We start from the raw sequence: 184,548 nt of genomic DNA, 5'->3' as shown, positions 1-184,548 counted from the left end.
TTATCCATAAAATAAAACTCCTTCTCAAATAAATTTCAAACGGTAATTAATACCAACGATTGATTACTCTACCAGATTCTAAATTTTTTCGTAAGGATTTTTTGAAAATATCGTTGAACTTTTTTGGAAACGATGTTATATTTAAATAGTCGTCAGGCGACAAGTTAAATATTGGGCTATAGCCAAGCGGTAAGGCAACGGTTTTTGGTACCGTCATGCGCTGGTTCGAATCCAGCTAGCCCAATAAAAAATTAAGGCATTGCGTTTGCAGTGCCTTTTTTTTATAAAAATGGCGTTAATTTAATAAGGAGGGATTTAAGTCGGTTGGTCATCGACCGAATCACTATATGAATGAACAACAGATTCCACAGAAGAATTATAAGAAAGCCCCTTTCAAAACGATCCATCGGCGGATCTTAATCGCGTTAATTCTCGGACAAATATCCTGTGGGTATGCGTTAGGTATTAGCGGAACTGGGTTTTCACTTGCACAAAATTATCTACATCTGACTGACTTTTGGGTTGGATTACTCGGTGCGGGGAGCTTGATTGGGCTGGCCGGTAGCGCTGTAATGGGCAAGTTAGCAGATTCAATTGGTCGCCGCGGCCTTTTGATGATTAATATGTATATTTTTTTTGCTGTGCTATCGTTGGCGCAATTAGTGACTACGAATCCCTGGCTGCTTTTTATTATTCGGATTGCGATTGGTTTGATGATTGCCATTGATTACACAGTCGGTAATTCATTATTAGTAGAGTGGCTACCAGAGCAAGAAGCAGGTAAGCGACAAAGCCGTTTGATTTTCTATTGGGCAATTGGCTTTGTCTGTTCGTATTTTGCGGGAATTTTAATTCGGGGCTTCGGTAGTGCTACCTGGCAAATTATCCTTGCCTCCTCAGTGGTACCAAGCTTAATTACTGCGCTGTATTGTTCAGTCTGCCGGGTTCCGGCATCACCAAGTTGGTTGGCAAGCCAAGGTCAAAAGGAGCAGGCCCAGCGGTTAATCCATAAACACATTGGCCGCCGCTTCGGCTTACCGAAGCAACTACTACGCCGCAAGCGCGATCCAGAGAAGATTACTTGGCGAGTAGTGTTTAATAAGCAATATCGGCGACGCACTATTGTCGGCGGCCTATTTTACGCGTGTCAGGCGTTCGCCTTTTTTGGCATTAGTATTTTCTTACCAATTCTTCTAAAGGGCTTGAAGTTAGGAAATGATCAATTATCTGGGGTAATGTATAACGCCTGCGTCATGGCAGGAGTGCTCGTTGGGATGGCCTTATTTAATCATCTTAGCCGGCGGGCATTTTTGGTTGGTCACTTATTATTAGCGGCCCTGGCCTTAATGATTATCATTGTTAATCCCGGTCACCAAGCATTTTTCCAGTTAGGCTGTTTTGCCATCTTCTCTGTTGTCCTGTCTGCGGGATTGGTGCTTGATTATCCGTACCCGACGGAGCTATTTGATATTAAAGTGCGGGCCACTGGTGTCGGTACAGTGATCACGATTAGCCGAATTGGTGCGGCTAGCGGGACGTTCCTCTTACCGGTATTAACGAATCTCGGTGGTAGTAATTTAGCCATGCTGGTATGTGCAATTATTCTGCTAATTGGTGGTATCGGATGTCTCTTCTTTGCTCCCGAAACATCACCAAAGTAATTTAAAAAGGGAGCGTGACAGAAGTCATTTATGACTTCGTTTTCACGCCCCCGCAAACACAAATAGGCCTCCAGAGTTCGGCTTTGCCGAGCACTGGAGGCCATTTGTGTACTGCGCTGTTCGCTTTTTATTAAAGTAATCGGGTTTGTGTCACAACCCCTTTTTTCTTACTTTTTAATCTTGATTTCCTTGTGTTGCCGACTAGCAAATAACAGGATTGCCATCCAAACGAGGGTCACAATTAATGAGATTAATGTGCTTTCTCGCATCGTCATGGTAACAGCAACCACTGCAAAGAAGATTAATACTAAGTAGTCAGAAACCGGTGACAATGGCATCTTAAACGGACTTTCCTTTGGGTACTTCTTTCTGAATTTTAAGTGGGTAATCACAATGGCTCCCCAGATGAAGAGAAAACTCGTGGTGGCCACACTGGAAATCAGAGTGAAGACGCTACCCGGAACTAAGTAGTTTAAAGCGGCCGAAAGGGTAATCAAGAGTGCAGAAATGATAATCGCAAATGTTGGAACTTGGAACCGTGAAATGTGGCTGATGATCCGAACTTTTGGATTAGGTGACTTATAGGTCAATTCGGCTAACATTCGTCCGGTCGTATAGAGCGCACTGTTACATGAAGAAGCAGCCGCCGTAATCACAACGAAATTGATAATGTCCGCAGCCCCGCTAATCCCGATATCCTTGAATACCATTACGAAAGGACTAGAGTTAGCGTTGAGCAGGTTCCATGGGAAGATCGACATGATCACCGCTAATGAACCAATATAGAAGATTAAAATCCGTACGGGAATGTTATTGATGGCCCGTGGAATAACTTCTTCAGGATCTTGAGTTTCAGCAGCGGTCATTCCGACCATTTCAACCCCGGCAAAAGCAAAGACAACCATTGGTAAGGACTTCAGTACCCCTGACCAGCCAGTCGGGAAGAAGCCACCATGACTAACCAGGTTGGCTGGCGTTGCGATGCCGGCACTAGTGTGGTAGCGGAAAATCATCAAGCCGATCCCAATCAAAATCAAGGCAATGATTGCCACAATCTTGATCAATGCAAACCAGAATTCAACTTCCCCGAATGCCTTAACGGTAATCAGATTAATACAAAGCAGAATTGCAATGGTAATTAACCCAGGGACCCATTGCGGCAGGCCCGGCAACCAAAGTTTGATATAAACCCCAATCGCGGTTAGTTCGGCCATCGCAATCGCAATCCAACTGGCCCAATAAGCCCAACCGATGACAAATCCGGCCCGGTGGCCCCAGTATTTATGAATTAAATCGACAAAGGAGTGATAGTGAACATTAGTCATCATCATTTCTCCCATTGCCCGCATCATCCAAAAACAGATTAACCCGGTAATCAAGTAACCAAGGATGATGGATGGACCGGCGAAGTGAATGGATTCACCAGATCCTAAGAAAAGTCCCGTTCCAATTGCGCCACCTAGGGCAATCATTTGAACGTGACGGTTAGTAAGTCCACGTTGTAATTCATTTGAATCTTGCGTGGCCTGATGGCTTTTATCAGCCATTTAAATTCCTCCTTTAAGTTCATGCAGCTTCATGAACTATACTATAAATACTAATCAATTTCTCAGAATTGTGCAAATGAAGTGAAATTGATACACGCAAAAAATTGGTTGATGTTCCTATTATACCGCGTTTTACCACGAATGTATTATTAAAATGGTGACGTGGCTTTATCTTAGCCAATTCACAGTTTTCTGCTGATTACCCGTTAATAGCAGTCAAAATAAGGGAATGCTATAATTAGGAACTATTAGGACACTTTTGAATGAAATTGGGGATGACAATGATGAAAATTGGTTTTATCGGTACCGGGGTCATGGGAACCGGAATTATTAATAACCTGCTTAGCCATCATGAAACGGTAATCGTCTATAACCGGACGAAGAGTCATGCGCAGGCAGTGCTTGATAATGGTGCGCAGTGGGCCGGTTCACCAGCTGAATTAACGGCTCAGGTTGATGTCGTAATGACGATGGTCGGCTTCCCACAGGATGTCCGCGATGTTTACTATGGGGATCAAGGAATCCTTAAAAACGCTCATGCTGGACAAGTTTTAATTGACCTGACAACTAGTACGCCATCACTGGATCAGGAAATCACTCGTGATTGTCAAAAACGGGGAATTCAATGTTTGGATGCGCCAGTTTCTGGTGGAGATATTGGTGCAAAAAAAGGAACTTTGACAGTGATGGTCGGCGGTGAAAAGCAGACCATGACCTCGTTACAAGGACTCTTTGATGAATTCGCCGCATCAGTAACCTATTTTGGCCCAGCCGGAAGTGGGCAAAATGCTAAAATGGCCAACCAAATTATGATTGCCGGTACCATGACTGGAATGACCGAAGCATTCGTTTATGCGAAAGCAGCTGGTCTAGATCTTCAGCAAGTCATGAATACGCTCCAAAGCGGGGCGGCCGAAAACTTTAGTTTAGGCAGCTACGGGCCACGAATTTTAAAGCATGATTATACGCCCGGCTTTTTTGCTAAACATTTCCTGAAGGATTTACGGATCGCGTTAACAACTGCTGACCAGCTGAACATTGATTTGCCAGCTACGAAAGAAGCTAAGCGGTTGTATGAAGTTCTCGTTGACCAGCAGGGGCTGGGAAATGATGGTACACAGGCTTTAATAAAACTTTGGTGGCAGGATTAATAAATTGGGAGGTTAGTCCAAAATGACGTTAATGCTTTCCACAGTTTTCTTAGTGGCTGTCGCGATTGTCGGCATAGTAGTTCATCGACAATTTTTTAGTCATATCGCTAGCAACTATATCAACCTCGGATTAGGGGTGATTGTGGCCCTGGTACCCATGCTAGATCACTTGGTGGCAACATTTTCTTCGGAAATTTTTATGGGGATGATTGTAGCACCACTGTTATTTTACGATGGGATGGAAACCAGGTTTTACAAAGTTGCTCGGAAGTTTAGAGTGATCGTTTCGTTGACCGTTTTTATGGCGCTTTTTTGTGCAATTGCAGCGGGTTTTAGTATGGCCGTTACGAAAATCGTTAGTTTGCCATTGGCATTTGTACTTGCGGCAATCAGTACGCCAACCGATGCGACTGCAAGTGAGGCGGTTTCGCACGGTTTAATTATTCCAGATACTGAACGAACCTTTTTAAAACTAGAATCACTTTTCAATGATGCTTCTGGAATTATTCTGTTGAACATGGCCATTTTGTGGTATGTCAATGGATATATCAACTATGGTCAAACAGTTGCCAACTTTATGTATTCTGCAGTAGGTGGTGCCGTATTTGGCTTTGTCGGCGGTGGAATTATCAGCTTGGTTCGCCAGGCCCTGGTTCGTTCCCATATTAACTTAGTTAATACGGCCAATAATACGGGGACACCATCAAAGATTATTTTTCTGGCGACGCCTTTTGTGATTTACTTTGTGGCAGAACACTTACACGTGTCTGGAATTATTGCCGTAGTTTGTACCGGAGTATTGCACAATGCTGAAATGGAACGGAGCAACCTCTTAAATCCGCGTGTCGTCTATGATTCTGAGGCATTGACCGGCATGATGAAAGAGTTACTGAACGGGATCGTGTTCGTGATTCTGGGAATTATGATGGTGCGCATTACCAATAATAACAATGTGGTTTTGCACCCGCATAATTGGTTAATTTTAGGGATTATTATGTACGTGGCTAACGTTGTCGTGCGATTTGTATATACGTTGGCGGTTCGCCATCTCAATGCTAAATCTGCTACTATTTTTGCTTTTGGCGGGGTCCACGGAACCGTGACATTTGCCTTGGCATTTATGGTTGCGGAAACTTCGGTAAAACGGACCGATTTCAATTTAGTTTTGATGGCTGAAGCAGTGTTGATCGTTCTGAGCCTCTTAGTTCCAACATTCATGTTTCGGTTTATTTTACAACGACAACCTTCCGACAAGGTAATTACTAAAAAGACGATCCAGATTCGCGACCAAATGATTCAACATGCAATCGAAAAAATCCGCCAAATCTATCTCCCGGAGGACCTTCGGCAGACAGTATTGTATGACTTGCAAACTCAGCGGATGCACACCTCAATTAAACATTTTATCCGTGAATTCAAACGGTCGCTTCAGCGGCCAGCCTTAACTCCTGAGGAAGCCAACACGTTAGATATGGCTTATCGATTAGCTTTTCGTGAAGAACGGGAGTATTTGAACGAAGTTTCTCAACAAGAGGCTGGCTACATGGACATTGTGACTAGTCTTTACTCAGAAATCTTGATGGCGGAAATGGTGGTTCTGAACCACTAATCGGGTATAATAAAAGCAAAAAACGGGAGAATATAAATGACAATTAAATTAGTAGCAATTGATATCGACGGGACATTAATTAACGATCAGCGGTCGGTAACACCCAAAACTGTGTCCGCAATTAAAGAGGCTAGCTCAGCAGGCGTCAAAATAGTGCTGTGTACGGGGCGGCCAATGACGGGAGTGCGGCCGTTTCTGAAACAATTGGAATTAGATCATTCTGATCACGAGTACGTGGTGGCCTTTAATGGCGGTTTGGCTCAAGATACGAATGGTCAAGTCATCGTGAACTACACGGTTGATTTTAATGATTACGTTGATATTTTGGCATACGCCACCAAGCATAATGTTAAGTCGGTGATTGAAACTCAAGATTATATTTACACTACCAATCAGGACATTAGTCCATACGCGGTTCATGAGTCCGGACTAGTCTTTATGCCGATGCGCTATCGTTCACTGGACCAGATTAATGCGCTCCGCGATCAGCTCGTAATTGGTAAGTTTATGATGACCGACGATAAAGATAAGCTGGATGCTGCTCATCAACAACTTCCTGCGGACTTGGCCGAACGCTTTAAGATTGTCCGGAGTGAGGATTATTATCTTGAATTTGTGAATCAAAAAGCCGGCAAAGGAGCTACTTTAGCGGCCCTTTGCGAACATCTCGGAATTCAATCAGGTGAAGTGATGGCAATTGGTAATGCCCAAAATGACGAGTCCATGATTGAATTTGCCGGTACCGGAGTCGCAATGGGAAACTCAATTCCAAGTACGTTGGCGAAGGCAGACGTCACGGTGGCCGACAATAATCATGACGGAGTGGCAGAAGCAATTGAAAAGTATGCTTTGTAAAGGGTTAAATAACTTATAAAGGGAATTAGGTTGCTGAACCTAATTCCCTTTATTAATTATGGTTGACTGCTGACGAAGCATTGATAATCTTGGTGAACCTGATTAGCATACTGAATTGCCCAATCGGCTAGTCCAGCATCAAGTGACTTTTGGTGTTTCAAATATCCCCGGATGATAGGTGCAGTTGGACTCTGGTAATGGGCCATCGCCAGGAGGAGCGCACAGGTTTCACAATAAAGTTGAAAACTTTCTAAATCGAGTTTGCTGACTTTAATGGATTCTTTCATATCCCGGTATTGACGAATATAGTAACTCCGTCCGCCAAAGTGAGTTGCCCCTAGGAAGGGGTCAGAAGAGGACTGGAGGGTTCGTTGAGCGGTAACGATCCGGCGACCTGCGCGTTGACCATTTGCAACCACTTGATCACTGCCGAGAATTTGTAAGTTGTACCGCAGTGGCAAAGCCTCTTTAATTTGGAGGACCAATGGGGTGCCATCGTTCCCCGTCAATAACATCAAATAACAGCGGGTGCCAAAACTGCCAACGCCGACGCTATAACGGATAATATCTGAAATATGGAAGTTGGCGAGTAAGATTTGAATATCCGGACGGACATTCTTTCGATACTCCCGAAAGCCAGCCAGAATTGCTTGATAGCGGGTTTGGCTCACGTGTTTAGCGCGTGGGGCATTTTCAACGAAATGGTATTCGCCGTCGGCACCTAACTGGGCCATTTTCTTCACAATCTGTGCGGAATTGGATTGTTGACTCTTTTTCAAAATCCGCTTCATGACCTTATGAATTGTATGGGGGTGTTGATGATGGTCAAGAGCCTGGATTGTTTGAGTCATGTCCGAATACTTAAATGAAAAGTAGTAGCGATCAAAAAGCGGCTCTTGATTGGCGCGTTTGATAGCATGGCGGTAGGTTTTGGTAATTTTCTTTAATAGCTGATGGAGGTCATCTTGGTCAAAGCCGTTTTCTTCACCAGCTAGTTGTGCACTTACCAACAGGCGCCTTAAATCGCTTTCCCAGTTGCCAATTCGTGCTTCATCAAAGTCATTTAATCCAAAGAGGAGTTGGCGTTCTGGCGAAGCGTAAAAACCAAAATTTTGGATGTGGGCATCACCACAAATAATAATCGGAATGTTAGTTTGAGACTGCCGTTTGAGATCCCGCTCCATTAGTTCTGCAGTCCCGCGAAAGAAGGCGAAGGGACTGGCAATCATTCGCTGATGGCGCAATGGTAAGAGTTCCTTAATCATGTTGGCTTCGGTCTTAGCGATGGCCTTACGGGGATCGCTATTAACCGGCGAATATTGCGCTAGTTTTGCACTTGGCAAGGCGGCTTGACGCTGCTGCCCGAATTTGATTAATTCTTGTTTTGATTTTTTAATTTGGACTGCTTTGAGGTCAAAAATATCGAGCTGGTTTTCCATAATATCAGGCTCCTCATGAATGATTCATCACCATTTTAAGATGTTTTGACAAAATGTAAATAATCAAGACCAATTATGGTAAGATTTGATTTAGAAATGGGGGAGTTGTGATGAGCGTTGAACGATCAATTCACTTAATGGGCACCATCATTAAGTTGCAGCTGCAAACGCCAGTACCAAATGCGGAGCAAATTGCGGATGAGTCAGTTCGCCGTCTCCAAAAGTACGAACAGATCTTTTCCGCGAATGATGATTCATCCGCTTTGATGAAAGTCAATCAGCAGGCGGGAAAGTCTGCCGTAAAGGTTCCAGCAGAATTATTTAACCTAATTAAAATTGGCAAGCAATATAGCCTGTATCCGGGTGGGTTCTTGAATATTGCCATCGGACCATTAGTAAAACTGTGGCATATTGGTTTTGCGGATGCGCACGTTCCTGACACCATGGCAATTCAGGAGCGGCTGGCTTTAACTGATCCGCGGTTAATCAAATTGGATGAACAACAGCAGACCGTCATGTTGGCAAGGCCTGGTATGGAAATCGATCTTGGTGCATTAGCCAAGGGTTACAGTGCTGACCTAATTAAGGAATTCTTGGTTCACGCTGGGGTTACTTCTGCGGTAATTAACCTCGGCGGCAATGTTGTCGTAATTGGTGGCAATCAACAACGGAGTGATGGAATGTGGCACGTTGGTTTGCAGGATCCCCAGCAAGCACTAGGAAATTATGTGGACGTGTTGAAACTCAATAATCAATCGATAGTTACATCGGGAATTTATGAACGGAATTTAACCAGTCACGGTCATTTTTACCACCACATTTTTAATCCGAAAACTGGTTACCCAATTCAAACTGACATGGCCAGTTTGTCGATTATTTCGCCCAAATCATTTGATGGTGAAATTTGGACGTCAATGCTGTTTGGCCAGGATTGGTCGTACATTCAACAGGTTATCAAAACGCTCGAGAATGTCCAAGCCATTGTCATTAATCGTGATGGTCAAATGCTGACTTGTGAATAATTGTACATGTGATATACTGATAAAAAATCGGAGGGATCAACATGAATCATTTTATTGCGATTGCTGGTTCAAACCGGCATGGTTCGACTAACAAAAAACTGATTAAGTTTATGAAAGAACGTTATGCAAAAGTGGCTGAAATTGAGATTCTTGACATTGGGAATCTTCCGGTCTACTACAAGACTCCTGACCATACGATTTCTGAAGCTGCGCAAGAGATGGGTAAGAAGATTGCGGCCGCTGATGGGGTGATTATTTCCACACCGGAATATGATCACGCAGTACCGGCCGTATTGATGAACGCCCTCGCATGGCTGTCGTATACTATTCACCCGTTTCGGGATAAACCTGTCATGGTTACGGGGGCTTCTTATGGGACGCTCGGAACTTCCCGGGCGCAACAGATTTTACGGAAGATGTTGGCGTCACCAGAGTTAGCGGCCCGGACGATGTCGAGTTCTGAGTATATGCTTGACCATTCACTCCAGGCCTTTGATGAACATGGTGAACTTAAAAAGGCAGAATTTGTGGATTTGTTGGATCAAATCTTTGTTTCCTTTGAAACGTTTGTTAAGCAGACGCGTGAGTTCCAACTGGAAAAGGATCACGCACTGGAAGAAATTCGTCAATTAGAATTAGGCAAATAAGCATTGAGGTGAAATCAAATGAAATTAGTTGGAATTGTCGGCTCCATCGCTGAAGACTCATATAATCGCAAGTTAATGATGTACATGGCCAACCACTTCCGCAATTATGCGGACATTGAAGTGGTTGATATTAAGGATGTACCAATGTTTAACGAGGACCAGGACGCTACGAATAGCGCACCCATCCAATATCTGAAGCACCGGATTGAAAATGCTGACGGGGTAATCATGGCGACTCCAGAACATAACCACACCACTACGGCGGCCCTTAAGAGCGTCATTGAATGGTTATCATACAAAATCCACCCATTGGAGAATAAGCCAGTCATGATTGTTGGGGCATCCTACTTCTCACAAGGTTCTTCGCGGGCACAACTTGATCTTCGAGAGATCCTCGAAGCACCAGGAGTCCGTGGGTTGGTAATGCCTGGTACAGAATTCTTACTGGGCGATGCGAAGGAAGCTTTTGATGAACATGGCAACCTCACTGACGGACAAACAATCAAGGTCTTGACGAAGATGATTGAAAAATTCATCAAGTGGGTTGATGTTATGCAAGCACTCCAGGGCCCAGAGCCAGCCGATGCCTGGAAGAACGAAGATTTAACGGCTAGTGGCAAAGCCGATACGACCATTGAAGGGGTCAAGATGAATGATCCAGAATGGGTTGAAAAGGCAGCGGCGCTTACTAAAGCGGCTTCCGGTCATGACTATGTTCAACTGGATCGCGGAATCTTGACAGTTGATCAAATTAACTGGTTCCTCAAGTCAATCCCAGCTGAATTAACGTTTGTCGATGATAATAATCAGTTCTTGTACTACAACCATAACAAGCCTGCTGAACGGATGAATGCTTCTCGTCGTCCGGAACAAGCTGGTTTGCCATTGAGTGAAGTTCACCCTGATATTCGGAACGTTCATGATCACGTTAAGCAAGTTCTTCATATTTTACGGACGGGTAAGCAGGACATGTTCCAACTATCCGAACCGCAAGACCGCAAGAACGTTAAGTGGGTGGTTAATAACTACCAAGCAATGCATGATGAAAGCGGTAATTATCGTGGGACGAACGAAATCGTACTAGACTTCTGGCCAATTGTGAAGAAGTACCTCGAAATGACTGGTCAAAAGTTAGTTGATGATCCTGCAAACGCGGTAGATACTGATGCCAGTGCTTCTGTAGCTGATGATGAGGGTTCAGCAAATGACCAGCCTGAAAATGATGAACCGGACACGGGTGCAAGTGCCTCTGTTAAATAATCCCAACTTATAGTATAATTGCTGACATTAAGTAAGCTAAAAGAGGGATACAATGGAAGAGCGAGTTTATCTCGATAATGCCGGTACGACACCAATGCTACCGGAAACGATGCAAGCAATGACTGATGCCATGCATGACTACTGGGGGAATGCCTCAGCGACGAATTATTTTGGCCGACAGGCCCGTGGCGTGTTAGAAAAGGCCCGTCACGTGATGGCAAAGTCGATTAATGCTAAACTCGATAGTGAGATTAACATCACGAGCGGGGGCACCGAAAGTGACAACACTGTGATTTATCAAACGGCGCGGGCACGGCAAAGTGAAGGCAAGCACATCATTACGACCAAGTTTGAACATGAAGCAGTGTTGCGCCCCCTTGAAGATCTTGAAAAACATCAGGGATTTAAGGTGACCTACTTAGATGTTGATCAAAATGGTCAGATTGACTTGCAGCAATTAAAGGACGCTTTGGACGATGAGACCATCCTAGTTTCCATTATGACGGTTAATAACGAAGTTGGTAGCCACCTGCCAATTCATGAAATTGGGGAAATTGTTAAGGACTCGAATGCGTGGTTCCATACCGATGCGGTTCAAGGGTACGGTGCCGTCCCAATTGATGTTCAGGCAGATCATATTGATTTGCTGTCGGTTTCCGCCCATAAGATTCACGGTCCCAAAATGGTTGGCTTCTTGTATCGGCGGGATGGGATTAACTTCCCACCGTTAATGCGGGGTGGTGACCAAGAAATGAAGCACCGGCCGGGAACAGAAAATGTTCCGGCAGCCCTATCATTTGCCAAAGCCATTGAAATGCACTTTGCGAATGGTCAACGGGAAAAGAACGCTGCTCATTATGTTGCATTGAAAAAGCAATTGATTCAAGGATTAGATGAAAGTAACATTGATTATGAGATCAACGGAAATTTAACTGATAATATGGCCCCGCAAACGATTAATATTTGGTTTAAGGGAATCCGCAATGATGCGTTATTGGTGAACCTCGACTTAAATGGCATCGTGGGCGCCGCTGGATCAGCATGTACAGCAGGCTCACTGGAGCCATCACATGTCTTAGTGGCAATGTACGGGAAAACGAGTCCGCGGATTTATGAATCACTGCGGTTTAGTCTTGGCATGACAAATACGAGTGAAGATATTCAACGACTTCTCAAAGCACTACGCACAATCATTCCGCAAATGAAAGTTGAAGCAACCAAAAAGGTGGATTAAAAAAATCGGTAATTCAGAAATGAGTTACCGATTTTTTGCGTATTTATATTAATGAGGAGGGAGTCATATGGAAGAATTAATCTGGCAGACGGATTCGCAAACAATGGTGAGTTATTTAATGGAAACTGGTTACGACGAAGGTGATGTTACACGGGTGGTGCAGATTCTAGAAGAAACAAAAAAGGTGTTGCATGACGCAACACCAGGTAACCATTAGTTGTTAGTGGATTTAAAATGCTTTAATCACGTTGAGTAAAATGAAGAAGATAACTGGTACTAGTAACGCTGGTAACATATCAACCGTTTTAAATTGGCGAATCTTTAGTAGTGAGAGCCCTGCCGCAACGATCAGGAAACCACCAACAATTGACATTTCAACAATGAATGCCGGTGAGAAAAAGCTGGCGGATAAGAACTTTGCAATCAGGAAGATTAAAGACAGCCAAATAAAAATGATCGGCGTTTCAAGCAACATTCCCCAGCCAAAGCCAGCACCGAAAATAATGGCACAGACTAGGGTAAACATTGCATTGGTATACAGCATGGTTTGGTTGCCACTGGTGGCGGCGTAGACCGGCCCTAGAATGGCTAAGGCACCGATACAATCGAGAAAGCTAGCGGTCGCAATCCCTTCACCAACTTTGGTGGAAAAACGTGAATTTAACCAGCGATTAGAGCGGTCATCTAATTGCAGGTAAGTACCGAGTGGAAAGCCGATTGCCATACTAACAATGAATAAAATGGGGTAGTGGCTTTTTGGGAGGTTGGCGACCACCGTCTGCATGCCCACCCCCAATGCTGCAAATCCAAGGACCATCCAGAGGGCATCTTTATAGCGTTCGGTCAGGAAGTGTCGAACTATGACGCCAATGGCAGTGCCAAGGACAACCGCGAATGTATTTGCTAAAATTCCAATCATTTTTAAACTCCATTCGTGAAAAGCAATGAGTTTATTTTACTAGAAGTCGGTTATAAAAGCAAAAAATGAATTAGATGATCAAAGCATCATGAAATGTTATCGAAACCATATTTAATTAACAAAATTACTAATTAGTGTCATAATAGGGCCGAATAATCAATTTGGGAGGTTAAATTAGATGGTTTCACAAAATAATCATAGAATGAAGCAACAGCGGTTACTTGCTACTAATCAAGTATTTAGTCTGCGTAAATTATCAATCGGTTTTGTATCAGTTGTTTTAGGCTTGTTTTTTGCTTGTGGAACGGATGCTGTTGGTCACGCGGCTACCACTCAACCAACGACCAATAATGGCGCAGCATCAATTTCAATGCCAACCAAGAATACTTTAGTTACTCCAACAAATGGTCAACCGCAGGGGACGCAATCGTTAGCTAGCACGAAGTCGAATGGTCAGCCAGTCGCTCAAGCGGCAGTTGCCAATCAAAAAACAGCCGCAGAAGGGTCAACTAGTCAAACTGCTCCCGTGCAGAATGTCCAAATTCAAATGGCAACCACGGATAAAAATGATCCGCACCTTCTACAATACAGTCAATTGTATGGTAATGAGCCATTAGTTGTGACCGTTAGTGGTGAAATCAGTCCAACGGCAAAAGCAGGGGATACTTTTAGCGTCAATTTCTCTGATAATATTAGACGGTCAGATACTGATGAAGCGTCCGCAAACAATGGCAAACAATCAGCCAATCCAATTAAGGATAGTAATGGTAACCAGATTGCGTATGGTTATGTCGATGCCAATGAAGATAAGATTACTTATGTTTTATTACCAATCGTTGAAAATGAAAGCAATATTAAGTTTTCAACCTCAAACTATTTCTATCCCCAGATTATGAAAATTCCTAATAGTGGGACTGTTGATGCAGTAATTACCGTTGGGGATCAAACTAAACATTTCCCGTTAAATATTCAGTATGATAATCTGCAACAAAATGATGCCCAATACGGGTTTAGTGCACGGATTTATGATATTGATTTTTCAAATGGGAAATATAAAGTTAACGCATACTTTAATGCGCAAAATAAGCCACTGGATAACCAACAGATCGAAATATGGGCGCGTGGCGATAATAATACTGATTTGAATCCTAAAAGCTGTACGTTTCGAGTCTATCGGGTTAAGGATGGCAAAACCCTTAATGCATCTTTGATCCCAGACTATAGTGAGTATGACGATATTACGAATCAACTGAAAATTTCGACCAATGAAGCCGATGCTGAGACACCAGGGGTCCTGTATTATGATGCAGCAACTAACACGGTCAAAATTAATTTTGGTGGGAAACAAGATTCAAATGCCTACATTTTGCATTTTGAGGGTCAGTCACCAGTTAAGAATGGTAAAGTTCACCCTGGAATGAACATGCATATTCTCGCTAGTCGGATGACTTTAAACTTCTCATTTGGGAGTTTACCATCCAAGGCGTCTGCTTCTGGTCAAACTGCAGATCAACTCGCTATTGTGCGTTTTAAGGGCGATGCCTCAGTAGCGAAGAATATCCAGCTACCAAAGTCAAAGATCAATGAAGGGGTTGCTAATCAGGCCATTACCTTTGATCAATTACCAAGTATCATTAGTGAGCTGAAACAGCAACACTTGAATGTCGTCTCAGTGACTAATAATTCAAATGGTCAAACCCTTGCACAAGGTGAAAATGTTGACTGGCAAAAGGTATTTGGTAATTATGATACCGATAAATATAGTACGCAGACATTTACCATTACGGTCGGTGCTCAAAAGCAGAAGGCCTCGGTAACCTTTGTTGATGATAAGACAAAACAAAATCTTTCAATAAAGCATTTGACTGGTAATGGTGGTACGACTGATCCTTATCGGACGACTCAGGACCTCCAAAATTACGAAAATCAAGGCTATGAATTTGTTTCGGATGATTATCCAAAGACTGGGGTTCAATACGATCAAGATTACAATACCGATCAAAATTATACGGTTCACCTCAAGCATGGTGAGACAACCGTTAGCGAGACTACTCCAGGAACCGTTGGGCAACTAATTAATCCAAAGGATCCAACGGGCCCAAAGTACACGACGGAAATGAGTAAGGATGCGTTGAAACATGATGTTACCCAAACCATTGAGTATGTCTATGCAGACGGTAAGCCAACGAATCAGCCAACTAGCATGAAGCGCCTTCAATTCACGGCTACCAAGACGATTGATAAGGTTACCGGTAAAGTGCTTCAGACTGAATGGTCGCCAGTTCAAAACTTTACAACGGTTAAATCACCAGTAATCGAAGGTTATACCCCAGACATTAAACAGGTCACTGATTCTAATATTGACCATAAGCATGCAGATCTAAAGCATGTGGTTAAGTATTCGCCAAATGATCAAACGATCATGGTGAAATATATTGATGATGACGCAAAGACTGACCAACCATTAACGACGAAAACACTGACTGGTAAATCTGACACTACGAGTTCATATACGACTGCTCAGTCAATTATCGATTACGAAAATAAGGGCTATGAGTTAGTTACTGATGGAACGCAGGGAAAGTCGTTAACATTCGACCATGATGATCAAAAGAAGCAAATTTATGAAGTCCATTTGAAGCATGGAATTCAGACCGTCACGGCAACAGATAATCAACAACCGGGGAAAGCGATTAATCCTCAAGATCCAAATGGTGCCAAATATCCGAACGGGGTCGATAAGAACTCCCTTACGAGGACGGTTAACCGCTCGATTAAATATGTTTATTCAGGTGGAACCACGGCTGAACCGACTTATCAAGATCACCAGACGTATACAGCTACGGTTAAGGTTGATAAAGTAACTGGCAAAGTCATCAGGACGGATTGGTCGGATCCCCAAAGTTATCCGCTAGTCAAGACACCGAAGAAGGCGGGATACACTCCGGACTTGACAGTAATTACGGATTCGAACGTTCCGTATAACCATTTAGCTATTAGTCATACCGTCATCTATCGTGGTGATCCGCAAACGATGACAATTAAGTACGTTGATGATACAACAGGTGATCCACTGATGACCGTTACCAAACATGGGACTTCAGACGAGAAGACGGGTTATCGAACGACGGCAGTGTTGGATAAATTATTAGCTCAGCACTATGTTCTGGTAAATGATCCAACCAATGGTCAAGAACTGGTCTTTGATCATCAGGATCAGGTGGATCAAAATTATGTGGTTCATGTCAAGCACGGTACTAAGCAGGTCAGTCGGACCAGCCAGCATCGTCGGACAATTAACTTTGTTGATCGCCAGACTGGTCGGCAACTACAACCGTCGATTGTCCAGACAATTACGATGACGCAAGTTGGGACAGAAGATCTGGTTACTAAGCAGATTACTTGGGACCCGGTCGTACCACAGGCATTTAGTAGTTTAACGGTGCCGGAGATTCCTGGTTATCGGGTCCTTGGTTCATCAATTGTTGGACCAGCAACGGTGCAATTTACTGATCAGGATATGACAGTGAATGTCGAATACGATGCTTTTCCAGTTGCCAAAAATAACCCGAATGCTGTAACAGGAATAACTAACCCAGCTGAATCTCAACGCAGTCACTCACAAGCTAACTCAACGAATTCACAGCAATTACCACAAACCGGTAATCGAGATCAAACTGCTGTGATTGGACTTGGCTTAGCATCCCTGATTGGATTATTCGGCATTGGTCGGAAGAAGAAGGAAAATTAGTTTAAGGGAGCGTGACAGAAGCCATTTATGGCTTCGTTTTCACGCCCCCGCGAGCGCAAATAGGGCTCCAGGGTTCGGTTTTACCGAGCACTGGAGCCCATTTGCGTACCGCGCAGTTCATATTCAATTTGCTAGAATTACTTATGTCACCTTTCCTTTTTGATTAGTTTTATCAGCGAATATGACAAAGAAATGATTATAAGTGTTATAATTTAATAGTTATACAGCAAAGTAAAGATATTTGTTAATTATTTGGGAGGCTTATTAATGCTGTCAAGAAATAATATCAAGCAAAGAGAAGCGCTGAATGCCAAGCGAGTGCCTCATTACAGCTTACGAAAATTAAGCATTGGGGTCGCTTCTGTCCTTTTAGGGACAAGTTTTTATTTTGGTGGGAACGTGATTGCCCATGCTGCAACACAAGTCCAACCAGCAACAGCTGAACAAACGTCGGTTGATAAAAATAATGCGAAAAATCAAACGACCGGTGAACAAACAGTTACGGTAACACCTCAACCAAATGATCAGGTGACACCCAAAGCACTGAATAGTGAAAAGGTGGTGCAGACTGCCGCTGCTCAACCAGTTACTCAGTCATTTAATAATGGTGATGTTTCACTAAAAGTTAATCAGTCAAGTGTTGAACTAAAAGATCAAAATTCCGCCGAAGTGGACATGTCCTTTAAAGTTACCAATTTAAAGCCGGGTGATCAATATACGCTTCGGATTGATCCAACCCCAGCTAAGCTAACCGGGGAAGCTCTTGACCCTAGTCAGGGTGACACGAATTTTACGTATGATGAAAATAATCCCACCAATGATGTTGTTAAAAATACCATTACTGGAACTGGAACGGTCACTCAAAACCTCAAATTAACTTATGAAGGTGGACTGTATGCAACGCAAACGCGTAAAGTTCATCTATATTCAGCTGGTTCGAAGGATATTTATATTAAAGTGCTTAAAAATGGTCAGGAGATTGGTGAAGTTAAGTATACCCAAATCATAAGTCCCTCACTAGAAAAGGTCGTTTTGAATCGAACAACGCCAGATTCGCAATCAGTCAATCAATTAATGCCGAATACTGACTATACCTGGACACTAAAAATTAATCAGCATGATGGGGTTACACCAGGTCGAGCAGTGACAATGATTGATCCTGATGGTTCGATGGTATCAACAAATGCGGCTTATGATTTACCATCACCACTGATTAATCATGGAACTACTGTTACCATTCCAGTTCCGGCGTCCTTTGTTCTGAATGCGGCAAAAACTAATGCGCTGAACCAATACGGGATTACGGCAACGCAAGCGGGACAAGGAGCGGATGTGATCGTCACGATTCCGGCTTCACAAAATCTCGTTAGTGATTTGAATCAGATAACATTTGATCAGCAAGGCATTCAAATGGTTGGTCACTTTAATATTGACCAAACAACAGCGGACCAAACGGTAACTGCGTCGGCACCAATTTCAGTAGTTTAGAAGATTGATGATCAAGGCAAAACTTTAACTAAAACTGGTCCAACCTTTCAAGATATCATCATGAAGAAAGATGCGGTTCCCACTGGAGATGTATTAAAACAAGATGTGAAGGGAGCCTATTCACCATACAGTAGTGGTACGTATAAAGGTCCTCAAATTCCGCGTGGTTCAGCTAAGGATCCAGAAACGATTAAGATGTGGAGTTTTGGTTTTGACAACAATTCAGCTTATGAATTTCATAATACGACCCTGAAAATGACAGTTCCCGAGGGTTGTGTCACCACTTCAATTAAGGTGCCAACAATTGATGGTGTTAGTCAATATCATTATGTCCTTCATTTAGCAGGCCAACCGGATCAAACTGGTGACGTCACAAATGGTGGGACAATTGACACCACTAAGTTTGGTAAATTGGTTCGCGGACTTGACCTAGTCTTAGGGACGGTGGCCCCAGGAGAGTATACCAGTACTGTACCTGATCAGGATATGGCAGCATCCTATGGAGTTAACTTTTACGGCTATGTTGATCATTCAGTTAAGATTGATACAGAATTAAAGGGCACGGTCACTGTAACAGCTGATGAGTTAAAGTCAGGTTCAGTTAAAGAAAAGACGCAACAAGTAGTCGCACCAGTCATGTCGAAAGTTAAGATAAGCAATACTCCTACCCAGACTTATATGGTGCCTGGTGTGAATGATGCAGGTAATATATATATTCATTTAAACAATGTTGATAGAAACTATACAGCATCAGTTTATTACGTGGTTTTGCCCATCAACGCGAAGTTAAATTCGACAGATGCTAATCCAGTTGGTGCCTTTAATTTATCGGATGGGTCTGTTGCCAAGCCGGAGATAACGGTATTTAAGGCCAAGGATGGACATAGTGTAGTTAAAGTCGATTATACGAATTGCGGTCAGCTATCTGATAGTGTAATGTCATTTCAGTTAGCTAACCTTCTCGACGTTGGGACCAGCGAAGCGCCATATCAAGTCTACGCTTATTCACCCAACAATGAACTGGTAGACCTTAGTAATAAAGAGTTAACGAAAGTTGCTGACGACGCAACTACGCTTTCCTATGTCGATGGTAATCGGGATGCGGTTTACGTTGTTTCTGGAACATGGCAAACGATGGTCGCAAAGGGACTAGGACTTTACGAGCAAAGTCAAGGAAATACTGATAATGGTTTGACTGTCTCGGGCCGGTCTCACGATTTTGGCGACAAAGCCATGACTTATGTCACGTCTGTCCGTAACTTCCAAAGTCATGCTTTGAAAGACGTTACGACCGTAATTAATTTACCAAGTATAAACGACGGCAAGTCGGGATTTAATTTCCAATTAACGGGACCAATTGAAATTGTGGATCCAATTACCTTGAAATCAATTTCTGGTGAGGTAACATACTCAACAGATCAGCCAACGTTGTTAAATCAACCAGTGACAACTGACACCTATGTTGCAACACCAACTGACTGGACAAAAGTGCGGTCAGTCAAAGTTGTCATTCCATCATTAGCAATCGGAGCTGGTGTGCGGTTCATTATGAACGGGATTGACCCAACCTTAACTAATGATAGCGGTAAGACCGGTTATTTGAGTTCAGTTTCCTGGTCTCAAGACTGGCAATCAGAAAATGGCCTTAAACCATACCCGATTCAGGTTGATTCAGCCAATGCGGCTAAGATCACGGTGGATGGGCAAAAGGCAATTATTAAATTTGTTGATCAAAATGGTAAGGAGATTGCCAACTATCCAGCATTAACCCTCCAAGGTGTTGATGGTGAGGAAATTCCAACCGATCAAATTACTCAAACCATTAATACAATCAGCCAAAAAAAGACGTCAGCAGGCCGGCAACAATATGTATTTCATCAAGTGACCAATTCTGCTGGATATACATCTAGTGATCAAGAAGGTCTTTCTTCATTTATTGGTAGTTATGATAATGATAGTACTACTGATCAGGTTTATACCGTTCAATTTAATGAGCAGTTTGATACCCAAAGTGCAACATTAACATTTGTTGATGATGATCAAAATCAAAAACTGGTCGGTGATCAACAAACGACCAAGGGCGATGCTTCAACGGCGATCAATTTTGCTAATGGTGCTCAAGAGTTGCAAAACTTAATTAATCAGGGGTACGAGTTTGTTTCCGCTGTGAATACAACTAATGCGAAGACTCCGGCGGTTCTTAATAACCAACCAAATGCAAAGTTTAGTGATATTCAGTTTGGCAATTATGACGCTAATCCGCAAGGTAGTAAATCCTTTGTAATTCATCTTAAGCATGGCATTAAGACGGTGACAGCTGATGATGACATTCAATCGGGAACACCAATTAATACGGGGGGATCCGCAAGGCGCAAAATACCCAGCGGGCGTTGACAAGAACTCACTAACCAAGACGGTTAACCGAACAATCAAGTATGTTTATGCGAATGGCACTCAGGCGCAACATGATCATAAGGACAGCCTGACGTACACGGCAACGATTGACGTGGATAAGGTTACCGGTAAAGTGGTGCCAAATTCTGAAAAGTGGTCACCAAATCAAGACTTTAAGGCGGTCAATACACCACAAATCCAGGGTTATACGGCAGATCGGGCAAGTGTAACTAACACAAATGTTGCTTATAACAGTGATCCGATTACGGAAACCGTAACGTACAATCCGGATGCCCAAACGGCAATTGTCAACTTTATTGATGATGACACAGGAAAGGTCATTAAACCGGTAACGCTCAATGGTCATACCGCTGACACTGATTCATACCGGACGGCTAGTGATATTAAGTCCTTAGAAAATGAGGGATATGAATTAGTTAGGGACGATTATCCAACTGATGGGGTTGTATACGACAACGACGATAACAAGGATCAAACCTATACAGTTCATTTGAAGCATGGGGTTGAAACGGTCACGGCTGATCAGGATCGTCAAGTAGGAACACCGATCAACGTTAATGATCCAAAGGGTGCGAAATACCCAGCGGGCGTTGATAAGAAGTCATTAACTAGGACGATTTCACGGACGATTAACTTCGTCTATCCAGATGGAACAAAGCATACTTATCAAGACAGTCAAACTTACACGGCAACGGTTAAAGTCGATAAAGTCACTGGTAAGATTGTTCCAGGTTCTGAATCCTGGCCACAACCAAAGAACTTTAAACCGATCGCTTCACCAACCGTTAAGGGCTATACACCAACCAAGACTAGCGTGGTCGACAATGGGGTTGCCTATGACAGTGACCCAATTACGGAAACCATCACCTATACGCCAGATGCTCAAAAAGTAATGGTTAACTTCGTTGACGACAAAACTGGCAAAATTGTAAAACCGATTACTCTTAACGGCCATACGGATGAGACGGCTTCGTATCGAACGACTAGCGACATTCAATCACTGGAAGCTCAGGGCTATGTCCTAGTGAAGGATGGTTATCCAGCAGATGGTGCCACCTATGATAATGACGATGACGTGGATCAGGTCTACACGATCCACCTCACTCACGGAACCAAGCAGGTCCAACGGACTAAGCAGATTTCGCGGACAATTAACTTTGTTGATCGGTCTGGTCATCAGTTACGGCCATCAATTGTGCAAACGAAGACGTTTACCCAAACTGGGACGCAAGACTTGGTTACGAATGAGATCGTTTGGGATCCAATTGACGCGCAGACCTTTACTAGTCTAACCGTTCCAGTAATTAATGGCTATCAAGCAAGCCCAGCGACAGTCCCTGCTGCACAAGTCACATTTACTGATCAAGATTCAACGGTTAATGTCGAATATGATCATTTACCGAGTCGTGGAAATACCACTGCTCAAACTGGTGATCAAAGTGCGACTGCTAGTGGACAGGGCCGGCAGGCTAAGAACCATCAACAAGCGTTACCACAAACGGGAAATGATTCTAGTGCAGCCATTGGCGCACTCGGACTAGCTTCACTGGTTGGTTTACTAGGCCTTAGTCGCAAGAAAAAGCAAGATTAGTTTTCAATAGACTTTGTGGGTTAAACCTCACAAAGCCTTTTTGATTGAAATTATGTTAGTAATTCGCTAAACTTTGATATGTAAATGTTTACATGGAGGTAAGCCAAATGATGCAACAAGTTTACCAATTGACCAATCACGGGCAGGTCGTGATTGACCAAGCGGATGGCCAGCAACTCACTTTTAGCAATGGTGGAGTTGACGGTGAATTTCAAGTTTTTGTGACCGATATTGACCCGGTACCAGAACTTTTTAACCAAGTTGGGGAATTGCCAAATGGCGATTACGTTGTCAAAGGGATCGCCATTGGCAAGGATGTTCCGGAAATTAAATTTTCCGGTCACTACCTGGTTTATGGTAATCCAGAAGACGGCAACGTGATGATTGTTAAACAACGCTAATCTTGCGCTTTGGCGCGCAGAATGCTAAAACTAATAGAGGTTGGGAATTGGCTATTCCCACTACTAATATTATTCGAAATAGAATGGAGAGCTTGACTATGGCAAAACACAATGCAAGTACCGCACAAGACTACAATCAAAAAGGGATTAAACTGGCGGCAACTGGTAACCCAAAGGAAGCCTTACAACAGTTTGATAAGGCGATCAGTTTGAACTATAGCCCACTGTACTTTGGAAACCGGGCAATGGTGCAATTCGCAGGAATGCCAACGGCTGGTGAAGATAGCAACCACACGATGGACGTTAAGTCATCGTGGACGGCGGATGATTTCATGATCGCGGCGCTCTTATTATTTGAACGCTACTCAGAAGTAAACGCAAAAGATCCCGTAACCAAGGGACAAGCAGCTACTTGGGGTGCTGGTATCATGACCTACCTTTACGGGGCTGGTTGTATGATGTTCATCGAAAACAATCCATTGGTAAAGCCAACTAGCGAAGATTACTATGCAGTTGATTACTTCAAGAATTACATGATTTCTTTTGCTAGTGAAAAGAATGCGTCGCAGACCTTTAATTCATGGATTGACAAGGACAAGGCATTTGTTACTTTCTTGGCGAAGATGGCGGAAGAAAATAAGGATAAGCAACCGGTTTTTGATCAAATGACAAACGTGCCATTACTGTTTGCTAAGCGTCTGCAGGATCCAGAATACTTGAAGAATGCTCGTGAAGATGTGCAACACGTTCTTGGTCATGCTGATCGAGTGGCTGAATTGCGGGTCATGGATCGGACGCTTTTTGGCGAAACGCACAAGGATGACGAATTATACTTTAATGCGGATTAAAATTAAAAAATAATTAGAAAATGGTTGACATTCTCTAATTAACCGGCGTATGATACTTGCAACAACTTAATCAGATCAATTAACCATTGTGATGGAGTCACTGTAGAGTGAGGTCACAGAGAGTACCGTTAAGTGGAAAGGTATCCTGACTCTCCAGTTAAAGATGACAATGAAAAAGTTGCTTTTCGAGGCAACTTGGTGGCACCCAATATCGTGCAGCGGATCGCAAGTCTTTGCCGTCCGTTTGAGGTTGGCGATGTGAATCGGCAACGAAAAAAGGTGGTACCACGTGGAAGCGTCCTTTGTTCAAATACTGAACAAAGGACGCTTTTTTAATTGATCGAATAAAGCTGAAAGGATGATTACAAATGAAGTATGGAATTATTGGTGCTGGGGCGATGGGTTACCGGTACGGAGTGATGTTGCAAGAAAACGCCGGAGTGCAGGTTGACTTTATTGATACTTGGCAACCGAATGTTGAAAAGGTGCGTGAACAAGGCGGGGTTTCGGTAGCCCGTGATCATGAAAACCGGCATATCGTGCCAATCAATATTTACTATCCGGAAGAATATATGGGTCATCCGGATGTCTGGATTGTCTTTAAAAAGCAAATGCAATTGACGGATGAATTGCAGCGGGATGCTAAAGCAGGGATTTTCCATGATGACCAGTACGTTTTCTCCGCAATGAACGGGATGGGTCACTTTGAAAAGATTGCTAAATACTTCTCACCGGACAAGATGATTTGTGGGACCGCAATGATTGCGACCCGGATGGATGCGCCGGCCAACGTTGACTTTATGGGGGTCGCGGGGACAGAAGTAATGCATATGGCACCATATAATCGTGAAACTCCTGATGAGACCATGCAAGCAATTTTTGAAGACTTTAAAAAAGCTGTGCTGGGTCCAGTCTGGGCTAAGGATTGGCAAGGAATGTGTATGTCGAAGGTGGTTTTCAATGCCGTCTGCAACACACTTTGTACAATGTTCCAGATTCAGATGGGTCAATTCATTGCTTATGATGGTGTTCGTGACATGGCCCGGCAGCTTTTTGACGAAGCCTTTGATGCTTGTGAGCGGGCTGGGATTTACCTAATCGAAAGCCGGAAAGAGGAAGTTGAATCAGTGATTGAAGTTTCCAAGGCTTATAAATATCACTATCCTTCCATGTACCAAGACTTTAGTAAGGGACGCCCAACCGAGGTTGATTATATTAATGGCTATATTGCAAAGCTTGGGCGGGAACATGACTACGTCTGTCGGACGCATGAATTTGTGGTGCACGAAGTCCATTTGGCGGAAACAATGCGGCAATTCAAGAAGTAAAAGTGGATTTTGAAGGAGGGCTTTTTGATGGAATACAATTACTCAAAAGCAGTTCCCCAAGGTGGGGTTGATACAGTTGGTGAAATTCTCAAGGTGGCGGCATCGCCAAACGTTATTTCCTTTGCTGGTGGTTTGCCAGCTCCGGAGCTCTTTCCAACTAGTGAACTGCAACAGGCCACTGATCAGGTTTACCGAACTTCTGCCGAATCAGCACTGCAATACAGTAATTCAAATGGTTTTCGTCGGTTGCGTGAAATTCTAGCACAGCGGATGGCACGGCGTGGGGTGAGCTGTGATGCAGACAATATTGCCATTACCACTGGATCGCAACAGTCGATTGATCTAATTTCTAAAATGTTTATCAACCGTGGAGATACGATTCTGGTTGAAAAGCCAACCTACATGAGTGCGCTGGATGTTTTTAATACTTATGGTGCCAATATTGTGGGCGTGGAAATGGATGATGATGGCTTACGGATGGATGCTTTGGAACAGGCTCTAAAAGACCATCCAGAAGCCAAGTTTCTGTATACCGTGCCAACTTTCCAGAATCCAACTGGCCGGACACTGCCGGTTGACCGTCGGCAGCGGATGGTGGAACTGGCCCGGCAATATGACATTGTGATTATTGAAGACGACCCATATGGGCAGCTTCGCTTTGCGGGGAATCCAGTTCCAGCAGGGACACCAGCACCGTTAATTGCACTGGTTGGTACCAACGGAAACTGGGGCGTTTTTGTTTTATCAATTGTTTTAATCGCAATCGATGTGATGATTTACGTTCCATTTGTCCGGATTGCTGAAGAAATTATGGTAAAGGCGGGTGTGGACCATGAAAAATAATAAAAAAGTTTGGATTGTTAGTATTTGTACAATTATCTTAACAGTTATTTTAATTGTGCTTTCCTTGTTATGGTCCCAGCGTAACGTTAACAATTTGACCAAATGGCATAATGCTAAAATGTCACCGGTCATTATGATTCCAGGGAGTTCAGCATCCGTTAACCGCTTTGACCGCTTAGTTAACCAGCTAAATCGTCATCGGAAGAATCCACACAGCTTGCTAAAAGTGAAGGTAATGAAGGATGATAAGATTCAGTATTCTGGTCGCATTCGTCCGGATGACAATGAACCGATCATTGTGGTTGGGTTCGAGAATAACCACGATGGTTACAGTAATATCCAGCAGCAGGCACGCTGGTTTAATTTAGTATTCCGTGAGTTAACCAAACAGTATAACTTCAACAATTTCAAAGCAATTGGTCATTCCAATGGTGGGTTAATCTATACTTACTTTTTGTAACATTACTATGCACGTTATCAACGAACGGAACGAATTAAGAAATTAATGATGATCGGTTCACCTTATAATTTTAATGAAAGGTCGATGAATCATCAGACAAAAATGCTGGCAGACTTTATCAAGTACCGTAAGCGGTTGCCAAAAAACATGAATGTTTATTTAGTGGCAGGAACTCAAACCTTCACATCGGATGGTTTGGTGCCGTTGAATAGTGTACTAACTGGACGCTATATCTATCAAAACCAAGTTAAACATTTTACAACAATTATGGTATCTGGTGATAATGCTCAGCACTCTGATCTACCACAAAACACGCAAATCGTTGACCTAATTAATCGGTATATCCTGGATCATGCACAAAAGGTGCAGCATAAGCAAAATACGCCATATATTAATGATCAAACTAAATAATTACTGAATCACCAGTAGAATGCTGGTGATTTTTTAATGGGTTATCTATAACTAAAAACTATTGTTTACGAAAATATATAAGTATTTCACATTGGAGATTGTGTTCAATATAATAAAGACAATTAATAAATGGAGGTGAGTAATAATTGTTAAACAAAATCAAAGTTGATCAGCGACTATTGGAACAGAATCAGCGCTTGTTACAGCATCTCAATACATCCTGTTTGAATAAACGGCAGGTTCAGCAGTTACTCAGTGAGATTTTCGGTTATCAATTAGACGACAGTAATCAATTTTTATTACCGTTTTATAGTGACTATGGTCGGAATATCAAACTTGGTAAAAATGTCTCAGTTAGCTGTAATGTCATGATGGCAGATAAGGCTGGAATAAAGATTGGTGATGATGTTGAAATCGGATCTGGTACCTCATTATTGACCGTTGATGGTGATCAACAGGGACCGATAATCATTGACTCCGGTGTGCGGATGGGTGGAAACGTAATTGTTTTACCAAATGTTCATATTGGTGATCACGCGGTAATCAGCGCTGGATCAATTGTTGCTCACGATATTCAAGCAAAAGAAAGAATTTTACAAGGAGGAAATTAAGATGATCAAAGATAAAGTAGTTGTCATTACGGGTGCTTCTAGTGGAATTGGTGAAGCAACCACGCGCCGGTTAGCTAAACAACATGCTAAGTTAGTGATTGGGGCGCGTCGAGTAGATCGACTAGAATCATTGAAAGCTGAATTTCCTAATGAAGAAATCTTAGTAAAAAAAGTTGATGTTACTAAAAAAGAAGAAGTTCAAGCACTAATAGATGCGGCGATTGAAAAGTTTGGCCGAGTTGACGTTCTTTACAATAATGCGGGAGTGATGCCAGTTAATGCATTAATCAATCGTGCATATGATGAATGGCAACAGATTCTTGATGTAAATGTGATGGGTGTTTTGAATGGGATTGCGGCCGTCCTTCCGGTAATGGTAAAGCAAAAGAGTGGTCAGATTATTGCTACTGGCTCAGTTGTGGGTCATGTGGTTGTTCCAAACTTGGCTGTTTATAATGGTTCAAAGTTTGCAGTTCGGGCAATCTTTGAGGGATTGCGTCAAGAGCAACATGGCAATGGAATTCGAACTACAATTGTTTCACCTGGATCGGTGGCGACAGAATTATACAATTCCATTAATAATCCAGAAAATAAGCAGGCAGAAATTAATTTTGAAAAAGAAGTCGGGTTAAAGGCTGATGATGTCGCTCGGTCAGTCGAGTTCGCAATTGATATGCCAGATAATGCTGACATTAATGAAGTAATTATTCGCCCAATTAAACAAGATATTTAAAAGGAGACTAGAAAAATGAAGCATAGTGTAAAACCATTAGCAGAAGATACTCGAGTATTCAATGTTGATTCAAAGATTGAAGTAAAAGATGTCCGTTTCCAAAACCGTTATAGTTTTATGGTCGCTGGGAACCTTTATCTTCCAGAAAATTTTGATGAAAATAAGAAGTATGCAGCAATCGTAATTTCTGGTCCGTTTGGTGCAGTTAAGGAACAAGCAAGTGGCTTATATGCACAAACACTTGCTGAACGTGGCTTTGTAACCTTGGCGTTTGACCAATCAACTACTGGTGAAAGTTCCGGTGATATTCGTAACGTTGCTTCACCTGATATTTTTGTTGAAGATTTCTCGGCAGCCGTTGATTTCCTTGGTACCCAAAAGTATGTTGATCGTGAAAAAATTGGGGCAATTGGTATTTGTGGTTTAGGTTCCCATGTTTTAACCGCTGCTTCAATTGATGTCCGGATTAAGGCTGTTGCTACTTCCGTTATGTATGACATGGCAGAATCAATGTGGTCTGGTTTGAATAACTCAAAGACCGAAGAAGAACGCGACCGTGAAAAGAAGTATTTGGCTGATATTCGTTGGGAAGATGTTGATAACAATACTCATGTTGGTGGCTTCCATGAATTGCCATTTGATGAAAATGGTCGACCAGTCCGGGCAAATAAATTATTCCCAGACGAATTGCCGGCTGGTGCTGACCCAGTTACGACTGAATTCTTTAATTACTATGTAAAGCGTGCCTACCATCCACGGGCAATTAACTCTGCTGCCATTTGGGATGCTACTAGTCCATGGGGTTACTACAACTTCCCACTCCAACAACGGATTGAAAAGATTACAGCTCCTAAGCTGATTGTAACGGGTGCCAATGCGCACTCACGGTACATGGCAGAAGATGCTTACAAGCGTTTAAGTGATCCTAAAGAACTTGTATTAGTACCAAATGCTACTCATACCGACCTTTATGATCAAATGGATAAGATTCCATTCGACAAGTTTGAAAGTTTCTTTAAGGAAAACTTGGACTAGCTGACGTAAAAATGAGGGATTTAACTTCTTCTTTTATTACCTTTTGAAGATCAAGATGACACTAGGAGATGAATACGATGGAGCGAGCAAGGGTAATCGTTCATATGCGAGTTTCGATTGACGGGAAAATAGATGGCCCGTTTGAGCAGCAAGAAGCTGCTAAACCATCAAGTAGGTATTATTCCAATGAGTTATTTAAATTGAGTCCCGCTAATGCTAATGGAATCACAACAGTAAAAGCTTATGCTGCTAAGGGCCATCCTGATTTGAGCCAATTTGACGGCTCACAATTAGAGTATGAAGATTGGGTCCCCCAAGGTTTTCATGCTGAAACCTATGATATAAGCTTTGATCGTCATGGCCGTGCAGGCTGGGAACGTAATTATTTTGAGTATGGGGGAAAGAAAAGTCGAGCAATCGAAGTGCTAACTAAACAAGCGTCTAAAGCGTATTTAGCATTTTTGCGGTCAATGGAAATTCCGTACTTGATTTGTGGCGAGCGAGATCTTGATTTACATGAAGCATTAGTGAAGTTAAAGCGGTACTTCGGCTTAGACGCAATTGCATTGTGTGGTGGTGCAACAATTGATGGTGCCTTCCTGCAGGCAGGTTTAGTTGATGAAATTTCATTGGTTGTTGCCCCATTTGTGAGTGGTGACAATGCAACCCAATCATCCTTTAATACACTGGGCAAATTTACTGATGAGCAATTTGAATTTAAATCGGCAACTAAATTGGCAGACGGTGGGGTTCACTTGATCTTTACTAAGCATGATTAGAGCTGGTTGGAGGTAATCTTGATGAAGAATGTTTTAGTTGTTGGTGCACATGGCCAAACCGGACGTCAAGTAGTAGCACAATTGAAAGAAAATGCTGCTTTTAAACCGATTGCTGGTGTGCGGAGTCAATCACTGGTTAAAGAATTTACTGACCAGGGGGTTGAAGCGCGGCTAGTTGATGTTCGTCAGCCAGTTGCTGAAATCAAAAAGAGTCTTGAGGATGTTGACGCAATTGTTATTTCAATCGGTGGTGGCTGGATGATTGATCTTGATGGCAAGGTTAAGGTCTACCAAGCCGCCGAACAAGCGGGAATTAAGCGGGTAGTCCTGGTAAGTGCGGGGGCAATCCAACACTTTCATGATGAAAAGAAGCTAGAATGGATGAGTCAGTGGGAAGAATACAGTGCAGCAATGTACTACGCTGACCTGCTATTGCGGCAATCTAGCCTGGACTACACGATAGTTCGTCCCGAAAACTTGACGAATGAACCAAAGACCGGGAAAATTACGGTGGGTGATTACCTGCCACACAACTATACTAGCCGTGCCAATGTTGCGGCCGTAATTGTCGCTTCGCTTGAAAGCGATAATGCAGTTCGAAAAGCCTTTGATGTTGAGGATGGCACAACACCGGTTGGTCAGGCAATTGATGAAATATAAAATCCTAGTAAAATATTAACAAGGAGGAATTGCCATGCAAGAATTACATTTAACCCAAGAATGGGACAAGGTCTTCCCGAAGAGTGATAAAGTTGATCATAAGAAAGTAACCTTTACCAACCATTTCGGTATTACCCTGGCAGCTGACCAGTACACGCCGAAAGACTACGAAGGCAAGTTGCCGGCCTTAGCCGTGGCAGGGCCATTTGGGGCAGCCAAGGAGCAGTCCAGTGGCCTCTATGCCCAGACAATGGCAGAAAAGGGCTACTTGACGATTGCCTTTGATCCCTCATTTACCGTGGAAAGCGGTGGCGATGTCCGCGACGTCTTCTCACTAGACATCAATACCGAAGACTATCAAGCCGCCGTGGACTACCTGAGCAACCTGGATAACGTGGACCCTGACCGGATCGGAATTATCGGAATCTGCGGCTGGGGCGGTATTTCATTAAATGCTGCTGCGATGGATCCGCGGATTAAGGCTACTGCTGCTGTGACCATGTACGATATGCCGCGGGTCGGTGCCTGGGGGTACTTTGATAAAGGGACTGCCGATGACCGTTACGCAAGCAAGAAGCAAATTGCTGAACAACGGACCAAGGAATATGGCAGTAAGAATCTAGCTAATGCCGGCGGATGTTATGACTACCCAGCTCCTGATGACCAACCGGATTTTGTTAAGCAATACAGTGCTTACTATAAGACCAAGCGTGGTTATCATCAGCGTTCAGTGAACTCAAATGCTGGTTGGGTTTTGCAAAGTCAAACAGGATGGATGAATACTAAAATTTTGGTTCACCCTGAAGACTTAAAGAATGCTGTTTTAATCGTACACGGTGAAAAGGCCCACTCTCCTCGCTACATGGGTGAGGATACCTTCAAGAAGCTGACGGGTGATAATAAGGAATTATTGATTGTACCAAATGCCACGCATACTGATCTATACGATGGTGGTGACCATGACTATATTCCGTTTGCTAAAATTGATCAATTCTTTAAGAAAAACATCGGCTAGTCATTCGGATATTATTTTTAATTCAAAGTAAATGCGGACGTTGTTCAAATAAGAACAACGTCCGTTAGTGTTTTTTAGGAACTGATATAGTATAATAAACTTGCTGTTTATATTCACCGAAGTTTTAATAAGGGGGAATTGCCATGCAATACGCAGAAAAATCGCCGGCTTTATGGGAAGCTATTCATCACGAAGAACAACGTCAGCAAGAAACAATTGAATTGATTGCTTCAGAAAATATTGTTTCGGATGCAGTTCGCGCTGCCCAAGGTTCGGTCCTCACTAATAAGTATGCGGAAGGCTATCCAAATAAGCGTTACTATGGTGGTTGCCAATATATCGACCAAGTCGAACAATTGGCTATCGACTACGCTAAACAGTTATTTGGCGCTGAATTTGCTAATGTTCAGCCTCATTCTGGATCCCAAGCCAATATGGCAGTTTACCAAGCCCTATTACAACCAGGTGATACGATTTTAGGAATGGGGATGGATGCTGGTGGGCATTTAACCCATGGTTCCAAGGTTAACTTTTCCGGTAAGATTTATCAATCGTATGGCTATGGGCTAAATCCAGAAACGGAAGAGCTGGATTATGATGCAATTCGGGAGCTGGCGGTAAATATTCAACCGCAGTTAATCGTGGCAGGGGCATCTGCCTACAGTAAAATTATTGATTGGCAGAAGTTCCGGCAAATTGCGGATGAAGTCGGTGCTTATTTAATGGTTGATATGGCGCACATTGCCGGATTGGTAGCAACGGGGATGCACCCGAATCCAGTTCCAGTAGCGGATGTAGTCACTACTACAACCCACAAGACTTTACGGGGCCCGCGTGGTGGAATGATTTTGAGTAAATCACCAGAAATCGGCCAAAAGATTAATTCAGCGCTTTTCCCAGGAATTCAAGGTGGACCGCTGGAACACGTGATTGCTGGTAAGGCGCAGGCCTTTTATGAAGATTTACAACCAGAATTTCATGATTACATTGCCCAAGTGGTTAAAAATGCGGCGGCAATGGCGGATGAATTTAATAAGTCCGCCAATGTTCGGGTAGTTTCTGGTGGTACTGAGAACCATTTGCTGGTCCTTGACATTACCGACACTGGTTTAACGGGTAAGGATGCCCAAGCATTACTGGATAGTGTTAATATCACTACTAACAAAGAAGCAATTCCAAATGATCAACGAAGTCCATTTGTAACGAGTGGATTGCGAATTGGTACGCCTGCAGTTACTAGTCGGGGCTTTAAGGAAGCCGATGTCCGAAAAGTAGCCGATTTAATTGTCCAAATGTTGAATGAACCGGATGAAAAAACCAAGCAGGTAGTTCGGGATGGAGTTCAAGAGCTGACGGCAAAGTATCCAATTAACTAAAATCTAAGAGAGAGTTAGTCATGACGAGAAAAGAAGAAGCGTACGAGTATATCCGGGGTGAGATTGTTCATAACCAATTCCGGCCCAATGAAGTAATTTCCGAAAATCAAATTACAGATAAGTTGAATATGAGTCGGACACCAGTTCGGGAGGCACTAAAGCAACTCGAAGCGGATGGCTTAATAGAAATGCGCGGTCGTGAAAATGTGGTTGCTCCACTAACTGTAGATGCAGTGCAAGAGGTATATGAATTACGGAGCTTATTAGAAACTTTTGCGTTAAAAAAGACCATTAATCTGATTCCAATTGTTAAGTTAAATGAGTTGGAAGAGGCCTTTGAGCGGGCTGCTGCTAAAGAAGACTGGGATGAATACTTACAAGTTGATACTGATTTTCACGAGTTAATTACCCATATTGCTGGGCATCCTCGGTTAGCGCAGTTTCTCAGTATTTTAAAGGCACAAACGGCACGGACGCGCCACGTTAGTTCCTATAATCCTAATCGGATGAGTCGTTCATTAGAGGAACACAAGGAAATTATCAAATGGCTTCGTCAGCGTAATCTGGATGAAGCTGAAAAAGCGCTGGCCTATCATTTGCAACGGGTATATGATTCAGTCCGTTCTTATTTGAATTATTTAAATGACTAGAAAAGAGATTTAGTATGTTTGCAATTCCATCGTTTGGAACCATTTTTTATTTAATCGCTGGTGGGGTCGTTGCCGGAATTTTAGCCTCAGCAGCTTCATTTGCTTCTCTGGCATCGTATCCGTTGTTGCTTAGTGTAGGGGTGCCACCAGTATTAGCCAACGTTACAAATGACGGGGCCTTGATCTGGGGAAGCCTGGGATCCATTTTAGGTTCGTTGCGCGAGTTACATGGTTATTGGCGACAAGTTTTATACTATGCATTTTTTACGGTGATTGGTTCTGCCATCGGTTGTTGGTTACTACTGGCGTTTCCGAGTTCAATCTTTGAAAAAGTTGTACCATTCTTTATTCTGATTGCCGGAAGTTTGGTATTAGTATCAGGTAAACATCATCCTAATCCGCAACGTCAACATACTGTCTGGGAGCAGGTTTTCTATACTATTTGTCTGGTGTTAGTTGGGATTTACGCTGGATACTTTGGTGCAGCCAGCGGAATTGTTGTTTTAGTACTGTTAACATATTTGACTGAAGAAAAGTTTATCGTGGTGAATGCACTGAAAAATGCGGTGGGGGCATTTACCAACCTCGCGGCATTGCTCATTTATGCGTTTACCTCGCACATTTTATGGTGGGATGCTATCCCCATGGCGATAGGGATGTTCATTGGTGGCTACCTAGGACCAATTGTTGTTCGCCATGTCTCTGCAAAGCTGATGCGGTGGATTATTGCAATTCTGGCGGTTACCCAAGCATTGATTTACTTTAAACAAGCTTATTTTTAATTATAATAACGAACGACGTTTTGCTGGTAAATATCGGCGAAGGGTCGTTTTTAATTTAGTGAAATTTTAAGGAATTATCGCATTAAATCAATTGATGACGCTAAACTTTGTGAAAGTTACCACAAAAATTGTGAAAAAGGGTTGAATTATAAAAGAAGTTTGTTAGTATATTGCTTGTATACAAGTTGTCGACAAACTGTATTTATTGTGAGAAAGGTTATTGTTACACCATATTTGCATTCATAGTTAATTTAAAATCATTATCTAATCTCAGGGGGACAGATTATGAATATCGGCAGTGCAATTGTTAAGACGTTCACTAGCCAAGCGATCGTTAGCGCAATTACTTCAACCATTTTTATTATTTTACTTGGGTTCTTTTTACGGAAGCGGGGCGTCTTTGGTCCAAACTTCGGTAAGGTGTTAACCAAGGTTGTATTATCAGTTGCCATTGCGGCACTATCCTTTAATTCCTTTATGCAACCAATTAATGAAAAGTCTATGCATCAAGGAATTGGAGTTTTGATTTGGGGATTTGTAATTTACATTCTCTTAATTTTCATTTCACCACTGCTTTACTCTGGTCAAAAGCGTGATCGGAAAGAAGTAATGGGAATCTTAACGACGTTCGGTTCCACCACTTTCTTTGGGATTCCGATTGTTGGGGCCATTTATGGTGCAGAAGGGGTTCTTTACAGTTCCATTTTTAACATCGGTTACCGGATCTTCCTTTACTCCTACGCTTACATTAAGATGTCCGGATTAAAGATGGAAAAAGACAACATCAAGAAGATGTTTTTAAACCCAATCGTGATTGCTACCTTACTTGGGTTCATTCTTTGGTTGATTCAACCACTGATGCCAACAATTACGGTTCCATTGATGAAGAATGGGGTTGCCGCTGGTGGAATGACTCAAGTGGCTTTCTACCGGATTGATCAAACTGCGGTTTGGCTTTGGCGTCCACTAAACTACTTATCATCACTTGCTTCACCATTGGCATGGTTAGCTATTGGTTGTACTTTAGGTTCAATTTCTATTAAAGAAGCAGTTACTAACAAGCTTTCTTGGTACTACTCATTCAACAAGGTTATCATTGTTCCATTACTAAACTTGGTAATCTTGTTGATCTTAAACGCAGTTCACATCTTGCCATTAAACTATGTTGCCATTGCAACAGTTGTTATTATGATGGCAACGCCAACGGCAACGGTGGCAGCAGCATATGCGATTAGCTACGATCGTGAAGCGGTCTTGACTTCTAATGCATCGTTGCTATCAACCGTCTCGGCAGTTGTTATGATGCCAATCTGGATTGCCTTGTTAGGAATTCTCCAATCAGCAGGTATTTTCCACTAAGATTTAAGTATTTAAGAAGGGAAGCATCATCATGAAAATTGTTTGTTATGGGGTTCGACCAATTGAAGAACCATACTTTGAAAAATTAAACAAGTATGACTTTGACTTAAAGTTAGTGACTGAGTTTCTAACTGATGACAACGTCGATGAAGCCAAAGGCATGGATGCAATTTTAATCCGGGGGAACTGTGCTGCCTCAGCTAAGAACCTGAAAATCTTTGCTGAAGATTACGGAATTAAGTACGTCTTTACGCGTTCCGTGGGTTATAACCACATCGATTTAAAGGCCGCTAAGGAATTAGGGATTCAAATTGCTCGGGTACCTAATTACTCACCATATGCGGTTGCTGAATTAGCAATGACCTTGGGAATGCAATTGTTCCGCCATACTAGTATTGCAACTACTGACAGTGCTGCTGGAAACTTCAAAGTAACGCCAAATCTGTTCAGCAAAGAAATCCATTCATCAACGGTGGGAATTATCGGTGCTGGTAAGATTGGGACAGCCGAAGCACGGTTGTATTCTGGAATGGGGACAAAGGTTCTGGCTTCGGACTCCCATCCTTCTAAGCAAGCAGCAGAATACGTGGAATTTGAACCATTGGATGATGTTCTGGCAAAAAGTGATATTGTTTCCGTTCATATTCCATATTTCCCTGGTGAAAACGAAAACTTCATTGATGTAGATTTTTTAAAGAAGATGAAGAAGTCAGCCATCTTAGTAAATACTGCGCGGGGTGAAATCGCTGATACTAAAGCTATTGTAGAAGCGGTTAAGAATGGTGAAATTGCTGGCTATGCTGGTGATGTTACTGTAGATGAAAAGGACATTATGGGCCATCAATTTGATTCTGTAGATGACATTCCAAATGCAGACGTTCGTGATCTAGTCAAACTTTACCCAAAGGTGCTCTTAACACCACACATGGGTTCATTTACTGAACCGGCTCTGGAAGATATGATCTCAATTAGTTTTGAAAACTTCCACGAAACCTTCACAACCGGAACCAACAAGAATGTTTTAGAATATGAAGGCTAATCCAAAAAAAGCAACTCATCAAAAAATGGGTTGCTTTTTTATTTTTATCTTTACGAACACGTGTTTAATATAATATAATTCTATTTGAACAAACGTTCGCGAGGTGAGGAAATGATTACACAAGAAGAACCGGCGGGAGTATTTGCTTTTATTGACAATAAGTCCTTTTACGCCACCGTAGAATGTACCGAACGCGGGCTCGACCCACTAACTACGCCCTTAGTCGTGATGTCTGAAGCGGCTAATACCGGCAGTGGATTAGTTCTTGCTTCATCCCCAATGGCTAAGCAGCGCTACCACATTACCAATGTAAATCGCCGCCGTGATTTGCCAGATGATCCAGATTTAATCGTGGTGCCACCACGCATGAATTTATATATTGAGAAAAATGCTGCAGTAAATCGAATTTTTAATGAGTATGTTGCCGATGAGGATTTAATGCCATATTCAATTGATGAATCATTACTAGACCTAACTCACTCCTGGCGGCTTTTTGGCAATAATATTTTAGCGGTTATTCGCCAAATTCAACAGGAAGTGTTAGCACGAGAACAATTAGTTTTGACGGTTGGTCTAGGCAATAATCCACTCCAAGCCAAAATCGCTTTAGATTGCTATGCCAAGCATAATCGGGAGTTCATCGGGGTAATTACTAACCAGACGGTTCCTAGTAAAATTTGGCGCATCCCCAATTTAACGGATATTTGGGGGATTAATCATCGTACTGCAGCCCGGTTAAATCGTTTAAATATTTATACAGTTGATGATTTAGCCCACGCTGATCCGTTTTATTTAAAGGCGCAGCTCGGTATCATGGGAACACAGTTGTATGCTACGGCGTGGGGAATCGACCGAACTCAAATGATGCAGCAGGTAAAAACTCGTCATCAGAGTATCGGTAATTCTCAAGTATTACCCCGTGATTATCACCAACGAGCAGAAATTGAAGTTGTTTTAAAAGAAATTGGGGCGCAAGTGGCGGCAAGATTACGAGCACAAAATAAACAGTGTCAGGGTATTCACTTATTTGTGAGCTATTCAATGAATGTGGTTGATGAAAATGGCCAGACTGGTTTTGCCCATTCATTAAAATTACCAGTATCGACAGCCGAAACTAATCAGATTAATGAGCAGGTAATCTGGTTATTCGAGAAATATTGGGATGGTCATACTGCCGTTCGTCATTTAGGGGTTGCTTGTACCAGACTATCTAGCCGCATGGGTGAACAATTAGATCTTTTTCATTCTCACGTGACGGAGCGCCTTCAGTTAGAAGATACGATGGATGAATTACGTCATCGGTTTGGAAAAACATCAATTATGCGGGCGTCAAGCCTGGAGAAGGGGGCAACTTTTATTGCAAGAAGTAAATTGGTAGGTGGTCACAGTGGTGGACAAAGTTTGGACTAAAAAAGCCGGCCAAAAAATTATTGGTCAGCTCGATCGACATTTTAAAAACAATATTGTGCAGGTTCGTTACTGGATCATCGTTAATTACTATGCACCCAAAACCGGCTATACTTTCTTTTTTAATATTCGTCGCCCACACCATTTTACGAGGTCAATTCCCCTTGGCCAGGTAAGTGACTGTTCCTTCGACGAGTTAATCATTATTTTGAATGAAATTCGGACTAAATACCACTTTACATTTGTTTATTATCATTTTAGTCGTAAAGAGCAACGGAGATTAAGTCAGGAGGTTAATCAATAATGCGCTATTACAATGATCAAAAAGCATTCCAAGTAGCGGAAAATTTTTTTAAATATTACTACCACGATCGAGGCAAGATGAAGTGGGGCGGATTTATCCTCTCCGAACATCGGAAAGCAATTCGTGATTTTCATGACGAACAATTTGACTATGGGAGACGCGAACAACAAAAGTCAATTAGTCAGTAACCTTTGCCACCAATTTTCCAGTAACTTGGTGATCCTTAATTAATTGCAGCCCATGTTTGATTTTATTAAATGGAAGGACGCACTCAATCAGAGGATTAATTTTACCATCACTAAGAAGTGCTAATACTTCAGAGTTCATATGGCTCAGATCAGCTTGTTGAAGAGGGTTATCTGAACCATGCGCACCACCTAGGTTAACCGTTGCTAAAGTTAAGGCATGATCAAACATTAGATCTGCATCAATTTCTGGAACGTCTACAATCGTTACTAATGTGCCGTTGTATGCTAGCCGGTGTAGATCACGTTCGGCCTCTATTTTGCCAACTGTATCAATAATTAAATCAACTCCCCGGCCGTCGGTAAAATCAGTAATTTTTTGATCAACATTTTCGGATTGGTAATCAATAATTGCGTCAGGGTTAAGCTGACGGACAAACGGAATTTTCTTTGTCGAAACCGTAGTTAAAACCTGTAAGCCGTGTAATTGGGCGAACTGAATCGCTAAACTCCCAACGCTCCCGGCACCACCATGCACTAAAACGGTTTTTACGTTAGTAAGATTAGGTTTTCGGTTAATGGCTGTATAAGCGGTTAAGGCCCCACAGAGGAGGGCTGCCGCTTGCTCATAACTAACGTTTTCTGGCAACTTCGCCAGTTAATATTCTGGAACACTCACGTATTCTGCAAAACAACCTGCTTTAAAAAGGTTACCGTGTCCTGAAACTCGATTGCCAACCTGCCAGTCATTAACTTGACTACCAACTGCGACAATTTCTCCTGCAACATCCAAGCCGAGCGGGTGAGGGTATGTCCAACTATCAATTCCGCTGTCCACAATTTTATAGTCTACGGGATTCAAACCGACAGCATGGACTTTAACTAAGACTTGATTGTCCGTAACGGTTGGCATAGGTACATCCATAATTTGTAAATCTTTAATACTATGACAATTACTATCTGGAACAACTAATGCTTTCATTTTTTCTCCTTACAATAAAATAAAAAGGACCTTGATAGCGGATAGAACAGTCCACCAAGCCCCTTTTATGAAAGTAGTATGTCATCTGTTAATTATATTAACATGGTAACGCTTTCAATACAACGCTTTAATTACATTTAATTTTTGATTTTTGTAGAGTATCACCAATCATGTATCCTAAACCAGTTGAGATTCCAATGATGAGTGTTCCCTTAAGAATTTGAATTGCTTCATTTTTCATGATGAATCCCTCCAAACTAGGAATAAATTCAAATTACAAAATAATTTTACCAAATGTTTCCATCATTATTACAAAGTGATTACAAACTTAAAGAAAGCTTTATGAATTAAGATAATGTGAAGATTAGCGTAGTTGCAAAGATAACTGATTATGCTAATCTAAAAATAGTTTTAGCAGAAGAGGGATTAATTATGTTTAAAACAGAATATACATTAGTACTAATCAAACCAGATGGAATTCAAAGTCACCATCTTGGCGAAATTATTACCCGAATTGAACGGAAAAACTACCAGATTGCTGCGCTGGAAATGATTAAAGCATCTGAGGATCAGTTACGACGTCATTATTCTGATAAAGTTGACCAAAGTTTCTTTCCAGAATTAATTCATTATATGCAGGAAGGACCAATTGCCGGAATCGTGGTTGCTGGCACTAATGTTGTGAAAGAAATTCGTAAAATGGCAGGCGCAACTAATCCTGGAGATGCAACCGTTGGGACAATCCGTGCTGACTTTGGCCGTGAGTGGCCGGACGGCGTGATGCGCAACGTAGTTCATACTTCTGACAGCGTAGCTAATGCTCAACGAGAAATTCAAATTTGGTTTCCAGAACTAAATTTGCCAAAATAAAAAAGGTTGGTCCAATATGGCCCAACCTTTTATAAATTGATTACTAGTTTCACGTGGCTAATTGTAAAAATAGTATCAATTATTAAAACTGAATATTGATATTCAGCGGCTAATATTATTCTACTAACAAGGATCGGGGAAGAGCCTTGCCAGGTGGCTTTATATCTTTACCACGATAGATATAATACAACCATACACATTTAAAATAAAGTCAAAAACTAAAAAAACTCCAATTTTTTTGTGAGAATTTAATGAGAAGAAACTAAATTAAGTCTAGCTGTCAATTATCTTGCGTTAAAATAGTCATTAATGAAGGAATTTAAGCTTAAGAAACGAAGGGGATTTTGATTATGGAAGTAGCAGTTCAACGCGATGGCTTAACCTTACGGGGAGTTCTAGAGGGAACCGACTATCTAAAAAATCAGCAAGTGGCAATTCTTTTCCATGGGTTTCAAGGAAACCGCGGCTATCAGCAAGGACAATTACTATACGATTTGTCAGCAACGCTAAACGCTGCCGGAATACCAACCCTCCGCTTTGACTTTGCTGGTTGTGGGGAAAGTCAGGGACAATTTGTTGAAATGACAGTTTTGAGCGAAATCTTAGATGGAATGCAAATTATTGATTTTGCACGTTCTCAAATGGGGGCTAAACAAATTTATCTGATTGGTCATTCACAAGGCGGAGTTGTCGCATCAATGTTAGCAGGTTACTATCGTGATATCGTTAACAAATTAGTACTTTTGGCACCAGCAGCTACTCTGAAGGATGATGCCTTAAAGGGCGAATGTCAGGGAACTCATTATGATCCCAACCATATTCCATTGGAAATTAACGTTCACGGTCAAGCGGTTGGTGGGCAATACTTTAGAACCGCTCAATTATTACCAATTTATGAGACAGCCCAACATTTCACAAAACCAGCATTATTGATTCATGGCCTGGCTGATCAAGTTGTCTCCCCCGAAGCCGCACGTAAATATAACGTAATTTTACCGCAGAGTCAGTTACACTTATTGCCTGATGAAGATCATATGCTGGAAGGGCAACGTTTACCAGAGATTAAACGGTTAGTGACTAATTTTATAAAGGAATGATTGACTTTTATAATTTACACACGTAAACTTTGCAATGAGGTGAACATATGAGTAAAAGTTTAGAAATTAGTCCAGCTGAATGGCAAGTTATGCGAATCGCGTGGACATTGGGCAGGGTTACCAGTACTCAAGTAATCGACATTTTACAGCGAAAGGTTGATTGGAAACCCGCAACCATTAAGACACTCTTACGACGATTAGTGCAGAAAAATGTTTTGAAAACTACGCAACAGGGTCGCCATTTTATCTATGAACCGTTGGTGGCAGAACAGGAAACGATGAACACCGCTGCTGATGAATTGTTTTCCAGTCTTTGTGAGATGCATGTCGGATCAACGTTAGTGCATGTGATTAAAGAACATCAACTTAGCCAATCTGATATCCAAAAATTGCAAACCTTATTGAAGCAAAAGGCACAAACAGCGCCCGAAATGGTTGATTGTAATTGTGTTCCCGGCGAACGTTGTGACTAAATTCCATTAAATATACAATACCCCCATGGTTAATGACAATAAAACCATGGGGGTATTTCATTAATATTAATGCCGATTTTTCCATCGCTTATGGAGTGCTGAAATGACTAATATAACTGCTACAACCACTGCTAATAGCCATCCACCGACGCCTAATTTATAAATGAAACGATCACGACTGCCAACTACGAGGATCGACGATGATAAAACGAGCGAAGCTAACATAATAACAATTAACAATCGATTCATTAACTGATCCAAGCGGTCGAATACTTTCTTTTGACCGAGGTAATGCAAATTCACTCGTGCTTCACCACTAGCGATTTGGTCAAGGGTGCGGGTCATTTTTTGTGGCAATTGCGAAGCCGCTTCAAATCCGTGGTACATTGTGCCGGCGTGGTCAATCAACGCTTCCTTAACATTAAAGTGTTCCTTGAAATAGTTCCAAGCAAATGGTTGTGCAACTTGCATCATTGAGAGATCAGGATCAAGTTTGGCAATGGTCCCTTCTAAGGTTCCAAACGCCTTGAAAAGAAGGGTAACTTCTGGTCGTAGTTGCAAGTGGTTATCACGACAAAGTTGGGTAATTGAATAAAGAAACTTAGGAATATCAATCGTTGCTAGTTGGGCATTCAAGTATGGGTGAATAAACACGCCAAATTCACGAATGAATTTTGATTCGTCCACTTCACCGGTACGATTGCAGACGTTAAGAACCGCTTTACTAATCCGGTAGTTATCCTTTGTGGTGAGGGCGACAATAATTTCTGCAATGCCATCTGCCATTGTATTAGATAGGGTTCCCATCATTCCAAAGTCTAGGTAAACCAATCGGTAGGGCGGTAATACTTGATTAGTACTAAATTGAATTGTTGTATTACCAAACGATTTTTCATATTCATGGCTGGGATTACTTTGCTGTTTGGTAACAGTGTGGAAAAGGATATTACCGGGGTGAGGATCGGCATGAAAAAAGTGATCCTCAAAAACTTGTTTAATAAAGTTTTTAACCAGCACCTGCGCAACATTTTTCCGCGTTGCAGTTAATTGTTCAGCAGCTACGGGATCATCAGGAAGTGGTTTGCTCATTAAAGTCTTAATGCTTTTCCCAGGCATGGCTTCATTTACTAAAATTTTTGGATGACACTCTTTCAGATAAACCCGGGGAACTTCAATAATGCCTTCACCATTATTAAGCCGATAAAACTTTTCACCATTTTCTGCTTCATGCAGGGTGTTAACCTCACTTAACAGCGATGCAGCCAGTTGGTCCATTACGGCATCAAAATCAACTACACTGAGGTCACCGGGAACATATTTGAGAAGGCGGATAGCCTTTTTAAAGAGTGCAAGGTCCACCTTAATTAACTGACTAACCGCGGGATGCTGAATCTTAACAACTACTTTGGTGCCGTCTTCTAAACTTGCATAGTGACATTGCCCGACAGAAGCGGATGCGAAGGGATGATGTTCAAAAGTTTTAAATGCTTGATCGATCGTTTGGCCCGTTTCATTAAGAAAAATCTGGGCAACCGTCTCATAATCATCAGCTGGAACCTTATCTTGGTGAGTGCGCAAAGCCCTGATGTAGTCCGGAGAAACGAGGTCAGGCCTGGTTGAGAGCATCTGACCTAGTTTAATGAAGGTTGGACCTAATTCTTGAAAGGTTGCTAAAACTTCATCTGGATTAGTCTGATGATAAAAATTACTGATAAAAGAATGACGACGAAGGATTCCCATGATTTCCCGTAATCGTTCAGCCTGTGATATTTGTGTTGCCATTTAGTCTTCTCCTTATGAAAAAATCGCACCACCAATTATGGCAGTACGATTAAGGTTCACCAGTGGTTTTATTCAAGGTTTAATTCGTAAGCGACCCGTAAGTCATCATCAGATGGCCCAGTGTAAACCTTTCCGCGTTGAACGAATCCAAAGTCTAACACAAGGTTGTGAACCCGGGCATTCTTTTCATGAGTTGAAATCCGCAGATCACGAACACCATGACCGTAGGCGATTGAAATTAAAGTTGACATGATATAGCGAGCAAAGTGCTTACCACGGTAGCCACTTGAAATGGCAATTCGGTTGATTGTACCAAATGGGTGACCAGCATGGTTCCACTTACCATCAACGATGTAGGCATAATGAGTATCACCTTGGAGCATCAAAGTTCCAGTACCGACAATTGTATGTCCATACATCAATAGGTAACAGGAGTCAGCTTCAATGTCCTGTTGCATACTCAGCTTGGAAGGGTAACCCTTTTGCCATTGGTCACTTCCATCTTCCTTTAGTAATTGCCGAGCATTTTCAATAATTTCATAAACTGCGTCCAAGTCATCGAGAGTGGCTTTACGCATGTAAATTGGTTCTCCCATGTCTCATTCCTCCTGTTAAATAAATTAACTTAGTTAAATTATAGCGACCTTTTTGTTTAAATTACACCATCAATCAAGTAGATTATTTATTTTTGTAAAAACAAATTTCAATTAAGTTTTGATCGGGATCGCGGAGATAAAGGGAAGTCATGTCGCCCTCCGCCCCCTGATTAGGCTGTGGTTCCGCAATCACATCAACATAATAAGACTTGAGGTGATGTAAAACATCTTCAGGATCATCTCCAGAAACCAAGCAAAGATCAACTGACCCTGGAGTCGGGTGGGCGGCCTGTAACTGTTCCTTTGGGCGGTCAGTTGGTTGTAAACGGATCAACTGGTGACCACAACGTAAGGTAACCACATGTTCATGCTCATTATTTTCAGTCTGGTCTTCAATAACAGGCATATCGAAAACCTCATGATAGAAACGGCGAGAAGCCTCAAGGTTACTTACTGTTAACACAATATGATCAATTCTGCGCATTTTCATATTTTTAACACCTCGTTTATAAACTCATTCACAATTGTAAAATAAAAATAATTGATTGTGAAGATTTGAAAAGGTAAATTTCTAATTAAAAAGCAAATAATACTTTGTTTTATTAAATAAGTAATCGCTTTCAGCATTAAAATGTCAAAAAATAAGACAATATCAAGGCATTGATACGTTTTTTTCCGAATAACTGACGACACTTATCTAAATCAGTCGTATAATGTTATTGAAGCATTTATAGACATTTTATTTTTATATAGAGGAGCGAAAAATAATGTCAAACAAAAAACAAATTGGCCTGGCCAGTTTGGTCCTGATGGTCTTTACGACCGTGTTCGGGTTTGCCAACTCACCAGTTGCCTTTTACCAAATGGGTTATGCTTCCATTTTCTGGTACGTTGTTGCAGCGATCTTCTTCTTCCTGCCAGCAGCTTTAATGATTGCCGAATATGGTTCAGCAATGCCGAATGCCGAAGGGGGAATTTTCTCCTGGCTGGAATTCTCAGTTAGTGAACGGTTTGCCTTCGTTGGAACCTTTATTTGGTTAGCCAACTGGCTAATCTGGATGGTTTCCACATCATCAAAGATTTGGATTCCGATGTCATCACTAATCTTTGGTTCCGATAAGACGACAACTTGGGCATTCTTTGGCTTAACCGCCACCCAATTCGTCGGTATCTTAGCAATTCTGTGGATGGTAGTATGTACTTTTACTGCATCCCACGGGGTTGATAAGATTCAAAAGATTGGTTCTCTTGGTGGGACCATGGTTTCAATCATGTCTGCACTATTTGTTGTAATTGCCATTGTAATTTGGATTGCACAAAAGGGCATGGTTCTGGAACCAATTCATGGTGTGAAGAGTTTCTTCATTTCACCAAACCCTAACTTCCAATCCCCAATTGCACTACTTTCATTCGTTGTTTATGCCATCTTTGCTTATGGTGGGATTGAATCAATGGGGACTTTGACTGACTCTATGAAGGACCCAGCGAAGACGTTCCCTAAAGGGATGGTTATTTCCATGATTGTAATCACGGTATTGTACTCATTTATGATCTTCTTCTGGGGTGTCTGCACCAACTGGCAACAAGTGCTGAGTGGTAAAGACGTTACCTTAGGGAACATTACTTACGTTATGATGAACAATGCCGGGGTTGTAATGGGAGATGCCTTAGGCCTTTCTCATGGGACCGCATTGATTATTGGTAATGTTTTGACCCGGTTTGCCGGTTTAGGAATGTTCTGCGCATACGTTGGTTCATTCTTCGTTATGGTTTATTCACCACTGAAGGCCTTAGTTCTTGGTTCTGACAAGCGCTTATGGCCAGAACGGATGACTAAGCTTAACAAGCATGGAATGCCATCATTTGCAATGTGGATTCAATTCTGGGTGATTGCCATCTTGATTTTCGCAATTTCATTTGGTGGTTCTGGTGCCCAAAAGTTCTATCAAATTTTGACGAACATGGCCAACGTTGCATCATCTGCACCATACTTGTTCATCGTAGGGGCCTTCCCATTCTTTAAGAAGCGTCAAGGAATTGATCGTCCATTCGTCTTCTTTAAGTCACAAGCTTTAGCTAATGCGATTTCAATCTTTGTGTTCTGTGTTGTTGCCTTCGGGATTATCTTCACTTGTCTGAACCCAATCTTGACTGGCGATTACCAAACAGCATTCTGGACAATCTTTGGTCCGGTCTTCTTTGGTCTGGTTGCTTTATTCTTCTACAACCATCAAGCAAAGAAGCACCATGTTGCTAACACAAACGAAATTAACAAAGGCTAAAATAAAATTGCTTCACAAAAAGCCTGGCCGTAGTGGTCAGGCTTTTTCGTTTTTAGGATTGTGGTAAATTACGTACTGCTCTGATGTTTGCCAGGGGGATTTGATACTGTTGCTGGGGATTTTGATGATCAATAAACGTTGCTGTCCCAGCCAACCAGTTAATTTGCATCAAATGGGTTTTAATAGTTTCATAAAACCCCGATTCAGCATTGAAATAATTGACTTCAACTGGAGATTGCTTACTGAGTTTGTTGAGCGACTGGCGGATTTCAAGTGCTTGTTGTCTGGTTTGATACTGTTTATTTTTGTAATGTTGTGCAGTTTGATCAATCAAATGATGATAGCCAGTTAATGCGGAGAAGGGGGCAAATTGGCCTGCTCGATCATGCTGGCTCATCGGTAAGTGAGCTTTTGACTGATGACGTGGGAGATCCATAATGTCTTGATAACGTGATGTATCCGAAAATAAGTGGTGTTCGATAATATCTTTTTCGTGATCCATTAGATATGATGCCCTCCAATTTGATTATTCCGTTCGCGCGCCGTAGATTCCGGCAAAAGATCGGAACCATGCATGATGATATTTTTATTCCCGGTATCTTGTTGTAATTTAACAATAAGTTTTTGTAATTTATGGTCTTGATGGCGTTTAACCTTGGCAACTCGATCCTCCTTCACCGCCTGGTCGACATTTGAGAAAAGGTCGGTTTGTTCATACCGTGCTTCTTGCTCTGCAACAGCTACTGAAGTAAGGTTATGGGCAATCAACGTGAGTTTGCGAATCAATAAGTGTGGATTGACCGTCCGCTTAAATAATTCTCCGTATATTTCGCGGAGTTCTTGTGCGGAGTCCGTTAACGATCGTAATTGATATTTAGCATGATCCGGTTTGGGGGTCTTACGTCCATAGAAATCCTCACTAATCGCGCCACTATAATTATTAGCATATGTTAAACTTTGCACGTCGTACTGGATGACGATTTCAACCGAATCGGTCATCATGCCGCGTTTAACCAATGTTAATGCTAAATCATCCGCCATTCCACTAACGATAATCCGAGTTTCCTTAGGCTTATAAGGACGCATCAAGACTTGCCCAGAATAAATACCATGTTCGTCTGAAGTGTACGACTTAATATCAGCAATGGTTGCTGATTCAAAGCCCCAGGCGTGATCAATTAATAGTTCCGCATTTTTGCCAAATTCACGGTAAAGAACTTCTTCATTCATTGGATCAGAGAGCTTTCCTAAAGAGCAACGAGCAATATCTCCCATCGTATGTAAGCCAAGTTTTTCTAAGCGCTTAGCATATCCCTTGCCTAAACGCCAAAAATCCGTAAGTGGGGTGTGGGCCCAGAGATAACGTCGGTATTGCTTTTCATTCATTTGGGCGATTCGCACGCCATCTTGATCACCGGGGATTCGTTTGGCCACAATATCCATCTCAATTTTCGCTAAGTATAGATTGGTACCAATACCTGCAGTCGCCGTAATTTTTGTTTCTGCTTGAATTTGCTGGATGATCGTTTTTGCTAAATCATGGGCAGAAACTTGATGCTCATGGATGTAGTCGGTCACATCCATAAAAACTTCGTCAATCGAATAAACGTGAATGTTTTGCGGTTTGATATATCGTAAATAAATTTCATAAATTTTGGCCGAAACCTGCATATAGTATTCCATCCGTGGCTTGGCAATTTTGAAGGCCACCCGAAGGTTTGGCGACTTTAATAACTTACCACGGTAGATGGATGAGTGATCGGACAGATGGTGATAAGTTGCATGCTTAGCACGTTCCCGATTAATTTCGTGAATTCGTTGGCGAACTTCAAACAAACGCGGCCGTCCTGGAACGCCAAATTTTTTTAAAGCAGGCGAAACAGCCAGACAGATGGTCTTATCGGAACGAGAAGCATCCGCAACCACTAGGTTAGTATTGAGCGGATTTAAATTTAAAGCGGCACACTCAGCGGAAGCATAGAATGATTTTAGATCGATTGCTAAAAAGGTTCGCGCATCCATGATATTAATCCTTTCGTTATATTAGGTACTAGTATTATACCGAATCACGTACAAAAGAACAAATGTTTGAGGTGGGAATGAGTTGAAATTTAATTTAAAAAGGTTCAAAATTAACTAACGAATAGTAAGAAAAGGAGCGTTCATTATGAAAACGACAATTTTATTATTTCACCCTCACATGGATCAATCGCGGGTCAACAAAGCACTAGCAGAAGCTGCCAAAAAGGCCGGCTTTGAAGTTCGTGATATGTATGCTTTATATCCAGACCTTAAAATTGATGTTCCTAAGGAACGCCAAATTCTGGAAAACACTGATCGAATTGTGTTCCAGTTTCCTGTTTATTGGTACTCCAGTCCAGCATTGGTTAAGCAATATGAAGATGATGTATTCACTGGTAACTGGGCATACAATGGTGGCAAAGCGCTTCTCGACCACGAATGGTTGCTTGCGGTTACTCCAGGGGCTGATAAGGATGCGTATGCCAAGGATGGCCGGGTTCATTACACAATGCCAAGCTTGCTACGACCATACCAAGCAACCAGTATTTTAATTAAAACTAAGTTCATGACGCCGTTTATCAGTTATAATGCTTCCAACATGTCTGATGCTGAATTAGCACAGCGGGCACAAGCGTATGTTGAATATCTTCAACAACCGAAATTGCAACTTGCCGAACGATACGGAGATAGTGAAAAATAGTGATTTATGAAAAAAGGACCCGAGAGTTCGGCTTTACCGAGCAATCGAGTCCTAATTTTTAGTGATATTTTCTTGCCGCTCTCGACGGTATTCGATCAATTTGTAGATTGCAAGCCCAACAACGATAATCAGTAATGCCGCAATAATTCGTTTCAAATCACCCTTGATGATGGCGTCGCCTCCAAATGCATACAGATAAGAAGTGGGAAGCATTCCGATAATCACCATTGCTAAGAAACGTTGTCGAGAAACTTTCATTTGGACCACTGCATAGTTAACGAGCGCACTGGGGATTACCGGGATCATGTAACCCATGGTTAATGCGATGAGCGGATGTTTGGTGTCTGTTAAGTGTTTAAGCGAACGACTGTGCTTAAACTTATCAGAAAAGTGAATGTGGGTAATTAGACCCGCCACTAAGCAGTTACCAGTAACATTGCCAATCCAATTAATTAATAGTCCAACAATGGGGCCATAGCAGACCCCGGTAAAAATACAGACCACTGAATTTGATAAACCGGGAATTGCATTCATCATGGCAATGATAACGACAAGCATTCCCATGTCGCGGTATGAGTGAGCGCGAATTAAATGCAACAGTTTGGTTTGATTATGGTGGTTGTAGTGTAAAATGAGGTTCAATTCTGGCTTGAAATCATGATAGATGCCGACTAATGCTAATACGATAAAGATGATCGCAATACTAATCAGCAGTGTTTTGCTTACGTAGCGGGGACGGTGATGTTCCTGATTTGCTTTCATTTCAATTCGTTCCTTTGGTTTTGTCTTATCATTTGATGATACAACTGAACGAGGGTTTGCCGCAAGCGGAGATCATGCGCATAGAGGTAAGTTCCTTTAACCCCTCGTTTCATGATCACGTTCAAAGCATTTAACAACATCCGTTCTTCAAGAGCGTGAATCTCTTGAGGATCAGATAAATCTGACCGCTTTTTAAATGCTTCCACATCCGTAAACTTATCAAGGTGGATCGCAAGTTGATTACTGGATGGTTTTTGACTAAAAATTGGTCCAATGATGATTCCAGCATAGTTTAGATCAAAGCCTTGACAGGTATAGATTGAGCCAACTTCATTAATGGTTTCTGGAATTTCTGCCCATGGGGTGGCAGTAAAGTTATATTGATCCCAGGGCATCTTAAAGCGTCCTTCACAAATATAATGTTTCCCGCCATCGAGTGTGGAAGGATATCCGGATGTCGAAAGAATTCGAGAAAGGCCGACCTCGTTGTTTCGTCGTACAATGGCCTGTCGCATTTCCTCAGCATCATCGTAAATCCGGAAATCGTAATGCTCGCGACTATTAAGAGGTAATGGTTTGATCTGACCATCAGTGAAATTATTCATCCATTGAACTAATTAATCACTAGCAGTCATTCGAAATTGATGCTTGAGGCGATACTCATCGTGAGGATACTGGTTAACCAGTTTTTGCAATCGTTCAGGTGTCCAGAGACTTTTCATGCGTAATACCTGGTAACGGTCGAACACAATAATAACGATTCGTGATCGTTTAATGATTTCTGCTAATTGATTATTATAATAAAAGTTATTGTAATGATCAGGTTTCGATAGTAAGAGATGGGCTTCGTCAATCACGGCGACATCAATAGCTTGATGCAGTTTATCTAGCTGGTTAATAAAGGATGTCGGACGCATGAAGTCTTTTTTGAGCAGATGGGGCTGTCCACCAGCAATTTCACGATAAACTTTTAGAATTTCGGGATGATTAACTAAAAACTTATTGCGTGTTTGGTAAAGTGGACTAGTTGAATCTGTTCGCGCAGCAATTTGAAGTTCATTAAAAAGGTGCGAAAGAACCACACTTTTGCCAGTACCGGCATCACCGTAGATTGTAAAAATCGCTGGGGTATTTGAGCTTCGAGGTGCTCAGTTGTAAAGTTCATAATTTGCTGAATTAGCGCACTTTGCTTACTTGTTAATGGCTTGAGTGGAGAAAGCTTCTCCGTTGCTTCATTCTTCACAGTATTTACTCTTTTCTAAGATTAATTAGGTTAATGCTAACGAGAAAATCTGTCCTCGTCAATTAATGATGGCAGTTAGATGGTAATCTTTCCTCACCATTTGGTTTCACATCGGCAAAACATGTTGTAGAATAAATTAAGAATACTTTAGAGATGGATTAAGTTAAGGAGTGGGGTACATGAATCTTCATCCAGATTATCTTTTAAATGAAGTCGAAGAGCCTGCAGACATCAAAGGGATGTCACTGGATCAATTGCACGAGTTAGCAGACGAAATGCGTCAGTTAATTCTCGAACGTGATGAAAAAATTGGGGGTCACGTGGGACCAAACTTAGGAATTGTGGAGACTACTCTTGCCTATCACTATGTTTTTGATTCACCACACGATAAGGTGATTTGGGATGTGTCACACCAGTCCTATCCACACAAGATGTTTACGGGACGGGCACAAGGCTTCTTAGATCCTGATCATTATGAGGACGTATCCGGGTTTACTTCACCTGAAGAAAGTGACCATGACTTTTTCCAAGTTGGTCACACCTCAACATCAATTGCTTTGGCAGTTGGGATGGCGGAATCACGAGATTTAAAGCATAAACATGAAAATGTCGTTGCAATTATTGGGGATGGTTCTTTAAGTGGTGGTTTAGCTTTTGAGGGTCTCAATAATGCTTCTAAGCTCCACTCCAACCTGATTATCGTGGTCAATGATAATAATATGTCGATTGACGACCATAACCAGGGTGGTTTATACCAAGGACTTAAAGAATTGCGAGAAACTGCTGGTCAATCCGCTAACAATATCTTTAAGTTTATGGGGCTTGATTATCGTTATGTTCCCGATGGTAACGATCTAAGCGCCATGATCAAAGTCTTTGAAGATGTGAAGGATATCGACCACCCAATTGTTCTACATGTTCATACGTTAAAGGGAGCTGGTTATCAACCCGCTATTGATAATGAAATGGCTTACCACTGGCGTGGCCCATTCAATGGTCAAACTGGTGAAAGCACCACTCCACAACCAAAGGAATCATACAGTGAAGCTGTGATTGACGAACTCCTGAGTGAAATTAAAGACGGAACCAATATTGCAGCTATTAATGCTGGAATCCCAGGTATGTTTGACTTGAAGCGTTTTGAAAAGGCTTACCCAGAACGGTATTTTGATGTCGGAATTGCTGAACAGATGTCGGTTACGTCTGCGGTTGCAATGGCCCAAAATGGTGTCCGTCCGGTGGTCTTTGAAAGTAGTACCTTCTTACAACGGGCTTATGACCAATTAATCCACGATGTTGCTTTGAATGATGCTCCGGTGGTAATGATTGTCCGGGGTGGGACCATTTCCAGTGAATCAGCGACCCACCAAGGGACGTTCGATATTTCATACATTAGTTCATTGCCAAACATCGAATATTTGGCACCAACGAGCGTAGAAGAAATGATCTCGATGCTCAAATGGGCCATTAGTCAAACAGACACCCCAGTCGTTATCCGTCAACCTGAACGGAAGTTGCTTCATCGACCAGCAACGCAAACTGACTATAGTATCATTGATTATGAAATTGCTCATCAAGGGAGTGAAGTAGCCATTTTTGCTGTTGGTGATTTCTGGCAATTAGGTGAAGATGTTCGGCAAGAATTACAGAAGAAACTTAACATTGATGCAACATTGATCAACCCAAAAACGGTAACGAATATTGACCAACAAGACCTTCATCATTTGCAAGAAGATCATGATATTGTTGTAACGTTGGAAGACGGCAACCTGTCAGGCGGTTTTGGTGAAACGATTGATCGTTATTATAGTGCTAGTGAAATGAAGGTGCTCAACTTTGGTGCACCCCGTGAATTTTCTGACAATGTTCCTTACGACGTCTTAGCGGAATGGTACCATTTGACTCCAGAACTGATTGTTGATGATATTGAAAAGGTTGTTCATCAAATTTAGTAACATCAAAAGGAGGTTAATCGTTTGTGAGATTAACCTCTTTTCATTTGGATTATAATTTGTTGAACGAAGGCTGCCGAACCGAAAGCCAAAACAATGGTTGCTCCCCATAAACTAAATAAAACTAAGTATGGGTGAATAGTTGCGAATTTTACTAAGTGAAGCCCTCGCCAAAGCAGTTGTTCCCAGAAGACATTACTGAGGTAGGCCAGATAGGCGAGATCAGCGGAGTAGTGGAAGAAGTGCTGGATTGCTAAGTGGTGATGAAATTGGTTACTCAGGGAGAGTGTGGCGACTAATTCAATTACCATTAAGCTGTAAATGGCGGTTGATGGCTTATAGTAAGAAGCATTGACTAAATTAACCGGCCAGCCATACTGCCGTAATTCATGATTATACTTAACAAAGGTGATGGCGAGAATTACCAGAAGGATGGGCCAAAAACGGAAAATCCAGTGATTAAATTGCCGCCGATAGTTCCATGCTAGAACACCATAGATAGCATAGAGAATGAAACTAATAAATAAACGGTCAGTGAGATACCAGTAGGCTTCACCGGGTTGGTGGAATACGTAACTGTTGTAAATGCCAAGCCAGACGAGGTACAAAACGGCGGTACCAATAAAAACGGCCCAGCCTTTCCAAACGTTCTGTCCCAACCACAGGTGGAGTTGCCAGAAAAGTGGTACCAGCAAAGCAAACTGGAGCATCATTGTGTTGTACCAAAGGTGAGGAGCCGCATTGCCATTAATGAATTGCCAGAAAAAGGTCAAGATATTATGCCAGCGGAAGCGTTGCTGGAGGTTCGGCATAATTAACAGGTAGATTAACGACCAAATAATCGTCGGCAGAAAAAGAGAAAGCCCAATATTGCGATAATAAGCACGAACATCAAAGTAGCCTAGTTCACTGTGTTGGCGAATGTCAGTATATAAAATCCCAAATATAAAAGCCGGTGCCGTGTACTTAATTAAATTATAGATGCTCCCTAAATTGGTTTGCAGGTGGGGCGACTGATCATGGATTAATAGATCAATAACTGGTTGTCCGATGACGGCGACACAGGCGAACACCTTTAAATAATCACCAATATCACCACGAAGATGAGAACGAGCAGACTTATTCACATGAATCATTCTTTCTAAAATGAAGTAACTAACCTTAGTGTAAATCTTTTTTAGTAAAAAAGATAAAAGTTAGTCATTTTTGCGTCTTTAAATAATGAGACCCAAAAATAGGAGGAATGTTTTATGAAATATTCAAAATGGCAAGGTTACTCATTATGGATTAGTGTAATTAGTGGGGCAGTTATTATTTGTTCTGGGAATCCGATTCAAGCTGCCGAAAATACTGACCACCCAACGACGACAGCAGCAACGGTTCCCTTACCGCAAACTAAGCGCATAATTGAAATTACTTCTACTGATGGTACAGTTCATCAACAGCAAACGGATCTAGTTTCTTGGCGGGGTCTGGCAAATATGGTGAATACCTGCGCACTAGTTCAGCTAAATTACCCCAAATTGCAGGTTATCAAAATAATGCGAATGGATTAGTCATTGATAAATTAGAAAAAATCAATATTACAGTCACGGTTTACCATATAGAATATTTTCCGAAGGACGGTCAACAACGTCAGCCGCCAGCAAATTGTACGGTAGATCTCAAAGATGCACAGGGTAAAGTTTATATTCGCCATCTCTATACCGTCCCATATAACAAAACTCGGCAGGTAACTTTGCAAGCACCAACTGGCATGGACTTCACCAATCCAGCAAGCAAGGATCAATTACTGGTGGGTAAATATGGTGAACATAAGGAAGTATTGGTACAGCCTAAGGTCATATCATCTAAACCAGTAACGGAGACTAAACCTAAGACTGCGGTTCCAGAGAAAGAGATATCAACTCCTTCAAAGAAGAAAACACAAGCAGAAGAACCGTTGACGTTACCCGTGTCCAACCCTCCAGTATTAGTAAAAGAGCCGTTAACTCTATCAGAGCAAACGCTACAAGTGAAATCAACGCAACTGGTAATCCGCCATCAAGTTCCTAAACTTCCTAATCACTCAATTACTTCGGAAATGAAGCCGGTGATTTAGCAATGTTGAAGGAATATAACCGTCCGCTAAAAAGTCACCTAAACCATAAGAAACTCCAATCTACAAATGAGGCTTTACCACAAACCGGTAATCGTGGTGGGCAACTGTTAGTGGCCATTGGAGTGGCACTATTGTCAATATCGGGACTGTTCCATACTCAACACAAACGTTAGAAAATTGTTACTTGCATTCTCATTTTTCTAATGATATCCTAATTAGGTAATCTTTTTGGGAGGTTGAAGACATGTTATATTCAAATGTAAATCAATCAACCGCCACCTCAACTAATCAGCTGATTTAAGTTGGGGGATTTAAGAATGATCAAAATAAAGGGATCTTCCAGCCAGTAATCAACGGCAGTGGAGGATCCTTTTTTAAGAATGAGGGATTTTTAATGCAAGAAGAAAAACAACCCCAATTAAAACGATCCATGACTCCTGGACAAATGGAAATGATCGCCATCGGTGGTACGATCGGTTCTGGGTTATTTATGGGGGCAACGTCAACAATTAAGTGGGCGGGCCCATCCGTCTTGTTAGCCTACGCTTTTGTTGGAGTGATTTTGTATGGAGTAATGCGGGCACTGGGCGAAATGATTTATATCAGTCCCGGAACGGGTTCTTTTGCTGATTATGGAACGACCTACATCCATCCGTTAACCGGATATTTAGTTAAATGGAGTAATGTTTTCCAGTTTATTATCGTGGGGATTTCCGATATCATCGCAATGACCCAGTATCTGAATTATTGGTGGCCCAATCTACCAGATTGGTTATCCGGAATTATCATGATTATTATTCTCACGTTAGCCAATCTGGTCTCAGCTAAAGCATATGGTCGACTAGAGTTCTGGTTTGCGATGATTAAAGTAGTCACGATTATTGCCATGATTATCATTGGGTTATTAGTGATCGTCATTGGTCTGGGTAATCATTGGCAGCCAGTTGGAATTGATAATTTGTGGCGCCATGGTGGGTTCTTTCCGAATGGATTAAAAGGTTTTGTCTTTTCAATGGCTGTGATAGCCGGTTCTTATCAAGGAATTGAGTTATTAGGAATTACAGCTGGTGAATCAGCTTCTCCGCGGCATGCAATTGTCAAATCGGTTAAGTCCGTAATTTGGCGGATCTTAATCTTCTATATTGGTGCGATTTTTGTAATTGTTTCCATCTATCCTTGGGATCAACTAAAGGCAGTTGGTTCACCATTCGTAGAAACTTTTACCAAAGTTGGGATTACCGGTGCCGCCGGAATTATTAACTTCGTGGTCCTAACGGCAGCGCTATCTGGAGCTAATTCAGGGATCTATTCTGCAAGTCGGATGTTATTTAAACTGGCTATCGATAAAGAAGTTCCCGCTTTCTTCGGTCGACTGTCCAAACGGGTGGTCCCTAACGTTGCAATTGTTACCATCTCGTTTTGGATCTTTCTGGGCTTTGTCGTCAACTTTGTTCTAACCTCCATTAGTTCCGCATCCAAAGATCTGTTCGTGATTGTTTATAGTTCAAGTGTGCTCCCTGGAATGGTTCCGTGGTTTGTAATCTTGTTATCCGAATTGAATTTCCGAAAGGCTCACCCAGAACGACTGAACGATCATCCGTTCAAAATGCCGCTCTATCCAGCTTACAATTACTTCTCACTCATCATGCTAGCCTTGATTGTTCTGTTCATGTTTATTAACCCTGATACGCGAGTTTCTGTATCAGCAGGGATTGTCTTCCTGGTCATCATGACAGTAATTTATTTTTACCGAGCTAAGCGTGGTAAGGAGGACGTTGAGATTAATAAACGAATATAAGTCTAGAAAAACGTGGTTATCTAGCCACGTTTTTTAATAATCACGGACGAACTGGTGTTCATTTTAAGCTGCTTAGTGTAAAATAGTAATAATAACATCAGCAGGAAGGATTCATGAAAAGTGAAAAGAAAATTTAAAAAGTTATGGCGTTGGCTAGCAGTTTTTTCAGTGCTCTTTGCTATAGCAACTGGCTTTCAAAAAAATAGTGGTCAGTCTAGTGAAGCATCTACAAATAGTATTGCTAAAATCTTTAATCAATTTAGTCAGTTTTCATCGCAAAATACTTCACATGGTCAGCAACTACCAGCGCCTACTGAGGACGAAGCCAAGGTTGTCTTAACGAGTGCGGTGCGGAAGCAGTTACCAGCTAATTTGAGATGGAATGGTCATGGTGCCTATATCGTCAATAATAACCATCCCCAATTGAACGCCCAAATTTCTAGTGTGCCATATGCGGTTAATCATGTGGATGCTAAAGGGCGCGCGTGGCGCGGTGATGCGTGGCTAAACCATAGTACGCGGCAATATCAAAATCGTGAGCAAACGGGAAATGGCGCAACAAATTGGCGTCCAGCTGGCTTCCTTCAAGCAACTAATTTAACTAATGGTCCGCGGCATGCATATGATCGAGGGCATTTATTAGGATACGCACTTTTGGGTGGCATTAAGGGATTTGACGCTTCGGAATCAAATCCGCAAAATATCGCGACCCAAACTGCGTGGGCTAATGAAGCCCGATCCAGTAATTCGACTGGGCAAAATTACTACGAAGGGCTAGTCCGAAAAGCCTTGGACCAAAACAAACAAGTTCGCTATCGGGTTACTAATATTTACGATGGTAACTGTGTAGTACCAGCCGGTGCTCATATCGAAGCCCTATCTAAGGATGGCTCATTGAGTTTTAACGTCTTTATCCCAAATGTGCAGAATAATATTAGTATTGATTATGCAACCGGTGCAGTAGCCAAAAGATAATAATAGTTACATAACTCTAAAAGCTTCTTTTATAATTGTTGTTTATTAAGTTAATGTACAATTAACTTAATAAAACGACTTGTAAACTTGGAGGCTATGATCCAGAGAAGTGGGAGACTATGACGTAAAACCCTAATAAAGAATGGAGATCCATGAATTCTTCGAGGTTCATAGATCTCCATTCTTCTTTACAATAGTTAATCGATAAAAAGATAGAACTATTATTAATTTTATATTACCTATTTTATAACATAGTGTGGTCATTCTTAAAGTAACGTTTCAATAAGTGGTATATGGAATGATGTGTTTATTATTCAAAGCTTTATAATCATTTAACTATATATTTTTAGGAATTTATAGATTGATGTTTCGAGTAAATGCATGTAATCCAAGCAGTAAATGGCACACTGATTAAAACACCGATAAAAGAAATTAAAACTTCGTCTAACTCATTTACCATAATTTGATTATTAATAATCATACTTGGCGAATAGTGGAGCCCTGCAAACCAAGTAAAAAGTGATAGCAAGCCACCAAAAAAACCAAAAAATAGTGTATTTAAAGCAGTACCAATTATTTGATGACCAATGTGCATTCCCGTGATAAATAGTGGTGAGGGTCGTAAATCAGGGTGCTTTTGTAGAACCTCTTGCATTCCACTACTTATGGCAATAGATGCTTCAGCAATTGCTCCTAAAGTTGCCATCGTTGTAATGGCAATTGAAACTTGAATGTAATTAATGCCAAAAGCAACTGACATTCCTTGCAAATCATCGCTATCTTCCATTCCGAATCCATAAGCCATTGCTAAATGTGTTGTAATAATAACTAAAATCATGGTAACGCTAACTGTTAATAATGAAGCATAAAATGCTGGTACAGTTGCTTTAATATTATCGGATCCCATAAAAATCGTAATTGACAAAACCAGGATGCTAAAAATTATTGTTAGTACTAGTGGTGGTAAATGCCAGGTTATTAAAGTTAACAATAATATCAATGCGCCAAAGTTTAACCACATGCTTATAAAGGAAGTCCAGCCTTGTTGATGACCTACGCTAATCATAATTACTAGTAATACTAAACTTAATGCAAAAATACTACTCATCAACTTGCTTCCTTCCTAATAAAAGAGCGCCAAACATACTAACTATTGGTACCACACTTGCAATACCAATTGCGCTAATCAAACTTTGCACCATCCCTAAACTCATATTCATATTAAATGTATATCCCCAACTATTATTGTTTTTTAAGTATAAAATACTGGAGGCAAAAGTTCCTGTCATAAAAACTAAAAATAAAACATTTATCAATGGCCCGACAATTTCATTTCCAACCTTTTTTCCAGCTTGAAATAGTTGCTGTCGACTAATCATTGGATTTAAAGAGTGCAGTTCAAATAAGGTGGCGATAATATCACTACATTCATCCATGACTGCACCCAATGAACCTAACATTAACTCTGCCAAAAAAAGTGTTTGAGGGATTTGTGTTACATATTGCATGGATTCATAGAAGACACCACGATTTTTCGTTATTTTTAAAATCAAAATACCTAGTAAAACCGAAAACAACGTCCCGATGATCGTTGAAAAGAATGTTGCTAGCATTTTTTTGTTTGGCCCCAAAATAATTAGTAAACTAATTGCTGAGAAACAAATTGTTAAAATGCTAAATACAATTATAACTGCATTGCCATAAACGTGTTGGTCAATCCAAATTGCAAAAATAAATACAAAAGTATTTATAATAACACTAAAGATTGTTTTTAATCCATCTTTATTCATTAATAAAATTAACAGTGTAACAACTAGCCATCCCAGAAAAACAATGACGTAATCACGTTTAACGTTTTTTATATTTCCTTCCAAACCATTTTTAGACTTCACAATTTGAGATACAAAAACTTGACGATTTTTATGGAACTCTTGATCTGTAGCATGAGTTTTAGTAAAGCTATTTTTTAGATGGATTTTTTTACCACAATAATGACCATTTAATACTATGCCTTGTATTTTTTGGTAAGTAATTTGATCTTTGTTTTGAAATTCGTCAACTTGTGTAAGTGGCTTACTGTTAGTTACTTTTGTAATTTTAGCGATCGGCTGGTGGTATAGAAACTGATCATGACATGCAAAAGTCATTAATAGGCACCCCATAAGTAACAGAATAACTATTTTCCAATATCTCGCTGTACGTTTTTTCAGTCTAAACATTTTAAATTATCCTTTAATTTTTTGTTGGTTAACCAGTGTGCCAAGTTTATTGATAAACAAAGCTATAAAATATAATCCTACTTCAAAGGTAGCAACAAAAAAACTAACTGGCCAATTAGTAATATAGGCTAGTGCTAATCCTAAATATGTACCGACTAAGCAGAATACTATCGATAAAAGAATAATAAAACTTATACGATGAGTAAAATATTGGGCACTGGCAGCTGGTAAAGTTAGTAAAATAAAAATTAAAAGTGAACCAACAATTTGAGCTGCAATACTAACACTAATGGCAAGTAATAACAAAAAAATAATTGAAAATAGATGGACGTTAATGTCTGCGGCAGTTGCCCCAATATGATCAAATGAGTCAAACTTAAGTGGTTTAAAGATAAGACCAACCATCACAACTACAAAGATTGATAAGATAACGAGTTGCTTAACTTCATAATTACTAATGCCTACAATGCTCCCAAATAAAATATTAGTTGCAGAACTCGACATTTTATTGCTTAATGACAAAAATAATATTCCTAGTCCAAAACATAATCCAGAAACAGCTGTCGTTGCAGACTCCCTTCGTTCATTATTTGGGCTTAATTGGCCAACTAGTATCGAACTCAATAGTGTAAACGTTAACATTCCATTTAACAATGGCCAACCTACAAAAACAGCAAAGGCCCCACCAGCAAAGCCAATTTCCGAAAGTGTATGCGTTAAAAAGGACATCTTACGGGCGACAATGAAAACACCCATTACTCCACTAGTAATGGCAATAAAGGTACTAGCAATATAAGCGTATCGCATAAAATCTAAATCAAACATGGAATTTCTCCTTTCATTTCGGCAATTTATTTATAGAATCAATCATGTAATTACTAGAAGACATATATAGGAAACGATTACCATATTGTTTAGCTAAGGGGAGATCATGGGTTACAAAAATGACCGTAACACCGTCTTTTTGAAAATTAGCAACAAGATTTAATAATTCATATTTCATAAAGTTGTCTAAACTAGATGTTGCCTCGTCCAGAATGAGTAATGGAGGATGGTTAATCATAGCTTGAGCTAAATATGCTCTCTGTTTTTCACCACCAGAGGCTAAACCAAGTGGTTGGTTTTGTAATTTAACAAGATCGGTTTTTTCAATGATTTTATTTTGGGCAATTTTTTCTTTTGACGTTACCCACGGAATTATTGCCGTCTGGTAATTCAATCCAACAAACTCTCGAATGGAAAGGGGATATTCTTGGTCTAAATTTCTAAACTGTGGAACATAGCCAATTTCTCGTTTGGGTGGTAAAATAATTTTCCCTTTTTGTGGATGCAAGGATCCAAGTAGCGTTTTAATTAGGGTTGTTTTGCCAACCCCATTATCACCACAAATAATAAAAAAGTCTCCCTGCATAATTTTGCAACTAAGAGACTTGATTATTTTATGGTTTCCAAACGCCACTGTTAGATTATTAATCGTTACAAGTGGTTTCATGGATAATTCTCCTATTTTTCTTTGTCTTGAATTTTAGATAATTGTTGATATTGACTCATCATCCATTGTTTATATGTTTTTCCATTTGGCTTTGATTCCGTTACTCTAAGTACCGGAGTATTATGCTTTCTAGCATACTTTACTAGATTATTAACCACCTTATCACTAGTTTGTGAATTTTCAACAAAAAACGCTAAACGGTGATTCTTAATATCATTTTTAATGGATCTAATATCTTTTGGTGAAGGATCTGTTTCATCTTCAATTGCCTTTTCAAAATGGCGATCTGATACTTGATAGCCTGTTGCATTTAATGCGTAGTCAAAAACTGGTTCACTCACTGCAACGTTATTCCGTTGAGGGTTAACATTACTTTTGATTTTATTAACTTTTTCATCAATTGATTGTAAAGATTGAGCATATTTTTTAGCATTAGCTTGATAATAAGAAGTGTGTTTAGGATCAATTTTACTGTATTTATCAGCTAATTTATAAGCTAAGTCTTTCATTGTTGATGGACGATACCAAACATGTTCATTGTCACCAACCTTTTTACCAGCAACAGATTTACCAACATTAATTACTTGCAAATTATGTTGATGATTATTTTTAACTAGTTTATTTAGCCACGGATCATAATTTAAGCCATTTTCAATTACCACGTTAGCTTTAGAAACCTGTTTAGCTTGTTTAGTTCCTGGATGATAGTCGTGTGGATCAATTGAGGTACTATTAATGATTGAAGTAACATGCCCATATTTTCCCGCAACTTGATTTGCTGCTTCTCCATAGAAGTCCAATCCGGTGACCACTTGAATTGGTTTATCACTGTTGCTAGAAGCCAATACACGACTAAAACCAGCAATGGTCAAGAATGCGATCATAGCAATAAATAATTTTAAAAATAGACGCAAATGTTTCATAATTTCAAATCTCCTTTATTAGTTAATCGTAATGATTACTATTTGCAAAAATAATTGTATCCATCTCATGCTATTTTTGTCAAGATAAAGTTTAAATAGCCATAATATTAAAAGTCCTATGAATACCATCAATCAAATAATAAGTAACTTGAAAAAACCGGCTAAATAGCGGAAAATAGACATGTATTCCATGAATAATTATTGGAGATTAAAGAATGTCAAATGAAATCAAAACGACTGGTAATGATGTTAATACCAATCGAATTAATATTATTTATAACAATCAGTCTAAACAAATGACCCTGGATCAAATCTTTGATGCAGAAAAATATCCGCAATTAATGGGGGTCACGGGCCAGATTAGTCCAGAATTTCTAAATAAACATCTTGCGCATTTTGTTCAGGTAGAAATTGCCATTGGCAGCTTGCCGAATTACCATCACTATACTTCGATGGAAAATGTTACTAAAGATGCTTTAGCAAACGCGCTTTTGAATACCGCTAATAAGGAATCAATTAAGTTGTTCCAAAGCCTCAGTTCGCAACTCCAACTGGCGGCATTAGCTGGTGTATTAAAACTTGAAATTGCACCAACCCAAGTCATCCATTCACGCTTTTACCTCTTAGGTAATCCAGCAACGAAGGAAACGCGGGTCATTTTAGGTTCTGTTGACTTAACTGAACCATCATTTGACGTTAATGCCAATCGGTTCGAAGAAGTAATGGTATTTGATAATTCACCGCTATATGAAAATTTGCTAAGCCATTTTAAAAGGGACCTTCGTCCAGTTTTACAACCATACTTTACGAATGAATTATTGAAAGTTGCTGAAAAACAGCTTAAAGCATTAAAAGCAGCAAAGGGTGATAATGATAACATCATTATTTTGTCCAATGATGAGACAGATGACATTTCACACCGAGAAATGACCAATTTAATTGTCGACGACGTTCAACACCAAATCGATAAACAGCATCTGAGTGCTGGTGTCACCCTGGCAATGCGGAACGTTACCGATAATCGGACTCAAGATCAAGACAAGGAAGAACGGGCAATCAAGCAACGGGATACCGTCCTCATGCTTGAGAAAGAAGCCGTGTCACCACGAGCTGCCAGACCCAAAATTAAAAAGCGGGAAGTTATTGCGGAAAATGTTGAAAATGCAATGTCCGCAGCAGTGTCACCGCAGGATCTGGCTGTAGAAAAGAAGTACACGACGTTCCTTTATGATCGTCCACTCGAAAGAAACATTGCTCATAATAAAACAGGGCTATATACGCCCAATGATGCGGGGACTTTTCCGATTGCTTTTGGAAAATTAGCGACGATTAATCAAATTCGAGATGGTATCCATCAAATCGAAAACGTAATCAAAGGGTATCAACAATTTGTCGTTGATTTTACTCCTGAGTATGGAAAACGATTTTACGAAGCGATCATGTACGCATTCACAGCCCCGTTTTTATGGGAAATCCGTCAACGGGCGAGTTTAAACCCAGAAGATGGAAACGATATTCCTAATTTTCTAATCTTAGGAGCAAGTGCCGGTTCGGGAAAGACCACGTTATTACGTATCATTAACCAACTAACATGGAATACTGACAACTCATTAATTGACTTTGGGACCATTTATCCAACAGATACCAATCAGCGGAAAGCAAAGACAATGCAGGCGTTAGAGTCGTATATGAAGCAAGGTAGTTCATACCCGGTACTTGTCGATGAAATCGAACCTTACTTTTTCCAACAGCCACAATACAGTCGTCGCTTAATCGTTGATACAATGAACCAGCTTGTTAATAGTCCCAAGCCATATGCTCCATTGATCGGAACCACGAACTATAATTCTGGTTTTACGATGCGGCGTGAAACTGCTCGACGGACATACTACCTTCAGCTGGATAAGGTCATTGATAGTGAAAAGAAGGGCGTTGCTTCAAAGTATATTTATGCTGTTCGCAAGGATCTTAACAATACTCTATTTAAAGATTTCGTAGTGCGGCTAGCTAACTACTTGGAAGACGATAGTACGCCATGGCGCCTCTTTGACCATACGACTGGTGAATTAGACTTTTTAGCAACCACGCGAAAAATTTTCCGTGATTACTATAAATTAATCGACGAGCCAGTCCCGGATTACTTCTCTGATGGCCTACGGGATGATTTCGGCGAAAATGCCCGTAGTAAATGGGCCAAGCTATATCTTACTCAGAAAGATGATTTTATTTATCATGAAGAAAAGAACAGTTTATTGTTCGACATTACCCGTTTGACGACCTTTAATGGTTTTGAAAAAGATTCCATTGAAGAATACCGGAATGCATTACCTGTTGAAATATGTGTTGATGGGATCAACGGTAAAAACGGTAAGTTTGTTGAGTTAAAGGCGCCAGCCTTTTATGATTGGATTGGGGTCGCTAACCCACAGCTGCATCCAGAAAAGGCGGCAGAAGAAGCGCAAACATCTGCAGCACAAGAACCAGAAGAGGAAAAGCCAAAGAAGAAGAGTTTTTGGGCACGGTTATTCGGTTAAATCAGACACATTAGATAGAAGGTGGCAAGATGATTGCCAAAGTTGGTCGAGTCATTCTCAGAATTATTCTGATCATGATTTTGATTGGTGGGGCAGTTCAGTTGTATCTTTTACGAGGTAGTAAAGAGCAGTCCATTCAAATCAATAATCCACAAGTTCGGTATCAGTCCACGCCAACTTTACTTATTCCTGGCTGGGGTGGTAACACGTGGACTTACCAAAAACTGATCAATACTGCTCAAAAAAGGAATGTTGCCCAAAAAAGGATGACGATTTGGGTGGCCCCCAATGGTCACGTACGCATCAAGGGTAATTTAAATCAGAAAAATTCAATTATCCAGTTACTATATGATTGGAACTACACTCCTGGTTATCAGGCTCAAACCAAGCAGTTAACTCGAGTAATGCGAATATTACATAATCAGTACCATGTTCGCACTTTAAATGTAGTGGCCCATTCCTATGGTGGAACCGAATGGCTCCATGCTTATATTAGTTCGCCCGATATTCAAAAAAATATACGTTTCCCCAAAGTGATTTTGCTTGGGACTCCCGTTGATGAAACTTTCGGAGAACGAACTAAATTTACGAAATGGTTATTTAAGAAATCTAAGGATAGTAACTTTAAATTAATGGAGCGTCAAATTCGTCACACATCCCTAGTCCGCATTGGTAAAATTTATAATTGGATGGGCGCTAAGGGCGGACGCACTGATGGTGAAGTGCCACATATTCAGTCGGAGATGCTCCGCACCCTGCTACAAAATAAACGGGTTAACTATGCTGAACATGTTTATCCGCATACTAATCATGTCCAACTGCACCAAAAAAAGCAGATCTTAAATGATATTTTAAAAACACTCTGGTACAAATAAAAAGGAGAACGTATGCAAAACGCTAATTTTAAATATCCAGATACGAAAGCCTTTAATTTTGTTGTTAAGCGACTTCAGGAGCGTGGGGTAACGATTGATGATCTTGTAAACTTGACCTTTAAGATGCAGGAAGAGTTCATCCCGAAACTAACTCATGAAGAATGCCAGGAAGCCGTCATTGATGTCATGCACAAGCGTGAATTTTTAAATAATGCGATGGTCGGCCTAGAATTAGACCGCTTGACTGAAGACAACCAAGTTGCGGAGCCTCTAGCTGCAATTATTAAAAATGATGCTGGTGTGTTTGGTGTTGATGAGGCACTGGCACTGCAAATTGCGGAACTATATGGCACAATTGGGGTTACTAACTTTGGTTATCTTGATCGAGTGAAGTCAGGGATTATTAAGCAATTTGATACCGACAGTGGACACGTGAATACATTCATTGATGATTTATTAGGAGCGATTGTTGCCGCTGCCTGTGGTAAATTAGCCCACCAAGAAGCATAATTATCAAAATCCGTGAAATAATATTTTCACGGATTTTTTTGCTTTTTAAAAATACTATTTTATCAGCATAGGAAGCGCTTACTGCTCCGTTGGATTTGAAAATAATTAAATTTTGTCGTTGACAAATGAGAAAATTCTAATTAATATCTTAGACAACAATTAATTGAACAAAGATTTGCGACGAGAGGAACAGTAAATGTTTTCTTGACGATCAGAGAGTCCCCGTAGTGGTGAAAGGGGAAGGTTAAGCAAGCATTGAAGATCATCCTTGAGCAATGTGACTTGAACTAAGTAGGGTCGCCAGGAATGCATCCTTTATCATGCCAGCGTATGAACACGTACGTTCAGAGGTTTAGTCAGTAATGACTAAATAAAATTAGGTGGTAACACGGTAAATGGATCGTCCTAAGTAGCTAGTTTATTAGCTACTTAGGACTTTTTTGTTCAATCAAATAACTTTTCGAGTGAGGTGAGGATCATGGAATCAGACATTACGGACATTAGTCAGATTAAAAAGCAATTAGAATTTCGGTTAATCCAACGCCTTACAGGAGGAAAAAATTATGAAGATGAACAAAAAAGTGGTGACTTTAGCTGGTGTTGCTTTAACAGCAATGTCGTTAGCAGCTTGTGGCAATAGTGGGAAAAACAAAGCAAGCGGAGATTTAAACGTGACTTTAAAAGCAAATCCGGTCACCCTTGATCCTGCAAAAACCATCGAAACACCAAGTACTTCCATGCAAGTTCAGTCGTTTGAAGGACTGCTTAAATATGATAAAAATAATAAAGTTGTACTTGGTGAAGCTGCTTCACAGCCAACCGTTACCAATGACGGTAAGACCTGGACATTTAACTTAAAGAAAGGACTCAAATGGAGTAATGGTGATGAGGTGACTGCCCAAGATTACGTTGCCTCAATGCGCCACTGGGCTGATCCAAAAACCAAGTCACAAGCAGCGGATAAGGTTTCCAACCTTGAAAACTACGATCAAGTTGCGAAGGGATCAGCACCGACTTCCTCGTTAGGAGTTAAAGCACTGGGAAAATATAAAGTGCAATTCAACTTTGCTAAGAAACAGCCAACCGTGAACGTGCGGAATAATTTTGCAGCGAATTTAAAGCCAGTAAACCATAAAGTATTAGCTAAGGAAGGCAGTAAATATGGTTCATCATCATCAAAGGCCGTTTATAACGGACCATTTAAAGTCACCAACTGGAATGGGGGCAGTGATGATGAATGGAGCTACGTTAAGAACGAGCATTACTACGGTAAAAAGAATGTTCATATGAAGAAGGTAAATGTCCAAGTTACTAAGGATAATAACACTGCGCAAAACCTCTTTAAGTCTGGTAAAGTTCAAGAAACTGCTGTGACTGCAGATTACGTGAAGGGAAACAAGGGGAATAAAGAACTTCATACTAGCCTGATGGCAACGCAATATTACTTGTACTTCAATGGGCAAAATGAATTGACCAAGAATGAGAACTTCCGCCAGGCCGTAAACTACGCGTTTAATAATAATCAACTTGCCAAGAAAGTTTTACAAGACGGTTCTGTAGGTGCTACTGGATGGGTTCCAGAGGGTGATATGAAGAATCCGAAGACTGGTGAAGATTTTGCTAAAGAGGCTGGCCATCTGCAAAAACAAAACAAGCAAAAAGCCCAAAGTTATTGGAAGGCTGCGCAAAAGGATCTCGGTAAGAAACAAATGACATTAAATCTGTTAGCTGATAATACCGATGATCAAAAACAAGTTGCTGAATACCTTCAATCAACCCTCCAAAAACAATTTAAGGGACTCAAAGTTGAAGTAACTACTCTACCACACGCCCAACACGTTAGCCGGGATTTTGCTGGTAAGTTTGAATTGAACTTAACTGACTGGAATTCTAGTGTTCCTGACGCTTCTGACTTTCTCTCCCTCCTGAAAACCGGCAATAAAGTTAACTTCACAAATAACACAGATGAAAAGCTCGATAACTTGCTTAATGAAGCCAATGACGGTACCAAGTCAGCTAGCGAACGTTACAAGCTTCTCCAACAGGCAAACAAACAAGTTCATACCAACGCTGATGGGGTGCCGATGTACACTGCAGCACAAGCCCACTTAGTTTCAAAACACGTCACTGGTCTAAATTACGGACCATTCAATACAGTTGCTCAATACCAATATGCTCAATGGAAAAAGTAATTAACGTGATCAATAAAGAAGGTCGACTTGCTCCTCTGTCTGACCTTCTTTATTTGTAGAAACGGAGGTTCTTATGAAAAGATACATTTGCAAACGATTATTAATGATGGTCTTAACCCTCTTTATCGTGGCAACACTAACCTTCTTCTTAATGAAGATGATTCCGGGATCACCACTTGGCAATACAATGAAATTAACGAAGACGCAACAACTAGCGGTTGAAAAACAGTATGGATTGAATCGACCAGTGTGGCAGCAATACCTTTCCTATATGGGTGGTTTATTTCATGGTGATTTTGGGATGTCCTACCAATACACCAGTACATCCGTCGCTGAATTAATCGGGCGCCGAGTTGGTCCGTCAATTCTCATTAGTCTTCAAGCACTCGTTTTAGGCGTTGTGGTTGGCATTATCTTCGGTAGTCTCGGAGCGCTGAAGAAAGGAACCTGGGTTGATACAACGAGCAGTACATTAGCAGTAATCGGAATCTCATTCCCCAGTTTTATTTTGGCAATTCTGTTGCAATACTATCTCGGATTTAAGCTCGGCCTGTTCCCGGTTGCCAGTTGGGATGGCTTCCCTTCGACGGTTTTACCAACGATTGCGTTATCAGCAGTCCCAATGGCCCAGGTTTCACGCTTTGTACGGACAGAAATGGTAGAAGTTTTGAATTCAGATTACATTTTGCTCGCCAAAGCAAAGGGCCTTTCAACCCGCGAAGTTGTTTTTCATCATGCTTTGAAGAATAGCATTATTCCAGCTTTAACCCTAATTGGTCCATTGGCCGTGACCCTCATTACCGGTTCCATGGTGGTGGAAAATATTTTCTCTGTTCCGGGAATTGGGGAGCTATTTATTAACTCCGTCTTGTCAAACGACTATCCGGTCATTATGGGACTAACAATGTTCTATTGCCTACTGTTATGTAGCATCATTTTATTAACGGATATTGTTTATGGCCTGGTTGATCCGCGCATTCTTTCCGAAGAAAAGGGGGAACACTAATATGAAACAGCCTGAAACTGCACAGTCATTTGAGTTTGTGAACGCTGATGTTCTCCACAATCATTCGGGGGAATTAGCAGAACACTCGCTTTCCTTTCGAACGAAGGCATGGCGAGAACTTAAGAAAAATACTGCAGCAATGGTCTCACTTGGCTTTTTAACATTTGTTGTTGTCGTATCGATAATTTCGTTGGTTTGGATGCCTCATGATCCGAATGCGCAAAATGTCAGTTTATCGAACTTACATCCATTTCAAAACGCAAGTTACTTATTAGGAACTGATAATCTTGGTCGGGATATGCTATCGCGGTTATTATATGGCACCAGGATTTCACTAATGATTGCGGTCTTTGCAACAGTTGTTGATATCGTCATTGGTGTACCTTACGGCCTCGTTTCCGGTTGGTGCGGGGGTCGCGTTGACAACATCATGCAACGGATTATCGAAATCATTAGTTCGATTCCGGAACTGGTATTAATCATGCTTCTGTTGATTATTTTTAAACCAGGATTAACTTCGATTGTATTTGCGATTGCATTAGGATCTTGGGTTCTCATGGCACGATTGGTACGTGCTTCTGCAATGCAAATCAAAAGTGCTGACTTTGTCCTTGCAGCCCAAGCGATGGGGGAAAGTCCCGTCAAAATTGCCTTAAAACACATTCTACCTAATACGATGGGTGTAGTGATTACCAGGACAATGTTCACTATTCCCGCAGCAATTTTTCTAGAAGCTTTACTATCCTTTATTGGCATTGGGGTTAAAGCACCAAATGCATCATTAGGGACTCTATTAAACGCTGGTGAAAAAGGATTTCAATTTTACCAATACCAACTCTGGGAGCCAGTGATTGTCCTCTCACTGATGATGATTGCGTTCAATCTTCTTGGTGATGGCCTCCGGGATGCTTTTGATCCAAATACAAAGGGGTGAGATAAAATGGCGACAGACGTATTAAAAATCAAACATCTTTCCATTGACTTCCACACAATGGAGGGTGAAGTCCACGCAATTCGCGATGTCACACTAAAACTTCATCCAGGCGAAATCCTGGCATTAGTCGGTGAATCTGGTTCTGGCAAGTCAGTGACTACCAAGGCAGTAATGCAACTTCTCCCTAACAACGCCAAAGTTGTGGGTGGATCCGTTGAGTATGAAGGGAAAGACCTTCTAAAGATGCCGGAAAAGGAACTTCAAGAACTGCGGGGCAATGAATTAGCTGAGATCTTTCAAGATCCAATGACAGCTCTTGATCCAACTATGCGGGTGGGCAAGCAGATTATGGAACCGTTATTAAAACATCAAAAACTTGATCGGGCCACTGCCAGACAACGGGCACTCACCATTATGGAAAAAGTGGGCATTGTGAATGCTAAGCAGCGTTTCAATAATTTTCCATACCAATTTTCTGGCGGAATGCGACAACGAATCGTAATTGCAATGGCGCTTATCTGTCACCCGAAAGTGTTGATTGCCGATGAACCAACCACGGCCCTTGACGTAACCATTCAATCGCAAATTTTGGCGTTGATTAAACAGCTTCGTGATGAACTCAAAACAGCGGTCATTTTCATTACCCATGACTTAGGGGTCGTTGCTGGAATTGCAGATCGGGTGGCCGTTATGTACGCTGGGCGAATTCTTGAATTTGGCACGGTCGAAGATATCTTTTATCATCCGCAGCATCCGTACACAGTTGGACTGCTTAAATCAACACCGACAATGGATATGAATGAGGGTGACCTAGAATCAATTCCGGGTAATCCGCCGAATCTAATCAATCCACCAGCGGGCGATCCGTTTGCAAACCGCAATCAACATGCTCTAACGATTGATTATCAAAAAATGCCTCCGTTCTTTAAGGTTAGTGACACTCACTATGCCGCTACTTGGCTCCTTGATGAACGGGCTCCACAAGTACACCTGACAGAAAAACTTGAACAACGCCGGCAACATTATGCTGACCGTTTAACCAAGGAGGGGTCCGCCAATGAATAGTAATCTAGTTGAAGTTAAGCATTTGAAAAAATATTTTCACCAAGGCCATCCTGATGAAGTTCACGCGGTCGATGACGTGACTTTTAGCATTCGTCGTGGAGAAGTATTTGGCTTAGTTGGTGAATCGGGATCGGGTAAGACCACCACGGGGCGCTGTGTCCTTAACCTTTATCAACCAACCACTGGTCAAATTCTCTATCACGGTCAAGATATTACGGCATTAAAAAGAGGGCAAGCTTTAAAAAAATTCCATCACGAAACTGCAATGATTTTTCAAGATCCGTATTCATCATTGGACCCACGGATGGCGGTACGCGATATCATCGCGGAAGGTTTAAAAGTTCATCAGCAGACCAGTAGTCGGCAAGAACTTGACCAGCGAGTAGCAGAAACAATGGAACTAGTTGGCCTCACGCCTGATGTAATGAACCGTTATCCCTATGAATTTTCTGGTGGGCAACGGCAACGGATCGGAATTGCCCGCGCTTTAGCTACGGATCCAGAATTTGTGGTCGCGGATGAGCCGCTATCTGCGCTGGATGTTTCCATTCAGGCTCAAATTGTTAAATTAATGGAACACCTTAAAGACACAAAACAATTAACATATTTATTTATCGCTCATGATATTTCGATGGTTAAGTATATTTCTGACCGAATTGGCGTGATGTATCACGGTAAACTAGTTGAATTAGGAACGGCAGATGAAATCGTCAACCATCCATTTCATCCATATACTAAGAGTTTGCTATCGGCAGTCCCGGTCCCAGATCCAACTTATGAGCGGGTGCGACAACCATTTACTTATGATGGTGATTCCGCTAAATTACCGTTACGCGAAGTGTCTGCTGGTCATTACGCTGCTTTAGTGGAATAGGGCAAGGTGTTTTTATACAAAAATAATTAGTTAACGAAAGCTGGTGAAAATTATGGATGGTGTAACGGTCAATGATTTAGTAAACCTGGTCAACGTCGGTGAGTTAAAAACAAATGGGCAACACACTGTTTTTGTAACTGCCCAACCGGATGCAAACCAGTTAGACCATTATCAATGGAATGTTTATGATCAGCATGGTAAACAGTCACAACGACTACTTTCGGTTAGTCAACACCCTGGTTTGGCCTTGAGTAATCATGATCCCAAGCAACTTTATTACTCCACTGCGGATCATAGAACGAAAAGAACACGCCTTCATCAATTTAATCTGACAAATTTAAGCGAAGAGCAGCAGTTTACAGTAGACGGTTATGAATTGAAGGTTGAGCAGGAACTAAACGCTCATGAATTACTTTTATCTGGTGCTTACCAATTAAATGAACCAACTACAGAACCATGGCATGAGGTTACGGAGGTGCCATACTGGTCGAATGATGAAGGCCAAGTTAATGGAGTTCGTCATCACCTCTGGATATTTAATTTAGCTACCCAGTTGCTGACGGATCTCGTTCCACCAACCTTTAATGTTGCGAACTTTTGGTACCAGGGTGGGCGACTACTTATCGCGGGCGTATCCTACCAAAATAGTCGCGCATTTAAGGATGGGCTTTACGAATATGATTTTTCTCATCACGATTTAGTCGACCTAATTAGCCCCGGTCAATATCGCTTTGATGATGTTGCAATTTTGAATCAGCGGTTATTTGCGGTTGCAAGTAATGGTCAAAAGTTTGGGATGGGAGAAAATCCCGATTTTTATCTTTATCATGATCATCAACTAGAGCTAGTAGCAGCTTGGGATGGTAATTTAGGGAACATTGTAGTAAATGATATGACTGTTGTTAGTGGCAATGCATCCTTAATTCAGGATGACAAACTGTACTTTTATACGACAGTTGTGGATCATAATGAGTTTTACCAATTCGATGGTCACCAAACAACACGACTTTTTTCGTGGTCCGGCGCTGTAAATTCATTCGTTATTAAAAACGATCAAGTTCTCTTTACTGCCACCACGGCCGAACAACCGCAACAACTGTATCAATATCACAATGGAACAGTTACCCAACTAAGTAGCTTTAACCAATTCCTAGAACAGCGCCAGGTTGCTAAACTTCACGAAGTTCGTTACCAGGACTCTACTGGGAAAGCAGCAACTGGTTGGCTAATGTTTCCGGCCAATTTTGTGAAAGGACGCCAGTATCCCGCAATACTAGAAGTTCATGGGGGTCCACGGGCTGCTTATGGAAAAAGCTTTTTTCATGAAATGCAGACCTTAACTACTAATGGCTACTTTGTCTTTTTTACCAATCTACATGGTTCGGCTGGTCAAGGGGATAAATATGCTGACCTCCGTGGCAAGTATGGTCAAGTCGACTACGCTGACTTAATGTCCTTTACTGATGCGGTATTACAGCAAACAGCTGCAATTGACCGAACAAGACTAGGGATTACTGGTGGAAGTTACGGAGGCTTTATGACTAATTGGGTTATCGGTCATACCCGCCGTTTTAAAGCCGCGGTCAGCGAACGGAGTATTGCCACATGGTCATCGATGATGGTTTCGGATATTGGCCCTGAATTTGTTCCAGATCAGTTGTCAGTAAACCTCAGTGATCAAAATGGAATGGAAAAGTTCTGGGTGCATTCACCGCTAAGGTACGCCAGTCAAGTGCAAACGCCAACATTATTTTTGCATTCAGATCATGATTATCGGTGCCCAATTATTGAAGGTTATCAAATGTATCAAGCATTGAAATTGCGTCAACAACCAACTAAATTAGTATTTTTTCATGGTGCAAATCACGATTTATCACGTACGGGACGGCCAGGTCAACGAATTCAGCGTTTAAAGGAAGTTTTAAAATGGTTTAATCAGTATCTTAAAAATCAAGAAGAAGGCGATTAAAATGACAACTACTGTTTATCTCAATTGTAATTTATTTCAAGGAACAAGCGATCAAGTGCAATCCGATGCCTGGATGGTGGTCAATAACGAAACTGGTAAACTAACCCATGTGGGTCAAGGCAACTACTCTGGTTCTGCAGATAACACAGTGGACTTAGAAGGACGCTACGCTATGCCAGGATTGGTGGACGCCCATACGCACATGTTCATGAATCCACTAACGAATAAACTGTATTATCTAACGGAAACTGAGGGGACCTTGCAAGCATTGGAAAACTTACGAGCGGGGTTAAAAGCCGGTCTCACTTATGTCCGTGATTGTGGAGCAGCGTTTGATGTCGATGTCAAATTGAAAAAGTACCGGGACGTGCATCCGTTTGTTGGCCCCCAAATTATGCCATCGGGACGGCCAATGTCAATGACGGGTGGTCATGGTGACTTTACTGAAGGGGAACATGGTGAAACTACATGGGGATACTTGGTCGACTCACCAGACCAGATGCGGCATGCTGTCCGCTGTGCGTTTAAAGAAGGGGCGAAAAACATTAAAGTGATGGCGACCGGTGGGGTAATGTCTTCCACTGACCAAGTTGATGATACTGAACTAAGCCTAGAAGAACTCCAAATGGCGGTCAAAGAGGCCCATTCCAAGCATATGACGGTTGCTGCCCATGCTGAAGGTGCGACGGGCATTCACAATGCGGTCGTGGCCGGTGTAGATTCTGTTGAACACGGATGCTATGTGCGGCATGAAGATGTCGAGTTGATGAAACAGCAAGGCACCTTCCTAACTCCCACGTTGATTGCGGGATATACAATTCCTAAGTATGGTCAGGGCAAGCTACCGCAATACATGTTGGACAAGGCAGAAGCATTTTTAGATGACTTCTTTTTACATGTCGGTGATGCAATCAAGTCGGGGGTAAAATTAGCCTTTGGGACTGATTCAGGAACACCATTTAACGAATTCAAAGATGCGCCAGTGGAGCTTAGTTTAATGGTTAAGGCCGGTGCAACTAACTACCAAGCATTACGTGCAGCCGGCCTTGGGTCAGCCACCTTACTGGGTGTTAATGACGAATATGGAAGTCTAGAACCAGGCAAATTTGCTGACTTCTTAGTGCTAGACCAAAACCCGCTTGCAGATGTCACAGCCGTTCAACAAGAAGATAAGCAAGTATACCAACATGGCCAACGGAAATTTTAGGAGGTGATTGAAATGACTGAAGAACGACAAGCAGTTGAGCAATACGCCCTTGAACATTGGGCGGACTTTAAAGAATATTTAGAGCACCCGAGCATTTCCGCGCAAAATACAGGAATTCAAGAAACTAGTGATTACTTAGTGCGAACCTTTCGGGAGCTCGGTGCTAAGAATGTTGAAAAATGGGATGATCAAGGTGGGAATCCGGTGGTTTTTGCCGAATTTAAGGGCCAGTCAGATCGTACGGTGCTGTTTTATAATCACTATGATGTTCAACCTCCCGAACCGTTAACGGAGTGGCAATCCGATCCATTTAAGCCAACTGTAAAAGGTAATCATCTTGTTGCACGCGGCGTTTGTGATGATAAAGGCGAATTAATGGTCCGCCTGGGCGTGGTAAAATTCTTTAATGAACATGGTGGCTTGCCAGTGAATTTGAAATTTTTTGTCGAAGGTGAAGAAGAAACTGGTAGTCAGCATGTCGAAAAATATGTGGATGCCCATCAAGACCAGCTGAAAGCCGACGCCTGCATTTGGGAAGGCGGCGGTAAAAATTCGGCGGATCACTTTGAGGTCGTTGCTGGTGTGCGGGGAATCGTCAGTTTTGATGTTCATGTCAAAACAGCGGAGGCGGATGTTCATTCTTCACTGGCCAGCTATGTTCCCAATGCGGCGTGGCGGTTAGTCGAAGGACTGGCGTCATTAAGGAACCCGAAAACTGGGCGAATTACGGTTCATGGTTTCTATGACGATATCACACCATTGTCATCGGCTAAAGAAGAAGCGGTGCAGAAGATGGACTTTGCAGAAGCTGAGGTTAAAAAAACGTATGGATTAAAACAGCCATTAGTTACCAGTCACCCACGCGAAGAGGTTGTGAACGGCACCACTTTAACGATTAATGGTCTATCCGCCGGGTATGAAGGAACCGGTGTCAAAACCATCGTGCCAAAGGAAGCCACTGCAAAGTTGGATTGTCGCTTGGCACCAAATCAAGATCCTGAAGATATTATGACTAAACTACGGCGGCAATTAAGTGAAAATGGTTATGACGACTTTGAGGTTCAACTAAACGTTGCCGAAGATGCTTGGCGGACGCCAATGGATAACGAATTTGTTCAAACTGCTTTGCAGACAGCACGAGTGGTTTATGGACCGACCACTAAATACGTACCAAACACTGCTGGAGGGGGACCAGTCCGACCGTTTGGTGAATTGCTTAAACTACCAGTTATAATGGTGGGTGTTCATTACGCGAAAAGTGGACCGCATGCTCCCAATGAGCATCTGCGATTAAGCGATTATGCAGAGGGGAGTTATTTCTTAGTAAAATTGTTAACTGATTTGGCAGTTGATGATTAGTTAAACATTAAAAACGTTTGATAGAAATCATTCATGACTTCTGTCAAACGTTTTTTTAACCAATTTTAAGTACTAAAGCTTCATATGGTTGCAGTTTAATCCGCTCCGTTAAGACCTGATCCTGCTCGTCATAATTACTTAGGATAACGTGAGCTCGTTGATTTTGATATTGTTCTGAGAGTTGCGTTTCACAGGGTTTTCCATAGAAATTAGTGAATACTAATAACTTAGCTGACTGGCCAGCTAAAAAACGTTCGTATGCTAAGATTTGCGAATCTTCTTTTAAAAACATCCGGATATGTCCGGCATAAATTAGTGGTTCCGTTTTTCGCAAGTGAATTAGACTTTGATAATAATTAAAGATATCACCAGAAGATAATTCTTTCTGGACATTAATTTTATCTTGATCCGTCGGCATTAACCAGGGCTTAACGGTACTAAAACCAGCAAATTGACTGTCGTCCCAATGCATTGGCACCCGAGAATTATCCCGCGCCTTGGTTTTAACAATTGCAAAAGCTTGATCAGCATTTAGACCATTTTTTAATAACGCTGAATAAGCATTTTTAGCTTCAATATCGACATAGTCATCAATCGAAGAATAGTGGGGATCGATCATCCCTAATTCTTCTCCCATGTATATATAAGGGGTCCCTCGCATACAATGAATTGCGGTTGCTAACATTTGAGCCGACTTAATTCGGTAGTGCTCGGGGTCTCCAAAACGGTTAAGTGCCCATGGCTGATCATGATTATTCCAGAATAGGGCATTCCAGCCATTTCCCTGATCCATTTTCTCTTGCCAGTCAGTAAAGAGCCGCTTTAACTTCATGAAATTGAAGGGAACCTTGGACCATTTTTGTCCATCACGATAATCCACTTTTAAGTGATGGAAAGTAAATACCATTGATAATTCATGTTCACTTGGCTTGGAATATTCAACTGAATTGGGAATGGTTGCTGACGACATTTCACCAACGGTGATTGATTCACGATCTTGACCAAAAGTTTTTTGATTAAGTTCTTTAAGATATTGATGAACTACTGGTGTATCAGTATACAGACTTTTTTCTTGATTAATGTCGCCAGTGGAATCAATTAGTTGCTCTGCTTTTCCAGTGACGTTAATCACATCAAAACGAAATCCGTGGCCTCCTTTTGCACGCCAAAAATTAACAACTTTAAATAATTCATTTCGTACTGCTGGATTATGCCAATCTAAATCTGCTTGCGTGGGATCATAAAGATGTAAGTAGTAGTAATCAGTATCGCCAAATTTAGCCCAGGCTGACCCACCAAATTTACTCTGCCAATTATTGGGTACCGAGCCATCAGCTTTTGCTTTACGTAGGTAAAAGAATTGACGATACTTTTCATCTCCGGCTAATGCCTTTTGAAACCAAGGGTGGTCAGTTGAACAATGGTTCAAAACCATGTCTAGCATTACCCCAATGTCGTTGTCGTGCAGAAGCTTCGTCATTTTTTCAAAATCCGTCATTGTTCCGAAGCGGGGATCAATTCGATAATAATCCGCAATATCGTATCCATTATCATTTTGGGGTGAAACGAAAAACGGGTTAAACCAAATCATATCGATATGCAGTTTTTTTAAGTAGTTAATTTTATCAATAATTCCGGGCAGATCACCAATTCCGTCATTGTTAGAATCATAAAATGACTTGGGATAAATTTGATAAATCACTTTTTTACCTAATTCTGTCATAAGATCTTCACTCCTAGATTTTAATTTTTTGTCGCCGCGCAAAATCAATAAACTTAAACCGACGGGGATTATGGAAAGATAACGTCAGTTGGAATAGGGTAGTATCCGCTAAATAGTTCTGGCTAGCTACTAATACCGCCTGCTGATTAGGTAACTGTAATTTTTTTTGGAAATCATCAGTAATTTTTTCAACGGTTATCGTTTTAGTAGCGTAAGAAACTTCTAAGCCCAATTGATTTTCAATGTAACTGTAAATAGAATGCTTGGCTTCTACTGCCGGTAATTGTTCAACTGGTGGGTTTAATAAGAAATCACAATCCAATACCACTGGTTCATCGTTAATTAACCGCAACCGTTCAACATATATTCCCGTATTCGATAATTGCTCAGGGAAATATTTTTTAAATAAAGGTGGCAGGCTATTAACCATTTTGTCCTGCAGTAATCGTGTTTCGGCATGCATTTTTAAAGATTTATTCAACTCATCAAAACTGGAAATTCCTGAAATCGGGAACGCAAATTTTTGCAAATCTAACACAACCGATCCCTTGCCCTTAATTTTTTGAATTAGTCCAAAGGTCATTAACTGTTGAAGTGCTTTCCTAATTGTCTCACGAGAAGCCCCATAGAGATCAGTTAGTTGATTTTCACTGGGTAAATACTCACCGCATTTAAATTGTCCATGCTTAATCTTAGATGCTAAATCTTGTGCAATTAAATCGGATTTTGCTTTGACCATTTATCAGAGGTTTCCTTTCTTGAAATTAGCCCCATTATATGGCTGGTGTACATACATGTCAAACGTAATTAATTATGTTGATATATAGATATTGTAATCGGTTTTAAAATTCACGTTGACAACTTGTACATACAAGTTTATCATGAATCACGAAATTAATGAAAGCGCTTCACAAAATTCAAGAAAGGGATTTTAATTATGGCAAAGAACGAAGTTGCATTATATTCTCCAGCTAGTGGTGAAGTCATTGCTTTAAGCAAAACTAGCGACCCAATTTTTAATCAAGGGACCATGGGTGAGGGGTTCGGAGTTGTACCGAACGATAAAATTGTTGTTGCCCCAGTTAGTGGGACTGTTTCAATGATTGCTGAGACTAAACATGCCATTGGTATCATTACAGAAACGGGATTAGAAGTTTTGATCCATATGGGAGTAGATACAGTCGGTCTAAAAGGCAAACCATTTACTGTGACCGTAGAAAACGGACAGGTTGTAAATGCTGGCGACCAAATTGCGACAATGGATATTGATTTTGTTAAAGCTGAAGGATTGGACACAACAATCATGACTTTAGTAACCAATTCCAACAGCACTTTAGCCGGTCTCGACGTGACGGAAGGCCCATGTGAGGCTGGAGCATTAGTTGCTCAAGCATATTTGAAAACTGTCGCTGGACCAGATTCGGATAAAAAACTATCGTATGACGACTTAGCAACGTTTATTATTAAGAACGTTGGTGGTCAAGAAAATATTCAGAGTTTGATTCACTGTATTACCCGTTTACGCTTTTACCTCAAAGATGAATCCAAGGCGCATGATGATATTTTAAAAAATCATCGAGGAATATTAGATGTGAAACACGCTGCTGGTCAATATCAGGTGGTGATTGGCAATGAAGTTACCAATGTTTACGATGCGGTGGTGAAACAATTACCAAAACTAGAAAATGCTCCTAAACCGGAAAGCCAACAGCAAACGAATGGAGGCAATCCAGTTACAAGAGCCTTTGGCAATCTAATTGGGTTTATCACCGGTTCCATGAGTCCAGTAATTGGAGTGATTGCCGCATCAGGGATTATCAAGGGTTTATTAGCCTTATTGACCCTACCGCAACTTGGTTCTTTATTGAGCATTAAGAGTCCAACTTACGTTACCATTAGTGCCATGGCGGATGCGTCATTCTTCTTCTTGCCAATTCTGGTTGGTTTTGCAGCTGCGAAACGCTTAGGATCTGATCCGATGATTGCTGCAGTTATTGGTGGCTTTTTAACTTATCCGCAAATTGTAACGTGGGGGAAAGCTGGTAAGCTGATGTTTAGCTTGGGTGGCTGGCATTTCCAGTTTCTAAATTATTCCTACTCAATTTTTCCCATGATTCTAGCGGCGTGGTTAGCTCAAAAGTGCGAACAATGGTTGAAAAAGGTTCTGCCGAGTTACTTACAAATGATTTTCACACCACTATTTACGATTTTGATTGTCTCAGGGATTACGCTATTAATTACAGGTCCGGTAATTCAGGGAGTGGCGAACGGAATTGCTGTCTTCATTAATTGGTTAGTTTCTGCTTCTGGATGGATTGGCGGGTTAGTGATTGGGGCCTTCTACCAACTACTTGTTATTTTTGGCTTGCATTGGGGTGTGGTCCCATTAGTAGCCCAGCAAATCGCTTCAACCGGACAAAGTTCGCTAAACGCAATTATCTGTGCCTCGATGGTATCTCAAGGAGCAGCGGTTCTAGCAGTTGCCATTAAGTCCCGCAAAGCAGATATGAAAGAGTTGGGGTTTGCCGCTACGATTTCCGCATTCTGCGGTGTCACAGAGCCTGCAATTTATGGGATTAATCTGCGTTATCGCAAGGTGTTTGCTTCAGGATGTATCGGATCTGCCTTTGGCGGGTTGGTAACCGGACTGATGCATGGTACTATGTATGGATTTACGGGTGGCTTAATCGGTTTTTCAAGTTTCTTTAATCCGGCACATCCAACACAACTCAATAGTTTCTATACTTTCTTAATTGCTAGTGCAGTATCAATTGTGGTATCCTTCATTGCCGTTTGGGTTTGGGGATATAATGATAATATGACAATGGGCAAAAAAGTTGCCAAGAAGCAACGTCCAGGAACAACTAAATAATCAAAAAGGATTTCAGAGTTTGGCCGTGCCAAGTACTGAAATCCTTTTATGTATTGTTTATTTAACTATTTACGAGTAATTAACGTTGCCGCACCCATACCACCACCGATACAAAGACTCGCAACTCCTGAATGAACTGCTTGCCGTTGCATTTCGTGGAGAAGGGTCACTACGATTCGTGTTCCTGAGGCCCCAAGTGGATGACCAAGTGCAATCGCACCACCATTTACGTTTACATTTTGCGGATCAATTCCTAATTGATGAATAACGGTTAATGCTTGGTTAGCAAACGCTTCATTAATTTCAAATAAGTCGATGGCACCCTGATCGAGGTTAGTTTGTTGTAATAGTTTTTGGATGGCATAGTAGGGCCCAATTCCCATGATTGCTGGATCAACGCCGACCAGACTAGCTCCAGACCAGTGCCCTAAGATGGATAAATCATGATCTTGTGCATACTTTTCAGAGGTCATGACCACGGCCGCAGCACCATCGTTAATCCCAGATGAATTACCGGCAGTAACCTGACCATCCTTTTTAAATACCGGTTTGAGTTTTGCTAACTTTGCTAATGATGTATCACGAATGGCCTCGTCTTGATCGATCATATACATCTTCCCGTGGTGATCACTGACCGTCACTGGCACTATTTCAGCATTAAAGCGACCCTTATCGCGTGCCATTGCCGCTTTATTCTGACTATGTAATGCAAATTGATCGATTGCTTGGCGACTTTCGGGATATTTTTGCAGAAGGTTCTCCGCAGTCACCCCCATGGGGTATTGATAAAAGGCATCACTTAACCCATCCTGGTACAAACTATCTACTAATTCTGCATTCCCATAACGATAACCAAACCGGCCTTTGGGGATGAGGTAGGGAGCATTAGACATGCTTTCCATTCCGCCTGCAATGACCACATGCGCTGTACCAAGCATGATTTGTTGAGCGCCTAACCGCAGGGCTTGCATTCCTGAACCACAGACATCATTAATGGTCGTTGCCGGGACTGTATTTGGTAATCCAGCACGAAGGGTGACCTGACGAGCCGGATTCTGACCTTGCCCAGCAGAGAGAACATTCCCCATGAAAACTTCGTCCACTACACTTTTTGAAATGTGGGCGTCGGCTAGGACACTTTTGACAACGATCGTTCCTAAATCGACTGCAGATTGGCTTGCCAGGGCACCACCTAATTTACCAATTGGGGTCCGTTTAGCACTAACAAATACTACTTTCTCCACAAAATTCTCCTCACTTTGTTAAGTATGCCGTTAATTCCGGTAATAAGTGCTCGGCTTGCTGCTGTCCTTGATGATAGAGTTCAGCTAGCTTATTCGTGTTCTTTTCCAGACGTCCGACCTTGACCATATTTTCCGGTGAAAAACAGAACCAGTCTCCATTAGCCGCTTTTTGATTAACCACTTCAACCTGTTGATTATAGACTTCTGGTCGTTTAATACCAGTTTCTGCAAATGCAAGGTGCTCTTTAAAAACTCGTCGGTACATTTGCTGCAGCAACTTGGAAGTTGGCTTCTTTTGATAGGCCCGGGGACGCGTCCGCACGATAACAATCTTATCAAATCCTTGCTGTTCAGCAATGTCATAAGGAATTGAATCAGCAACACCGCCGTCCAAGCATTGACCCTTCGATGTAATTTGCGGTTCCATTAAAAAGGGCATCGAGCAAGAAGCCTTCAAGTCATTGACCAGTTCCGAACCGGTGGGGTTAATAAACGATACCATTCGCCCGGATGATAACTGGGTCGCCACAATTGTAAAATTAGTTGAGGAGCGTTCATATGCCCGTTCGTCAAAGTTATTCCAATCCCAACCATGATCTTCAAACAAAAAATCTAAATTTAAAATATCCTGATGCTTCAGCATGTGCAAAAGCGAAATGTATTCCTTGTCTTTGCGATAATGCGTATGAACGTGAACCATCCGTCCATACTGTTTAGAAACGTATTGAGCACCGCAAAGGGCGCCAGCAGACACCCCAATGACACTTTTAAATTCAATATGGTGGGCCAGAAAAGCGTCGGTAATTCCAGTCGAATACTGACCGCGCATTGCCCCACCTTCTAAGACTAAGGCTGCATTATACAACATCAGAAAGCCCTCCGTTTTCATAAATAGATGTTCCCATTTTACCATTATTCAGGGATAAGTAACAAAGGTTGTTTTTGTTATTAGTTTACCGATATTATTTTTATGTAAAGTAAATATTCACTTATCATATCATCGGATTACTAATTATTGGTAAGGCAAAGAAAAAATTTTTAACCGGTAAATGAGCCCAAACTTGCGCGATTGCTTGTTGATAAATGATCATTTTGCAAATTCAAATTTCAAACCATTCATGCTATACTCTTCAATCAGTGACATTTATTGTCAGAGATGCCGAAAGGCGGATAAGGCATGATGGATATCATCATGAACCTAAAAAATAAAGGAGTTTGGTTATCAATGGGAAATTCTCATGAGAACTATTTTGTATGGTTGTTTAGACAGTTGAAGGGGTGGCCAGTGCAAAACTACTGTCTCTGGTTCTTCGCGTTTGGCTTTCAATTAGCATTACTAATTGAAGCAAAGGTTACTACGGTAACGTTAATTACTTTTATCGGTACTTTGCTAGGGACCCTTTGTGTTTTAGCAATCAATGCAACCAAGGCAATTAACGGTTGGTTAGGACTAATTAGTGCTGCCTGCTTTATTTATGCAGGGTTAGCCGCTAAAAATTACCTATCTATTTTTGAACAAATTGCCTACATTGCAACATTAGATTTACCAGTTATTTTAGCGATTAATTCTTGGAATGACGATACCAAGAACCACCTGCGCAAGTTTGGTGGTAAAGAATGGACGATTGCAATTATTGGAACATTACTGGTTTACCTAATTTCCGGTTACCTGATTGGTCAGTTTACCGATGATCCACGTCCTTGGATCGATGCCATTAGTTTCTCAATCAGTTTAACTGCCGGGATCATGTGCTTTATGCGTTATAATAACCAATACTTCTGGTGGTTGGCTTCCGGGATTTTTCAATTAATCCTCTGGGGGATTACTTTCGCCCAAGGTGATGCCACTTTAGCCATGGCGGTGAATAGTTCAATCTACGTTATCAATGATATTTTGGCCTTTACCGTTAGCCCATGGTTCAATCATGGGCGGAAAAAGCAAGGGTTAAACGCAATTAAATAACTCAGTGACTAACTCCGTGAACGTGAATAGTTCGCGGAGTTTTTCTTTATCCTCAACTTACTAAATCACGAACATTCAATTCAAGGATCGTTTTGTTGTTATTGACTTTCCGAATTTTCTCACTAATAATATGAATGAATAGTTAACTATTGGTTTCACAGTCAGAGTTTTGTTCGTGTTTAGGAGGAAGTTATGCATTGGTTAGCTGATTTAATGGCCGCAATCGGTGTGGTTTTGAACGGAATTCCCCAAGGGATTATGGCCATGGGGCTTGGGTTTGCGGTTTTTCCTACAACCTTTTCATTTATCTTAGTTACCGGAATTAATTTTATGTTCAATTCAGTTGCCCCGGTTTCTTTTCAGGCAGAATCCCTAGCGGTGACTGGTGATATCGGCGAAAACCCCCGGGAGTTTACATCAATTATCTTTGGTGGGTCTCTAATCATGTTAATTATCGGGGTTACCGGAACGCTTACCAGAATTGTTCGGCTTTTTGGTAATCAGATTATTTACGGAATGATGGCAGGCGTCGGTATTATGCTGGCAAAAATTGCTTTGCAAATGGCCAAAGGTTCCAATCAAGAGCAAGCATTCCAGCTGACTGGATGGTTATCAATTCTTGTGGCCGTTATTACTTACCTAATCACTAATAATTTAGTTTGGACAATCTGTTTGTCAGTAATTCTATCTAGTTTGTATGCGGTCTTTATTGAGCATTATCGCGCCACATTACCGACAAATGTTAAACTACGCCGGTTTGTTTTTACCAAGCCGATGGTTAATCAGCGCATCATTCGTGGGGCACTCAGTTTAGCGTGTTTGAATATTGGTGCGAACTTGTCGTACGGACTGATCACAGGTCAGATGACTGGAATCAAACCAAATCCCGTTAATTTGAATTTACTAACGACTTCGCAAGCATTGGCGGACCTGGGAACTTCTTTGCTAGGAGGCGCACCAGTTGAAACAATTATTTCTGCAACCGCTAGTGCGCCCGAACCAGTAATTGCCGGTTGTTTGATGATGTTAATTATGGCGCTAATTTTGGTTCTTGGCTGGCTCCCTAAATTAGGTAAGTACGTGCCGAGTTCATCCATCGCCGGATTTTTATTTGTCCTCGGGGTCTTTGTGACATTTCCGGAAAATGCGACAACTGCGCTTCACGGTAGTCAACCAATCGTAGCTACATTAACAATGGTCATTACCGGATTAGTTGATCCATTTACTGGTCTGTTATCTGGCGGCATTTTAAAAGTCTTATTAGCTTTCATTTAAGGAGAAATAATTATGGAATATCAATTACAGGTCGCTGATTTAACACGACAGTTGCCCATTATCCCAATCGATTCTAAAACAGCAATTGCCTCATTTGTATTACTTGGTGATGATGAATTATCGTATGCGGCTGCTAAATTACTCCAACCCAAATTACCGACAGAATTTGATTATCTTGTCACGATGGAAAGCAAGGGGATTCCCTTGGCCCATGATCTAGGTCTGTTAACACAACATCCGCGTTCAATCGTCCTAAGAAAGTCAGTTAAAGGATACATGGCTCATCCAATCAAGACGGTTGTTAATTCCATTACAACTCAACGCCCCCAAGAACTAGTCCTCAATGGAAATGATGAAAAATTATTGCAGAATAAACGAGTAATTATCGTTGATGATGTCATTAGCACTGGTAGTTCTATGCAGGCTGCGGAATCACTATTGAACCAAGTTGGTGCCAAGGTAATGGCCAAGGTTGCTATCTTAGCAGAAGGGGCTGCCGCCAATCGATCCGATATTACTTATTTAGCACGGTTACCATTATTCAATCATGATGGTTCTTTAAAAGGGTAGCTCGGAGTCCAAACGGTTACTTGATCAATAATATTTAATAATAAGACGTTTTTGACAGGTTAGTTTGAGAAATTAAATGGTTTGCATTAAAATAGGGTTAGATGTTGAATAGGTATTTTAAACAAAAAAGGGGATCATAGATATGCCTTGTACAACAATTCTAGCTGGTAAAAACGCGACCGCAGATGGTTCAACACTGATTTCACGGAATGAGGACTGTGGCTATACGTTTAACCAAAAGCATTTTGTCGTTGTAACACCGGATAAGCAACCAAAGAATTATAAGTCGGTTACTTCAAAGATTAAGATTGATTTACCAAGTAACCCCATGCGCTATACTTCCATTCCTGGAATTACGGCTCAACAACGGAAAATGGGTATCTGGGGTGAAGCAGGGATCAACGACGCCAATACAGCAATGTCCGCTACTGAAACTAGTACCACTAATTCCCGTATTTTAGGAATTGATCCACTAGTAGAAAAGGGGATTGGTGAAGAAGATATTGTTACCATTGTCCTGCCATACATTCATTCTGCACGTGAAGGAGTTAAATTACTGGGTGACTATCTCGAAAAATACGGGACTTACGGAATCCAACGGAATTGCGTTTGCAGATCACGACGAAGTTTGGTACATGGAAACCATCGGTGGTCACCACTGGGCTGCCCAACGAATTCCTGACGACAGTTATGTAGTTGCACCAAACTGGTTTAGCATTACAGACTTTGACTTTGCTTCTGCTGATACAATGGCATCTGCCGACTTACAAAAGATGATTGATGATTACCACTTAAATGTCGATCCCGATGGTAAATACAACCTCCGGCACATTTTCGGTAGCCATAAAGACTCTGATTATCGCTACAATATTCCACGGCAATGGTATGTTCAAAAGCTCTTTAATCCAAGCATTGCTGAAACGCCGGATAACCCAGATCTGCCATTTATTCGTAAGCCAGAACGGCTGATTACGGTTGAAGATGTTAAGTATGCTCTTAGCTCACGCTATCAACACACACCATATGATCCATATGATAGTGAAGGAACCTCTGCAACGCGGACGGCCTTTCGGCCAATTGGTTTCCAGCGGAATGCTGAAAGTCATATTATTCAACTACGGAATGATGTACCAAAGGAAGAAGCAGGGATTTGCTGGTTATCGTTTGGTCCGAATGCCTTTAACTCAGTTGTTCCATTCTATACTAACGTGTTAGATACTCCTGCAACATACAAGAACACCAAAGAACACTTTGATATTCATAATATGTACTGGATGACTCAATTAATTGCAACAATTGCGGATGATCATCCAAAGCGTTATCAAATGAGCCTTGAAAACTTACGGCAAAATACGATGGCCGCTGGTCGCAACGTTATGATTAAGACAGACCAAAAAGTTGCTAAGTTGTCTGGTAAGGAGCTTCAAAAGCAATTACAGGAAGCTAATAACGAAACGGCAAAGCGCGCTTATGATTTGGCAATGAAGTGCCTTGGCGGCATGGTTGAAAATGGTGCTTTAAAGCTTCATTTGAACTATGGAAATGAATAATTTGCTACGTAATTAAATGGTCTTCAATCGCGCGTGGTGGTTGAAGACCATTTATTATTAATGAAAGGAAATGGAATTTTGCAAATTAAAACGGGCTATTTACCTTTTGGCGACTACCGGACTTATTACCGCATCGTTGGGGAGCCTTCTAAGAAGCCACCATTAGTTCTTCTACATGGTGGCCCTGGCTCGACCCATAACTATTTTGAAGTCTTAGATGAATTCGCCAACCAAGACCATCGCCAGCTAATTATGTACGATCAGCTTGGCTGCGGACAGTCTTCAATTCCAGATAATACTCCAGAGATTTACCGTCCTGAAACATGGGTGCAGCAACTAGTCAGTCTTCGACAACAACTGGGTTTACAGCAAATCCATTTATTAGGTCAATCGTGGGGTGGCATGTTAGCCATTATTTACCTATGCGACTATCAACCAAATGGAATTCACAGTATGATACTAGCAAGCACGTTATCATCATCTAAGTTATGGGGTGCAGAACAGCACCGGTTAATTAAGTTTTTGCCGCCAGAAGAACAGGCAGCGATTGCCAAGGCAGAACGTACTGGTAATTACCAAGCTGCTGATTATTTACAAGCCAATCGTCATTATATGCAATTACATTCTGCGGATGAAGCTAATCTAAACAGTCCAGAATGCTTACGACGGCCTAAGCAGGTTGGTACGGTGTCTTATGAAGTCGCTTGGGGACCAAACGAATATACTCCAAACGGTAATCTTAAAAACTACGATTATACTCAAAAATTGCAAAGGGTTACCACGCCAACGTTAATCACTAGTGGAACTAATGATCTTTGTACACCGCTAGTGGCGAAAACAATGGCTGATAATTTACCTCACGCTAGTTGGCACTTATTTAATGGAACCCGGCACATGTCATTTGTTGAACGAACAAGTGCTTACGAACACTTATTACAATCATGGTTAAATCAGCATGATTAATCAATTATCAAAACCCAGTCACCAAAATTGCATCGGGACTGGGTTTTCGTTATGATATTAAATATTCAAGTAAAAAGAGGGGAGTTGACAAAGGAATGATTAAACACTGGCAGGGGTTCATAATTAAGGTTACTTTAATTTTATCAGTAGTAATCATCCTTACACCCACCACCAGTTTAGCCAAGTCAATTTCTAAACAGCAAGCCGGTGCGATTCAGCAGCGGCTCCAACAGGCGAATGCTAATGCCCTTGTTCTGGTTGGAAAGGGAAAGCAACCCACAATTATTAGTAATCAAGCAATCGTAAATGGTCATCAAGCATCAGCAATCAATCCCCAGCGACTGTTTCCAATTGCCTCGTTTCAAAAAACGATTACTGGAATTGCCATTCAGCAACTAATTAATCGCCATCAATTAAGCCTTGACACAAAATTAAACCGGTATTTACCAGAAGTCGCCAATAGTGAACAAATCACGATTCGGCAATTAATGATGCACACGAGTGGTTTAGCAGATGTCAACCGAATTGCTTCGGAACCTTTAACAAGCGAAAAAGCAAATTGGCAATTCACCATGCACAATTATCAGGTTCGTAGTCAACCGGGACCATGGCATTACGCTAACGTTAATTACGGACTCCTAGCGATGGTGGTTGCCAAAGCTAGTCATCAATCATATCAACGATATGTTCAAAAACATATTTTTAATTACTACAACTTGCCTAACTTAAAGTTCTTCACGCAGGTCTCCGCATCTGGGGTGGTTCCATCGCTGACCGCTGCTCAACACCACCGTTTGGACCCAAGCGAAAAGAACAACTGGCGTTATTTACAACGCGAGATGTCCGCAGAATATGGTGCTGGTCAAGTCCTTGCGACTCCCCAAGGTTATTGGCAATTGATGCAAAAAACACTCCTTAATCATCACGGAATTGGCCATCAATATCAGCACATTCACTTCCAACTAACTGATAATCCATATTATGGAGGAATCTATATCCATCAAAATGCTATCCACGCAAATGGCTCCTATGCTGGATATGCATGTACATTATTTGCGGATTATAAAACAAAAAAGATCCTGATCTTATTCAGCAATAACATTACTTTGAAGCAATGTCGCCAATTAGGTCACGATCTTGATCAAATCTACTTTGGTAGCAATCACCAAGCATTTCCGTATTAAAGTTTTTTGAGCAATAGGTAATCCGTTTGCTGATCCTCGCCAACCGTGAAGGTGTGTTGACCAACTCGTTCAAAACCATAATGATGATAAAAACCTTGGGCATTATCATTATGTTCCCAAACACCCAGCCAAACTTCATCTTTTCCTAAGTCCTTAGCAACACTAAGGGCTTTTTTCATTAAACGACCACCAATATGGAGCTTCTGGAAACGTTTTAAAACATAAATCCGCTGAATTTCCATCGCTGCTGGGTAATTATTTTCAGTTTGTGCATCAGCCCAATTAACTTTCAGATAACCAGCAGTTTGGCCATTAACATTATAGAAATAAGTCTGGCTAGTTGCTGATTCAAGTTCATGAGTAAGTTGCTGAATTGAGTAAGCTTCTGCTAAGAATTGTTCCAGATCTGCTGGATCATTATCATCCCCAAAAGTTTCAGTAAAGGTAGTGCGACAAATTGCTTGCAACCGATCCAAGTCTTGGGGATCCGTTGTCACGAGTTGTAGATGGGGATCATTAACGTCATTAATTGCCATTCTAAAATGCCTCCAAATTAAATTAATCATTAACTATAAATATAAGTGCTGGTGGTAGTCCCTGTCAAAATTATGTTTTTACTTTACATAATATATATTAAACAAAGTAATGACAAGAAAGAAAAAACTAAGGGAGTACTACCCCCTAGTTTAAGCTCATTAAAAGTTTAAGCGTCTTTTGACAGCGGGAACCACTAACATTGTAATAATAACCCCAATGATTCCTTGCAATAAATTAGTACCAATTCCTAAAACACCAGCTGTCCACGTATAGAGTAATGAGTCCGCAAAGAAATAACAAACCACCATTACTAATGCTGCGGTGATTAATGCGCACCATTGGCCGGCTTTTCGTGAACCTGCTTTCTTTGCTAACCAGCCCGCAATTAATCCTTCAAGACCATGAGCGATTAATGAAAATGGAGCATACTGGGTAAAACCAGAAATTAAGTCCAAAAACAAGCCACCCAAACCACCAACAGCGGTTCCATATACGGGGCCTAAAATCATTGCAGCAATCATAATTCCAGCATCACAAAGATTAACATTACCGTGAGTCCAAGGAATTGGGATAATAAAAAGTCGGCCAAATACGATTGTGATGGCTAACAATAATCCAGCTAAAATTAATCTCTTCAGTTGACGACTTGAATTGTTCATCCTAATTATACCTACTCCTTATTTATCATCAGTTGTGACTAATTGTTTCACCAATTGTCCCAACCGCAGTCCATATTTTCGATTAGTAAATGGCTCTTCTTGAGCAGTCTCATTGACTGCAACAGCTAGCAGCTGCGTAGCAGTTCTGACGGCCGTCGTTAATGAGCAATCCGTTAATAACAAACCTAGCAATAGCGCTGCAAAAGTATCACCAGTCCCATAAAAATGTCCATGCAAGCGACGATTACCAATAAATTCTAATCCTTCTTCGCGTGACCGAAATAGGCAGCCAATTTCAGATCCCTTTGTTATTCCGGTAATCACAACTTGAGCATCGATTTTATTAGATTGCAAAATACTAAGCAGACGCTGGACATTTTTTTCAGTTGGTTTAAGACTAACTGGTTGGTTTGCTAATAAACAAAGCTCAGTCCAATTTGGGGTCAGCACAGTAGCGTGTTGACAAAGTTGCTGCATTGCTTTCAGATAATTATTATTTAATCCAGGGTACAACTTCCCCTCATCCCCCATCACCGGATCAACAATCACTGGTCGATTACCGAGCTTGGCCAGCAAAATCTCTTGAATTAGCGGAATTAAACTTTGGTGACCGATATAACCAATCAATGCTCCTTTAAAATCAAGATCTGGAATTAACTGCCAATGGTCAACTGAGTTTTTAATCCATTGGTTAGTGGACAGGCGTTGGGGATCACCAAAACACTCTGTTTGGGTGGATAATACCGTCGTGGGGAGAGAAGCGGTTGTGTAATCCATTGACTGCAGGACGGTTAACGCAGCAACCATTGAAATCTGACCAAGCGCCGAAAAATCTTCGATTACTAATGCTGCTTCTTTAATGATAACCACCCTCATTCGTCTATTAACACAATTCTTAGTATACAGCATCTTCCCCTTCTCCACCAAATAAAAAAGCCGGGAAAGCATCCCAGCTAGTGCGAAAATCAATTCTTAAATTCCATACATCCCAATTACCATGGCAATAATTAAAATGATCATTACGATAGTGGTAATCCATACGTACAGGTGATCCTTCATCACTGCAAAGGCATAGATCGATACTAAAACCCGGAGTGCAGGGGTTAATATTAACATAAATAGCCCCAACATAATAATTGCATACGGCTTTAAAGCAATAATCCCCTGCCCGATCGTACTAAACGAATGGGGGAATGTCGTTCCAGCATAGCCAGATTGTCCTGTAATAAAGAACATCAATAAGCCAATCACAATTACTAATGCGGAAACTAAAACACCAATCTGCATGATAATACCAATTACATTTTCAACCTTGGCCATTTCGGAACGCGTTGCTGAACTTTCTTTACTTGCCATTAGTTAATCACCCCACAGCCCTTGAGGATCATTTGGATACCCATAATTAAAAGAATCGGCACAAAAATCATACGCAACAAACGTGGTTGAATTCGCTGCATTAAACGAGTCCCAATTGCCGCCCCAATCAAGATTCCGATTGCGAGCGGTGCGGCAATATGCGGATGAATAGAACCGTTAAAGAAGTAAACGGTTGCGCTCGCTGCCGCCGTTACCCCCATCATCAGATTACTGGTCGCGCTCGATGGCTTAAGGGGCATTTTCATGATAGTATCCATCGCAATCACTTTAAAAACGCCACTACCAATCCCGAGTAAACCACTGGCTAATCCGGCAGCGTACATCATTGCAAAACCACCCGGAACCCGTGTTACTTGGTAGTATTTCTCTTGCATAGATAACTGATCATAATAGGAACCTTGTAGCTTTAATTTTCGTGCCCACTTGTCGTCACTGACGTTTGTTGCATCTACTCTAACTTTCCCGCGCAGCTTTTGAATCAAATTATAGGTAGAATAGACCAAGAAAATACCGAAAATTACTTCGAGCCATTTACCGTCAATTACTCCTGTCAAAATGGCACCGGTAATTGCCCCAATAGTGGTAGCAATTTCTAAAAACATTGCCACCCGTAAATTCAACAAATCATCTTTCAAGTACGCAATTGTGGCCCCAGAACTCGTTGCAATTACTGCAATCACACTGGCACCAATTGCATAGCGCATTGGCAAGCCCATTAGAATGCTTAAAATCGGGATAATAATCATTCCACCACCAATTCCAAGCAAAGCACCTAAAGAACCCGCAAAAACGCCAATTAATAATAAAATGGCTGCTTGTGTAACCAAGACTCAAGCCCTCCCTTATTAAAACGTTATTACGGGTTCTTATTCTACTACACTTATTAAACTTGCAACAAGTTAATCTTTAAAGAGCTGTGCATACTCGCCATAACCGTTTGCTGCCAGCTCAGTTACCGGAATAAATTTGAGCGCGGCAGAATTGATACAATAGCGCAAACCGCCACGATCCACTGGACCATCGGAAAAGACGTGCCCTAAATGAGAATTAGCTTGTGGACTTCTAACTTCAGTCCGTTCCATGCCAAAAGATTGGTCACGTTTCATTTTTAACTTATTTAGTGGTTTGCTAAAGGCCGGCCAACCACATCCTGAATCATACTTATACAGAGAAGAAAAGAGGGGTTCCCCACTTACAATATCAACATAAATACCAGGCTGGTCAAAATGATCATACTTCCCACTGAATGGTCGTTCAGTGGCCGCATGCTGGGTGACTTCATATTGTAAAGGCGTTAATCGCTGCTTTAAATCATCATTATTCATTGAATTCACTCCCAACTAGCAATCATGGGCCTTCGTCATTTGGATCTGTTGAGGTTGTTTATCACTAACGTCCAAGATTTCTAAATCATCAGTTAAAATTCCCTGAGGAGACTTTAACGGCATCGTAAAAACGTGGGCGTTAAAGCTAACCGTCATTTGATCAGCCAATTGCGGTTTAGTGTAACCCTTATAGTAAATCTTTCCGAGGTTCGAATCGAAGCTTGCATCAAAGTCCTTAAATGACTGATTCTGATTAACAAAAATTAATTTAAAGTTATCATCAAGAGAACAATTGCCAAGTGCTGAAAATGGGCCGACACCATCATCGTAATCTAAAAGCATCTTTTTAGAAGTTCCCAAGTAGCGACTAAGCCGTTGTTTTGCGTCATCAGTAAACGTTAAATACATCGTAATTCCCTCCTCGTTATTGTTGATTTAATTATATCTCATTTTGTTTTAACTTACAATAAGTAAGCGCCACTCTATAAAAAAACCTCAGACTAAAACTGAGGTTTTAAGGTTTAACATGTAATTAGCCTTCAAAAGCGTCCGTCAATGGAGGAACCACTTGCTTCTTCCGCGAAACAACGCCAGGAAGATTCATTCGGTGAGCATCATTCAGCTTCTTACCAAAGGCCTTTTCTACCTTATCAGTGTTGCCACCAACAACCAATAAGTCAGAATCACTATTTAAAATGTTGGTAGCAATCAAAATGAAGGTATCATAACCATTTTGGTCCATCAATGATTGCATTTCTTTTTCTAAGTCGGCTTGACGAGCAAAGACATCATCCAAGTCTACTGTGTTAACTTGACCAATCCGCACTGTCGAACCATTTAATTCAAATGACTTAGCATCGCCATCAACAATATCGTTATCTGACTTAGCATCCAGATTAGTGCCGGCCTTCAACATCTTAATGCCATAGTCTTCGTAGTCCACATCAGCAATCTTAGCTAAGGCCTTAACTGCTTCCCGATCATGATCAGTCGTGGTTGGGGACTTCAAAAGCAAAGTATCTGAAATAATTGCTGAAAGCATCATTCCGGCTAGGTCAGCAGGAATATCAATGTGCTTGCTTTCAAAAAGTTCATAAATAACGGTACTTACACAGCCGTATGGACGAACTGTTGCCCATAATGGTTGTGCAGTGTTGAAGTTAGCAATCCGGTGGTGGTCAACCAAGTGGGTTACTTGAACTTTATCAATATCTGAAACACTTTGTTGTGGTTCGTTATGGTCAACTAACATAACTTGGTCAACTTCGTTAGCAACGGTCTTAACCACCCGTGGTGCTTCCATATCAAAATGCTTAAGGGCGTACTTAGTTTCATCGTTTGGTTCACCAAGTGCAACGGCTTCTGTTTCGTAACCTAATTGATTTTGTAAGTATGAAAATGCCATTGCCGCTGTAATGGCATCTGTATCCGGATTTTGGTGTCCAAAGACTAATTCTTTACTCATAATATTGGATTCCTCCTCAAAATAGTGATGTTAATCCATCTCACATCTTTAATCATATCACGACTTTGGCAATTCTCCATAACTTTTTTTGACAGAATTTCAAAAACGATCAATTACTTAATATCCAGGCTTTCTTGCTGTGCCCCATGGCTTTGGGGATCAGTTTGAGTATTCTTATTGTCAGAGCCTTCCTTAGCTGGATTTGCCATTACTGTAATCTTACGGCGGAGAGTCACTGGTGTTCCCTGTGTATCAGTATCAATCACAAAGGTCCCATTAGACTTAGCCGTTCCCAAATGATGATCATCAACTAAGATATCTTGGAATTCAGGACGATCGGTAATGACTTCAAATGCACCATGATAATCAGCAGGATATGCTAAGAAATCAACAATTTCGTGCGGATGTTTCTTCAATTTATGCAATACCAGCACACCACGCCGAGCTCGACTACCAACTTCTAGTTCGTTGGCACGCATTTCTTTAAAGGCTCCCCGCTGGGTCATAATTGCAAGGCGGTCGTCATCAGCCGTCTGGACTAAATTAACCAGTTCATCATCATCTTTCAAATTAATTGCCCGCACTCCAGCAGTCCGCGTGCCTTGAGTTGGCACTTCAGCAACATCAAACCGTAATCCATAGCCATGTTTACTGATTGCCGTCAGACTAACATTTTGGGCCTGTGGTTCATAGTATTCAGCATTAATCATTCGTGCACTAGCATCCTTAAGCTTCATAACAACACTGGCCCGGCTCTTATATCTGGACCCAGGTTTCAGATCCTGAATGGTAGTCTGCTTGACTTGGCCATCACTAGTGGAGAAGATCATTGTTCCTGGTAATTCCAGATTTTCAAAAATCAGTGCTTTGATAATTTCCTCATCGTCCGCTAACCCAATCGACTGTGATATATGCTCACCAGTTTCTTTCCACTTAGCATCCGTCAGTTCATGCACTGGCCGATAAATAACGTGCCCCTGGTTTGTAAACATAAACAAATGGTTAAGCGTCGAAGCCCGTTGAATCAACAGTGGGTAGTCGTCTTCACGGAGCCCATTCTCTTCTAACACTGAAGCCTTAAAGCTCCGTAAACTGGTGCGTTTGATATAGCCGGCGTGAGAAACTAAGACAACAACTTCTTCATCCGGTACCGTCACTTTAGTATCGACCGTCAGTTTTTGGATGTGTTTTTCAATTTGAGTTTTTCGATCAGAGCCAAATTGCTTATCAATGGCCTTAAATTCCTTAACTAGCACGCGATTTAACTCGTTTTGGTCATTTAAGATCTTGTTATATTCTGCAATTGAATCATTCAACCGTTGCTGTTCGTCACGAAGATCAGTCACATCTGTATTCGTTAAACGGTATAGTTGCAAAGCCACAATTGCTTCTGCTTGTGGTTGGGTGAATTGATATTCATTAACTAAGTTTTGGGTTGCATCTTTTCGATTCTTACTTGCCCGAATCGTCTTAATAACTTGATCCAGAATGGAGAGCGCTTTAATCAACCCTTCTACAATGTGCAGTCGAGTTTGAGCCTTATGGAGGTTAAATTGCGTCCGGCGCGTGATGATTTCTTGCTGGAAGGCAAGATAAGATTTCAGATAGTGTTTTAAACCAACCCGCATTGGCCGTTGGTTATCAATCGCCACCATGTTGAAGTTATAGTTGATTTGCAGGTCTGTATTTTTCAGTAAGTAGTTCAAGATTCCATTGGCATCCGCATTCCGTTTCAGTTCGATGGCAATCCGCAACCCACTCCGGTCAGTTTCATCACGGGCCTCTGAAATTCCTTCAACTTTTTTATTTAAACGTAAATCATTGATCCGCTTAACAAGCTGAGCTTTATTCACTCCATAAGGAATTTCTGTCACGATGATTTGTTGGCGTCCGCCACGTAATTCCTCAATGGTAGTGTTAGCACGTAAAATAACCCGCCCTCGACCGGTTTCGTATGCTTTACGAATACCATCAACGCCTTGAATAATTCCTCCGGTTGGGAAATCTGGTCCTGGTACGTAAGTCATTAAATCATCTAAAAATGCTTCCGGATGTTTGAGTAGGTAAATCAACGCTTGAATCAATTCCCGCAGATTATGTGGTGGAATTTCGGTTGCGTAACCAGCAGAAATCCCGGTCGCCCCATTCACAAAAAGGTTGGGAATTCTAGCGGGGAGGACGGTCGGCTCTTTTTCGGTATCATCGAAGTTTAACGTCATTTCAACGGTATCCTTGTCAATATCCCGAAGCATTAAACCGGCAATCTTACTTAACCGTGCTTCGGTATACCGCATTGCTGCGGCTGGATCTCCATCCATTGAACCGTTATTACCGTGCATTTCAATTAATGGTTCACGCAATTTCCAGTCCTGACTCAGCCGAACTAACGCTTCATAAATGGAACTATCCCCATGTGGGTGAAAGTTCCCCATAACATTACCGACCGACTTAGCGGACTTTCGGAAGCCCTTATCATAAGTGTTACCATCCTTATTCATCGCGAACAAGATCCGGCGCTGAACTGGTTTTAATCCATCACGAATGTCAGGAAGCGCCCGCTCTTGAATAATGGACTTTGAATAACGGCCAAACCGTTCACCCATTAACTGTTCCAGCGTTAACTCTTCAATTTTGTTATCACTCACTTGGCACAGTCCTTTCTCATTTTACTATTGGTTATTCCATGTTTTAATGTGCGGATCGGGAATTGCAGTCGCTTGACCCTTATGCTCAACTAATTCATCGGATTCTTTATCATCAGTCATTGTAAACTGGACGTTTTTTTCAATCCATTCACGACGTGGTTCGACCTTATTTCCCATTAACGTTGTAACCCGCTTTTCTGCTAACTGGGCATCATTGATTTGTACCCGAATTAACGTCCGCGTTTCCGGATTCATCGTTGTTTCCCAAAGTTGATCGGCATTCATTTCACCAAGCCCCTTAAACCGTTGTAAAGAAGCCGTTTTACCCATCTTCTTGGTTAATTTAGTTAATTCTTCATTAGTCCATGCATAGGTGATTTTATTCTTGGCCCCCCGTCCTTGTTGCAATCGGTACAATGGCGGCAATGCAATGTAGACTTTACCAGCCTCAATCATCGGTCGCATATACTTGTAGAAGAATGTCAACAACAAAATTTGAATGTGGGCGCCATCATCATCAGCATCCGTCATAATAATAATTTTATCGTAATTAGAGTCTGCCACGTTAAATTCAGACCCAACGCCGGCTCCAACAGTGTAAATAATCGTATTTAATTCTTCATTCTTTAAAACGTCATCTAACTTCGCCTTTTCAGTATTTAATACTTTTCCTCGTAATGGCAGGATGGCTTGGAATTTTCGGTCCCGACCCTGCTTAGCTGAGCCACCGGCAGAATCTCCTTCGACCAGGAATAATTCGTTCTTTTGGGCATTCTTAGATTGCGCAGGAGTTAATTTACCAGATAGATTTCGTTCTTTGCGACTCCGCTTTTTGCCGTTCCGCGATAAGTCCCGGGCCTTTCTCGCAGCTTCACGCGCTTGACGTGCTTTAACTGCCTTGCGGATAAGCATTTGAGCAAAGTCACCATTCTCGAGAAGTGCATAATTCAATTGTTCACTAACAATGTTATCAACAATTTTTCGTGCTTCTGGTGTCCCCAGTTTATCTTTAGTTTGTCCTTCAAATTGCAAAATTCGTTCTGGGATTCGAACCGAAACGACAGCCGTCAATCCTTCACGAACGTCGCTCCCCTCTAAATTCTTATCACGGTCTTTGAGAAGATTTGTCTTTCGTGCATAATCATTAAAGCTCTTGGTCCAAGCGCTGCGAAAACCAGCCTCATGGGTCCCACCATCTGGTGTTCGCACATTATTTACAAAGGAGAGGACATTTTCGGAGTAGCCATCATTGTACTGAGCAGCAACATCTACTTCCACACCATCTTGCTTACCAGTAAAGGTCAATATTTTGCCTAACGTATCCTTGTCTTCATTCAAATATTCGACAAAGTCCTTAATCCCATTTTCATACTGGAACGTCTGACTTTGTTCTTGTCCTGGTCGTTGATCAGTTAAGGTGATCCTCAACCCCTTTAGCAAAAAGGCTGACTCCCGTAAACGTCGTGCTAAAGTATTGTAATCATAGACCGTCGTGGAAAAAATGGCGGGATCAGGTTTAAAAGAAACGGTGGTCCCGCTGGAATCCTTAGTTTTACCTAGTTTCTTCAGAGTACCAACTGGCTGACCGCCATCTTTAAATTTTTCTTGATAGCGCACATGATCACGAACAATCGTTAGCGTTAAGTTAGTTGATAAGGCGTTGACTACCGATGCCCCAACACCGTGCAATCCACCGGAAGTTTTGTAGCCATCGGCTTGACCAAACTTCCCACCAGCATGTAAGACCGTCATAATTACTTCCGGCGTCGGTTTCCCACTAGCGTGCATCCCAACGGGCATTCCCCGACCGTGATCTTGAACAGTGATGGAATTATCAGCACCAATGGTTACGTTAATCTCATCACCATAGCCGGATAGTGCTTCATCAACGGAATTATCAACAATTTCATATACGAGGTGGTGAAGTCCATAGGTATCCGTTGACCCGATATACATCCCAGGCCGTTTTCTAACGGCTTCTAACCCCTTTAAAATTTTGATCGAGGATGAATCATATTGATATTCTTTTTTTGCCACTGTTGGGGCCTCCTCACTTTTGAAAAATGTAACATTACTAGTCTACTCGAATTAATTCATCGGTGCAAACGATAATTTATGGTAGCCACTGATTAGTAAACCATGCTATGATAACAAAGTTAATGCATAAAGGAGTTTTGAAATGACTACCATTATAATGATCATAATTGCCTATTTATTAGGCTCCATTCCATCGGGATTATGGATTGGCCGCTATTTTTATCACCAGGACATCCGCAAAGAAGGCAGCGGCAATATTGGAACCACCAATACATTTCGCGTACTCGGTCCAAAAGCCGGAGTGGTTGTGTTATTAATGGATATTTTAAAAGGGACGTTGGCGGCCAGCCAACCATATTTGTTCCATTCTCCAGTTAACCCGCTACTGATTGGATTGGTAGCTTCGGTTGGCCACACATGTTCGATTTTTGATCATTTTCATGGTGGTAAAGCTGTAGCAACCAGTGCCGGGATTCTCTTAGCATATAACCCCATCCTCTTTATAATTGCCTGTGTCCTTTTCATAAGCATTATTCTGTTAACTAGCATGGTCAGCTGTGCAAGTATTATCACAGTAACGACTATTTTTATCATTGCTTTGGTAATTCATGACCATATTCTAGCAATAATTGCTGGAATCATTACTGTTTTAATTATTTGGCGGCATCGTAGTAACATCCAACGAATTCTCCATGGCAACGAGTCAATGGTTCACTTTGGACTTGGAAATTATCTGCGTCACCGTCATCAGTAGCTAAAAAGGCCGCCTCAAAAGGCGGTCTTTTTTTATGTGATTAGAATGGTTGAATTGCAAAATGATATTGTCGTTGCTGACCAGGTTGTAAACGATCCATCAGCTGTTTATGGGTTAGTTGTCCATCACTGTTAATTCCATCCGCAATTCCCCATCACGGTTCAATGCAAAGCAAATTAGCTTTTGCCGGGAACGGCGACCAAATTCCAATCAATTTATTATTATCCGTAATAACGTGTACACCATGCTGACCATCAGCATCACTGATTGTTACCGTCACTGGTTGTTCTTTTGCATCCAAAATTAAGGCATCCTGGTTAAACAAGTCATGACGTAATTGAAGTGGTGAACGAAAATCGATTGTTTGTGGATGTTCTAAGTCATTCAATGGACCTGGTGCTATTAGTTTAATTTGAGAATAGACTTTAGCTGGATTAACTGTTACTCTCATCTCCTCAAACCGCTCTTGATCAGTTAATGGAACGTTAAATCCCGGATGAGCACCAATGGCATAAATTAGCTGCTGATCATCGCTCGGGTTTGTAACTTGATAGGTTACTGATAGTTTGCCATTTGTAACTTGGTAAGTTACTACTAATTCGAACGTAAATGGGTATGCTGCTCGAGTACGATTATTATCCTTCAAAATTAACGTGACTTGGTTTGCACGCTGGTTTACAACTTCAAACATTTCATCTCGTGCAAAACCATGTTGAGTTTGATGATAAGTCATACCGCGATACTCATACTGGTCATCCTTTAAGCGACCCACAAACGGGAACAGAATTGGAGCTTGCCGTTTCCATGAACTGGGATCCCCTTGCCATAAGTATTCTTGGCCAGCATGAACTAAGCTGTGCAGCTGAGCGCCTAGTGGATCGATTTTAACTATTAAATTGGTATCTTGAATTGTAATCATGATTGATCTTCCTTTGTCATTTTGGCACGTGGAAACAGTTTCATATAGGTTTTCTGTAGATTTTCCCTTGTAACGTGTGTATAGATCTGAGTGGTTGACAGACTAGAGTGCCCTAGCAATTCTTGTACTGAACGAATATCAGCGCCATTATTCAACATCGCCGTAGCAAAACTATGCCGTAGCATATGCGGATGGATGTGGATATTGAGTGAGCTTTTTTTTACCACCTGGTTCAGGACATATTCGATCCCCTCACTGGTGATGGGTTTACCATAATGATTGATAAAAACCCGCCGATGTTCTTCATGATACTTGTCCATCAACGGCTCCCGACATTCATGAAGATATCTTTCTAAGGCCACTTTAGCGTAGTGACCAAAGGGAACGTAACGCTCTTTATCTCCCTTCCCATGAACCAGAATCATCTGGACATCCCAATTAATCTGTTCTAATGAGAGACTAGCACATTCGCTAACCCGCATTCCCGTAGCATAAAGAAGTTCGATAATGGCCCGATTTCGAAAGTCGAGTGGCCGACCGTCGCCATCCGCTGCTTTAAACAGTGCGTTCATTTCTGGTTCATAAAAATAACGCGGTAGAGAACGGGAATGATGTTTCATTCTGACTTCATCGAATGGATTAGCAACCACTAAACCATTCGTTAATAGAAAGTTATAAAAGGTTCTGAGACTCGCTAATTCGCGGTTGATTGTCGTCCATTGACGACGGAGATCATTTAAGTGGGTTAAATACGCCTGAATATCTTGACGCTTAATCTTTAGCCATCCCAGCCAATGCTTTTTTGCGGTCAAAAACTTTCGAAACATCCGGAGGTCATTTTCATACCCCTGAACCGTAGTTGCAGCTAATTGGCGTTCACCAGTTAAATAGATTGCAAAAACGTTTGCTAAATCAAATGGGTTTTTAACCACCATTTGACTGTCCTGGAGTAGCATCCCTAATTGATCTAATGAAAAAACCTGTTGCTCCAATTGTGAATTAGGAGTGCGTTGTTGATTAAGCACGCTTAAATAAGTCGCATAATCATTAGCCGTCACTTTTGACCACCCCGGGAAACCGCCCGCAGTCGTCAAAAAGTCTTCAAATTTTTGACCGCTATGAATAAGTTTTGCTAATGGTGTGGGTAAATCGTTAAGTTGGTACTGTTGATCTAATTTAATTTTTAAACTTTGATCCATCAACTCACCATCCCTTAACTATTTTTGTACTTCTTCTTCGTAATCACCATTCGGACAAATAACCTGCTTGCCACCTTTAACTTTCTTTTCAACTAGGAAGTGACCATCCTTTGGACAATTTCGTCCAACTGGCTTGTCCCATGAAACAAAGTCACAATCAGGGTACCGAGAACATCCATAGAACGTGCGGTTTCGTTTGGACTTTCGTTCGACCACGTTCCCTTGGCCACATTTAGGACATGTAATACCAGTATCCTTCACAATTGCCTTCGTGTTTCGACACTCTGGAAAACGTGAACAAGCAATAAACTTTCCATAGTGACCCATCCGAATGACCATTGGTGCCCCACAGATATCACAATTAATATCCGCAAGCTCATCCTTCATCGGAATCTTTTCAACTTTTTCTTCTGCAGTCGCAACTTCTTTTGCAAATGGCCGATAGAAGTCATCCACGACCTTAACCCATTCTTTTTTGCCTTCTTCGATCTTATCTAAATCGCCTTCCACATCCGCTGTAAACTTAACGTTGACAATTTCTGGGAAGTTCTTTTCGATCAGATCATTGACAATTTCGCCGAGTTCTGTTGGTTCAAAGTGACGTGAAACTAACCGGACATAGTAACGACGTTGGATAGTATCAAGGGTTGGTGCATAAGTTGATGGTCGACCAACACCATTTTCTTCCAGCGTTTTAACTAAGGCCGCTTCTGTAAATCTTGCCGGTGGTTGCGTAAAGTGCTGAGCTGGATCATCATTTACCATTCTAACTTGATCGCCAACTTCAAGGTTTGGTAGTAAGTTATCCTTTTCGGTGCCCCGCTTGTAGACCTTGGTAAAGCCCTTAAACTTAACTTTCGATCCATTAGCACGGAAGTTAACGTTATTTTGGGAGATCGTAACTGTCATCGTATCAATAACTTCTGCAGTCATTTGACTAGCCACAAACCGACACCAAATTAAGTTATAAAGTTTGTACTGATCAGGGGTCAGATACTTTTTCATCTTGGCAGGTGTTCGGAAAACAGAAGTTGGACGAATCGCTTCGTGAGCATCCTGAGCGCCTTCAGGGAGCTTTCCTTTGATTGGCTTAGTCGCTGCATATTCGGCACCATATTCTTCATTGATAAACTGTGAAGCTTCGTGCTTAGCGATTCCCGCAATCCGCGTTGAATCTGTCCGCATATAGGTAATTAAACCAACGGCTGCCCCTTCACCAATGTTAATTCCTTCATACAACTGCTGAGCCGCCATCATTGTTTTACGGGTTCGAAACTTCAAGCACCGGTTAGCATCTTGTTGCATCGTCGAAGTCGTAAATGGTGGTTGCGGTTGGCGTCGTCGTTCCTTACGTTCCACATTATCAATGTTAAACATCTTTTGGCGATCTAGCTTGCGCAAGACAGCTTGAACAGCATCATTATTGCTTAAAGCCATCTTCTTACCATTTTCGCCATAAAATGACGCTTTAAACTGTTCACTACCCTTGGCAAATTCAGCATCAATTGTCCAGTATTCTTCAGGCTTGAAGTTACGAATTTCCTTTTCTCGTTGAATAATCAAATTCAATGCGACTGACTGGACCCGTCCAGCACTCAAGCCTTTTTTCACCTTTTTCCACAAAATCGGGCTGATAGAATACCCAACTAACCGGTCTAGAACCCGCCGTGCTTGTTGGGCATCGACCAGATCCATATTAATTGCCCGAGGTTCTTTAAAGGCTTCTTTAACAGCGTCCTTCGTGATTTCATTGAATGTGACCCGATTTTTGGCAGTATCATCCATTTTCAACAAATTGGAGACGTGCCAAGCAATGGCTTCCCCTTCACGATCAGGGTCAGAAGCCAAGTAAACCGCCTTCGCATTCCGCGCATCACGCCGAAGTTCCTTAATTACGTCACCCTTACCACGAATCGAAATGTAGTCAGGTTGGTAATTATTATCAATTTCGACTCCCATCCGACTCTTAGGTAAATCACGAACGTGGCCAAGACTAGCAACGACCTTGTAAGTCCGCCCAAGGTACTTACCAATTGTTTTTGCTTTTGATGGTGATTCAACGATCACTAATTTCTTTTTATTACGATTTGCAACGCGTTTGCGGCGTTTAGTAGTAGTTTTTTTAGATTGTGTTGTTTTAGTTGCCAAAATAGTGGCTCCTATCTTTGATAATTTTAATTCAACATTCATTATTAAGGCATAACCGCCTGGCTGTCAAATTAAAAATTATTAAATGAAGAAAAAATTCAATCATTTTGTAATTTGTAGAACCGGTTACCGAGTTCTTCTAAAATATCATTTGCATTTAAAATTGGTCGTGCTCCACTCGCAATTAATTCATTGCAGCCAAGTGATTGTTCACTATTAATCGGTCCAGGAATTGCTAAAACATTCCGGTTTTCTTTTAAAGCTAAGTTAGCCGTAATCAAACTGCCGCTCCGTTTTCGTGCTTCCACTATTAAACAAGCATCCGCTAATCCTGCAATAATGCGGTTCCGCTCGACAAAGTGGTGGGGTAGTGATGGTGTATCTAATGGATATTCAGAGATCAATAATCCATGCCGCTTAATCTGCCGTTGCAGTCGGTCGTGTTCCGGTGGATAGATCCGATTTAAACCATTCCCCACCACCGCAATGGTTCGGCCGCCATGCTGAAGGGTAATTTCATGGCTTAAACCATCGACACCACGTGCTAAACCACTCACAACCGTAATATGACGTTGAATAACGGGCGGCAGTAACTGCTGCAGACTTTGTCGAGCATAACTGGTCATTTGACGTGCTCCTACCACCGCTAAACATGAAGATTTTAACAAATGACGATTCCCCATAAAGTACAAAACTAGTGGTGGGCAATAAATCCGCTTCAGTAATTCTGGATAAAGCGCATCAACTATTGTAATTAACGGCATTTGGCAATTACGTTGATAAGCTGTTTCGGTCTCCTGCGATGACCAGGCACTTAAAAAGCGTTCTCGTACCTTACCGTTAATATTCGCAATCCTTGTGATGGTCACCATATCATCAAATTCGTAGCGTTCAGCAGCAATTTCCCAGAGGCGATATTTAGAGATAATTCCTAAACCTCGACAAACGTTAAGTTTAATTAAAAATTCTTTCGGTTGCATGTAAAAAACTCCTTTCACTACTTAAAGACGAAAAGGAGTTTAATTTGTATTTTTTTAATTTAACTTTTTGATAAAAACTGGGGAACAGGAGCAAAAGTTCGCCGGTGAATTGGGGTTACACCATGCTTTTCCAAACCAGCTAGATGCTGCTTTGTTCCATAACCCATATTGTTTTCAAAGTCATAACCCGGATACAAACGAGCATAGTCTGCCATCAAATGGTCCCGATATTCCTTAGCAACAATACTAGCGGCAGCAACACTGATACTTTTCTGATCACCCTTAATTAAGGTTGTCTGGGGAATTGATAAAGATAGTGGAACAGCATCAACAATCAAATGGCTTGGTTGATGCCGTAGTTCGTGAACCGCTCTAATCATCGCATCCTGCGTAGCACGATAGATATTTAATTGGTCAATTACTGCTGGTGAATTTACCGCAATACTTACTTCTACTGCCTCATCAACAATCCGCAAATATAGGCGTTCCCGTTCGCGTCGTGATAACATTTTGGAATCTGTAACTTCAACTAAGTCAAAGCGATCATCTAAAATTACTGCACAGGTCACCACGGGACCAGCTAAAGGGCCACGGCCGACTTCATCCATCCCGGCTACATATTGATTACCAGCCTGCCACAATGCCCGCTCATACTTAAAACGTTCTTCAAAGGCTGATAGAGCTGCTTGTTGCTTTGCAAGTCGCTTTTTTAATTGCTGAAGCGCCGCCTGGACTCCCTTCCGTGGATCTTCTCGTAAATTTTGAACAAATGGGTCGCTAAAACTAGTAACCATTTTTAACTGTTCTTTGACCTGCTGAACACTTAATCGATCAGTCATTTTCGTGCTTCGTTTCTAGATCCGCTGGCGTTTCTAAGGAAATCTTACCTAATTTTCCTTTTCGTAATTCAAAGATTAGCCGTTCACTAGCCCGATCATAGTCATCCCGAAAACCCATTTTTTGCGTAATCGTTAATAACAGATCTGGATCACTTACCGTTTCATCAACATCTGCTTTAGATAATCGGTAGCGTGACATAAGCTCTGCTAAACGATGCTTTCGTAAATAATGTAACGCAAATAGTGCGACATCATCCTTAGCAAAGAGGCTGTCCTTGATTGCTCCCGTTAAGGCCAATAAAGTACCTTGCCGTTCCGTTGCAAATTTCGGCCACAATACCCCGGGGGTATCCAATAACTCAAGCTGAGCGGATGAACGTAGCCATTGCTGTCCCGTTGTCACGCCAGGACGATTACCAGTTGCAGCAACATTTTTCTTCACCAGGTGGTTTAGGAGGGTTGATTTTCCAACATTTGGTACTCCGACGCACATTGCTCGAATTGCGCGCTTTTTCATTCCCTTTGCCTGCTCCGCTGCTAGTTTATCTACCAAAATGGACTGCGCCTTTTGGGTTACCACTTTAGCAACGTTTCGCCCACGCGAATCTAAAGCCAGCACTGGTTGATCATGATGTGCAAAGAAATTCAGCCATTCTTGAGTAACTTGTGGATCCGCTAAATCAGTCTTCGTTAAAATTAATAATCGGGGTTTATCTCCAGCCGCCCGTGCAACTTCGGGATTTTGACTTGAATATGGGATGCGTGCATCAACTAATTCAAAGACAATATCTACCAACGACATTTGTTCACGAATTTGGCGAAGTGCTTTGGCCATATGACCTGGAAACCATTGAATTGTTGCCATAATTATCTCCTACTCCATTTTATTCAAATACAATTGCCAAGCGTCATCAAAGATGGTCATCGATGGCAAATAATTAGCATTTTCTTCTAAATATTTTGAAATCTCATCAAAATCTTGGGATTGCTTTGGAAAGGTTGAATCCAAAAAAGCGTTGTTAGCAAATTGTTCCACAGCTGTTGGCGAATCCGGTTGACGAAGAGTCATCAGGAAATGGTAAAAACTAGTACGATACATTTTAAAAACCTCCGTTCTTCGGAATTGAGATTAAGAACCTGAATTGACCATTTTTAATATCAATTTGTTCAGCTGAATAGTGAAGAGCGTGGTTCTTGCTATATTTATTCAGATCTAGCAAAATAGTTTGCTTCTTTTGGTCCACGTAAACCCAATTTGGGAGCTTATATTGCTTCTTAATGTATCCCATTACGTACTTAATCGGCAGATTTAGCCGACCGACTGATAAGCCCTTTGCCCGCAGCAAAACATTCCCGTTGGTTTGCCGTTCTGGAATAAAATTAATTGCAAACTGAACCTTGGATCCCAAAAATTTAGTAGTTCCAATTACTGTTGCGTATTCTTTACCAACAATAAAGCGATACTTAATGTTATTGCCCTTGAGTAACCGATCAAGGTAGTTACTAGAAAGTGCATTTACTTGCTTACGATTTAAGGTTACTTCAAAGGAATTGGCCGTCTTAGCTGGCGCACTAACTTCAGTGGGTACAGTAACTGGTGCAGTCACGCGACTATAGATAAAGCCACCGGTAAGCACTAATACAATTACAAGCCCCCAGAAGGCCCACTTCCAATAATTACGTTTTTGACCTAATTTCTTCATAGCTATCCTTCCTATCGTTCTTGATACTCAAAACCGTCATGTTTAACCATTGCTTTAAACAATCGTTGGGTCATTTGACGATACCCTAAATGGTTCGGATGAAAGTTATCATCCGTTGAAATGTATTGATTGAGGTTCTTATCACGCTCGTTCATAATTGACACCAACTGTTTTTGGGATGTTTGTCCGCTATTAGCCTGCTCAGAAGATTTGATCAACTGTTGTCGTTGACGCTTTGTTTTATACTGTCCATATGACATTAAATGATTAATATCGACAAAGTAGGCTGGTCCATATCCTTGAAGGGTCGATTTAGTAATGCGGTTCCATTTACTGATAGAATTATTAATACTATCCACCTGCGGAAAATACGTGTAAACCGGATTATAAATACTCATCACAAAAATTGGCGCAGTCTTATTCTGCTTTCGCACTGTACTAAATAAACGCTGCAACTTTTTTTGGTAGGTATTGCCAGCTTTGTTAATATCACGATTAAGTAACTTTGTTGAATTGGTGGTGAGATTTTTTTGCAACGACTGCATTAGATCATTACCACCTACCGTCATCACAATTACATCCGCTTGATGCAATTGTTTTCGAATAGTCGCTTGTTGGTTGATCCGGTCTAGGATTTGGTCGGAACGATCCCCACTTACCCCGTAGTTGACAGTTGTAACTTGATTATGAAATTTTTTCTGTAACCGTGGCTTAATAATTCCCACATAACCACCATTTTTATCTCCCTGACCATACGTCATCGAATCACCAATTGCAACCAGATGAACTTTCTTTTTAACTACTCGTGTCGCTCGAGGTCCAGAACTGGATTGATGTTGATGATAATATGATCGCCAAACAAACCAACCCCCAACCAGTAAGCAAATAATGACTAAACTGGTAATAATGACATTTCGTTTTGCCTTTCCCAAGTTATAACCTCCCATCTTTAGTCATCAAATAGGTATAAAGAAAGGCCCAAAGTTCGGTACGACCGAGCTACAGGCCTCGTTGATACACATTCAATTGAGATTTAGTTAGCTTTAAGCCAGGAGCCCTCCCCCAATCTATTCAGTGTAATAATGTAGACTATTAGCCCCAATTCCCGTATGCGTGGCGATAATTGGAACAGTTTCACGCACTACAATGTTAATATCAGGAAAATGTTCTTTCAAGCGTTCTAATAACCAATTAACTTCCTTGGTTGCTTGCACATCAGAAATTCCAATTGCTTTAACTTTGGGTCCTTCCACCATCTGTTGTAAGATGCGTTCCCACGTCTTGTGTAAGTATTTGGTTCCACGCCCCTTACTATCAATCGTGATTTCACCATCTTTAATTTCTAACATCACTTTAATATTTAATAACTTAGAAAGCGTTCCAGAAAACCGGTTAACCCGTCCACCAGCAACTAAATTATCTAATTTATCAATCGCTAAAAAGAGCTTGGACTTAGAAAAAACATCCCGCATTTTAGCTACAGCTTCGTCCATCGTGCCATCACGTTCGATTACTTTAGCAGCTTCTATAATTTGAAAAGCCATGCACCGGTCCGTCGTATGACAATCAACTACAGTAACGGCAGTTTTCGTCATTTTGGCAGCCTGCTCTGCAGCATGAACCGTCCCACTGATGGATTCCATCATGCAAACACACAGGACTTCGCTCCCATCCGCTCCCAATTGATCAAAAGCCTCAACAAATTTGCCGATTGGTGGTTGAGAGGTCTTTGGCAAACTTTGGGCATTCTTCATCAGTTCTGGAAACTGATCATTAGTAATGGTTTCGCCTTCAGTATAAACAGTTCCATCAATCATTACTGTTAATGGCACAATCGTAATATCATACTTTTTAATTTCTTCTTCAGTTAGCCCCGCTGAAGAATCACAAACAATTTTGATTTTTGACATGGTTTTGCCACACTTTCTAAATAATTTGCTATAATATATCTAGTTATCAAAACTAGATGATGTCATATTAATACTATTTGGTTACTTGTTCAAGTAATAATCGCACGGATCACACCTGTTGCGTACCTAATTAGTATACCAAAAGTTCCATGACAATGCATAACTTCGTAATTTTTGTTTAAAGGAGTCCGATGATTAATGAAGAAAGAACGTACAATCCACAGTGATTTAACGATTGAGGTCATGAATGCCATTTCGCATGGTATCGGCACCCTCCTATCAATTGCCGGATTGGTCCTCTTGATTATTATGGCGGTTCACCGTGGTGGTGCTTTACGAATCGTTACCTTTACTATTATGGGAAGTGTAATGGTATTGTTTTATTTAAGCTCAACCCTATTCCACAGCCTGATCTACACAAAAGCTAAGGCTGTTTTTCAACGACTTGATCACTGTTTTATCTATGTGCTCATTGCTGCTAGCTATACCCCATTTTGCCTTGTAGCAATTAAAGGCTGGCTTGGCTGGACACTTTTTGGTATTGAGTGGGGAATGGCCGTTTTAGGAATCATCTATAAAAGCATTTGGCTTAAACACAAAAGTAATTGGTCCAAGTTAATTTATGTCATCATGGGGTGGTTGTGTGTCGTTGCTTTCTGGCCACTTTGGCACCACTTAGGAACGGTTGGCTTCTCACTTCTTGTGGCTGGTGGTCTTACTTACACCATCGGGGCCATTATTTATAGTTTTCCCCGGAAAACAGCTCATTTAATATGGCATTTCTTTGTGTTAGCTGGTTCTGCGTTTATTTACTTTGCCGTTCTATTTTTTGTCTAACACCCATTCTTCAAAATAACAATTAAGCGCGCCAGTCTTGGAATTATAGACTGGTGTCTTTTTAGTTAGTTGCCATTGATGATAATCAATTGGAATCATTTTGACATCACCATGGTGGTTACCCATAACGATTGTTCGATGAAGGCAGTTCACATGAGCAACCATTTGGGCAAATAATCCTGCTCCACCAATAATACAAACTTCTTCCTGATCAGCATACCGTTTAAAAATCAAGTTCATTAAGTCTTCAATATTTGTAACTGTAATCACTTGATCCACGGCGACCGGATGATGAGAAACAACAATATTGGGGCGATTTGGTAATGGCCGCCCGATCGATGCAAAAGTCCGTGCTCCCATCACAATCGGGTGATGATCTGTAACCGTTTTAAAGTGTTTAAGATCGACGGGCAAGTGCCATGGTAACTGACCATTTTTGCCAATCCAGCCAGCTTCATCTTCAGCCCAGACAAATGAAATTTTCATATTTAACCTCTCTAAACTGCTACTGGTGCTTTAATTGCCGGTTCATGTTGATAACCATCTAATTTAATATCATCAACCGTGTACTCATCCAAACTCTTGGTCCCGTTGGGAAAGATCAGCTTTGGTGCAGAATGAACCTGACGCATTAGTTGTTCTTTAATCTGTTTAATATGATTGTTATAAATGTGCGCATCCCCTAATGTATGAACAAAGTCGCCCACTTCCAACTGACACTCGCGAGCAATCAAATGAGTTAGTAAAGCATAACTGGCAATATTAAATGGTACTCCTAAGAAAATATCTGCTGATCGTTGGTAAAGCTGACAGCTTAATTTCCCATCGTTAACGTAAAATTGAAACATTGTATGGCAAGGTGGTAACGCCATTGACGGCACATCCTCCGGGTTCCAAGCGGACACAATTAATCGTCTAGAATTAGGATTCTTTTTAATTTCATTGATTACATTTTGGATTTGATCAATCGTGTCACCACGTGAAGTTCGCCAACTTCGCCATTGACTCCCGTAAACTAATCCTAAATCACCATATTTCTTAGCAAACTCATCATCATTCAATACCCGTTGACAAAACTGCTTTTTTTCGGCTAAGTACTGTTCTTTAAAGTCTGGATCAGATAACCAGCGATGTCCAAAATCCGTCATATCCGGTCCCTGATATTCAGCACTAGTAACCCACTTTTTAAAGGCCCATTCATCCCAGATATGGTTATTGTGTTGTAATAGGAAACGAATATTAGTATCCCCGCGTAAAAACCACAATAATTCACTCTTGATTAAACCAAACGCTACTTTTTTGGTCGTCAAAATTGGGAAGCCCTTTTGCAAATCAAAGCGCATTTGATAGCCAAAGATTGAACGTGTCCCGGTACCTGTACGATCACCCTTTAAATGACCATTTTCTAGAACGTACCGCGCTAAATCTAAGTATTGTTGTTCATTCTCGTTAATTACCATGCTGTCTCTCCTTACTCAACGTAGTTACTCAAGTATTCCCAACGAGCCGTTTTATCATTAATCTGTTTCTGAACAGCGTTAAGTTCTTTTTGCAACTTGGCTAATTTTTCATAATTATCGCCACTATCGTTCATTTGTTTTTCAATGGATTGTTGTTGTTGGTCCAAATCATCTAATTCGCCATCAATCCGATCCCACTCCAGTTTTTCTGCATAGGTTAGCTTTGTTTTCTTTTTAGGTTCACTCGTTACTGATTTTGTAGAAGACACTTTATGAGATGTTTTTTTCGGTGTCGGCTTTTGAGTTGCCGTTTCTTGTTGTGTTAGGTAGTCGGTAAAACGTCCCGTATAGTCTTGAATAACACCATTTCCTTTAAAAATTAATAATTGGTCAGCAACCCGATCAAGGAAATACCGGTCATGTGAAACCGTAATCACCGTGCCAGCAAATTCATCTAAATAATTTTCTAAGACCGTCAAAGTTGAAATATCAAGATCATTCGTAGGTTCATCCAGAAGCAAAACATTTGGCTGCTGCATTAAAATCTTTAAAAGATATAGGCGGCGTTGTTCACCACCAGACAATTTCCGAATCAAAGTACCGTGCATAAATCGTGGAAAAAGAAATTCTTCTAATAGGTTCGTGACACTAATTCGTTCACCATTGGCGTTTTGCACAGACTCAGCGACTTCAGATAAATAATTAATTACTCGTTTATCCTTATCGATTGGCTCTGTTTGTTGAGTATAATACCCTAACTTAACGGTCTCACCAATTTTAATTACACCACTGTCTAATGCTTGCTGACCAGCAATAACGTTTAACAACGTTGACTTACCAGCCCCGTTCGCTCCAGAGATTCCGATTCGGGCTCCAGGTTGGACAAGCCAGTTGAAGTCTTTAAGAATCGTTCGCTTATCAAATTGGAGGTTTGCATGCTCAACTTTAATGACATCCTTACCCAATCTCTGGGACCCGAGGCTAATCTGCACATTCTGGTCTTCTTGTAGGTTACCGATCGAATCTTTTAACTGATTGAAACGGTTAATCCGGCCCTTTTGTTTAGTACTTCGTGCCTTCGCTCCATGACGCATCCAAGCTAACTCTTTTTTGTATAGGGACTGTCGTTTACGCTCCCCCTCGGCAGCTAATTCTACCCGTTCTGCCTTCTGTTGTACAAAAGCTTGATAATTACCATCATAATGATAGAGTTTACCAAATGATAATTCCCAAATGTGGTTGGTAACTTGATCTAAAAAGTAACGATCGTGAGTAACAACTAAAACTGCTCCCTTATAAGTGGCTAGAAAATCTTGTAACCAAACAATTGACGGAATGTCTAACTGGTTCGTAGGCTCATCCAGCATTAGAAGGTCTGGATGTTGGATTAATATTTGTGCCAACCCAACCCGTTTTTGTTGACCCCCAGATAGTTCCTTAATGGGTTGACTCAATTCAGTAATTTTTAACTGAGTCAAAATTGTTTTAACTTGACTTTCGGCTTCCCAAAGATCCTCTTGATCCATCTTTCCCTGCATTTTGGTGAACCGATCAATCGATTGTGGATCATCCGGATGTTGACTGTAGTTATTCAGTGCTTCTTCATATTGACGAATGGTATCAAAAATGCGCTGATTACCAGCAAAAATGGCGTCCATCACCGTTTTATCGGGATCTAATACCGGCTTTTGGCGTAAATAACCAATAGTATAGTCATGGGGTTTAGTAATCTCACCAGCATCGGCGCTCGTTAATCCGGCGAGCACATTTAGCAAACTGGTCTTACCGCTACCGTTAGTCCCAATCAGACCAATCCGGTCACCTTCATTAATCATTAGTGAAACGTGGTCAAATAACGTTTTTTCACCATAAGTGCTTGTTAAATCATCTGCCCGTAATGTCTGCATTCGTTAATTACCCTTTCTCAATTAAATCTTGTGCTTCCTGGAGAAGTGCTGGTTCTTCGTTGGCGACTTTTCCTTCAACAACTAAAGCTAATAATTGATTCATTACCTTGCCCAATAGCGGTCCCGGCTGAATCGAAGCATGGCGAATCAATGCACCACCATCAATTGCTAAATCATGTCGATCATGAATTGGTAGTTGATCATTCATTGCTAGTAAGTCAGGATGCTGTAATTCTTCAAATTCAGCAACCTGGCTCGCCGTTAAGATAGCTTTACGACCAGCATTAAAAAGCATCATCGGCTTAATTTGATCTTTTTGAATTGCCAGCAAAACTGTCATCGCATGCTGAACAAGACTGATCAGCGCGTTTGATAATTTCCAATCCTTCATAAAACTACTGATTGCCGACTGACCAGTAATCTGTAGTGAATATAGTAATGCTAACCATGCTTCAGCTTCATTTGTAATTGACGACCAATCTTGGTGCTGACTCAATTTAACCAACGCCTGATAATGGTGTTGTAAACGAGGACAATAAAGATATAAATCGGTCGTCAGAAAATAGTCTAACCCTCGTTTGGGATTGATTCCCAGCAACAATTTGGAAAATTCTACTTCAATTCTTTCTACCGCAATCTTGGTTAGCAGTTCACCATGATCTTCAATTCCCCGTTGCGTTGCCGGATCAATCGCAAAATCCAGTTTAGCCGCAAAACGGACCGCCCGCATCATTCGCAAAGCATCTTCATGGAAACGCTCTTCAGGATCGCCAACGGCCCGAATTAAATGCCTCTGAAGGTCGCCAAGGCCATCAAAAAGGTCGATAATTGTGCCATCCTCCTTCATTGCTAAGGCGTTAATTGTAAAATCTCGACGTTTCAGGTCATCTTTTAAGGACCGCACAAACGTTACCTGGTCAGGACGGCGGTAGTCCTGATAGCCACTTTCGGTTCGAAATGTGGTGGTCTCATAACCAGTTCCGTGATCCAGAATCATCACTGTTCCATGCTGAATCCCTGTATCAACTGTCTTTTTAAAAATTGCTTTAATCTCACTGGGATAGGCAGAGGTGGCAATGTCAATATCATGAATTGCATCACCAAGGATGGTATCACGCACACTACCGCCCACAAAGTATGCTTCAAAGCCAGCCTGTTCAATTTTTTGCAAAACTGGTCGAGCGGGTTCGAATAATGATGGTAACTTTTTAATCTGCATTTTATCACTCTTCATTTTAGAATTACTGCACTAATTTTAACAAATTTTCTAGCTTACTGGTTACTTTTTATAATTAGCAACAAAAAATGAGATTCAGAACATCAAAGTCTGTTCTGAATCTCACTTATATTATAGATATGACACCTAATCAGCATTTTAGAAATCACGGTATGAATCTAGTAAATCAACCATTTCTGTATCTGTTGGTACTAATTCAACATACCGTTCTAATTCATCAATTAATTGATCGCGTTGGCCACTCTGTTGATAGTAATCAATTAACTGCCGCAAAAAGGTCGGGTTATCTTGATAGGCCGGCAGTGCGGTTTCAAACGCCTGTCCTGCTTGATCAAACTTTTCCAATGCCAAATATGATTGCGCTAAATTCCACTCCACTTGTGGGTCAACTTCATGTTCTTCTTCAATTGGCTTTAATAAGTCAATGTTGTCCTGATAACGATGTTGCTGCAGCAAATAATTACTGTATTGCAAAGCAATCGTTAAATTATCAGGTGCCAATTGATGTGCCGTCGATAGATACTTCCCCATCAATGAATAGTCACCGAGATGACTAGCAATTTCCGCGGCCAATGTATAAAGTTGTTCATTATACTGATCAACTCCAAGCCCTTCTTGAGCTGCCTTTAGGGCCTTTTGATACTGATTCTCTTTTAAATAGGCACTCGCAAGCGCTGGGTAGGCGGATGCATACTGATTATCGTAATCAATTAATTCCTGCAGAGTACTGATCGCTTCTTTGACCTTTCCCAAATGCAACTGAGTCATACCAGTTTGAAAACGAATATCTGAAGTTTGATAACGGGGATCAACCTGGTCTAGATAGCCTAAAGCCTGATCAAACCTACCACTCTGTGCATATGACATACCCAAACGCCCAGCAATGTCAACCTTAGCAAATTCTAGGTACCCTTGTTTAATTAGTGAAATATATAAAGGAATTGCCTGATCAAACTTACCAACCAGATAATAATATTCGCTCAAAGCAAACAAAACTGCGGGTTCTTGAGGAGCTAAGCGAAAGGCTTCACGGAGCTTCTCTTCGGTAACTTCAAATTGTTCCTCAGTTTGATATAGATCCGCTGCTACGAGCAACGATTGAACATAGGCCGGTGACGATGGAGCAATCTGTGATAAGTATGCTAGCGCTTCATCATTGTGACCACCATCAATTGCAATTTCAGCTAAGGAAGCTTTGATTTCATCTTCATCTGGATATTTATCAAGGAGCTTGAGATAGATCCGTTGGGACTGGTGTAAAAAGCCTAAACCATATAATTGCTCTGCCAAATTAAACAAAGTATCATCATCGTCTTTTCGTAGTGCCCACGCAAAAGACTTTTTTGCTTCCTCCAGCTGACCACTATTTAATTGATCTAGCATTCTTTCTGAATAGCTCATTCGTTGCCTCCCGATGATTGTTGCGTTACATGAAAAACAAAGTAATAAAAAAAGGCTGAGTAATACTCAAGCCTCTTCTTGCGTTATTAAAGTAATTATTAATTACTTAACAGCGTCCTTTAAAGCCTTACCTGGTTTGAATGCAGGTACTTTGCTTGCAGGAATTTGGATTTCTTGACCAGTTTGTGGGTTACGACCCTTACGGGCAGCACGTTGACGTACTTCGAAGTTACCAAAACCAATCAATTGAACCTTTTCACCCTTAGCTAAAGATGCTTGGATTGAACTAAATACTGCATCAACAGCAGCAGTAGCGTCTTTCTTGGTTAAGCCAGTTGCGCTAGCAACATTGCTTACTAATTCAGCTTTGTTTGCCATGTATTTTCACCTCCCACATTAGTGAGACAATCACGTCACACCAAGCGTTGTTAATTTTGAGTGGTCCAAAATTAACGAAATAATAACGCAACAACGTATCATTTCAAAATTAAGATTAGCATAGAGAAACCGCATTGGCAAGGCGTTTTGACGATAAAATCAGATTATGTTGCGATTATTTAATAAATTCGGTGATTTTCTTTTGGATTTTACTTCCGTGCTCGCTTTATCAAGTGAATTGGCGTTCCAGAAAAATCAAATGCCTCCCGAATCCGGTTTTCTAAATAACGTTCATATGAAAAATGCATCAAATCTGGATCATTAACAAAAATAACGAACGTTGGTGGTTCCACCGCTACTTGAGTCCCATAATAAACCCGCAGGCGTTTTCCATTTGTACTTGGGGTTGGATTGGCAGCAATTGCATCCATCAAGACATCATTTAAGGTTGATGATTTAATCCGGCGCCGGGCATGATCGTAAACTTCTTCAATGAGTTGAGGAATCTTAATCAACCGTTGCTTTGTAACAGCTGAAACAAAAATAATTGGGGCGTAACTCAGATACTGAAATTCATTTCGAATCAAGGTTGTGAAATCTGTCATTGTCCGATGATCACGATTCTTAATTAAATCCCACTTATTAACGACAATAATTACACCCTTACCAGCTTCATGAGCATATCCCGCAATATGTTTATCCAAATCACGAATACCCTCATCGGCATTTAATACCACTAATACAACATCACTGTCATCAATTGCTTTCATTGAGCGCATTAATGCGTAGCGCTCCGTATTTTCGTATAGTTTCCCCTTCTTTTTGATTCCGGCAGTGTCCACCATCGTGAACTTTCGATGATCCGCCACAAACTGGGTATTAATGGCGTCACGAGTAGTCCCAGCAATATCGGAAACAATTACTCGCTGCTGTCCTAAAATTGCATTTACTAGAGAGGATTTCCCAACATTTGGCCGGCCAATCAAGCTAAACCGAATACTATCATCTTTTTGATTATCAGCGGTATCAGGGAAATTTTTGATAACTGCATCCAGCAAATCACCAAGCCCAATTCCATGAACACTAGAGACTGGATATGGTTCGCCAAGCCCCAACGAGTAAAAGTCGTAAATGTCACTCCGCCGTTCAGGGTTATCCACTTTATTAACCGCTAGCACGACTGGTTTATTTGACCGGTACAACAATTGAGCGACTTTTTCGTCTGCATCAGTAATCCCATTTTGCACATCAACCACCAAGACAATTACGTCCGCCTCATCAATTGCAACCTCTGCCTGCTCACGAATCTGCGTCGTAAGAGGCTGGTCAGACATATCAATTCCTCCGGTGTCAATCAAATTAAAGTTTTTGCCAAGCCATTCTGCATGGGTATAAATCCGGTCACGAGTAACCCCCGGAGTATCCTCAACAATTGAGATTCGTTCACCTGCAATTCGGTTAAACAGCGTCGATTTACCCACGTTTGGTCGACCTACAATTGCAACAATCGGGTTTGCCATCATAATCCCTCCTTTATTGATTTAAAAAAAATAAGGCTGCGAAGAACTTACCTCTTCTCAGCCTTATTAATCTAAATGAAAAGCTTATTTACCAGCGTTCTTCAGTTCATCACCGATTAAATCACCAAGAGTAAAGCCGTTTTCTTCTTCTGGTGCATCAGCAGCGAAGTTATTCCGCCGAGGGCGACGGTTGTTACGGTTATTACGCTTGTGGTTATCATCACTATCAGCAGGCTTTTCTTCCAATGCCTTGATTGAAAGACCTAACCGTTGACGTTCTGGGTCAACATTGATGACCTTAACCTTAACCTCTTGGCCAGGCTTCAAAACATCAGCTGGTGTAGCAATGTGCTTATGAGAAATTTGTGAAATGTGAACTAAACCTTCAACACCTGGGAAGACTTCAACAAAAGCACCAAAGCTAGTCAAACGCTTAACTGTACCAGTTAAGACGGTGTCAACAGCAGCCTTTTCTTCAATATCATCCCATGGTCCTGGCAAGGTTTGCTTAATGGATAATGAAATCCGTTCACGTTCAGGATCTACGTTAAGAACCTTAACTTTCACGTCTTGACCAACTTCCAAAACATCAGAAGGCTTGTCAACGTGATCGTATGAAATTTCAGAAACGTGAACAAGACCATCAACACCACCAAGGTCGATGAAGGCACCGAAGTTTGTCATCCGTGCAACCTTACCTTCAACAACATCACCAGCAGCCAATTCAGAGAAGATCTTCTTGGCAGCTTCTTCGTGTTCCTTCTTCACAATTTCCTTGTGAGAAAGAATCAAACGGTTTTCGCTTGGTTCAATTTCGATAATCTTAAATTCTAATTCTTGACCCTTAAATTGGTTCAAGTCTTCAACATAATGATCAGTAATCATTGATGCTGGAACGAATCCACGAACACCAGCGTCTACTACCAAACCACCCTTAACAGATTGGGTAACCTTAGCAGTAATTGTTTCACCGGCATCGAACTTCTTTTGAATATCGTCCCATACCTTCATGGCTTCTAAACGCCGATGTGAAAGTAAGTAACTGCCGTTTTCCTTGTCAGATCCGATCTTTGAAATAACTACTAAATCAAGAACATCTCCAACCTTAACAACATCATTGATGTCTTCAACTGGCTTAGTAGTAAGTTGGTTTGCAGGAACCACCCCTTCTACACCAGCGTCTTCGATTCCAACGATTGCTTGACGATCGTCGTCGATTTGCAGTACTTTACCCTTAACAACATCCCCAACGTTAACTGTCTTGATGCTGTCGAGCGCTTCTAACATAGCGTTATTGTTTTCATTTTCAGCCATCTAAAAAAATCCTCCTTGCAACAATCAACTCTGGCTACTATTCTACTAGATTTCAACCGAATTTACCAGCATTAACTTTAATTGTTGCACTTTTTTTCAATTATTTTCGAAATTTCCGAAACCACTTGATCGATAGTCAGGTGAGTACTGTCAATTTCAATGGCATCCTTAGCTTTGGTAAGCGGTGATACCTTTCTAGTCGAGTCCTTTTGGTCGCGCAGTTCAATTGCTTTTTGTAACTCTTCTAAAGTACTAGTTGCAATTCCCTTGGCCTGGTTTTCTTCAAAACGACGACGTGCTCTTTCATGCGCACTGGCCACTAGAAAAATTTTTACCGGTGCATTTGGCAAAACGGTGGTTCCAATATCACGACCATCCATCACAATTCCACCTTGCGTGGCAATTTTTCGTTGTTCTTTCACCATTTCACTCCGTACTTCAGGAATCGCTGCAACTGCGGAAACATTTTCCGCGACTTCATTCGAACGGATTACCTTGGTAACTTCATGGCCATCGACAAACACCCGTTGTTCTTCAGCACCAGGTTCAAAACTAATCGTGATTTCTTGAGCCAATTTAATAATTGCCGCAATGTTATCTAGTGTAATATTCCTATCTAATGCTGCCCACGTCACTGACCGATACATTGCCCCAGTATCACAATAGATATAGCCAAACCGTTTTGCAACGAGTTTAGCTACGGTACTTTTACCAGCGGAAGCTGGTCCATCCATTGCCACTTGAAGTGCCTTTGTCATTCTTTTTTCGCTCCTTTTAATTACTTAACTCGCAGCCGTTGTCCTGGCTGTAAGGCCGTATTAGGTGAAATATTATTTAACCGCGCCAATTCACTAACCGTTAATCCATTGTTAGCTGCTACCCGATATATTCCCTGGCCAGCTTGAACTGTTGCGTACTTATTATCACTGCTGCTCATACTAGAAGCAGATGAAGGAGCACTACTAGTTACCGAACTGGCTGTCGTTGATTCGCGATCTACAGTTTTATTACTGATAGAACTTGATTGCCGACGAACTGTTTTGGCGTGATGGTCTTTTGAATGTGTTTTACTCTTACTCGCCACTTTTTTAGTATGTGTTTGGGCGACCCGTTGCTCACGGACTGGATGATCAAAAGACTGTTCATGCCGCACCCAAAAGAAAATTGGTGCAGCCGCTAAAATAATAATTAACACGACGAGAATTGTCGTAATTCGCGAATTTTGTGAATCCTTCTTCCGGCGTTTAACACGGGAAAGGTTACCTTTTGAATCAGTTTCTTCATCATCTTCAAAGGTTTTATCCCACAATTTTTCATTTTCTGGCCGTTGGTCTTCACGTCTTTCACTCATGTACTAACCCTCCTTAAATTACATACATAAAATTGTAGCGCATTTCTATATTAACTGTCTACATATTAGTCCAGTTAATGAAATAACTGTTTAATTACCTGTTGCCAATCCTGCTGATGAGCTTCCTCTTTTAATAATTCAACAGCGGGTAGTCCTAAATCCTGAACTTGCCAATCTGGCTTGTCAATAGAACAACACATCCGAGGTTGCTTAACCATTTGCTCACCAAAATATTCAGTAATTATTTGCCGCAAACATCTGTCTGCATTAATGTAATTCATCATTATCTGTAATCGTTGTTTACTTAATCGGTTTTGTTCTCGCATAATCGTTTGAACATCATGAACGGAATAGTGATGATTAAAATAAAATTCGAATAACTCTTTTTGATCACCTAATGAAGCCGAGGATAATTCTCCATCATGAATTCGTTGTAAAACACTGCTACCCGGTAGTTCAATTTGTCCCAACACTTGCTGCAGATATTCATCTCCCGGGCAATACAATAATAGCGCTAACGCTGGTTGCCCGTCACGGCCAGCCCGAACGAATTCCTGAACATAACTTTCTAAACTCCCTGGTAAGTGATAATGAATAACATAGCGCAAATCATTCTTGTTGATTCCCATACCAAAAGCACTAGTGGCACAGATAAGGTCTAACTGGTTATTCATAAATTGCTGTTGGATTTGAAAGCGTTCCAAATTATTCAGACCTGCATGATAAACACCCACCCGTAATCCACACTTTTTACTAATTAATTGACTAACTTGATTAGCAACTTTCTTGCTAGAAAAATAGACCACCCCGCTTGACCCAAGTCGATGAATGGTTTCGATCAAATACCGCTGCTTAGCTTGGTCATCCATTAGTTGTTTGACAGCTAAAAAAATATTGGGCCGGTCGACAGACTGACGAATCGTTTTAACCCCGTTTCGATCAAGACCGAGTTTTTGAATAATATCATTCGCAACGGTGGCAGGCGCCGTGGCAGTCAAAAGTAGCAATCGCGGCGGTTGAACATCCGCAACCACGTTCTTTAAAAGAAGATATTCCGGTCGAAAGTTGGGACCCCACTGAGAAATACAGTGCGCTTCATCAACTACCATCATGCTCAACGTTACCTGACGCAAACGAGATAACACAGCCGGCTTCACTAATGTTTCTGGTGAAGTAAAAAGAAACCGGTAATCATTTAACGATTGTAAAATTGCCCGTTGTTCCTGATAATCTAAACGAGAATTTAACATTGCAACTTTAAAATCACCCTGTTGGCGAATCCGATCAACTTGATCCTGCATTAATGAAATTAACGGCGAAATTACGACAATCAGCCCCTGGGTAACGTAGGCTGGTAACTGGTAAAGCAAACTCTTCCCTGCACCAGTCGGAAGAATTGCCAATGTGGGGATGCCCTTTAGAGTACTGACTAAAGCTTCTTTTTGTCCAGGACGGAACGCTTTGAAATGGTACTTTGATAGTAAAATGTTATGTAAAGTTATTTCAGATTGCTCCATGAATTTGCTGTAGCTCCTTAATTTGATACAGACGAAAAGAAAAAAATTCTGCTGCCGAATCCGTAGTAACGGACTTAAAATGCCATTCTGCTACCGGGCCTGAATAACGATCACGTAACTGCTGCTCAATGGCCCATGGTAACAAACGGTCCCAGTCAATTGCCTGGGGAACAATTATCGCCGCCTCCAATAAATGCTCCCGAACAGTACTAACTTTCAGATGGCGACGTCGCGCGATTGCTTGAATTGTTACTTCTTCTTGAAAATCCTGTAAAGTTTGCCAGGCACTATTACTAATTGGGACTTGTGAGATTAAGCTTTCCATCAATCGGTAAAGATTACATTGGGAATGCATCTTAAGATAGCCGGCAACCCCCAGCCAAACATCCCAATTTAGAATTTGAATTTCCTCTGCAGAAAGTTTTAACGTCAACTGCGCCTGCTGATTAGTCCATCCTGTTGTCCGGTAGCCAATCAGACGGTGAGCAAAAAATTCTGCTAAACGATTATCCTGCCGTGCAAGATTTTGGCCGATCATTTGGAGTTCTATTTCAAGCTGATTTGTTATCTGTGGATTGGCTAGCCATTTCCGCACCGTGACCATTTCAGTGGGCGAAATATTTAATGGCACATAATGACGATGTCGATGAGCTAACTCAGAGGCTGCTTGAACCCCCAGTAAAAAACGGTCAGCAAATTTCTGCTGATTAATTAGCCATGACCATTGACTATTATGTGGTTGATACATTGACTGCAAGCAGGACTGTTTCAGCTGCATTCCAACATTGGTCAACCACGCGTAATTACCTTTAATCATGAGTGAGCCAGCTCGTTGTTGGCTACCCAACCACTGGTCAAATTCCTGACGCGAAAGCTGATTATTACTTCCTGACCAGTTCAATAGTTGATAGTTTAACCCCCAAAACAAATTAGCCTGGGTTCTCTTATTTCGCACAATATTTTCAATTACTCGAAACCGTCGCGGCTGGTCTGTAAACATTGTCAACAAATATCGATCCATTCTTTCACCGTCCTCAATAAAAAAGAGGCCGCTAAAAATTGGGCCTCTTCTTTTGGAAATATTTCATCACTGGGTTTGTGATTGAAGCCAAGTCCGTAAATGAATTAAGACAAGGCTAAAGATAATCCCAACCGCAACCCCTTTAATTAAGTTAAATGGTAAGACCCCAATTAACATCATCTTATCAATCGGCAACGTTGGATGCCAGTTAAACATCTTCATATAAGCTGGGGTCAAAACATAATAATTAAAAATCGTCATTACAATGGTCATCACAATGGTTGCTAATCCAGTCCCAACCAACAACCGTCTTCTCAAAGACCACTTAGATCGGTGCCAGATAATATTAAATGGAATAATTAATGCAATCGACGTGCATAAATTAGCAAACAACCCCAGCATTTCAACAGGTGAAAAGCCACGGGTTAAACCGTGTAGCAAACATTTTAATAATGCAATCAGAACCCCCGTCCATGGTCCATAAATAAAGGCTCCTAACAATACCGGAACATCTGAAAAATCCAATTTAAGATACGAAACTACTGGAATAATCGGAAACTCAATAAACATGAGTAAAAAAGCAACTGCTGCCAAACAAGCAGTCATTGTGAAGCGCTTGGTACGTGAATATGTTTTGTACATAAAAATCAACCTCCATTATTCGAGGTCATCTTCGAGTAATTGTGATAAAAAAATGGGAACAAAGATTATTTGTCCCCATTTACCCCATCAAAATGACGAGGCGAATCTTCTATCTACCAGACTTTACTGTCGGCACCCAGAATTACACTGGATTCCACCGTTTTCACGGGTTGCGGGCTATACCGCCGGTCGGGAATTGCACCCTGCCTTGAAGACAAACCACTATTAAATTTTGTACCAACCATATTATAACCAATCTTTTTTCTAACGTATAGAGTTAGTTAAGATTTTTTAACTGCTTTACTTCATTTGGTTTTAATTCACGCCATTGACCGCCACTAGCCAAACCATATAAATTCAATGGGCCATAACTTTCCCGATGCAATTTAATGACAGGGTGACCAACTGCTTTCAGCATTCGCTTAACTTGATGATAATGACCTTCATGAATGGTTAAACGAACTCGCGAAGATTGTCGGTTATCAGCAACTTCCAATAGCTTGCTTTTTGCTTCCCGTGTCTTACGTCCATCTACGATCACACCCTGGCGCAGCTTCTGTAAATCATGGTTGCTAAGGACCCCTTTAACTTTTGCAATATAGGTCTTCTCCACTTCAAATTTAGGGTGCATTAGTTTATTTGCCAACGCTCCATCATTCGTCAGCAACAAAATCCCCGTAGTGTCATAATCAAGTCTGCCAACAGGATAGACTCGTTCTTCAACATCGTCATCTTTTAAAATATCAACTACCGTGCGCCGTCCTTTATCATCATGGGCGGTGGAAACCACACCCCGCGGTTTATTTAACAAATAGTATTTAAGAGGTTCCCGCTTAATTGGCACACCATCAACCGTGACTTGGTCGCTCTTGGTTACTTTTGTCCCTAGTTCCGTAACTACTTGACCATTCACCGCCACGTGACCTGCAGCAATTAATTTTTCTGAAGCACGACGGGATGCCACCCCCGCCTCTGCCATAACTTTTTGCAGACGTTCCATAAATTTACTTTCCTTTCTTTTCTGCTTTTTTCTGTCGTGATTGAAGGGCACGCAGAAAAATATCGCTATCCATATCTTCTAAAGACATTTGCTCGGTTAACGGTGGTAAATCTTTGATAGTTTGCAAACCAAAATAATCTAAAAAGGCATCCGTCGTAACATATTTAAAGGGCCGTCCTGGCACATCTAACCGACCATGAGTCTCAATTAAACCACGGGCAACTAGTTTTTGGATCGAGCCTGAGCTTTGCACACCACGCAAATCATCGATTTCAATCCGCGTAATTGGTTGACGATAAGCAATAATTGCTAGTACTTCTAACAGCGCCTGAGTTAGTGGCGAAGTCAATGGTTTTTCAAAGTACGCTTTCATGACCGGTGCTAATGCCGCTTTAGTGGCTAATCGATAGGTTTCCCCACTTTGGAGAAGCGTGAGCGCACAAGAATCATCCTCTGCGTAATGTTTTTGTAGTTTCTCAAGCATCCCCAAAACTGCCGGTTTCATAAAACCAGTAATACTACTCAGGTCACCTAGACTAATTCCCTCATCACCACTAATAAAAAGAAGTCCTTCAATTTTAGCTAGATTGTTCATTTCGATATTCCTCATTTCTCGGTCCCGGGATGACAATCAACGGGCCAAACATCGTTGTTTGGCTAATTTTTACTATCTCGTGACGGGTTAATTCCAGAACAGCCATAAAAGTAGTAATCAAATTATCCCGACTCACATCATCTTGGAAAAGGTCAACAAAGCGGACCGGCTTAGTTACCTGATGAACAACAGCTTGAATTCGTTCAGCAACCGTAATCCGCTCCGGTCGCACATTTTTGATTTCTGGTTCTTTAAAATTGTACCGAGCTAATATTTTGGCAAATGCAGCTTGGAGCTGATCAATCGTTACTCCAGGAGCAACTTGTTCTTGCACAAAACCGTCTGGAACCCCAGCTGCTTCACGTGTATATTCCATCTGGCGCTGTTCCTCTTTGTCCTTCAAATTTTCCGCTGCTTTTTTATATCGTTGGTATTCCAGGAGCTGCTCAACTAATTCTGCTCGGGGATCTTCTTCTGGTTCAGAATTTTCTTCTTCATCAGCTGGGGGTGATGGAAGTAACATTTGACTCTTAATTGCCATCAATGTGGCTGCCATCACAAAATAATCACCAGCAATTTCCAGCCGGTACCGTTGGTTTTCAGCAAGGTACTTCATATACTGATCAGTAATTTCGGCAATCTTGATATCATAAATATCCATTTTAGATTGTCGAATTAAGTGAAGGAGTAGATCTAATGGTCCCTCAAATTCATTTAATTTTAGGGTTGGTTGATATGGTAAATTTACTAATTCTGCTTCCGCCATTCGATCAGTTCAATCCTCCTCACGCTCTGCTATATTGATTACTCCGCTGCCAGTTAGTAACTAATGATTGGGTCTTAAGGGTTCCCACCACTTGTTTTTCCGGTGCTTGATTGGCAATTGCCGTTAAAAATAAGTACATATTTCGTCCTGAACGTTCACTGGGCGTAAACGACATTCGTCGCAACAAAATGTAATCATCACCATGTTCGACAATGGCGACGCCACTAAATTGATCAATATTCGTATTTTTCCATAAAAAAATCTGCCGCGGCCGTTCATTTCCCCAACTAATCTCATCATCTAAGCGATTATACTCACGCAAATCAGGAATAAACGAAAGAAGGCCCATCACAATCTTTTCATAATCCTTCCGATAATTTACTAGCATTGTTATCTTCCCTTCTATGCCCGCGGATGGGTATTTTTGTAAACCGTTAAAAGTCGTTTCTGAGAAACATGCGTATAGATTTGGGTTGTCGTAATATCACTATGACCAAGAAGTTCCTGAACTACCCGTAAGTCAGCGCCATTTTCTAATAAATGAGTAGCAAAACTATGGCGCATAGTATGGGGTGTCACATCTTTATCAATCTTGGCTGCTTGGGCAGTTTTTTTAATCAATTGCCAAATCGCTTGGCGCGTTAATTGTTTCGCCCGGGCATTTAAAAATACGAAGTCACTAGCTGGCTTATTCGCTAACTGGGGTGCTCTAACTGAATGTAAATAGCGGTTAAGCCAGCTTTCAGCTACTTCGCCGATCGGAATAATCCGTTCCTTATCGCCCTTTCCACGAGGCTGAACCAGATGAACATCCAAGTGGAGGTCATTCAAACGTAGATTGGTTAATTCGCTAACCCGCATTCCAGTGGCATACATTACTTCTAAAATGGCCCGATCCCGAATTCCCATTTTTTTACCGGTATCAGGAACTGCCAACATTCGCCGCACTTCATCCTGGGTTAAAACCGTTGGTAAATGCCGCTGCCCTTTGGGAATTGTTACAAGCGCCATCGGATCATTCATTACTCGATGCTGACGTAATAAATATTGATAGAATTGGCGCAAACTAGAAACTTGACGGCCAATTGTTGTCCGACTTTGTCCTAAATTAGTTAAGTGCGCCAATAAATTTAACACCGCATATCGATCAATATCACCCCATGATGATAAATTTTGGCTAGTAAAATACTCCGCTGCCTTTTTCAAATCATTTTGATAGCTTTGAATTGTATTATTGCTCAAGCCCCGTTCCACTAAAAGAAATTGGCTAAAATCTTGAACATCTTGCTGCATTTGTCGATTAATCATCAAGGGCAACTTCCTTCAGCAGAATAAGCTGACCATTTACCTGGCTAACTAAGCGCTCCTTCAATAAATGACCAATTGCCCGTTTAAATTGTCCCTTACTCATGCCAAAAACTTCCTTAATAATGGCCGGTGAACTTTTATCCGTATACGGTAATTGCTTATTTGGTGCGTGTTTTAATAATTCATAAATTTGGGTGGCATCATCGTCAATGGCTTCAAAAGCTCGCGGCTTCAAAGATAAATTCAAACTACCATGACTAGATAAGCCAATCACCCGTGCATGAACCCGTTCTCCTAGACGTGGTTCACGATCCCGTTCTGAAGGATGAATGAACCCGAGTTGAAAATTGTCCGTTAACACTAACGTACCAGATAATTTCAGGCGGTAAACAGTAGCGTTGACATTCCAATTTAACATTTTTTTGGATGGTTTGACCGCCATCGTTTGGAAAATTTGCTCATCGGCAAGCTGCCCCCAAATTCGATCATGGTCATCAACCCGAAGCGAAATTAATAAACGATCCCCTTTTTGGGGCCAAAGATTCTTGAGCGTTGGTAAATCATCTAAAGAAACTGCGATGTCTTTATTGGGCAGACCGATGTCAACAAAGACCCCTAAATCACGCCGAACACTCACAACCTCGCCAAAGTCATAGTGGTCCACCTGGACGGTTGGAATGTGCTGACACGTCATCTGTAATTGGTGGTCTTCATTTTCATATACAAAACCCTGCACTGAACCACCAATATGCAATACTTGTGGTGATTCATCCTTTGGTAAACGATAGGTTTGACCATTCCGTGCCGGCTGGACAAAATAATATTGATCATTTTCATCAATCATTACTGCACTAACAACTTTTCCCAGGTCTTGGTTCATCTTTTGTTCCTCACTTTTTGCTCAGCATCATAACCATTCTATTTTACATGGATTTTATGTAAAGTAAAAGAGGTTGGAACTAATTCCAACCTCTTTTAAGATTAGCTAAGAACATTACTTAACAGTTTGGATCCGCATCATGTTAGTGGTTCCCTTCTTACCAACAGGCAAACCAGCAATCACAATAATTTGATCTCCTTCGTTAGCAAAGCCTAACTTCTTAACTTCATCATTAGCTAATTTAAACATTTCATCAGTATTAGCTGGTTTTTCAACAACGTATGGTTGAACACCCCAGTTAATCATCAGACCCTTTTGAGTCCGTTCATCAAACGTCAAAGCCACAATGTCAGCATTTGGACGGTACTTTGAAATCATCCGGGCAGTGTAACCAGAAGCAGTAGCCGCAACAATCGTCTTGATGCCAAGATCACGTGCCGCGTTAGAAACTGCTGAACCGATAGTTTCAGTAACATCTGACTTGTCAAAATTGAACGTTTCAGTACCAAATTGATCAAGGTTATTTTCAGCCTTAACATCAATCCGAGCCATTGTAGCAACAGATTCAACTGGGTAGTCACCATTAGCACTTTCACCAGAAAGCATCGTTGCGTCCGTTCCGTCAAAGACGGCATTAGCAACGTCAGAAACTTCGGCACGTGTTGGCCGTGGGTTTTCTTGCATAGAATCCAGCATCTGGGTAGCAGTAATAACTGGCTTTCCTAAAACGTTGCAACGACGAATCATCCGCTTTTGAACCAACGGAACATTTTCAGCTGGAATTTCAACCCCCATGTCACCACGCGGAACCATCAAACCGTCAGCAACCGCAATGATTTCTTCGAAGTTGTCAATTCCTTCTTGTGATTCAATCTTTGGGAAGATTTGGACATCTTCCATGTCCTTTTCCTTCAAAAGTTCCCGAATATCAAGAACGTCTTGAGCCTTCCGAACAAAGGAAGCGGAAATGTAGTTAATTCCATTTTCCAAACCGAAACGAATATCACTGGAGTCCTTTTCAGTAATTCCTGGTAAATTAATGGAAACCCCAGGAGCATTTACACCCTTCCGGGAGCCAAGAACACCGTGGTTAAGAACCTTACATACTAATTCCTTATTAGCTTCGTCCTTCTTTTCAACGACCATGTCAATCAAACCATCGTCAAACAGAACGTGTCCACCTTCGTGAACGTCATCATAAAGGCCTTCGTAAGTAACCGCGATCTTATCGTGAGTACCTTCGATACTGTCATCCATTGAGATCCGTACTTCGTCACCGATGTTGTATTCGATCTTACCATCCTTTTGAACGGTCGTCCGAATTTCAGCACCCTTGGTATCAAGCATAATCCCAACTTTTTTACCAGTGATTTCTTCGGCCTTGTGGACGTTGTTCAAACGACCCAGGTGTTCTGGATGATCACCATGTGAAAAGTTAAAACGGAAAATATTTGCACCCGCGTTAATTAACTTAACAATCGTATCTACGTCCGTACTTGCCGGACCCAAGGTACTAACAATCTTGGTTTTCTTCATAACAGAATTCTCTCCTTTTGCAATACTACCTCAATCAATCTTGATTTAGCAGCTTTGATAGTACAGTGCTATAATAACACGTTTTAATTTAAGTGTCTGTAAAATTACGTTAATTTTCTCGTGAAAATCATCATTTTTCGAACGTCTTTGTGATAGCGCTTACTTGTCAAACGCTTGTAGAACAACGTTGTTGCTGCCGAATACTTTGTTCAATGCATCACGAACTTTATCTTGCTGACCAACCCACTGTTGACGAGGTAATGTCGTTGCTTGCTGGGCGGCCACGTTATAAATTACCACCGGCGTATTGCCATGCATACTCTTAGTTAAAGCGAGCATCTTAGGCAACAACTCATCAACTGACGAATTATCACTGACCCGAATAACCCACCGTTGATGGCTGACCTGACGTTGATTATTCAATAATCTTTCGACAGGGATAATTTGGTTTGCGATAACCTGTAACCGCTCATTGCGCTGCTCAACTGATCCCTCAATCATTACAATTGTGGTCGGCTTTAAAGCATCCACAAAACGCTGGTACTGACGAGGAAAAATAGTAATATCCATACTACCGGTTTCATCAGAAGCAGTCGCAAACGCCATCGGTTGATGCGTCTTTTTGGTATTAATTTGACGAATTTGGTTGAGTAATACTAAGAGTTTAACTGAAGATCCTGGTTTGAGATCCATAATCCGCTGGGTATGCTGTTGTTGACGAACTCGTTGATACTGCGTAACTGGGTGGCCGGATAAATACATTCCCAAATACTCCTGCTCCTTTTGAAGGCGATAAGTTAAGGGGTACTCTTGGCGACGTTTCATAATTGGCTGTAAATCTGCACTCTGAAAACTAAATTCGTTCCCCGCAAAGACTCCTGACAATCCTTCAATCATTTCCGCCCGATTATAGCCAAGCTGATCAAAAGCGCCAGCATAAATCAGGGGTTCAATCAACGCCGCTTTTTGCCATTTCTCACCCAGTCGCTGTACAAAATCTGGTAGGTTTTTGAACTGTCCCGCTTTGCGTTCTTCAATAATTGCTTGGATGAAATCACGGCGCATTCCCTTAATCATCGAAAAGCCCATCACAATTTGCCCATTTTGCAGTGAGTATTCCATTTGACTCTGATTAATATTGGGACCAATAATCCGAACTCCGAATCGTTGAGCATCCGCCAAATGAAGACGAACTTTATCCATGTTTGGTTCGATTGCTAACAGTGCCGTAAAAAAGGCCGTGGTGAAGTGACATTTTAAGTATGCCATCTCATACGCCATTTTCGAATATGCAACCGCGTGTGACCGGTTAAAACCATAGTTAGCAAATTGATCAATATAGTTAAAAACTTGCTCTGCGATGGGTTGGTTATAACCGTTCTTAACCGCTCCGCTAATAAATCGTTGTCGCATACTTTCCATTGTCGCTTGTTTCTTCTTACTCATTGCTCGTCGCAGTAAATCGGCCTGGCCAAGTGAAAAGCCGGCCATTTTCGAGGCCACCTGCATTACCTGTTCCTGATAAACTAAGATCCCATAAGTTGGACCTAAAATAGGCTGTAAACTTTGATCTGGTAATTGGATTGGCTCCTGACCATGTTTTCGGGCAATAAAATGCGGAATATTTTGCATTGGTCCCGGTCGATACAGTGCATTCACCGCAACTATATCTTCAAAATTGTCTGGAGCTAATTGTTGGAGTGTTTGACGAATCCCAGTCGATTCAAACTGAAAAATGCCGTCTGTTAACCCTTGCTTAAATAACTGAATGGTTTTATGATCATTCAGCGGCACTTTGGTAATATCAAATCCTGGCGTAGTCTGGTGAATGATCGCTAACGCACGATCCATAATGGAAAGGTTCCGCAATCCCAAAAAGTCCATCTTTAACAGACCGACTGATTCCACGATTTCTTTTGGAAACTGGGTCATCAGTAAACCCGCTTCATCATTTCCCGGTTGCAAAGGGACAATCTCTTTTAAAGGTGTTGCAGATAACACCACCCCTGCGGCATGGGTAGAATAGTGCCTTGGCAATCCTTCTAATTTTCGGGCCACTTCAATCACTAATTTATTAATTGGGTCATCCGTCATCAAGTTGCGAAGTGGCTGCGACTGCTGAATTGCCTCTGCCAAGGTAACTGATCGATGACGACTAAGCACTCGTAAAGTATCAATGATCTGTTCAACCTGGTACTTAGGTACACCAAACACTCGGCCAACATCACGGACAACCTGACGCGCCGCTAACGTCCCAAAAGTAATGATTTGCGCCACCCGTTCGTGACCATATCGTTGATGAACGTATTCCAGAACCTCCTGCCGCCGATTATCCGGAATATCTAAATCAATATCTGGCATTTGTGCACGTTCCGGATTTAGAAAACGTTCAAATAATAAGCCATATTCAAGTGGATCCACATCGGTAATGGCTAACGCATAGGCAACTAGCGAACCCGCTGCAGAACCCCGGCCAGGACCAGTAGTAATTTGTTTGCGGTGGGCAAACGCCATGATATCCCAAACAATTAAAAAGTAATCATCAAAACCCATCTGATGAATAACTGTCAGCTCACGCTCTAGTCGATCCCGGTATTGCTTAATCGTGGTGTTTGGCGCCAAGTGACGCTTTTTTAAGCCGATAATACACAGTTGACGGAGGTATTGCGCTGTATTCACCCCTTCTGGAACCGCAAATTCCGGTAAAACTGGCTTTTGAAAATTAATTTTAAATGAACTCTTTTGTACTAACACCTCATTGTTTTCTACGGCATCCGCTAAGCCCGCTCGTTCATAGGCAACTGTAAGGTTTTGGGCATTTCTTAAATAATGCTGACCAGTATTATGGGCGGTACTTAATGGTGACTCAATTTGGCGACCATCGCCAATTGCTCTCAACACTTGGGTTGGGAAATATTGATTAGCTTCTAAATATTCAACAGGTTCATCCGCAATTAACTTCAGACCATTTTGCAAGCTGAGATCTTTTAAAACTTGCCGTTCGGTCGGGTCTAGTACTAGATTAATCCCCATAAAAATGTCTCCTGGTTGATTTCCAAACCAAGATAATAATTTTTGAATGGTTGGATCCCGATGAGCAGTTAAAATTGCCATCGTCGGTTTAATAATTATTGCACAATTATCAATTTGCTTTACTACATCCTGAACCGTCAGCTCTGCTTTTGATGTCATTTGTTGGGTAGATAACTGCATTAACTCCGTGTATCCTTGCTGATTTTTTTCAATGACGGTGACGGTTGTTTTTCGTTCATCCAATTCTGCAAAGGTTAGCTGTAATTTCAAACCAATAATTGGACGGATTCCAGCCTGTTGAGCAGCATTATAAAAATCTACCGCACCATACAAAACATTCTCGTCAGTTAAAGCAATTGCTGAATACCCTTGTTCACGAGCAGCTTTCACCAAATCACGCGGTCGAATTGTGCTTTGTAATAATGAATATGTACTTGTGACGTCTAATGGCGTTACTGACATTTTTCTCACCCATCCTTCTCGTTCAAATTATACCAAATCTGGGTTCCTGTGTTCCGAGGATTTTAATTGTGGTCGCGATCAATTGTGAATTATGCTAAAATAAGCTTGTGATTTTAAAGGGGTGATAATAAATGAAAAAACTTATGGGTAGCATCATGGCAATTATTTGGGGTGGTATTTTAGGAATGCTCCTCGGCTATATCGGTAGTCAATTGGAAGCAACTTCCATTAACTTTTTACATGCTGCAATCACAGGAGCAGTTTTTGCAGTAATTGCAACCAATTGTGTTTACGCGATTACCACCAAGGCCAACCCCGCACGACAAAAATAATAAAATATTTTAACTCAAAAAGTTCGCGAAACGTTTATATCTCGTTTCGCGAACTTTTTATTTTGTCGCTTAGTTATTTATTATTAGCAACGTTTAACTTGTTCATTTCAAGTAAGACGTCAATTACCCGATCCATAGTTTGAGCTGAAACGTATTCAAACCGACTATGCATGTTTTCACCACCAGCAAAGAGGTTTGGCGTTGGCAAACCTTTATAAGAAATGGTTGAACCATCAGTACCACCCCGGACAGGGTAAATATCAGGCTTGATGTCTAAGTTTTCCATTGCCTGCTTGGCCAAATCGACAACTTCCATATGATCCTTAAGGGCATCACGAAGGTTGTAATACTGATCATTCATCGTTACCTTTACCCGGTCTTCACCTAGTTGAGCATTGATATCATCGGCAGCTGCTTGAAGCGCGTGCTTGCGTTCATTAAAGATATCCTTGTCATGGTCACGAATCAGGTATTCCATTTGGGCACTGTCAACCGTACCGCTAAACTTGTAAAGGTGGAAGAAACCTTCCCGACCTTCAGTTCGTTCTGCGCGGTCGTGGTCAGGAAGACTATTATGTAAGTCAATTCCTAATTGGAGCGCATTAATCATTGTTCCCTTGGCAACCCCAGTGTGAACATTCTTACCAGAAATATCAATTACCGCATGGGCTGCATTGAACGTTTCATATTCCAATTCACCAAGCGGTCCACCATCAACCGTGTATGCAAAATCCGCACCAAATTCATCCGGTTCAAAGTGATCAGCCCCAATGCCAATTTCTTCATCAGTTCCCAAGCCGATTTGAATCGTACCGTGCTTAATTTCAGGATGCTGAAGTAAATATTCACAGAAAGTGATGATTTCAGCAACACCAGACTTATCGTCAGCTCCTAACAGAGTTGAACCATCAGTAGTAATTAATGTATCACCTTTGTACTTCTTTAATGATGGAAATTCCTTTTGAGTCAAAACATATTTTCCATTCGCATCTAATTTAATATCAGACTTGCCATCATAATCTTCAACCACTTGAGGATTAACATTATGCGCATTGAAATCTGCCGTATCAACGTGTGCAATCAACCCCATCGCTGGTACATCATAATCTAAATTACTTGGTAAGGTTGCTAACAAGTAGGTATTAGCCTTGTTAAAGCGAATATTGGATAAACCAATTTGCTTTAATTCCTTCTCCAAATCCTTCAAAAACGCCATTTCTTTTGGATCTGAAGGTAATGTATCACTATTTGGATTAGAACGTGTCTCAACCTTAACGTACTTCAAAAACCGTGGTAATAGATTTTCATACTTTAAACTTGCCATTTGTTTAACACCTCATTTTTTCGTTACGAACTCGAATGGCTCTGTGTTTATTCTAGACTGAATTACTTCCACTGACCAGTTCTTTTTTTGCTTCCATTGATTTAGGAGGTCACTCAACCCTTTGATCGCCACTGCTTCAATGTGGTGTCCTGGATCAACAACGACCAGCCCAGCCGCTTTCATATCATGCGCAACATGGTAGCTAACGTCACCAGTAACGTATGCATCTGCTCCCTTAGCAATTGCCTCATGATAAAATTCTGAACCAGCACCACCTAAAACGGCGACCCGTTTTATTTTCCGTGGATCATCAGCGGGAGCAATCAACCGTAAACCAGGAATTGAAAAGACCTTTAGACAGTACTCAGCAAATTGGGTGACGGACATTGCTGTAGACAACTCACCGATTCTCCCCATTCCGCGAGGCATTCCAGTAATCGGATAAATATCCTTATCAACCAGCGGTACTGCATTTTGAAGTTGCAATTGATCAGCCAGCCAATCATTCATACCACCATTCACACTATCTAAATTCGTATGTGCCGCATAAACCGTGATTCCGCTATTCAAAATCTTTGCGTACATCGCATTTTGGGGATTACGAATGTCTAGATCCTTGGCCGGATGAAACATGACCGGATGGTGAGCAAAAATAAAATCTGCTTGCCTTTCAATTGCTTCATCGACAACTTCCGGCCGCACATCCAAGGTTGTCATAATTCGTTGAACAGGTTTATCAGGGTCACCAATCTGTAATCCAACATGATCCCAAGATTCCGCCAATTCTGGTGGGCAAAATCGTTCAAATTGGTTGATTATCTCAGTTCCCGTCATCATGACTTAACACCTCTTTGATTAAATTTATCTTTTGTTGCATTCGCTGCAATCGCTCCACAGGAACAGTCGCCGCTTGATGCATTTGATTCACTGCATTTTGACACCGTTCAAGTTCCTGTTGCCATTTGGTAATAAAGATTGGCGTCGGCTTTTCCAAAAGAAACGGACCAAAAAGTAATTCTTTGGCTCCATAACGTACTGGACACACGGTTGGCTCAGCCACAATCACTTCATAAACGTGCCCATCTTCTGCCAACATTTGCTCAGCCATAATTTGGTACTGATGATTCATTAACCATTTCCGAACCTGATGTTCACCAACATTAGGTTGTAAAATCAAACGCTGCACTCCAGCCAGTTGTGCTTGTCCTTCGTCTAAAATACGGGCAATTAATGAACCACCCATCCCCGCAATCGTCACTACGTTAATTTGGTCATCAGGGTGAACGGCCGCCATACCGTCCGCTAGCCGGGGAATTAGTTGTTTTTGAAATCCTAACCGCTGAATTTCTTTTTGCTCATTTTCAAACGGCCCTTTTGCTACCTCTCCGGCAACCGCATAGCGAATCCGTTTTTGGATTAATAATGCGGCTGGTAAGTATGCATGATCAGAACCAATATCTGCCAGACGAGCTCCATCAGGAACGTACTGGGCTACCGTCGCAAGTCGTTTAGAAAGATGGTTTGCATCCACCTCGATCATCCCTTCTTAAATCAAATTCTTTTCAAATTTTATTATAACAAAAAAGACCGGGGAACTTCCCAGCCTCTTTGTTTTCTATTCCAGATTATCAAGGTAGGATTCGATGTAGTCCATCGCCTTTGCTAACTTCTCATCAGAAGCAGCATATGAAATCCGAATATATCCTTCGCCACCGGCACCGAAGGCACTTCCTGGAATTACCCCAACTTTTGCCTTCTTGGCAAGATCTAAGGCGAAATTAAAGTCATCATTACCAAATTGTGCTGGAATCTTGGCAAAGACATAGAATGCTCCTTCTGGTGTAGCAATGTCGAAGCCCATCTTTTCCATCCGGCTAACCACATAGTCACGACGCTTCTTATATTCTGCCCGAAAAGCATCTGGGTCTTGACGACCATTGTTTAAAGCTTCAATAGCTGCATCCTGGGCAATGTCGTTAACACAAGTTACTAAGAAGCCATGGATCTTATAGATTTGACTAATTAGTGCTGATGGTCCTGCAATGTAGCCAAGCCGCCAACCAGTCATTGCATGGGACTTGGATAATCCAGAAACTAAGAGCGTTTGTTCTGGATAAATCGTTGCCAAAGAAAAATGTTCTTGATCGTAAGTTAATTCACTGTACATCTCATCAGCCACAATTAAAACATTCTGATCATGCAGAATCTTGCCAAGCTTTCTGAGCAAATCTTCTGGGTAAGCACGACCAGTTGGATTACATGGGTAGTTTAAGATAATCATCTTAACGTCCCCGTGTTGGTCAAGTTCACTTTGCAGCTTTTCTGGAGTCAGCACAAAATCGTCTGCCGACGTATCAACTTGGATACATTCCGCTCCAGTTAAAGTAATAATTGGGAAGTAAAGTGAAAAGACCGGTGTTGGTACCCAAACTTTATCACCAGGGTTAAGGAGGCTAAAAGTAATGGCCGTCAATGCTTCAGTACCACCATTTGTAATTAGCATTTCGTCCTCTGGATTGTAATCCACATTTCGCGTGTCCTTTAAGTAGTTAGCCACTGCTTTCCGTAATTCTAACTTACCAGCAGCGGGTCCATAGTGAGAATCATTGGCTTGAATTCCACGAATTGCCGCCTGCTTCACGTGTTCAGGAACGTTAAAATCTGGTTCCCCAAGGGTTAGTTTAACCAATCCCGGAATGGATGAAATCTGCATATCAAAATCCCGGATGGCAGAAGGACGAATTTCCTTAACATCCTTGTTAACATAGTTTTCCATACTCTTTGCAAGTTCTGGCATAATCCATCATGCTCCTTTTTTAAAGAATGTTTTCTAATCCAACAACTAATTCGTCGAGTGTGTCGACCTTTTGAAGGGCAACCTTCACCCCGCTCATAAAGGAACTCCGGTCAAAGGAGTCTTGGCGAATCGTTAGGGCTTCCCCTTTACCGCCAAATAAGACTTGTTCATGAGCAACGTATCCCGGTAAACGAACAGAATGAATCTTGATTCCTTGGTAATCTCCACCCCGAACATCCGCGAGTGTTTCAATCGTATCTGGTGCGGTTTGATGTGGTTCGCGATTTTCAGCAATTAATTTAGCAGTACTAAGGGCCGTTCCTGAAGGAGCATCCTTTTTATCTTCGTGATGCATTTCAATAATTTCCACATCAGGGAAGTATTCAGCTGCCTCTTTAGCAAACTTCATCAATAACACTGCTGACATACCAAAGTTGGGGGCGATTAAACCACCTAGCCCATTCTGCTGAGCTAGCTTCTTCAAGTCAGCTTCTTGGTCATCCGTCAGGCCTGTAGTACCGACAACAGGACGCATTCCATGACTTAACGCATACTTAACATCAGGAAAAACTGCGGCTGGTGCAGTGAAATCTAACCAAATATCAGCCACATCTTCATCGATTGCATCTAATGATCCATACAATTTAGTATCAGCAGCCACATTATACTTTGCTTGATCACCATCTTTAATTCCCAGGCCAAGTCCTGCGGCAACTTCAAACCCATCGAGATCATTAATCATTTTGGTAGCATATTGCCCCATTGCTCCATTAATTCCAGCAACTAATACTCGTTTCATTCTACATTTCCCCCAAATCTAATGGTAAATCGCCATTTAAAGCATCGACTGGCAAATCTAGTGCTGTAGCTAATTGTGATTTTTCATCATCATTTAAAGTCATAATTGGTAAACGGCATCCGCCCACTTTAAATCCTTGGGCATTTAGCAGTGCCTTAACCGGTGATGGTGATGGGAACATAAATAGTGCGGCCATCTTTGGCGTTAACCACCGTTGTAATTTAGCAACAGTTTGGTAGTCACCCTTATACAAGTGATCATACATTGATCGCATCTGAGGAGCGTAGCTGTGCGATGCTACAGAAATAACCCCGTTAGCACCCAGAACCCGCGCCGTCAGTGCCTGAGCATCTTCTCCAGAGAAAACACAGAAATCACTTGCTTTGTGGTCAATCACGTATTCCATTTCTTCCAGTGAAGCACATTGCTTAACACCGGCAATGTTTTTATGTTGCGACAACTCACAAATGGTTTCCTGACTCATTTTCGAGCCAGTCCGTCCCGGGATATTATAGATAATAATTGGCAAATTAACGTTGTCCGCAACGGTTGTAAAGTGCGCAACCATTCCCCGTTGATTTGGCTTATTATAAGGTGGTACCACTACTAAGGCATAGTCGATTCCATCAATTTTAGCCACTTCATTTGTAAAAGCAATTGTTTCTTTAGTGTTGTTACTTCCCGTCCCTGCGATTACAGGCACCCGACCATTAACAATTTGACTAAATTTTGTATATAACGCGATTTTTTCATCATGGGACAATTCTGGTGTTTCACCAGTTGTTCCTCCGACTACGAACCCGTTACTTCCTTGATTAATTAATGAATTAGTGAGCTTTTCAAGCGTTGCAAAATCAATTTCATTATTGTCATTAAATGGTGTAATAATCGCTGTCAGTAAATCTGCGTCTGCTAATTTCATTATTGTTCCTCCTTAGCACTCATCCGGTATTCAAGAAAACCTGTAATTGCATCCACCCCACGCTGGATGGCAGCCTCATTCGGCGTTAACGTTGCCGAGTGAAGTTGTGAATCATCATCAACCCCTAGCCAAAACATCGTTCCGGGAAACTTCGCTAGCAAATAGCCAAAATCCTCTCCCGTCATGGCTGGCTTGGTTTCAACAAAGTTAACCGTTGGCGTATCATGCATGTACTTAATAAAACGTTTTGTTAATTCAGGGTTATTTTCAACTGGCCAATAGCCACCCTGATTCAAGCCCAACTTTACTTTTACACCAAAGCTGGCTTGAATACCGTTACAAACTTCTTGTAATCGACGGTCAATTAAGAGAATCATGTCCTGGGTTAATCCACGAATGGTCCCCTCAATTCGGGCGTGACCAGCAATCACATTTCGAATAGTCCCCGCTTCAATCTTCCCCAGTGTAATCACTCCGCTATCAATCGGATCAATGCTTCGTGAAATAATGGTTTGCACTTGGACAATTAAATTAGCTGCAGCAACGACTGCATCCTTTGCATCCTGTGGGAAAGCGGCATGGCCACCTTTTCCTTCAATATCAATGTTAACTTCGGTGGTTCCAGCAAACAACGTGCCCATCCGACAACCAATCGCGCCAGCAGGTAATTCTGGATTATCATGCAGGCCATAAAACTCATCTGGACACCATTTGTCCTTAAAAAGTCCTAATTCATAGGCTCGCTTACCACCCGCCTCGCTTTCCTCGGCCGGCTGGAAGAAGAACAGGAGATTATCCGTTGGTTGATGTTCACTAAAGTAGCTCAGCACACCAAGCGCAACTGTCATATGGATGTCATGTCCACAGGCATGCATTACACCTGGATGAGTTGATTGGTATGAGAGGCCAGTTTGTTCTGTGACTGGAAGAGCGTCAATATCCGTCCGGTAACCAATCGTCCGGCGTGGATTTTCCCCATGGACGAGCACCATGATGGCGGTCGGTAATTCATCAAATTCACGAACTTCTAGATATTGCTGGTTCATTTCACTAATGACCTGCATTAAATAGGCGTGCGTTTCCGTTTCTTGAAGCGCTAGTTCCGGAATTTGGTGTAAATGGCGACGAATTTTAATTAATTGATCTTCATTTAATTGTGTCATGATTAAAGCTTTCTTAAATTATCCTCGAGCCCCGTCTTACTATCAGTTTGTGCATCAACCTTCTTTACAAACTTTGCAGGGACACCCGCTACAACAGTATGAGGCTCTACATCGTGAGTAACCACTGCTCCAGCGGCAACCACTGCTCCTTCACCAATGTGAACACCTTCAAGTACAACGGCATTGGCACCAATTAATACATTATCATCAACCCGAACTGGTTCTGCTGAAGCAGGTTCAATCACACCCGCTAAAACAGTTCCAGCTCCAATGTGACAATGCTTACCAACGATGGCCCGACCACCAAGGATTGTTCCCATATCAATCATGGTGCCTTCGCCAATTTCAGCTCCAATGTTAATGGTTGCCCCCATCATGACAACTGCATTATCACCAATTACTACTTGATCACGAATTGTTGCACCAGGTTCAATCCGTGCATTTACATTTTTAAGATCCAACAACGGTACAGCTGAATTCCGTGCGTCATTTTCCACGTGCATTCCAGTAAAGTCAGCTTGATGTTCATCTAAGAATGGCCTGAGAACTTCCCAATCACCAAATACCGTGGCGGTATGTTCTTCAACGTATGGGTCCACCCCTTCTGGAAACTTCAGCTGTGATAAATTATCACCACGTAAGTAAACCTTTACTGGCGTCTTTTTGGGAGCATTACCAATGTAATTAATGATGCTTTGTGCGTCTAATTTTGCCATGTTATTACCTCTTCCTTAATCATTTAATTGATAATCAAGATCAAGCTTGGTTAGATCATCATAAGTTTCGCGCTTAATTACAAGCTGATCATGACCATTTTCAACAAAAACAACTGCTGGCCGGGGGTTCCGATTATAATTGGAAGCCATTGCGTAATCATACGCCCCCGTATCAAGCATAACCAAAATATCTCCTGGCTGTGTAGCAGGTAAATCCTGTTGTTCACTCAAAATATCACCGGATTCACAATATTTACCAGCAATTTTGACCGTTTCAACAGTCGGCGCTTGCGGATCCCGGGCCAAGACACTTTCATACTTAGCATTATACAAGGCTGGACGGATGTTATCACCCATTCCTCCATCAACACTGACGTACGAAAGTAAACCAGGAATATCTTTCCTTGAACCTATAGTATATAACGTATAACCGGCTGGTCCAACTATTGAACGTCCTGGTTCAATCCAAATCGCCGGCATGACAAGGTTTTGCTCATGAATAGATTTTTTAACCACCTGAACAATGGCGCGGACAAAATCTTCTGGATTGATGGGATGGTCTTCACTAGAGTACTTAATACCAAACCCGCCACCAACGTTCAAGACTTCTGCGGTAAAATCATACTTTTGGTGCCAATCTGCCGCAATCTCAACTAGTTTTCTTGCAACTCCTTCAAAGCCCTGCACATCAAAAATTTGTGATCCTATATGAGCATGAAGACCAGTCACATGAACCTGTGAAATGGCTAATAATTGCTGGAGTGCTTTATCTGCCTGGCCAGATTCAACATCAAAACCAAATTTACTGTCAACTTGTCCCGTTGCGATATACGAATTGGTGTGTGCAGCAATTCCTGGAGTTATTCGCAGTTGAACATCCACTGTTTGCGTCCGATTTGCTAATAATTCCTTTAATAGCTCAATTTCATGAAAATTATCAACGACGATCGTGCCAACTTCATGATCAAGGGCCATCGCTAATTCATCCCGAGATTTGTTATTACCGTGAAAACTGACCTTAGCAAGAGGAAATTTTGCTTTAATAGCAGTTGCCAATTCACCACCAGAAACAACATCAATATGCGCATGTTCCTGCTTCATTACTTGATAGATGGCCACAGAAGAAAAGGCCTTACTAGCGTAACTCACTTCATACTGGACCGCTTCCTGGTTAAAAACATCCCGAAACCTTTGCATTTGATTACGGATCCGGGCAACATCATAAACCAGCAATGGTGTACCGTACTTGTGTGCCAAGTGCAAAGTATCAACGCCACCGATTTGGAGATGTCCAGCCGCATTGATCTCATTGGAACTAATTTGATCATTCATTGTTCCCATCGCTCCTTTTTATCCCTTTTCGAAGAGAAAAATCCCGGTACACTGCGCACGTACCGGGATGGTGATTAATCATAAGATATCCGATAGTCGATAGCGCACCGCAAGCTCTTCTTGTCTTGCGACAGTCCGTAACTTTTTTAGTTACGCCCCAGCCAAGCAAGTTATTACCATCCTTACCGCTTCGGCAGCCGCCCCTTTCACGATTATTCACTGTCCGGTAAAAACTCCTAACCGCTACTAATGTTGGTTGCTCCTCTTCGATTTGATATCTACTATAAGACTTGAACAAGTCAACGTCAATAGTCTAGCCAAATCTTTCTCATCATTTTCACATTTTTCAACAAGTGTCTAAATTGGTGTTCCTTTGTTAGTTTGCAAGGTTCGTGATTAATGGTAAAATCCTAGATAATAAACTTTTAATTAAAGAAGGTAGCAATCAATGAAAGTTGTAAAGTTTGGTGGTAGCTCACTGGCTAACGGTGATGCATTTGAACAAGCCATCGCGATTATTAAAGATGATTCAGCACGGCAGATCGTCGTAACATCAGCTCCGGGGAAACGATTCAAGAATGATATCAAGGTTACCGACCTGCTCATTAATTATGCCAATGCTGTTATTAATCATGCAGATTATAGTGCCATTCAAAATGAAATTTTTTCTCGCTATGAAGAGATTGGTGCTCACTTTGGTGTCCAACGCGATCAGCTTTCCGTAATTCACCAAATCATCGTTGAATTACCAAATGGTGATTACCCAGATGATAATTTCTTAATGGCCGCTTTTAAAGCCCATGGCGAGCGATTAAATGCTCGTCTAATGGCATTAGTCTTACAGAAGTTAGGAATTAATGCCCGTTTTGTCGACCCTAAGGAAGCTGGTCTAATTGTGGATGGTGAACCAAATAACGCGATTGTTGATCCACAAACTTATAATAACCTAGCAGCATTCGATTACTCAGCTGATGAAAAGCTAATCTTCCCTGGTTTCTTTGGTTTTACCATTGACGGAAATATTGCAACGTTCTCCCGAGGGGGCTCAGACATTACTGGTGCAATTTTAGCGCGTGGTTTTCATGCTGATCTCTATGAAAATTTCACAGACGTTGACGCTATTTTCTCTGCCAACCCCTCAATCGTTAATGATCCCCAACCAATCAAACGAATGACCTACCGCGAAATGCGGGAATTGTCATACGCTGGCTTTTCTGTATTCCATGATGAAGCTCTAATTCCGGCGATTGAAGGTAACATCATTGTCAACGTTAAAAATACCCACGCACCAGAAAAACCGGGAACGTTGATTGTGCCTGATCAGGGATTTCATCCGGAACAAATCGTTACCGGAATTGCTGGTGGTAAGCATTATGCGGCTCTTTACCTGCACAAATACTTGCTAAATCGTGAAGCCGGGTTTACACTAAAGATTCTCGAAATTCTGAATAAGTATGGGCTGCCATACGAACACATGCCATCTGGGATTGATGATATTACCATTATCTTCGACCGCAAGCTCATTTCTGATGATTTAGTGCAAAAATTATGCGATGAAGTTCGGGCAACCGTTAATCCAGACAGTCTGGAATGGATTGATGATTATGCGGTGATCATGGTAGTTGGTGAAGGAATGTTTAACCGCGTTGGTGTAGCTGCTGGAATTTTCACAGAACTAGCTGAACATAACATTCGAATCTCCATGATTAATCAGGGGGCATCCAGAATTTCCATCATGATCGGGACTTATAAAAAAGACGCTGATAATGCCATTCGGGCAATTTACCAGCATTTCTTTCCAGAAAAATAATTAGGAGGTAGCGATCCATGGTCCAATTATTAAAAGTTCATGGTTCCCAAAATAAGTTTTTTATTTTAGATCAAACCACATTGCAGCAACAACTTACCGATTCTGAGTTAGTTGCTTTAACCAAGCAAATTACTAATCCACAAACCGGGATTTTGCATGGAGCTGATGGGCTCTTGGTGGTCAACAATTCAAACCATCCAGGTGTCACTGCCCAAATGCGTGTGATCAATACCGACGGAAGCGAAGCGTCCATGTGTGGTAACGGAATTCGAACGGTTGCCCGCTACGTTGCCGAAAAAACTGGGCAAGATTCCTTCAAAATTGAAACCATGAAGGCAGATCTAAAGGTTGCAAAACATGACGAATTTGCCGATGGCGTACCAGCTTATGCAGCTGAAATCTCACCAGTACTTTTTGATAAACATGACCTTCCTTTCGACCATTTAGGTCATGAGCGAATTATTGATGATTATGTTCCTGAACTTGCCCCCAAGTTAAAGTTCACTTCGTTAGCTGTGCCTAATCCACATTTAATTGCATTCATGGATGAACAGACCATCACTGGCCCCCTGCTCGGAAAATTAGGTCGCCGTTTAAATGGTAAAAACCCTTATTACTCAGATGGGGTTAACGTTAACTTTGCCAAGATTATCGACCATAACCAGCTTTTTGTGCGGACCTTTGAACGAGGAGTCGGATTTACTAATGCTTGTGGTACTGGGATGTCTGCAACGACATTAGCCTTTGCTCTGACTCATCCTGACATGGCTGATTTTGATCAACCAATTACAGTTTATAATCCAGGTGGAATGGTAAAAACAATCGTCCACAATGATGATGACCAATACTGGATTGAGTTGATTGGAAACGCCACCGTTACGGAGCAAATTGACGTTTCAGAGCAAGTCCTCCACGAAGCCAATGTGACGGATTCCAACGTTTCTGTCCACCACACTAATGAACAGGACGCTTATGATGAATTCGTTAATAATCTGCCAAAGCCTGTTCAAATTGACGTTTTACAATAGCCGCCACTAATGGTTAGAGATCGTGAAAAAGGCGCAGGGTACGATTTAATTCCGTACCCTGCGCCTTTTCTGCTTCTTCGATTTACTCTAAGAAATCTTTTAATTGTTTTGAACGTGATGGGTGACGCAGCTTACGCAACGCCTTAGCTTCGATTTGCCGAATCCGTTCACGAGTGACACCGAAAACCTTACCGACTTCTTCCAAAGTCCGGGTTCGACCATCATCTAAACCGAACCGTAACCGCAGCACATTCTCTTCCCGATCAGTTAATGTGTCTAAAACATTTTCCAATTGCTTCTTCATCATCTCGTATGCCGCGTGATCCGCAGGACTCGTGGCGTCATGATCTTCGATGAAGTCCCCTAAGTGTGAATCATCTTCTTCACCAATTGGGGTTTCTAAGGAAACTGGTTCTTGAGCAATCTTAAGAATATCCCGTACCTTTTTAGTTGGCATATCCATTTCCGCACCAATTTCTTCAGGAAGTGGTTCCCGACCTAAATCCTGGAGCAATTGACGTTGAATTCGAATCAACTTATTGATGGTTTCAACCATATGCACCGGAATCCGAATCGTCCGTGCTTGATCAGCGATTGCCCGTGTAATCGCTTGGCGAATCCACCACGTCGCATAAGTTGAAAACTTGAATCCCTTCCGGTAATCAAATTTTTCAACGGCTTTCATTAGCCCCATATTTCCTTCTTGAATGAGGTCCAAGAATTGCATGCCCCGACCAACGTAACGCTTAGCAATTGAAACCACCAACCGCAGGTTAGCTTCTGCTAACTCTTGCTTAGCCGTTTCATCGCCCTTTTCGATCCGCAAAGCCAATTCAACTTCTTGGTCCGCCGTCAGCAAGTTAACCCGACCAATTTCCTTTAAGTACATCCGTACTGGGTCATTAATTTTAACTCCAGTCGGTGCGGAGGTATCCCGATCATTAACCGCCTTTTGTGACAATTTTTCGGTAGCTTTCAATGCACGTGGATCTGGGTCACCATTTTCATCAACCACACTGATTCCGGCATCTTCAATATTTTGCATTAAGTTATCTAAACCATCAGCATTTAAGTCAAACGGAGCAGCTAATTGTTTACTTAATTCATCATATTGGATTGTCTTTGCTTTCTTGTACTGACGAATGAGTTTACCAACAGCTTGATCATATTTCTTTTGGTCAAAGTTTTCATCATTTGAAATTACAAGTTGCTTTTTTGCTTTTGCCATATTAGTTAATTTCCTCCGTTTTCATTTGTTGTTGTTGCTGGTAGAGGTTTACCAATTCTGTTGCTAACTTAGTGGTCAATTCCTGATCATTCATCATTGCCGCCTCATCAAGGGCTGCCCGCTTCGCAGCAATCTGTTGATCTAAAGGCGCCTCATTAATGATAACACGAATACAATCATTTACTGCATCATCACTAATATTATCATCAATCGATAATTCCGCCATTTGGGTTAAAATTTGCTGTTGTTCTGGATTATCAATTCGATCCAACATGGCGGCCGTAGAAAACTCTGTATGATCAACAAAGTATTCGGTAATCTTTTGGTACAGCTGCTGATATGCAACATCTGCAAAGGAAAAGCCCTCCTGCCCATGCAATCTTTTTCTCACGCCTTCATCTAAAACATAGTATTTTAAGAGGCGTTGCTCAGCGCTCTGAAGTTTTGATAATAACGGCTGCGTTGTCATTTGCACTGATGGCTGAGAACGTCTTGCTTCATTCCGATCTGGTCGTGATTGTCTATTTGAAAATTGATATGACTGCGCTGGCCGTGAAGGTGGTTGAATCTTGGCGAGCTGATTAACTAAGCTCGTCTTATCTAGTCCAAATTTAGTAGCTAGTTTTTGCAGATACAAATCCTGCGCAACTGGCTCACTAACTCCGGCGATCACTTGTAAAGCGGCATTCAAATACCCCATTAGTTCATCTTGATTTTTCAGATTGAGTCCCCGTTGAAGGTACTTTAAATGAAATTCAACTGAATTTTCGGTATTTTGACTTAAATAATCAGAAAACTTAATGCCACCGTATTTCTGAACATATTCATCCGGATCAATCCCTGCCGGCAATTGAATAATCTTAACACCCAATCGTGGCGCATTGTCTGTGAACATCTGAACTGCCCGATTGATAGCGTTTTGACCAGGATCATCACCATCGTAGCAAATGTTAACCTGACTGGTTATCCGCTGGATAATTTGAATCTGCTCTTCAGTAAGGTTAGTTCCCATTGAGGCAATTCCATTTTTCACACCAACCCCAAAGGCAGCAATTACGTCCATAAACCCTTCAAAGAGAGTTAGTGAACCAGATTGTCGAGCACCCTTTTTAGCAAGATCCAAATTAAAGAGTGTCCGCCGCTTATTAAAAATTGGCGTTTCCGGGCTATTCATATATTTGGGTTCGTTCTGGGTCGCTTTCGGAGCTAATATTCGGCCAGAAAAAGCGATGACATGGCCATTTTCATTTTTAATCGGGTACATTATTCGACCATGAAAGCGATCGTGAAGATTCCCCTGCTGGTCTTCTGTAAAGAGGCCAGATTGACGTAGTAGTTGGTAATCAATTTGCTGCTTTTGGGCGTATTCCAATAGCACCTCTTCATCGGATTGTTCAACGGCATATCCAAGGTCAAATTGGTCGATCAGTTTCCGACTAACGCCCCGCTTAGTTAAGTAGTGAAGAGCTTTCTCACCTGCTTCAGTATTGACCAAAAGATGGTGATACAATTTGGCGGCCTGATCATGGAGCTTGGTCAATTGTCCCTTCGGACTATTATCAACCGACTGATGATTTTCGCTAACATATTGCGTTGGCAGTGTAATATTACTCATCTCAGCAACCTGACGAACCGCATCTGGAAACGACAGATTATGAAGCTGCTGTAAAAAGCCAAAGACATTGCCACTTCTGTGACAGCTAAAACAATAAAAGAATTGCTTTTGTTCATTTACCGCAAACGATGGCGTATCATCCCGATGAAATGGACAATGACCCATCAAATTTTTACCTTGTTTTTTTAATTGAACATCTTGACTGATGACATCAACAATATTCACTGAGTCACGAATTTGGTCAATTAATTCATTTGGAATTCTTGCCATTCTGTGCCCCCTGTCACCAAAGATATAGTTACGAAAGGTCGCTTTCCAAAACGGATTGCGACCTTTCGTAACTTAACATCTAATTCAACTACATAACATGCTATCACATTTCAGATAAAAAGCCAAGTGACTATTTAACAATTAATTGGTTAAGGTCTCCAAATACTTGGGTCATGCGTGCAATTTGCTGTAATTGAGCTAAACGATTATTTTGCACTTGTGGATCTTTATCCATAATCATATTTTCATCAAAGTATTCGGTAATGATTGGTGCCAGTGACCGAAGTTGATGCAATGCTTCTGCCAGCGGTAATTCAGCAAACTTACTTTGGAGCTGTTTGGTAGCTTCATGTAATTTTGCTTCTGATGGATTTTGAAACAATCCTGGATTAACTTCACTTGAAGTTGGCTGACCCTTTTGAGCAAGTCGAATCACCCGGGTGAGTGCTTCAATATCATCCTTAAATTCATCATCACTCTTTTGATCGTTGATAGCAGCTGCTGCTTCAATAATATTCACGAGATCTGCTTGGTTGGTTTTCGTCACCGCGTCAACAATATCATGACGAAGATTTTCACCCGCAAAGAATTGCTTGAGCCGGTCCATAAAGAAGTTGTTGACTTGATCAGCATTCTTTAAATAATCAAACTTCAGTTGCATATCTGATTGTTGAATCTGTTCAGCAATCTCTTTTTGCATTGCAAGCAATGGTAAGTGCCATTGACGATCTGCAACAATTCGAACAATTCCATAGGCCTGCCGACGTAGTGCATATGGGTCGTTAGAACCTGAAGGAATCATTCCAGCACCAAAGAAACTAAAAATACTATCAAGCTTATCAGCAATCGCTAAAATAGCACCAATCTTTGTTTGGGGAAGCGCACCTTCGGCAGAAATTGGCATGTAATGCTCACGCACCGCAGCAGCAACATCCGCTTTTTCACCAAATAGTTTGGCATAAATTTCACCCATAATCCCTTGTAATTCAGCAAACTCGCCGACCATTTGAGTGGTTAGGTCAAATTTATAAATCTGTGCCGCCCGTTGTAAATCAGCTTGTTCTTGATCGGTTAAGTTCAACTTTTCACCTAATAACTTAGCGATAATTGCCGTCCGGGCCATTTTATCAGCCATCGAACTGATTTGATCATGGAAGCTGACCTTCTTTAAACGTTCGACGTATTGATCAATTGTTAATTTTTGGTCTTCGTCATAGAAAAATTGGGCATCTTCAAGCCGTGGTACTAATACACGTTCGTTTCCTTTGATAACGTTTTCTAGATGCTCACGATTACCATTACGAACTGAGATAAAATGTGGTAAAAGCTTGCCATCTTGATCACGCAAACAGAAGAACCGTTGGTTGTCTTTCATTGAAGTGATAAGAACTGGTTCCGGAAGAGCCAAATACTTTTCATCAAAGGATCCTGCAAAAGCCGTTGGCCATTCCACCAAATTATTAACTTCTTCCAGAAGGTCCGCATCCCAGTCAATTTGCCACTGATGTTGGTCAATAATTTCGGTAATTTGCTTCTTAATTAAATCTTTTCGTTTACCCTGATCAGCAATTACAAAATCATCGTGCAGCGTTTGTTCATAGTCATCTGCTGTAGCAATGTCGACCGGATGGCCAAGAAAACGATGACCCTGAGTTTGACGCCCAGCGGTCACATCTAAAATGCTAAATGGCACAACTTCATCATTCAGCAATGAAACCAACCAGCGAATTGGCCGGATAAATTGAAGGTCATGATATCCCCACTTCATCAAAGTTGGAAAATTCATTGAAGTAATTACATCTGGTAATCCCTTCAACACTTCTGCTACCGGTTTACCGGCAATGTGCTTTTCTACAAACACATATTCAGTGCCTTTAACTTCTTTGAATTCAATTTCATCCACGGTTGCCCCCTGACCGCGAGTAAAACCAATCGCCGCCTTTGTCCAATTACCATCTTGGTCCTGAGCAATCTTTTTAGCCGGTCCCTTTACAGATTCATCAATATCTGGCTGCTGATCGCTGAGTCCATGAATCAACAGAGCCAATCGACGCGGTGTCGCGTACTCTTGAATTTCTGTAAAATCAATTCGTTGATCTTTTAAATACTTGGCTACCCGTTCGTGCAATTGATGGATACTAGGCGTGACCACGTGAGCGGGCATTTCTTCAACCCCAACTTCAAGTAAGTATGAATTTGCCATCTTATTTGTCCCCCTTTGCTGCTTTCTTGGCTTGCTTAGCCGCTTGTTTAGCTGCTCGTTCTTTAGCCTTCTCTGCTTTTTTCGTATATTCTGCAACGGTCGCTTGCCGTTTCTTTTCATCATGAATTAATGGGAAACCACGTTTCCGTCGTTCCTCAACAAATGCCTTGGCAATTGACTTTGCCATAATCCGAATGCGGTGCAAGTAACCAGCTCGTTCAGTGACCGAAACTGCACCCCGGGCATCAAGTAAGTTAAAGGTATGGCTACACTTCAAAACGTAATCGTAGGCTGGATGGACTAGTCCTAACTTAATTAAACGTTTTGCTTCACGTTCGTAATCATTAAATTCATTGAGGAGCATCTCCTGGTTGCTTTCTTCAAATGAATATTTGGAGTGTTCATATTCTGGTTCTTTGAAAATATCACCATAAAGCACACCATCAGCCCATTCCAAATCATAGACTGAATCAACATTTTGAATGTATTCAGCTAACCGTTCCAAACCATAAGTAACTTCAGCAGCAACGGGGTTCATTGTCAATTCACCAACGACTTGGAAGTAAGTAAATTGGGTAACTTCCATTCCGTCAAGCCAGACTTCCCAACCAACTCCGGCACACCCCATCGAAGGGTTCTCCCAGTTATCTTCAACAAACCGAATATCATGTTCTAATGGTTCAATTCCTAACTTCTTTAAACTACCCAAATATAGTTCTTGAATATTATCTGGAGATGGCTTCATCAACACTTGGAATTGGTGGTGTTGGTATAGCCGATTGGGGTTCTCACCATAGCGACCATCTGCTGGCCGCCGTGATGGTTCAACATAGGCAACGTTCCAGGGTTCTGGTCCAATTGCCCGCAAGAAGGTATATGGGCTCATCGTCCCAGCACCCTTTTCATTGTCATATGCCTGCATTAGCATACAACCTTGCTCTGCCCAATATTGTTCCAGTGTAAAAATAATCTTTTGCACCGTTAATTTTTGTGTCATCATCCTAACCCCTTTCAATACAAAAAGTCCCTGCAATGGCTCCACACCATCACAGGGACGAAATAAATCGCGGTTCCACCCTGCTTTTCCGTACTTTATACGGAACAGCTTAATTTAAATTCACTGCTAGAGCGCCACTTAACAAGGTTGTTTGTGAAGCTTTCACTATTCTTCACTCGCTGGATAAACATCACTTATCAGTCTCTCCGTCATCGTTAAATTCATTTAATTACACTTGTTAATGATACAACCAAGATTTGAAAAGTCAATAATTTATTGGCGCCATTTCTTCAATTCCTCGGTCCAATCACTCATTTGATCAATAAATCGTTTACTCCTTAGACGCAAGCCAACCTGGTCACCGTAAATTTTGTCTAATGCCCATCGCAAATTCCGCTTCACTAACTGATCAACCTGCACTTGATCAACCTTTTGCAGATTTAGAGTCGCAAAAAAGCGCAAATAATTAATTGTTTTGGCATCTAAATGCAGGCGATGTGGATCATGATCCCAATGGTTAACACATAATAAACCACCATAGGCTTCAGAATAATCCATTAGCTTTTGGTTTTGACCACAAATTACGCAGTGCCGCCACTCTGGCATAACACCAAAACGACCTAACAGCTGAACTTCGAGAACGTTAGCAATCACCTGTGGATCCTGGCCATCATTAATCAGATGCAGGGCCGCTAAAATTTGTCCATACCAAGCGCCAATATCATGGCCGTCTTCAAATGCACGGTCAACTAATTCTAAAATAAATGTGGCATAAGCATTGGCAGTAATATCATCGCCAATATTACGGAACTGGTGCGTTTCTTGGGCAGCAACGATGTAATTTAAGCGGTCAGAAGAAAGCCAGCTAACATACCGGCCATGAGTAAATGGTAAAATGTCGGCTGCCATTTTGAAGTTCTTCCGCCGTGCTCCCCGTACCAAAAACATCGAGGGTCCTTGCTTATCAGTTAAAATTTTAACAAGCTGATCACGTTCTCGATAATCACGGCGATTCATAATAATCCCGTTAAAAGGTTCATTAATACGCGCCAATCAGCTCACCCCATCTAAATTAATAATCTGTCTTTCGGTAACCATAATCTTTCAGCATCGCTGATTTATCGCGCCACCCTGGCACCACCTTAACCCATAATTGCAAGTAAACATGATCACCTAATAAATGTTCAATATCCCGGCGAGCCATTTGGCCAATTTTCTTTAGCATTTGACCCTTTTTACCAATAATAATTCCCTTTTGGCCAGGGCGCTCCACAATGATATTAGCATTGATATGCACAGTTTCGTTGTCTTCCCGCTTAATGGAGGTTACATCAATTGCAACTGAGTGTGGTACTTCCTCCCGAGTCAATTGGAAGACTTTTTCACGAATCATTTCCGCAATTACAAACCGTTCCGGATGGTCAGAAATCTGATCACTAGGATAATATTGTGGACCGACTGGCAACTCTTGGACCAATTCATTCATAAGGGTATTGATGTTGTTTCCTTGTAATGCAGAAACCGGCACAATGTCCTTGAAAGGCAGTGCATCCTTATATTGACCAACAATTGTTGGCAATTCATTTGGGTGAACCGTATCAATTTTATTCACTACCAAATAAATTGGTTGTTTAACATCTTTCAAGTGATTGATGATGTAATCATCACCTGGCCCTCGCTTTTCGTCCGCGGCTACCACGTAGAGCACCGCATCAATTTCCGCAAGTGCAGACATCGTTGAGCGTTCCATAAAATCACCAAGCTTAGTTCTTGGCTTATGAACACCTGGCGTATCAATAAAGACAATTTGTGCATCATCGGTGGTATAGATCCCCTGAATTTTATTGCGGGTGGTTTGTGCCACATTACTCATAATGGCCACTTTTTGTCCAACAATGTAGTTTAAGAGCGTGGATTTACCAACATTCGGGCGTCCAATCAATGCTACAAATCCTGAATGAAATTCTTTATTCTCCATTTTTTACCTCCCAATCAGCGCCAGCAGACGGGGCCCAAAGATAATTAACCCAACTACAACGGCAAAGAGCGCAGCAATTAATACTGCCCCCGCTGAAACATCCTTTATTTTTTTTACATTCAAATCAAACCGGTGACCAACCATTAAATCACAGAAAGTTTCCGCGACCGTATTCATAAATTCAGCAGAAAAAACCGTAAAAATAGCTAAAAATAACCATAACCATTCCCACGGTAATAACCCTAGCCAGAGTCCTGCAATAACAACCAAGACACTTGCCGCAATATGATAACGCATGTTACGTTCTTGGGATACTACCATCCAGATTCCATGAACGGAATGACGCATTGCCTGACAGAGGCGATGATTTTTGCTAGTCTGTTTATCTGGCGAGCCCATAGTCATCTAAGATCTTCTCCTGTAAGCTGAACATTTTCTTTTCATCATCAGGTTGCTCGTGATCATAACCGTTCAGGTGCAAAAAGCCATGCACCACTAGAAAGCCCAGTTCACGATCTGCTGAATGTCCTAAGAACAATGCCTGTTCCTTGACCTTATCGACAGAGATAAATAAATCACCTAAATCATGTGGTAATTCAGCAGCCATTGCGTCATCCATCACAATTTCTTCATCTCCATCGCCCATCGCAAATGAAATTACATCAGTGGCGCGGTCAACGCCCCGATATTTTGCATTGAGCGCTTTAATTTCTGGATTACGAACAAACGTTAATGACATTTCGTCGTTTTCTTTCAGCCCTAATTGGTGAGCAGCAAATGCCAACAGTTTTTCCGCCAATTGTTTTTGATGATCTGTCAACTGACCATCGGTATGATCATACATTTCTAATTCCATGATTACTTCTCCTGATCAGCGTGTTCTTCATATGCAGTAATAATTTTGGCAACAACTGGATGCCGAACAACGTCTTCCGCACTAAAGCGAACAAACTCAATGGAAGGAACATCTGCTAAAATCTTTTGTGCACTAATAAGTCCACTGCGCGATCCATGTGGTAAGTCAATTTGCGAAACATCACCATTCACGACCATTTTGGAACCAAAACCAAGTCGTGTCAGGAACATCTTCATTTGAGCATTGGTGGTATTTTGGGCTTCATCTAAGATCACAAAAGCGTTATCCAAGGTCCGACCACGCATGTACGCAAGTGGCGCAATTTCAATGACATCGCGTTCCATTAACCGTTCAGTATGGTCAGCGCCAAAAATGCTATTTAAGGCATCATAAATTGGGCGGAGATAAGGATCTACTTTTTCTTTTAAATCACCCGGTAAGAATCCTAGGCTTTCACCAGCTTCAACTGCGGGCCGCGTCAAAACAATCCGTTCAACCTCACCACGTTTTAATGCTGCAATTGCCATTGCCACTGCTAAGTAGGTCTTCCCCGTCCCCGCAGGACCAATTCCAAAGGTAATATCGTTATCCTTCATCGCATGGACATACTGCCGCTGGCCAAAGTTTTTTACCCGAATGGGACGACCTTTCCGATCATTAATAATCTTTTCATTATAAAGGTCACCAAAATACTGAAGCGTGCCGCGATGAGCCATTTTCATTGCACTTACGATATCTGCACTACTAATCATGATCCCTTGTGTTAACAGATCAACTAATTCTTGAAGTACCTGAATCGTAAGGTGAACATCTTCCTGCTCACCAGTGATCTTTAATTCGTTGCCAAAAGGATTGATGGTGACATTCATTCCTTCTTCAAAGAGGGCAACATACTTATCCTGAGTTCCTAATAATCCTACTTCTACTTGAGGATTTTCAATTTGAAAACTCATTGTAATTTTCTTTGCATCCGCTGCCAAAAACATTGCTCCTTTACTTTTTTTCTAATTATATCATCATTATTTGAAAAATAGTAAAGGGCGGGTAAAATCCCCGCCCCATGATAAATCTGATGATCTAATTACTTGCTCTGTAAGACTTTCTTAACGGTTTCGTTAACAACCTTACCGTCAGCCTTACCTTTAACCTTCGGCATAATGGCGCCCATTACCTTACCGAAGTCCTTCATGCTCGTTGCATTGACTTCAGCAATCGTTTCTTCAACAACTTTTTCAACTTCATCAGCACTCATTTGTTTAGGCATATACTTAGCAACAACCGCCATCTCTTTCTTGGTAGCATCAACTAGATCTTGGCGGCCGCCCTTTTCGAATTCAGCCATTGAATCTTTCCGTTGCTTGTATTCCTTTGCCATTAATGCATTTTCTTCATCTGGAGTAAGGTCATGACCGAGATTGATCTGTTCATTTTGAACAGAGGCCTTTAGCATCCGCACAACGCTCAAAGTATCCTTATCCTTGGCCTTCATGGCAGCAACCATATCTTTTTTTAAATTATCCAATAAACTCATTTTATAATCTCCTTTAACAAAAAGCTCCCTGGCCGCATGACCGGGAGCTTTACACTTTTAGTGACGACGCTTGTTCTTACGCTTACGTGCCGCTTCAGATTTCAACTTACGTTTTACGCTAGGCTTTTCATAGAACTCACGCTTACGGTATTCTTGAAGAGTTCCGTTCCGTGAAACCGTACGCTTAAAGCGCCGAAGAGCATCATCTAAAGATTCATTCTTACGAACGACTGTCTTTGACATTTTAAATTCCCCTCCCTCCGAGCTTAAAATCGTACTGTGTTTCGACTAATTAATACTTGTCTTTACACTACGCAACTAATTATAGACAACCGCACTTTCAACGTCAACATAAAAGTCAGTTTTTTCTAATTATTTTCTGAATCATCCTTGACATCGATGTGTAGTTCATCAAGTTGTTCTTGATCGACCGTCCCTGGGGCAGCGGTCATTGGTTCAATCCCCTTCGAGTTCTTCGGGAATGGAATAACGTCACGAATATTATCTGCGCCAGCAAGCAACATTACCCACCGGTCGAAACCAAAGGCTAACCCACCTTCTGGCGGCATTCCGTTTTCCAACCCCTTAATTAAGAAGTTGAAACGTGCTCGGGCCTCTTCTTTGGTGTATCCCAACGCCTTAAACACCTTTTCTTGGATTTTTGGATCATGGATCCGGATGGAACCACCACCAATTTCATTCCCGTTTAAGATGATATCATAACTCTGCGCATGCGCCTTATGTGGATCTTCACCATCTTCCAAGTAATGCAGATCTTCTTCATTCAACATCGTAAATGGATGGTGCGCAGCAATCCACTTGCCAAAACCTTCGTCGTATTCGAACATTGGCCAGTTAACCACCCAGAGATAATTCCATTGACCAGGCTTAATCATGTCCATTTCATGGGCAATTTTTTCTCGTAAATAACCTAGTGAATCGGCAACAACGTGAAAACTATCAGCAACGAATAGAATTAAATCCCCTTCTTTAGCGCCTAAGCGTTCATTAATTGGTGCTGCTAAATCATTAATAAACTTAGCAATTGGTCCATTGTACCCATCAGCAGTGACCTTAACCCAGGCCAGTCCCTTGGCACCATAACGCTTAATGTAGTCTTCCTTTTTGGTGATATCTTTTCTTGAGTAATGATCAGCTCCACCTGGGACACAGATTGCCCGAACAAATTTGCCATCAGCAACTGTCCCTGAAAAGACCTTAAAACTACTGTCCTTCACGATATCTGACAGGTCAGTAATTAACATTCCAAACCGGGTATCTGGTTTATCGGAACCGTAACGATCCATGGCTTCTTGCCATTCCATCCGGGGGAATGGCGTTTTAACGTCAACATTTAAGGCTTCTTTCATGACCCGCTTAATTAAGCCTTCCGTCATGTCTTGAATATCTTCAGCGGTGGCAAAACTCATTTCGGTATCCACCTGGGTAAATTCCGGTTGCCGATCACCACGTAAGTCTTCGTCACGGAAACACCGTGCCATTTGGTAATAACGATCCACGCCGGCTGCCATTAATAATTGCTTAAAAAGTTGTGGGGATTGTGGCAAGGCATAGAAATGACCAGGATATAGCCGTGATGGAACTAAGAAATCACGCGCCCCTTCAGGAGTTGAACGAGTTAGGTCGGGTGTTTCCACATCCATAAAATCATTATTGTCATAGTAATTATGAATAATGGAAGCAACCTTGCTCCGTAACTTCATATTCTTCATCATTTCCGGACGCCGTAAGTCAATATAACGGTATTGCAAACGCAAATCTTCACTGGCATCAACATTATCCTTAACTTCAAATGGTGGCGTTTGTGACTTTGCTAGAATATTGGCTTCTTTAACTTCCACTTCAATCTTACCAGTTGGTAAGTCTGGATTGATTTCGGCCCGTTCACGAACTAATCCCCGGACTTCGAGAATGTATTCGCTTCGACATTCATTGGCAACTTTAAAAGCCGCTGGATCTTGCTTTTCATCGAAAACTAATTGAACAATCCCTTCCCGATCTCGTAAATCGATGAAAATTAAGCCACCAAGGTTACGGCGCTTGGCAACCCAGCCCTTTAAAACGACTTCTTCACCAATTTGGCTTTCATTTGTACGTCCAGCATAATTTGTTCTCTTCATTTCGCTTACCCCTCAATATGTTCTTCAAAAACGTTGGCAAAATCATTTAATAAATCAGCTAATTTGACGGAGACTTCCTTACCAGTCGCCATTACTTTAAGGTGAACATTTCCTTCTTCTAATTCACGCTTACCGACCGTTAAAACAACCCGTGCATGCATCCGGTCAGCAGTTCTAAACTGGGCCTTTGGTTTCCGTCCCATAAAATCTCGATCAGCAATCAAGCCCGCGTGACGCGCTGCTTGCACTAATTGTAAGCTTTCGAGATTCGTATCATCACCAATCCCGACAACGTAAACGTCTAAGTGATCATCAGTCGGCAGTTGAATACCTTCATCATTTAACAATAGTAATAGGCGTTCCTCACCAATCCCAAAACCAACTCCAGAAAGATCAGGACCACCAAGTTGTTCAACCAGGCCACTATAACGTCCACCACCACAAATGGTCGTGTAACCGTTTCCTAATGACTTCGCTTTAACCATCACTTCAAAGATGGTGTGGTTGTAGTAGTCCAAGCCCCGAACCATATCTGGATCAACTACATAGTCAATCCCTAAAACATCCAGCATCTGCTTAACCTGCTCAAAGCGAGCATTGGCTTCTGGGGTTAAATAGTCCAGAATTGATGGAGCATCGGCAACGAATTTTTGATCACGTGGATCTTTGCTATCCAATACCCGAAGCGGGTTTTTTTCTAACCGTTCTTGAGAATCTTCACTCAATTCATCATAGTGTGGTTTCAAATAGTTAATAAGGGCGGTTCGATAATCATCCCGACTCTTTTGGTCACCTAACGTATTAACCGCGACCCGCAAATCAGTTAATCCTAACTTCGTGAATAACTGAAGAGCCATCGCAATTACTTCAACATCTGTGGCCGGATTATCACTGCCAAATGCTTCAACCCCAATTTGGTGGAATTCACGTTGGCGACCGGATTGCGGACGTTCATACCGGAACATTGGTCCAACGTAGTAAACCTTGTACGGCTTTGGATATTCTGGACCGTATAATTTGTTTTCGTTAAAAGCTCGGACAACCCCCGCAGTTCCTTCTGGACGCAAAGCAATGTGACGATCTCCCTTATCATGGAAATCATACATTTCTTTGGTGACCACGTCTGAAGTATCTCCGGCTGAACGAGCAAAAATATCATAACTTTCAAATAATGGCGTGCGAATCCCCTGATAACCATACTGATGGAAGATCTTTCGAGCCAACTTTTCTACATATTCCCACTTAGCAGAATCGCCGGGTAGAATGTCGGCCGTTCCTTTTGGTCGTTGATAACGCATCTTGCTTCCTCCTCTGATTTAAACCAACAAAATAAAAAAGCACCCCTGCTAAACAAGGGTGCAAATGCACGGTACCACCTTGGTATCACTCATGGATAACGTCGCATTAACGACGGGCATTGCCGGGCCTCAAAAGTGTCACTTAATAATTCGGTAATGGAGCTTTCACTATCCTCCACTCGCTGAATGCGAATCCATTAATCACTCTTTTTTCATCGGTCATTAATTCTTTATTTACGATTTTAAGATTACTCGCGATTATCTTAATAGTCAATGTTTTTCAGTAAATCAAAGTTAATTTTCTTGCTTTTCAATTGTAAGATTTTTAAACTATTAGATGACAATCACCTTGGGGGTGGAATGCATCAAACAAGTTGTTAGTAAATCCTTTATCGTTGGGGTCAGTTTTATTGTGCTGGCCATTATTTTACTTACCGCACTTATTTATCAACGAACCGTTGCCATTGATCCGGCCACAATGCCGATTCAAAGCGGCCCGGGCATTAGCTATCGACACGTCAGCATCACTAAACGAAAACGCGTCCTTATTACTGGCGAGCAGCGTAATTGGTACCGAATTCGTCTGAGTGATCACGAAAGTGCGTGGGTGCCAAGTTGGCTCATTAATTCCAAAACGCCATTAAAAAAATCTAATCACCTTGCTGGAGCTATCATTGCGATTGACCCCGGGCATGGTGGCTCAGATAGTGGTGCGGAATATAAAAATAATTCCGGACAAGCAAAATACATGGAAAAAACATATACCTTAGCAATTGCCAAACGGCTTGCTAAACAATTACGATCTTCGGGAGCCCAAGTAGTAATGACTAGATCAAAAGATCGGGCAGTCGGTTTACGGGAACGGGTGCGAATTGCTGAAAATGCCCATGCAGATTGTTTCATTAGCTTACACTTAAACTCGTCTAAACTCGTCACCAGACAAAAATGAAGGTTCGGGAATAACAAGTTATTATTACCACCGTGGCAAGTCTAAAACTCTTGCCCGTAACGTTAGTCATCAGTTTAATAACTTACCATTAACCAATCGCGGCATTGATTTTGGTGACTTTTTAGTTATTCGTGATACTTCTCTGCCGTCAATCCTCTGTGAAACAGGTTACGTTAATACCCATAAAGATTTCCGTGAAATCAAAAAAGCCACATTCCAAAAACGAGTGGCGCTTGATATTCGTAATGGCATTAATCATTACCTAGCAAATCATTAGAAAGAAGCGATTATTATGCAAACAAATGCCTGGTTTGAATCTCTACCCATTGCTCCCATTGGTTCATGGGAACCAGTCAGTGGCGGTGACATTAATGAAGCATATCGTGTTATTGCAGACGGAATTCCATACTTCATTAAAGTCCAGCCTCATCAATCTGCTCAATACTTTGCCCATGAACAAGCAGGTCTCAAAGCTTTAGGTGCTGTAATCAACACTCCAACACCGATTGCTTCGGGTGACTTAGATGGCAACGCCTACTTAATTCTAAATTGGATTGATGAAGGACCAGAAGATCAAACAGCGCTTGGCCGGGCAGTCGCCAAACTGCATCAACAACATGCTGACCAATTTGGTTTCACCACTAATCACCGCACTAAGGTGCTTTTAAAGGATAATCACTGGAATAACGATTGGCGTGATTTCTACGTTAATCAACGTCTTCAACCTTAAATTCAGACTGCACAAAAGCTCGGTCGTTGGAACGACTGGCGTGATCAGCATTTTCAAAATATGGTCACCGCTTTTGACCAGTATTATGCAAAACATCTGGTCATGCCGAGTTTGCTTCACGGTGATTTGTGGTCTGGCAACTACATGTTTGACCAAAATGGAACCCCAACTTTAATTGATCCAGATGCTCTCTATGGTGATCGTGAATATGATCTTGCCATGACTACAATCTTTGGCGGCTTTTCACAAGCATTCTACCAAGCCTATAATGAAGTTTCACCACTTAGAAGCGGTTTTGAAAAACGGTTGCCTTGGTATCAATTCTATTATTTGTGCATGCACCTAATTCTTTTTGGCGAAACTTATGGTCCAGCAGTTGATAACATCTTAGCCCAATATTAAGCCAATACTAAAAAACATCCCATTCATTATCCGAATGGGATGTTTTTAGTTAGAAGTAATGATTACTTATTAGAAGTAATGATAATATCGGATGGCTTAACATCCTTGCTAAAGTAAGGCTTTAGCTCATTATTGTAATCCTTAGTAAAGAAGTCTTGCTTATTCAGCTTGGTAATTTCCTGGTTACTCCAGTTCAATAATGACTTATTTCCCTTCTTGACAGCTGGGGCAATGTATTGCTTTGGTCCAATGCTCTTAATACCAACGGTATACTTTGGATTATTCTTTACCCAAGCATAGAGGTAGGAATTATCATCAGCTAACGCAGCCCCACGGTTATTCTTAAGGGCATTAAATTGTTGCGTCTTAGAATCAAACTTCAGAAGGGAAACCCCTTTTTGCTTGCTAGTAAAGTAATTTTCAGCAGTGGTTCCCTTTGTGACAATCACCTTTTTACCCTTGAGTTGACTAACTTTAGTAATCGCCTTCTTCTTTGGTGAAACAACGCCCACTGAAACCTTCATATATGGTTTAGCAAAGTCGACCACTTGCTTACGTTCGGAAGTAACCGTAAAGTTAGCCAAAACAATATCGGCCTTGTTCGAATTTAAGGTATCCACCCGGTTATTCGCATTCACTTGCACAAACTTAACCTTTACGCCAAGATCTTTCGCCATTTGTCGAGCCAAGGCAACATCATAGCCGACCCGTTTTCCATCCTTATTTACCCAACCGTATGGTGGCAAGTCGCCAAACACCGCCACCTTTAAAACACCACGCTTTTTAATTGCGCTAACGGAGCTTGGGTTAGAAGCTGCATTCACGGTGGTTGGCCGGACTGCCGCAGTTGCTGCTAATGCAGCGATACTAATGGTTGCTAATGCACCCGCAATCAACTTTTTCCAATTAAATTTCATTTTCATAATCTCCTTATATTAAAATTCCATACTCGATAAGAATTCAGCAGCCCGCTTGGTTTGCGGATGATCAAAAAATTCTTGACCAGCCGTTTCTTCAAGAATATGGCCGTCTTCTAAAAACAAGACTTTATCAGCAATCTTAGCCGCAAAATTCATTTCATGAGTCACAATGATCATTGTCATGTGGTCACGATCAGCTAACTCTTTAATAATTTCAAGAACGCCACGAACCATCTCTGGATCCAGCGATGCCGTTACTTCATCAAAAAGCATTAGTTCCGGATGCATCGCTAACGCACGAACAATTGCGATCCGCTGCTTTTGACCACCAGACAACTCACGCGGATAAGCATGGGCTTGTTCCGTTAAGTGAACCCGTTCTAGCAATTCTAGAGCTTCCTTCTTCACCTCCTCTCGCGGCCGTTTTTGAACCTTAGTTGGTGCTAACAAGATATTTTCGAGAACTGTCAGATTCGGAAAAAGATCGTAACTTTGAAAAACCATGCCAATCTTTTGTCGCAATTTCTGCCATTCTTTCGGTGACAGATCTACCTTTGTGCCGTGGAAATAAATCTCACCACTCCGGAACGGTTCCAAACCGTTTAAAGTCCGTATTAACGTACTTTTTCCTGATCCCGACGGACCCAATAAGGTTACAACCTCACCCTTATTCAGACTAAAATTAATATCATGAAGAGCTTGCCAATCACCGTAATACTTATTTAAATGGTCAACTTTTAAAATTTCTTCTGCCATTTTTTCACCCACCTTTTTTAATAATTCTGCTTAGCAGTCAGTCGCTTTGCCCATAACGACAACGGATAGTCAACTACAAAGTAAAGAATAAAGATCAAACCATAAACCCAGAACACTCCTGTTGGATGCGTCTGATTATTAGCTTCAATAATCTGTTGACCAACATTGATCACATCCATAATGCTAATCGTCATTAATAACGAAGTGGTTTTAATTACCCGAGTTGCCAAGTTAATTGTTACTGGTAGTTCTAACTGAAATGCTTGAGGAAGCAAAACATACCGAAATAATTGGCAAGATGATAAGCCTAGTGCTAATCCAGATTCTCGCTGATGTTTAGGCACTGACTCCAAAGCTCCACGAACAATATCACTAAATTCAGCAGCTACCCAGAGCGCAAAGGCGAGTACCGCCATCCAAGTCGCCGGCAAGTCAATCTTAAACTGCCGTGGCAAAATATAGTAAACCAAGAATAAAAGGACAATTGTTGGTACAATCCGGAAAAATTCTAGATACAGCCATAATACGAAACGAATTAATCGATTTTTCATCGTTCGTAATAAACCAAGAACGGTCCCGAGAACCAATCCAATTAACAATGAAACCACCGCAATCCAAACGGAAGTCCAAAGGCCACCCATCAGCCTTGAAAAATTGCTCCCTTCAAGGAGCACGCTAATTCCCGAATGAGCCATAACGAACCCTCCTTTCTAACCAGTCTAAGAACAGGATCAACGGAATTAAAATAATCGCATATGCAATTACTAACACTAACAAGTATTCATTTGATCGATAGTACATTCCAATCAAATCCAGCGCTGTATTGGTTAATTCCGGAATGGCAATAACAGAAAAGATTGACGTTTCCTTGATTAGGAAGATCACATTTGCTGATAGTGCTGGAACACTTAGCGCCAACCCCTGGGGAAGAACTACATACCGAGCTAATTCCCACTGGTTCATTCCTAACGCTAATCCAGCATCAATTTGTGATTTACCAATACCATTAAAACCACCCGTAAATCCTTCAGCCATGTATGCACCACCCAGAAAGATTAAGCCAATAATTCCACTCGCTTCTGCAGATAGTTTCATCCCGAGAACTGGAAAACCATAATAAAGAAAGAACAACTGAATTAGTAATGGTGTATTTCTACCAACTTCTACATATGCTCCTAAAATTTTACTGATGATTGGTATTTTAAAATACCGAACTAAACTTACCAAGACCCCAACAATCAATGAACCAACAATGCCAACGAAGGAAAGCCATAACGTCAGTTGGAATCCTTTAACGAAACTGGGGATACTTTGTTGGATAACTTCCCAATTCATAAACCTCCATCCTTTCTGAACGCAAAATAAAAGGTCGCTAACCACTGCCATGGTTAACGACCTAAATTTATTAGGAAATGAGAACTCTTTAATTTAGTACCTTTTATGCACCCTAAAAGAGTCCAACTGCTACCATGTCAGTTCGACTATTCATTTGAGTACAAGTACAACAAACTAATTGATGTAAAGCCAACATGGTAATTCCTCCTCGTTCTTAAAGTATGCTTATACTATAAAAGCGTACTTACTAAATGTCAATACTAAAATTAGATTTTTTTAATATTATTTTTCGTACCAGATTGTGACCGGACCGTCATTTTCTAAATCAACTTTCATGTCTGCGCCAAATTGTCCCGTTGCAACAGGAATTCCGGTCGCCGCTAGTTTCCGATTAAATTGATCGTAGAGCGGTTCTGCCAAGCTTGGTTTAGCAGCTTTTGAAAATCCCGGACGATTACCGTGCTTCACATCCGCATACAGCGTGAATTGAGAGATTGATAAAATCGCCCCATCGACATCACGTAGTCCTAGATTCATTTTACCTGGTTCACTTTCAAAAACCCGCAAGTTTGTAATCTTGTGGACCATGTAGTCAAGGGTTTCTTCGGTATCATCAGGACCAAAACCGACTAACAGCATGTAACCCTTACCTATTTTTCCGATTACTTCGCCATCAACACTTACTTGGGCATGATTGACCCGCTGTAATACAACTCGCATCCTTTTTCACTCCTAATGAATTACTCGTTTAACAACATAAACATCCGGAATATTCTTGAGAGCATCCATAATGATCCGCAGTTGCGCCAAATTACGCACGCCAACCGACGCCGAAATCGTTGCTAACCGGTTATTATCAACTTTTCCATTAACTGAAGTTAGGAACCGAGTGTTGTTGTTGATAGAATGCAGTACATCATTCAGCATCCCATTACGGTTATATCCTTGAACTTCAATATCCGCATTATAGTTGGTTTTATCGCCTTCTGGATTACTCCAATAAACCTGGACAATCCGCTGGCCACTTTGCTCAGCAGATTTAATATTTGGACAATCCACCCGGTGAACGGAAACTCCCCGCCCCTTTGTAATGTAGCCAACAATTTCATCACCCGGAATCGGGCTGCAACAATGGCTAAGACGGGTCAAGAGATTATCAACTCCTTCTACAACCACACCGCCATTGCCCTTTGCAATCTTTTTCTTATCGCTAGCGGAACTTTCCAAGGTTTTATGTTCTTCTAGTAATGCCCGTTCTTCCTCACGCTGCTTATCATCTTTGGCCTTTTGGCGTAGATCGGCTGTAAACCGGTTTTTAACACCAACCGGCGGTACATCACCAAAGCCGACTGCCGCAAAAAGGTCATCCGCATCCTTAAAGTGCATTTCATTGGCAACCTTTAAGGTTTGGTCAGCTGTAATAAATTCTGATGGTTCTAGACCATCATTCCGCAGCTGTTCCTCAATAATTCGTTGTCCTTCAACAATGTTCTTTTCGCGATCATGGGCCCGGAAAAATTGGCGAATTTTATTTCTAGCCCGGCGGGTCGATACTAAATCAACCCAATCCCGACTTGGTCCCGCAGACGATGTGGACGTTAGAATATCAACAATATCACCATTTTTGATTTCATAATCAAGGGGCACAATCCGGCCATTGACCTTGGCTCCTGTCGTGTGGTTTCCGACTTCGGTATGAATTTGATATGCCATGTCCAGCGGACCTGCGCCCTTTGGCATTTCAATCACGTCACCTTTTGGGGTAAAAGCGTAGACCTTATCCGTAAAGACATCACTTTGGACCCCTTGCATGAATTCATCGGTACCGTGACTCTCGCTCCGCATTTCTAAAATTTCTTTGACAACGTTTAGCTTACGACTATCCAGCGTTGCTTGAACTCCGTCCGTCTTACCTTCTTTATAAGCCCAGTGAGCAGCAACCCCGAATTCTGCCACTTCATGCATGTGATGAGTTCGAATTTGGATTTCTAGTGGCCGCCCTTCTGGACCAATCACTGTCGTATGCAAAGATTGATAACCATTGGCTTTCGGCATCGCAATATAATCCTTAAACCGTCCGGGCATCGGCGTCCACGTGGTATGAATTGCTCCCAAAACGGCATAGCAATCTCGAATGGAGTCAACAACCACCCGGACTGCTAACAGGTCATAAATTTCACTGAACTGTTTATGCTGGGTTACCATTTTCCGATAGACAGAATAGATGTGCTTTGGTCGTCCATAAATTTCAACATTTGAGCCTAAGTTAAGGTCAGCCGTGGCTTTTTTCACTTCTTTAATTGCCTCGTCAATGTATGCAACTCGTTGATCACGACGAGAGTGCATTAAATGAACAATCCGGTAGTATTGCTGGGGATTGAGGTAGCGCAAAGAGAGATCTTCCAGCTCCCACTTAATCGTACTAATCCCCAAACGGTCAGCAATTGGAGCATAAATTTCCAGCGTTTCGTTAGAAATCCGTCGTTGCTTATCAGGACGAAGATGGTTAAGCGTTCGCATATTATGAAGCCGATCAGCGAGCTTTACAATCATCACCCGGATATCCTTACTCATCGCCAACAATAATTTACGGTGAGTTTCAGCCATTTGCTCCTTATTCGACTTGTAATGAATTTTACTAATCTTGGTATCACCATCAACAATCATCGCAATCGTTGGGCCAAAGATTTCTTTAATATCATCAAGTGTGGCTCCAGTATCTTCCACAATATCGTGCATATATCCCGCACAAACCGTTTCTGGATCCATTCTTAATTCAGCAAGAATTCCGGCTACCTGAATGGGGTGAATAATGTACGGTTCACCAGACTTTCTGACTTGATCATGGTGAGCCACTTCAGCAAAATGATAGGCACGTTCACATAACGCGACATGCTCCTCATTCATATAAGAAGAAATCATCTTTTTAACATCTTCATGCGTTAATTCTTTAACTTTTGACATTCTCACCCCTCCTGACTTGACGATTAATTATTATTGCTGCGTCCCATTGACCACGCAAGATAGGCAACTCCAAGATAAATAACTACGAAGTACCACATGTAATGGGGAGCAAAAAAGTAACTGCCAATTAAATACATGATCGGAAAGCATAATAATCCCCAAGGCCGGGAATGTTGTACATAATGATGACCTAACCATAAGCAATAACCACCATTAATCACAATCAAGTCTAACCACATCATCGTGACCCGTGAGATAAACGATAATTTAGCAAAACCCGCGGTTAAAATAATTCCGAAAACGACACTACTAATTACAACGCGCCAATCAATTTTCTTTTGCAGTACTTTCATACTTCTCTCTTCATTCCTTACTGATTTAATGGATTAATTTTAGCACATCTTTGCTATTGATAGAGTTTCAACTTAACTCCGTGGCAAAAGAAATTGCACTTAGCAGATACAAAGGCGCTGTTTCTGTCCGCAAAATTCGCGGCCCTAAACCAACTGGGACCACGCCAGCTGCTTGCATTTGTGTAATTTCATCTTCGGTTAGTCCACCCTCAGGACCAAAAATAGCTAGCATTCGATCATCTGATTTTGTTTGTTGTAAAACCGTGGCAAGTGCACTCGTTTCACCCTGTTTTGCTGATTCTTCCCAGGCAACCACTTTTTGTTCTGCTGAAGTTTGCTGTAAAACCGTCGCGAGGTCGGGCAAGTACGAAATTTGCGGTAGCCGATTTCGATGTGATTGTTCAGCCGCCCCATTCGCGATTTTTTGCAAACGAGCAATTTTTTTAGTTTGTTTATTAGTCGCCCAATGGCTAACCGAGCGCGCGGCCTCAAAGAAGATGACCTCATCAGCCCCAAGTTCTGTTGCCTTTTGCACAATTAATTCCGGCTTACCTTTCGTTTTGGGTAAGCCACAGGCCAAGATTGGGTGAACCGGTAATTCAGCATTTTGCTGAAGATCTTCAAGTACCTCAACTTGTGCTATTTTGGAGTCAATTAGTGATGCTCGATAAACATGTTCGTTATCAAAGACCAATTCACACTGCGTTCCGGGCTCAGCACGAAGGACGGTAATAAAATGATGAGCAACCGATGATGGCAAAGATAATTTTTCATTAATATGCGGTTGCGCTTGGTGAATAAAGTATCGCTGCATTATTCGTCCTCCGTTGGTTTATGTGCAATAATGCCATACCAATCCTTCATGCGGAGCGTTTCATCAATCACAAATCCCTGTTTCAGCTCTGCGTCACGAACCGTTGCAAACTTGTCCTTAATGATCCCAGAAGTCAAAAATTTACCTCCTGGCCACAAATTAGCAAAGGCTTGCGGGATGAGTGGCAAAATAATCTCGGCTAAAATATTAGCAACAATCACATCAGTTTGAGTTTCGATCCCATCAAGTAAACTGTTAACCCCGAGTTGAATATCAGCTGCTTGCTGATTTAACGCCACGTTACGCTTAGCTGATTCAACTGCCACTTCATCAACATCATAAGCCGTGACATTGCCAGCACCCAGCAATTTAGCAGCAATTGCGAGAACTCCCGAACCAGTTCCAACGTCAATTACAGATTCACCACCCATTACAACTGTTCCTAAAGCCTGAAGCATTAACTGCGTTGTTGGATGAGTTCCGGTACCAAAGGCCATCCCTGGATCTAAAATAATTGTTTTTTCATTGGGATTCACTAACTGATAGTCTTCCCATTCTGGCACCACTGTTAGTTGACTGGTAACTCGAACCGGATGATAGTACTTTTGCCATTCTGTCGCCCAATCTTGATTATCGATTGCTGAAGAAGTAACCGTCGCTGGAGCCGGGTTCAAGTCAAACTGTCTCAGTTGCTCCACCCGTTGTTTAATTTCAGTTACTAATTCGGGAACAAATATTTTTGGTGGAAAATAACCAGTAACCGCTGCACCGGTTTCACGATGAGGTAATTCACCCGGATCAATAATCTCACCATATGGCCCATACTTTCCTCGCTTTAGCTTTGCAAAATCAGCTGCATCGTCAATCTTAACGCCTGTGGAACCAGCATCGCTTAGAATATAACTAACTGCTTCCACAGCTTCATTCGTGGTTTCAACAGTAATGGCTGTCCAGTCCATAATTCACACTCCTTTAAATGACAAAAAAAGCGACTACTATCGTCGCCCTTTTCCACCCCAGTTATTCTTTTTCAGTATTTTTGGCCTGCTTGCCTTCACGCTTACGCGCCCGCTTCTTTTCGAGATGTTCCGTTAAGTATAGGAGCAAATCTTTCTCAGTCTTAAAAATGCGCGGATGGTGCTGGTGGTGCAATCGAACATCAATTTCATTAATCTTCAAACGGCCCGTCCACGTGTGAGAGTAACGAATGATCACCCGATTATTTAGCTTATGCTTGCCAAACCGAAAGACATATACATGCTCTGGGGTCATCATCGGCCGAATATATTCCTTCTTATATGTTAAATCATTATCACGCATAAACTGCTTGATCCGATTTAAAATGGTAATCACCTCCCAGATTCCTTATTGGACAAAATTTGTTAAACTATATTTTACCACAAGGACCTGTTCTACAAAAGGTACAGAAAATAAAGATCTCTTAAATCTATTAACTAAAATGATCCGTTACTTTACAAAAACGCTATAATAGATTCCACATTCAGAAAGGATGGTAACCACATGAGTTTATTAATCGGCCTTTTGGTCATTTGGCTCCTTTGGAAATTGCTAAAGTTTTCCTTTTGGCTCTTAGGGGTCTTAATCATCGTTGCCTTGATCGGCTTTTTCGTTAAAGCCCTCCTGATTCCCGCCATCATTCTTATTGCAGGTGGATTACTATATGGGTTTGGGTCATTTTTTAATTAAATTACAAATCAAAGATGACGTTAATTAGTATTTGATGTTATAATTCAATGTTGTAAAACGGTTGATCGATATTTGATCAGCTTAATTTTTTGAATGAAAGAGAGTGTTTCTATGTCAAAGAATCATCAAAAGGTTGTTCTTGTCGGAGACGGTGCCGTAGGTTCAAGTTATGCCTTCGCCATGGCTCAACAAGGAATCGCTGAAGAATTTGCAATTGTTGATATTATCAAGGATCGGACTAAGGGTGACGCATTAGATCTAGAAGATGCAACACCATTTACTGCTCCTAAGATTTTCTATTCAGCTGATTACGACACTTGCAAGGATGCTGACCTGGTTGTTATCACTGCCGGTGCACCACAAAAGCCAGGTGAAACTCGTCTGCAATTAGTTGACAAGAACTTGAAGATCATCAAGTCGGTCGTTGAACCAATCGTTAAGTCTGGTTTTGACGGCATCTTCTTGGTTGCTGCTAACCCTGTTGATGTTCTGACTTACGCTGTTCAAAAGCTTTCTGGCTTCCCACGCAACAAGGTGGTTGGTTCAGGTACTTCTCTGGACTCTGCTCGTTTGCGGGTGGCTCTTGGTAAGCTCTTCGACGTTAGTCCAGCTGATGTTCAAGCTAACATGATGGCTGAACACGGTGACTCCGAATTTGCTGCATACTCCAGCGCAAATATTGGTGGGGTGCCAGTTTTGGAACTTGCTAAGGAAAAGGGTATTTCAATGGATGAATTACTCAAGGTCGAAGACGACGTTCGTAAGAAGGCTTACCAAATCATTAACTTGAAGGGCGCAACCTTCTATGGTGTTGCCACTGCCCTTACCCGGATTTCACGGGCCATCTTACATGATGAAAATGCCGTCTTACCAATTGGTGCTCCATTAAACGGTGAATACGGCTTAAAGGACATCTACATTGGTACACCTGCTGTTGTTAACGCCAACGGTGTTGGTCGAGTAATGGAAGTTCCATTGGACGATCGTGAAAAGAAGGCCATGGCTGATTCTGCTAAGACTCTTGAAGAAGTTGCCAAGAACGGAATGGCTAAGCTTCAAGGAAACGCCTAAGAGTTTCAAATATAGTAAAAAGATCTCAAAATTTTGTTGAGATCTTTTTGTTTACTCTAAACCACATGGTGTATAACCTGCATTACGAGCCTGACTCACCGTCATCTGACTAACACTATGCGACCGCCGCAATGCCCGACAATTAGGATCATAATGGTATTTGTGACCACTTGGTGTTACATACACCGTTTGATTTTGGTTATCATCAGATCCTGAATTGACGGAAACTGAATTACTGGACACCGTAGTAGTTGCACTTTCTTGCTGACCATTAATTACCTGGCTGGTTCCATCATCATAATTAATATTGACACCATCTTGAACATTGAAAATGTAGACATTAAAGCTGACCGCATCACTACCCACTGACTGTCCTTGCATGTGAACGCCACGGGCCACCTTTTCTGAGCCCCGATAAACTGGTGTAACCTGATAACGGACATACTGATTTGGATGACTCTTTAAGAAGCTGGCCACCTGATCTTCATACTTCAGCATCGCCGGATCATTTAATGAGCGGGTACCAGTAATTAGATTTTTCCAGTTGTTATTCTGACCACTAAGCTGATAACCAATCAAATGCGACCGATTGTAAAGGTATTTACCATTCACTTTCTTATTATGCCAGCCACTCGGGTTAACATGGAGTGGCTCGCGCTTTGCAGTTGGCATCATGGACTTATTTAGTAATCCGTCTGCTCCTGTCGCGCGGTTGTATTGATCCAAGGATGCATACTTTTGCCAACTCCCCTTGCTCGTGTCAAGATCATCACTGGTAAAAGTTGGTTGATTATTATTTAACACAATCACCTGCTGTCCTTGATAATCAAGATTGGCCAATTGCTTTTCATCCACCGTTAAATGGTGTTTTTTGGCTGCCAAAGCCGTGACCTGTGATGATGGTTCAAGCTGAGTAGCAATTGGTGCTTGAATACCAATCCCAAGCGCTAAGATTCCAACACTAATTTTAGTTAACCATTGCCGATAATTCATAAATTCACTTCCCTAAATTAATAATTTAATGGTAGCATATTAATACAAACAAAACATTCAGAAAGGAAGTTTTATTATGAGTAAATCAAATCAAGAGCTAGCGGTTGAATTAACCATTGCCATGCTTCAACACAATGCAACCGTTAAGACTAGTATGGACGATCCAGAAGCCAAAAAGCTAACCAATGCAGTGGCGGTTGGTCAAAATTATAAGTACTTACTTGGAGTTTTAAATAACGATATCGACCCCTTCCAAAAGTAGTTAAGGAGTCTCATCATGATTAAAGAATTTAAAGAGTTTATTAGTCGGGGTAATGTCATGGACATGGCCGTCGGGGTAATTATTGGGGCGGCTTTTACCTCCATCGTTAATTCGCTCGTGAACAATATTATTAACCCGTTTATCGGGATCTTTGTGGGAAAAATTGACCTGTCCAACCTCACTTGGAAAGTTGGCGGGGCCACGTTCAAATTTGGTGTTTTTATTAATGCCGTAATTAACTTTTTGATCATCGCCTTTGTGGTTTTCTTGTTGGTTAAAATGGTTAACAAGTTATTTCCTAAAAAACTAGCAGATCCAGAACCAGCCCAGCCCAGTGCTGAAGAATCACTTGCGAAGATCGTCAAAATGCTTGAAGAAAAACAATAGTAAGATCAAATTAGGCCCAAAGTTCGGTGAACTTTGGGTCATTTTTAAATCAAAATTGAATATCCAGCAATAAAAATCAAGCTAACCACTAAAAGAAGCAGACAGTATTTTCCATTCCATTTTAAAGAAATGGTGGTTGAACTAATGCCCAGAATATTTGCAATCACGACCACAATTCCAGCAAATGGTGACATCATGTACGCTAATACACTACCAATATTGAGAGCTAAAGCAATTGCCAAAGCATTAAATGGCAAACTAATTCCCATCATTATCTGGCCCAATAACGTTACTGAAGCGAGCGGATGCACACCAACTAGGGATAAACCAACAACTAAGAGTGGAATTGAGGCTAACGCTCCCCATGATAAATACCCGATGGCCGGGGCCAATCCTTGACCGATTGTTTTAGATACCTGCGAATGTTCAAAGACATTTGAAAATAAACCAATTGCCACGAAAAACGGTGCTAGGCTACCACCACGTAATAGCCCACTTTGCAAGTATTTTTTGCCAGCCTTAATAGTTTGCTGATGATCACGATCGCTCGCCTGTAAAACTAGTAACCAAAGCAAAATAACAACTAGTCCAGCTAATGCTACGTCTGTCATGGCCTCACCAATTTTAAGATGAATCAAAGTAAAAGCAATCAGCAACAATGCCACTACTGCTAATCCAATTTGAAAGACCTTTAACGTTGCTTGCTTTGTGTCGGCTGGGCTTTTAATATCCTGATGTTCTTTTTTGGCTGAAAGCACATGTAGTTCAAACACCCAAGCCATCAAGAGACCCAATAATCCTATAACAAAACTGGGGCCAAACAGCTTTTGGAGCGATACATGTGTAATGGTACTAATCAGAAAAATCGTCGCTGCCCCAGGTGCCCACAACGTTCCCAAGGTAAAGGAACGACTAATGGCAACTGACGAAAAATGATAATATTGATCTCCAAGCCGTTGCTTTATCGTTGGGCCTAAAATCGAATAAACAATTGGCACGGTTCCCATTGAAAGAATACTTGAAAGTAAAAATGTAATTAGCATTGTAAAACCAAATAAACTGCGGTTCGTTGGTAATTTTCCATTAATAAGTGTCACAATTGAGCTTTGATAACGCCCCACCGTAATTGGAATAGTAAACAATTGCATGACGATTAACAACACTATCAGATTATCCATTGAATTCACAGCATTAATTACTCTAACTAAGGTAAAGTGATCATACCGAGCAATTATCAATCCAAGTAGCAAAAAAATGCCGGTTGCCCATTTAAAAGCACTGCCTAAATGGTGAAAGCCACAAATCAGCACCAATAGTGAAACAATTGCTAATGCCACTGCAAACCGGTTAGCAAAAATCAAATTGAGAATACTTATAATTACCAAAAGAATTAATAAAATTCTTTCACAATTTTTAACTGTCACTTTGATGTTTCCCCTTTTAATCGCGCGCATTTACTATTAATTCTGTTTTAGTTAATATCTTCCCGGCCAGTTCATCCCGGAAATCATTATAGAAAAATTTATCCTTTACATTCACCACCTGACTTAATGCATAAATTGTTAGAGTATAGCGGTGCGGCTTTTCAGGCGGCATGGGACCAGTATAGTGACTAATAACGTATTCATCATCTACACCGTAAAATCGTGAAGCCCACGTATTCATTCCTTGTGGGCCTTCAAAAACACTACTAAAATCTTCCGTAATACTTTGAACAGGCAGGTTTGTCGCTAACCAATGGATAAACGGAAAGCCCGTTCGTGGAACTGCATCATAGTCAATTAGCGATAATGCTAAGCACTCAGTTCTTTCAGGTACATCCGTTATTTTAATAGGAAATGATACGACTGGTTGGCCGGCTCTTTTTATAGCCGAATATTTAGAATACTTATCTGGTAAATACCCATCTGTAGTTAGTGGCACACTTATTTTCATTGATGAATCCCTCCTACTTTGACCATAAAAAGTTAATTAATGCTTGATCAACTTGTCGATTACTATGTAATTTACTGTGTTGCGCTTGCTTACCAGCAAATTTCTTTTCTTGATAAGATGCAGCCCGTCCAGCAACTAAATAGCGCATTGTCTTTGACGATTCATTCGTTACTTGGCCATCTGAACCATCGCCGATATCACCATACATATTTAATACCTTGGCTGACTTTGGATAAATGCTACGCAATCCTAGTAACTGTCGATAAGCAGGGCTCATCTTATTAGGTTGACCAGTATGAGAATCTATCTCTAGACCACTTGGTAAATCACGGCCCTTGATCCCATCAAAATGGCCGGCAATTGCCACCTGTTTATTTAGCTGTGGCAATTTTTGATTATGAGTATGATCTAATAAGTAGAAACTAATCGACATGTTACCCATCGAATGACCAACCAAGTTAATTTGTTTAAAATGGTAAGTATTTTGAAGTTTTTCAATTACGTTGAATGCATACTTACCATCTTGGTGATAATCACTATTTTTGTTATCTGCATAATTAACCATAACGATTTGATTATTGGCGTGGTGCGGAATCTTTCCGACCAAAGTTACTTGACCTTTCTGATTAACATTAGCGTGGATCACGGTGTTAGTAACTCCTGCCCGTTTAGCCGCATTAACCATATGTTGTTCTGCATGCGCGCTACTCCCCCAACCATGAAAGAAGATCGTTGGAGTTGAGGACTTAATATATTTACCACTATTTGAATGAATCATTCCTTGTTCATAACAAATCCCTAAGATAATTGCTAAACCAAGAATAACAATTCCTGTGATTCGTAACTTTTTCATTTTGATTCCTCCGACAATTCAATTGTGATGTTAACCGTTAAAGGTAATTGCGCAATTTTATCAATGTCTTCTTTATTTACTAATTGTCCTAAATTAACTTCCTGGTAGCGGTCTTCATTATTAGCGCCACGTAAAAACAGGGCAAACCAGTCGCCACTAATGTCAAAAGCAAGATCGCCATCAAACCAACCACTTTGAACATCGTCTTCACGATATGGTAAATGATCCATGATACCACAGTAATCATGCATTCCTTGGTTTACCGTAATTGTATAGGGAAGCTTCTTAATCAACGCTTGTGCGGCTTGAGAATCGTTGAGCACCGCTGGAAACGTTTGACCGTTTATAATCAAATTTACTGCCGTTGGCTTTTCAACAGCTATGATCCGGTTATCTATTGCTGAAGTGTGATGGTTTTTAATCATTATTTTCTCTCCTTGTAGAAAAATAAGGTTGAGCTTCTCACTCAGCCTCATAAATCATTATGCTTGGTTAGTTGGGTAAATTGTAAATTCAGAAATATCAACATCTTCCGGTTGATCAATTGCGAAGTTAACAACCCGTGCAATGGCATCTGGTGAAATCCCATGTTGCTTGTAAAAGTTCTTCATGTTAGAAGCAGTCTGTTCATCACCGATGTGGTCAAGCAATTCAGTATTAATTGCAGCTGGGTAAAGGGTGGTTGTCCGGATATTCGTCCCTTCGTTAGCACTTTCCATCCGCGTAACTTCCATCGCGTTCTTAACGGCAAACTTAGTAGCACCGTAAACACCAGAGCCAACGTAATTCTTAAGGCCAGCAACTGATGAGGTCGTAATAATGTGACCATGCTTTTGGGCAGTAAAGATTGGCATTACCGCAGCAATTCCGTTCAGAACCCCTTTGATATTAACGTCAATCATCTTATTCCATTCATCAGTCCGTACTGCACTCATTGGTGAATTTGGCATGATTCCGGCATTATTAAAGATAACGTCAACCTGACCGAAACTATCTTGGGCTGCCTTTACTAACGCTTCAACTTCTTCTGGCTTTGTCACATCCACGGTTCGATAGTCTGCTCGTCCTCCATTGACGTTGATTTCGTTGGCAATCTTGTAAAGTCGGTCTTCACGACGGGCGCCAAGCATTACCATTGCTCCGTTAGCAGCTAATAACTTAGCTGTGGCTTCGCCAATTCCTGAAGATGCACCTGTAATTACTACTACTTTTCCTTTAACCGCCATAATTAAATTCCTCCTTAAAATGATTACTTTGTATTATCTCTTTCAACACTATTCATCTTAAATCCTTAGCAAGATTAATAGAATCGCCGATGATTTAATATTATATTAACTATTGGTTGATACTCATCGACATATCATTAGCAGATCGACTAGTGGATAGTATAGCCACCATCGACAGCCAGTGCTTGTCCAACAATATAACTTGCGGAATTAGAACATAAGAAAAGCACTGCATCCGCAATCTCATCTGGTTCAGCTAATCGGCCTTCTGGAATATCTCGGATATATTCATCCATTGCGTGTTTTTCAGTCTTCATCATTCGATCAACCATTGGTGTATGAATCACTCCTGGGCAAACCGCATTGACGTTAATTCCCTGATCTGCATATTCAAGGGCCGTACTCTTAGTCATCCCAAGCACCCCATGCTTAGAAGCGTGGTAAGCACTCCGTCCTGGTAATCCAACCAGGCCGCCCATTGATGAACAGTTAACGATCTTGCCACCTTCATTTTGCTTTGCCATTTGTCGTAATTCATATTTCATACAAAGAAAAACACCTTTAAGATTTGTATCCATTACTTTTTCATACTCATCTAAGGCTAGGTCAGCAGTGTTAGTAATGGGGCTTTGGATTCCGGCATTGTTATATGCAAAGTCTAACCGACCGAACTTTTCAACGGCAAATTCAACCATTTGGCGAACTTGTTCCTCATTAGCAACATCGACAGCGAATGAGTCAGCTTTATAACCTTGCTTCCGGAGAGCGGCTGCTTCATCTTTTGGCTCATGATGTCCTGCTAATACAACTGCTGCCCCAGCTTGGGCAAATTGTTGTGCTGCTGCTAGGCCAATCCCGGTCCGCGCTCCTGTAACAATTGCAACTTTGCCACTAAAATCATATTTAACCTCTGTCATCCTGATTCCTTCCTTCCGAATAGTTACTTCTAAATTAGGCTTTTAATCGAAAGGTAACGTCAGCTGAACCCAGCTTACTAAAGAAGCTCACGTCACTATCAATGTGACCAATTGGTTGTTGTTCAAAAATTTCACCATTTTGTTTGTATAGAATTACCAAACTCCCCATCGGCGGCCAGTAAGAGATGTCGCCAACTTTGTATGAACGATCTCTGGCATCATCGGTTGGCAGGCCACCACGACCATAGCGATGGCACATTTCACGTGCATAGAGGTTATCCATACTAATCGTAAATAGCATCCGTGAAATTAATTCACGTGTTGTCGCGTTATCTTCAAATTGGGCGGTTACTTTAATATCATTATTAATGATAACTTCGACTAATTGCTTACTCATTATAATCATCCTTTCTAGTGGTTATCGTGGATTTCTCGTCAAGACGTGATCGTAGTTAATCACCGTCATTTTATGGTTGTTCTGACTAAATCGAATCACTTCATCATATGGTGCCAAGGTAATTTCATGTTTGCCAGTTATTTTCCAAGTACCTTTATAAATATCCTTTTGTCCATGCTGGTTTTCCCGCCAATGATGGTTCTTGGTAAAGGTAATTTGTTGATGGATATCCTTATCACGGTAGTTAACCCAAACACCCACAACGTCATCAGTTGTTACACGTGAACTAGCTGCATGAGCAACTAGTGGAACACTCGCAAAAAAGAATAGTACAACTGCAATTACGATTCTTTTCATTTGATTACACCATCCTCTTTTAACCATTGTTTAATTTGGTCGATACTACTTGGAACCGCGTGGGTTTCCAAACGTAATCCTTGTTTGACAAGTGCAGTTGGCAAGAATTTCTTCGTGTCTTTTTCAGTATTCTCAATTCCGATATCCCCTGAAGTTGCAAATGGAATTACTGTTTTGCCACTAAAATCATAAGCATCCCAGAATGAGCGGATAACCATCGGTTCCCGGTACCACCAAATTGGATGACCAATCAATACCGTGTCATATTGATCCATATTAGAAACTTGATTCGTTAATGCCGGACGATAATCAGCCAATTGTTCCTTATGTGCCTGAATTGAACATGGATCATGCTCTTCTGGATAGAATTGACTCGTTTTAATTTCAAATAAGTCTCCTCCAGTTAGCTTTTGAATTGCTTCTGCAAACTCCTTACTGTGACCCCAGTGACTAAAATATGCGATTAAAATTTTATTTGCCATATTATTTTCCTCCCCTAGTTTTGTTTAGGTAAAACTACCGAAATGATAATGTAACTAACTACTAAAGTGATTAATGTTTGCATGTTAATTCCTCCAATCAGTAAAATAATGGTTTAGCCCATTTAGTATTCGGCTCAGCGACACCAACGCTTTGATAAGATGCTTTCTCCGGATCACTTACTATCTCAGCAATAAATTGTGCAGCGGCCTGACGAGTTAACTGTGTATCTAAAAAAGCCTGTCCTGCTGGAATGGTTTCATATTTTTCGTTACCATCCTGGTCATAGAGCCATGCTAAGCGCATTAAAGTGTAATTTAATCCACTATTTTTAATGACATCGGCTGCTTGGACTAGATTCCGGTTATTCCCCATCATCTTCTTATTCCATTCGCCAAAAGCACCAGTAACTTCATTTTCAATTCCCAATTCACTAATAGTGATTAACCGGTTAACATGATTGGCTTTCATCACAGTAACCACATTCTTATTTGCCTGAATAAATTGGCTAGTCGCCATAAAAACCAGTTCTTGGTTTTTTATTGCATGCTGAAGATCGGTGATGTTATTCCAATCGCCATTCATTACGTGAACTTTAGAATTACTTACTAGTTCTGTTAGCCGTTGGCGGCCATGACGGGCAAACAAAGTTAAAAAAACATCTTGATGGAGTAACTTTGGAATCAAGTAATGTGAGATATTACTCGTTGCACCCAAAATCAATATTCGTTTCACCTTAATGCCTCCTTGCTTCATTCGATGGTTTTATTATGCATCCAATATGATTGACAAGGAAGAAGCTCATCGTTAAGATGGTGTTAACTAATGGTTGATAGGAAGGCAAAACTATGGAAACCAATAATTTACAGACTTTTATTTCAGTCGTTCGCTCTGGGAGTTTCACAAAAACCGCCGAACAAAATTTCATTTCCAGTACTGCGGTAATGAAACAAATTAACCGACTGGAGCAAGAACTTGATACTAAGCTCTTTGATCGGTCCAGTACTGGTGTAACCCTGACCCCAAGCGGTAACGTCTTTTTGAAATACGCAGAAACCGTTCTTAAGTTAACTACGCAGGTATATACTGACTGCCATCAGTTAGATGGTACGATTCAAACCATTCGCCTAGGAACATCCCTTCTCCACCCAAGTATGCCCTTTATGCCCACCTGGAATCAGATTAAAGACCAACTACCAAATTACCAGCTACAAATTTTACAAATCCCAGGCGACTTAACTGCCAATAATCGTGAATATTCAATGCTTGGTCGCGAATGCGATATTATGATTGGAACATTTGATCAAGCCACTACCAGAAGTTTGGTAACTGCAATTCCACTGGGGACTTACCAATTTGGTATTGCGGTGCGGAGTGATAATCCGCTCGCTAGCAAAGAAGAACTGTCAATTGCGGACTTAAAGGGACAAACCCTTCTAATGGTACCAACCGGAGTCAGTGAAAAAAACGATCAATTACGTCAAGAGATTCTTGACACTGATCCGGAAATTACCATTAAGTACACCAATGGACGTTATGATATTAATGTCTTTAATCAGGCGGTTGATGAAAATGATGCCTTAATCAATGTAACTCCATGGAAAAATATTCATCCAAACTTAGTTACCATTCCCCTGAAAACAAGTATCGAAGTGGAATATGGAATTCTTGCACCGAAGCATGCTACTGGTAAGGTCAAGCACTTTATGGATCACGTTCATCAATTAATTCAACAATAAAAAAATCCGCTCATTTGAGGAGCCGTAACTCCTTCAATAAGCGGATTTTTTCTAATTTAGCTTTATTATTTACGTAAATTCATCACTAAACCAACCACAGCTTCACACAACATAGTGCCAGCCATCCAGTACATTCCCATCATCATATTGCCGGTAAAGGTAAAGTAAGCTGTAATCGCGTAGGCAACAACCCAAAGTACTCGCCAAAAAGTATTCATAATTTCCCTTCTCTCAAATCCGATTTTCGGTAAACCTAAATTTACTTCTTTCAGTATAACCCTTCAAGAAGAAATCTGCTAATAATCGGCTGCTTTTATTAACAGTCTACCCAACTTTAATCCGTAATTCAGTAATAAAGTTAGTACCATCATTCAAACGGCGATAATCTTGTGGATATGATTCCTCAATCACCATTAGACTTTCACTACCTTTTCCTCGATGCATATCTAATAATTGTCGATAGTAACTAAGATACTCAGCCCGTGACCATCTAAAAGCAATACATGCATAATATCCATCCTGCTTAATTGCCCCATCAACGTTATTCATAAGAGTCTTAAATTGAAACTGATAATGAATGTCATTAAGGCTGGAATACTCACTAACTGGGAAAATAAAGCCATATTCTAAATTAGGAACTTGTCCTAATGCAAGCAGTTGTTGGTCAAGGGTTGTTATTTCCTGATCAGGTTTATCAACTGGCGTAATAATATTTTTTATCGATTGCTGAAATATCAACTGGTTTACGTGCCGATAATAAACTCCCGCGCCCACTTTCTGTTCCAATAATTTGACAGTCTCAAATTGCCGCTTTTGAAATTGGGCCATTCGTAAGCGTTCTTTTTCTCGTTGAATATTTCCACGAATTACTTGTTCTTGCTTCTCCCAGAAGTCCGATAATAAATCAGGTTGCTCCATTACCTGCTTTATTTCCTGCAACGACAATCCGGTTTCTTGTAAATACTTAATCAACTTTAACCTAAATAATTGATCAGCTGTATAGTATCGATATCCGCTATCAATATCACGATGGGCCGCCCTTAATA

General features: G+C 41.4%; 175 protein-coding genes, 1 tRNA gene, 6 pseudogenes, 2 riboswitches and 1 other annotated feature (1 of these 185 cut by a window edge). Of the genes and pseudogenes, 75 read left to right on the top strand and 107 right to left on the bottom strand.

Going from position 1 to position 184,548, the window contains the following annotated elements; translation table 11 throughout:
* The first annotated feature begins 172 nt into the window (after window positions 1–172).
* Together HMPREF0501_RS01660 and HMPREF0501_RS01655 are read left to right on the top strand one after the other, a co-directional pair.
* A tRNA-Gln gene (locus tag HMPREF0501_RS01660) sits at window positions 173–244 on the top strand.
* 103 nt (window positions 245–347) lie between these two features.
* Window positions 348–1,661 (top strand): MFS transporter, encoded by a 1,314-nt coding sequence (locus HMPREF0501_RS01655; RefSeq protein ID WP_006916056.1) that lies wholly within the window; start codon window positions 348–350, stop codon window positions 1,659–1,661.
* A 167-nt stretch (window positions 1,662–1,828) separates the two neighbouring features.
* Here the strand turns inward: HMPREF0501_RS01655 and HMPREF0501_RS01650 are convergent, their stop codons facing one another.
* Entirely contained in the window at window positions 1,829–3,208 is a 1,380-nt protein-coding gene (locus HMPREF0501_RS01650) for an amino acid permease (protein ID WP_006916055.1), read from the bottom strand.
* A 284-nt stretch (window positions 3,209–3,492) separates the two neighbouring features.
* Here HMPREF0501_RS01650 and HMPREF0501_RS01645 point away from each other — a divergent pair, with 284 nt between their 5' ends.
* Genes HMPREF0501_RS01645 through HMPREF0501_RS01635 form a run of 3 tightly spaced genes read left to right on the top strand, consistent with a single transcriptional unit; the run spans window position 3,493 to window position 6,823 of the window.
* Window positions 3,493–4,359: an NAD(P)-dependent oxidoreductase gene (locus HMPREF0501_RS01645; RefSeq protein ID WP_040455733.1), complete on the top strand. Its 867-nt coding sequence runs from the start codon at window positions 3,493–3,495 to the stop codon at window positions 4,357–4,359.
* A 22-nt stretch (window positions 4,360–4,381) separates the two neighbouring features.
* Window positions 4,382–5,968, top strand: coding sequence for a cation:proton antiporter (locus tag HMPREF0501_RS01640; protein ID WP_006916053.1), 1,587 nt, complete (start codon window positions 4,382–4,384; stop codon window positions 5,966–5,968).
* Between the two features lie 36 nt (window positions 5,969–6,004).
* Window positions 6,005–6,823: a Cof-type HAD-IIB family hydrolase gene (locus HMPREF0501_RS01635; RefSeq protein WP_006916052.1), complete on the top strand. Its 819-nt coding sequence runs from the start codon at window positions 6,005–6,007 to the stop codon at window positions 6,821–6,823.
* Window positions 6,824–6,879: 56 nt separating this feature from the next.
* Here the strand turns inward: HMPREF0501_RS01635 and HMPREF0501_RS01630 are convergent, their stop codons facing one another.
* Complete coding sequence (locus tag HMPREF0501_RS01630; protein WP_006916051.1) at window positions 6,880–8,262, bottom strand: DUF2252 domain-containing protein; 1,383 nt, start codon at window positions 8,260–8,262, stop codon at window positions 6,880–6,882.
* A gap of 110 nt (window positions 8,263–8,372) precedes the next feature.
* On the opposite strand from HMPREF0501_RS01630, the gene HMPREF0501_RS01625 reads away from it, so the two are divergent.
* The 5 genes from HMPREF0501_RS01625 to HMPREF0501_RS08870 all read left to right on the top strand — a co-directional run bounded on the left by HMPREF0501_RS01625 (window position 8,373) and on the right by HMPREF0501_RS08870 (window position 12,642).
* Window positions 8,373–9,284, top strand: coding sequence for an FAD:protein FMN transferase (locus HMPREF0501_RS01625; RefSeq protein ID WP_040455590.1), 912 nt, complete (start codon window positions 8,373–8,375; stop codon window positions 9,282–9,284).
* 41 nt (window positions 9,285–9,325) lie between these two features.
* Window positions 9,326–9,931 (top strand): NADPH-dependent FMN reductase, encoded by a 606-nt coding sequence (locus HMPREF0501_RS08875; RefSeq protein ID WP_006916049.1) that lies wholly within the window; start codon window positions 9,326–9,328, stop codon window positions 9,929–9,931.
* Between the two features lie 18 nt (window positions 9,932–9,949).
* Window positions 9,950–11,191 (top strand): NAD(P)H-dependent oxidoreductase, encoded by a 1,242-nt coding sequence (locus HMPREF0501_RS01615; RefSeq protein ID WP_006916048.1) that lies wholly within the window; start codon window positions 9,950–9,952, stop codon window positions 11,189–11,191.
* A gap of 52 nt (window positions 11,192–11,243) precedes the next feature.
* A complete protein-coding gene (locus HMPREF0501_RS01610; RefSeq protein WP_006916047.1) occupies window positions 11,244–12,425 on the top strand; it encodes a cysteine desulfurase family protein in 1,182 nt (393 codons plus the stop codon).
* A 67-nt stretch (window positions 12,426–12,492) separates the two neighbouring features.
* On the top strand, window positions 12,493–12,642 hold the full coding sequence (locus HMPREF0501_RS08870) for a hypothetical protein (RefSeq protein ID WP_006916046.1): 150 nt from the start codon (window positions 12,493–12,495) through the stop codon (window positions 12,640–12,642).
* Window positions 12,643–12,654: 12 nt separating this feature from the next.
* Here the strand turns inward: HMPREF0501_RS08870 and HMPREF0501_RS01605 are convergent, their stop codons facing one another.
* Window positions 12,655–13,344 (bottom strand): DUF554 domain-containing protein, encoded by a 690-nt coding sequence (locus HMPREF0501_RS01605; protein ID WP_006916045.1) that lies wholly within the window; start codon window positions 13,342–13,344, stop codon window positions 12,655–12,657.
* 178 nt (window positions 13,345–13,522) lie between these two features.
* Here HMPREF0501_RS01605 and HMPREF0501_RS01600 point away from each other — a divergent pair, with 178 nt between their 5' ends.
* From HMPREF0501_RS01600 to HMPREF0501_RS01490, 23 genes and pseudogenes are all read left to right on the top strand, one after another.
* Window positions 13,523–17,095 (top strand): YSIRK signal domain/LPXTG anchor domain surface protein, encoded by a 3,573-nt coding sequence (locus HMPREF0501_RS01600; protein ID WP_006916044.1) that lies wholly within the window; start codon window positions 13,523–13,525, stop codon window positions 17,093–17,095.
* Window positions 17,096–17,362: 267 nt separating this feature from the next.
* Window positions 17,363–18,583, top strand: coding sequence for a YSIRK-type signal peptide-containing protein (locus HMPREF0501_RS01595; protein WP_040455587.1), 1,221 nt, complete (start codon window positions 17,363–17,365; stop codon window positions 18,581–18,583).
* A 60-nt stretch (window positions 18,584–18,643) separates the two neighbouring features.
* Complete coding sequence (locus HMPREF0501_RS01590; RefSeq protein WP_040455584.1) at window positions 18,644–20,977, top strand: mucin-binding protein; 2,334 nt, start codon at window positions 18,644–18,646, stop codon at window positions 20,975–20,977.
* On the top strand, window positions 20,904–22,589 hold the full coding sequence (locus HMPREF0501_RS01585; protein WP_040455580.1) for a mucin-binding protein: 1,686 nt from the start codon (window positions 20,904–20,906) through the stop codon (window positions 22,587–22,589). Before HMPREF0501_RS01590 ends, HMPREF0501_RS01585 begins: the two co-directional genes overlap by 74 nt.
* A gap of 107 nt (window positions 22,590–22,696) precedes the next feature.
* Window positions 22,697–22,990, top strand: a complete 294-nt coding sequence (locus HMPREF0501_RS01580; RefSeq protein ID WP_040455577.1) for a hypothetical protein — start codon at window positions 22,697–22,699, stop codon at window positions 22,988–22,990.
* Window positions 22,991–23,088: 98 nt separating this feature from the next.
* Window positions 23,089–23,838, top strand: coding sequence for a hypothetical protein (locus HMPREF0501_RS01575; RefSeq protein ID WP_040455574.1), 750 nt, complete (start codon window positions 23,089–23,091; stop codon window positions 23,836–23,838).
* 368 nt (window positions 23,839–24,206) lie between these two features.
* On the top strand, window positions 24,207–25,166 hold the full coding sequence (locus tag HMPREF0501_RS01570) for a ketopantoate reductase family protein (RefSeq protein ID WP_006916040.1): 960 nt from the start codon (window positions 24,207–24,209) through the stop codon (window positions 25,164–25,166).
* Between the two features lie 27 nt (window positions 25,167–25,193).
* Window positions 25,194–26,009: a PLP-dependent aminotransferase family protein gene (locus tag HMPREF0501_RS01565; RefSeq protein ID WP_006916039.1), complete on the top strand. Its 816-nt coding sequence runs from the start codon at window positions 25,194–25,196 to the stop codon at window positions 26,007–26,009.
* Window positions 25,999–26,880 (top strand): annotated as a pseudogene (locus tag HMPREF0501_RS01560) (alpha/beta hydrolase). Before HMPREF0501_RS01565 ends, HMPREF0501_RS01560 begins: the two are co-directional and overlap by 11 nt.
* 146 nt (window positions 26,881–27,026) lie before the next feature.
* On the top strand, window positions 27,027–27,491 hold the full coding sequence (locus HMPREF0501_RS01555) for a transferase hexapeptide repeat containing protein (protein WP_006916037.1): 465 nt from the start codon (window positions 27,027–27,029) through the stop codon (window positions 27,489–27,491).
* Window positions 27,487–28,224 (top strand): SDR family oxidoreductase, encoded by a 738-nt coding sequence (locus HMPREF0501_RS01550; RefSeq protein ID WP_155801147.1) that lies wholly within the window; start codon window positions 27,487–27,489, stop codon window positions 28,222–28,224. Before HMPREF0501_RS01555 ends, HMPREF0501_RS01550 begins: the two co-directional genes overlap by 5 nt.
* A gap of 15 nt (window positions 28,225–28,239) precedes the next feature.
* A complete protein-coding gene (locus tag HMPREF0501_RS01545) occupies window positions 28,240–29,259 on the top strand; it encodes an alpha/beta hydrolase (protein WP_006916035.1) in 1,020 nt (339 codons plus the stop codon).
* Window positions 29,260–29,336: 77 nt separating this feature from the next.
* Window positions 29,337–30,038 (top strand): dihydrofolate reductase family protein, encoded by a 702-nt coding sequence (locus HMPREF0501_RS01540; protein WP_040455570.1) that lies wholly within the window; start codon window positions 29,337–29,339, stop codon window positions 30,036–30,038.
* Between the two features lie 21 nt (window positions 30,039–30,059).
* Window positions 30,060–30,698, top strand: coding sequence for an SDR family oxidoreductase (locus HMPREF0501_RS01535; RefSeq protein ID WP_006916033.1), 639 nt, complete (start codon window positions 30,060–30,062; stop codon window positions 30,696–30,698).
* 34 nt (window positions 30,699–30,732) lie between these two features.
* Complete coding sequence (locus tag HMPREF0501_RS01530; protein WP_006916032.1) at window positions 30,733–31,713, top strand: alpha/beta hydrolase; 981 nt, start codon at window positions 30,733–30,735, stop codon at window positions 31,711–31,713.
* A gap of 143 nt (window positions 31,714–31,856) precedes the next feature.
* Complete coding sequence (gene glyA / locus HMPREF0501_RS01525; protein WP_006916031.1) at window positions 31,857–33,089, top strand: serine hydroxymethyltransferase; 1,233 nt, start codon at window positions 31,857–31,859, stop codon at window positions 33,087–33,089.
* Between the two features lie 20 nt (window positions 33,090–33,109).
* Complete coding sequence (locus tag HMPREF0501_RS01520; RefSeq protein ID WP_006916030.1) at window positions 33,110–33,739, top strand: GntR family transcriptional regulator; 630 nt, start codon at window positions 33,110–33,112, stop codon at window positions 33,737–33,739.
* 14 nt (window positions 33,740–33,753) lie between these two features.
* Window positions 33,754–34,521, top strand: coding sequence for a sulfite exporter TauE/SafE family protein (locus HMPREF0501_RS01515; protein ID WP_006916029.1), 768 nt, complete (start codon window positions 33,754–33,756; stop codon window positions 34,519–34,521).
* A gap of 285 nt (window positions 34,522–34,806) precedes the next feature.
* A complete protein-coding gene (locus HMPREF0501_RS01510; protein ID WP_006916028.1) occupies window positions 34,807–35,880 on the top strand; it encodes an AEC family transporter in 1,074 nt (357 codons plus the stop codon).
* A 31-nt stretch (window positions 35,881–35,911) separates the two neighbouring features.
* Window positions 35,912–36,919: a 2-hydroxyacid dehydrogenase gene (locus HMPREF0501_RS01505; RefSeq protein ID WP_006916027.1), complete on the top strand. Its 1,008-nt coding sequence runs from the start codon at window positions 35,912–35,914 to the stop codon at window positions 36,917–36,919.
* 111 nt (window positions 36,920–37,030) lie between these two features.
* A complete protein-coding gene (locus tag HMPREF0501_RS01500) occupies window positions 37,031–38,329 on the top strand; it encodes a Y-family DNA polymerase (protein ID WP_006916026.1) in 1,299 nt (432 codons plus the stop codon).
* A complete protein-coding gene (locus tag HMPREF0501_RS01495; protein ID WP_040455566.1) occupies window positions 38,310–38,630 on the top strand; it encodes a hypothetical protein in 321 nt (106 codons plus the stop codon). The genes HMPREF0501_RS01500 and HMPREF0501_RS01495 overlap by 20 nt, the downstream gene beginning before the upstream one ends.
* A complete protein-coding gene (locus tag HMPREF0501_RS01490; RefSeq protein ID WP_006916024.1) occupies window positions 38,630–38,818 on the top strand; it encodes a hypothetical protein in 189 nt (62 codons plus the stop codon). Before HMPREF0501_RS01495 ends, HMPREF0501_RS01490 begins: the two co-directional genes overlap by 1 nt.
* Here the strand turns inward: HMPREF0501_RS01490 and HMPREF0501_RS01485 are convergent.
* Window positions 38,808–39,797, bottom strand: a pseudogene (locus tag HMPREF0501_RS01485) (zinc-binding dehydrogenase). The gene HMPREF0501_RS01490 and the pseudogene HMPREF0501_RS01485 sit on opposite strands and share 11 nt — an antisense overlap.
* A gap of 432 nt (window positions 39,798–40,229) precedes the next feature.
* Between HMPREF0501_RS01485 and ndk the strand changes: the two are divergent.
* The 3 genes from ndk to HMPREF0501_RS01465 all read left to right on the top strand — a co-directional run bounded on the left by ndk (window position 40,230) and on the right by HMPREF0501_RS01465 (window position 42,237).
* Window positions 40,230–40,667 (top strand): nucleoside-diphosphate kinase, encoded by a 438-nt coding sequence (ndk, locus tag HMPREF0501_RS01475; protein ID WP_006916022.1) that lies wholly within the window; start codon window positions 40,230–40,232, stop codon window positions 40,665–40,667.
* Window positions 40,668–41,017: 350 nt separating this feature from the next.
* On the top strand, window positions 41,018–41,764 hold the full coding sequence (locus tag HMPREF0501_RS01470; protein ID WP_006916021.1) for an alpha/beta hydrolase: 747 nt from the start codon (window positions 41,018–41,020) through the stop codon (window positions 41,762–41,764).
* A 47-nt stretch (window positions 41,765–41,811) separates the two neighbouring features.
* Entirely contained in the window at window positions 41,812–42,237 is a 426-nt protein-coding gene (locus HMPREF0501_RS01465) for a CopY/TcrY family copper transport repressor (protein ID WP_006916020.1), read from the top strand.
* A 66-nt stretch (window positions 42,238–42,303) separates the two neighbouring features.
* On the opposite strand, the gene HMPREF0501_RS01460 is transcribed toward HMPREF0501_RS01465, so the two are convergent.
* The 3 genes from HMPREF0501_RS01460 to HMPREF0501_RS01450 form a co-directional block, all read right to left on the bottom strand.
* Window positions 42,304–44,019: an ABC1 kinase family protein gene (locus HMPREF0501_RS01460; protein WP_006916019.1), complete on the bottom strand. Its 1,716-nt coding sequence runs from the start codon at window positions 44,017–44,019 to the stop codon at window positions 42,304–42,306.
* 68 nt (window positions 44,020–44,087) lie between these two features.
* On the bottom strand, window positions 44,088–44,615 hold the full coding sequence (locus HMPREF0501_RS01455; protein WP_006916018.1) for a GNAT family N-acetyltransferase: 528 nt from the start codon (window positions 44,613–44,615) through the stop codon (window positions 44,088–44,090).
* 82 nt (window positions 44,616–44,697) lie between these two features.
* The gene (locus tag HMPREF0501_RS01450) at window positions 44,698–45,105 is read right to left on the bottom strand and encodes a VOC family protein (RefSeq protein ID WP_006916017.1); all 408 of its coding nucleotides are present in this window, start codon (window positions 45,103–45,105) and stop codon (window positions 44,698–44,700) included.
* Window positions 45,106–45,382: 277 nt separating this feature from the next.
* Between HMPREF0501_RS01450 and yjeM the strand changes: the two genes are divergently transcribed.
* Window positions 45,383–46,897 (top strand): glutamate/gamma-aminobutyrate family transporter YjeM, encoded by a 1,515-nt coding sequence (gene yjeM / locus HMPREF0501_RS01445; protein WP_006916016.1) that lies wholly within the window; start codon window positions 45,383–45,385, stop codon window positions 46,895–46,897.
* 52 nt (window positions 46,898–46,949) lie between these two features.
* Here the strand turns inward: yjeM and HMPREF0501_RS01440 are convergent, their stop codons facing one another.
* Complete coding sequence (locus HMPREF0501_RS01440) at window positions 46,950–47,399, bottom strand: hypothetical protein (RefSeq protein WP_006916015.1); 450 nt, start codon at window positions 47,397–47,399, stop codon at window positions 46,950–46,952.
* Window positions 47,399–48,919 carry a LytTR family transcriptional regulator gene (locus HMPREF0501_RS01435; protein WP_006916014.1) on the bottom strand — a complete coding sequence of 507 codons (1,521 nt, stop codon included), beginning with the start codon at window positions 48,917–48,919 and terminating at the stop codon, window positions 47,399–47,401. The genes HMPREF0501_RS01440 and HMPREF0501_RS01435 overlap by 1 nt, the downstream gene beginning before the upstream one ends.
* A 145-nt stretch (window positions 48,920–49,064) precedes the next feature.
* Between HMPREF0501_RS01435 and HMPREF0501_RS01430 the strand changes: the two genes are divergently transcribed.
* On the top strand, window positions 49,065–49,619 hold the full coding sequence (locus tag HMPREF0501_RS01430; RefSeq protein ID WP_006916013.1) for an NAD(P)H-dependent oxidoreductase: 555 nt from the start codon (window positions 49,065–49,067) through the stop codon (window positions 49,617–49,619).
* Window positions 49,620–49,670: 51 nt separating this feature from the next.
* Here the strand turns inward: HMPREF0501_RS01430 and HMPREF0501_RS01425 are convergent, their stop codons facing one another.
* Both HMPREF0501_RS01425 and HMPREF0501_RS01420 read right to left on the bottom strand, forming a co-directional pair.
* Complete coding sequence (locus HMPREF0501_RS01425) at window positions 49,671–50,381, bottom strand: TVP38/TMEM64 family protein (protein WP_006916012.1); 711 nt, start codon at window positions 50,379–50,381, stop codon at window positions 49,671–49,673.
* Window positions 50,378–51,624, bottom strand: a pseudogene (locus tag HMPREF0501_RS01420) (DUF2075 domain-containing protein). The gene HMPREF0501_RS01425 and the pseudogene HMPREF0501_RS01420 overlap by 4 nt, the downstream one beginning before the upstream one ends.
* A 179-nt stretch (window positions 51,625–51,803) precedes the next feature.
* Here HMPREF0501_RS01420 and HMPREF0501_RS01415 point away from each other — a divergent pair.
* Window positions 51,804–53,576 (top strand): 1-deoxy-D-xylulose-5-phosphate synthase, encoded by a 1,773-nt coding sequence (locus HMPREF0501_RS01415; protein WP_006916010.1) that lies wholly within the window; start codon window positions 51,804–51,806, stop codon window positions 53,574–53,576.
* Between the two features lie 32 nt (window positions 53,577–53,608).
* Here the strand turns inward: HMPREF0501_RS01415 and HMPREF0501_RS01410 are convergent, their stop codons facing one another.
* A complete protein-coding gene (locus HMPREF0501_RS01410; protein ID WP_006916009.1) occupies window positions 53,609–54,712 on the bottom strand; it encodes an acyltransferase family protein in 1,104 nt (367 codons plus the stop codon).
* A gap of 114 nt (window positions 54,713–54,826) precedes the next feature.
* Here HMPREF0501_RS01410 and HMPREF0501_RS01405 point away from each other — a divergent pair, with 114 nt between their 5' ends.
* From HMPREF0501_RS01405 to HMPREF0501_RS01390, 5 genes are all read left to right on the top strand, one after another.
* Window positions 54,827–55,132: a hypothetical protein gene (locus tag HMPREF0501_RS01405; protein ID WP_006916008.1), complete on the top strand. Its 306-nt coding sequence runs from the start codon at window positions 54,827–54,829 to the stop codon at window positions 55,130–55,132.
* On the top strand, window positions 55,039–55,677 hold the full coding sequence (locus HMPREF0501_RS09000) for a hypothetical protein (RefSeq protein ID WP_006916007.1): 639 nt from the start codon (window positions 55,039–55,041) through the stop codon (window positions 55,675–55,677). Before HMPREF0501_RS01405 ends, HMPREF0501_RS09000 begins: the two co-directional genes overlap by 94 nt.
* 2 nt (window positions 55,678–55,679) lie before the next feature.
* Window positions 55,680–55,850 (top strand): LPXTG cell wall anchor domain-containing protein, encoded by a 171-nt coding sequence (locus HMPREF0501_RS09345; RefSeq protein WP_006916006.1) that lies wholly within the window; start codon window positions 55,680–55,682, stop codon window positions 55,848–55,850.
* 221 nt (window positions 55,851–56,071) lie between these two features.
* Window positions 56,072–57,475, top strand: a complete 1,404-nt coding sequence (locus HMPREF0501_RS01395) for an amino acid permease (RefSeq protein WP_006916005.1) — start codon at window positions 56,072–56,074, stop codon at window positions 57,473–57,475.
* Between the two features lie 120 nt (window positions 57,476–57,595).
* Window positions 57,596–58,450, top strand: a complete 855-nt coding sequence (locus HMPREF0501_RS01390; RefSeq protein WP_006916004.1) for a DNA/RNA non-specific endonuclease — start codon at window positions 57,596–57,598, stop codon at window positions 58,448–58,450.
* Between the two features lie 346 nt (window positions 58,451–58,796).
* Here HMPREF0501_RS01390 and HMPREF0501_RS01385 read toward each other — a convergent pair whose 3' ends face one another.
* Genes HMPREF0501_RS01385 through HMPREF0501_RS01365 form a run of 5 tightly spaced genes read right to left on the bottom strand, consistent with a single transcriptional unit; the run spans window position 58,797 to window position 63,084 of the window.
* Window positions 58,797–59,558: a YibE/F family protein gene (locus HMPREF0501_RS01385; protein ID WP_040455557.1), complete on the bottom strand. Its 762-nt coding sequence runs from the start codon at window positions 59,556–59,558 to the stop codon at window positions 58,797–58,799.
* Window positions 59,551–60,669: a YibE/F family protein gene (locus tag HMPREF0501_RS01380; RefSeq protein ID WP_040455553.1), complete on the bottom strand. Its 1,119-nt coding sequence runs from the start codon at window positions 60,667–60,669 to the stop codon at window positions 59,551–59,553. The genes HMPREF0501_RS01385 and HMPREF0501_RS01380 overlap by 8 nt, the downstream gene beginning before the upstream one ends.
* A gap of 6 nt (window positions 60,670–60,675) precedes the next feature.
* Window positions 60,676–61,494: a metal ABC transporter permease gene (locus HMPREF0501_RS01375; protein WP_006916001.1), complete on the bottom strand. Its 819-nt coding sequence runs from the start codon at window positions 61,492–61,494 to the stop codon at window positions 60,676–60,678.
* A 13-nt stretch (window positions 61,495–61,507) separates the two neighbouring features.
* On the bottom strand, window positions 61,508–62,161 hold the full coding sequence (locus HMPREF0501_RS01370; protein WP_006916000.1) for a metal ABC transporter ATP-binding protein: 654 nt from the start codon (window positions 62,159–62,161) through the stop codon (window positions 61,508–61,510).
* Between the two features lie 11 nt (window positions 62,162–62,172).
* Window positions 62,173–63,084, bottom strand: coding sequence for a metal ABC transporter solute-binding protein, Zn/Mn family (locus HMPREF0501_RS01365; protein WP_006915999.1), 912 nt, complete (start codon window positions 63,082–63,084; stop codon window positions 62,173–62,175).
* A 215-nt stretch (window positions 63,085–63,299) separates the two neighbouring features.
* Between HMPREF0501_RS01365 and HMPREF0501_RS01360 the strand changes: the two genes are divergently transcribed.
* From HMPREF0501_RS01360 to HMPREF0501_RS01310, 11 genes are all read left to right on the top strand, one after another.
* Window positions 63,300–65,618: a hypothetical protein gene (locus tag HMPREF0501_RS01360; RefSeq protein ID WP_006915998.1), complete on the top strand. Its 2,319-nt coding sequence runs from the start codon at window positions 63,300–63,302 to the stop codon at window positions 65,616–65,618.
* A 29-nt stretch (window positions 65,619–65,647) separates the two neighbouring features.
* The gene (locus HMPREF0501_RS01355; protein WP_006915997.1) at window positions 65,648–66,493 is read left to right on the top strand and encodes an alpha/beta hydrolase; all 846 of its coding nucleotides are present in this window, start codon (window positions 65,648–65,650) and stop codon (window positions 66,491–66,493) included.
* A gap of 12 nt (window positions 66,494–66,505) precedes the next feature.
* The gene (locus HMPREF0501_RS01350) at window positions 66,506–67,003 is read left to right on the top strand and encodes a phosphatidylglycerophosphatase A (protein ID WP_006915996.1); all 498 of its coding nucleotides are present in this window, start codon (window positions 66,506–66,508) and stop codon (window positions 67,001–67,003) included.
* A gap of 171 nt (window positions 67,004–67,174) precedes the next feature.
* Window positions 67,175–67,414: a binding site (T-box leader), on the top strand.
* Window positions 67,415–67,566: 152 nt separating this feature from the next.
* A complete protein-coding gene (locus tag HMPREF0501_RS01345; protein ID WP_155801141.1) occupies window positions 67,567–69,195 on the top strand; it encodes a peptide ABC transporter substrate-binding protein in 1,629 nt (542 codons plus the stop codon).
* 73 nt (window positions 69,196–69,268) lie between these two features.
* Complete coding sequence (locus tag HMPREF0501_RS01340; protein ID WP_006915994.1) at window positions 69,269–70,201, top strand: ABC transporter permease; 933 nt, start codon at window positions 69,269–69,271, stop codon at window positions 70,199–70,201.
* 1 nt (window position 70,202) lies between these two features.
* Window positions 70,203–71,135, top strand: a complete 933-nt coding sequence (locus HMPREF0501_RS01335; RefSeq protein ID WP_040455550.1) for an ABC transporter permease — start codon at window positions 70,203–70,205, stop codon at window positions 71,133–71,135.
* Between the two features lie 6 nt (window positions 71,136–71,141).
* Entirely contained in the window at window positions 71,142–72,200 is a 1,059-nt protein-coding gene (locus HMPREF0501_RS01330; RefSeq protein WP_006915992.1) for an ABC transporter ATP-binding protein, read from the top strand.
* Window positions 72,193–73,074 carry an ABC transporter ATP-binding protein gene (locus HMPREF0501_RS01325; protein WP_040455548.1) on the top strand — a complete coding sequence of 294 codons (882 nt, stop codon included), beginning with the start codon at window positions 72,193–72,195 and terminating at the stop codon, window positions 73,072–73,074. The genes HMPREF0501_RS01330 and HMPREF0501_RS01325 overlap by 8 nt, the downstream gene beginning before the upstream one ends.
* A gap of 52 nt (window positions 73,075–73,126) precedes the next feature.
* Window positions 73,127–75,043 carry an alpha/beta hydrolase family protein gene (locus HMPREF0501_RS01320; protein WP_006915991.1) on the top strand — a complete coding sequence of 639 codons (1,917 nt, stop codon included), beginning with the start codon at window positions 73,127–73,129 and terminating at the stop codon, window positions 75,041–75,043.
* 1 nt (window position 75,044) lies between these two features.
* Window positions 75,045–76,250 (top strand): metal-dependent hydrolase family protein, encoded by a 1,206-nt coding sequence (locus HMPREF0501_RS01315; protein ID WP_006915990.1) that lies wholly within the window; start codon window positions 75,045–75,047, stop codon window positions 76,248–76,250.
* Between the two features lie 12 nt (window positions 76,251–76,262).
* Window positions 76,263–77,609: a M20/M25/M40 family metallo-hydrolase gene (locus HMPREF0501_RS01310; RefSeq protein WP_006915989.1), complete on the top strand. Its 1,347-nt coding sequence runs from the start codon at window positions 76,263–76,265 to the stop codon at window positions 77,607–77,609.
* 55 nt (window positions 77,610–77,664) lie between these two features.
* Here the strand turns inward: HMPREF0501_RS01310 and treC are convergent, their stop codons facing one another.
* Both treC and treR read right to left on the bottom strand, forming a co-directional pair.
* Window positions 77,665–79,332: an alpha,alpha-phosphotrehalase gene (gene treC / locus HMPREF0501_RS01305; RefSeq protein WP_006915988.1), complete on the bottom strand. Its 1,668-nt coding sequence runs from the start codon at window positions 79,330–79,332 to the stop codon at window positions 77,665–77,667.
* Window positions 79,333–79,345: 13 nt separating this feature from the next.
* On the bottom strand, window positions 79,346–80,071 hold the full coding sequence (gene treR / locus HMPREF0501_RS01300) for a trehalose operon repressor (RefSeq protein WP_006915987.1): 726 nt from the start codon (window positions 80,069–80,071) through the stop codon (window positions 79,346–79,348).
* Window positions 80,072–80,269: 198 nt separating this feature from the next.
* Between treR and HMPREF0501_RS01295 the strand changes: the two genes are divergently transcribed.
* Window positions 80,270–82,204: a glucose PTS transporter subunit IIA gene (locus tag HMPREF0501_RS01295; RefSeq protein WP_006915986.1), complete on the top strand. Its 1,935-nt coding sequence runs from the start codon at window positions 80,270–80,272 to the stop codon at window positions 82,202–82,204.
* 65 nt (window positions 82,205–82,269) lie between these two features.
* On the opposite strand, the gene HMPREF0501_RS01290 is transcribed toward HMPREF0501_RS01295, so the two are convergent.
* Both HMPREF0501_RS01290 and HMPREF0501_RS01285 read right to left on the bottom strand, forming a co-directional pair.
* Window positions 82,270–83,448 (bottom strand): acetyl-CoA C-acetyltransferase, encoded by a 1,179-nt coding sequence (locus tag HMPREF0501_RS01290; protein WP_006915985.1) that lies wholly within the window; start codon window positions 83,446–83,448, stop codon window positions 82,270–82,272.
* 10 nt (window positions 83,449–83,458) lie between these two features.
* Window positions 83,459–84,316 (bottom strand): patatin family protein, encoded by an 858-nt coding sequence (locus HMPREF0501_RS01285; RefSeq protein ID WP_006915984.1) that lies wholly within the window; start codon window positions 84,314–84,316, stop codon window positions 83,459–83,461.
* Window positions 84,317–84,673: 357 nt separating this feature from the next.
* Here HMPREF0501_RS01285 and pnuC point away from each other — a divergent pair, with 357 nt between their 5' ends.
* From pnuC to HMPREF0501_RS01255, 6 genes and pseudogenes are all read left to right on the top strand, one after another.
* Window positions 84,674–85,411 (top strand): nicotinamide riboside transporter PnuC, encoded by a 738-nt coding sequence (gene pnuC, locus HMPREF0501_RS01280; RefSeq protein ID WP_006915983.1) that lies wholly within the window; start codon window positions 84,674–84,676, stop codon window positions 85,409–85,411.
* A 192-nt stretch (window positions 85,412–85,603) separates the two neighbouring features.
* On the top strand, window positions 85,604–86,686 hold the full coding sequence (locus tag HMPREF0501_RS01275; RefSeq protein ID WP_006915982.1) for a solute carrier family 23 protein: 1,083 nt from the start codon (window positions 85,604–85,606) through the stop codon (window positions 86,684–86,686).
* A gap of 12 nt (window positions 86,687–86,698) precedes the next feature.
* The gene (locus HMPREF0501_RS08865) at window positions 86,699–87,256 is read left to right on the top strand and encodes a phosphoribosyltransferase family protein (RefSeq protein ID WP_006915981.1); all 558 of its coding nucleotides are present in this window, start codon (window positions 86,699–86,701) and stop codon (window positions 87,254–87,256) included.
* Window positions 87,257–87,398: 142 nt separating this feature from the next.
* Window positions 87,399–88,806, top strand: a pseudogene (locus HMPREF0501_RS01265) (C69 family dipeptidase).
* 78 nt (window positions 88,807–88,884) lie between these two features.
* Entirely contained in the window at window positions 88,885–89,769 is an 885-nt protein-coding gene (gene pepI / locus HMPREF0501_RS01260) for a proline iminopeptidase (protein ID WP_006915978.1), read from the top strand.
* 95 nt (window positions 89,770–89,864) lie between these two features.
* Window positions 89,865–90,953, top strand: coding sequence for a serine hydrolase domain-containing protein (locus HMPREF0501_RS01255; RefSeq protein ID WP_006915977.1), 1,089 nt, complete (start codon window positions 89,865–89,867; stop codon window positions 90,951–90,953).
* Here HMPREF0501_RS01255 and HMPREF0501_RS01250 read toward each other — a convergent pair.
* The 10 genes from HMPREF0501_RS01250 to parE form a co-directional block, all read right to left on the bottom strand.
* On the bottom strand, window positions 90,950–91,489 hold the full coding sequence (locus HMPREF0501_RS01250) for a GNAT family N-acetyltransferase (protein ID WP_040455542.1): 540 nt from the start codon (window positions 91,487–91,489) through the stop codon (window positions 90,950–90,952). The two genes, HMPREF0501_RS01255 and HMPREF0501_RS01250, sit on opposite strands and share 4 nt — an antisense overlap.
* 159 nt (window positions 91,490–91,648) lie before the next feature.
* Window positions 91,649–92,149 (bottom strand): ECF transporter S component, encoded by a 501-nt coding sequence (locus tag HMPREF0501_RS01245; protein WP_006915975.1) that lies wholly within the window; start codon window positions 92,147–92,149, stop codon window positions 91,649–91,651.
* Between the two features lie 18 nt (window positions 92,150–92,167).
* Window positions 92,168–93,118, bottom strand: coding sequence for a PfkB family carbohydrate kinase (locus tag HMPREF0501_RS01240; protein WP_081443398.1), 951 nt, complete (start codon window positions 93,116–93,118; stop codon window positions 92,168–92,170).
* Between the two features lie 3 nt (window positions 93,119–93,121).
* Window positions 93,122–93,505 (bottom strand): DUF1634 domain-containing protein, encoded by a 384-nt coding sequence (locus HMPREF0501_RS01235; protein WP_006915973.1) that lies wholly within the window; start codon window positions 93,503–93,505, stop codon window positions 93,122–93,124.
* Complete coding sequence (locus HMPREF0501_RS01230; RefSeq protein ID WP_006915972.1) at window positions 93,505–94,353, bottom strand: sulfite exporter TauE/SafE family protein; 849 nt, start codon at window positions 94,351–94,353, stop codon at window positions 93,505–93,507. The genes HMPREF0501_RS01235 and HMPREF0501_RS01230 overlap by 1 nt, the downstream gene beginning before the upstream one ends.
* Before the next feature lie 72 nt (window positions 94,354–94,425).
* On the bottom strand, window positions 94,426–94,851 hold the full coding sequence (gene msrB, locus HMPREF0501_RS01225) for a peptide-methionine (R)-S-oxide reductase MsrB (RefSeq protein WP_006915971.1): 426 nt from the start codon (window positions 94,849–94,851) through the stop codon (window positions 94,426–94,428).
* Window positions 94,852–94,866: 15 nt separating this feature from the next.
* A complete protein-coding gene (locus HMPREF0501_RS01220; RefSeq protein WP_006915970.1) occupies window positions 94,867–95,259 on the bottom strand; it encodes an iron-sulfur cluster biosynthesis family protein in 393 nt (130 codons plus the stop codon).
* A gap of 124 nt (window positions 95,260–95,383) precedes the next feature.
* A complete protein-coding gene (locus tag HMPREF0501_RS01215; protein ID WP_006915969.1) occupies window positions 95,384–96,316 on the bottom strand; it encodes a manganese-dependent inorganic pyrophosphatase in 933 nt (310 codons plus the stop codon).
* A 113-nt stretch (window positions 96,317–96,429) separates the two neighbouring features.
* Window positions 96,430–98,961 (bottom strand): DNA topoisomerase IV subunit A, encoded by a 2,532-nt coding sequence (parC, locus tag HMPREF0501_RS01210; protein ID WP_006915968.1) that lies wholly within the window; start codon window positions 98,959–98,961, stop codon window positions 96,430–96,432.
* Window positions 98,962–98,985: 24 nt separating this feature from the next.
* Complete coding sequence (gene parE / locus HMPREF0501_RS01205; protein ID WP_006915967.1) at window positions 98,986–100,998, bottom strand: DNA topoisomerase IV subunit B; 2,013 nt, start codon at window positions 100,996–100,998, stop codon at window positions 98,986–98,988.
* Between the two features lie 142 nt (window positions 100,999–101,140).
* On the opposite strand from parE, the gene plsY reads away from it, so the two are divergent.
* Window positions 101,141–101,752, top strand: coding sequence for a glycerol-3-phosphate 1-O-acyltransferase PlsY (gene plsY / locus HMPREF0501_RS01200; RefSeq protein WP_006915964.1), 612 nt, complete (start codon window positions 101,141–101,143; stop codon window positions 101,750–101,752).
* A gap of 154 nt (window positions 101,753–101,906) precedes the next feature.
* Here plsY and HMPREF0501_RS01195 read toward each other — a convergent pair whose 3' ends face one another.
* The 10 genes from HMPREF0501_RS01195 to HMPREF0501_RS01150 form a co-directional block, all read right to left on the bottom strand.
* Entirely contained in the window at window positions 101,907–102,671 is a 765-nt protein-coding gene (locus HMPREF0501_RS01195) for an aldose 1-epimerase family protein (RefSeq protein WP_006915962.1), read from the bottom strand.
* Complete coding sequence (xerC, locus tag HMPREF0501_RS01190) at window positions 102,668–103,606, bottom strand: tyrosine recombinase XerC (protein ID WP_006915960.1); 939 nt, start codon at window positions 103,604–103,606, stop codon at window positions 102,668–102,670. The genes HMPREF0501_RS01195 and xerC overlap by 4 nt, the downstream gene beginning before the upstream one ends.
* A 282-nt stretch (window positions 103,607–103,888) precedes the next feature.
* On the bottom strand, window positions 103,889–106,018 hold the full coding sequence (topA, locus tag HMPREF0501_RS01185; protein ID WP_006915959.1) for a type I DNA topoisomerase: 2,130 nt from the start codon (window positions 106,016–106,018) through the stop codon (window positions 103,889–103,891).
* 98 nt (window positions 106,019–106,116) lie between these two features.
* On the bottom strand, window positions 106,117–106,998 hold the full coding sequence (gene dprA, locus HMPREF0501_RS01180; RefSeq protein ID WP_006915957.1) for a DNA-processing protein DprA: 882 nt from the start codon (window positions 106,996–106,998) through the stop codon (window positions 106,117–106,119).
* 59 nt (window positions 106,999–107,057) lie between these two features.
* A complete protein-coding gene (locus HMPREF0501_RS01175) occupies window positions 107,058–107,837 on the bottom strand; it encodes a ribonuclease HII (RefSeq protein WP_006915955.1) in 780 nt (259 codons plus the stop codon).
* Window positions 107,830–108,702 (bottom strand): ribosome biogenesis GTPase YlqF, encoded by an 873-nt coding sequence (ylqF, locus tag HMPREF0501_RS01170; RefSeq protein WP_006915953.1) that lies wholly within the window; start codon window positions 108,700–108,702, stop codon window positions 107,830–107,832. Before ylqF ends, HMPREF0501_RS01175 begins: the two co-directional genes overlap by 8 nt.
* 9 nt (window positions 108,703–108,711) lie before the next feature.
* Complete coding sequence (locus HMPREF0501_RS01165) at window positions 108,712–108,936, bottom strand: YozE family protein (protein ID WP_006915952.1); 225 nt, start codon at window positions 108,934–108,936, stop codon at window positions 108,712–108,714.
* Window position 108,937: 1 nt separating this feature from the next.
* Complete coding sequence (locus tag HMPREF0501_RS01160; protein WP_006915951.1) at window positions 108,938–109,540, bottom strand: YpmS family protein; 603 nt, start codon at window positions 109,538–109,540, stop codon at window positions 108,938–108,940.
* An 11-nt stretch (window positions 109,541–109,551) separates the two neighbouring features.
* Window positions 109,552–110,487: an SGNH/GDSL hydrolase family protein gene (locus tag HMPREF0501_RS01155; protein WP_050755732.1), complete on the bottom strand. Its 936-nt coding sequence runs from the start codon at window positions 110,485–110,487 to the stop codon at window positions 109,552–109,554.
* A gap of 120 nt (window positions 110,488–110,607) precedes the next feature.
* A complete protein-coding gene (locus HMPREF0501_RS01150) occupies window positions 110,608–111,450 on the bottom strand; it encodes a DegV family protein (protein WP_006915949.1) in 843 nt (280 codons plus the stop codon).
* 198 nt (window positions 111,451–111,648) lie between these two features.
* On the opposite strand from HMPREF0501_RS01150, the gene trhA reads away from it, so the two are divergent.
* On the top strand, window positions 111,649–112,287 hold the full coding sequence (gene trhA / locus HMPREF0501_RS01145) for a PAQR family membrane homeostasis protein TrhA (RefSeq protein WP_006915948.1): 639 nt from the start codon (window positions 111,649–111,651) through the stop codon (window positions 112,285–112,287).
* Here trhA and HMPREF0501_RS01140 read toward each other — a convergent pair.
* The 21 genes from HMPREF0501_RS01140 to dnaE form a co-directional block, all read right to left on the bottom strand.
* Window positions 112,273–112,773: a dihydrofolate reductase gene (locus HMPREF0501_RS01140; RefSeq protein WP_006915947.1), complete on the bottom strand. Its 501-nt coding sequence runs from the start codon at window positions 112,771–112,773 to the stop codon at window positions 112,273–112,275. The two genes, trhA and HMPREF0501_RS01140, sit on opposite strands and share 15 nt — an antisense overlap.
* Before the next feature lie 11 nt (window positions 112,774–112,784).
* On the bottom strand, window positions 112,785–113,747 hold the full coding sequence (locus HMPREF0501_RS01135; protein WP_006915946.1) for a thymidylate synthase: 963 nt from the start codon (window positions 113,745–113,747) through the stop codon (window positions 112,785–112,787).
* 11 nt (window positions 113,748–113,758) lie between these two features.
* Window positions 113,759–115,654, bottom strand: a complete 1,896-nt coding sequence (locus HMPREF0501_RS01130) for an ABC-F family ATP-binding cassette domain-containing protein (protein WP_006915945.1) — start codon at window positions 115,652–115,654, stop codon at window positions 113,759–113,761.
* Between the two features lie 7 nt (window positions 115,655–115,661).
* Window positions 115,662–116,873, bottom strand: coding sequence for a CCA tRNA nucleotidyltransferase (locus HMPREF0501_RS01125; protein WP_006915944.1), 1,212 nt, complete (start codon window positions 116,871–116,873; stop codon window positions 115,662–115,664).
* A gap of 156 nt (window positions 116,874–117,029) precedes the next feature.
* Entirely contained in the window at window positions 117,030–118,292 is a 1,263-nt protein-coding gene (locus HMPREF0501_RS01120; RefSeq protein ID WP_006915943.1) for a tetratricopeptide repeat protein, read from the bottom strand.
* Between the two features lie 102 nt (window positions 118,293–118,394).
* On the bottom strand, window positions 118,395–118,670 hold the full coding sequence (locus HMPREF0501_RS01115) for an HU family DNA-binding protein (RefSeq protein WP_006915942.1): 276 nt from the start codon (window positions 118,668–118,670) through the stop codon (window positions 118,395–118,397).
* Between the two features lie 209 nt (window positions 118,671–118,879).
* Window positions 118,880–120,190: a ribosome biogenesis GTPase Der gene (gene der / locus HMPREF0501_RS01110; RefSeq protein ID WP_040455538.1), complete on the bottom strand. Its 1,311-nt coding sequence runs from the start codon at window positions 120,188–120,190 to the stop codon at window positions 118,880–118,882.
* 84 nt (window positions 120,191–120,274) lie between these two features.
* Window positions 120,275–121,504 (bottom strand): 30S ribosomal protein S1, encoded by a 1,230-nt coding sequence (gene rpsA / locus HMPREF0501_RS01105; RefSeq protein WP_006915940.1) that lies wholly within the window; start codon window positions 121,502–121,504, stop codon window positions 120,275–120,277.
* A gap of 77 nt (window positions 121,505–121,581) precedes the next feature.
* A complete protein-coding gene (gene cmk, locus HMPREF0501_RS01100; protein WP_006915939.1) occupies window positions 121,582–122,262 on the bottom strand; it encodes a (d)CMP kinase in 681 nt (226 codons plus the stop codon).
* 20 nt (window positions 122,263–122,282) lie between these two features.
* Window positions 122,283–122,855 carry an SAG1386/EF1546 family surface-associated protein gene (locus HMPREF0501_RS01095; RefSeq protein WP_006915938.1) on the bottom strand — a complete coding sequence of 191 codons (573 nt, stop codon included), beginning with the start codon at window positions 122,853–122,855 and terminating at the stop codon, window positions 122,283–122,285.
* 74 nt (window positions 122,856–122,929) lie between these two features.
* A complete protein-coding gene (locus HMPREF0501_RS01090) occupies window positions 122,930–124,372 on the bottom strand; it encodes a RecQ family ATP-dependent DNA helicase (protein WP_006915937.1) in 1,443 nt (480 codons plus the stop codon).
* Window positions 124,359–125,393, bottom strand: coding sequence for a helix-turn-helix domain-containing protein (locus tag HMPREF0501_RS01085; protein WP_006915936.1), 1,035 nt, complete (start codon window positions 125,391–125,393; stop codon window positions 124,359–124,361). Before HMPREF0501_RS01085 ends, HMPREF0501_RS01090 begins: the two co-directional genes overlap by 14 nt.
* A gap of 66 nt (window positions 125,394–125,459) precedes the next feature.
* Window positions 125,460–126,035, bottom strand: coding sequence for an ECF transporter S component (locus HMPREF0501_RS01080; protein WP_006915935.1), 576 nt, complete (start codon window positions 126,033–126,035; stop codon window positions 125,460–125,462).
* 100 nt (window positions 126,036–126,135) lie between these two features.
* Window positions 126,136–126,255: riboswitch (FMN riboswitch) on the bottom strand.
* A gap of 57 nt (window positions 126,256–126,312) precedes the next feature.
* Window positions 126,313–127,035 (bottom strand): pseudouridine synthase, encoded by a 723-nt coding sequence (locus HMPREF0501_RS01075; RefSeq protein WP_006915934.1) that lies wholly within the window; start codon window positions 127,033–127,035, stop codon window positions 126,313–126,315.
* 4 nt (window positions 127,036–127,039) lie between these two features.
* Entirely contained in the window at window positions 127,040–127,645 is a 606-nt protein-coding gene (gene scpB, locus HMPREF0501_RS01070) for an SMC-Scp complex subunit ScpB (protein WP_006915933.1), read from the bottom strand.
* On the bottom strand, window positions 127,614–128,396 hold the full coding sequence (locus HMPREF0501_RS01065; RefSeq protein WP_006915932.1) for a segregation and condensation protein A: 783 nt from the start codon (window positions 128,394–128,396) through the stop codon (window positions 127,614–127,616). The genes scpB and HMPREF0501_RS01065 overlap by 32 nt, the downstream gene beginning before the upstream one ends.
* Window positions 128,397–128,415: 19 nt before the next feature.
* Complete coding sequence (locus HMPREF0501_RS01060; RefSeq protein ID WP_006915931.1) at window positions 128,416–128,784, bottom strand: hypothetical protein; 369 nt, start codon at window positions 128,782–128,784, stop codon at window positions 128,416–128,418.
* 14 nt (window positions 128,785–128,798) lie between these two features.
* Window positions 128,799–129,689: a site-specific tyrosine recombinase XerD gene (gene xerD, locus HMPREF0501_RS01055; RefSeq protein WP_006915930.1), complete on the bottom strand. Its 891-nt coding sequence runs from the start codon at window positions 129,687–129,689 to the stop codon at window positions 128,799–128,801.
* Between the two features lie 7 nt (window positions 129,690–129,696).
* Window positions 129,697–130,584: a S1 RNA-binding domain-containing protein gene (locus HMPREF0501_RS01050; protein ID WP_006915929.1), complete on the bottom strand. Its 888-nt coding sequence runs from the start codon at window positions 130,582–130,584 to the stop codon at window positions 129,697–129,699.
* A 114-nt stretch (window positions 130,585–130,698) separates the two neighbouring features.
* Window positions 130,699–132,120, bottom strand: a complete 1,422-nt coding sequence (gene pyk, locus HMPREF0501_RS01045; RefSeq protein WP_006915928.1) for a pyruvate kinase — start codon at window positions 132,118–132,120, stop codon at window positions 130,699–130,701.
* Window positions 132,121–132,279: 159 nt separating this feature from the next.
* Entirely contained in the window at window positions 132,280–135,615 is a 3,336-nt protein-coding gene (gene dnaE / locus HMPREF0501_RS01040) for a DNA polymerase III subunit alpha (protein ID WP_040455535.1), read from the bottom strand.
* A gap of 131 nt (window positions 135,616–135,746) precedes the next feature.
* On the opposite strand from dnaE, the gene HMPREF0501_RS01035 reads away from it, so the two are divergent.
* Window positions 135,747–135,947, top strand: coding sequence for a DUF2929 family protein (locus tag HMPREF0501_RS01035; RefSeq protein WP_006915926.1), 201 nt, complete (start codon window positions 135,747–135,749; stop codon window positions 135,945–135,947).
* Between the two features lie 73 nt (window positions 135,948–136,020).
* On the opposite strand, the gene pepT is transcribed toward HMPREF0501_RS01035, so the two are convergent.
* The 9 genes from pepT to lysA all read right to left on the bottom strand — a co-directional run bounded on the left by pepT (window position 136,021) and on the right by lysA (window position 145,000).
* Complete coding sequence (gene pepT / locus HMPREF0501_RS01030; protein WP_006915925.1) at window positions 136,021–137,271, bottom strand: peptidase T; 1,251 nt, start codon at window positions 137,269–137,271, stop codon at window positions 136,021–136,023.
* 12 nt (window positions 137,272–137,283) lie between these two features.
* Entirely contained in the window at window positions 137,284–138,108 is an 825-nt protein-coding gene (locus HMPREF0501_RS01025) for a Nif3-like dinuclear metal center hexameric protein (protein ID WP_006915924.1), read from the bottom strand.
* On the bottom strand, window positions 138,092–138,802 hold the full coding sequence (locus HMPREF0501_RS01020) for a tRNA (adenine(22)-N(1))-methyltransferase (RefSeq protein ID WP_006915923.1): 711 nt from the start codon (window positions 138,800–138,802) through the stop codon (window positions 138,092–138,094). Before HMPREF0501_RS01020 ends, HMPREF0501_RS01025 begins: the two co-directional genes overlap by 17 nt.
* An 84-nt stretch (window positions 138,803–138,886) precedes the next feature.
* A complete protein-coding gene (locus HMPREF0501_RS01015) occupies window positions 138,887–140,068 on the bottom strand; it encodes an aminotransferase class I/II-fold pyridoxal phosphate-dependent enzyme (protein ID WP_006915922.1) in 1,182 nt (393 codons plus the stop codon).
* A 19-nt stretch (window positions 140,069–140,087) separates the two neighbouring features.
* On the bottom strand, window positions 140,088–140,867 hold the full coding sequence (dapB, locus tag HMPREF0501_RS01010; RefSeq protein ID WP_006915921.1) for a 4-hydroxy-tetrahydrodipicolinate reductase: 780 nt from the start codon (window positions 140,865–140,867) through the stop codon (window positions 140,088–140,090).
* Window position 140,868: 1 nt separating this feature from the next.
* Window positions 140,869–141,789, bottom strand: coding sequence for a 4-hydroxy-tetrahydrodipicolinate synthase (gene dapA, locus HMPREF0501_RS01005; RefSeq protein ID WP_006915920.1), 921 nt, complete (start codon window positions 141,787–141,789; stop codon window positions 140,869–140,871).
* The gene (locus tag HMPREF0501_RS01000) at window positions 141,789–142,952 is read right to left on the bottom strand and encodes an N-acetyldiaminopimelate deacetylase (protein WP_006915919.1); all 1,164 of its coding nucleotides are present in this window, start codon (window positions 142,950–142,952) and stop codon (window positions 141,789–141,791) included. Before HMPREF0501_RS01000 ends, dapA begins: the two co-directional genes overlap by 1 nt.
* 2 nt (window positions 142,953–142,954) lie before the next feature.
* Complete coding sequence (dapD, locus tag HMPREF0501_RS00995) at window positions 142,955–143,668, bottom strand: 2,3,4,5-tetrahydropyridine-2,6-dicarboxylate N-acetyltransferase (RefSeq protein ID WP_006915918.1); 714 nt, start codon at window positions 143,666–143,668, stop codon at window positions 142,955–142,957.
* 15 nt (window positions 143,669–143,683) lie between these two features.
* The gene (gene lysA / locus HMPREF0501_RS00990) at window positions 143,684–145,000 is read right to left on the bottom strand and encodes a diaminopimelate decarboxylase (RefSeq protein ID WP_006915917.1); all 1,317 of its coding nucleotides are present in this window, start codon (window positions 144,998–145,000) and stop codon (window positions 143,684–143,686) included.
* Between the two features lie 92 nt (window positions 145,001–145,092).
* A riboswitch (Lysine riboswitch) is annotated at window positions 145,093–145,274 on the bottom strand.
* Between the two features lie 174 nt (window positions 145,275–145,448).
* Between lysA and HMPREF0501_RS00980 the strand changes: the two genes are divergently transcribed.
* Both HMPREF0501_RS00980 and dapF read left to right on the top strand, forming a co-directional pair.
* Window positions 145,449–146,810 carry an aspartate kinase gene (locus HMPREF0501_RS00980; protein ID WP_006915916.1) on the top strand — a complete coding sequence of 454 codons (1,362 nt, stop codon included), beginning with the start codon at window positions 145,449–145,451 and terminating at the stop codon, window positions 146,808–146,810.
* A gap of 17 nt (window positions 146,811–146,827) precedes the next feature.
* Complete coding sequence (dapF, locus tag HMPREF0501_RS00975) at window positions 146,828–147,838, top strand: diaminopimelate epimerase (protein ID WP_006915915.1); 1,011 nt, start codon at window positions 146,828–146,830, stop codon at window positions 147,836–147,838.
* Between the two features lie 82 nt (window positions 147,839–147,920).
* Here dapF and rpoD read toward each other — a convergent pair whose 3' ends face one another.
* From rpoD to hisS, 13 genes are all read right to left on the bottom strand, one after another.
* The gene (rpoD, locus tag HMPREF0501_RS00970) at window positions 147,921–149,066 is read right to left on the bottom strand and encodes an RNA polymerase sigma factor RpoD (RefSeq protein ID WP_006915914.1); all 1,146 of its coding nucleotides are present in this window, start codon (window positions 149,064–149,066) and stop codon (window positions 147,921–147,923) included.
* 1 nt (window position 149,067) lies between these two features.
* Window positions 149,068–150,951: a DNA primase gene (dnaG, locus tag HMPREF0501_RS00965; protein ID WP_006915913.1), complete on the bottom strand. Its 1,884-nt coding sequence runs from the start codon at window positions 150,949–150,951 to the stop codon at window positions 149,068–149,070.
* 130 nt (window positions 150,952–151,081) lie between these two features.
* On the bottom strand, window positions 151,082–153,154 hold the full coding sequence (glyS, locus tag HMPREF0501_RS00960) for a glycine--tRNA ligase subunit beta (protein ID WP_006915912.1): 2,073 nt from the start codon (window positions 153,152–153,154) through the stop codon (window positions 151,082–151,084).
* Between the two features lies 1 nt (window position 153,155).
* On the bottom strand, window positions 153,156–154,151 hold the full coding sequence (gene glyQ / locus HMPREF0501_RS00955) for a glycine--tRNA ligase subunit alpha (protein ID WP_040455531.1): 996 nt from the start codon (window positions 154,149–154,151) through the stop codon (window positions 153,156–153,158).
* Between the two features lie 273 nt (window positions 154,152–154,424).
* Complete coding sequence (gene recO, locus HMPREF0501_RS00950) at window positions 154,425–155,204, bottom strand: DNA repair protein RecO (RefSeq protein WP_006915910.1); 780 nt, start codon at window positions 155,202–155,204, stop codon at window positions 154,425–154,427.
* A 19-nt stretch (window positions 155,205–155,223) separates the two neighbouring features.
* On the bottom strand, window positions 155,224–156,129 hold the full coding sequence (era, locus tag HMPREF0501_RS00945) for a GTPase Era (protein ID WP_006915909.1): 906 nt from the start codon (window positions 156,127–156,129) through the stop codon (window positions 155,224–155,226).
* Window positions 156,130–156,132: 3 nt separating this feature from the next.
* Window positions 156,133–156,528: a diacylglycerol kinase family protein gene (locus tag HMPREF0501_RS00940; protein ID WP_006915908.1), complete on the bottom strand. Its 396-nt coding sequence runs from the start codon at window positions 156,526–156,528 to the stop codon at window positions 156,133–156,135.
* Entirely contained in the window at window positions 156,512–156,985 is a 474-nt protein-coding gene (gene ybeY, locus HMPREF0501_RS00935) for an rRNA maturation RNase YbeY (RefSeq protein WP_006915907.1), read from the bottom strand. The genes HMPREF0501_RS00940 and ybeY overlap by 17 nt, the downstream gene beginning before the upstream one ends.
* Before the next feature lie 2 nt (window positions 156,986–156,987).
* The gene (locus tag HMPREF0501_RS00930) at window positions 156,988–157,971 is read right to left on the bottom strand and encodes a PhoH family protein (RefSeq protein WP_006915906.1); all 984 of its coding nucleotides are present in this window, start codon (window positions 157,969–157,971) and stop codon (window positions 156,988–156,990) included.
* Between the two features lie 95 nt (window positions 157,972–158,066).
* Entirely contained in the window at window positions 158,067–158,516 is a 450-nt protein-coding gene (locus HMPREF0501_RS00925) for a GatB/YqeY domain-containing protein (protein WP_006915905.1), read from the bottom strand.
* Window positions 158,517–158,573: 57 nt separating this feature from the next.
* Entirely contained in the window at window positions 158,574–158,759 is a 186-nt protein-coding gene (gene rpsU / locus HMPREF0501_RS00920) for a 30S ribosomal protein S21 (protein ID WP_006915904.1), read from the bottom strand.
* Window positions 158,760–158,884: 125 nt separating this feature from the next.
* Window positions 158,885–160,657, bottom strand: coding sequence for an aspartate--tRNA ligase (aspS, locus tag HMPREF0501_RS00915; protein ID WP_006915903.1), 1,773 nt, complete (start codon window positions 160,655–160,657; stop codon window positions 158,885–158,887).
* Between the two features lie 5 nt (window positions 160,658–160,662).
* Entirely contained in the window at window positions 160,663–161,955 is a 1,293-nt protein-coding gene (gene hisS, locus HMPREF0501_RS00910) for a histidine--tRNA ligase (protein WP_006915902.1), read from the bottom strand.
* Window positions 161,956–162,292: 337 nt separating this feature from the next.
* Here hisS and HMPREF0501_RS09230 point away from each other — a divergent pair, with 337 nt between their 5' ends.
* The 3 genes and pseudogenes from HMPREF0501_RS09230 to HMPREF0501_RS00900 all read left to right on the top strand — a co-directional run bounded on the left by HMPREF0501_RS09230 (window position 162,293) and on the right by HMPREF0501_RS00900 (window position 164,036).
* On the top strand, window positions 162,293–162,904 hold the full coding sequence (locus HMPREF0501_RS09230; RefSeq protein ID WP_006915901.1) for an N-acetylmuramoyl-L-alanine amidase: 612 nt from the start codon (window positions 162,293–162,295) through the stop codon (window positions 162,902–162,904).
* Window positions 162,905–162,914: 10 nt separating this feature from the next.
* On the top strand, window positions 162,915–163,181 hold the full coding sequence (locus HMPREF0501_RS09340; RefSeq protein ID WP_081443409.1) for an N-acetylmuramoyl-L-alanine amidase: 267 nt from the start codon (window positions 162,915–162,917) through the stop codon (window positions 163,179–163,181).
* A 15-nt stretch (window positions 163,182–163,196) separates the two neighbouring features.
* Window positions 163,197–164,036 (top strand): annotated as a pseudogene (locus tag HMPREF0501_RS00900) (fructosamine kinase family protein).
* Between the two features lie 62 nt (window positions 164,037–164,098).
* Here HMPREF0501_RS00900 and HMPREF0501_RS00895 read toward each other — a convergent pair.
* The 10 genes from HMPREF0501_RS00895 to HMPREF0501_RS00850 form a co-directional block, all read right to left on the bottom strand.
* Window positions 164,099–164,953 carry a transporter substrate-binding domain-containing protein gene (locus HMPREF0501_RS00895; protein ID WP_006915899.1) on the bottom strand — a complete coding sequence of 285 codons (855 nt, stop codon included), beginning with the start codon at window positions 164,951–164,953 and terminating at the stop codon, window positions 164,099–164,101.
* A gap of 18 nt (window positions 164,954–164,971) precedes the next feature.
* On the bottom strand, window positions 164,972–165,712 hold the full coding sequence (locus tag HMPREF0501_RS00890; RefSeq protein WP_006915898.1) for an amino acid ABC transporter ATP-binding protein: 741 nt from the start codon (window positions 165,710–165,712) through the stop codon (window positions 164,972–164,974).
* A gap of 17 nt (window positions 165,713–165,729) precedes the next feature.
* Window positions 165,730–166,407: an amino acid ABC transporter permease gene (locus tag HMPREF0501_RS00885; RefSeq protein WP_006915897.1), complete on the bottom strand. Its 678-nt coding sequence runs from the start codon at window positions 166,405–166,407 to the stop codon at window positions 165,730–165,732.
* A complete protein-coding gene (locus HMPREF0501_RS00880) occupies window positions 166,388–167,047 on the bottom strand; it encodes an amino acid ABC transporter permease (RefSeq protein ID WP_040455528.1) in 660 nt (219 codons plus the stop codon). Before HMPREF0501_RS00880 ends, HMPREF0501_RS00885 begins: the two co-directional genes overlap by 20 nt.
* 282 nt (window positions 167,048–167,329) lie before the next feature.
* Complete coding sequence (gene dtd / locus HMPREF0501_RS00875) at window positions 167,330–167,767, bottom strand: D-aminoacyl-tRNA deacylase (RefSeq protein WP_006915895.1); 438 nt, start codon at window positions 167,765–167,767, stop codon at window positions 167,330–167,332.
* Window positions 167,768–167,779: 12 nt separating this feature from the next.
* Entirely contained in the window at window positions 167,780–170,011 is a 2,232-nt protein-coding gene (locus HMPREF0501_RS00870) for a RelA/SpoT family protein (RefSeq protein ID WP_040455526.1), read from the bottom strand.
* A gap of 23 nt (window positions 170,012–170,034) precedes the next feature.
* Window positions 170,035–170,364, bottom strand: coding sequence for a hypothetical protein (locus tag HMPREF0501_RS00865; protein ID WP_006915893.1), 330 nt, complete (start codon window positions 170,362–170,364; stop codon window positions 170,035–170,037).
* Window positions 170,365–170,431: 67 nt separating this feature from the next.
* Window positions 170,432–171,178: a 16S rRNA (uracil(1498)-N(3))-methyltransferase gene (locus tag HMPREF0501_RS00860; protein ID WP_006915892.1), complete on the bottom strand. Its 747-nt coding sequence runs from the start codon at window positions 171,176–171,178 to the stop codon at window positions 170,432–170,434.
* Complete coding sequence (gene prmA / locus HMPREF0501_RS00855) at window positions 171,178–172,137, bottom strand: 50S ribosomal protein L11 methyltransferase (protein WP_006915891.1); 960 nt, start codon at window positions 172,135–172,137, stop codon at window positions 171,178–171,180. The genes HMPREF0501_RS00860 and prmA overlap by 1 nt, the downstream gene beginning before the upstream one ends.
* 61 nt (window positions 172,138–172,198) lie before the next feature.
* The gene (locus HMPREF0501_RS00850; RefSeq protein WP_191975857.1) at window positions 172,199–172,498 is read right to left on the bottom strand and encodes a hypothetical protein; all 300 of its coding nucleotides are present in this window, start codon (window positions 172,496–172,498) and stop codon (window positions 172,199–172,201) included.
* A gap of 201 nt (window positions 172,499–172,699) precedes the next feature.
* On the opposite strand from HMPREF0501_RS00850, the gene HMPREF0501_RS00845 reads away from it, so the two are divergent.
* Window positions 172,700–172,885: a hypothetical protein gene (locus HMPREF0501_RS00845; protein ID WP_040455524.1), complete on the top strand. Its 186-nt coding sequence runs from the start codon at window positions 172,700–172,702 to the stop codon at window positions 172,883–172,885.
* Window positions 172,886–172,996: 111 nt separating this feature from the next.
* Window positions 172,997–173,956: an L-lactate dehydrogenase gene (locus HMPREF0501_RS00840; protein WP_006915889.1), complete on the top strand. Its 960-nt coding sequence runs from the start codon at window positions 172,997–172,999 to the stop codon at window positions 173,954–173,956.
* A gap of 276 nt (window positions 173,957–174,232) precedes the next feature.
* Here the strand turns inward: HMPREF0501_RS00840 and HMPREF0501_RS09335 are convergent.
* A pseudogene (locus HMPREF0501_RS09335) lies at window positions 174,233–174,796 on the bottom strand (DNA/RNA non-specific endonuclease); the annotation flags it as partial.
* A gap of 229 nt (window positions 174,797–175,025) precedes the next feature.
* On the opposite strand from HMPREF0501_RS09335, the gene HMPREF0501_RS00830 reads away from it, so the two are divergent.
* Window positions 175,026–175,211: a hypothetical protein gene (locus HMPREF0501_RS00830; RefSeq protein WP_006915887.1), complete on the top strand. Its 186-nt coding sequence runs from the start codon at window positions 175,026–175,028 to the stop codon at window positions 175,209–175,211.
* Window positions 175,212–175,226: 15 nt separating this feature from the next.
* Window positions 175,227–175,598 carry a large-conductance mechanosensitive channel protein MscL gene (mscL, locus tag HMPREF0501_RS00825; protein WP_006915886.1) on the top strand — a complete coding sequence of 124 codons (372 nt, stop codon included), beginning with the start codon at window positions 175,227–175,229 and terminating at the stop codon, window positions 175,596–175,598.
* Window positions 175,599–175,642: 44 nt separating this feature from the next.
* On the opposite strand, the gene HMPREF0501_RS00820 is transcribed toward mscL, so the two are convergent.
* The 10 genes from HMPREF0501_RS00820 to HMPREF0501_RS00775 form a co-directional block, all read right to left on the bottom strand.
* Window positions 175,643–177,022: a hypothetical protein gene (locus HMPREF0501_RS00820; RefSeq protein WP_050755730.1), complete on the bottom strand. Its 1,380-nt coding sequence runs from the start codon at window positions 177,020–177,022 to the stop codon at window positions 175,643–175,645.
* A gap of 16 nt (window positions 177,023–177,038) precedes the next feature.
* Window positions 177,039–177,533, bottom strand: coding sequence for a YbhB/YbcL family Raf kinase inhibitor-like protein (locus HMPREF0501_RS00815; protein WP_006915884.1), 495 nt, complete (start codon window positions 177,531–177,533; stop codon window positions 177,039–177,041).
* 13 nt (window positions 177,534–177,546) lie between these two features.
* The gene (locus tag HMPREF0501_RS00810) at window positions 177,547–178,386 is read right to left on the bottom strand and encodes an alpha/beta hydrolase (RefSeq protein WP_006915883.1); all 840 of its coding nucleotides are present in this window, start codon (window positions 178,384–178,386) and stop codon (window positions 177,547–177,549) included.
* Window positions 178,383–178,811, bottom strand: coding sequence for a cyclophilin-like fold protein (locus HMPREF0501_RS00805; protein WP_050755729.1), 429 nt, complete (start codon window positions 178,809–178,811; stop codon window positions 178,383–178,385). The genes HMPREF0501_RS00810 and HMPREF0501_RS00805 overlap by 4 nt, the downstream gene beginning before the upstream one ends.
* A gap of 57 nt (window positions 178,812–178,868) precedes the next feature.
* Complete coding sequence (locus tag HMPREF0501_RS00800; protein WP_006915881.1) at window positions 178,869–179,612, bottom strand: SDR family oxidoreductase; 744 nt, start codon at window positions 179,610–179,612, stop codon at window positions 178,869–178,871.
* Window positions 179,613–179,761: 149 nt separating this feature from the next.
* A complete protein-coding gene (locus tag HMPREF0501_RS00795) occupies window positions 179,762–180,529 on the bottom strand; it encodes an SDR family NAD(P)-dependent oxidoreductase (RefSeq protein ID WP_006915880.1) in 768 nt (255 codons plus the stop codon).
* A 34-nt stretch (window positions 180,530–180,563) separates the two neighbouring features.
* Window positions 180,564–180,926, bottom strand: a complete 363-nt coding sequence (locus tag HMPREF0501_RS00790) for a cyclophilin-like fold protein (RefSeq protein ID WP_040455521.1) — start codon at window positions 180,924–180,926, stop codon at window positions 180,564–180,566.
* 21 nt (window positions 180,927–180,947) lie between these two features.
* Window positions 180,948–181,283 carry a hypothetical protein gene (locus tag HMPREF0501_RS00785; protein WP_050755728.1) on the bottom strand — a complete coding sequence of 112 codons (336 nt, stop codon included), beginning with the start codon at window positions 181,281–181,283 and terminating at the stop codon, window positions 180,948–180,950.
* Entirely contained in the window at window positions 181,280–181,765 is a 486-nt protein-coding gene (locus HMPREF0501_RS00780; protein ID WP_006915877.1) for a flavodoxin, read from the bottom strand. The genes HMPREF0501_RS00785 and HMPREF0501_RS00780 overlap by 4 nt, the downstream gene beginning before the upstream one ends.
* A gap of 97 nt (window positions 181,766–181,862) precedes the next feature.
* Window positions 181,863–182,498: an NAD(P)H-binding protein gene (locus HMPREF0501_RS00775; protein WP_006915876.1), complete on the bottom strand. Its 636-nt coding sequence runs from the start codon at window positions 182,496–182,498 to the stop codon at window positions 181,863–181,865.
* A gap of 113 nt (window positions 182,499–182,611) precedes the next feature.
* Here HMPREF0501_RS00775 and HMPREF0501_RS00770 point away from each other — a divergent pair, with 113 nt between their 5' ends.
* On the top strand, window positions 182,612–183,502 hold the full coding sequence (locus tag HMPREF0501_RS00770) for a LysR family transcriptional regulator (RefSeq protein ID WP_006915875.1): 891 nt from the start codon (window positions 182,612–182,614) through the stop codon (window positions 183,500–183,502).
* Between the two features lie 65 nt (window positions 183,503–183,567).
* Here the strand turns inward: HMPREF0501_RS00770 and HMPREF0501_RS08995 are convergent, their stop codons facing one another.
* Together HMPREF0501_RS08995 and HMPREF0501_RS00765 are read right to left on the bottom strand one after the other, a co-directional pair.
* The gene (locus tag HMPREF0501_RS08995; protein WP_006915874.1) at window positions 183,568–183,720 is read right to left on the bottom strand and encodes a hypothetical protein; all 153 of its coding nucleotides are present in this window, start codon (window positions 183,718–183,720) and stop codon (window positions 183,568–183,570) included.
* A 106-nt stretch (window positions 183,721–183,826) separates the two neighbouring features.
* Window positions 183,827–184,548, bottom strand: the 3' portion of a protein-coding gene (locus tag HMPREF0501_RS00765; RefSeq protein ID WP_040455515.1) for a MerR family transcriptional regulator. The gene runs 76 nt beyond the window's last position; only the last 722 of its 798 coding nucleotides appear in the window; the start codon falls outside the window, past its right edge — the gene reads right to left on this strand; its stop codon occupies window positions 183,827–183,829.

It is taken from the genome of Limosilactobacillus coleohominis 101-4-CHN, assembly GCF_000161935.1.
Classification (GTDB): Bacteria; Bacillota; Bacilli; order Lactobacillales; family Lactobacillaceae; genus Limosilactobacillus; species Limosilactobacillus coleohominis_A.
This window is presented reverse-complemented; position numbering and strand designations above follow the sequence as displayed.

Excerpts from the sequence above, each read along its gene's own strand:
- HMPREF0501_RS01325 (WP_040455548.1), top strand. The coding sequence starts at position 72,193 with ATGAATAGTAATCTAGTTGAAGTTAAGCATTTGAAAAAATATTTTCAC.
- HMPREF0501_RS00850 (WP_191975857.1), bottom strand. The coding sequence starts at position 172,498 with ATGCGTGATAATGATTTAACATATAAGAAGGAATATATTCGGCCGATG.
- HMPREF0501_RS01650 (WP_006916055.1), bottom strand. The coding sequence starts at position 3,208 with ATGGCTGATAAAAGCCATCAGGCCACGCAAGATTCAAATGAATTACAA.
- HMPREF0501_RS01440 (WP_006916015.1), bottom strand. The coding sequence starts at position 47,399 with ATGGATCACGAAAAAGATATTATCGAACACCACTTATTTTCGGATACA.
- HMPREF0501_RS00815 (WP_006915884.1), bottom strand. The coding sequence starts at position 177,533 with ATGAAAATAAGTGTGCCACTAACTACAGATGGGTATTTACCAGATAAG.
- HMPREF0501_RS01505 (WP_006916027.1), top strand. The coding sequence starts at position 35,912 with ATGAAAATTGTTTGTTATGGGGTTCGACCAATTGAAGAACCATACTTT.
- dapB (WP_006915921.1), bottom strand. The coding sequence starts at position 140,867 with ATGAAACGAGTATTAGTTGCTGGAATTAATGGAGCAATGGGGCAATAT.
- HMPREF0501_RS00790 (WP_040455521.1), bottom strand. The coding sequence starts at position 180,926 with ATGAGTAAGCAATTAGTCGAAGTTATCATTAATAATGATATTAAAGTA.
- HMPREF0501_RS01600 (WP_006916044.1), top strand. The coding sequence starts at position 13,523 with ATGGTTTCACAAAATAATCATAGAATGAAGCAACAGCGGTTACTTGCT.
- HMPREF0501_RS01255 (WP_006915977.1), top strand. The coding sequence starts at position 89,865 with ATGATTAAACACTGGCAGGGGTTCATAATTAAGGTTACTTTAATTTTA.
- HMPREF0501_RS00860 (WP_006915892.1), bottom strand. The coding sequence starts at position 171,178 with ATGCAGCGATACTTTATTCACCAAGCGCAACCGCATATTAATGAAAAA.
- HMPREF0501_RS01060 (WP_006915931.1), bottom strand. The coding sequence starts at position 128,784 with ATGCTAGTAAATTATCGGAAGGATTATGAAAAGATTGTGATGGGCCTT.
- HMPREF0501_RS01515 (WP_006916029.1), top strand. The coding sequence starts at position 33,754 with ATGTTTGCAATTCCATCGTTTGGAACCATTTTTTATTTAATCGCTGGT.
- rpsA (WP_006915940.1), bottom strand. The coding sequence starts at position 121,504 with ATGGCTGAAAATGAAAACAATAACGCTATGTTAGAAGCGCTCGACAGC.
- prmA (WP_006915891.1), bottom strand. The coding sequence starts at position 172,137 with ATGGACTGGACAGCCATTACTGTTGAAACCACGAATGAAGCTGTGGAA.
- HMPREF0501_RS01490 (WP_006916024.1), top strand. The coding sequence starts at position 38,630 with ATGCGCTATTACAATGATCAAAAAGCATTCCAAGTAGCGGAAAATTTT.
- HMPREF0501_RS01375 (WP_006916001.1), bottom strand. The coding sequence starts at position 61,494 with ATGTTTGATTTAGATTTTATGCGATACGCTTATATTGCTAGTACCTTT.
- HMPREF0501_RS00870 (WP_040455526.1), bottom strand. The coding sequence starts at position 170,011 with ATGTCAAAAGTTAAAGAATTAACGCATGAAGATGTTAAAAAGATGATT.
- ndk (WP_006916022.1), top strand. The coding sequence starts at position 40,230 with ATGTTTAAAACAGAATATACATTAGTACTAATCAAACCAGATGGAATT.
- lysA (WP_006915917.1), bottom strand. The coding sequence starts at position 145,000 with ATGAATGATCAAATTAGTTCCAATGAGATCAATGCGGCTGGACATCTC.
- HMPREF0501_RS01405 (WP_006916008.1), top strand. The coding sequence starts at position 54,827 with ATGAAATATTCAAAATGGCAAGGTTACTCATTATGGATTAGTGTAATT.
- dapF (WP_006915915.1), top strand. The coding sequence starts at position 146,828 with ATGGTCCAATTATTAAAAGTTCATGGTTCCCAAAATAAGTTTTTTATT.
- dtd (WP_006915895.1), bottom strand. The coding sequence starts at position 167,767 with ATGCGAGTTGTATTACAGCGGGTCAATCATGCCCAAGTAAGTGTTGAT.
- xerC (WP_006915960.1), bottom strand. The coding sequence starts at position 103,606 with ATGGTGGTTAAAAACCCATTTGATTTAGCAAACGTTTTTGCAATCTAT.
- HMPREF0501_RS01350 (WP_006915996.1), top strand. The coding sequence starts at position 66,506 with ATGCAAAACGCTAATTTTAAATATCCAGATACGAAAGCCTTTAATTTT.
- HMPREF0501_RS01500 (WP_006916026.1), top strand. The coding sequence starts at position 37,031 with ATGATTACACAAGAAGAACCGGCGGGAGTATTTGCTTTTATTGACAAT.
- HMPREF0501_RS01135 (WP_006915946.1), bottom strand. The coding sequence starts at position 113,747 with ATGGTAATTAACGAGAATGAACAACAATACTTAGATTTAGCGCGGTAC.
- pyk (WP_006915928.1), bottom strand. The coding sequence starts at position 132,120 with ATGAAGAAAACCAAGATTGTTAGTACCTTGGGTCCGGCAAGTACGGAC.
- HMPREF0501_RS01160 (WP_006915951.1), bottom strand. The coding sequence starts at position 109,540 with ATGAAGAAATTAGGTCAAAAACGTAATTATTGGAAGTGGGCCTTCTGG.
- HMPREF0501_RS01575 (WP_040455574.1), top strand. The coding sequence starts at position 23,089 with ATGGCAAAACACAATGCAAGTACCGCACAAGACTACAATCAAAAAGGG.
- cmk (WP_006915939.1), bottom strand. The coding sequence starts at position 122,262 with ATGACAAAGGCACTTCAAGTGGCAATGGATGGACCAGCTTCCGCTGGT.
- mscL (WP_006915886.1), top strand. The coding sequence starts at position 175,227 with ATGATTAAAGAATTTAAAGAGTTTATTAGTCGGGGTAATGTCATGGAC.
- HMPREF0501_RS01615 (WP_006916048.1), top strand. The coding sequence starts at position 9,950 with ATGAAATTAGTTGGAATTGTCGGCTCCATCGCTGAAGACTCATATAAT.
- ylqF (WP_006915953.1), bottom strand. The coding sequence starts at position 108,702 with ATGGCAACAATTCAATGGTTTCCAGGTCATATGGCCAAAGCACTTCGC.
- HMPREF0501_RS01130 (WP_006915945.1), bottom strand. The coding sequence starts at position 115,654 with ATGCAGACATTACGGGCAGATGATTTAACAAGCACTTATGGTGAAAAA.
- HMPREF0501_RS01545 (WP_006916035.1), top strand. The coding sequence starts at position 28,240 with ATGAAGCATAGTGTAAAACCATTAGCAGAAGATACTCGAGTATTCAAT.
- HMPREF0501_RS01590 (WP_040455584.1), top strand. The coding sequence starts at position 18,644 with ATGAAGAAAGATGCGGTTCCCACTGGAGATGTATTAAAACAAGATGTG.
- HMPREF0501_RS01595 (WP_040455587.1), top strand. The coding sequence starts at position 17,363 with ATGCTGTCAAGAAATAATATCAAGCAAAGAGAAGCGCTGAATGCCAAG.
- HMPREF0501_RS00800 (WP_006915881.1), bottom strand. The coding sequence starts at position 179,612 with ATGGCGGTTAAAGGAAAAGTAGTAGTAATTACAGGTGCATCTTCAGGA.
- HMPREF0501_RS01150 (WP_006915949.1), bottom strand. The coding sequence starts at position 111,450 with ATGTCAAAAATCAAAATTGTTTGTGATTCTTCAGCGGGGCTAACTGAA.
- HMPREF0501_RS01310 (WP_006915989.1), top strand. The coding sequence starts at position 76,263 with ATGACTGAAGAACGACAAGCAGTTGAGCAATACGCCCTTGAACATTGG.
- HMPREF0501_RS01645 (WP_040455733.1), top strand. The coding sequence starts at position 3,493 with ATGAAAATTGGTTTTATCGGTACCGGGGTCATGGGAACCGGAATTATT.
- HMPREF0501_RS00840 (WP_006915889.1), top strand. The coding sequence starts at position 172,997 with ATGTCAAAGAATCATCAAAAGGTTGTTCTTGTCGGAGACGGTGCCGTA.
- era (WP_006915909.1), bottom strand. The coding sequence starts at position 156,129 with ATGGAGAATAAAGAATTTCATTCAGGATTTGTAGCATTGATTGGACGC.
- HMPREF0501_RS01510 (WP_006916028.1), top strand. The coding sequence starts at position 34,807 with ATGAATATCGGCAGTGCAATTGTTAAGACGTTCACTAGCCAAGCGATC.
- der (WP_040455538.1), bottom strand. The coding sequence starts at position 120,190 with ATGGCAAACCCGATTGTTGCAATTGTAGGTCGACCAAACGTGGGTAAA.
- HMPREF0501_RS00795 (WP_006915880.1), bottom strand. The coding sequence starts at position 180,529 with ATGACAGAGGTTAAATATGATTTTAGTGGCAAAGTTGCAATTGTTACA.
- HMPREF0501_RS01090 (WP_006915937.1), bottom strand. The coding sequence starts at position 124,372 with ATGGAGCAATCTGAAATAACTTTACATAACATTTTACTATCAAAGTAC.
- HMPREF0501_RS01455 (WP_006916018.1), bottom strand. The coding sequence starts at position 44,615 with ATGGGAGAACCAATTTACATGCGTAAAGCCACTCTCGATGACTTGGAC.
- HMPREF0501_RS01340 (WP_006915994.1), top strand. The coding sequence starts at position 69,269 with ATGAAAAGATACATTTGCAAACGATTATTAATGATGGTCTTAACCCTC.
- hisS (WP_006915902.1), bottom strand. The coding sequence starts at position 161,955 with ATGCGTTATCAACGACCAAAAGGAACGGCCGACATTCTACCCGGCGAT.
- HMPREF0501_RS01395 (WP_006916005.1), top strand. The coding sequence starts at position 56,072 with ATGCAAGAAGAAAAACAACCCCAATTAAAACGATCCATGACTCCTGGA.
- HMPREF0501_RS01580 (WP_040455577.1), top strand. The coding sequence starts at position 22,697 with ATGATGCAACAAGTTTACCAATTGACCAATCACGGGCAGGTCGTGATT.
- aspS (WP_006915903.1), bottom strand. The coding sequence starts at position 160,657 with ATGAAGAGAACAAATTATGCTGGACGTACAAATGAAAGCCAAATTGGT.
- HMPREF0501_RS01435 (WP_006916014.1), bottom strand. The coding sequence starts at position 48,919 with ATGGATGCGCGAACCTTTTTAGCAATCGATCTAAAATCATTCTATGCT.
- pnuC (WP_006915983.1), top strand. The coding sequence starts at position 84,674 with ATGGGAAATTCTCATGAGAACTATTTTGTATGGTTGTTTAGACAGTTG.
- dprA (WP_006915957.1), bottom strand. The coding sequence starts at position 106,998 with ATGCAACCGAAAGAATTTTTAATTAAACTTAACGTTTGTCGAGGTTTA.
- dnaE (WP_040455535.1), bottom strand. The coding sequence starts at position 135,615 with ATGTCAGTAACGCCATTAGACGTCACAAGTACATATTCATTATTACAA.
- HMPREF0501_RS01430 (WP_006916013.1), top strand. The coding sequence starts at position 49,065 with ATGAAAACGACAATTTTATTATTTCACCCTCACATGGATCAATCGCGG.
- HMPREF0501_RS01075 (WP_006915934.1), bottom strand. The coding sequence starts at position 127,035 with ATGGAACGTCTGCAAAAAGTTATGGCAGAGGCGGGGGTGGCATCCCGT.
- HMPREF0501_RS01215 (WP_006915969.1), bottom strand. The coding sequence starts at position 96,316 with ATGAGTAAAGAATTAGTCTTTGGACACCAAAATCCGGATACAGATGCC.
- HMPREF0501_RS01635 (WP_006916052.1), top strand. The coding sequence starts at position 6,005 with ATGACAATTAAATTAGTAGCAATTGATATCGACGGGACATTAATTAAC.
- HMPREF0501_RS01115 (WP_006915942.1), bottom strand. The coding sequence starts at position 118,670 with ATGGCAAACAAAGCTGAATTAGTAAGCAATGTTGCTAGCGCAACTGGC.
- HMPREF0501_RS01095 (WP_006915938.1), bottom strand. The coding sequence starts at position 122,855 with ATGAGTGAAAGACGTGAAGACCAACGGCCAGAAAATGAAAAATTGTGG.
- HMPREF0501_RS01195 (WP_006915962.1), bottom strand. The coding sequence starts at position 102,671 with ATGATTACAATTCAAGATACCAATTTAATAGTTAAAATCGATCCACTA.
- HMPREF0501_RS00880 (WP_040455528.1), bottom strand. The coding sequence starts at position 167,047 with ATGAATTGGGAAGTTATCCAACAAAGTATCCCCAGTTTCGTTAAAGGA.
- HMPREF0501_RS00890 (WP_006915898.1), bottom strand. The coding sequence starts at position 165,712 with ATGGCAGAAGAAATTTTAAAAGTTGACCATTTAAATAAGTATTACGGT.
- HMPREF0501_RS01410 (WP_006916009.1), bottom strand. The coding sequence starts at position 54,712 with ATGATTCATGTGAATAAGTCTGCTCGTTCTCATCTTCGTGGTGATATT.
- HMPREF0501_RS00940 (WP_006915908.1), bottom strand. The coding sequence starts at position 156,528 with ATGGGCTCGCCAGATAAACAGACTAGCAAAAATCATCGCCTCTGTCAG.
- HMPREF0501_RS01080 (WP_006915935.1), bottom strand. The coding sequence starts at position 126,035 with ATGTACAAAACATATTCACGTACCAAGCGCTTCACAATGACTGCTTGT.
- HMPREF0501_RS01165 (WP_006915952.1), bottom strand. The coding sequence starts at position 108,936 with ATGTATCGTACTAGTTTTTACCATTTCCTGATGACTCTTCGTCAACCG.
- HMPREF0501_RS01000 (WP_006915919.1), bottom strand. The coding sequence starts at position 142,952 with ATGACACAATTAAATGAAGATCAATTAATTAAAATTCGTCGCCATTTA.
- msrB (WP_006915971.1), bottom strand. The coding sequence starts at position 94,851 with ATGAATAATGATGATTTAAAGCAGCGATTAACGCCTTTACAATATGAA.
- HMPREF0501_RS09345 (WP_006916006.1), top strand. The coding sequence starts at position 55,680 with ATGTTGAAGGAATATAACCGTCCGCTAAAAAGTCACCTAAACCATAAG.
- plsY (WP_006915964.1), top strand. The coding sequence starts at position 101,141 with ATGACTACCATTATAATGATCATAATTGCCTATTTATTAGGCTCCATT.
- HMPREF0501_RS00810 (WP_006915883.1), bottom strand. The coding sequence starts at position 178,386 with ATGAAAAAGTTACGAATCACAGGAATTGTTATTCTTGGTTTAGCAATT.
- HMPREF0501_RS01530 (WP_006916032.1), top strand. The coding sequence starts at position 30,733 with ATGCAAGAATTACATTTAACCCAAGAATGGGACAAGGTCTTCCCGAAG.
- HMPREF0501_RS01025 (WP_006915924.1), bottom strand. The coding sequence starts at position 138,108 with ATGATGACGGGAACTGAGATAATCAACCAATTTGAACGATTTTGCCCA.
- HMPREF0501_RS01360 (WP_006915998.1), top strand. The coding sequence starts at position 63,300 with ATGTCAAATGAAATCAAAACGACTGGTAATGATGTTAATACCAATCGA.
- HMPREF0501_RS01460 (WP_006916019.1), bottom strand. The coding sequence starts at position 44,019 with ATGGCAACACAAATATCACAGGCTGAACGATTACGGGAAATCATGGGA.
- HMPREF0501_RS01330 (WP_006915992.1), top strand. The coding sequence starts at position 71,142 with ATGGCGACAGACGTATTAAAAATCAAACATCTTTCCATTGACTTCCAC.
- HMPREF0501_RS08875 (WP_006916049.1), top strand. The coding sequence starts at position 9,326 with ATGAATCATTTTATTGCGATTGCTGGTTCAAACCGGCATGGTTCGACT.
- scpB (WP_006915933.1), bottom strand. The coding sequence starts at position 127,645 with ATGAGGAATATCGAAATGAACAATCTAGCTAAAATTGAAGGACTTCTT.
- HMPREF0501_RS01315 (WP_006915990.1), top strand. The coding sequence starts at position 75,045 with ATGACAACTACTGTTTATCTCAATTGTAATTTATTTCAAGGAACAAGC.
- HMPREF0501_RS00980 (WP_006915916.1), top strand. The coding sequence starts at position 145,449 with ATGAAAGTTGTAAAGTTTGGTGGTAGCTCACTGGCTAACGGTGATGCA.
- rpoD (WP_006915914.1), bottom strand. The coding sequence starts at position 149,066 with ATGGCAAAAGCAAAAAAGCAACTTGTAATTTCAAATGATGAAAACTTT.
- dapA (WP_006915920.1), bottom strand. The coding sequence starts at position 141,789 with ATGAAATTAGCAGACGCAGATTTACTGACAGCGATTATTACACCATTT.
- HMPREF0501_RS01355 (WP_006915997.1), top strand. The coding sequence starts at position 65,648 with ATGATTGCCAAAGTTGGTCGAGTCATTCTCAGAATTATTCTGATCATG.
- HMPREF0501_RS01250 (WP_040455542.1), bottom strand. The coding sequence starts at position 91,489 with ATGGCAATTAATGACGTTAATGATCCCCATCTACAACTCGTGACAACG.
- HMPREF0501_RS01640 (WP_006916053.1), top strand. The coding sequence starts at position 4,382 with ATGACGTTAATGCTTTCCACAGTTTTCTTAGTGGCTGTCGCGATTGTC.
- HMPREF0501_RS01610 (WP_006916047.1), top strand. The coding sequence starts at position 11,244 with ATGGAAGAGCGAGTTTATCTCGATAATGCCGGTACGACACCAATGCTA.
- treR (WP_006915987.1), bottom strand. The coding sequence starts at position 80,071 with ATGGTCAAAGCAAAATCCGATTTAATTGCACAAGATTTAGCATCTAAG.
- HMPREF0501_RS01365 (WP_006915999.1), bottom strand. The coding sequence starts at position 63,084 with ATGAAACATTTGCGTCTATTTTTAAAATTATTTATTGCTATGATCGCA.
- HMPREF0501_RS00895 (WP_006915899.1), bottom strand. The coding sequence starts at position 164,953 with ATGAAATTTAATTGGAAAAAGTTGATTGCGGGTGCATTAGCAACCATT.
- HMPREF0501_RS01285 (WP_006915984.1), bottom strand. The coding sequence starts at position 84,316 with ATGTTGTATAATGCAGCCTTAGTCTTAGAAGGTGGGGCAATGCGCGGT.
- HMPREF0501_RS00865 (WP_006915893.1), bottom strand. The coding sequence starts at position 170,364 with ATGAAAGTACTGCAAAAGAAAATTGATTGGCGCGTTGTAATTAGTAGT.
- HMPREF0501_RS01245 (WP_006915975.1), bottom strand. The coding sequence starts at position 92,149 with ATGAACAATTCAAGTCGTCAACTGAAGAGATTAATTTTAGCTGGATTA.
- HMPREF0501_RS01625 (WP_040455590.1), top strand. The coding sequence starts at position 8,373 with ATGAGCGTTGAACGATCAATTCACTTAATGGGCACCATCATTAAGTTG.
- HMPREF0501_RS01120 (WP_006915943.1), bottom strand. The coding sequence starts at position 118,292 with ATGAGCTATTCAGAAAGAATGCTAGATCAATTAAATAGTGGTCAGCTG.
- HMPREF0501_RS01175 (WP_006915955.1), bottom strand. The coding sequence starts at position 107,837 with ATGACTGATCGATTAAGTGTTCAGCAGGTCAAAGAACAGTTAAAAATG.
- HMPREF0501_RS01220 (WP_006915970.1), bottom strand. The coding sequence starts at position 95,259 with ATGTATTTAACGTTTACTGATGACGCAAAACAACGGCTTAGTCGCTAC.
- HMPREF0501_RS01035 (WP_006915926.1), top strand. The coding sequence starts at position 135,747 with ATGAAAAAACTTATGGGTAGCATCATGGCAATTATTTGGGGTGGTATT.
- HMPREF0501_RS01605 (WP_006916045.1), bottom strand. The coding sequence starts at position 13,344 with ATGATTGGAATTTTAGCAAATACATTCGCGGTTGTCCTTGGCACTGCC.
- HMPREF0501_RS01370 (WP_006916000.1), bottom strand. The coding sequence starts at position 62,161 with ATGAAACCACTTGTAACGATTAATAATCTAACAGTGGCGTTTGGAAAC.
- HMPREF0501_RS01320 (WP_006915991.1), top strand. The coding sequence starts at position 73,127 with ATGGATGGTGTAACGGTCAATGATTTAGTAAACCTGGTCAACGTCGGT.
- HMPREF0501_RS01385 (WP_040455557.1), bottom strand. The coding sequence starts at position 59,558 with ATGAGTAGTATTTTTGCATTAAGTTTAGTATTACTAGTAATTATGATT.
- HMPREF0501_RS01565 (WP_006916039.1), top strand. The coding sequence starts at position 25,194 with ATGGAATACAATTACTCAAAAGCAGTTCCCCAAGGTGGGGTTGATACA.
- trhA (WP_006915948.1), top strand. The coding sequence starts at position 111,649 with ATGAAGAAAGAACGTACAATCCACAGTGATTTAACGATTGAGGTCATG.
- HMPREF0501_RS09230 (WP_006915901.1), top strand. The coding sequence starts at position 162,293 with ATGACAATCACCTTGGGGGTGGAATGCATCAAACAAGTTGTTAGTAAA.
- xerD (WP_006915930.1), bottom strand. The coding sequence starts at position 129,689 with ATGCAGCAAGATGTTCAAGATTTTAGCCAATTTCTTTTAGTGGAACGG.
- HMPREF0501_RS01415 (WP_006916010.1), top strand. The coding sequence starts at position 51,804 with ATGAATCTTCATCCAGATTATCTTTTAAATGAAGTCGAAGAGCCTGCA.
- glyA (WP_006916031.1), top strand. The coding sequence starts at position 31,857 with ATGCAATACGCAGAAAAATCGCCGGCTTTATGGGAAGCTATTCATCAC.
- HMPREF0501_RS01465 (WP_006916020.1), top strand. The coding sequence starts at position 41,812 with ATGAGTAAAAGTTTAGAAATTAGTCCAGCTGAATGGCAAGTTATGCGA.
- HMPREF0501_RS01125 (WP_006915944.1), bottom strand. The coding sequence starts at position 116,873 with ATGCAGATTAAAAAGTTACCATCATTATTCGAACCCGCTCGACCAGTT.
- HMPREF0501_RS00830 (WP_006915887.1), top strand. The coding sequence starts at position 175,026 with ATGAGTAAATCAAATCAAGAGCTAGCGGTTGAATTAACCATTGCCATG.
- HMPREF0501_RS01335 (WP_040455550.1), top strand. The coding sequence starts at position 70,203 with ATGAAACAGCCTGAAACTGCACAGTCATTTGAGTTTGTGAACGCTGAT.
- HMPREF0501_RS01140 (WP_006915947.1), bottom strand. The coding sequence starts at position 112,773 with ATGAAAATTTCATTTGTCTGGGCTGAAGATGAAGCTGGCTGGATTGGC.
- HMPREF0501_RS01570 (WP_006916040.1), top strand. The coding sequence starts at position 24,207 with ATGAAGTATGGAATTATTGGTGCTGGGGCGATGGGTTACCGGTACGGA.
- HMPREF0501_RS01065 (WP_006915932.1), bottom strand. The coding sequence starts at position 128,396 with ATGGCGGAAGCAGAATTAGTAAATTTACCATATCAACCAACCCTAAAA.
- HMPREF0501_RS00845 (WP_040455524.1), top strand. The coding sequence starts at position 172,700 with ATGAGTTTATTAATCGGCCTTTTGGTCATTTGGCTCCTTTGGAAATTG.
- HMPREF0501_RS01425 (WP_006916012.1), bottom strand. The coding sequence starts at position 50,381 with ATGAAAGCAAATCAGGAACATCACCGTCCCCGCTACGTAAGCAAAACA.
- HMPREF0501_RS00770 (WP_006915875.1), top strand. The coding sequence starts at position 182,612 with ATGGAAACCAATAATTTACAGACTTTTATTTCAGTCGTTCGCTCTGGG.
- HMPREF0501_RS01655 (WP_006916056.1), top strand. The coding sequence starts at position 348 with ATGAATGAACAACAGATTCCACAGAAGAATTATAAGAAAGCCCCTTTC.
- pepT (WP_006915925.1), bottom strand. The coding sequence starts at position 137,271 with ATGGCAAGTTTAAAGTATGAAAATCTATTACCACGGTTTTTGAAGTAC.
- HMPREF0501_RS01345 (WP_155801141.1), top strand. The coding sequence starts at position 67,567 with ATGAAGATGAACAAAAAAGTGGTGACTTTAGCTGGTGTTGCTTTAACA.
- HMPREF0501_RS01380 (WP_040455553.1), bottom strand. The coding sequence starts at position 60,669 with ATGTTTAGACTGAAAAAACGTACAGCGAGATATTGGAAAATAGTTATT.
- dapD (WP_006915918.1), bottom strand. The coding sequence starts at position 143,668 with ATGGCAAAATTAGACGCACAAAGCATCATTAATTACATTGGTAATGCT.
- treC (WP_006915988.1), bottom strand. The coding sequence starts at position 79,332 with ATGACAGAATTAGGTAAAAAAGTGATTTATCAAATTTATCCCAAGTCA.
- HMPREF0501_RS01450 (WP_006916017.1), bottom strand. The coding sequence starts at position 45,105 with ATGAAAATGCGCAGAATTGATCATATTGTGTTAACAGTAAGTAACCTT.
- HMPREF0501_RS01015 (WP_006915922.1), bottom strand. The coding sequence starts at position 140,068 with ATGCCAGAACTTGCAAAGAGTATGGAAAACTATGTTAACAAGGATGTT.
- ybeY (WP_006915907.1), bottom strand. The coding sequence starts at position 156,985 with ATGGAATTAGAAATGTATGATCATACCGATGGTCAGTTGACAGATCAT.
- HMPREF0501_RS00930 (WP_006915906.1), bottom strand. The coding sequence starts at position 157,971 with ATGTTTTTGGCAGCGGATGCAAAGAAAATTACAATGAGTTTTCAAATT.
- HMPREF0501_RS01275 (WP_006915982.1), top strand. The coding sequence starts at position 85,604 with ATGCATTGGTTAGCTGATTTAATGGCCGCAATCGGTGTGGTTTTGAAC.
- HMPREF0501_RS01470 (WP_006916021.1), top strand. The coding sequence starts at position 41,018 with ATGGAAGTAGCAGTTCAACGCGATGGCTTAACCTTACGGGGAGTTCTA.
- HMPREF0501_RS01520 (WP_006916030.1), top strand. The coding sequence starts at position 33,110 with ATGACGAGAAAAGAAGAAGCGTACGAGTATATCCGGGGTGAGATTGTT.
- HMPREF0501_RS00885 (WP_006915897.1), bottom strand. The coding sequence starts at position 166,407 with ATGGCTCATTCGGGAATTAGCGTGCTCCTTGAAGGGAGCAATTTTTCA.
- HMPREF0501_RS01085 (WP_006915936.1), bottom strand. The coding sequence starts at position 125,393 with ATGGATCGATATTTGTTGACAATGTTTACAGACCAGCCGCGACGGTTT.
- HMPREF0501_RS01155 (WP_050755732.1), bottom strand. The coding sequence starts at position 110,487 with ATGGGAGGTTATAACTTGGGAAAGGCAAAACGAAATGTCATTATTACC.
- HMPREF0501_RS08865 (WP_006915981.1), top strand. The coding sequence starts at position 86,699 with ATGGAATATCAATTACAGGTCGCTGATTTAACACGACAGTTGCCCATT.
- HMPREF0501_RS01050 (WP_006915929.1), bottom strand. The coding sequence starts at position 130,584 with ATGAACCAAGACCTGGGAAAAGTTGTTAGTGCAGTAATGATTGATGAA.
- HMPREF0501_RS00805 (WP_050755729.1), bottom strand. The coding sequence starts at position 178,811 with ATGATTAAAAACCATCACACTTCAGCAATAGATAACCGGATCATAGCT.
- HMPREF0501_RS01540 (WP_040455570.1), top strand. The coding sequence starts at position 29,337 with ATGGAGCGAGCAAGGGTAATCGTTCATATGCGAGTTTCGATTGACGGG.
- glyQ (WP_040455531.1), bottom strand. The coding sequence starts at position 154,151 with ATGACACAAAAATTAACGGTGCAAAAGATTATTTTTACACTGGAACAA.
- HMPREF0501_RS01235 (WP_006915973.1), bottom strand. The coding sequence starts at position 93,505 with ATGGCAAGTAAAGAAAGTTCAGCAACGCGTTCCGAAATGGCCAAGGTT.
- HMPREF0501_RS00785 (WP_050755728.1), bottom strand. The coding sequence starts at position 181,283 with ATGAAAAGAATCGTAATTGCAGTTGTACTATTCTTTTTTGCGAGTGTT.
- HMPREF0501_RS01630 (WP_006916051.1), bottom strand. The coding sequence starts at position 8,262 with ATGGAAAACCAGCTCGATATTTTTGACCTCAAAGCAGTCCAAATTAAA.
- HMPREF0501_RS08870 (WP_006916046.1), top strand. The coding sequence starts at position 12,493 with ATGGAAGAATTAATCTGGCAGACGGATTCGCAAACAATGGTGAGTTAT.
- HMPREF0501_RS01295 (WP_006915986.1), top strand. The coding sequence starts at position 80,270 with ATGGCAAAGAACGAAGTTGCATTATATTCTCCAGCTAGTGGTGAAGTC.
- yjeM (WP_006916016.1), top strand. The coding sequence starts at position 45,383 with ATGTCAAACAAAAAACAAATTGGCCTGGCCAGTTTGGTCCTGATGGTC.
- HMPREF0501_RS08995 (WP_006915874.1), bottom strand. The coding sequence starts at position 183,720 with ATGAATACTTTTTGGCGAGTACTTTGGGTTGTTGCCTACGCGATTACA.
- dnaG (WP_006915913.1), bottom strand. The coding sequence starts at position 150,951 with ATGGCAAGAATTCCAAATGAATTAATTGACCAAATTCGTGACTCAGTG.
- HMPREF0501_RS00780 (WP_006915877.1), bottom strand. The coding sequence starts at position 181,765 with ATGGCAAATAAAATTTTAATCGCATATTTTAGTCACTGGGGTCACAGT.
- HMPREF0501_RS00925 (WP_006915905.1), bottom strand. The coding sequence starts at position 158,516 with ATGAGTTTATTGGATAATTTAAAAAAAGATATGGTTGCTGCCATGAAG.
- HMPREF0501_RS01585 (WP_040455580.1), top strand. The coding sequence starts at position 20,904 with ATGATGACATTCAATCGGGAACACCAATTAATACGGGGGGATCCGCAA.
- rpsU (WP_006915904.1), bottom strand. The coding sequence starts at position 158,759 with ATGTCAAAGACAGTCGTTCGTAAGAATGAATCTTTAGATGATGCTCTT.
- HMPREF0501_RS01535 (WP_006916033.1), top strand. The coding sequence starts at position 30,060 with ATGAAGAATGTTTTAGTTGTTGGTGCACATGGCCAAACCGGACGTCAA.
- glyS (WP_006915912.1), bottom strand. The coding sequence starts at position 153,154 with ATGGCAAATTCATACTTACTTGAAGTTGGGGTTGAAGAAATGCCCGCT.